The sequence below is a fragment of the Brevibacterium siliguriense genome (genome assembly GCF_900105315.1).
GTDB lineage: Bacteria > Actinomycetota > Actinomycetes > Actinomycetales > Brevibacteriaceae > Brevibacterium > Brevibacterium siliguriense.
Genome location: NZ_LT629766.1, coordinates 2,758,504 through 2,987,742, shown reverse-complemented (window position 1 = coordinate 2,987,742; position 229,239 = coordinate 2,758,504). Strand labels below are relative to the sequence as shown.

Genomic DNA, 229,239 nt, shown 5'->3' with positions numbered 1-229,239 from the left:
ATGCCGCCGGTGACCACCTCGGCGAGAACGACAGCTCCTTCTGGCGCGATCACCAGTCGTCGAAGGTCAATGCCATCCGTACCCGCACCCTGATTGAGAAGGCCGACATGGTCGTCGTGCGCTTCGGTGACAAGTACAAGCAGTGGAACGCAGCTTTCGACGCAGGCTACTGCGCAGCACTCGGCAGGCCCTACGTGACCCTCCACGATGCCGACATCATTCATCCGCTCAAAGAGGTCGATGCCGAAGCCAAGGCTTGGTGCCAGACGACCGATCAGGTGGTTGAAACCCTGAAGTACATCCTCAGAGACTGAAATCGATGAGCTGAGGCCGCGAACGACCACATATGGAGTGGTCGTTCGCGGCCTCAGCCCTTGCACGGTGTGACCCTACGGCAGAGGATGATCTCCCCTGATCTTGAAGAAGGACCCGCGGGTCTCTCCCGCGAGCTTTGATTTCTGCCGTGCGAACTTGAACGCCGACAGTTGGGCAGGCACCTCCATGCCTTCGGAGAGTTTGAAACCGACGGCGCGTTTGCCATCTTCGGCGCGGGTCCACAGCACGTTGATCGCCAGCCCTGACCGATAGAACACGTGCACCCAGTAGATGCCGTCGACGTCATTGATGCTGACTTCGAGTGCCGGCGAGGTCGGAACGATCTCACGTTCGGATTCGAGGATCTCTTCGACCCAGTCCAGAAAGTCCTGTGCCTCGACGGCCGGGGCCACGGTGAACATGTGCTTGTACTCATTGGAGAAATACCGCGCTTCGTCGGCACGCAGGCCCGTCAGCGCCTCGGCGACGGAGGAGGACTCGAGTCCTGCGACGGTGACTTCAGTGAATGACACGGCTTCGAACGGCATGGATCAAAGATATGCCCGATGTGATTGGATGAGGAGCATGGAACCTCAACTTGATCTCAATGATGATGACCGCAGATTCCTCACCCGTTGCGTCGACCTGGCTCGCGAAGCCCTTGACGCGGGAGACGAACCCTTCGGGTCCGTGCTCGTCGACGCCGATGGTCGCGAACTCTTCGCCGACCGCAACCGGGTGGCCGGCGGCGACCACACCCGCCACCCCGAATTCGCCATCGCCCGCTGGGCGGCCGAAAAACTCGCACCCGAGCAGCGAGTCGAATCTGTCGTCTTCACCTCTGGCGAGCATTGTCCGATGTGCTCGGCGGCGCACGCTTGGGTGGGCCTCGGCCGCATCGTCTACGCCAGCAGCAGTCAGCAGCTGAGCTCTTGGCACAAGGACTGGGGTCTGACTACCGGTCCCGTTCTGCCGCTCCCGATTCACGACGTGGCTCCTGGCATCGAAGTCGCCGGTCCCGATCCGGAACTGAGCACTCAGGTGCGGGATCTGCATGCCCGACTGCACGGAGTCGATGCCTGAGGTTCGCGGTACAGTATCGACAACTCAGCGATTGTTATGTCCGCACCGAACTCACGGTGCAGGCAGCGACACTGACAAAGGAGTCCCGCCTTGGCTCTGCACGAAATCACGTTCCCCTCAAGCAACGATCGCGACACCATTCAGGGGTGGCTCTACACGCCCTCCGCAGAACCGGCAGCCATCGTCCACATCATCCACGGCCTCGGTGAACATTCCCGCCGCTACCTTCACCTCATCAGCACCTTGGTCGACGCAGGATTCGCCGTCGTCGCCGACGATCATGCCGGCCATGGTCGTACAGCCATGGAATCCGGCATCTGGGCCGACGCCGGGGATGAGGCGGCCCGCGTCATCGTCGACGATGAGCTGACCCTGCAGGCGAAAGCTCGGTCATTCCTGCCCGGGCTGCCCTATATCGTCTTCGGCCACAGCTGGGGATCGATCATCGCCCGTGCCATGGCCTCCCGTCCGGAATCCGAACTCACCGGACTGGGACTGTGCGGAATCGCCGCCCAATGGCAGGGGATCGAGCAGGTCATCGACCGTAGGGAACTCGCCGAGGCAGCCACAGGCGACCACCGTGCGGATCCCGCGGCGGGCCACCTCGTCGATCAGTTCTTCGATGGGTTCCTCGACCGCTGCGGTCCCGGTGCGGGACCCACCGCCTGGGTTGCCCTCGACGAGGCGGTCGTCGCTGATCACGGCCGTGACCCATTCAATAATTTCGGTGCCCCGATGAGCGCGCGATTCCTGCAGGGCTTCGTCGACCTCTACGACGAGGCCAATGCCGATTCCTGGTATGCGGCAATCCCCAGCGATCTGCCGGTGCTCATCCTCGCCGGTGACCAGGACCCGGTCGCGAACTACGGCGAAGGCGCCTACCACGTAGCCAACAGACTGCGGGAGACCGGTCACGTCGATGTGCGCACACGGATCTTCCCCGGAGTCCGACACGAAGTCCACAATGAACCGACGACCCGCGCCGAGGCGGAAGCGGAGATCGTCGAATTCGTCGCCGGCGCCATCAACCGGCCGAGGCCCGTTCAATCGAACGAGGGCTGAATCCGTGAACTCGGCAGAGAACCCGAACCACATCGTGAACTGGCCACAGGCGACGTCCATCGTCACCGACAGGCTTCTGCTTGAACCACTCGAGGTCCATCATGCGACGGAGATGGTGGAGACACTGTCCTCGCCCGACCTGTACACCTACATCGGTGGGACAAGCCCGAGTCTGCCCGAACTCGAACGACTCTACGCTCTGCAGTTAGCAGGCGCTTCACCCACCGGTGACGCCGGCTGGCTGAATTGGATCGTCCGGGAGGCAAACCGGTCCACCGCGATCGGATATGTGCAGGCCACCGTCACGATGGCTGACACTCGGAACCAGGCGGATATCGCCTGGGTCATCGGGGCCGACCACCAACGACGGGGATTCGCCACCGAGGCAGCTCGAGCCATGATCGCATGGTTGGCGGATCGCCAAGTGACCGAGTTGCGTGCGGCAATCCATCCGGGCAACGAATCCTCCAACCGAGTTGCCGAACGGCTCGGAATGAACCGACCCGACGCCATCGACGACGGTGAAGTCATCTGGCATGCAGAGTTGCAGACGGGAAGATGAACATGCACGTCCCGATCGTGACGGACCTGCCGGAAGGCATCGACACGCTCGGGTCCTGGCAGCACGAGGGGTTGCCAGTTCAAGTTCATCCCGGCAACCTCGGTTGGTATCAGTGCTTCGGCTCGCAAGCGCTCGCCTCCGCGCTGCGTGTATGGGCGCATGACGGGTATGCCCTCACGGAAGCGGGGTGGACACCCGACGAACTGTGGACCGTCCTGCACCGCAGATTAGCTGGTCTCGTCCCATCGACCTCATTGAGGCTCGAGGCTGTCGCAGAGGACGACATCGCCGACCGGATCAGCGTTGAAGCCACCGCTATCCCCAGTTCGTCACTGACAATCGAGCGATGGGCGGCGACGGCCGCAGTCGCCGCCTACCGTGCGGCCGGGATGAGCGTCCTCGACGAGGTCACGGACTTCTGTCGTCCCTGAATTGCCTCAGGCTGGTGCGCCGGCGATGAACGCGGCCTGCGCTACGTGCTGGATCGCATCATCGATGATCGAGACCATGCGCACCCCGCGAGTGACGGCCGGCGTCCAGTTCTCATCGATGATCTCGTCGAAATCATCCTCGGACAGCGCCTCCAGGTACCCGGTGAACGCGTTCAACGTGGCTTCGAGGTAGTCGACGAGCAGCTGCTGGTCGTCCACGCGGATCTGCGCCGTCTGTTCAGGCGTATGGCCGAGTCCGAAGCCATCGCCGGCCTCGCCGAGGCCGAAGCGGTCACGGAAGTCCTCCCACTGCTGGGGGCGTCCGGTGAGGTCGGAGAGCTGCACGTCGATCTCGCGGCCGCTGTGCCACAGCAGCCAGGCGACGGAATTCGGATGACCGCCGAGGTGGCTGTTGAGTTCCTCGGGGAGAGATCGGGCAGTGCCTGAGCCGCTTGGAGGGGACGCTGGGACAGATCGGTGAGAATCTCAATGCTGTTCATGTCGCCCATTGTGCTCTTCGCGACCACGTCTGTCACCACCGGTGGTCAGTCGAGACGAGGCCGGCGGCGGTTGCGTTTGATCTCCGACCGTCGTTGTTCGGACTTGACCCGCCGGCGCCGGGAATTTCGGGACGGCTTTGTGGCTCGTCTCTGCACTTGCGGGGCCAATGACTCTCGCAGCAGCTGTGCCAGACGCATGCGCGCGTCCTGGCGATTCTTCAGCTGCGACCGCTGTTTCGCCGCGGTCACCGTGACCACTGTGCCCGACAGGCGAGGGGCCAATCGATTGAGGACCCGCTCGCGCTGAGGCTCCGTGAGGAAGCTCGCCGCAGCCAGGTCGAGGCTCAGCTGCACTCGCGAATCAGAGGTGTTGACGTGTTGACCGCCTGGGCCCGACGACCGAGAGAACTGTTCTGAGAGTTCGGATGCGGGGACGACCAGTCCGGCAGGGATCCCCGGTCCGGCGGGGACACTCAGATCACCGTCCATCTCAGCCCTGCTCCACTTCGCCTTCGCGATCGTCACCTGCGGCGTCTTCTTCGCGCAGCTTCGGCGTGATCTGCAGGTGCGGACGGATGCCGTGCTTGTCGGCGTAGAAGTCGCGGATCCGATCCATGTCGCTGACAAAGTCATCGGTCATCTCCAAGGTCGGCCCCAGTCCGGTCGTCCGGGTGGCCGAGTCCACGTAACCCAAGGTCACAGGCATGCCCGTCTGTCGGGCGATGCGATGGAAACCCGATTTCCAGTGAGTGTGTCCACTGCGGGTTCCATCAGGGGTGATGACGAGCGCGAATACTTCTCCTTCACGCATGCGGCCGACAATCTCGTCGACGATCCTGCTCGGATCCGACCGGTCGACGGGTATCCCGCCGAGCCCGCGCATGATCGGCCCACGCCATCCGGTGAAGAGCGAATGCTTGCCCAGCCAATGGACGTCGACGCGCAAGTGCCACGCGATCGCGAGCATCACGACGAAGTCCCAGTTCGAGGTGTGCGGTGCCCCGACCAAGATGGTCGGACGATTCGGGGCAGGTTCGGTGACGAGCTTCCACTTGCTGAAGCTCCAGAACGCGCGGGCGAGGAGGCGACGGATCATGATCTCAACGTTAAGGCACGCGCATGTGCGGGCCTATCGGAGCTCATGGATGTGTCGTGCGAAACGGGAATGTGCGGCGCTCAGCACAGGGAAGAGTCGACGTGGGCTGAGAACGAGCCCGCTCTTGACGAGCAACCTCGGATTATGCCCGCGCCCGAGTCGGCGACGGCTCGCTTCCTCGGTGAGGATATACGCCGGGACCTTCGGGCCACGGCGTGCCGCCTTCTCGAACACGATCGTTTCGATATCCTGCCACGGCAGCAGCGTGTCGGACAGCACCTGATCGCGCCGGGCCGACGCGACGCCGACGGGGGAGAGGACGAGGGACTCGCGCCTGCGCATCCGCACGAACAGGCCGATCGGTGCGACGACGAGGCACCCGATGGTGCCGACGGCCAACGCCCACATGCGCAGATTGATGATGATCAGCCACGGGCTGCGCCCGTCCTCGATCGTGGCGTGGACGACGAGGATGAAGAAAGCGAGCAGGCCGATGCCGATGACGAGCACGGGGAGCATAAGGAGAAGGGAATGTCGGATCGACGAGGGGATGACGACCTGCTGTCCACGGTCGAGCCGACGGACGACGGCGGCAGGGGAGAGATCGTCGATCATGGCCACGAGAATACCGGTGGCAGGGAATAATCACGTCTCGCGCTTCGCTGTACCGAGCACCAAGCATCACCGGCAACGGAGGTAGATATGTCTGATTCAGCTCGTGTCGTCATTCTCGGCGGCCATGGAAAGATCGCACTCCTGGCAGCACCCAAGCTCAAGGCCGCAGGCTTCGCCGTCGATTCGGTGATCCGCAACCCCGACCAGTCCTCCGATATCGAAGCCGCGCAGGCTAACCCGGTCGTCCTCGACATCGAAAACGCTGACACTCAGGCGCTCGCCGATCTGTTCGCCGGTGCCCAAGCAGTCGTCTTCTCCGCCGGTGCCGGCGGCGGCAACCCGGCACGCACCAAGGCCGTCGACCTCGAAGCAGCCAAACGCTCGACCGACGCCGCCGGGCAGGCAGGCGTCAGGCGATTCGTCATGGTCTCGTATGCCAGCGCGAGCGTCGACCGCGACCGCGTCGACCCGGAGAGCTCCTTTTACCCCTACGTCGAGGCCAAGCACGGCGCAGACGAGCACCTTCGCGCCAGCGACCTCGACTTCACGATACTCGGACCTGGCGGTCTGACGCTCGAGCCCTCCGCCGGCAAGGTGCTCATCGCCGATGAGGCCGGCGACGTCGACGGTGACCGTCCGGCAGACGAGGTGCGGGTGACCTCCCGCGAACTCGTCGCCGATGTCATCACACACGTCATCGCCGAATCGGCAGCCGTGCGTCAGACCGTGAATTTCTACGACGGGCAAACCCCCATCGCCGAGGCGATCAGCTGAGCTGAAAATCCACGCGGGCACAGCCGTGTGCGAACCCGATGGTCTGTTTCCTCCGATCGGAGACAACAGGCCATAGGTCATTCCTGTGACTCCGGGGCGAGCCGTCGTTGAGGCTCAGGCCCTTCTATTCCACAACTGATGGGTCAGACCGCTTGCCGTGGTGAGACTCTCGATCGTGAAATCCTTCTCCAGCCCCTCGAGTCCTTCCCAGAGCCAGGCTCCGCGTCCGAGGGTGACCGGGACGATGACGAGGTGCATGAAGTCGACGAGGCCGGCCGCAAGGAACTGTCTGACCATCGAAGGACCGCCGCCGATGCGGACATTGCCGCCGTCAGCGGCGGCGGTCGCCTCGGCGAGGACGTCGGCCGGGGAAGCATCGACGAAGTGGAAGCTCGTGCCGTTGTCGAACTCGATCGGTTCCCGCGGATGATGAGTGAGCACGAAACACGGGGTCTTGAACGGCGGTTCCTCACCCCACCAGCCACGCCAGCCGTCGTCGGGCCACGGCCCCGTCTGAGGGCCGAACTTCTTCCGGCCCATGATTTCGGCGCCGATGCCCTGACCCCACATGGCGAACAAGGCCCGATCGGCGGTGATCGGAGCGTCGACCTTGTCCACGCCCTCGATACCGCGGCCGTCGAAGTAGGAGAACAGCGCTTGGGCTTCACCGATGGGCTGGTCGAAGGTGACGAACTCACCGGCGGCGAACCCGTCGAGGGAGATGAAGAGGTTGTTGACACACACTTTGGCCATGAGCACTCCAATGTGATGGTTAGCTGATGTCTGCAGTCGAACGGGTGGTGCCCGTTCCCGGGAAGTGGACCCAGTGTACGATCGAGTAGTTGTAGAATGCAATCACTGGAGGTGAGCCCATGCCTGCACAACCGCGTTCGGGATGTGCCATCAATGCCGCAGTCGAAGTGCTCGGTGACAACTGGTCGCTCATCGTCCTGCGTGACATCATCTTCGGCAATCGTCGGCACTTCCGAGAGCTGCTCACTTCCAACAACGAGGGCATTGCGTCGAACATGCTGTCCAGTCGTCTGAAGAAGCTCATCGACGAAGGGCTGCTGACCAAGGCGGAGGCCGCACGCGGGCAGAGGGCCGAATACTCCCTCACCGAGGCAGGCATCCAGACCCTGCCGGTCATGGTCGCCCTCGGAGTCTGGGGGATGACCCACCGGGAGACCTCACCTGAACTGACGATCCGCTCTCGACTCATGGCCGAAGATCCGCAGCTCGTCGCCGGCCTCATGGAGGAACTGAGGGAAACTCACCTCGGCGTTCCGCGCCCGAACCCTGATGCGCCGCGGGCCTCGCAGAAGCTGCAGGCTGCCTTCGAAGCGGAGACGGCCGGAAGCTGAGGCTTCTAGGAGCTGAGACTCCCGGAAGCTGAGTCTGCCGTCGACCCCAGGCGCGGCCCGTCCCGTTGGCCGGGGATCGCTGTGTTGCCGAGTTGAGGTCGCTTGGATGATTCTCTTGCCGCAGAGTGTGAGGTGTGGTTCCATGGAATGAGTGATTGCAAACTGCAATCACTTATCCTCAATGATGATCCCGAAGGAGCGATCATGATCACAGGACTCATGGCCAATATCGTTGTCACCGGCGAGAAGGAAGCGACCGAATGGTATTCCCGACTCTTCGAACGACAGCCGAATGACCAGCCGATGGCGGGGCTGGCTCAATGGCTCTTCGACGAGAGCTTCGGAATCCAGATCTGGGAGGACCCGCAGCGAGCCGGACGGAAACCAGGTGGTGTTCTTCGGTGAGTGAGGCAGCATCTGACCAAGGTGCGCCGGTGACCGCGACGATCAGCCTCGGCGCTGATTTCGAGCATCCGGTCTCGAGGGTCTGGAACGCCTTCGCCGATTCGGATGAGCGCGTGCAGTGGGGAGTCCCCGAAGGGGAGGAGATGGTCTGCGACATCGACGAATTCCGTCCAGGCGGAGCGATCCGCGCCCGTTGCGGGTCACCCGGAGTGTTGGAGTTCGTCTCCACCGGACTGTACTTCGCGCTCGCACCGGAGCGTCACATCGTGACCACTGAGACTCTCACCAGACACGATGAGATCCTCTCGACCGCCATCATCACCTGGACCCTGACCGCCACCCCGGCAGGCACCCGAGTCGAGCTCGTCGACCAGGTCGTGTCCTTCGTCGGTCAGGGAATGATCGACGGCCACCGCAACGGCCATGACATCTGCCTGCGACAGCTCGGCGAATTCCTCAGCTCGTGAGATCCGCGGCCCACGGCAGATCCGCACCCTCTTGGCTGACCGTGATTGCAGCAAGCGCAGATGCACGATCTCCCAGGGCCGTGAGCTCTGCCGTGCAGAGGTCGGACACAGCGTTGTCCTGTGCATTCAGGTCGTGGATGAGCGAGACCATGAACGTATCCCCGGCCCCGATTGTGTCTTTGACTTCCACTTTCCTTGAGGTCACTGATGCCAGCGCCGAGGCCGTCGCCACGATCGCACCCTCACCTCCGAGAGTCATGGCGACCAGATTCGCCCCGAGGCTGAGAAGACGGTTGACCTGTGCGGACTCGTCGAGATCGGGATAGAGCCAGTTCGCATCGACATCGCTGAGTTTGAGAACATCGACTCGACTCGCCAACTCCTCGAATCGTGGCAGCGCATCCTCGCGGGAGCCGATGATCGACGGTCGGATATTCGGGTCGAAGGAGATGAGCGGACGGGGATGCGTGCCGGAAGCGCCTGTCGCAGAGGCGAGAACCTCATCGATGACCGCAGCGCCAGGTGAGAGGAATGCTGCAATCGATCCGAAATGCACAACGGAGCGGGGCGCGTCGGAGAGCAGAGAAGCGTCAGGATCCCACCGCAGGTGGAACTCGTACTCGGCGGAGCCATCATCGGCCAGGCGGGCCAGCGCTGTGGACGTGGCGCCACGTGGTGAAGCTAGCACAGCGACCTGAGACTTCTGAAGATGAGCGAGAAGGAATCCGCCGTGGAAGTCATCACCGACATCGGTGAGGAACTCGACCTCGACGCCGAGGCGGCCCAGTCCGAGAGCGACGTTGGCGGGTGCTCCACCCGGTGCATAGCGGTCCGGACTCCCGGGCGTGCTGACAATGTCGATGAGGGCTTCACCGATGACGAGAATGCTCATGGGGATGATTCTAAGGTGAAACAGTTTCATCGGCCGTGACCTGCTGAAATAGGACACAAATCGGTGAATATGGCGGATTGACCGCATTTCATGTCAGTGCCGTCTGGAACAGTGCGGTCATGGACAAGAACACCATTGACAACGACGTCAGAACGATCATCGACGAGGAGACTGACCGCGTCTTCACCCCTCGGCCGGGAGAATGCCTGGCCTGTTATGTGTTCCGCCAACTCGGTGAATTCGGCTGCAACGGCACTCACCGTTTCGCAGAAGGCTTCCGCGACCGTACGGCTCCACGTGCCACGGCGCTGCTCGCGCGACTGAGCAGCATGGGTGCCTGCTGCTGCGACTGTGAAATGTTCTTCAATGCGTTCACCTTCGCGGCCAAACCGTGGATCACCAGCATGCCGTTCGGCGAGCTCATCGGGACTCCTTTCGGACGCGAGGAGGCGGTTGACATGAGAGAGCGGTTCGGAATCGACGAACCTCCTTCGACGATGCTCTACCTCTGCTGTCGACTGGTGAGAAGGGGGTCCACCCAAGCCTGCGGAAACTGGGCCCGCATCCGACGATGGTGAGGGCGCGCGTCCGGCAGAATGGGACCATGTCTGCCACTCTGCCGCTCTTCCTCGACTGCGACCCAGGAATCGACGATGCCATCGCGCTGGCCTACCTGTGCTGCCAAGACGACGTCGACGTCGTCGGCATCGCCGCATCCGGAGGCAACGTCGCCACCGCACAAGTCGTCGAGAACACCCGCGGATGGTTGTCACTGGCCGGACGCAGCGACGTTTCAGTCCACACCGGCCACAGTCTTCCGCTGGCACGGCAGGCCCTGCAGACGGGTCCGCAGGCATCGGATGCGGCAACGGGCGAAGCCCCGGAATATGCCGACCTCACCCACGGCGAGGCCGGACGTGGATATGCGCGGCTGCCGACTCCGAGCGGGCCGGTGAGTTCGGTATCGGCTGCTCAGGCATGGGTCGATGCCGCCCACGCCCATCCCGGACAGCTCCTCGGTGTCGTCATCGGTCCAGCCACAAATCTTGCCCTGGCTCTCGAAATCGACCCGGATCTGCCGAGTCTGTTCAAACGTCTCTTCATCATGGGCGGAGCGTTCAACTACCGGGGCAACACCCACCCGACGACGGAATGGAATGTCACCTTCGACCCCGAGTCCACCGCCCAGGTGCTCGCTGCTTTCGACCGCACCAATCAGGAGGAGCGACTGGCCCACCTTCCGGTCATTGCTCCCATCGAGGCGACCGAAGCCGTTGAGATGACACCCGAGCGACTCGCTACCATTCTCGACGGAGCCTCTGCCAGCAGTGCTGACGACCGTTGGCATTCAGTACTCGCACAACTGGCCGAGGCACTCCGGTTCTACTTCGAATTCCACGAATCCGATGGACTCGGCTATATCGCCCACATCCACGATCCCTTCGTCCTCGCCTGCGCCCTGGACTGGGCACGACAGGACACCATTGCCTCGAACGCAACAGAGTCCGAAAGATCGCACGCCAACCCCGAGGAGACGGCTACTTCAGCTCCGGAACGGGGAACGGCGGGCGAACTGCCCTGGGCGACGACGCGATGGGCACCCGTCGATGTCGAACTCACCGGTACACTCACACGAGGCGAAACCGTCGCCGATTGGCTGGGACGGTGGGACCGCCCCGTGAACGCAGAGGTCATCCGCGCCATCGACGCTCCCGCCTTCCTCGACCACCTCAGCACCACCCTGATGAAAGGACCACCCGCATGACCGCACACTCCAGACAGTCTGGGCAGGGGCCGACCACCTCGGTCGGTCCCGGACAAAACCACAACCGCACGCTTCCCCTCACCCTCACACTGCTCGGCACCCTCATCGTCATCGGCACCTACGTCGCCGTACTCCTCACCCAACCGGCCAACCTCGACGTCGACCTCGGATACACCACTCTGTGGGTCATGCTGGGTTACCTCGGCGGAGGCATTCTGCTCGCTGCTGGCACTCTCCCACTCATTCCTCGCAGCGTTCTCGCGCTCATTCCGGTCGCCATCGCCCTCAACGTCGTCATCGGGCAGGTCATCGGCAACTACACACCCGTGCCCCTCTACCTCGACTCCATCGGAACTGTGCTCATCGGGGTCCTGGCCGGTCCGGCCGCAGGAGCATTCACGGGAATCATCTCGAACCTCATCTGGGGCGTGACCCTGAGCCCCAGCGTCATCGCCTTCAGCTCCGGGGCCGCCTTCATCGGAGCGGCCGCCGGCTGGGCCGCAAGGCTCGGAGTCTTCCGCACACCCTGGACCGCGATCATCGTCGGTGCCATCGCCGGTGTTCCCGCCGGCGCCATCGGAGCACCCGTTGCCGCCTATGTCTTCGGCGGAGGGCTGGGGCCGGAACCGGGGGAGTCGTCGCGATCCTCCAAGCGGCAGGACTCGAGATGTTCAACGCCACCTTCGCGCAGAGCATGGTCTCCGACATCGTCGACAAGGCGCTCATCTTCGCCCTCGCCTATATCGTCATTCAGTCGCTGCCGAAACGCATCATCGGTCGGTACCAGTTCGTCGCCCACAGCCGGCCCCGTGTGATGAAGACCCACACAACGGAGCAGGCAGAGCCGGTCGAATCGGCACAGCCGACGGAATGAGCCCCGTCACTTCCGAATCCGATGCCCACAACGCTGCCGCAGACGATGCTGAGGGTCCCCGCCCGAAGCGTCGTCTGCATCCGGCCACGGAATTGGTCATCCTTGCCTGCGGTCTGCTGCTCGTCTTCGGAATACCCTCACTGATCGTCCCGGTTATCATCCTCACCGGCACGATCATCACCGTGACGGTCTCATCAATGGTGCGACTGCGGACTTGGGCGATGGCTGTGGGGCTGCTGTGCCTACCGACTCTGGTTGTGCTCATCGTCGTGCAGGGACTGTTCTACCCCGGCACCGAGGTGCATGTGCTCTGGCAGGCGGGACCCGCCCGCCTCAGTGCCGAAGGGCTGAGCATAGCCGTGCTGATCTGGCTGCGTGTGAGCAGTCTGATCGGGCTGGGTGCACTGTTCGGACTCGGGGCTGACTCCGCTCGTCTCTTCGACGGCCTGCGTCGACTCCGTCTGCCCTCGGCAGTCGCCTATGTGTGTGCCTCGGCCATCGGTCTCATCCCTCTGATCGGTGCACGCACTCGATACATCATCGAAGCGAGGCAGGCCCGCGGCTGGGCCACCGACTCCTGGCACGTGCGCATCCGACTGCTGCCCGGAATCGTCGTCGGGCTCGTCACCGCGATCCTGCTGACTGTCGATCAGCGTCACGAAGTGCTCGAAACCAGCGGACTCGATTCGAATGCGACTGTGGTCGAGCTCCAGGACCACACGGACGGGACAGGGCAGAGCCTCCTGCGTATCCTGACTCCGCTGGCGGCCCTCGGCCTCGTCGTCGCCTCGGTGATGGGAGTCCTTCCGCTGCCGGGTGGCGCACAGCTGATCGGCGGTGCCTGAGATGACCGTCGCGATCACTGACGCGAGCTTCATCTATCGAGGAGAGGACACCGCGGCACTGAGCGGAATCAACCTCGAGATCACCGGCGGAACCATGACCGCGGTGCTCGGCCCGCTCGGATCGGGAACGTCGACCATGTGCCGCATGCTGTCCGGACAGCTCTCGTCACGCGGGTCCTTGACCGGCACCGTCGATCTCAGTGGGACGGTTGCACTGCTGGGCGATGATCCGGAAGCGCAGCTGAGCGGAATGACCAGCAACGTCGGTGACGAGACACAGTTGGCCTGCCGACTGCTCGGTTCTGACCCGACCGATGCCGGCAGACGAGCCCGGCACCTGCTCGAACTGCTCGGGATCGGTGAATTGTGGGGCCGACGATTGGACTCGCTCTCCGGCGGGCAGAGGCAACTGGTCGCATTGGCACGGATTCTGGCACCCGCGCCCGACCTGCTCGTCCTCGACCAACCCGCACAATCCCTGGACCCGCAGATGCGTGAGCGTCTGGCGACAGTGCTGCAGGAATTCTGCGACCGGGGAGGGGCGGTGCTCATCACCGGTCATCAGACCGACGAACTGATCCACATCTGCAGGGAGGTCCTTGTCCTTGATGCCGGACGGCTGCAGACGGCGACTGCGTCGACTCCATTCGGCGGCATCTGGGACAGCCTCCTCGACGATGCCACGGACCACCCGAAGACAACGAACCGTCAATCAGATCCGCTGCTCACGGTCCGCGACCTCACCGTGGACCGGGGAAGCAGACGCATCCTCGACGGATTCGAGCTCGATCTGCGGCCCGGTGAACTCACCACTGTCACCGGAGCCAACGGGGTCGGGAAGTCCACGCTCCTGCGTGCCCTCCTCGGACTGGTCGACCGGTCGGCGGCCCTGACGGCATCGATCACGGTCAGCCGCCTCGGCGAGATGATCCGTTTGGACACCCTGCCCGCCCACGCGCGCAGTGCTCACCTCGGATGGGTGGGACAGGATCCGGGGCTGCAGCTCTCCGCCGCCACAGTGGCACGCGAACTGTTCCACGCCGCGCCGCTGCCGCCGCATCGGCGGCGAGACCGAGGTCAAGTCCGCGACCAGCGCCGGGCCGACGTCGACACCGTCCTCGCCGAAGCGCACCTGACCGAGGTCGCTGACGACCATCCCTTCGACCTCGACGTGCCGCGACGCAAAGACATCGTCATCGCCTCGGCGCTGATGACCGAGGCGACGGTGCTGCTGCTCGACGAACCGACGATCGGGCGGGACCTCGCAGCGATGACCCGGCTGAACGCGATCATCGAGTCGTTCCTCAACCGTGGAGGTGCTGTCCTGGCAACCACACACGACCAGCGCTGGGCGAACGAGTGCGCGCACCGCAGACTGCGGCTTATCGACGGGCGAGCCCGGTCATGATGGCATGGTGAACAGATGCGTGAGAGCGGACAGGAGAGATCATGTGGGTGCGGCTGCGTGGCCGCTCAAGTCACGGTGCGCATTGACTGGCCGAACGCGGTCAGTAGTCGAAGGAGTCGTCGCCGACGGTCGCAGGGCTGCGCAGTCTCTGCAGGTGCAGATGCCTGATGAGTCGGATGACCGGGCGAATGAGCATCTCGACACTGCCGATGACGAACAGCCATGTTCCGGTGGTCATGAGGGCGTCGGAGAAGAACATGAAACTGCCGATGAGGAACCACAGTCCGATGAGCACATCATTGGCGATGCTGATGACCTGGTAGCGCTGCCGGATGACGAGCTCTTCCCGTCCGATCCGCAGATGAATGTCCCGGCTGCTCTCTGGCAATGGTCTGTCCTCTCCTTCTGGGTCTCCTTCAACGCGAGCCTACTGGCACAACCTGGTCGAGGTCACAGGTCGGAACTGTCTCTCGTGTCAGTGGCTGCGTCTACCGTGGGGTCATGGATCAGAACTCGAACCCATCCGATACCCGCGCTGCCGACAGCTCCCGCGACGCCGAGGAGTTCGCCCATCGGCCGCCGATGCCATGGGATCAGATGCTTGCCGTCATCCGCCAGATCCCGCAGCTGTCCGCCGTGGAGGCGGCCCGCACCGCGTCGCAGATGCCGGGGGTCGCGGCCGATGCTCTCAGCCCTCTGCAGGCGGCGGGCACACCGCCCACCTGGGATGGGCTGCACACAGTCATCAACACACTGCTTCGGATGCATCTGCTGCCCGCTCAGCTTCCGCAGACACGCAGTCCCACAGCGATGCTGACCCATCTCCTCACCGAACTCGCCCTGAGCGTCTCAGATCACCGCAGTCCACCGCACGATTTGGCATCAGCGTCGAAGAAGCAGAATACTGTGCCTGCTCAGGTGCGTTTCGAAACCGAATGCATCACCTGGCTCATCGCCGGAAGGCTCGGGGTCAGGGCCGTCGCGTCAGGATCGCTCAAGGGCTACCTCAAACACGGCGACCTCATTCCCGAGTTCTCCAGGGACCGTGTGCTGCAGACAGTCGACACCATCGAAGACCTCTTCGGCGGTGCGCTCGCCTTCGGAACCACCATCCGAGAAGAGACACCCAGCCTGTTCGAACTGGAAGTCGGTCTGGCTGTCTGAACCCCGCCAAATCGTGTGCAGACCTGGTGTCCGGACAATCACAGTAGAAGAATGGCAGACATGTCCACCTCACCGCAGCGCTGGAGCATTGCCACCGTCTACCCCGATATGTGGGTCGATCCTGACGATGATCCCCGGAACACCGCAGGCCACAGTCCCGACGGAGAACGTGCGACTCTGCTCGACTACCTTCGCGACTACCGGTTGACTCTCGATCTGAAATGTCAGGGGCTCACTCTTGAGCAGATGATGCTGCTCTCCGTTCCGCCGTCGACGATGTCGCTGCTGGGGCTGGTCCGACACATGACCGAAGTGGAGCGCGACTGGAGGAACTGGATCACCGACGGCGAACCCGAACCACCGATCTACGGGAGCCTGGACGCCGCATTCGATCTCAGTGATATTCCGTCCCAGCCCGACGACGCGGTCCTCACTGACGCCTTCGCCAAACTCGAACTTGAGCAGACCTCCACCGACGCCGTAGTCAGCAGGCACGAGGATCTCGGCACACACATCGGCCGTGAAGACATTGCGGTGCGCGAGTTCCTCGTCCACCGCATCGAAGAATATGCCCGTCACTGTGGTCACGCCGATCTGCTGCGTGAATGCATCGACGGCAGAACCGGACAATAGGGAGTCACCGATAATGAGCCGAACAGTCCAGGTCACCGTCGACTGCCACGATCCCGTCAAGCTCGCCCGCTTCTGGGCCGAAGCACTCGGTTACATCATTCCGGGTCCTCCAGGGGTACGACTCGGTGATGATCAGGATCCTTTCGCTGCTTGGAAAGAGTTCATTGCGAATCTTGGAATCGAGCTCGGTTCCGAGAATATGCGTGCCGCTATTGAGGACCCGGACCAAGTAGGTCCGCGAGTCTTCTTCCAGACAGTGCCAGAGCCCAAAACGGTGAAGAACCGCCTGCACCTCGACGTCCGAGCCGCGCCCGGACTCGACGGCGATGAACGGATGGCCGCGCTCGAAGCCGAAAGCCTCCGACTGACAGAGCTCGGAGCAACCCGACTTCGCCGAGTCGACCCGGACCCGCCGTTGGAACGGGGATTCATCGTCATGGCCGACCCCGAAGACAACGAATTCTGCCTTGACTGACCATTCGCATCGGGAGTGCTGACCAGATGAGATTGTTCTCAGAAACCTCTGGTCAGACGTGTTTGCTTGCTAGCGTGAGCATCATGAAGACGAATCGCATGGCAATGAGCACAGTGGCAGGACTTGCAGCACTCTCACTCGGCCTGGCCGGGTGCAGCGGAAGTGATTCCGGCACTGATGACGCGCAGAACTCGCCCGCGGCAAGCGAAACGTCGCAGGCCGGCACCGCCGAAGGAGACGATCAGAGCGAGGGCGCCGACGACAGTAAGGAAAGCGGCAGCGAATCGACCAAGGAATCGGCGGGGAAAGGTCTGCCCGCTGATGCCGACCTGAGCAAGGAATCGCCGACCATCAGCGCTGAAGATGCGATCAGAACAGGCGAAGAGAAAGTCGGGAACGGAATCGTTCACGGTATCGAACTCGATTGGGACGACAAAGACCAAGCGTGGCAGTACGAGGTGTCCATCCTCGATGGAAACACCGATCATGATGTCGAGATCGACGCCCAGACCGGAAAGATCGTCAAACACGAGCAGGACTCGACCAACGACAAAGAGAAGGCCATCGACCTCAACCATCCGATGACCTTCGCCGAAGCCCTCAAACTGGCTCAGAAGAAGGCCGACGGAAAACTCGTGAGCTGGAAGCTCGAATTCGACGACAACCTGAGGGAATATCAGTTCGACTTCGATCAAGACGGTGTAGAGACGGAAGTCACCGTGGACACCGACTCCAAACGAGTCAGCGTCGATGACTGACTCCGGTCGTCTCACGGTCATCGCCGGGCCCATGTTCTCCGGAAAATCGGAAGAGCTCATGCGCAGGGTCAGGCGCGCCACGATCGCCGGAGTCGATGTCCTCGTCGTGTCACACTCACTCGACACTCGTTCGGACATCTCCACGATCACCTCGCACACCGGGGTGAATATCCCCGCCGTGCCGCTCGGCGACAGCGCGTTTCTCGCCGAGGCGGCCCGGCAGAAGGACTATGACCTCATCGCCATCGATGAGGCGCAGTTCTTCGGTGCGGAACTCATCCCTGCGGTCGACGAACTCCTCCGACAGGGATTCGATGTCATCGTCGAAGGGCTGTGCGTGACCTTCGACGGGCAGCCGTTCGAACCGCTGCCCAGCTTCATGGCCGTCGCCGAGGAAGTGCTCCGTCTCACCGCGGTGTGCACCGTCTGCGGGAAAGACGCTGTGTTCCACCAACGACTGGAGCAGAAGGACAGCCCGATCGGTTCAGGCCCGGCGAAGAACGCTGAGGCTCCCCAAGAGACTCTTGCCGCGACCGCGATCGACGCCAGTCATATCGGTGGGCTGGACAGCTACGTCGCTCGCTGTCGGCAGCACTTCACCGGAGCCGATCGAGGGGCCTAGTCGTCGATGCTGTTCCAGACTTCGCGCCAGATCCGCGCGAGATCCGGTGTCTGATAATGGGCGTTGAGCCCGCTCGGCTGTGGGACCACGTGCAGGGCCACATCGGCCGGCCACCCCTCGAGCAGCGTCGTGTCCTGCCGACCGAGCTGGGCCTTCGGCAATCGGTAACCGGCGCGGAACGCAGTGATCCCGGCGATCGCCACCGCGCGGGGGCGGATCTCGGCAAGTCGTTCGACGAGGTGCGCGGCACCCTCCCGCAGTTCCTGAGGGGAGAGTTCGTCGGCACGAGCGGTGGCTCGCCCGATGAGGTTGGTCAAGCCGATTCCCCGACTCAGCAGCTGCTGTTCATCCGCGGGTTCGAGCCCACGCGAGGCATCGACCTGGTGATCGGTGAGGCCTGCCTGATGCAACGACGGCCAGAAACGGTTCCCGGGACGAGCGAATGGCGCATTGACCGCGGCTGTCCACAATCCTGGGTTGATGCCGACGATGAGCATCTTCAGCCCGGAGGAATCCGTCGGCAGGATGTCATCGATCGCGTTCGGATCATCCGTCGCGAATGCGGCAAGGTCGTCCTTGGACGGTTTGCGGCCGCCCAAGGGGGACGGCCGACGATTGCTGACGAAGTTGTCCTCACTCACATCTTTCACACTACCGTCGTACCATGAGCCACGACCATGTCACCCCACGGACCGGAGAATCCGCACCCTTCCATTTCGACGACCGGTGGATCGTCGAGGCCGGAATCGAATCGGTGTGGGCGGTCCTGGAACGGGTCGATCAGTGGCCGCAGTGGTGGCCGGGCCTGACCGCGGCGGAACGAGTCGGGCCCGGACATGTCGACGACGACGCAGCCGATATCTCTGTGGCCGCCGGCAGCCGGGCCCGCCTTGTGGTCCGTGCCCCGATCGGGTGGTCCTTGCGGTTCTCCATCGAGGTCGACGAGGTCGATGCACCCCATCTCATCCGCTTCCGATCGAACGGCGATCTGCGTGGCGAAGGCCGATGGAGCCTCACCGCCTCCGAGGCCGGGACGACCATCGATGCGCTGTGGTGTGTGACGACGAGCAGAGCCGTCGTCAGGGTGATGCGACCGCTGTCGGGACTCATGCACGGTGCAGTGATGGCAGCTGGTGAACGGGGGCTGCGATCGCGACTGGCAGAGCTGTCCGGCTCCTGAGCAGAACGGTCGCCGGGCCTCTGAACCTGCCGGTTGCTAGTTCCTCGGGTCTGCGGAGGCCCGAGGGACGTCCTCCCACGCATCGATGCCGCCGGCAAGGGAGCGCAGACGGAGTCCGGGCGGTACCGAACCGGACAGCATTTCGACGGCCTGAGCGGACCGGGCCCCGGACTTGCAGTGGATGACGATGTCGATTGGTGACCCCGCTCGATCGGAATCGCTGAGCGCCGACTCCAGAGCCTGCCATCCTCCGTCTCGGAGGCTGCCGAGCGGCAGATGCAGTGAACCGGGGATCGCCGACAGTTCGCGTTCCCAGTCCTCCCGCACATCGACGACGAGAACATCATCGTGGACGGACCGAAGTTCGGCGACGTCGATCTCATCTGCCGTAGATTCTGCTGCGCCGGCGTTCGAGTCCACGGTGCAGGCGGCAGTCACCTCGGCGAGATCAGTGACTTGGGGGCGGTCGGGATCGGGGGAGAACCGCAGGGTCGAATATTCCCCGGTCAAAGCCTCACAGCGCAGCAGCCGACCGATGAATGGGGTGCCGATGCCGCAGATGAGTTTGATCGCCTCGGTCGCCATCGCCGATCCCACGGTTCCGCACAGGACGCCGAGGACCCCGCCCTCGGCACAGTTGGGCACCGAATCGGGTTCCGGGATATCCGGGAACAGGTCGCGCAGCATCGGCCCGTGGCCGGGAACGAAGGTGCTCACCTGACCGGCGAAGCGGAAGATGGTGCCCCACACCAAGGGGGTGCCGGTGAGTTCGGCGGCATCATTGGACAGGTACCGGGTTGCGAAATTGTCCGCACCGTCGAGGACGACATCGTGGCCTGTGAAGAGCTCGAGCGCGTTTTCCGGAGTCAGCCGGCCCTCGATCGTGCGCACCGCAAGGCTCGGATCAAGTCGGTGCACGGCATCGGCGGCAGAAGTGACCTTCGGCCGTCCCGCATCGGCATCACGGTGGATGATCTGGCGCTGCAGATTCGACGCCTCTACCACATCATCGTCGATGATCGTGATCGACCCGATCCCCGCCGCCGCGAGATAGTTGATCACCGGCGATCCGAGTCCCCCTGCCCCGATGACAAGCACCGAGGCGGCCCGCAGACGCCGCTGCCCCTCTATGCCGAATCCCGGCAGGCCCAGGTGTCGGGAGTAGCGTTCCAGCTCCGCCCGGGACAGGGATTCCACGGGTTCGACGAGCGGTGGGACCGTGGGCAGAGCGTTGGATGCGGCGCTCATTGTGCTGCGACCATTCCGTCGAACGGCGAGGATGCCAATGCCAGAGGCCGCTTGGGAATCCTCCCGGCCCCGGACGCCAGATGCCCGGCCTCGACGGCCAAGGCCATCGCCCGGGCCATGGCATGAGCGTCGTGGGCGCGAGTGACGGCCGAGGCCAGCAGCACCCCGGTGCAGCCGAGCTCCATCGCCAGAGCAGCATCCGAAGCGGTGCCGACACCGGCATCGAGGATGACCGGCACCTGTGCACGGGAGACGATGGTCTCGATGTTGTGGGGATTGAGAATGCCCAATCCGCTGCCGATCGGAGCACCGGCCGGCATCACCACGGCCACCCCGGCACCCTCCAGACGTTTCGCCAGAGCCGGATCATCGTTCGTGTAGGCGAAGACTGTGAAGCCGTCGAGGACGAGTTCCTCGGCGGCGGCAAAGAGTTCAATGGGGTCCGGCAGCAGGGTATCCTCATCGGCGATGACCTCGAGTTTGACCCAGTTCGTCTCCAGGGCCTCCCTCGCCAGACGGGCAGTGAGCACGGCGTCCCGGGCCGTATAGCAGCCGGCCGTATTCGGCAGCACTCGGATCTCCAAACGCTGAAGCATGGTGAAGACCGAGTCCCGGGACTCGGCGTCGAAGCGCCGCATCGCCACAGTGGTCAGCTCGGTTCCCGAGGCCACCAGCGCGTCTTCGAGGATGCTCAGGGAGCTTGCCCCACCCGTGCCCATCACGAGGCGAGACGACATCTCCACATCATCGATCATCCAGCTCATGTCAGCCTCCCTGCACTGCGGTGACGATATCGACGATGTGACCGTCGGCAAGTGTGAAATCGGACCAGGCTCCGCGGCGGATGACTTCACCGTCGACGGCCAGGGCTAGCCCTAAACGTCCGCCGTCGGCCGGAGTCCCATCGGGGCTCAGTTCCCGTCCGGTGACCTCGGCGATGAGGTCGAGCGCCGAGGAGGCACTCAAGAGCTCATGGTGTTCGCCGTTGAGAACGATGGTCGGTGAGTGTACGTGGTCGGTCATGAAATTCTCCTCATCGAGTGGGCAGCGGTGCGGTTTGAGTGGGTATTGGTGTGTTCTGTGGTAAAGCGGTGCGGGGACACGGACTCGAGCGCCCCGTCAGGGGGCCAGTCGGAGACGGCGCCCAAGGTGAGTTCGGCGCCGAGCCTGCCGCCGAATGGGGCCAAGAGGATGCCATGCCGGAAATACCCGGTGCTCACGACACAGCCGGAATCGACGCGCCCGATCATCGGCAAGTCGTCGGGAGAGCCGGGGCGGGCTCGAGTGGTGATGTCGGAGATCTCCGCGTCGAGGATGCCCGGTACCACCCGTTGCCCGTCAGCAAGCAGCCGGTGGATAGCCCCGGCAGGGGTACCGGACAGCCCGTCTTCCCGAGAACTGGCACCAAGCACGATCTCGCCATCGGGGCGAGGTACAAGGTAGACGGAGCGGCCGTTGACCAGCCCGCGGATAGTACGGGTCAGCAGCGGAGTCGTCTCAGCGGTGGCACGCAGACGCAGCACATCGCCCCAGACCTCCCGGATCGGCAGCTGCGGTGCACCGACGATTTCGTTATTGGCGGTGCCGGCGCAGAGGATAACCTGATCGGCGTCCAACCGACGACCATCGCTCAGTTCGACGCCCATGGTTCTATCACCGTCCCTGAGCAGCCCGACCACCCGTTGATGGATGAGGAGGGCCCCTGAGCCTGCGGTCAGGACAGAGAGCAGAGCCGCGCAGACCCGACGCGGATCGATCGAATGATCACCGGGAATATGCACAGCCCCTGCCACAGCAGGCGACAGCGCAGGCTCGACCCGGCGGGCAGCGCTGCCGGCGACGAGCTCGGTGGCGAAACCTGACCGCGACTGAGCCTCGCGCAGTTCTCGCAGTGCCTGCAGGTCGGCCCGGTCACCAGCGCACACCAGAGTCTCGGTATCCGTGGAACCGAGATCGACCGCGGCGGCGCTCGCCACCTCGGCGGCGAACTCCGGGTACATCTCTGCCGAGGCTCTCATCAGCGGGTACAGGGGAGTCTGCCCCCACACCACCTCGGCGGCGGGAGCGATCATCCCGGCAGCGGCATGGCTGGCCCCCAGCGCGGGGGCAGGATCGATGATGGTGACGTCGGCACCGACGCGGCGCAGATACCAGGCCGTGGACAGGCCGATGATCCCTGCGCCGACGACAATGACTCTCACAGCTTCTCCCTCCGGCGGCATGATCCGCATCAGGTCTGACGGTCGGCTCCTACGCCCTCTCAGCCTCGTTGGGAGGCTCCCGCGAACTCCTCTACTCTATGACCATGACCACTCAGACGCCACCGCGCAACACCGAACGGCAGACGAAGAGAGCCTGGAGAGAGGCCCGATTGGCCGAAGCCTCGCTCTACCTGTGCACGGATGCCAGGACCGCTCAAGGCGATCTGCCTGAGTTCCTCGATGCCGCCTACCGAGGGGGAGTCGACATCATCCAGCTGCGCGACAAGACCCTCGAGGCCCGGGCGGAGATCGGGGCCCTCGAAGCGCTCAAGGACATCGCAGCCCGGCACGGCAAGCTCTTCTCCGTCAACGACCGCGCCGACGTCGCACTCCTCACCGACGCCGATGTCTTCCACGTCGGTCAGGGAGATCTCACCAGCGGACAGGCCAGGGCTGTGCTCGGTCCCGACGTCATCCTCGGCCGCTCCACTCATTCCCTCGAGCAGGCGCTCGCCGCCGAGGCGGACCTGGAAACCGACTATTTCTGCGTCGGGCCGGTCTGGGAGACCCCGACGAAACCCGGTCGGACTGCCGTGGGGACAGCGCTGCTGACCGCCGCTTCCGCCGAGACGACCAAACCGTGGTTCGCCATCGGCGGGATCGCAGCGGGGGAGAGGCTGGATGCGGTCCGGCAGGCGGGCGCGAACCGTGCCGTCGTCGTGCGTGCGATAACCTCGGCTGAGGATCCCGCTGCGGCCGCTCGGGAACTCAAGGAGGAGTTGGAATGACCCAAGCAGCTGACAGCGCAGGCAGACAATCCGGAGCAGGCTCCGCCCCGTCGATTCTCATCGCCGGGGCGGGTGCCACCGGCGGAGCGTTCGGCACCTATCTGCTGGAAGCCGGACGTAAAGTCACATTCCTGCTCCGGCAGGCTCGGGCGGCGACGCTCCGTGAAGAGGGACTGCACTTCACCAGTCCCGATGCTGATCGGACGAACCAGGTCGATGTCATCACCGCCGAGGAACTCACCGCCGCGCCACGGACCTTCGACCTCGTCATCGTCGCGGTCAAAGCGGGCGGGCTCGACTCGGTCATCGACGACATCGGACCGGCCGTAGGAGAGCAGACGACGATCATCCCATTCCTCAACGGCATGGCTCAGATCGAGAAGCTGCAGACCAGATACCCGGGACAGGTGCTCGGCGGATTCGTCAAGATCGTCGGCACCATCAGAGACGGAGCAGTTGTTCAGCTCACCGACCTGGCCGTGATGACCATCGGCGATCTCCACGGCGCAGACGTGCCCACACGAATCTCCGAGGCCCTCGACGTGCCCGGATTCAAACTACAGACCGTCGCCGGAATCATCGACGGGCTGTGGGAGAAATGGACCTTCATCGCCGCGGCTGGGGTCGTCACTTGTCTGTTCCGCGCCCCGGTCGGAGCGATCATGGAGGCCGGCGGCAGGTCAAATGTGCATGCCATCATCGATGAGCTCGAAGCCGTGGCGGCGGCGGCCGGGCACCCGGTGTCTGAAGCCTCCCACGCCATGACACTGAAGATGCTCACCGAGGACGGTTCGGCCTTCACCTCATCCCTCTACCGGGATGTGACGGCAGGGCTGCCGAGCGAGACGGAGCACATCCTCGGCGATCTGTCGCTCAAGGCAGAGGAACTGGGAGTGGCGACTCCGCTGCTCGACCTCACACTCGTGCAGCTGCGGGCAGGTGAAGCTCAGAAGCGGCCCTGACCTCGGCAGTTCCCGTGCGCAGCATCGCCAGGTACGGTTCCTGCGGCTGAGTGTGCTCGATGTCGGCGGAACCGTGGGCGGCGGTGAATGTGACCATGGGTACGCCGTTGACATCGTCGAGGACGAGCAGCGTTTCGTATCCGCCCGGCCCCACCGAATGAGAGCTGCCGGGCGGCAGGTCGAAGACGAGCCGCTCCAGCGGACTGTCGGGCTCGGGCGGACGGTTCATCTCCTGAGCCGCCACATCGGCGAACTGTTCGGCCGTGATGAGGTAGGCCTTGGCGGGTGTCGGGCCGGGGACGGAATGGTCGTAGAAGGCCATGCCGCCACCCCACACCTTCGATTCGCCGGCGAAGTAGATCGTCCCGGGCAGTTCGATCCCGGCTTCGGCCTGGGGGAGTGAGCTGTCTCTGGCTCCCGGATAGGTTAGCTTCGCACCGGGCGGTCGCCCGCCCTGCAGATAGCAGGCGAGCCGATCGCGAGCCATGTTCGATCCGTAGCTGACGTACCACACATGTGTTTGAGACATCCCCTCCATCATGACATTTCGGCCGCGGAGATCGTCGAATCGCCGACCGCTGCGTTCGCGCCGGCGCGAACGCCCACGCAGCAGCCGGCGCACGAGTTCGGCGCTGCCGGTGATGACCAGGGCGATGCCGATGCCCACGGCGACTCCGAGCAGCGGCCGGCCTTCGAAGATCGTGCCGCCGATGAGTCCGATGCCCGTCGAATAGAGCGCCCATGCCAGACTTCCGATCCCATCCCAGACCAGGAACATTCGGATCGGGATCCCGAGCAGGCCGGAGCCGATCGTCGCCAGGCTGCGGCCCCCGGGAACGAACCGGCCGGCGATGAGCACACTCCCGCCTCGGGGGGAGAAGGCCGTGCGGGCGGAGTCGAGGAGCTCCGCAATTCGAGTCCACCGCCTCAACCGGCCCACTCCGGAGCTGGCGAAGCGGCCGACGAGGTGAGCGGCCAGATCGCCGAAGAGGGCTCCGGACGCGGCGGCAAGGACGAGGCCCGCCGGGTGAGGCTGCCCCGCCGCGGCGAAGGTCGCAGCAGTGATGAGCAACGTCTCCGAAGGCACAATCGGCACGAGCGAGTCGAGAGCCGCGGCCACGGCGATGAGCAGGTACACCCACGGTGACGTGAGAGTGGTGGCGAGTAACTCGAGTGCGAGCTCCATACTCATCCACGCTAGGCATCAGGCGGCAGGGACGGTACGCGGCCGGGCACACAGTCAGTGCGGTCGTCCGGCCGGCGCCATTGCGGAAAACCGGAACCCGAGACTGCGGCCGAACCCCTGTGAGTCGGCGATCGGCGTTGCTACGATCGATTCATGCCCTGGCCGAGCGCGCTGTCCACCCGCCTTCCTCCCGAAGTACGGATGTTCGCCGCGCGGTGGACACGGGCCGTCCTAGCCGTCGTATGGGGCGGTCTGCTGTGTCTGCCACTTCTCATCGCCTCCGTCTTCTCGCCCACCTCACGTGTGGCCGCCCGGGCGCGAGGCTGGGAGCTCGCCCGGCACTCGCGCGGGTTCGGTCTCGTTCTCTCGGACGCCCCGATGAAACGTCGCTTCCTGCTCGGCAACGGCCTTGTCGCAGGTATCGCCATCATCCCCACCGCGAATCTCCTCGGCGGATTCTTCGTCGTGACTCTCGGATCGCTCTTCCAAGGCTTCTTCATCGGGGGAGCGGTCAACATCGGATTCGACATGTGGTCGATCTCCCAGCCGACGCTCTTCGTGGGCGTCCTCTACGGGGCGGCGAACATCATCGGAGCCATCGCCCTGGCCGAGGCGGCAAGCTGGGCGCACAGCCGCATCGATGCGCATTTCGTCGAGGTGGAGCGTCCCTTCGCGGTCTACACCCGCATCAGCGAGCTGCTGACGACCCGTCGCGGAGTCGTTCTCGCCATCGACGAGGAACGACGCCGGATCGAACGCGACCTGCACGACGGCGTGCAGCAGAACGTCGTCTCCCTGTCCGTGCTCATCGCCCGCGCCAGACGCGCTTCCGACCCAGCGAAGACCGAATCCCTGCTCGATGATGCGCTGGTCCAATCACAGGATCTCATCGATGAGATGAGGGAAGTCGCTTGGCAGGTCTATCCCACGGCGCTCGATGAGCATGGGCTTCGGCCCGTGCTCGAGAGGATCGCCGATCGCAGCCCCGTACCGCTGACCCTGGAGACCGTGCCGGAAGGCAGATTTCCTCCCGCAGTGGAATCTGCCGCCTACTTCGTCGTCCGTGAAGCCGTGACGAATGTCGTCAAGCACGCCGAGGCGGACGCGATCACGGTGAGCATCGTCGCCGAGTCCCAGACGGCAATGATCGCGACGATCACCGATGACGGCATCGGCGGAGCCGATGCGCATGGCGGAGGACTCCAAGGCCTCGTGCGGCGGGTCGGGGCGCTCGACGGCAGTATCGATGTCGACTCCGAAGAGGGCACAGGCACCACCGTAAGTGCCCGGATCCCGCTCGGGACCGAAGCACAGATAAGCAGTACGAAGAGTGAGAACAGTTAGAAGTGACTATGACAGAGGTACAGACGGAGAACCGGATGCGTGTCGTCCTCGCCGATGATGCGGTGCTGCTGCGTGAGGGGGTGCGCAGTCTGCTCGAGGACGAAGGGATCAGCGTCGTCGCGTCCGTCGGAGACGGCGGAGACCTGCTGCGGGCGGTCGCCGAACTGCGACCGACACTGGCGATCGTCGACGTGCGGATGCCGCCGACTCACACGACTGAGGGGCTGGAGGCGGCACTGGCGATCAAACGGCGCTTTCCGGACATCGGTGTGCTCGTGCTCAGCCAATACGTGCTGCGCGAGTACGCGACAGAGCTGCTGAGCACCGAATCCGTGGGCGTCGGATACCTGCTGAAGAATCGGGTGACGGATATCGACCGGTTCCTCGAGTCGGTCCATCGCATTGCCGAGGGCGGAACGGTCATCGATCCCGACGTCGTCCGGCAGCTGCTCACCACCTCGGAGAGGCAGAATACGCTGTCGACCCTGACCTCACGGGAAAGCGAAGTTCTCGAAGCGATGGCGGAGGGGCTGTCGAACCGGGGCATCGGTGAACGGCTCTTCGTCTCAGTCAGCTCCGTCGAAAAAGCGATCAGCTCGATATTCGATAAGCTCGGCCTCCAAGCAGGAGAGACCACGAGCCGCCGCGTTGCGGCCGTGCTCGCCTATCTCAACCGCGAACGAGGAGAGAAATGAAACGTGGACTGCCCGATCTCAGAGAACTCGCACCCTTGCTGCAGTTCGACCTGCCGCGCCTTGACCGGGTCGCAGCCAGATTGGAGTCGGCCGCAGACATCTGGGACCTCCGCCGCATCGCCAAGCGGGTGACGCCGACCGCTCCCTTCGACTATGTCGACGGTGCCGCTCTGGATGAACGGACGTTGGCGAAGAACCGTGAGGTTCTCGGCAACGTCGAGCTCCTTCCTCGCATCCTCCACGGAGTCGATGCACCGGATACGTCGACGACGATCGCCGGTGCCCGAACTCGGCTGCCCTTCGGCATCGCTCCGACCGGTTACACCCGCATGATGCATTCCGCAGGTGAGGTCGCCGGGGTCCGTGCCGCGGCGAAGGCTGGAATCCCTTTCTCGCTGTCGACGATGGGCACCACCTCGGTCGAAGACGTCGCACAGGCGGCACCGGACTCCACCCGGTGGTTCCAGCTCTACCTATGGAAGGACCGGCAGCGCAGCCTCGACCTGATCCAGCGGGCCGCCGCCAGCGGATACGAGACCCTGCTGGTCACCGTCGACACACCGATCACCGGCCAGCGACTGCGCGATCACCGCAACGGTCTGACGATACCGCCGCGATTGACGCTGAGAACCATCCTCGATGCCTCCTATCGTCCCGGCTGGTGGTTCAACTTCCTCACCACCGAACCACCGAAGTACGCCTCGCTGTCGAACACTTCACAGTCCTTGGCGGAGATGACGACGACGATGTTCGACCCGACTCTCGACCTCGAGGACCTGCGGTGGATCCGCGAACACTGGAACGGACGACTGTTCGTCAAGGGCATCCTCACCGCCGACGATGCCCAACGTGCCCGATCGGTCGGAGCCGATGGACTCGTCGTCTCCAACCACGGCGGTCGTCAGCTCGATCGGGCGCCGGACTCGCTGACCTCGCTGGCCGAAGTCCGAGCGGAGGTCGGACCGGATATGGAGCTGATCTTCGACTCCGGGATCATGTCCGGCACCGATGTGGTCACCGCGCTGTGCGCCGGAGCGGACTTCGTGCTCATCGGCCGGGCATACCTTTACGGACTCATGGCCGGCGGCCAGAGGGGCGTGGAGAGAGCGATCGCCCTCATCCAACAGGAGATCCTCACCGCCATGGGACTCATGGGCGCCCGCAGCATCTCCGACCTGGGCCCCGACCTCGTCCGCGGGCTGCCGCAGGCACCGGCTTCTGACCAGGGGCTGCCGGCCGACTCTGTGTGAGCCCGTCTCAGGCACTCAGCAGACGCGCGAGCAGCCTGAAAAGATGGGTCGAAATCTCCTCTGGGTCGACGTCTGCGCTGTCGCTGCCCGTCAGCGTCAGCGCCCTTTCGTCGAAGGTGCGCAGCAGTGAGAACACCGCCAGGGTCTGGAGCTCGAGCGGACATTCGACATCGATCGCCTCAGACTCACGTCCGGCGATGAGCACGGCACGCACCCATGCCTCGACTCGTTCGGCGAGCGCCCGGACTGCCGGACTGTCAGAGTTCGCATAGACGATGTGCCACAGCAGCGTGAGCTCTGGGCTGTCCGGCCATGTTCGCGCAATGTCGTCCCAGACCGAGCGCGCGCGATCCCAGAATCCGTCAGCGAAGCTCTCCGGAGCAGGCGGGCTCCAGAAGCGACGGGCGGCTGCAGCGAGGTCGGCGACGAGGAGGGCGAAGAGGTCGTCCTTCGAGTCGACGACATGGTAGAAGGAACTCTTGCTCATTCCGCAGGAGGAGATGATGCGATTGAGCGACGCTTCCTCGAACGTGCGCGAAGCGAATTCCCGCGCGGCGGCATCGATGAGCGCGGCGCGTCTCTCTGGGCGCATACGCGCCAGCGCAGTCTCGGACACGATGTCAGTCTAGCAATCGTCGACCCATCTATGGACCATGTAGTCCAGACGGTGATAACGTGATTGGACCATCCGGTCCACATTCGGGGCCGGCGCATTGAATCGGTCCGACGAGGGAGCTCTCTCATGATTACCGCGGCAACGGTCGACGACCAGCTGAAAGGCGTGAGCCCGGAAGAGCCGCGCATCCTCATCGTTGGAGCCGGAATCGCGGGAATCACCCTGGCTCAGCTGCTCCGCGGCCGTGGGATGCATCCGGTCCTCATCGACCGCTCGGCCGATTCCGGCCGGATGATCGGTGACAACCGGGCCGGATACATGCTCGCCCTCATGCCAATGGTCGACCCCATCATCGACGACCTCGGCTGCCGGGACGCCTACCTCGAGGCCAGTGTCGGCATTGATCGCTATGTCGCCCATGCGCATGCGGGCAGACTCCTCAGGCAGGACCACCTCGGTGAACTGCTGGCCGACTTCGGCGACTATCGCGGAATCTCCCGCGCGGCACTGCTCGAGGTGCTCACCGGCGACGACTGCCCGATCGCTTTCGGCACCACAGTGACCGGACTGTCCGACAATGGCGCCACTGTGACTCTGGCAGGGGGAGATGAAGGGGAACAGTTCGATGGTGGGCAGAAACAGAACCTCGGCCAGGAAACAGCGCTCGAATTCGACGCCGTCGTCATTGCAGACGGAATGAATTCCCGGACGCGCCGACTCGTGACCGATGAGCCCGCCACAAAGGGCTCCAGCAAGCCCGCCGTTGCCGGCTCGAAAAAGACCTCGGACGTGTCGTCCGTCGACACCGCGTGGGGCGGATGGGTCTGCTGGGCCGAGGCGGACGATGACCAGAGCGCCGTCGATGAGATCTGGGGCGACGGATTCTTCCTCGGCATGTACCCGGTCAAGGGCGCAATCGGAGTCTTCCTCGGCTGCCCCGACAGCAGGCAGCCACTCGGCCCACGGCGATTCGCCGCCGAGGTCCGCAGTCGTCTCACGGTTCTGACTCCACGGATCGACGCCTGCCTGACCGCAGTCGCAGAGGCCGAAGTGCCTTTCTTCTGGCCGTTGCGAGACTCTCGGGCAGATCGCTGGAGCCATGGGTGGACAGTTCTGCTCGGCGATGCGGCGGCCGGGTTCCTCCCCACAGCCGGAATCGGTGCAGGAATGGCGATGGAATCGGCCGGAGTGCTCGCCGACGAACTCTCCGCCCTTGTCGCTCGGCCCGACGCAGACACAAGCGGGAACGATTCGACCGCAGCCACCTTGATGGCTGCCGCACTCGAACGATTCGAGGCCCGCCAGCGGCCACGTGTTGAGGCCGCCCATGACAATTCGCGGTCGCTGGCCCGTTTGATGTTCGACAGGTCCCGCTTCTTTGCATTCGTCCGCGACCAAGCCTTCCGCATCATCAGCATCCGCTCCGCGATCAAGCCGATTCTCCAGCTCCTCGAATCCCCGCCTGAGCGGATGTGACCCTCCTCCCACCCTGCGTCCCCATCGGCCGAGAACGGCCCCGTGTGTGGTAGGAATGGCCAGGGTCCTCGTGCGCGGACCTGCCGAACCACGAACGAGGATGACCATGGGAATGCCAGCCGCCTCGGCGAAAGAAGAACGCCGACTCCGACGGGGACTGAAGTCCCGCCACCTGCAGATGATCGCCATCGGCGGTGCCATCGGCACAGGACTCTTCCTCGGCTCCGGAGGCACGATCTCCCAGGCTGGACCCGGCGGTGCCCTGCTGGCCTACGCCGCGATCGGCATCATGGTCCTCTTCGTCATGCAGTCCCTCGGCGAGATGTCGACTCACCTGCCCGTCGCCGGATCGTTCCACACCTACGGCACCAAATACGTCAGCCCCTCATTCGGCTTCGCCATGGGCTGGAACTACTGGTTCAACTGGGCGATCACATTGGCTGCTGAACTCGTCGCCGCCGGTGTCATCATGTCCTTCTGGTTCCCCGATGTGCCGTCGTGGATCTGGGCGGCGGTCTTCCTCCTCCTCCTCGCGGGACTCAACTTCCTGTCGGCGAAGGCCTTCGGAGAAGGCGAGTTCTGGTTCGCCGCCATCAAGGTCACCGCCGTGCTGGCGTTCCTCGTGCTCGGCGTGCTCATGATCTTCGGCATTCTCGGCGGAACCTCACCCGGGTTGAGCAACTGGACGACCGGCGTGGCCCCGTTCGTCGGCGGATGGATGTCCGTCATCAGCGTGTTCATGATCGCCGGGTTCTCGTTCCAGGGCACAGAACTCGTCGGCGTCACAGCGGGGGAGTCGGAGAACCCGCGCAAGGACATGCCGCGAGCCATCCGCACCGTGTTCTGGCGCATCATGCTCTTCTACATCGGCGCCATCGCCGTCATCGGCTTCCTCCTGCCCTATACTGATCCGTCCCTGCTCGCCTCGGCGAACAATGAGGACATCACGGCTTCACCGTTCACCCTCGTCTTCGAACGAGCCGGGATCGCCGTGGCCGCCGGGCTGATGAACGCCGTCATCCTCACCGCCATCCTCTCGGCCGGAAACTCCGGCCTCTACGCCTCCACCCGCATGCTCTACGCCATGGCCGAAGAGGGAACCGCGCCGAGGCTGTTCGCCCGACTCAACGAACGCGGAGTCCCCGTTATGGCACTGCTGGCCACCGCGGTGATCGGCCTGTTCGGATTCCTCACCGAGATCATGGGCGACGGAGGGGCCTATACCTGGCTGATGAACGTTTCCGGACTCTCCGGCTTCATCGTCTGGGTCGGCATCGCATGGTGTCACTTCCGGTTCCGCCGCGCCTATGTGCGGCAGGGTCATGATGCTGCTGACCTTCCGTATCGGGCCCCGCTGTTCCCGATCGGCCCGGTCATTGCGCTCATCATGCTCATCGTCGTCATCATCGGACAGAACGTGCAGGCCATCGTCAACGGGCAGCTGCTCCAGGTCGCCAGCGCCTATGCGGGGCTTCCGGCGTTCCTGTTCCTTTGGGTCATCCACCGCATCGTCACCGGTCGACGCTCACGCAAGGTCGCCCTCGAGGACATGGATGTCGAAGGGCTCGAGATCAAGACTCCTTGATCCGAAAGTCGAACCTTCGCCGAGGCGGCACTGCGGTGGGAATCTCCCCACCGGAAAAATGAGTTAAGCTAGGCTCGCCTAACTACTCAAGAAGGATTCCATGCGTCGTATTCTCGCCCCAGTGATCGCCTCTGTCCTCGTCCTCGCCGGCTGCGGCGGCGGAGGCTCAGTCGAAGAAGCTTCGGGCCCCACCGTCGACACGAAGTTTGGCGCCGTCGAGGTGCCCGCCGATCCGCAGAAGGTCGTGGCCCTGGGGTGGGGCGATGCCGAGACCGCACTGGCCCTCGGAGTCCAGCCGGTCGGTGCCTCAGACTGGGTCGAATTCGGCGGCAAGGGCGTCGGCCCATGGGCCGAGGACCTCTACGACGAAGCACCGGAGATCATCGAGACGATGGAACCCGACTATGAGGCCATCGCCGCCCTGGAACCCGACGTCATCCTCGACACGAACAGCTCCGGGGAGAAGAAGCGCTACGACCGACTCTCCGAGATCGCGCCGACGGTCGGAGTCCCCGAAGGCGGCGACAACTACCTGACGACCATGGACCAGCAGGTCGAACTCGTCTCCCAGGCACTCGGAAAGGCCGACGACGGGAAGAAGCTGCTCGAGGACCTCGACAAGACCTACGCCGATGCCCGCGAAGATCATCCGGAGTTCAAGGACAAGTCCGTGACCGTGGCGGCGAAGACCTCCGAGGGATGGGGTGCCTATGTCGAGGAATCCGGTCGCGTGCAGGTCATGGAGCAGCTCGGCTTCAAGCAGTCCGAGACGATTGCCGGAATGAAGGCCGAGGGCTTCTCCGTGCCGGTCTCCGAGGAGAACCTCGATCAGCTCGACGCCGACCTGCTCCTGACATTCCCGATCTACATCGAGGACTCCGAAGTCACCGACGACGCGGCCTATAAGCGCATCCCGGCTGTCAAGGACGGGCACGACCTCGTTCTGACTGAGGACAATGACGACATCCGCAAAGCGTTCTCACTCAACTCGATCCTCTCGGCGAAGTACACAGCGGAGGAGCTCCCGGGGCTCATCGCTGACAAGGTGAAGTGACCGGCGACCGTGCGCGACTGCGCCGCCGTGCAGAACACACGTAGAACTCATACAGCGGCACGCCATGCATCTAGACCGAGGTCGATGATGCGGGCGTGGCGCACATTCGGCAGGGATCCGATCGGCAGCCATTCCGCTCGGTCCGTCGTCCCGTCGACCTCGAGGGTGCCCAAGGTGCCGCCGGTGATTCGAGCCTCATAGACGACGCGGGCTCCCTTGAAAGGGCGAGAGGTCGAATCGCCGAAGGCCGGATTGCGACGTGATTCCGTGAAGGAATGGGTGGTCAGGGGACGGACCAGTTCGGCATCGAATCCGGTCTCCTCCTTGATCTCCCGGATCGTGCCTGCTTCGATGCTCTCGTCGAATTCGATTCCGCCGCCGGGCAGCGTCCAGATCGCGTGCAGGCGGTCCTTCCCTCCGTTGAACCAGCTGAGGAGGATTTCGTCGTCGTCATTGACGATGACCGCGTAACCGGCAAGTCGAGTGTCATATTCGGAGAAGTGCATGACCTCACCCTACCCGCGTGAGAACCGCCGAGTGCGATGGTCAGTTCGCGAGGTCGACCGGATAGGCTGGTGACGTGACCATCATCAACAGCACTCGCATCGGGGATTCCGGTCGCCAGGTCGTCTTCCTGCACGGACTGTTCGGCCGGGGAAAGAACTTCACCCGCATCGCCAAGGACATCGAGCCCGAATTCTCCAGCCTGCTGGTCGACCTGCCCAACCACGGTGAGTCCGAATGGACCGAGACTTTCGACTACGTCTACCTCGCCGATGCCGTTGCGGCCCATATCGCCGAGGCGGTCGACTCCGACGACCAACCCGTGCATCTGGTCGGTCATTCCCTGGGTGGGAAGGTCGCTATGGTGCTCGCCCTGCGCCATCCGGAACTCGTCGACCGTCTCGTCGTCGTGGATATCGGCCCCAACGCCGGCGGCTCCACCGGAGTCTTCGAGCATCTGCTCTCCAGCCTCGCCGCCCTCGACCTCGACCGGATCGAATCGCGCACAGAGGCCGATGCGGCTCTGACCGAGCCGATCCCCGAGGCAGCGATCAGGGGATTCCTGCTGCAGAACCTGCGCCCCACCTCGGCGGGGTATTCCTGGCAGCCCAACCTCGCGCTGCTGCATGCGAGCCTCGACGTCATCGGAGACTTCCCGGATACGGGCGACGCCGTCTTCGACCATCGCGTCCTCTGGGTCGCCGGTGAGAGATCGGACTACGTCGACCGTGACGATCTGCCGCAGATGCGCCGCCTGTTCCCGCGCACTGCACTCCTCACTGTCAAAGGGGCGGGGCACTGGGTGCATTCCGAGAAGCCGCGTGAATTCGTCTCAGCACTGACGGCATTCCTCAGCCGCCCCTGAAAAGGAATATGCTGAACGCGCTCGACGTTGCCACAGCGAGCACAATTGGTCTCAAACCCTCAAGGAGGAATGCGTGAGCACTTCGATCCCGGCCGATCCTGCAGAGAAGTTCGCCGAATACGCGGACGGAACCCGACTGGTCAGCACCGACTGGGTGGCTGATCATGCCGGCGATCCCGGACTCGTCATCGTCGAAAGCGATGAAGACGTGCTGCTCTACGAAACCGGGCACATTCCCGGAGCGGTCAAGGTCGATTGGCACACTGAACTCAACGATCCCGTCACCCGCGACTACGTCGACGGCGAGGGATTCGCTGCGCTCATGTCCGCCAAGGGCATTTCCCGCGAGGACACCATCGTCATCTACGGGGACAAGTCGAACTGGTGGGCCGCCTACGCGCTGTGGGTCTTCACCCTCTTCGGCCACGAGGACGTCCGCCTCATGGACGGCGGTCGCGCGAAGTGGCAGGACGAAGGCCGCGAGCTGACCACCGAGAAGCCGAAGCCCGAACCCACCGAGTACCCCGTCGTCGAACGCGACGATTCGGTCATCCGCGCTTTCCTGCCCGAAGTTCGCAACAGCCTCGGCGATGTGCCGCTCATCGATGTGCGCAGCCCGGAGGAATACTCCGGCGAACGCACTCATATGCCCGCCTACCCGGAGGAAGGGGCGCTGCGCGGCGGCCATATTCCCGGCGCGAAGTCGATGCCCTGGGGCAAGGCCGCCAACGAAGACGGCACCTTCAAGTCAGCCGCCGAACTCAAGGAGCTCTACACCGAGCAGGCGGGACTGGGCGCCAGCGATGAGGTCATCGCCTACTGTCGGATCGGCGAACGTTCCAGCCATACCTGGTTCGTCCTCAAGCATCTGCTCGGATACGGCAACGTGCGCAACTACGACGGCTCCTGGACCGAATGGGGCAACGTCGTCGGCGTGCCGATCGTCACCGGAGCCGAGCCCGGAGAGGTGCGCGGGCGCTGATGTCCGAGACGACGCCCAAGACCGATGACCTGACGGAGGCTCTGGCGGAGATCGTCACCGATTTCGCCGAAACTCCGGCCGACGACCGCCTCCAGGTGCTGTTGGAGTTCGCGACGGAACTGCCCGACTTGCCGGAGAAGTACACGGATCACCCCGAGCTGCTCGAACCCGTTCCCGAGTGCCAGTCGCCGATCTTCCTCGTCACCGAGGTAGCCGACCCCGAGGCGGGGGAGCAGGCGAAGGTGCGTCTGCACTTCTCCGCGCCCCCGGAGGCACCGACGACGCGTGGATTCGCCGGGATCCTGCACGAAGGGCTCGACGGAGCCAGCGCCGAGGCGATTCTGTCCGTTCCGGCCGATCTGCCCCTCAGGCTGTCGATGTCGGAGATTGTCAGCCCCCTGCGACTGCGCGGAATGAGCGGAATGCTCTCGCGGATCCAGCGCCAGGTGTCCGAGAGGATCGGCAAGATCACAGCCGAGTGAGAGCTCTCTCGCTTGGCTGAGGTGGTCCGGTGAGTTACAGTGTGGTTAGCCTGCCCTTAGTCACCTGACCGCCACTTCATTCAAAGGACCACTTCGATGACCGGTTCCGCCACCTCTGCCGAGGCGAAACCGCATACCGATGCCAGTCATCCGACAGGTGGGATCCTGCGGACCCGAAGGGCGCTGGGACTCCTCACGGCGATCATTACGCTCATCGTCGTGATCGCGGCCTCTCTGGCGATCGGTGCCAGGGATATGCCTATCTCGGAAGTCCTGGGCGCCATCTTCGCGCCCAGCGGCAGCGACGATCAGCTCGTCGTCCTCGAACTGCGCCTGCCGCGGACCGTGCTCGGCATCCTCGTCGGCATGGGGTTGGGGCTGGCAGGCGGGCTCATCCAGGCCCTGACCCGCAATCCGCTGGCCGATCCGGGCATCCTCGGCGTCAATGCCGGAGCGTCACTGGCGATTGCGATCGGGGTCGCGGTCTTCGGGATCTCCTCGATCACCGGTTACATCTGGTTCGCCTTCGGTGGTGCCCTCGTCGCCACCGTAGGGGTCTATGTCATCGGGTCCGCGGGTCGCAGCCGCAGCGTCGATCCGATCCGACTGACCCTGGCCGGAGTCGCCGTTGCCGCAGTGCTCACCGGACTGACCAAAGCGATCCTGCTGACCAACGAACGTGCTTTCGACGCATTCCGGTCCTGGGACGTCGGCGCGATCGCCGGCCGTGATTTCGATACGATCACTGCGATCCTGCCGTTCATGGTCATCGGCACGGTGCTCGCATTGGCACTGTCCCACTCACTCAACGCCGTGGCCCTCGGTGACGACCTGGCCGCCAGCCTCGGCACCTCGGTCAACCGCACCAGGGTGCTCTCCATCCTCGCCGTGACCCTCCTGGCCGGAGCGGCCACGGCTGCGGCCGGTCCGATCGGATTCATCGGTCTGATGATTCCGCATATCGCACGATGGATCGTCGGTCCAGACCAGCGTTGGATCCTCGGCTACTCACTCATCCTGTCACCCATTCTGCTCCTCGCCTCGGACGTCATCGGCAGAGTCGTGATGAAACCCGGAGAACTACAGGTCGGAGTCGTCACAGCGTTCGTCGGGGCTCCGGTGCTCATTGCCCTTGTGCGACGGAAGAAGGCGAGCGGACTGTGAAATCCACCAACCTCGCGGTCCCCGACCGCAGTCTCACCGCGCACCCGCATGCCCTTCCGGGGGAGAAGGTCGACTTCGGTCGGCCGATGCTGCGCGTCTTCGGGTTCCGCATCGACATGAGGGTCGTCATCACCGCCGGAGTCATCACCCTTCTGGCGCTGGCCTGTGGTTTCGCCGGTCTCATGCTCGGCAAATTCTCGCTGACTCCGGGCGAAGTCTTCCAAGGCCTCTTCGGGGCTGCAGAGAAGCGCATCGTCAACACCGTGGTCGGCGAGTGGCGGGCACCACGCATCATCGCCGGAATCGTCCTCGGCGCCGGGCTCGGAGTCTCGGGAGCCGTGTTCCAATCGCTGACACGCAATCCTCTCGGCTCCCCGGACATCATCGGCTTCTCCACAGGCGCCTACACCGGCGGAATCGTCACGATCATCGTCTTCGGCACGAGTTTCGTCTCCACCGCGGCTGGCGCGATCATCGGCGGACTCCTCACCGCCGTGGTCGTCTACCTGCTGACCTGGAAGGGCGGGGTGCAGGGGTTCCGGCTCATCATCGTCGGAATCGCGCTGACCGCCATGCTCAATGCCTTCAACACCTGGCTGATCATGCGCGCCGATCTCGAGCTCGCGATGGCCGCTGCCACGTGGGGCGCCGGTACCCTCAACGGAATGGGCTGGTCGACGATCACTCCGGCGGCCGTGGCCACGATCGTCCTCGCACTTGCCTGCGGACTCTACTCCAGGGATCTCGGAACTCTGGAACTCGGCGATGACACGGCCAAGGCGCTGGGCGTACGCAACGAGCCCATCCGCGCCGTGCTCATCGTCATCGCCGTCGCCCTCGTCGCCGTGGTCACGGCCGCCGCGGGGCCGATCGCCTTCGTCGCCCTGGCAGCTCCGCAGATCGGACGACGGATCGCGCGGGCGCAGGGCACCAGTCTGCTGACTTCCGCTGCTGTCGGAGCACTGCTCCTTGTCGCCGCCGATCTCATCGCCCAGCATGCGTTCGGCGACATCCAACTGCCCGTCGGCGTGATCACCGTGAGCATCGGCGGCATCTACCTCATCTGGCTCCTCATCCAAGAAGCTCGAAAGGCATCATGAGCATTCCCAACGCGGCCGGCGCAGCAGCCTCGCCGCTGATCGCCGAAAACCTCGATCTGGCCTACGACCAGCGCCAGATCGTCAGCGACCTCGATGTGAGCATTCCCGACGGAAAGTTCTCCATCATCGTCGGGCCGAACGCCTGCGGCAAGTCGACCCTGCTGCGCGCACTTGCGCGCCTGCTGCCGCCGACGAAGGGCAAAGTGCTGCTCGATGGGAACAAAATCGAGAAGATGAAGACGAAGAAGATCGCTCAACGGCTGGGTCTGCTCCCGCAGTCGTCGATCGCCCCGGACGGGATCACTGTCGCCGAACTCGTTTCCCGCGGCCGCCATCCGCACCAGTCATTTCTGCGACAATGGACCGACGCCGATGAAGCCGCGGTGCTGTCGGCGCTGCGGGCGACGAACACCGAAGAGCTGTCCTCACGACTCGTCGACGAACTCTCCGGAGGCCAGCGTCAACGCGTCTGGGTGGCCATGGTGCTCGCCCAGGAGACCTCGCTCCTGCTGCTCGACGAACCGACCACCTTCCTCGACGTCGCCTACCAGATCGAGCTGCTCGACTTGTTCTCACAGCTCAACCACGAGTACGGGCACACGCTGGTCGCTGTACTCCACGACCTCAACCAAGCGTGTCGGTACGCCGACGAGATCATCGCAATGAAGGCGGGTGCCATCGTCGCTCAGGGGCCGCCGGAGGCGATCATCACAGCAGAACTCGTCAACGAAGTCTTCGGCATCGACTGCACGGTCATCGACGATCCTGTCACAGGTGCTCCGATGATCGTAGCAGGAGCACCGAAGAAGACCTTCGCCCACCGCTGACGCCCGAGCTTCGCAGATGGGGAAGGACCAGACGGCTGCCCCATTTCGCCGAGAGAGTTCTCAGGTGATGATGGACGTTGCCACAGCTTATGCGGCAGCGGTGTCCTTTGTGTCGTCCTTCTTCACGAGTGCTTTGATCCCGAAGACGATGCCGACGACGATTCCTCCCCAGATCGCACCGAGGATGAGGGAGAAGAACGTATTGACCAGCCAGCCCAGGAAGCCGCCGACGGTTGCGATCGCGGCGACGGGCTCTTCGAGGTGGTGGACGAAGCCGTAGAGGGCGTGGAAGCCGAGCTCATCGGTGCCGACGAGGATGATGTGGCCGCCGACCCACAGCATGGCGAAGGTGCCGACGACGGAGAGCAGCGCGAGCAGCTTCGGCATGGCCCCGACGAGGAACCGACCGAACTTCTGCTGCCCGGCGGACTCCTTCTTCGCCATATGCAGACCGATGTCGTCCATCTTCACGATGAGCGCGACGACACCGTAGACGCCTACGGTGATCGCCACGCCGACGACGGCGAGAATGACGGCACGACTGGTCAGGGACTCGCCGGCCACCTCGTTGAGGGCGATGACCATGATCTCGCAGCTGAGGACGAAGTCGGTGGTGATGGCCGAACGCACGACTTTCTTCTCTGCGGCCGCACCATCGGTCGACTGCTCGGCAGCCGGGGTCTCCTTTTCGTGGTGGGCAATCCACCCGAATCTTTCGAAGACCTTCTCTGCCCCCTCAAAGCAGAGGTAGGTGCCGCCGATCATGAGCAGCGGGGTGAGGAGCCAGGGCAGAAACTGGCTGAGCAGCAGAATGACCGGGAGGATGATGACGAGCTTGTTGAACAGCGACCCCAAAGCGATGCGCTGGATGATCGGGAGCTCGCGCTTCGGGTTCACCCCTTCGACGAACTTCGGCGTCACCGCCGCATCATCGACGACGACACCGGCAGCTTTGGCACCTGCCCGCGACGCACCCGCGGCGACGTCGTCGAGGCTCGCGGCCGAGAGTTTGACGAGAGCGGCAACGTCGTCGAGGAGCGCGATCAGACCCCCGGCCATTCAGCGACCGCCGAGCTTGTGTGTGGTGCCAGGCGGCTGACGGTGAAGATCGCCGAGGTGGTTCTCAGCCGCATCGAAGAGCCGCAGACGGTCACCGTCGGGTTCGACTCGCCGGGCTTTGGGAACCCAGGTGAGCATTCCGGGAGCGGCCTTGAGCGTCATGAGCGATGTTTTGACCATGAGGCCCTCGGGCTCAGCCGACCACGAGGTCACGAGGTTGTTGGCGCCATCGCTGCCGCGAAGTGAGCCATCCTCGGAGAACTCGAGGAAGGCCCGCTCGTTCGTCTCAGCCGTCCAGCGGCCGATGAGTTCCTGTGTCATTTGTCTTCCTTCTCCAGTCCGCCGATGACTTTGCCGTTGCTGTCCTTGACCTTCATGACATCGCCTTCGACCGTGGCCGTTGCGGCTTTGCTCAGCCAAGTGTCGACACCGGCACAGGCCTTCTGAGTCGACATGAACGAATCGATGGCGATCTCGTCGCCTTTGACCTTCCAACTTGTGACGATCGCGTTGCAGCCGTCCGAGCCTTTGAGCGACCCGTCGTCAGCGAATTCGAGGAACGGTTCGCCCTTCTCCGGTGAGGACCATTTCCCGGTGGGGTCCGGCTTGGACGCGTCTTCGCTGGGAGACGCGGTTTCGCTGGATTCGGCAGGGGAGGGGGAACTGGGGTTTCGTGGATCGACGCCGGTGTCACAGGCCGCCAACGGCAGTGTGAGAGCAAGGGCGGCGAGCCCGAGCGCGAGCCTTGAAGCAGGTCTGGAGACGGCTAGGGTGCGAAGCGGTGTGTGGTTCGGCATGCCCCTGATCATAACGGCACCGCTTTCGAGGCCCCTGGAAGAACACAGGACGGCTGGTGGGTCCCGACTTCTGTAAGTTGTGTTCACCTGCCACTCTGATAGTTCTTGCAATGCGTCGTGATCAAACCGTAACCTTTCATACGGTTGGAAATCTGACACCTGAAACGCGCGCCGGTCGACTATGGCGAAGCCGATTGAAGGGGTCGGGCAATCGAAGCATCGACAACGATCAAGGGAAACAACCTTATGCAGAAGAAACTCGTGCAGAGTTCGCTGGCCATCAGCGCCGCAGCCGCGCTGGGCCTGAGCGGCGCGCTCGTTGCCTCGCCGGCGATGGCTGACAACGCTCCGCAGAAGCTGGACCTCCAGAGTGAAGCTCACGTTCAGAAGGCACTGTCCGGCGTCGAAGGCGTCAACGCCTACGGCACCGAGGGCGGCGAGCTGAGCATCGGTGTTGCCAAGAAGACCGACGAGATCAAGAAGCTCGAAGAGAAGTACCAGAACATCAAGGTCACCGAGGGCATCAAGGAACTGAAGCCCTACGCAAAGAATGACCTCGTCGGCGGTGCAGGCTACCTCGTCAAGGCCGGCGAGAGCGGCGGAGCTTGCTCGACCGGTTTCTCCGGCTGGGACGGAGACGGCAAGCCCGTCGTCCTCACCGCCGGACACTGCTCGAAGATCATCAACGAGCAGACCAACGAGTTCGAAGGCGACACCATCGTCGATCAGACGGAAAAGCCCTCGATCTCTCAGGCCAACGGCGGAGAAGGCTTCCAGGCCTCCGGCAACGGCGTCATCGGCAAGTGGGGCTTCCACAAGTTCGGCGGCGACCTTCTCGAAGGTGCCGAGTCGGACAAGTGGCCGGCCCCGAGCGCATCGGACATCGACTTCGCCGTCATCAACGTCGACGAGTCGAAGTACAACGTCAAGAACGGCATCACCGACTGGACCACCGCCGACTCGGACGATCTTGCCAAGTCGACCACGGAGATTACCGAGGTCGGAGAGCACAAGGCAGGTGCAATCAGCAAGTCGGGTCGGACCACGGGTAAGACCGAGGGCGAAGTTCTGCCGCGGTCGGAATACGACTTCGACTACCAGAACGTCGGCGGCCGTTGGGTCCATGGCTTCGGCGTGACCGCTCCGATCGACAAGCCCTTCTCGCAGCCGGGCGACTCCGGTGGAGGCGTCTACCAGGGCAGCACCGCTGTGGGCGTCATCTCCGGTGGCGGCGACCTCGATGCGAACACCTCGTTCACCTGGGTCGCCGACCTGGACCATTCGCTCGAGCAGTCCGGAACGGACTTCAACCTTGAGAAGCCGGGTGAGGAGACCCCCGAGGCTCCCGCCGCGCCGAAGGCCGAAGACCAGACCATCGAGCCCAAGGGGCAGGTCAAGGGCAAGGCCGCCGCAGGTGCTGAAGTGAAGGTCGACTGGAAGCAGGCTGCTGGTGCCCAGGCAGGATCCTCGGCTGACGCGCAGGCGGCCACGGAAGGCTCGGAGACCGTCAAGGCCGACGAGGACGGAAACTTCAGCCTTGAAGGTCCGGAAGCGGAAGGCAAGTATGCCTACACCGCAACTGCTATCGTCGATGGACAGGAATCCAAGACGACCGAATTCGACGTGACCGTTGAGAAGGACGAGTCCGAGACCCCTGCTCCCGTCGAGCGTGAGATCAGCGTTGACCCCAAGGAGATCGCTGCCTCTGACTTCGTGAAGGAAGACAAGGGCGTGACGATCACGGTCAAGGGCTTCGACGAGGGTGAGAAGGTGACCCTCGAGGTCGCCAACGGTCCCGAAGGTGTCGAAGGCATCGAGCTGGATGAGACCGCGAACGAGAACGGTGCCGCCGCCTTCTCGATCTACGGCACCAGCGCTGAAAACCCCGAGGCCTACCTCGGTAAGTACGACGTCGAGGTCACCGGCGCCAACGACACCGAGGACGAGTCGGCGCTGACCGGTTCGTTCGAGGTTGTCGCTGACGAAGACGGATCCGGTGGCGGATCCGGCGGCGACGACGGCAACGCTGACGGCGGATCCGGTGACGGAAACGGTGACGGCGGTTCTGACCTGCCTCGCACCGGTGCCGAGCTGACCGGCCTCGCTGCCGGAGCCGGACTGCTCCTCGTGGGTGGAACCGCGGTCGTTCTGACCATGCGTCGCAAGAACAGCAATTGAGTGCAGTGATGCCGACTGTCTGATGGTCGGTTGAATGCTCACTGACGATGCCCCCGGTCTTCTGACCGGGGGCATCGTCTATTCGTGGCCGTCGTGCGCTGTCGGTTAGACGCAAGGCGCTTTGTACGTCTCCTGCTGTTTCGTTCATTAAGTTCACAGTTTTGAACCTACTTTTTTGGTAGTCCCTGAGTACGGCCCGTAATCTTATCGTGACTTAGGTCATCAACTTGTGACATTGATCCCTCAGAACAGAGAGACAACAACTTATGCAGAAGAAACTCGTGCAGAGTTCGCTGGCCATGGCGGCGGCTGCGGCACTGGGGCTCGGCGGAGCATTTATCGCTGGTCCCGCTGTTGCGGATACCCCGGTCATGACAGAACAGCAGGCGGTCACCGCTGCCAAGCAGGTCAGCACCGTTAACGCGTTCGGATTCGATGAAAAGACGAAGACCCTGCACCTCGGGGTTGAGAATGAGGCCGACGCCGGCTCGGCCCAGATTCAGGAACTGAAGAAGAAGTACGGAGCCGATAAGGTCGAAGTCATCACTGGCCTGAAGAAGGCTGAGCCCTACGCCAAGAACGACGCAGTGGGCGGCATGGGGTACATTTCGGACATTCCGAGCCAGCCAGGGTATGTGGGCGCTTGCTCGACCGGATTCTCTGGATGGGATGCGGCCGGAAAGCCGATTGTCTTGACTGCGGGTCATTGCGCTGAAGACACTGGACCGGGTGAGCTGGTGAAGTTGAAGGACGCTGAACTGCCTTCGACGGCTCCGGCGGTCACAGGCGATCACGAGAGCGGCGGCTACGACCCGCAGGGAATCGGTCCGCTCGGCGCGTGGGGCTACAACAAGTTTGGGGGGCCGGTGACCGATCCGGAGAACCCTGACGAGGCAGCCGACGATGACATCGACTTTGCAGTGATCAATCTTGATGACTCGAAGTACAACGTAAAGCCTGAAGTTACCGATTGGACGACCGCAAAGACGGATGATCTTTCCGGTTCCACCATCGATATCAACTCTGTCGGTGAACATTCGCCAGGAGAAATCCAGAAGTCGGGCCGCACGACAGGCCTGACAACAGGTGAGGTCGCGGCAGGCGAGCTGTGGCCGTTCGACTTCCAGATGGTCGGGGATCGTTGGGTACATGGGTTTGGAGTGACTTCGCCGGTCGGTGGAGACTTCTCGATGCCCGGCGATTCAGGCGGCGGTGTGTTCCAGGGAGATAAGGCCGTCGGAGTGATCTCTGGTGGAATTCCCGACCCGGTGACCGTTGGCGGAGAAACCTTTATGTGGGGCTGGGTCGCTGACCTGGACTACTCGCTGGAGCAGTCCGGAGCGTCGATTTCGTTCGACGACCCGAATGAAGAGCCTCCGGGCGACGATGAGGCAGAAGCTGACGCTTCGGCTGCTGCCGACGGCACGGATGCAGATGCTTCCGCCGCCGCGGACGGTGAGGACGCCGACGCCAACGCTGCCGCCGAGGGCGACGACGCAAACGCTTCCGATAGCGCTGACGCTGACGCCAAGGAAGCCGACGCTTCGTCCGCTGCAGAAGGCGACGACGCAGAAGCCTCGGCTGATGCAGACGGAGCAGAGGCAGACGCTTCCGCAGCCGCCGACGGCAAGGATGACGAGGCCGACTCCGACGCCGATGGTGACGAGAAGCCTGAAGCTCCCAAGGTCGGAGACCAGTCCGTCGCTGCAGGTGGAAAGATCACCGGCAAGGCTGCTCCGAACGCTGAAGTGAAGCTGACCTGGAAGACTGCCGGCGCGAACGCTGGTTCGGCTCAGGCTGCTCCGGCTGAAGGCACCGTGACTGTCAAGACGGATGCTGACGGTAACTTCTCCGCTGAGGCTCCGGCCGAAGCCGGCGATTACAACTACACTGCCGTTGCCACTGTCAACGGACAGACCTCCGATGCGACCCAGTTCGTCGTGACCGTCGAGGCTGAAGAAGCCCCGGCCGAGCGCAAGCTGACCATCGAACCGAAGGAGATCGCTGCTTCGGACTTCGTGAAGGAAGACAAGGGCGTTCAGATCACCGCTGAAGGCTTCGACGAGGGCGAGAAGGTCTCCCTCGAAGTTGTTGCCGGTCCTGAGAACGTCGAGGGAATCACCCTCGAAGAGACCGCCAATGCTGACGGAGTCGTCGGATTCTCGATCTACGGCACCAGCGCCTCGAACCCCGAGGCTTACCTCGGTAAGTACGACCTCGAGGTCACCGGCGCCAATGACACTGAAGACGAAGAAGCCCTCACCGGCTCCTTCCAGGTTGTTGCCGATGAAGACGGCAACGGCGGCGGCAACGATGGTGACGACAACGGCAACGATGATGGTAACGGTGACGGGGGCGGATCTGATCTGCCTCGTACCGGTGCCGAGCTGACCGGCCTGGCTGCCGGAGCCGGACTGCTCCTCGTCGGTGGAGCCGCTGTTGTTCTGACCATGCGTCGCAAGAAGAACAACTGAAACAGACTCGGAGAGTCACTCGTTGACTGACTGAGAGATAGTGCCCCTGGTCTGACGACCAGGGGCACTTTTCGTATTGATGAAAGCTTAAGCAACAGGAGTCCAGACATGAGCCTTGAAGATGATCCATTCGAGTACCAGGTCACCAAATCCGGCATCCTCCTCATTCGCCGAGGCGGCCGCACCGTCATGGAGATCGGCGGAAAGAGAGCTGCCGCGCTCATCCCCAAACTCGGCCGAGATGACGATGCCGACCAGCAGCTGTTGGCACGGGCGACAGGAAACTACCGCCACGGCAACGAACGACAGTCCGGGCGGCACTGAATCTGGCTGGACGTTCGTTCAGTCATTGGTACTGTATGTGATATGAGTCAATCGACAGTCAGTGAGTTCTCACAGGCCACCGCAGTCACCCGTCAAGGCGACCACAGCTTCACCGCCGAACTCGGCGCCGGCTGGAAAGTCGCCGGAGCCGTCAACGGAGGCTACCTCCTCGGAGTCGCTGGACAAGCCCTGCGGGCCGTCAACCCGAGCACTCCGGACCCCCTCGTCATCTCCACCTTCTACCTCGGACCGAGCAGAGAAGGTTCGGTCGACATCACGACACGCACGCTGCGTGAAGGTCGATCAACGTCAAGCTACGGCATCGAACTCTTTCAGGACGGGGCGCCGACGATCTCTGCGATGGCTACGATGGGCAGCCTCGGCGAGCTTCCTGACGATGTCGGCACGATAGCCACCCCGCCCCAGCTGCCCCCACCGGAAGAATGCGTCGGCGTCGCCGAAGCCAGCGAGGACTTCAAGAAGGCGGCACCGCTCATCGAACGGTTCGATATGCGCCTCGACCCGGCCACCGCAGGATTCGCGGTCGGCAAACCCAGTGGTCGAGGAGTGCTGCAAGGTTGGATTCGGTTCATCGACGGGACCGACCCGGACCCGCTGTCATTGCTGACTTTCCTCGACTCGTTTCCGCCGGTGATGTTCGACCTCGGTCGCTTCAACTGGGCGCCGACGATGGAATTGACCGCACACGTCCGCGCCCTGCCCGCTCCCGGCTGGATCAGCGCGCGACTGTCGACTCGGAACATCGCCGGCGGAATGTTCGAAGAGGACTGCGAACTGTGGGACTCGGCCGGTCGCCTCGTCGCTCAGTCGCGGCAGTTGGCGCGCCAGCCCCGCGGTTGACGTAACGATGACGGCGGATAACCGACGATGACGCATTCGACTTGTCATGTCGGTGGGGTCCTCTACAGTCGGGTCAACACCTATCCGACTGCGAAAGGACCGCGCTCATGGTATCGCTGGCATCTTTGAGCATCACCTTCGACTGCCTCGATGTGGAAGTACAATCGATCTTCTGGGCAGACCTCCTCGGTGCCGACATCGATCCCGGCGCAAACGAGTTCGTTGCGAGCATTGGGGGAGTCCACAACACCAAATCGCCGACCCCGGGAATGCTCTTCCTCAAAGTCGACGAAAGGGCAGAGGGAAAGAACCCGCTGCACATCGACCTCGACGATCCGCACTATCCGGCGGACGTCGACCGCGCGGTCTCCTTGGGCGCACATAAGCTCGCATCCTTCGACGAATATGGGATCGAATGGACGACTCTGAAAGATCCCGAAGGAAATCTCTTCGACATCGGTCGGCGAAAACTAGACTGAGCCTCACACGCCTGGTTCGACCATCAGGCCGTCTGTATGATCAGCGAGGCTCAGCATGACCCTGCCATTGACCGATCCGAGCAATGCCCCGAATGAACGTCGCGGGCTCGAAGAATTCGTCGAGTACTTCCGACAGGTGGTCAGACGCAAGGTCGACGGGCTGACGCCAGAGCAGCTCAACCACACCGTGGCCTCATCGTCTCTGACGATCGGCGGCATCCTCCGCCATCTCACTCTCGTCGAGGAGAGCTGGTTCGTCGAAGTGTTACAGGGCAGAGAACTGGGTGAGCCGTGGTCGAGCGTCGACTGGAACAGCGATCGCGATTGGGACTTCGAGTCCGCGTCAGGGATGACCGCGGACGAGCTCCTGGCTGACCACGAGCAGGCCTGTCAGAAGTCCCGTGAAATCCTCGCCGAGGTGGCCGACCTGGACAGCTTCACCGCACGCGGAGACAGCGACGGAGTGAAATTCAATGTCCGGTGGATCCTCATCCACCTCATTGAAGAGTACGCGCGGCACGCGGGCCATGCCGACATCCTCCGCGAAGACATCGATGGTGAGATCGGCGACTGAGTCGTAAAACCGCGGTCCCAGGTCGATCAAATAGGCTGGAAGGCATGACGAACACCCCTGCGACCGGTACCGACACCGTACCGAAGCGATCCAAAGCCCTCCTCCCTCTCGACCTTATCCGCGGATTCCTAATCGGCAGCGCCGAACTCGTCCCCGGGGTCTCCGGCGGGACCATCGCCTTGGTCACAGGAGTCTACGACCAGCTCATCGACTCCGCAGCCCACGTCGTTTCGGCGGTGAAGACTGTAGTGACCGGACCGAACCGTGTCGTGGGAGCACTGTCCGAACTGCGACGCACCGACTGGTTCCTCATCATCCCTGTTCTGTTGGGCATGGCTGCGGCCGTCTTCACCATCGCCGGTGTCATGGAGGGCTTCGTCACCAGCAGCCCCGAACTCTCCCGGGGTCTGTTCTTCGGTCTTGTCGCCGCCAGCATCGCGGTGCCGTTGAGGATGCTGCCGGCCCGTTCCTTACGACAGCCCGTGCTCCTCGGCGTTCTGGCCTTCATCGTCGCCGCCGCTCTCGCGTTCTGGATGACGAGTCTGGCAGGTGGGGCAGACGTGGAGAATCCACCGCTCATTGCCGTCTTCTTCGTCGCCTCGATCGCCATCTGCGCACTCGTCGTTCCCGGAGTGTCCGGATCGTTCTTCCTGCTGGCAGTGGGCATGTACTCGACCACGCTTCGGGCCGTCGACTCACGCGATTTCGGGTACCTCGCAATCTTCATGCTCGGCGCGATCCTCGGCCTGGCGGTCTTCGTCAACATCCTCAAATACTTCCTGCACAACCACCGGTGGTGGACCCTCATCGTCATGGCAGGACTGATGTTCGGTTCCCTCCGCGCGCTCTGGCCGTGGCAGTCATCTGCAGAGGTGGGTGCCGACGGTGAAGAGCACGGAGCGGGTGGTCTGTTAGCTCCCATCGACCCGGTGGTCGGTCCGATCCTGCTCGCGTGCCTCGGCGCGGCCGTCGTTGTCATCCTCATCGTCGTCGAGGCGAAATTTGCGTCGTCGAAGGAACAGAACGATGGGACCGACTCCGCCAGCGCATAAGCGCAACAGAGTTTGTCCAAATTTCTCTCAAGATCCATTCAGAAAACGGTCAGCGCCCACTAGGGTAAGAGAGTTGGATCACTTTCATCCTCTTTGACCAGTTCTCTGGAGACATATGCGTCTGCGCACCCTGATCTCGTCCTCACTCGCCCTCGCTGTCATCATCACTGGACCCGCGGCCGCCTCCGCGACCGGCCTCGGCAGTGCCGATGCCCCCGCCGACCCTCAGGTGGCGAAGACAGGGGAGCTGACCCTGTTGGCAACGACCGACGTTCACGGCAATGTCCTCAACTGGGATTACTTCGCGAACAGGCCCTACCCTGCAGGGGAGGAACTGGGCATGTCCCGAGCCTCGACGCTTATCAAGGGAGTACGCGAGGACAAGGGTGCAGAGTCCGTGCTCCTCGTCGACAACGGCGACACCATCCAGGGCAACCCCTTGGCCTACTATTTCGCCAAGCAGGAGCCGATCACGACCAGCAACCAAACGCACCCGCTGGCCAAGACCTACAACCACCTGGGCTTCGACGCTCAGGTCGTCGGAAACCACGAATTCAACTACGGTCTGGACCTGCTGGCCACCTACAGTGACCAAGTCGACTTCCCGCTGCTTGGAGCCAATGTCATCGACGATGCAGACGGTCAGACGCATTTGGACCCGTACACAATGGTCGACAAACAGGTCGGTGGTGAGACGATCACTGTCGGCGTCCTGGGCGTGACCACTCCCGGCAGCCGAATCTGGGACAAGAACAACCTGTCCGGAAAGGTGCACTTCGACGATCCCGTCGAGACTGCTGAGAAGTATGTCCCGAAGATGAAGCAGAAGGGCGCCGACGTCATCGTCGTGCTCTCCCATTCGGGCAAGGACCCGAAGGGACAGAGCTGGGATCCGGATCAACTGCAGGAGAACGTCAGCACCTCGGTGGCGAAGGTGTCCGGAATCGATGTCCTGGTCGCCGGACACACTCATCAGAACGAACCCAGTCAAGTCGTCAACCGCGACGACGGCAGCCAGGTGCTCATCACCCAACCGAACTACTGGGCGCGTTCGGTCTCCGAGGTGGGACTGCCGATCAATCTCGACACCCACCACGTCGACTGGGGCGAGAATGAACCGCACGCGGACGCACTTGCCACACAGGGGAAAGTCGCCGAGGACCAGGAGATCAAGGACCTCGTCGAAGAGCAGCACCGGACCACGATCGACTACGTGAACACGAAGATCGGCTCGGTGACTGAAACGATGTCGGCAAAGACCTCCTATTACGAAGACACTGCGATCCTCGACTTCATCTCTCACGTCCAGACCGAGACGGTGGAAGAGAGCTTGAAGGGAACTGACTATGAAGACCTTGCCGTGATCTCGCAGGCATCACCCTTCAGCCGCACTGCAGAGTTCCCTGCCGGCGACATCACGATCCGCGACGTGGCCGGACTCTATGTCTATGACAACACTCTGGCCGGAGTCGAGATCAACGGCGCCCAACTGCGCGACTACCTCGAATACTCAGCACGCTATTTCAAGCAGACCGAAGAGGGCGCCGAATTCGACCCGGTCGACGGGACCAACGCGACCGACGAGGTCTCCGAAGCGCCGATCCCGGACTACAATTATGACGCTCTGGCCGGAATCGACTACGACATCAATGTCTCCAAACCGTCCGGAGAGAGGATCGAAAACCTCAAACAGGCCGACGGCAGGAAAATCGGAGACGATGACCGCTTCCTCCTCGCCATCAACAACTACCGCCAGTCCGGGGGAGGCGGCTACCCGGTCGACGGACTCAAAGAGGTCTACAACGAACAGGTCGAAGTCCGCCAGGCCCTCATCGACTGGGCCGAGGAGAAGCAGATCGTCGACCCCGCCGACTTCTTCGACCAGAACTGGCAGGTCGTCACCAGCAGCCGAGCACCCGGCGGAGACCACGGTTCCAATGACAACGAGGATGCCGACAACTCCGGCGAAGCAACTGCCGAGGCAGATTCGAACGGTTCTGACGGCGATGAGTCCGATGCCGGCGGAACCTCCGATGCGGCGGCCTCCGGGAGTGCCGGAGACTCTGACGGAGAGGACAAATCCGGCGAGGCAACAGCTGAGGACGAAGCTTCGACGAACGGCGCCTCAGACAGTGGTGAATCGGACGGCGAAGCTGACGGCGGTGACGCCGACTACTCGGCAGCCGGGGCAGGCGGCGGAGTCGACCTCCCGCGGACGGGTCTCGAGGTTGCCACAAGCATCGGCATCGCTGCCGCGATCATTGCGCTCGGAACGGCACTGGTCGTCTTCTCACGCCGCCGTCGCCGTTGAGTCGTCGGCAGCAACCCGTGGGACTCAGTGATCTGAAGGTTGGTCGAATGACCATTCCACGTTCACCGGGTTTCTCTGCGCGCGGACTCACGTAGAGTGAGAGAGTCAGCAGTCAGCTCTGAAGAAGGAGAGAGTCAAGCATGGCCAACACAGCATTTCAGGGATCTCCGGTCAAGACCGTCGGCGAACTGCCAGCCAAGGGTGAGCAGTCTCCGGCTTTCAGCCTCGTCGGCAGCGACCTCGGTGATGTGAACTCACAGGATTACTCGGGCAAGCGCGTCGTGCTCAACATCTTCCCGAGCCTCGATACGGGTGTGTGCGCCGCCTCGGTGCGCAAGTTCAATGAACTCGCTTCCGGCCTGGAGAACACCACCGTTCTCTGTGTGTCCAACGACCTCCCGTTCGCCCAGGCTCGCTTCTGCGGCGCCGAGGGCATCGAGAACGTCGTGACGGCATCGGGTTTCCGCAGCTCGTTCGGCAAAGACTTCGGTGTGACCATGGTCGATGGTCCGCTTGCCGGCCTGCTTGCTCGTTCCGTCGTCGTCCTCGACGAGAAGGGCACCGTGACGTACACGCAGCTCGTCGATGAGATCACCACCGAGCCCGACTACGATTCGGCAATCGCAGATCTGGGAGCCTGATCTTCTCTCCGCGGGTCGAAGCTTCAACCTGCGAATAGCGAACCGGGTGGGACGCATGAGCGACTCACCCGGTTCTCGTTTGTCCGCTCGTCTGCCGATCGCAGCCGGCGCACTGTCTGTCTTCAAGCAGCTTATGGCGGAGCGCTCACATGTCGACGACAGTGATCGGCAGAGCGTAGTCGACGCCGGCGAGTTCTCCGCCGCTCGTGGTGATGCCGGGGATCATGTCTTTCGGAGCCGGATGGTCGCTGAGAGCGTCCAAGTAGACCTTGTGCGCCTCGAGCGACCGGACACCACGGTCGACGTGCTCAGCCATGAGCGCCACGGCGTGAGTGGGCTGGGCGCCGTTGATCAGCATCCGATCGGCCTTCCACGCTTCGAGGCCCTCATCCTTGAGATCGGTGAAGACCCAGGGATTGTCGGCGTCGCGGATTGCATCGACAGCGGCAATGCCAGCATGGCGATGATCGACATGGTTCAGGCCCCACTGCACCTGGAGGTCGAAGTTCGTCACGACGACGGCGTTCGGTCGGAACTCGCGGATCTTCCGGGCAATCGCCCGACGCAGCTCATGAGTGGGCTCCAGCAGGCCATCAGGGAAGTCGAGGATCTCAAGATCGTCGACGCCGACGATATTGCATGCCCGACGCTGCTCCTCGGCGCGCAACGGTGCCACTTCCTCCGGGGCCATGTCCCGGATCCCCGCCTCCCGCGGGTGAGTAGGAGGTAGGCGACTTCTTTGCCCTCGTCGGTCCACTTCGACACTGCCGCCGAGCCCCCGTATTCCATATCGTCGGGGTGGGCGACCACGCAGAGCACACGGTTGATATCAGAGTCATCGAAAAGCGAGATCTCAGTCATGACTCCAGGCTAGGCGGCGGTGCGCGGTTCCGCTAGGTAGCGGGGACGAACAGTCGATTGGGTAAGATATGGAGGACCCACCGATCGAGTGAAGGCAGACAACGATGAATAGATCACTCGCGGCAGCGGCGCTGGTCCTGGGGGTGACCCTCAGCGGATGTTCGGCGTTCCGGGTCAGCAGCTCCGATGAGGCCGGCTCGAAGCCGGCGAGTGTGGGTGTCGGTGACGGGCAGTCGCCTTCGCCGAAGGCAACCGGTCCGACGATTCCCAACGGCATGAGCGAGACCACTGTTGACCTCGGCGGACAATGTCCTGTCGAAGTCAGCTTGGTTTTGGGCGCTGACTGGGCCGACGGGTCCGGATACGACGGATATCGGCTTTATCAAGCCGAGTCCGGGGCGATCATCACTTTCAACTGCTTCGATGACGATGAGTCTTCACCACAGGGTGTGGTGGAGAAAGCGCGCGAGCGGATGTTCAGCACCTCGGGATCGTCGTTGGGCGGTGAATCCACCGGATCGCTCAGCGGGGGAGAGTACTGGGTCTTCCACGGCACGCTCGCTCCGGACGATATGCGCGCCGTTGACAAGGAGGATTCCGTGATCTTCGGCGCTGTGGGTGGGGTGTCCGTCGACGGGCGGCAATTCAAGGTCAGCGTAGACATGCTCGCACAAGCCGATGACACCGAGGCTCAGGACCAATTCCGACAGATGCTGCCGACGGTCCGCTTCGGTGATCAGGTGCTCAAAGCCCCGGACTTGCGCTGAGGTTGTCGACCGCCTGACATGCGTTTGAGCAGTTCCCGGGCCGCTATCCTTCCGGCTCTGGTGGCGCCGACTGTGGAACTGGCCGATCCATAGCCGACGAGGAACAGCCGAGGATCGTCTTTGACTGCGACCTCGGTTTCCATAGAGATTCCGCCATCAGGTGTGCGCAGGCGCAAGGGCGCCAAGTGTTTGAGTGCTGCGCGGAACCCGGTGTTCCAGAAGATCACATCGACGTCTTCGAGTTGTGGTTTCTCGAACGGTGCCCATGACTCGGGCACTGCCAGATGGTCGCTGGCCGATGGGCCAAGTCCCTCTGATGTGATCGGTGTTTCGGTGTCATCGATCCCAGGGAAGTGGACACCGTGGGGAAGGATGCGGTCGAACATGCCTCGAGAGACCAGAACTCCCGAATCGATTCCCTCACGGAACTCTCTGCGGATCGGCAGTCCCGTAGTACGGACGACGCTGGCTGGAGCCAGCCCGGACAGAGTGCGTTCGCGGACGGCACGTTCGACTTCGAGTCCCCATTGGCCGTCGAATTCTCTGGACGTGAAGTTCGGGGGACGGCGCGTGGCCCATAGTGTGTCGGTCACCTCGGAGAGTTCGAGGAGGAACTGCGTGGCGGAGATGCCGCCGCCGACGACGAGTGTGCGCAGTCCCCGGAAATCCTCGACGTCACGGAAGTTCACGGTATGCAGTTGGTGGCCCTCGAACTCGGCGATGCCGGGAATGAAGGGGACGTAGGGCTGAGTCCAGGTGCCGGTTGCGTTGATCAGGTAGTCGCAGGAGAGCGTCACTTGTTCGCCGTCGATCGTGGCGGCGATGTTTAACCGTCCCTGTCCTGGTTCTTCTTCGGACCGGACGGTGTCCACCTCGGCAGGGCGGATGACGCAGAGCTCTAGTTCGCGTTCGAATCGGGAGTAGTAGTCGGAAACGACTTCCGAGGCGGGTACGTTCGGATCGGGATGCCCGAGAGGGAACCCGGGGAGGTCGGAGATGTGGTTGGTGTTGCCCAGCGTCAATGAGTGCCACCTTTTGCGCCAAGCTCCACCAGGTCCGTCTCCGGCATCGAGGATGATGAAGTCTTTGCCCGGTGCGAGGCCGTCGCGCCACAGGTAGTGTGCTGCGGACAGTCCGGCTTGGCCTGCGCCGATGATGACGATAGGCCAATGAGAATCGATCAGGAGCTCGTTGATTCGGCACACCATGGGGCCATTATTTCAGGTTTGTCGTGTCATGGTCCCACCGATCAGGGCCGAGCGATGCGCCGACCCACTGCGGCCGAGGCAGCTAAAGCGTCATCGAGCTGATTGGGCGCAGTCGGGGCCGCGGGGATTGGCATAGCAGTCTTCGTCGACGAGGTATCGGTGATAGCGGTAGACATCGATGCCTATCTCATTGCTCGCTACGTGGGCGAAACCGTCGATAGGAAGCCAGGGGCCGCCGTCGACCGAGAACTCTCCGCTGAAGGTCGCTGTCATCGAAGCAGACACCTTGCCCGATTCTTGGTATTCGTGTCCGATCTGCGGGGTGCCGCCGGGCAGCGGCTTCGCACCTTTTGCGGTCGTGGTCGTGCCTGAACCGTCGCCGAAGTCCCAGTTGAATCGCTCAGGGGTGACTTTGACTTGGACTGCGTAGGTCAGCAGGGTCATGTCAATATAGCTGACGTCGGTGTCGGTCCAGAAGGCAGCCGGTTTGCCGATGACGGCCCAGTCTTTCGGCCAGGCGTAGATTGTGGGTGCAGGGATGTCGAAGTTCTGGAACTGAGATTCCGGTATGCGCGTCGGGGGATCGGGCCGAGCCGGAGCTCTGCCTCCGCCGCCTCCACCGCCCCCTGGTCCGGGCTCACTCACGCATAGATGACCGACGACTTCGGTCGGGCAGTCAGGCATTCCACCACCGCCTCCGCCGGTACCGCCTCCACCACCGGAGCCGCCGCCGTTACCGCCGCCAGAACCACCACCTCCGGAACCTCCGCCATCTCCGGTGTCGCCACCGCCAGAACCACCTCCGCCGGGAGGAGGCTTGGGCGCGGGAGGTTTCACAACACTGCACTCTCGCTCTTGAAGAGAGTTGCAAGCAGGTCCACTGCTAGTAAAAGCAGGTTGAGCAATTAGCGCACATGCGGACACTACAAACAAACTCAATATAAAAAGGTGCAGACTTACTCGCACTTTTTGCTCCACAGCTCCTGGTTGGATATTTTCCAGTCGCCATTGTGCTTGCTGGCTGTTTGAAGGATAGTAAGACTCGTTTTCGGCTGGCTCGGCATTGTCTTGCCCTTACCGACGACAGCGTGCTTTGAGTCATGTGAGCAGAAGAGGATTTTAACCGAATCTTTGTCCGATGAGTCCGCGGAAATGGCAATACTCTGAACTCGAACATTGTAGTAATCGTATTCGCCCGCCATATATTTGCTGTCCTTTTCTAGATCGTTCGCGCTTTGGCGGAGCGAATCGAGAGAATCGGCAGCGGCGTAGGTCTCAATGTCGTTCAGGTCTTTACCGCCTGAGGAAAATACTCGATTGATCGTGTCGATGTATCCGACAAACGCCACCAAGGCCCCGTCGACCGCCTTCTTCTCCTCATTGTCGAGGTCGAGGTCGGTTTCGTATTCGGGTATAGCCACCTCGGCGGAGTCATCGGTCGAAGCTGTGTCGGGCTGTTCTGCGGGCAGAGTCGACGTCGGCGCGGCCACCGGAGAATTGTCGGCACAGCCGACGACCGCGGCCAGACTCAGCGCGGAGAAAACGGCAATGAATATTTGGGCGGGTCGACGATGCGGTCGGGACGATCCAGTTCTCATTCCACGCCTCTGTGGTCTGCAACTGTGGCGCGACCCTGTCGGTCGACACCCGGATTCCCTACATTATTCGACAGGCGCGCTTTTTAGAACAGGCGAAGTCGAATCTGTGGATAACTCACGTCCAAGTGCGTGGCAACGGCCATTCCTCGGCGACTACGGCTACTTCTTAGCAGCCTTTGCCGCCTTGGCCGCAGCCTTCTGCTGCTTCTTGAAGGCACGCACCTCTTGCAGAGTGACGTCGTCGACGACATCGGCGATCGAACGGCGGGCCTCCGGATCACCGTAGTCACCTGCGGCCTCTTGCCAACCTTCGGCCTGGAGTCCGAACTGCTTGCCGAGCAGCGACAGGAAGATCTTGGCCTTCTGGTCACCAAATCCGGGCAGCTTCTTCAGTCGCTTAAGCACCTCGGCACCGCTGGGGCCACCCTCGGTCCAAATAGCTTCGGGATTGCCGTCGTAATCGTCGACTATGGTCGCCGCGAGCTTCTGCACGCGTCCCGCCATCGACTTCGGGAACCGGTGTACCGCGGGAGTCTGGGCGAAGATGTCGAGGAAATCATCAGGATTCATCTCCGCGATCTCGTCGACATCGAGCTTGCCCAGCCGCTCGGCCAGTTTGGCCGGTCCAGCGAAGGCACTCTCCATGGTCACCTGCTGATCGAGGAGCATCCCAACGAGCAGAGCGAAGCGGTCTTCGGCCAACAGGGCATCGGCCTTCGGATCTCCAGACAGGAACAGTGAAGTCATGACTCCATCTTCGCATGCTAACTCCGATTGTTGATGCACAGATATCATCGGGGCATGATCTGCCCCTGCTCCGGAATGCCTCCGGGTACCGACTACGATGACTGCTGCCGTCCAGCCCTCGACGGTGAAATGTGGCCCAGCACTGCCGAGGCGCTCATGCGCTCCCGCTACACCGCCTTCGTCCGCGGCAACGAAGACCACCTCTTCCGCACTTGGCATGCCAAGACCCGACCCGACGACGTCGGCGTCGATGACGCCACCACATGGCTCGGTCTCGAGATCATCTCCACCACTGACGGAGGACCGGACGATGCAACCGGAACAGTGCACTTCCGTGCGCGATTCAGGGACCACCTCGGCGAACATGCCCTCGAAGAGAACTCCTCCTTCGTCCGCCGTGCCGGGCGGTGGATGTATCTCGAAGCCCTCGAATACTGACAGCCGACAGCGTCTTCGACAACCGACGACTGCGTCTATACTGGTGGTCGGCGCATCCAACGCCCAGCCGAGGTCGTGATCCCAGCTCACCGACCGCATGGCGAAGGGGAGAGAATCCTCGGACGAAACCGGCACGGTGATTTCCTGACCAGGTTTCGTGCTGGGGGAGACTTGGTCGACAAAGGAAGCGACACCATGACCAAGGACAAGGATTTCAAGAAGCTCGTTCGCGCGCGGATGACCGAAACCGGTGAGAACTTCACCACCGCCCGCACCGCACTGCTCACCGCGAACCAGAGTGCAGAGACCGCCAGCGAATCCTACATCGACCCGCAGATCGCACGCTTTCGGACGAAGACACTCAAAACTTTCATGCCCGACGGTCGCATCGTCTCCATTCCAACGAAACGCCGCGCCCTCGTCATCGTCCTCATCGAAGTCCTCGCTGCCCTCGACCCGGACCGCGTCTACGACGAAAAGCAGCTGGGCGCCATCCTCGGGGAGTTCCATCCGGACTTCGCTCTGCTCCGGCGCGAACTCATCGACTATCGACTGCTTGGACGCAATCCCCACACCGGCGAATATTGGGTCAACCCGGACCCACCTACCCACACCGGTTCACAAGCGCAGGAGATGGCCGGCCTCGAGGTATTTCTGCGCTGAACCGGCGACGGCGTATCCTTGAAGCTCGAACCACAAACGGGCAGACACGAGGAGCATCCATGGCCTATCACGCCGATTCGACCGATCTCGACGAAAAAGAGATTCTCAGCTGGGACATGTTCGGCCAATCGGCACGTGAGATGGCACAGACCATCGCGGACTCCGACTACGATCCCGAGATCGTCATCGCCGTTGCCCGCGGCGGATTGCTGCCCGCCGGAGCGCTGGCCTACGCCCTCGGACTCAAGCTCTCCGACGCCATCAATGTCGAGTTCTACACCGACGTCCATGAGACGCTGCCCGACCCCATCCTGCTCGCACCGATGCTCGATATCGAAGCGATCAAGGGCAAGAAGCTGCTCGTCGTCGACGATGTCGCCGACTCCGGCCGCACACTGGCCCTCGTCCTCGACCTGCTGCGCAAACACGGTGCCGAAGCTCAATCGGCCGTCATCTACGCGAAATCCGCGTCGATCATCGACCCGGACTTCGTGTGGAAGCGCACGGATCAGTGGATCGTCTTCCCATGGTCGGCCGAACCTCCTGTGGTGCCCAACAAGTAAGCTGACCTTATGGAGGAGACACGGGACATCGCCGCCCCGTGCGGTCGTGTGCGCGCCCATATCGACGGCGACGTAATCCGCGCGCGGGGCATCCGCTACGCCCGCGCCGGCCGTTTCCTTCCTCCCGTCGATGAACCCCCGGTGGACTTCATCGACGGCGCTCAGCCCGGCCCGGCGAGCCCGCAGCTGCGCCGCGACCCGAACGCCGGAATGACCTTCGACCAGCTCGGCGGGCTTCCCATCAGCGAAGACTGTCTGCGCGTGAGCGTGACCCTGCCGAAGGACACCACCACCGAGGCGGGGCTGCCCGTCCTCGTCTGGATCCACGGCGGAGCCTACATCGCCGGGGCCGGGGACGCTGAGATCTACGATCCGCACGCCCTGGCCGCCGAGCAGAACATCATCGTCGTCTCCGTGACCTACCGCCTCGGCGTCCTCGGATACCTCGGAACCGGACGCGACGAACACCTCAACCTCGGAGTGCTCGACCAGATCTGCGCACTGCGCTGGGTGCAGACGAACATCTCCGCCTTCGGCGGCAACCCGGACAATGTCACGATCGTCGGCCAGAGCGCCGGAGCAGACGCCTGCGCCCACCTCATGATTGCCGAAGGCACCGAAGGACTCTTCCACCGTGTGCTCATGGCCTCAGCGCCCTTGGGGCTGGCCGGCGGCACGGACGCAATGAACTGGGCGATGGGGAAAGTCGCTCAGAAGATCGACCCGTCAGCCAGCGTCGACGAGATCCTTCAGGCGCAGGAAGAAGTGCACAAAGCCGCCCTCGTCGGGGGACTGCACGCCGGAATGTGCTTCGGAGTCCGCTACGGCCAGTACCCGCTGCCAACACGTGCGGACGCAGCCGAAGCTTGGGCCGACGTCGCCCCGAGAATCGACGTGCTCATGACCCGCACGGAACGCGAGATCGCCTTCTTCGCCGGCTTCGTTCCCGCGCTGCGTCGCCTCCACAACCGCAAGCTGACCTCACCGATGCTCGAATCCCTCATCTCCGGAATCACCTCTGCCGTCTGCACTCGGGCCGGACGCGAATTCTTTGACCGCCACCGGATGTCCGGCGGTCAAGGTGCCCGCCTGCTCATCGTCTCCCGCGGGGACGGCAGCTTCTTCGATGCAGCCCACTCCGGAGACCTGCCGCTGATCTTCCCGGGCGACATCTGGCATGACTCCTTCCTCGACTATGGCGCGACGACCGATATCGCCGGTCCTGAGCTGCGCCGGATCTGGGGCGAATTCGCGACCTCGGGCACCCTGCCGCGTATGCGGGTGCCCGGACTCGTCGATATTCTGGGCTGACCGGCTCGCCTTCACGTTCCCCGTCTGCACCATCCCCGCCTGCGACCCACGCGCTGTCGCCTTTTCACAACCGTCGTGTCACCGGCGTGCACTACCGTTGGATCATGGACGCACATCAGATCTCGGCAGCCCGTCTGATCTCACAGGGGCTCGTCGGACCTCCTCCCTCGTCACCGACAGACACCGACCTCTCACCGGCCGGCGCTGTCGTCGAGCACCTCGGCTGTGTCCAAGCCCAAGCCCTCGGCGGAGCTCTGGTCTCCGTCGCCTTGCGTCTCGGACCTGATGTCACTGCAGATGTGGCCGCGGTCCGAGCCGCCATCGACGCAGGAGAGATCGTGCGCTCCTGGACACAACGCGGCACCATCCATCTGACTACGGCCAAAGACATCGGTTGGATCCTCGGCCTCACCGGGGAACGGACCATGAAATCCACGGCCAAACGGCGCGAGTACTTCGGCATCACCGACGCCATGCTCGATACCGCAGCCGAACTCGCCACAACAGCCATCCGAGCTCGTGGACCGCGGACGCGCGAAGAGCTGCTCGACGCTTTCGCTCCCATCGGCGCCGGAGACGAATACGGCCACGCCCGGTACCTCATCACCTCCTTGGCACTGCAGAACATCATCGTCCAAGCTCCCATGGTCGAGGGCAAGGATGACATGAAATACGTGCTCACCGCCGATTGGGTGCACGCCCCCACACATCTGGACGCCGAGGCGGCCGACCACGAATGGATGAGACGCTTCGTCATCAGCCACGGACCGGTGACCCTCGACGACGCGACACGGTGGACCGGACTGCCGAAGACACGGATGAGAAAAGCCATCCAGGCCGGAATCGATGCCGGCGAGATCGTGAGCACCGACATCGACGGCACAGACTACGTGCACGCTCCCGATCTGGAGGACCGACTGACAGAATGGGAGTCAGCGGCACAGGAGACGATGCTGCTGCCGGGATTCGACGAAATCATCCTCGGGTACAAGGACCGCAGCTTCACACTCGACCCCGCCAACGAGAGATTCGTTGTGCCCGGAGGCAATGGAATGTTCAAGAGCACGGTTGTCAACGGCACCCGTGCACGCGCCACCTGGAAGCGATCACCCCGCAAGAGGGGACCGCGAGTCCTCGTCGACGTATTTCCGGGGGAATCGGTCGACTTGAAGGCCGTCGAATCGGTCAGCGATACCCACCCGGCCTTCGCCTGAGAAAGCAGCGTCGACCGACCATGGACGAGCACGACAGGACACGCACACCGGTGGCCGGCCGTGTCGAAGCGGATGACCGACCGGCCCCGTTGCCGAGGCGGATCACCGTTGGGATCATCGTCAATCCCAAACATTCGGCGACGCTGCGGGCGTATGCCGACCTCGTGCCCCAGCTGCAGAAGGCCGGAGCGCACTACCGAAGCATGACCACCAGCGTCGAACGTTCTGGTCGTTGGCAAGCCGAACAGCTCATCGACTGGGGAGCCGACACGGTCATCATCCTCGGCGGAGACGGAACCATCCGAGCAGCAGCACCGGTCCTCGCCGAGGCGGGAACGCTCACATCCCTCGTCCCGACCGGGACCGCGAACGTGCTCAGCCGCCATATCGGCCTCCGCTCGTGCCGGCACGCAATCGATCATTGCGTGCGCACGGTGGCATCGATCATCCGGGACGTTCCGACGAACCTGCGCGGCATCCCGGTCAATGCTGCGGAATTTCGGCGAGCCGACGGCAGTCGGCATCGTACCGAGTTCATCAGCCTCGCAGGAATCGGAGGAGACGCCCGGGCCATCGCCCACCACCATTTCGCAACTGGGCTGCTCGGCTATACGTGGGGAGCCGCCAGGGCTCTCTTCGTCGTGAACTTCACCGCGAGCACTGGGGCCACCGTGGGCGCGGGAGACACCTCGGGTACTGAGGGAAGCGCCTCGGGGCAGGTGTGGTCGGTGATGGCGTCGAAGGTGGCTCGACCCGCCGGGCCCATCGCCGTGTTCCCCCAAGCGCGAATCGATGCTGAGGCCTTCACTGTGGTCACGGTCGGCCCGATCCCGGACCGACTCATCGCCCGCTGCCGAGCGTGGGCAGGAATCGCCACGGCATGTCTGCAAGGCAGACCACAGGCACACCCGCTCATGGACTATCGCTGCACGACCGATATGTGGGTCTCCGTCGAATCGCCGGTGCCGGCACAACTCGACGGAGACCTCATCGGCGACTGCCTGGAATTGCGGGTGAGCGCCGGTGAGAAGAAGCTGCTGGTCTCAGCGCCGACGACGTGAGGTACCGAAGATTCCGCGCGCGATCTCGCGTGCGGCGGTCCGCGTGAACTGTTTGAACGCCGAGGACTTCACGACCTGGGCGAACATGTTCTCGTCGTCCTTCTTCGCCGACTTCTTTCGGGAACCGCCGGACTCCTCCGGGAAGTCGATCTTGTCCGCAGAACCGTCACGGCGCTGAGCATCTGCGGGCGCCGAACTCTGCTTCTCGGCGTGTGCCTCGGATCCGCCCTCGAGACGCGTGGCGAGGATCTCGCGAGCAGATTCGTTGTCGATCGCGGTGCCGTACTTCTCATGCTGGGGCGAATCCGCCACAGCCGATTTGATCTGGTCCTCGCTCATCGGCCCCATCTTCGACTCCGGGGCGCGCATCAGCGTCGGCGCCACCGGAGTCGGTGCACCATCGGGGTCCATGACGGTGACCACGGCTTCGCCGATGCCCAGCGAAGTGAGAAGCTCTTCGAGGTCGTAGTCGGACTTCGGGAACGTCTGCGCAGTCGCCTTGAGAGCCTTGGCATCGTTGGGCGTGTGCGCCCGCAGCTGATGCTGAATGCGCGAACCCAACTGTGCGAGCACATCCTCGGGGACATCCTTCGGAGTCTGCGTGACGAAGAAGATGCCGACTCCCTTCGACCGGATGAGCCGCACCGTCTGCGTCACCGACTGGAGGAAGGCCCTCGAGGCACCTGCGAAGAGCAGGTGGGCCTCGTCGAAGAAGAACACGAGCGATGGCTTGTCGGGATCGCCGACCTCCGGCAGGTCCTGGAACAGATCGGCCAGCAGCCACATGAGGAACGTGGAGAACAGAGCCGGCGACTGGCTGAGCTTCTGCAGCTCGAGCACGGAGACGATTCCGGCACCGTTGTCGTCGGTGCGCAGCAGATCAGCGGTGTCGAATTCCGGTTCGCCGAAGAACACGTCGCCGCCCTGGGCGGCGAGTTCGGAGATCTTGCGCAGGATGACGCCGACGGTGGCCTTCGGCGCCCCGCCGATGCCTTCGAGGTCAGCCTTGCCCTCGTCGGAGGTGAGGAAGGTGAGGACGGCTTTGAGGTCGGAGAGGTCGAGCAACGCCAGTCCCGACTGATCGGCATAGTGGAAGACCAGTGAGAGGACGGACTCCTGCGTGTCGTTGAGTTCGAGCACTTTCGACAGCAGGATCGGTCCGAACGAGGTCACGGTCGCCCGCAGCGGAGTGCCCAGTCCCGAATCGCCGAGAGTGTAGAACTCCGTCGGGTTGGAGTGCGGCTGCCAATCCTGCCCGTCGGCATCGAGTCGCTTGCGCAGTTTGTCGGATTCGACGCCGGAGGCGCCGATGCCTGAGAGATCACCCTTGATATCAGAGGCGAAGACCGGCACGCCGGCTTTGGACAGTTGCTCGGCGAGCACCTGCAGGGTCACAGTCTTGCCGGTTCCCGTGGCGCCGGCGATGAGGCCGTGGCGGTTGAGCATGGACAGCGGGATGGAGATCGGAGTCTCCTTCGAGGGTTCCTCACCGTCGAGGGCGATTCCCAGGTCGACCGTCTCGCCCTCGAAGGTGTATCCGTCTTTGAGTGCCTGCAATGCCTGCTCAGTCATGAGTCAATCTTTGCACAGCGGCGCCGAGGTGGTGGAGGAATTCTGCATGGATTCTTCCGTCCGAGCCCAATTCCGGGTGGAAGCTGGCACCCCAGACCGCCCCTTGCCGGACGAGGACGGGCGTGTCATCGTGCGCAGCGAGCACCTCGGTGCCGGGCCCGAGATCGAGGATCTGCGGAGCCCGGATGAAGGTGCCCGCAACCGGTTCGTCCAGTCCCTGGACCGTCAACGGTGCGGTGAAGGACTCCTGCTGTCGACCGTAGGCGTTGCGTGCCACGGTGATGTCGAGCCCGCCGAGGCGGTCATACCCACCCAGCGAATCGTCACTGAGCCGATCGCTTAGTAGAATGAGACCCGCACAGGTGCCGAAGACCGGCAGGCCGTCGGCCATGCGTTCGCGCAGAGTCGCGAAGAGATCCGTGCCGGCTGCGATGCGCACCATGGCCGTGGACTCTCCGCCGGGCAGGATGAGCGCATCGATGCCGGAGAGGTGTTCGGACCGAGTGACCTTGAGGGTGTCGACCCCCAGGGAGCCGAGCATGAGCAGGTGCTCACGGAAGGCTCCCTGGAGGGCGAGGACGCCGACTCTCACCAGCCGCGCTCGGCCAGGCGGTGCGGCGCGGGGACGTCGGCGACGTTGATGCCGACCATCGCATCGCCGAGCCCGCGGGATGCCCTGGCCACGGCGTCCGGGTCATCGAAGTGCGTAGTCGCCTCGACGATGGCTTTCGCGCGGGCCTCCGGGTTGCCGGACTTGAAGATTCCGGAGCCGACGAAGACGCCATCGGCACCGAGCTGCATCATCATCGCCGCATCGGCCGGGGTGGCGATGCCGCCGGCGACGAAGGTCACGACGGGCAGACGGCCGAGGCTGGCGACCTGCTTGACCAGGTGGTATGGGGCAGCGATCTCCTTGGCCGCGACGTAGAGCTCGTCTTCGCTCTTCGCACCCAGTGCGCGGATCTCCGAGTTGATGGTGCGTAGGTGGCGCATCGCCTCGGAGACGTCGCCGGTGCCCGCTTCACCCTTCGAGCGGATCATCGATGCGCCTTCGGTGATGCGGCGCAGAGCCTCACCGAGGTTGGTCGCACCACAGACGAACGGGACTTTGAAGACTGACTTGTCGATGTGGTTGACGTAGTCGGCGGGGGAGAGGACCTCGGATTCGTCGATGTAGTCGACCCCGAGGGTCTCAAGAATCTGTGCTTCGACGAAGTGTCCGATGCGGGCCTTGGCCATGACGGGGATGGACACGGCGCTGATGATCGAGTCGATGAGGTCGGGATCGCTCATCCGGGCGACTCCGCCCTGGGCGCGGATATCGGCAGGAACCCGTTCGAGGGCCATGACGGCGGAAGCACCGGCCGCCTCGGCGATGCGTGCCTGTTCTTCGTTGACGACGTCCATGATGACGCCGCCCTTGAGCATCTGGGCCAGGCCGGTGTTGAGGAGGGTCTGTGTTTCGGTCATTGTGGTGCAAATCCATTCACTGTCGCGGAGTCGATCCGGGGCGACACCGGGTGCAGGGAAGAGTGATTTCTGCCAGCTGTCAGGTGTCGGAGGGATCATGGTTCTTCGGAGTGAACGGCCGTTCCCGACCAGCCTAAACCGCTGAGTGGCTCAATGAGAGGGCCAGAAACCTGCGAGAATTTTAGGCCAGACGATCGTAGTCGCACTATGATCGACTGATGGTTACGAAGTCACGGGCCGGCACTCGGGCCGAGGGCATCGCGCTGCCGGTGAGCGTCGAGAAGGGTCTGCCGTCTCCGCTGCCGGATCAGCTCACTCAGGAACTGCGCCGCCTCATCTCGGATGGAACCCTGCGCCCGGGGGATGCAGTGCCCTCGAGCCGTCGACTGGCCAAGCACCTCGGAATCTCCCGCGGCAGCGTGGAGACAGCGTATGCGCAGCTCGTCGTCGAGGGATTTCTCATCACCGCCGAACGCTCGGCGACGAGGATCAATCCCGACTTGCCCGCCGCTTCGACAACCGTGCGTCCGAAGAGCCGTATTCCCGACTCGCCTAGGCGGCGCTTGCGCAATTATGTCGACCTGCGCCCGGGATTCGGCGGTGACGATCCACTGCGTGAACCGGCCTTTCGCCGGGCTTGGAGGGAATCGCTCGACCTCGATCCGGGTCCGATCGATCCCTTGGGGCAGCCTCGTGCCCGCTGGGCGATCGCCGACTATCTGCGGCTGACACGGGGGATGGCCGTCGATCCTGACGAGATCATCCTCACGAGCGGGTCCCGCGATGGACTGCGGCTGCTGTTGAGCGTCGGTGTCTCCGGCTCCATCGCCGTGGAGAATCCGGGTTTCCCGGGCCTGCGGCAGGCGATGACCGACCAGCACCTCGTACCCCTGCAGGTGTCCGGTTCCTTGCCGGCCCCTGCCGACGTGGGCGCCGCCGTCGTGACACCGAATCACCAGTTCCCGCACGGAACACCGATGCCGGTCGACCAGCGTGCGCGGCTGTTGGACTGGGCGGCTCGGAGCGATGCGATCCTCGTCGAGGATGACTACGACAGCGAGGCCCGTTTCACCCGGACCGTGCTGCCCACCCTCTTCGATCTCGCATCATCGACCGGCAGCTCTGCTCAGGTCGTGCATATCGGCACTTTCTCCACTTTGCTGACTTCGGCGGTATCGACCGGTTACGTCATCGCACGAGGGGAGATCGCGGAGAGGCTCATGAGCATGCGCACGGCCCTCGGGCCCGCATTCTCACCGATTCTGCAGATGGCCATCGCCTCGTACCTCGGGTCCGGTGGGCTGCGCCGTCGAATCTCCCGCGGTCGGCGACGCCTCCGGGCTGCCGAGGAGGTCGTGGCCGAGGTCGGTCCGTTCCCCGGTCTGGTCCACGACGGCCGCACCCTCGTCATCGAAACGTCGCAGGCTCAGGCCGCGAGTCTGCTGCGGGAACTGGCTGATCGGGGCATCCTCGTCGCCTCATTGGCAAGGGGCTGGACCGGCGGTGACGAGGCCAGGCACGGGCTGGTCATCGCCCATTCGAACGTCGAGGCGCCTGTGCTGAGGGAGGCCCTCGGCGTGGTGAAGGCCCTGTTGAGTAGGATTCAGTCATGAGGAATTCCGGATTTGCAGTCGACGGCATCATCAAGCTGCTGCTGGCCGTGGCCGGCTTCATCTTCGTCGGCGGGCTCGAGGATTTCTTCCTCGCCCCACGCTGGCTGGTCATCACCGCACTGGTGCTGCTCTTCCTCAGTGCCGCCACGCAGATCTCCTATTCTGTGAGCAAGGGGGAGAAGCGGTATCTGAAGTTCCCGATGGTCTTCGACGCACTCCTCATCATCGCCGTCGTCATCGGACTCGTCCTCGCTGCGGCGAGCAGCCCCGCAGGCGCGTGGATCCTCTTCGGTCTGGTGGGCGTGGGTTCTCTGGGCATCGCCGTGGTCTTTACGACCGGTGAGAACGGCCCCTCCTTCAGCGAAGACGAGTCGCCGAACTCCTGAGCGTCCTCGCCCGTACTCCGGCGATCAGCGGTTGAACGCGATAGCCGCGATATGACCGTCGGGAATGCCGGCCTCGAGATCGTGGATGTCGACATCCGGGTGCGGTGAGCTCGGCTGCGGGCCGGCGCCGATGTAATCGATTCCGGGGTCGCGAGCCAGCCCCGTGCTCAGCGCCTTGAGGAAAGCTTCGGTGCGCGCCCACACGCGAACGAAGCCGGAGGCGAAGTCGTCGTCGGGCAGCGCTTCGAGCTCGGCCCGTTCTCTTTCGTGCAGCAGCTGCATCGCTTCAAGAGCGACATTTCGCTCGGGGACCGCTTCGATGTCGAGTCCGACCGGGTCCTCGGACACAGCGACGAGGACGAGGCGGCGCGACCTTGACACCGAGAACTCGCACTCGTCGTGGCGAGGCTTGCCCGCCGAATCGAGACGGATCTCGATCGCGGCGGGATCCTGGTCCAGATGCGCGCCGAGCACGTGACGGAGGACGACACGGCCGGCCGGCCAGGTGGCGGCCGCTCCGGCGTCGAATTCCCGTGCATAGTTGCGTTCCTGCTCAGTGAGCACGGAATCATCATCGCGCGTCCACGCGGCTTCCGCCGAGGTGTCGGCGAGGACGAGCGTGACGGGAAGTTCGGTGGGCAGTACGGTGAAAGTGGGGTGGTGCGCCATCGATCAGCGGCCCAGGGCCTTGTTGATCTTCCTCAATTTGCGGTTGAGGACGAAGATCCGCACCGAACCGATGATTCCGGCGATGAGGATGCCGCCGATCGCAGCGAAGAGCATCGCCACGCCCAGAGGCAGTTCGAATTGCCAGCCGAAGTACTGGAACTCGGCCGGGACATTGTTCTGCAGGATGAAGATGAGCAGCAGGACGACGATCACGGCGCCGAGGATGAGGGAGACCCACATTCCCGCCGACATCCCGGACCCGGCCTTCGTCGAGGGCAGCTCACCGGTGTGTTCCGCAGGAGGCTGTGTCTGTTCGGCTCTTTCGTGCGGGGTCATCTCCTGGGTCTTGTCCACCGCAGCGGTCTCGCCCGTCGCGGGAGTATCGCTGCCGAGGACTGAATCGGTTTCGGCCAGGAGCTCTTCGGGCGTCTGCGAATCGCCACGCGGGTCTTGAGTACTCATGCGCCCCATCATATCTGCTGATGGGGCGCATAAGCGGGGATTGCAGAAAGAGTCCCGGCAACGGCTGCCGGGACTCTTTCCCAAGTGATGTCGATCAGTCGATCAGACAGTCTTGCTCAGCGAGGAGATGATCTCATTGAGCGTGGCCGAAGGCCGCATGGCGGCTTCGGTCTTCGCATCGTTCGGGTAGTAGTAGCCGCCCAGGTCGACGGGGTTGCCCTGAACCTCGAGGAGTTCGGCCGCGATGGCGTCCTCCTTCTCAGTCAGTGCCTTCGCCACAGGTGCGATGGCCTCGGCCAGAGCTTCGTCCGAGGTCTGCTCGGCCAGCTGCTGTGCCCAATAGAGGGTGAGGTAGAAGTGGCTGCCGCGGTTGTCGATCTCGCCGACCTTGCGCGACGGCGACTTGTTCTCTTCGAGGAACTTGCCGGTCGCGGCGTCAAGGGTGTCGGCGAGTACGCCGGCGCGCTCGTTGCCGTGGACGTTGAATTCGTGGCGGAAGGATTCTGCCAGGGCGAGGAACTCACCGAGGGAGTCCCAACGCAGGTGGTTCTCCTCGACGAGCTGCTGCACGTGCTTCGGAGCAGAGCCGCCGGCTCCGGTCTCGAAGAGTCCGCCGCCTGCGATGAGCGGAACGACGGAGAGCATCTTGGCCGAGGTGCCGAGCTCGAGGATCGGGAACAGGTCCGTGTTGTAGTCACGCAGCACGTTGCCGGTCACCGAGATGGTGTCCTTGCCCTCGCGGATGCGGTCTATGGAGAACTGAGTGGCCTCCACCGGGTTCATGATGCGGATATCCAGGCCCTCGGTGTCGTGGTCGCGGAGGTACTCTTCGACCTTCGACTTGATGTTGAGGTCGTGTGCGCGGGTCTCGTCGAGCCAGAACACTGCCGGAGTCTCGGACAGACGGGCGCGGGTGACAGCGAGCTTGACCCAGTCGCGGACGGGGATGTCCTTCGTCTGGCAGGCACGCCAGATGTCACCGGCGGCGACCTGGTGGCTCATGAGCACCTCGCCGACGGAGTTGACGACCTCGACGGTTCCGGCTTCCGGGATCTCGAAGGTCTTGTCGTGGCTGCCGTACTCTTCGGCCTTCTGAGCCATGAGACCGACGTTGGGCACGGTGCCCATGGTTCGGGGGTCGAAGGCGCCATTGGCCTGGCAGTCCTCGATGACGGTCTGGTAGACACCGGCGTAGGAGGAGTCGGGAATGACGGCCAGGGTGTCCTGGGTCTGGTCATCCTTGTTCCACATCTTGCCGCCGACGCGGATCATCGCGGGCATGGAGGCATCGACGATGACGTCGGAGGGCACGTGGAGGTTCGTGATGCCCTTGTGCGAGTTGACCATGGCCAGGTCGGGTCCGTCGGCCAGGCCCTTTTCGATTCCGGCCTTGATCCCGGCTGCCGCATCGGCGGGCAGGGTGTCGAGCCCAGCGAGGATGGCGGCCAGTCCGTTGTCGGAGGTCAGTCCCGCCTCGGCGAGGACGTCGCCGTATTCGGCGAAGACCTCGGGGAAGAACGCCTCGATGACCTTGCCGAAGAGGATCGGGTCGGAGACCTTCATCATCGTGGCCTTGAGGTGGACGGAGAAGAGGACGCCGTCGGCCTTGGCGGCAGCGATCTGGTCCTTGACGAATTCGTCGAGAGCGGCGGCATTCATCTTCGTCGAGTCGACGATCTCGCCGGCCAGCACCGGCAGGGACTCCTTGAGGACCTTCGTGTCGCCGGCTTCGGTGCGCAGGCGGATCGTCAGGGTGTCATCGGCGTCGATGATCACGGACTTCTCGTTGTCGCGGAAGTCGTCCGAACCCATGGTGGCGACGCGGGTCTTCGAGTCCTTCGACCATTCGCCCATGGAATGCGGGTGAGCCTTGGCGAAGTTCTTCACAGCCTGCGGAGCGCGACGGTCGGAGTTGCCCTCACGCAGCACCGGGTTGACGGCGGAGCCCTTGACCTTGTCGTAGCGTGCCCGAACGTCCTTCTCCTCATCGGTTGAAGGCTCTTCCGGGTAGGCGGGCAGATCGTAGCCCTGCGACTGCAGTTCGGCGATCGTCGCCTTCAGCTGCGGAACGGAAGCGGAGATGTTGGGCAGCTTGATGATGTTGGCATCGGGGGTCTTGGCGAGGTCGCCCAGCTCGGCCAGAGCATCGCCGACCCGCTGGTCTTCAGGCAAGCGGTCGGTGAACTGAGCCAGCACGCGTGCGGCGAGAGAGATGTCCCTGGTCTCAACCTCGACACCGGCCGACGTAGCGAAGGCTTCGATGATGGGTTTGAGCGAATACGTCGCCAGAAGCGGCGCTTCATCCGTGCGCGTGTAAATGATTTTAGCCATAGTTGAGGACCACTCCGCATCTTCTTGGGGTTTATCGCTTTCCATCCTACCTTCTGGGCCATTTCGGTAGTCGGCCCAGGCCGATGATGGTGCTCACATCAGAAGCCGGCACCCGGTAGTCTTCTGTGTCGGCACGGACAACAGAAAGAGGACGACAGTGGCCAAACTCTACTTCCGGTACGGGGCGATGAATTCCGGCAAGTCGACCGCTCTTCTGCAGGCGGCCTTCAACTACGAGGAACGCGGCCAGCGGGTTCTATTGGCCAAACCACTCATCGACACCAAGGGCGCATCGCAGATCGTGTCCCGACTGGGCGTCACCCGCGAGGTCGACTTCGTCATCCCTGCCGACGGCGACGTCGAGAAGATCTATGCCGAACATGCTGACTATGTCGACCATGATGCACTCATCGAGTCCATCGACGCCCCGAAGATCCCGGTCGCGTGCCTGCTCATCGACGAAGCGCAGTTCCTCAGCCCCGTCCAGGTGGATTCGCTCATGCGCATCGCAACTGCCTCCTCGGTGCCGGTGATGTGCTACGGAATCCGCACGGACTTCCAGACGAAGGCATTTCCCGGTTCGGCGCGATTGCTCGAGATCGCCCATACCCTCGAAGAGCTCAAGACGATCTGCCGCTGCGGCCGCAAGGCCATGTTCAACGGCCGCCTCGTCGACGGACAGTTCATCTTCGACGGCGATCAGGTCGCCATCGACGGCAATTCCGTGACCTATGAGTCACTGTGTCCGAGCTGTTATCTCGAGTACTCCGGCGGTAGGCTTTCAACGACAGACTCCTGACCGATCCCGACTCAGCTTCCCCGTCGAATCCAGTTCGTCGATATCCGTCGAATCCAGTCGAAATTCCCTCGCACCTTCAGTTCTCAAGGAGCCTCCATGCGCATCGCCGTCCGTGCCTTCAACGACAATCCCGGTTCTCCCGTCCTCGTCTTCGGCAACGCTCTGGGCACCCGGATGCCTCTGTGGACGTCCGTGGCCGCACGCTTGGCCGACGATTTCCAGATCTACCTCACCGACCTTCCCGGACACACCGTGTCTGCCGATGATGCCCTCGCCGAGGCGGCCGCTCCGCTGACGATCGAACAGCTGGCCTCCGGTGTCGTCGAGTCCCTCGCCGAGCTCGGGGTGGAGTCCTTCACGTACTGCGGAGTCTCGATCTCCGGTGCCATCGGTCTGACCCTGGCACTCAACCATCCCGAAGCACTCACCGGACTCGTCGCCTGTGCGACGAGCGAGAAGTTCGGCACACCGGAATCCTGGGACGAACGCATCGGCGAAGTCCGCGCAGACGGCACCGGGAGCCTCGTTGACGACACCGCCGATCGGTGGTTTGCCGCCGGGTTCCTTGGAGAGGACATCGCCACCGGACACCTCATCCTCTCCGACCTCGCGCTGGTCGATGACGAAGCCTACATTGCGGCCGCCTCTGCGCTGAAGACCTACGATGTGAGCGGGAAGCTCGGCTCGATCACCACTCCGACGCTGGTCATGGCCGGTGCCCAGGATCCCGGCTGCACCCCCGAGGCGATGTCGGAGATGGCCGAGCAGATCGAGGGCGCACACTTCGTCACGGTCCCGGATTCCGCACACCTGCTGATGGTCGAACACCCCGAGATCGTCGTCGATCACATCCAGGAGTTCTGCGGGCAGCTGTAGGCGCATCCGCGCCTCCGGGCGTCAGCGCAGCCGCGCACACGAGGCAAGGGCAATTCGCTCGGTAGAGGGACCACATCTGGAGTAGGCTGTGGAAGAGCACAGGCACACCTGCTCGATGAGGAGTGAGAATGTCCCCGCGCCCGAATTCCGCTGAGTTCACATCCACTGAGATCGATCTGCGTTCTCCGGGGGAACGAGAACCCGGCATCAGCCGTAAGACCCTGCGAATCCGGTGGACCGGATTCCTACTCGGCCTCATCTTCTCCACACTGATCTATGCGATCATGCCTGCCGACGTCGGGCATGGAGCAAAACTGACCGCGGCAATTGCGGTGCTCATGGCGGCTTGGTGGATGACGGAAGCGCTGCCGATCGCAGCGACGTCCCTCGTCCCGCTCGTGGCGTTCCCCGTGCTCGGCACGGACGTCGAGATGGAGACCGTCGGTGCCTCCTACGGCAACCCGATCATCTTCCTCTTCCTCGGTGGCTTCCTCATCGCCTTGGCCATGCAGCGATGGAATCTGCACCGCCGCATCGCACTCGTGACGCTGAGCATCATGGGCGACAAGCCGGGACCGATGATCGCCGGCTTCATGATCGCCACCGGGTTCATTTCGATGTGGGTCTCGAATACGGCGACTGCGGTGATGATGTTGCCGATCGGAATGTCGGTGCTCATGATCGTGTCGAAGGTCATGGGCTCGGCCCTGGGCGACACGGCAGGTGCCGCAGATCAGGACAGCGGAGGATCCGACCGAGGCGACGGCGCAGCCGATAACCCGAGCGACGGCAGCGATGACACAGGCATCGGGGCGGTCGTGAAATCCAACTTCGGCACCGCCCTCATGCTCGGCATCGCCTACTCTGCATCGATCGGGTCGTTGGGCACCATCATCGGCACTCCTCCCAACCTCTTCCTCATCGGCTACCTCAATGACAACCACGACATCTCCATCGGCTTCGGGCAGTGGATGCTCGTCGGTGTTCCGTTGTCGGTGGTGATGATGGCCATCGCCTGGTTCCTGCTGGTCAAGGTGATGTTCAAACCGGAGATCGACAGGATTCCCGGCGGACGTGAACTCATCCGTGAGGAACTGGCCAAACTCGGCCCCATGTCCACCGGTGAGAAGCTCGTGCTCGCGATGTTCGTCCTCGCGGCCGTCAGCTGGATCTCGCTGCCGCTGATCTTCGGAGACCCGCCGATCAGTGACGAAGGCATCGCCATGGCCGTGGGCCTTCTGCTCTTCCTCATCCCCGGTGGGGCGAATCGCGGCGTTCGGCTCCTCGACTGGGACACCGCGGAGAAGCTGCCCTGGGGCGTCCTCCTGCTCTTCGGCGGCGGGCTCGCGCTGTCTGCTCAGTTCTCCGAGTCCGGACTGACCGAATGGATCGGTGAGACCTCGAGCGGCCTCGGCGTTCTGCCGAAGCTTCTCGTCGTCGCCATCTTCGCGGCTATCATCCTCTTCCTCACCGAGCTGACATCGAACACAGCGACGGCAGCGACGTTCGTTCCCGTCGTCGGGGAGTGGCGATGGGGCTGGACCTCGACCCGCTCCTGCTGACCATCCCCGTCGCTTTGGCCGCAACGTGCGCCTTCATGCTGCCCGTCGCGACGCCGCCGAACGCGGTGGCCTTCGGCTCCGGCTACGTCACCGTGGCACAGATGGTCAAGGGCGGCCTGTGGCTCAACGTCACCGGCATCGTCCTCATCACCGCCACCGTGTATCTGCTCGCCGTTCCGGTATTCGGGATCGCTGTCTGAGTCCGAGCGGAACTGGCAGACTGATGGCATGACTGAGCTGTTCGAACCGCTGACCCTGCGCGGAACCGAGATTCCCAATCGCATCTGGCTGGCACCGATGTGCCAGTACTCCTGCGAAGCCGAAGACGGAATGCCCGGCCCCTGGCATCTCGTCCACCTCGGTGCCCGGGCGCAGGGCGGATTCGGACTCATCCTCACCGAGGCCTCCGCCGTCGTCCCCGAGGGGCGCATCTCACCGCAGGACGCCGGTATCTGGAACGATGACCAGGCCGAATCCTGGTCGGCGGTCGTCGACTTCGTCCATTCGCAGGGCAGCGTCATCGGCATCCAGCTCGCCCACGCCGGTCGCAAGGCCAGCACCTACCGTCCCTTCACCGGTGAGCCGAAGGGCAGCGTCCCCGAATCCGAGGGCGGATGGCCGACACTCGGCGCCAGCCCCATCGCCTATCCGAAACTGGCCGAACCGACGGAGATGACGAAGGACGATATCGCCGAGGTGGTCGCCGCCTTCGCCGCAGCGGCTCGCCGTTCCATCGACGCCGGGTTCGACCTCGTCGAACTCCATGCCGCCCACGGCTACCTGCTCCATTCTTTCCTGTCTCCGCTGTCGAACGAGCGCAGCGATGAATACGGCGGCGACCTCGCCGGCCGGTCCCGACTGCTCCACGAGGTCTATGCCGCCGTGCGCGTAGAAGTCGGCGATGACGTGCCGTTGTTCGTGCGCCTCTCGGCGAGCGAATGGACCGACGGCGGTTTTGACGTCGCCGAAGCCGCCGAGGTCAGCCGTGCGCTCTCAGAAGCCGGAGTCGACCTCATCGACGTCTCCTCGGGCGGCAACTACCCGGTGCGAATTCCCATCGGCCCCGGCTACCAGGTGTCCCTGGCCGCGGCGATCCGCGCCGAAGGCGTCCCGACCGGCGCCGTCGGACTCATCACCGATCCGAAGCAGGCCGAGACCATCCTCAGCACCGGACAGGCAGATGCGATTTTCATGGCCCGAGCCGCTCTGCGCGAACCGTCATGGCCGCAGCGCGCCGCCCACGTCCTCGGAGTCGAACCCGGGCCCTATCCGCCGCAGTACACCCGCGGCGCCTGGTGACCCGTCACTGAACCGTCGGCAATATCAGCACAGACTGAGGAGTATGGACATGAACACGATCGAAACCGAACACGTCATCATCCGCTCTATCGCGGTCTCCGAGATGGCGAACAACGTCTATCTGCTGACCGGTAAGGAGACCGGCTCCCAAGTGCTCATCGATGCTGCCGACGACGCGAAGGCGATCACCGAACTCGTCGCCTCGGGTGCCCAGGACACTGAGGCGGAACCGACGCTGCGGGCGATCATCACCACCCACCGGCATTGGGATCATATCCGGGCACTGCCGTCCACCTCGGCGAACTTCCCCGAGGCGATGACCATCGCCGGAGCAGCGGACGCGGCTGCCATCACCGAAGCGGAAGGAGTGGAGATCGCGCATTCCGTCGATCACCTCGATGTCGGGGACTTCGGCGGATTCGTCCTCCAGGCCATCGCACTGCGCGGGCACACTCCCGGTTCGATCGCGCTGCTTCTGCGTGACGGAGGCCAGACGATCCTGTTCTCCGGCGACTCGCTGTTCCCGGGCGGACCGGGCAAGACTTGGTCGGCAGAGGACTTCACTTCTCTCATGGACGACCTCGAGGAGCGAGTCTTCGGTGAGCTCCCGGACGACACTCTCGTGCTGCCGGGGCACGGAGATTCGACGACTCTGGGCGAGGAACGTCCGAAACTGGGGGAGTGGCGCGAACGCGGCTGGTGACCGCGGCCCCGCCCTCTACTCTGTCGAGGGCGAAAAGGTGCGCTAGGTTCCTCAGCTCGGCAGCGCTGCGAAGCCGATGAGTGCCCACGCTATGGCGAGCAGACCCACGGCGATGATGCCGATGTTCCATCTCGTCTCCACGACGCGTTGCCCGCCGGGATTGGCCAGCTCCGCGTCGCTGAGCGCGGAATAGCGCTCGAGAACAGTATCGACGGCCGGACTCGGATCTTCGACGAGCTCACGCCTGCCGTGCTCATCCTTCTCCCACTTCTTGCCCTTGCCGGCCAAGGGCCATGAGGCGAACTTCTTCTCATGAGTGCGCACGCTCAGACCGAAATGGGTCTCGAAGCCGTCGACGAGGTTCCACGGGATCGTCACTGTTTGCAGGGGATTGACCAGGACGATCTGCTGCCTGTGGAGCTCGACGCGGGGATACCGATAGAAGACGAAGACCAAGGTGCCGACGGCCAGCGGGATGCCTGCGGCGGCCAGTCCACGCAGCGTGAAATCGCCGAAGACAATCGAGAGCACCCCGAAGGCACAGAGTCCGCCGACGATGAAGAACAGGGCCGTCGAACCGGTCGTACGCACGACGATCGGCTCGGTCTCATTGCGATCTATCTCACTGCCAGCCACCTGATCATCCTATCCATTGAGACTGAACAAAAGTTGTCTGTTCTCGTTGTCTCGAAATGGTAACGATTCGGAAATTTGCTCATTATGTGGACTCCGTCACAGTCGTCCGTGAATTAACTTTGTTGCAATCCATGTGTAAAACATGAACGCGGTCACATGCGCTTCGGCTCCTGCCGAACTGTTGCATGCGACCGGAATGCACTCTGGACTTGGGGTGCAAGAATGAGGGTGACTCGCCCTAGAACAACAAGGAGAGAACGTGAACAAGCGCTTCCTCGCGGCCGGTGCCTCTGTGGCTGCCGCCGCAATGGTGCTCACCGCCTGCACACCCCCTGGCGGAGGTGACGAAGAAGACTCGTCGAAGGACACCGCCGTAAATATCGGCTGGAACGAATCCTTCCGGTCGATGAACACGCTGACCGCCAACGGCAATGCGACCTCGAACGCCATTCTCACTTACATGATGAATGACAACTTCGGGTACTACGACGACAAGCTGGAGGTTCAGGAAGGCGCGCTCGGCAAGGTCGAGAAGGTCTCCGACAACCCGCTCAAGGTCAAGTACACCTTCAACGATGATGCGAAGTGGTCCGACGGCACTCCCGTCGACGCTGCTGACCTGGCGCTGACCTGGGCCGGCACCTCGGCGAACTTCAACACCGTCGAAGCCAACAACAACGACGACGGAACGGTGAAGAAGAACGACGCGAAGACGGTCTACTTCGACTCCTCGACCGCCGGATCGGCTCTGGTCAAGAAGTTCCCCGAGATCTCCGATGACGGCAAAGAGATCACCCTCGAATACTCTAAGCCCTACGCTGACTGGCAGACCGAGTTCGGCACCGGCGCCGACGGCGTCGGTGTGCCCGCCCATATCGTGGCGAAGAAGGCTCTCGGAGTCGACGATGCCGAGAAGGGCAAGGACGCGATCCTCAAAGCCATCAAGGACAAGGACACCAAGAAGCTGTCGAAGATCTCGAACACCTGGAACACCGGGTTCGATTTCACCTCGATGCCGAAGGACAAGGACCTGCTGGTCCACAATGGCCCGTATAAGATGACGAAGTTCGAAGAGGGACAGTACGTCACCCTTGAACTCGACGACAAGTACACCGGACCGGTGAAGCCTAAGATCAAGACCGTCACGGTCCGCTACAACGGCGATCCGATGGCGATGATCCAGGCGATCGAGAACGGCGAGGTCGATATGACCCAGCCGCAGGCGACCGCCGACGTCCTCTCCGCTGCCGAGAAGATCGACGGCGTCAATGTCGACGCCGCCGATGGCGCGACCTATGAACACGTCGACTTCACCTTCGACAACAAGGGTCCCTTCGACCCTGCCGCCAACGGCGGCGACGAGGAGAAGGCGAAGAAGGTCCGTCAGGCATTCCTCAAAGCGCTGCCGCGTGAGGACATCGTCGAGAAGATCATCAAGCCCCTCAACGACAAGGCCGTCACTCGTGACTCCTACTCGCAGGTGCCGGGCTCGCCGATGTACGACGCGATCACCAAGGTCAACGGCGTCGCCGACGCAGCCGACGGTGACGTCGCAGCCGCGAAGAAGCTGCTCAAGGAAGCCGGAGTCTCGAAGCCGACCGTGCGTGTCATGTACGACAACACGAACTCGCGTCGTCAGCAGGAATTCCAGCTGATCAAGGAATCGGCAGAGAAGGCCGGCTTCAAGATCAAAGACGTCGGCGATGTCAACTGGGGCACCCGCCTCGGCGACGGCACCTACGACGTCTCGCTGTTCGGCTGGCAGTCCGAGGGCACCGGCGTGACGGAGAACGATGCGAACTTCCGCACTGGTGCTCAGAACAACTACGGCGGCTACTCGAGCAAGAAGATGAACAAGATCCTCGACAAGCTGCTTGTGTCCAAGGAGGACCAGCAGCAGGATCTTCTCATCGACATGGAGAAGCAGCTGACCGAGGACGCATTCGGTGCGCCGATCTTCCAGTTCCCCGAACTGACGATCTACCGTGACAGCGTCAAGAACGTGAAGTCGACGTCTGTGTCGCCGACGATGTTCTGGAACTACTGGGAGTGGGAAGTCAACTGATCCGCGACTGACGCGATCGGTTCTTCTCCACCCAGGCCTTCTGTGGGGATCACTGTGTGGTCCCCACAGCGGCGTTTTCGGAAGATTGAAACGGAACCCTCATAATGATCAGATTCATCCTCCGACGATTGCTGTCGACGGCGCTCGTGCTCCTCGTCGTCACTTTCGTCCTCTACCTGCTCCTCAATGTAGCGCTCGACTTCTTCTGGGACCTGCGCGCGAGCACCTCGCCGAACATCGAGGCCCTCTACGAGTCGCGCCGCAGGCTTCTCGACCTCGATACCCCCGCGATCGTCCGCTACTTCAAGTGGCTGGCAGGCGTCGGCGGTTGCGCCATCGGCCAATGTGACTTCGGCATCGCCTGGAAGTCCGGCCAAGAGGTCACCGACCAGCTGCAGGGTGCGATCGTCAACACGATCAAGCTCATCACCGCCTCGACGCTCGTGGCCATCATCCTCGGCATCGCCGTCGGTATGATCTCGGCCATCCGCCAGTATTCTGGCTTCGACTACTTCATCACCTTCGTCTCGTTCCTGCTCTACTCGCTGCCAGTCTTCTGGGTGGCGGTGCTGCTCAAGCAGTACGGAGCGATCGACATCAATAACTTCATCAACGACCCGACCCTGGAATCCTGGTGGCCGATCATCATCGGCTGTGTGGCCATGGGCCTGTTTTGGATGGGCGCACTCGGTGGCAGCGCGAAGCGTCGAGTTTTCACCTTCGCCGCCGCCGCGGTCATCACCTTCGGCACGATCTACTACATCCTCGCCAGCGGGTGGATGCAGCATCCGACCATCGGCCTCCTCGGCGTGGTAGTCATCGGAGTCGGAGCGGCCATCGTCATGACGTACCTGTCGACGGGACTGAAGAACCGTCGCGTGCTCTATGCCTCGCTGACGACAGTGGTCGTCGGTGCGCTGCTCTACTGGCCGCTCATGAACCTCTTCTACTACGTCGACATGAACTGGCTGTGGATGTTCGGGCTCTTCATCGTTGCGATCGCAGTCGCTGTCGGCATCGGCCTGGCATTCCGCGGCCCGGATCCTTGGGATACCGCGCGCACGACGAGCTTCACGGCCATCATCGTGGCAGTGCTCATCTTCGCCGACCGTGTGCTGCAGGGCTGGCAGGAGTATTCGGACGACCCGGCCATCAACAATCGTCCGATCGCGACGATCGGTGCATCGGCGCCGAATATCGACGGCGACTTCTGGATCACGAACCTCGACTCGTTCACTCACCTGCTGCTGCCGTCGATCGCTCTCGTCCTCATCTCCTTCGCCTCGTACACCCGCTATACCCGCGGTTCGATGCTCGAGGTTCTGGGCCAGGACTACATCCGCACGGCACGAGCCAAAGGCCTCAACGAACGTACGGTGATCATGCGGCACGCTATGCGCAATGCGCTGCTGCCATTGGCCTCGGTCGTTCCCGTCGACATCATCACAATGATCGGCGGTGCCGTCATCACGGAGACGATCTTCGGCTGGAACGGCATGGGCAAGCTCTTCATCGACTCGCTGAGGCAGGCAGAGCTCGACCCGGTCATGGCCTACATCCTGATCACAGGCCTGCTCGCCATCATCGCCAACCTGGTCGCGGACTTCCTCTATGCCGTCCTCGACCCGAGAATCCGAGTGAACGCATGAGTACTGACAACGACAAACAGAACGCTCTCGCCCTCGACGAAGTCGGGGACAATGCGATCGAGTCGAAGGAAACCGAAGGTCTCTCCCAGGGCAAGATCGTCCTGCGCAAATTCCTTCGTCACAAAGGTGCGATGATCTCCATCGTCGTCCTTGTGCTCGTGGCCATCTTCGCCTTCAGCGCACAGGGATTTGGGGGAATTCCCGGTTGGTGGAAGTTCAGCCATACGGCGTCCGGGCCCGTGGTCAACCCCGGCGGAGCCCCGACCTGGTCGTTCGCGAACTTCTTCTCACTCGGCGATCACCCCTTCGGCCAGGACGAGATCGGTCGTGACAACTTCGCCCGAGTGATGAAAGGGACGCAGATCTCTCTCGTCGTCATGTTCATCATCGGCATCGTCTGCCTGATCATCGGCACGGTCATCGGTGCTGTTGCGGGCTACTACCGCGGTTGGGTCGATTCGGTGCTCATGCGCATCACCGACGGTTTCGTCATCCTCCCGGTCATCGTGGTCGGATCGATCCTCGGCGTCTTGGTCGGAGGTGCGAACGGCCCGCTCCTTGGTGTGGCGCTGGGTTGCATCCTCTGGGTGGGTCTTGCACGCCTCGTCCGCGGTGACTTCATGTCACTGCGCGAACGGGAGTTCGTCGATTCGGCCCGCGTGGCCGGCGCCAGCGACTTCCGGATCATGTTCAAGCACATGCTGCCCAATGCCATGGGCGTCATCATCGTCAACACGACGCTGATCATGAGTCAGGCGATCGTGCTCGAAGCCTCGTTGAGCTACCTCGGCTTCGGCATCAAACCGCCCGGCATCTCGTTGGGACAGCTCATCAGCGAATACCAGACTTCCTTCGCGACCCGTCCGTGGCTGTTCTGGTGGCCCGGCCTGTTCATCATCGTCATCGCTCTGTGTGTGAACTTCATCGGCGATGGTCTGCGCGATGCGTTCGATCCGCGGATGAAGACCATCCCGAGCTGGAGGAAGATGAAGAAGGCCGAGCGCATGGCACAGAAGGAGGCGAAGTGATGGCTGAGAAGAAAGCAGACAACCAGCCGAAGAAGGGCTCCCCGATCCTCGAGGTCAATGACCTCGGAGTCCAGTTCTGGGTCAGTGACGAATGGTGGATGGCCGCCGAACACCTCGACTACACGGTCAATGCCGGCGAGGTTCTGGCGATCGTCGGCGAGTCCGGTTCGGGCAAGTCGCAGTCGAGCATGTCTCTGCTCGGTCTCCTGCCGAGCAACGGCCGTGCGAGCGGCTCAGCGAAGCTCAACGGACGTGAACTCATCGGCATGCCGCCGGAGAAGATGCAGGCCGTGCGCGGCAACGACATCTCCGTGATCTTCCAGGAACCGATGACTGCGCTCAACCCGGTCTACACCGCCGGGTACCAGATCGTGGAGACGCTGCGCGTCCACCTCGACATCGGTCCCAGTGAGGCGAAGGAGCGTGCACTCGAGCTCATGCGGCTGGTGGAGATCCCTGATCCGGAGGATCGGTTCCATTCGTTCCCGCACCAGCTCTCGGGCGGTCAGCGTCAGCGCATCATGATCGCGCAGGCTCTGGCCTGTCAGCCCAAGCTGCTCATCGCCGATGAGCCGACCACCGCGCTCGACGTCACGGTGCAGGCCGAGATCCTCAAACTGATGCGCGAGCTCAAGCACAAGCTCGATGCCGGCATCATCCTCATCACCCACGATATGGGCGTGGTGGCGGATATGGCCGACCGGATCATCGTCATGCGCGCCGGCAAGGTGGTCGAATCGGGTGCTGCGGAGGAGATCTTCTATCATCCGCAGCATCCCTATACGAAGCAGCTGCTCGAGGCTGTTCCACACCTCGGCGCCGGAACCGACAGCGAAGCATTCGGCGCCAGCATCGGCGACGTCAAAGCCTCGCTGTCTGATATCACCTCCGATCAGGCTTCGCACGCCGATGACCCGGTCGGCCAGCCGGGCACCGGGGCTGGCGGCGACGGTCTCTCCGAGGCAGGGGCCGCCGATATGGCCGTGGCCGAGGCACGTGCTCAGGTGACGGCACAGGATCGCCCCGATATTGAAATGGACTCCACGGAAACGTACTACCATCCCGGTTCGCAGGCGGACTTCTCGAAGCCTTCTGCCCTGCAGCTGCGTGACGCCGCGATCGAATATCCCGCGATCGGACGGAAGAAGGCTTTCCGTGCGGCTCACCACATCAATCTCATGATCGCCCCCGGCGAAGTCGTGGGCCTGGTGGGGGAGTCGGGCTCGGGCAAGACCACGATCGGGCGTGCCGCTCTGGGACTGCTGCCCACGGTCGAAGGCGATATGGTCGTCAACGGTACGAGCATCAAGGGTCTGAGCAACAAGCAGATGCGCCCCCTGCGCAAGGAAGTCGGAATCGTGTTCCAGGATCCCGGCTCCTCGCTCAATCCGCGACTGCCGGTCGGGGAGTCGATCGGTGAGCCTCTCTACCTCCACGAGGGGATGAAAGGGCCGGCGCTGAGCAAGCGGGTCGAGGAGCTGCTGACCTCGGTCGAACTGCCGACCTCGATGCGTAACCGCTATCCGCATGAGCTCTCCGGCGGTCAGCGTCAGCGCATCGGTATCGCCCGTGCCCTGACTCTGCGACCGAAGCTGCTCATCGCCGATGAGCCGACCTCGGCGCTGGACGTGTCCGTGCAGGCGAAGGTCCTCGACCTGTTCGAGGGCCTGCAGAAGGAATACGGCTTCGCATGTCTGTTCATCAGCCACGACCTGGCAGTGGTCGAACGCATCGCTGAGCGCATCGCAGTGATGCGCCACGGCTACCTCGTCGAGATCGGCCAGTCCTCACAGGTTGTGTCGAACCCCGTCCACCCGTACACGCAGCGTCTGCTGTCGGCGGTTCCCGTTCCGGATCCGCAGGAGCAGCGCAAGCGTCGGGAGGCCAGGGACGCGGTTCTCGAGGCGACGATGAACGCCTGAGTCCGCCCAAGCTGACGGCCACCTGCACGCGAGAGCGTGCGGGTGGCCGTATAATTGTCTGTTGGGTCCGGGCTGGACCGATCTCTCTATCTCAAAAAGGTTCTTGATGACTGAAGCCATCACACGACGGGACAACCGCCGAAACGTAGCAATCGTCGCACACGTCGACCACGGCAAGACCACCTTGGTCGATGCCATGCTCCGGCAGACCGGTGTGTTCAGCGAACACGGCGACTTCGCCGAACGCGTCATGGACTCAGGCGACCTCGAACGCGAGAAGGGCATCACCATTCTCGCGAAGAACACCTCGGTCCTCTACAACGGACCCTCGGCCGGCGATGACCCTATCGTCATCAACGTCATCGACACCCCCGGCCACGCCGATTTCGGAGGAGAGGTCGAGCGCGGACTGTCCATGGTCGACGGCGTCGTGCTCCTCGTCGATGCTTCCGAAGGTCCGCTGCCGCAGACCCGCTTCGTCCTGCGCAAGACGCTGGCCGCGAAGCTGCCCGTCATCCTCGTGATCAACAAGACCGACCGTGCCGATGCCCGCATCGACGGAGTCGTCGAAGAAGCCCAGGACCTGCTCCTGGGTCTGGCCTCCGACCTCGCCGATGAAGTCCCTGACCTCGACGTCGACTCCGTCCTCGACGTGCCGGTCGTCTTCGCCGCTGCGAAGGCCGGTGCCGCCTCCCTCGAACAGCCCGCCGATGGAGCGGTCCCGGACAACCCCGACCTCGAGCCGCTGTTCAAGACGATCCTCGAGACGATCCCGGCACCGGAGATCAACTCCGACGGCATCCTCCAGGCACATGTCACGAACCTCGACGCCTCACCGTTCCTCGGCCGTCTGGCGCTGCTGCGCATCTTCGGCGGAACCCTGAAGAAGGGCCAGCAGGTTGCTTGGGCTCGCGGTGACGAGATCAGCTCGGTGAAGATCACCGAACTGCTCGAGACCCAGGGCCTCGACCGAGTGCCGGCCACGGAGGCCTCGGCCGGTGACATCGTCGCCGTCGCCGGCATCCCCGACATCATGATCGGTGACACGCTCACCGACATCAACAACCCGAAGCCGATGCCGGCGATCATCATCGACGATCCTGCGATCTCGATGACGGTGGGCATCAACACCTCGCCTCTGGCCGGCCGCGAGAAGAACACGAAGGTCACCGCCCGCATGGTCAAGGACCGCCTCGACCAGGAGCTCGTCGGCAACGTCTCCCTCAAGGTCGTCCCGACCGAACGCCCCGATGCCTGGGAAGTCCAGGGCCGCGGTGAGCTGGCTCTGGCCATCCTCGTCGAGCAGATGCGTCGCGAGGGATTCGAACTCACGGTCGGCAAGCCCCAGGTCGTGACCAAGCAGGTCGACGGCAAGGTCCACGAGCCCTTCGAAGAGCTCACGGTCGACGTGCCGGAGGACTACCTCGGCGCCGTGACTCAGCTGCTGGCCGCCCGCAAGGGTGTCATGTCGACCATGACGAACCACGGCACCGGTTGGGTGCGGATGGAGTTCAAGGTTCCCGCCCGCGGCCTCATCGGCTTCCGCACTCGGTTCCTCACCGAAACCCGCGGCACCGGTATCGCGAACACGATCTCGGCCGGATACGGTCCGTGGGCCGGCAACATCGAGTTCCGCATCAACGGATCGCTCGTGGCCGACCGTGCCGGAACCGTGACCCCGTACGCGATGATCAACCTGCAGGATCGCGGAACCTTCTTCGTCGAACCGACCTCCGAGGTCTACGAGGGCCAGATCGTGGGCGAGAACTCACGCGCCGACGATATGGACGTCAACATCACGAAGGAGAAGAAGCTGACGAACATGCGCTCGGCATCGGCCGACAGCTTCGAGAACCTCACCCCGCCGCGCAAGCTGACCCTCGAGGAGAGCCTCGAATTCGCCCGCGAGGACGAATGCGTCGAGGTCACCCCGGGTGCCATCCGCATCCGCAAGGTCGAACTCGATCAGAAGGAACGTGCAAAGCTCTACGCGAAGCTGCGCCGCCAGAACGCCTGAGCCGGAACCTCAGATCCGGCAGCACCGAATGACCTCGAGCACCCAGGAACCAATGACTGAAACGCCACGCGTCCTCCTCGTGCACGCTCATCCCGACGATGAGACGATCACGACGGGCGGCACGATCGCCGCATTGGTCTCCGATGGTGCCGAGGTCATGGTGCTCACCGCCACCCGCGGTGAGGGCGGCGAGGTCATTCCCGCAGATCTGAAACAGCTCGAGGGTGACCGCGCCGGTCTTGCCCGGGTGCGGGAGCAGGAGATCACCGAGGCGATGCGTGCTCTGGGCGTGCGCCTGCACACCTTCCTCGGCGGAACCACCCGCACCTTTGAGGATTCGGGGATGGAATGGGGACCCGACGGGCACGCCCGCCCCGCATCGTCGATGACCGACGATGCCCTGTGCGCGACCGATGTCACCACAGTGGCCAGACATATCGCCGCCGTCATCGATGCCTTCGAACCGCACGCGGTCATCACCTATGCCTCCAATGGGGGATACGGCCACCCCGATCATGTGCGCGTGCATGAGGCCACTACCGCAGCGTTCGACCTCGCCGAATGGCGGACCGGTCGGCTGCTCTACGTCGACACCCCCGCTGAGGCGGCCCGCCGTTCGTTCGACCCGAACCAAGACGGTTTCGCCCAGACCGGTTTCGCCGCTGCCGAGACGATCCCGGCTAAATCTCCGGTCGATCAGATCGTCGTCGACCAAGATGTCACTTCGGTGCTGCCTGCGAAACGGGCCGCCCTGGAAGCCCACCGCACTCAGGTGAGCGTGTCCGGTGACTTCTTCGCCCTGTCCAACGGCGTCGGCCAGAAGATCGGCGACCACGAATACTTCTCCATCGGAGCCGGGGCCCCGATCCCGTCCGAGACGCTCAACAGCGGACCGGCCCCGCATGTGCTCACCGGGCTCGACATCGCAGCGGTCGAATCTCAGGAGAACGCGGCAGCGGCCGTGCCCCTGCGGCGTCGTCGCGAACTGCGGAAACCCGGGATCTTCGCCTACCTCCACTCCGCCGTGCTCGGACTGCTCATCGCCTTCCTCGGCACCATGCAGCATCTGAACGTCACGGTGATCAACCTCGGCGAGACCCCGATAATCCTGCCGTGGGGACTCATGTTGGCTCTCGCCCTGGCAGCGGCGGGATTGTGGCATCTGAAGACGATGTACCGCAGCAGCGCTCCGATGCTGGTCGCCGCCGTCATCATCGCCGTGCTGTCCTTCGTCTTCGGTCAGCCGAATTGGCTGCCCGGCTCAGATATGATCGTCACCGGACTGCTTCGTTCAGTTGTGTGGCTGCTCGGCCCTATGGTCCTGGCCGCTGTCTTCTCCTTCATCAACGTGCGCGGACACGAGCGCACTCGCTAGACTCGTGCGAACCGCACCGAAACAGTCGATATCGACACCCTCGGGAGAATGATGCCGACCAATACCTTGTCCGATGGAACCTCGAACTCCGGCGGGCCTGACCCGTCCGGCAACGGTGTCCGGAAGAAGGCGATCTGGCCGTTCATCCTCCTGGCAGTCGTCGTGCTGGCCGCCGTCTACGTGGCGATCGGCTTCTTCAGCGGACGCATGCTGGCACCGGGGACGAATGTGGCCGGAATCGACATCGGCGGCAAGTCCGCGACGGAAGCCGAGAACACTCTGCGCAATGACCTGCGGGACGATGCGGAGAAGAACATCGTCCTGAAGGCCGGAGAGCCGACAGCGAAGCTCGACCCGCAGAAGGCCGGTATCGCCTTCGATGCGGAAGCGACAATCGAGCGCATCACGGGCTTCAGCCTCGACCCCACCGTCATCTGGGACCGCCTGTTCGGTGAAGACGACGTCGATCCCGTCATCGAGGTCGACGAGAAGAAGTTCGACGAGGAGACAGCGAAGGTCACGGAATCCCTCGCCGTCGAACCCACAGACGCCGAACTCGAATACGTTAAGACCACACCGAAGGTCAAGGACGGCAAGAAAGGACAGACCGTCGACACCGCCGCCGTGCGCACCGCCATCGACGAGCATTGGCTGCGCACCGAGGATGCCCTGCCGGTCAGCCCGACGAGCGTCGATCCCGATATCACCACAGCCGAAGCTGAAGACATGGCCGACGGATTCGCGAAAGATGCCGTGAGCAAGGACCTCACGCTCACAGCGAAGCCGGCGAAGGATGCGGACTCCGAGGTCAAAGGCGGTGACCTCACCGTGTCACCGAAGACCGTTGCAAAGACTCTGACGTTCAAGGCTGAGGACTCGAAGCTCAAACCCGTCTTCGACCAACACGAGCTGCAGAAGTCCGTGCTGGCGGCGAACAAGGACATCGGCCGACCGGCCGAGGACGCCAGTTTCAAGATCAAGGACGGCAAGCCCGAGGTCGTGCCCTCCCGCGACGGAATCGGGATCAAGGCCAAGGAGCTGACCACTGCGGTCACCGATTCCATCAACGGCAAGGAAGACGAACCGACCGTCACCCTGTCCTCCGTCAAACCCGACTTCACGACGACGGACGCGAAGAAAGCCGATGTCTCCGACACCGTGTCTCACTTCTCCACCGGGTACAAATCCGAACCCAATCGCGATACCAACCTGCGGGTGGCCTCGAAGAAGGTCTCCGGCACCGTCCTCCAGCCCGGTGAGCAGTTCTCCCTCAACGAGGCTCTGGGTCAGCGCACAGCCGCGAACGGCTACAAACCCGCCGGAGTGATCTCCGAAGGGCAGATGAAGGAGGACTACGGCGGCGGAGTCTCACAGGTGTCGACGACCCTGTTCAATGCCGCGTTCTTCGCAGGCTTCGAGCTCGACGAGCACCAAGCGCATTCGCGTTACATCTCCCGTTATCCGGAAGGGCGCGAGTCGACTCTGGACTGGTCCTCGATCGATATGAAGTTCACGAACAGCTCGAAGACTCCGGTCGTGCTCGACATGTACCTCAAAGACGGAGAAGTCCATGCGAAGGTCTTCGGCGTGAAGAAGTACGATGTGTCGGCCGACGCCTCGGACCGGTTCAACCGCACCTCACCGGGCTTGGTCACCGAAAGCGGTTCCTCGTGCACTCCGCAGTCGCCGAAGGGCGGTTGGTCGATCCGAATCACCCGGACCATGAAGGACATCGCAACGGGCCAGACCACGAAGGACGGCTTCACCACCGTCTACCGGCCGGTGAACAAGGTCGAGTGCAAGGGCTGAGTCCGCTTTGCAGGAGGAGAGCCGATCAGCGCGCTTCGGCGTACCAGGACCGGTGACGCACGGTCGCGCCGAGAGAAGTGAAGAGGTTCAGGGACGCGTCATTGCTCGTTTCGATGTCGACGAGATAGGACCGGACTCCGCGCTGTGCGAGCAGCGTTGCCGCGGCGGCGGCCACCGAGCGCCCGGCGCCGCGTCGCCGCAGATCGGGACGGGAGATGAGGTTGGTGATGACACCCCATTTGCTGCGCTCAACGACTCTGCACGCCGCCACCATCGATTTCGAGCCATCGGGATGTTCGGCGTATGCGGTGACGAACTCACATGGCTGATCGGCTTCGATGAGCGTCCGGAAGGCCTCTGCCGAACCCGGTTCGTCACCGGGGCTGCGCTGGGACGTCCATGCGGCGAAATGCTCGGCAGTTGGCGCATCGGAGACGTCGATGATGAGTCCGGGGGCGGCCGCCTCGGCGGGAGAGGACGCACCACCGGACGCCTCGACCGTGGCGCCGGTGAGCAGCAGTGTGGCCTCTGAGGGGGTGTAGCCGCGGGCGGAGAGCAGAGGAGCGAGCCCCTCGCATTCGGGGGCCAGGGTCGAGGAATCGTCTGCGGAATAGATCTGGACGCGACTGGGCCTTCCGCGAGCTCGATACCATTCTTCGACGGCGTCGAGCCCCTGTTCCCAACCCAGACCGGAATCGGTCACGGGCAGGCAGGAATTGGCACGGCGGGTCGCGGAATCCGAATGACGCAGCAGCCAGCCCTTCTGCAGCAGGCTGACCTCTGCGGCCGCCTCGGTGCCTTCGTTGCGCAGGTTCTCTACGTGCAGCCAGTACACATCCTCAGGCAGCCAGGCGGCAGCGGAGATGCGCCGCAGATCCACGGCGGAGACGATCTCATGCGTGCGTCCGGCCTTCGTCGGAGCCGGGGCACCTCGTGGACGAGGAGGACCTGCTCACGAGCGATGCGCAGGGGACCGCGCTTCGTATCGATCTCGAGCCCCGCCTCGTCGACGGCTGTGACGACTCCGAGGGCATCGGACGTCGAATGGGTGTCACCGGGTTCGAGCGAATACCGCACGACCACTCGTCTGCCGGGCTGCAGATCGTCCACTTCTGGCCTTCCTCCGCGAAAATGATGCCCTCCCACCCTATGACACGCCGGACCTGGTCGGGCGCAGGCGTGGGCGGCGATGTCAGATGCAACACGAATCACTTGAGACCGGTGGTCACGGGACTCGGGCGAAGGCGTATTGTGGGAGGTATATGCGCACCATCTGTGAGTGTTTCGAGGAGTCAGCCCAGTGACGTACATCATCGCCCAGCCCTGTGTGGACCTCAAGGACAAGGCCTGCATCGACGAATGCCCCGTCGACTGCATCTACGAGGGCGAACGCAGCCTGTACATCCACCCCGACGAATGCGTCGACTGCGGTGCGTGCGAACCCGTATGCCCCGTCGAAGCCATCTTCTACGAAGACGATGTGCCCGATGAGTGGGAAGAGTACTACAGGGCCAATGTCGAGTTCTTCGACGACCTCGGTTCGCCCGGAGGTGCCGCGAAGCTCGGCAACACCGGCAAGGATCACCCGATCATCTCCGCCCTGCCGCCGCAGAATCACGACGACTGAACGATGACGAACGCTTTCGGACTCAACCTTCCGGACTACCCGTGGGACCGTCTCACCGAATTCCGTCGCCGAGCCGCCGAGCATCCCGACGGAGTGTGTGACCTCTCCATCGGCACTCCCGTCGACCCCACGCCAGAAGTGATCCGTCGCGCGCTGTCGGACGCCGGTGATGCCCACGGGTACCCGACGACTGCCGGTACCGCGCAGCTGCGCGAGGCCATCGCCTGGTGGTACGAGAACTGGCATTCGGTTCACCTCGATCCCGCCACGGAGATCCTGCCGACTGTGGGCTCGAAGGAGTTCGTAGCCTGGCTGCCGACCCTGTTGGGACTGCGCGAGCGAGGACTGACCGTCGCCTGTCCGTCCGCTGCCTACCCGACCTACGAGATGGGTGCGACGATTGCGGGCGTCGAATGCCGTCGTCTCGACGCCGCGCAGGTCGTCGACGGTGCAGCCCTGGACGGCGTCGGTCTGCTCTGGATCAACACCCCGAGCAACCCGACCGGTGAGGTTCTCGATGTGCAGACCCTCGCCGAGGTGGTCCGCCGTGCCCGCGCCGCCGGAGTCATCGTTGCTTCGGACGAATGCTACGGACTGCTCAACTGGGAATCGGATGAGCCGGCGCCGAGCGTACTTGCAGCCGCGGGGGAGTCGAGTGCCGGTGTGCTGAGTGTGTACTCGATGTCGAAGCAGTCGAACCTCGCCGGCTACCGCGCGGCGTTCGTCGCCGGTGATGCCGAGCTCATCTCCGATCTCACCCGCTCACGCAAGCACGCGGGAATGATCGTGCCGTTCCCGATTCAGGAAGCCATGGTCGCCGGACTCCTCGACACCGAGCACGTGCTGGCGCAGAAGGAGACCTACCGGTCACGGCGAGAGCGGCTGCGTTCAGGACTCGAAGAGTACGGATTCCGCATCGATCATTCGACCGCCGGCCTCTACCTGTGGTCGACCGCGGACAAGAACTGCTGGGACTCACTAGCTGACCTTGCCGAACTCGGCATCGTGGCGGGCCCCGGCGAGTTCTACGGAGCGGCGGCTTCCGACCATGTGCGGATTGCGCTGACCGCCACCGACGAACGCATTCGAGCCGCGGCCGAGCGTCTTCGGGCCGCCGCGAGATGATTGCGAGGGTGGGGCATGGTGCGAGGAAGTCGACGGTTTCCGAGCGTCCGCTAAGTTCCTGCTAAGACTTCATACAGGGCGAAAAACTGTTATCTGCCCTGGTCAGACGTATTACCAGCCAGTATATGAAGCGTGCAGTGATTTTCTGATTCCCGCAGTTGTCGGTAGTCTTTGAAAGAACTGTGCAAAACACCTCAGGAAGTTCTTGGGGTCGGTCAACGGTGAGGAGATCGAATGACTTCGGAGGCGAACCTCAGGATCGCTGATACGGAACTGACACTGCCCGAGGTGTCAGCAACAGCGGGCAACAACGGATACCGTATCGGTTCTCTGCTGAAAGAGACCGGCGCGGTCACATACGATCCAGGGTTTGCCAACACTGCAACCACCTCGTCGTCCATCACCTACATCGATGGTGACAACGGTGAGCTGCAGTACCGCGGTTACCCGATCGAACAGCTCGCGGAACAGTCGAACTTCGTCGAAGTCTGCTACCTCCTCATCTACGGTGAGCTGCCGACTCAGGAACAGTACGATGCCTTCGACGCTCGCCTGCGCGGGCACACCATCGTCCACGAGGACCTGCGGCGCTTCTTCCGTGCGTTTCCGTACGACGCTCATCCGATGCCTATGGTGGCAGCTGCCGTCGCGGCTTTGTCGACGTTCTACCAAGATGACCTCGATGTCTTTGACGAAGACCAGATCGATACCTCGTCGTTCCGTCTGCTTGCGAAGATGCCGACCATCGCGGCACTTGCGCATCGGAAGAACATGGGCTTGCCGGTCATCCACCCGGATAACTCGCTGAGCCTCGTGGAGAACTTCCTGCGAGTGAACTTCGGCGTTCCCGCTGAGGAATACGAACCGGATCCGCTGGCAGTCAAGGCCATGGATCAGCTTTTCATCCTCCACGCAGATCACGAGCAGAACTGCTCGACCTCGACGGTTCGCCTCGTCGGCTCGTCGCAGGCCAACGTGTTCCAGTCGATCTCGGCCGGCGTCAACGCTCTGGCCGGACCGCTGCACGGCGGAGCGAACTCCGCAGTGCTCGAGATGCTCGAGCAGATCGCGGCCTCCGATGACGGACCGAAGAAGTTCATGGAACGCGTGAAGAACAAGGAAGACGGCGTTCGTCTCATGGGCTTCGGTCACCGCGTGTACAAGAACTATGATCCGCGCGCGAAGATCATCAAGAAGACGGCTGACGAGGTTCTCGCCCGGTCCGGCGGCGACCCGCTGCTCGAATTGGCTCAGCAGCTCGAAGAGATCGCGCTGGCCGACGACTACTTCGTCGAGCGCAAGCTCTACCCGAACGTCGACTTCTACACGGGCCTCATCTACAAGGCTCTCGGATTCCCGACGAATATGTTCACAGTGCTCTTCTCGGTCGGTCGCCTGCCTGGCTGGATCGCCCAGTGGCGCGAGATGATCAAGGACCCCGAGACGAAGATCGGCCGTCCCCGCCAGATCTACACGGGCGAATACAACCGTAACTACAAGGACATCAGCGCACGCTGAGTCCCCTCGCGGCACGCTGAGTGCCGCGTCCAGTTGCAACGGTGCCGGAGCAGACTCCTCTGCCCGGCGCCGTTGTGCATTCACGATTTCTCCATTCACCTCCCTACCGCAGCGACCCGCACCGGCAGAGCAGTGAATAAGCAGAGGGCGCGTTCACACGATGTGAACGCGCCCTCAGAGGATTGACGGCCCGCAGATCAGTGCAGGTCGGGGTTGAGCTCGATGCCCTTGGAGTCGCGTGCGATCGCCTCGACGGTGCCGGTGACCGAATTGCGGCGGAAGAGGATGTTGTTCTTCCCGCTGAGCTCGGCAGCCTTGACCACGGCATCGCCTTCGCCGGGAACCGTCACGCGGGTGCCGGCGGTGATGTAGAGGCCGGCTTCGACGATGCAGTCATCGCCGATGGAGATGCCGACGCCGGCATTCGCACCGAGCAGGCTGCCCGAGCCGATGGAGATCCGGTGCGTGCCGCCGCCGGAGAGCGTGCCCATGATCGAGGCTCCGCCGCCGATGTCCGATCCGTCACCAACGACGACGCCCTGAGAGACCCGGCCTTCGACCATGGCCGAACCCAGTGTGCCGGCGTTGAAGTTCACGAAGCCCTCGTGCATGACGGTGGTGCCGGGAGCCAGGTGAGCGCCGAGGCGGACACGGTCGGCATCGGCGATGCGCACACCGGAGGGGATGACGAAGTCGGTCATCCGCGGGAACTTATCGAGTCCGTACACGGCGACGGGTCCGCGAGCGAGGAGCTTCGCACGAGTGGCCTCGAAGTCCTCTGGTGAGCAGGCGCCGAAGGAGGTCCACACGACGTTGGCGATATGGCCGAAGATGCCGTCGAGGTTGACATCGTTCGGTGTCACGACGCGGTGGGACAGCGCGTGCAGACGCAGGTAGGCATCGGCCGCCGAGGCGGGACCGGCATCGAGGTCGATCGTGGTGGTGACGACCTCGGAACGGGTGCCGCGGGGCTCATCGGTGCCCACCAAGGCGTCGAGGCCATCGTCGACGGCGCGGGCGGTGGCGGCCGCCTCGGCGGAGTCAGGAGTATCTCCCGTGCTCAGGGCGGGGTACCAGACGGAGAGGACGGTGTCGGAGTGGATCGTGGCGAGACCACGTGCGGAAACGATGCGTTCTGTCATGCCTCAAGCCTAGACGGTGGCGCCGTACTAGGCTAAGAGATATGACTGTCGATCCATCTGCTGAGACTGATGCCATATTCGCGCCCGACGGAGACCTCGGTGACTACCTGTTCGCCGCACTGGGCGACCCTGCCGAACTCACCGGCCGCCTGTGCGCCGTCGAATCTGTGTCCGGGAACGAAACCGCCCTGGCCGACGCCGTCGTCGACGTCTTGGAGAAGATCGGCGCGGGATCGGGGCCGGACCTGGAGATCCTCCGCGACGGAGACACCATCATCGCTCGCACGAACCTGGGACTGGCCGAGCGCATCGTCGTCGCCGGCCACCTCGACACCGTCCCCGTCGAAGACAATCTTCCGCCCGTGCGCACCCACATGTCCGGCGAGAACTACCCCGATGACGAGGTCATCTGGGGTCGGGGCGCCTGCGATATGAAGGCCGGAGTGGCGATGCAGCTGTCCACGGCGGCCGCACTGACTGCACCGAGTCGCGATGTCAGCTGGGTCTTCTACGACCACGAGGAGGTCGATGCCTCCCTCAACGGACTCGGTCGCGTCGCCCGCAACCATCCTGATTGGCTGGTCGGTGACTTCGCGATCCTCGGCGAACCCTCGAATGCTTCCGTCGAAGGCGGCTGCAACGGCACCATCCGAGTCGACGTCACCACCACCGGAGTCCGCGCTCACTCGGCCCGCGCATTCATGGGCGTCAACGCCATCCATTCCTCAGCCGAAGTGCTCACCCGACTCGCCGAATTCGAGACCGACACGGTCACGGTCGACGGGCTCGACTATCGCGAATCCCTGTCCGCGGTGAACATTCGCGGGGGAGTGGCCGGAAACGTCGTGCCCGACGAATGCGTCGTCTCCGTGAACTATCGCTTCGCACCGAGTAAGTCCGCCGCCGAGGCGGAATCCTTCCTGCGCGAGCTGTTCACCGGTTTCGACGTCGATGTCACCGATGTCGCCGAAGGGGCTCGTCCCGGACTCGACCGAGCGATCGCCCAGGATTTCGTCGACACTCTCGGTCTGTCCCCGGCACCGAAGCTCGGCTGGACCGATGTGTCCCGGTTCAGCGCACTCGGTGTTCCGGCGGTGAATTTCGGTCCCGGCAACCCGCTGTATGCCCACAAGTCGGATGAGCATGTGAGAGTCACCGAGGTGGAACAGGCCACCGCAACTCTGCGCAGCTACCTCCAGGGCCGGTGAACGAGATGACCAGAGCGACAGATGGCTCGGCAGGCGATGGGATGGGCGCCCCAGCGGGTGATCCTGCAGCCGAATCGGCAGACGTCCCAGCAGCAGATCCGGCGGGCGGCCCTGGCTTCTACAGCAAGGGCCCGCTGCGGCTGAGCGGTGACCAGGTGCCGGAGACGACGACGGACCAGCGCCTCCTCGAATCGAAGTCGGGCACCGACTGGGTTCACGAGGATCCGTGGCGCGTCATGCGAATCCAAGCCGAGTTCGTCGAAGGATTCGGCTCTCTGGCAGAGATCGGACCGGCCGTGTCGATCTTCGGATCCGCACGCCTGAAGGCCGGCACTCAGGCCTATGCGGACACCCGGGAGATCGCCCGCCGCATCGCCGAGAACGGCAATGCGATCATCACCGGCGGTGGTCCTGGAATCATGGAGGCCGGCAACCTCGGTGCGTGTGAGGGCGGGGGCGTGTCCATCGGACTCGGCATCGAGCTGCCCTTCGAGACCGGACTCAACGAACATGTCGAACTCGGCGTGAACTTCCGCTACTTCTTCGTCCGCAAGACCATGTTCCTCAAGTACTCGCGCGGATTCGTCGTCATGTCCGGCGGTTTGGGCACACTCGATGAGCTGTTCGAAGCCTTCACGATGGTCCAGACGGGCAAGATCACCTCGTTTCCGATCGTGCTGTTCGGAACCGACTACTGGAGCGGGCTCGTCGACTGGATGCGCGGCACGCTTCTCGCTGCGGGGACGATCAGCGCAGCAGACTTGGACATGTTCACCCTCACCGACGACATCGACGAGGTCGTCGCCGCGATCGGACCGGGAACTCATCCGAACGGGGTGGGCTCCGCCGCATCGAAGCCTGCGGGCGGTCGAGCATGAGGGGCGACACCTCAGCGGCTCCGGGAACCGAACGCTTCGATCTGACCCGCGCCCGTCCCGGAACCCCGGCGATCATGGCTGTCATCAACCGCACCACCGATTCCTTCTACGAATCCGCCGCCACTCACGACGAGGCGATCGCCGCCGTGGAGGCGGCAGCCTCCGCTGGTGCCCAGATCGTCGATATCGGGGGAGTGCGCGCCGGCCGCGGCCGGGAGATCTCGGTGAACGAGGAGATCGACCGGGTCTGTCCCACCATCGAAGCTGTCGCCGGGTCCCACCCGCACATGCTCATCAGCGTCGATACCTGGCGCCATGAGGTGGCAGAGGCCGCCTGCGCGGCCGGTGCGGGACTGCTCAATGACACCTGGGCCGGGGTCGACCCGAAACTCGCCGAGGTGGCTGCCAGGCACGACGTCGGCATCGTCTGCTCTCATACAGGGGGATTGGATCCGCGTACCGACGCCCACCGCGACCGCTATGGTCTGCAGGCCGGTGACGTCGTCGACTCCACCGTGTCCGGCGTCCTCGAGCTCGCCGAGGCGGCCCGTGCGGCGGGTGTCCCCGACGACCGGATCATCATCGATCCCACTCCGGACTTCGGAAAGAACACCTACCACTCGCTGCGGCTGCTGCGCGAACTCGAACGGTTCACCGCCACCGGCTATCCGGTGCTCCTGGCGATCTCACGCAAGGACTTCGTCGGCGAGGCGATCGGGGACGTGGCCCCACAGGATCGGCTGTACGGCACGATCGCAGCGACCGCGCTGGCCATCGAGAAGGGCGCGGCGATGATCCGCACCCACGATGTGCGAGCCACTGCCGACGCCATCGACGTGACCGTGTCGATCACCGGCGAAGCGGCACCGAAACACACCGTGCGCGGACTGCGCTGAGCGTTCCTCTCAAGCGCCTATGCGAAAATGGGGGCATGCCTTTGTGGATTGTCATCGGTGTAGCGGCCGCGGTCTTCGTCCTCGTATTCGTCGTCGCAGCGACCTTCAATGTCTTCTCGTCCGAAACCGTCGACGAGGCTGAAGAGCGCTGGACCGGTCTGCCTGCCGAGTTCACCAGTCAGGATCTGGACTCGCTGCGATTCCGGCCCGCTCTGCGCGGCTACCGGATGGAAGACGTCGACGAAGCTATGGCGCTGCTGCGAGCACGCTTGAGCGAACTCGAATCCGCGGCTGTCTCTGAGGGACCGGAAACGGCTGCCGGACCACGATGAGCCGCCCCGCAGACCTACCCGGAATCACCCTCGCCCCCGAAGTCTTCGACTCCTCCCGCTTCAGCCGCCTCGGCGCTCTGTTCTTGAGCCTGCCCGTGTGGCTGCAGGCCGTAGCTGTCTACTTCGCCTCCCGCGTCGTGAGCATGTCGATCTTCGCCGCGGTCCTCAAACGTCAGGACCCGGCGAACTGGTCGTCGTCCCCGGTGACGACGACGCTCAATGACTTCCTCAACTTCTGGGACGGCGGCTGGTACGGGCGTGTCGCCGAGGAGGGGTATCCCCGCGTCCTGCCCATCGATGACTCGGGAGCGGTGACCGAAAACCAGTGGGCGTTCTATCCGTTGCACCCGTCGATCGTGTCCACTCTGGCCGACCTCACGGGGCTGAGCTACGAAGTCATCTCGCCGATCGTGTCCACACTCGCCGCGGGTCTGGCCTCGATCGTCATCCTCCATCTCTTCCGGAAGTACGTCGACGCCGGTCAGGCGCTGATAGGACTGGCGCTCGTGATGTTCTTCCCGCCGGCCGCGATCTTCTCCACCGGCTATGCCGAATCCCTGACCCTGCTGCTGCAGGCGACGACGCTCTTCCTCGTCATCGAACGCCGCTACCTCACCGCGATTCCGGTCGTCGTGTTCATGGATCTGTCGCGACCCATCGGTGTGGCATTCTCGTTCTTCATGCTCTTCCACCTCATCGACCGCTTCCTCCGCCGCCGGACCGATCCGTATCCGGCCGGCGAAGCACTCCGGTCCTGGACTCTGGGCGTGCTCTCGTGCGCGGCGGCCCTCATCCACCCGATCCACGCATGGTGGGCGACGGGATCGCTGACGGCCTACACCGACACCGAGGCGGCCTGGCACACCGGAGAGACCACATTCGTCGTCCAATGGGTGGCGCGGTCGATCAGCCTCATCGGTCCGCTGGGGCCGGTGCTGCTCGTCATCGTCGTCGCTGGAATGCTCGCTCTGATCTTCTCCCCGGCGGGTGCACGTATGGGCCGGACCCTGCAGCTGTTCTGCCTCGGCTACGGTCTGTACCTGCTTATCTTCTTCAATCCGCAGACCTCCACCCTCCGACTGCTGCTGCCGCTGTTCCCGCTGGCGCTGACTCTGGCGCTGGTGCGCTCCCGCGGCTATCGGGCAGCGATGCTGGTGGCCTATATCCTGCTCCAGATCGTGTGGGTCGCCTACCTGTGGCACTTCACCCCGCCCGCCGATCTGCCGCCGTGACCGTCGGCAGGGTTACTGTGATCTCCCGCTGATCTGCCGCCGCGACGGTCCGATGGGTGGGAGAGTTACCGGGAACGCGCGGATCATGGAATAATCGTGAGTACATCTTTCGGTCCACCTGGTGTGAACCGTCTTTGTATGACAACGGAAGGAAGAGCCCATATGGCAGCCCAGAAACCCCGCACCGGCGACGGACCTCTGGAAGTGACCGAAGAAGGCCGAAGCATGGTGATGCGGCTTCCAGTCGAAGGCGGAGGTCGCCTGGTGATCGAGCTCAGCAGAGACGAAGCCACCGGACTCCACGACACTCTCGCCCAGACATTGGGGCTCTGAGGCGACGGCCGCAGAGCACGGCCGATCCGAGACGCACGAACAGCAGAGACTTACCTGTAGGTCTCTGCTGTTGTCGCATTCACCGGGACTTCTGCAGAAGCAGCAGCCCTTCGCCGATGGGCAGCAGCACCCGCTCGAGATTTCCCTGTTCCGCGATGCGGTTGAGCATGCTGCGGGCCGCCTGGGTGCGGGGAGTGCGATCGACGGGATCGGCGACGGCGCCCTTGAGCAGCGTCTTGTGGATGACCAACAGACCCTGCGAGTCGAGCAGTCGCAGCGAGGGCTGGATCATTCTCTCCAGATTGCCCGGCTCGACGTCGATGAAGACCATGTCATAGGCCGAGGGCGCGAGTCGTTTGAGCACCTCTTCGGCCCGTCCGCTCATCAGCCGCAGCCGACCCGGTCGGATTCCGGCCATATCGACCAGATCTCGCGCGGCGCTCTGAGTCGTGGAATTCGTGTCGATGGATGTCAGTATCCCGGCGGTGGGCATTCCGCGCAGCAGCGACAGGGTCGATGTTCCGACCCCGGTGCCGACCTCGACTGCCGCGACCGGTGTGAGCAGTCGGGCAAGCAGAGTCAGCGTCTTCGCCGTGGTCTGGGAGACCGGAGCGATGCCGAACTCATGAGAGTGGGTGCGAGCGGCGTCGAGCAGCGGATCGGGACCGTTGTACTGTTCCGAGAAGGTGAGATCACCTGCATTTTCGCGTGCCAACCGTCCCCTCCCATCTGGTGCTGAGTTCTCCCAAGTCTAACCGCATTCGGGGTCGATTCCGTGTGCGCGCCACAGCTGATCGAGTTCATCGACATCGACGAATGCCGTGCGATCGACGCGCTCATGCGAATGCGCAGTGCCCTCATCGTTCCAGTGGAGGCGGGCTCGAGCGAAGATCTCGGGCGGCAGGATCCCGGCCGCGTTGACGACCCGCCACCACGTGACGTTCGACCCGAATTCCCGCATCACCCGCCCGACATAGCGGGGCGAGCAGTCGGCCACAGCGCCGACGGTCCCGTATGCGACGACGCGCGCGGCGGGAACGAGTTCGACGATGCGCAGCACCCGTTCGACGACTATCTCGTCCACTGCACCTCCCGGCAGTTTCGCGTTGTCGAACCTGTGCTGACCATGAGTCGATGCTACCGCCGTCCACGGTAGACTTGAGACCATGTTCGGTATCAACGGCACCGAGATGGTGATTCTGGTCGTTGTGGCCTTGGTCGTGATCGGACCCAAACGCCTGCCCGAATACGCTCAGAAGCTGCGGGAATTCGTGCGCCAGATGCGCCGCATGGCCGAAGGTGCCAAGGACAGCGTCCGACGCGATTTCGGCGACGACTTCAAGGACGTGGATTGGCAGAAGCTCGACCCGCGTCAGTATGATCCGCGCCGGATCGTGCGTGAGGCTCTCGTCGAGGAGGATGCGGCCATCCGCGAGTCCAAACGACAGGAGAGGACTTCCCAGGAGGCAACGTCCGCTGAGTCTCCAAGTGCTGGTTCGTCGATTCAGACCGACACCGAGGCGGTCCCCACCCGGGAACCTTCACCCATCGAACGGTTCCAGGCCCAGGTCGACTTGCGCGATCGCTCCGCCGCGGCACCGTTCGATCCCGACGCCACCTGAGAACCTCTCCGACTGGGTCGGATCGCCTCAGTTCTTCATCACCGCGGGATGCTCGGGATTCGAGCACAGGTCATCCGAGCAGCCGCGGCAGAGAAATTCGATCTGCCCTTCCACCATTCGATCCTGGTCGGGCCTGCGACCGCGCATGCCTGACCGTCCACTTCGAGTCCCTGTGCTGCCAGTCTCCGGTGTCGACGTTCCAGATGATCGCAGGACCGCCCAGAGCGTGTGCTGCACGTTTGTCGAGGGCTCCATAGGGCGGACGGACGAGGACAGTCATAGCGCTGAAAGCGGAGAAGACAGAGCAGACGAGGGTGTTGCAAGTGGAGAGGGGAGACACCGGCCTCAGACCGGGCTCAGGCCCAAGGATCTGCCGGACAGGCCGCGACTGCGTCGCCGCAGCGACTCCGCGAGGGAGTCGAAGGCTCGTGCAGCAGGCGACTCGGGGCTGCCGAGCACGACCGGGGTGCCGGCGTCCGATCCTTCCCGCAGACGAGTGTCCAAGGGGACCTGAGCCAGCAGCGGAACCTCGTGTTCGAGGGAGGCGCTGAGATTCTCTGCCACGCTGGCACCTCCGCCGGAGCCGAACACCTCCATCCGGGTGCCGTCGGGCATCTCCATCCACGACATGTTCTCGATGACTCCCGCCAACGTCTGCTTCGTCTGTGTGGCGATGGATCCCGCGCGTTCGGCAACCTGAGCGGCCGCGGACTGGGGAGTGGTGACGACGAGGAGCTCGGAATCGGGCAGCAGCTGTGCCACGGAGATCGCGATATCACCCGTGCCCGGAGGCAGATCGAGCAGCAGCACGTCGAGGTCGCCCCAGAACACGTCGGTGAGGAACTGCTGCAGGGCGCGATGGAGCATCGGACCTCGCCAGACGACGGCCTGGCTCGGCGGGACGAACATGCCGATGCTCATCACCTTCACGTTATGGGCGACCTGCGGCAGGATCATCTCGTCGACTCGGGTCGGCTTTCCGGAGAGACCGAGCATGCCGGGAATGGAGAAGCCGTAGATATCGGCGTCGACGATGCCGACGCGCAGCCCTTTGGCCGCCAGTGACACGGCGAGATTCGCGGTCACCGACGACTTGCCGACTCCGCCCTTTCCTGACGCGACGGCATAGACCTTCGTCAGCGACTCGGGGCGGTTGAACGGGATATCGCGGGTACCGGTGCCCTGCAGCTTCTCCTTCATCGCCTTGCGCTGTTCGGGACTCATCGTGCCGAGGACAACCGAGACTCCGGTCACTCCGTCGACTCGGGAGACCGCGGCTTCCGTGTCTCGGGAGATCGTATCCTTGAGCGGGCATCCGGCGATTGTGAGGAGAACCGTGACGGTGACCTTGCCGCCGTCGATGTCGATCGATTCGACCATATCGAGCTCGACGATATTGCGGCGGATCTCCGGGTCGATGACACCGGTCAGCGCCTCTCTCACAGCCTCTTCAGAGGGACCAGTCATGCCCACGTCCTTTCCTTCCCGGATCAGCTCTTCCGGGCTCTCAACCCTACCGCTTCGTTCGTCGTCTCGTCATCCGCTGTGGGAGCCGCCTCGGCGCTGTTCGGAGGACCGGGAGTCGACGCCGTCGGCCTGATTGCCGTCCTGTCTCTCGTCCTCCAATTCCTTGAGCAGATCCTTGAGCTCGGAGCGGATGAAGTCACGGGTCGCGACCTCACGCATGGCGATGCGCAGCGCCGCCACTTCCCGTGCCAGGTACTCGGTGTCGGCGAGGTTGCGTTCGGCGCGCTGCCGGTCGTGTTCGAACTCGACGCGGTCGCGGTCGGTGCTGCGGTTCTCGGCAAGCAGGATCAGCGGGGCCGCATAGGAGGCCTGCAGCGACAGGATGAGGGTCAGCAGGGTGAAGTTCAGCGACCTCGGGTCGAACTGCCACGATTCGGGCAGCAGGGTGTTCCACAGCAGCCACACCGCGCAGAACACGGTCATGCCGACGAGGAAAGCCGGCGTGCCCATGAACCGGGCGAAAGCCTCGGCTCCCCGTCCGAACGTCTCGGGGGACATGGCGAAGCTCGGGAGTTTTCGTTTGCTCGACCTCGGGATCTCGAAATCATCGACGGCCATATCTACCCCCTGCTGCGATCGTCTCGACCGGTGGTTCGCCAGTCCTCGGGCAGAAGCTCGTCGAGGACGTCATCGACGGTGACCACCCCGACGAGGCGATCGTTGTCATCGGTGATCGGCACCGACACCAGATTGTACGCGGCCAACAGCTTCGCCACCTCGCCGAGAGGAGTCTCCGGCGACAGCGGTTCGACCTCGGTGTCGAGCATGATGCCCACCGCCTCGTGCGGAGGATGGCGCAGCATCTCCTGGATGTGGACGAGACCCAGATACTTGCCGGTGGGAGTCTCCACGGGCTGACGGCAGACGAAGACCGCCGCGGCCAGGGCTGCCGGCAGGTCTTCCCGACGCACATGGGCCAGGGCCTCGGCGACAGTGGCTTCCGGGGTGAGGATCACCGGTTCGGTCGTCATCAGACCGCCGGCGGTGTCATCGTCGTAGGCCAGAAGCGTACGCACATCCTCGGCCTCATCAGGTTCCATCAGGGTCAGGAACCGTTCGGCCTGATCATCGCTGAGTTCGCCGAGGAGGTCCGCCGCGTCATCGGGCTCCATCTCCTCGAGCACGGTCACGGCCCGTTCGGTTTCGAGCCCCGTGAGGATCTCGATCTGGGTTTCGGCCGGCAGCTCCTCGACGACATCGGCGAGTCGTTCGTCATCGAGGGCCCGGGCCACCTGGAGGCGGCGGGCGGCGTTCATCTCGAAGAGCACATCGGCGAGGTCGGCAGGCTTCGTGTCCTGATAGGCCGCGATGAGCTGAGTGGCTTCCTGATCGACCTCGGAATCCACCGGATGGTCGGCATCCGTCCAGTCGATCTGCTTCGTCTCACCACGGCGGCGGAATGCGGCGAAAGCGCTGCGTTCGGGCACACGACGCACGAACAGACGGGTGACCTCCCAGTCCTTGTTCACCTGCTGTTCGATGCCGACGTCCTCGACGAGCACAGGTGAATTGTCCTCGTGCAGACGCAGACGCCGGTCGAGCAGATCATTCATCACCAGGGTCTCGGACTCACGCTGTTCGAAGCGGCGCATATTCACCAGACCGGTGGTGATGACCTGCCCGGAATCGATCGCAGTGACCCTGCCCATCGGCACGAACACGCGGCGACGGCCCGGCACCTCGACGACGAGGCCGATGACTCGGGGGAACTGCCGCATCGTCGCACGGTAGACGATGACGGCATCGCGGACCCGGCCGACCTGATCTCCGAGAGGGTCGAACACTGGGGCGGAGACGAGTCGGGCGACGAAGACTCTTTTCGGTGGACCACTCATGTTCTCAGACTACGTGGTGCGTGGAGATTTCAGCGGCCGGCTCCGCGAATTGAATCCAGATCACATTCCCCGCCGGTGACACGAGTGGGCGTCGAGTTCCATCCGGACTCTTCTCCTATTCATCAAGCCGTGCTGCTGTCGTCATTTCGTCTTCTCTCCGTCTCCCTAGGGTCATTTCTCGGCAGAACCCGCCACAGTCGAATACAGGAGAGATCCATGCAGACACGACGAATCCGCCCGCGCACCGCTGCCGCAGGCTTGGGAGCCTGCGCAGCGCTCTCGCTCTTCGCCCCGCTTCTCTCGCCGACCTCGGCGACGGCCGCGGACGCACCGGCCGAACTCTACGCAGGCCACGTCCAAGTCGACCGCGGCAAGGCCGCCGACCCGAAGAAGTTCACCGGTCAGGTCTTCGACGACGTCAACGAGAATTCGAAGCTCGACGGTGACGAGAAGGGCGTCTCCGGCGTCGCGGTGAGCAACGGAGTCGACGTCGTCCAGACGGACGGAGACGGACGCTACGAGCTGCCCGTGCGAGAGAACATGACCGTCTCGATCACTCAGCCTTCCGGATGGCAGGTGCCCGTCGATGAGGACAAGGTTGCACAGTTCAGCTACAATCACCTGCCCGAAGGCTCCGGGGACCTCGAATTCGGAGGCATCGAACCGACCGGTGACACACCGAAGGCCGTGAACTTCCCGATGATCGAGTCGAAAGCCTCGGCGAAGGACGACCAGAACTGCCCGATCGCCGCTGACACCCAGGCCTATGACAAGACGGAGATGGGCTACGCCCGCGACGGAGCCGTCGGTGACCTCGCCGACCGCAACGACTACGGTGCCTGCGGAGTGCTGCTGCTCGGCGACAATGTCGGTGACGACCTCAGCCTCAACGACGAACTGCGTGACATCTACTCGCAGACCAACGGCCCCGTCCGCGTGGCACCGGGCAACCACGACCAGGACTATGACGCGGTCGATGACTCTCACGCCCTCGACACCTTCCGCGACCAGTTCGGACCCTCGTACTTCTCCTACGACGTCGGCAAGACGCATTTCGTCGTCCTCGACAGCATCGAGTACGAAGGCAAGGCGAACCGGAAGAAGTACAAGGAGAAGATCTCCGAGGAGCAGCTGACCTGGCTGGAGAACGATCTGAAGAACGTGCCGAAGAACGCTCAGGTCGTCATCGCCACCCACGCACCCATCCTCACGCACAAAGAGGTCGTCGTCGACAATGCGAAGGACTTCTACGACGTCATCGCCGACTACCCGAACGCTGTGACCGTCGGCGGTCACACACATACTCAGGAGAACCTCGTCGCTGGTGAGACCCGCAAGGAGTGGGCGGCGGCCGGCATCGAAAAGCTGCCGAATACGCAGATCGTCGCCGGTGCCGTCTCCGGAGACTGGTACTCCGGCGGTCTCAACGCCGACGGACTGCCGTACTCGTTCACGCAAGATGCGTCGGAGCCGGGTGTGCTCACACTCGAATTCGACGGTGCGTCGCGCAGCGAACGCTACACCGTGCGCAACGAGTCCGACGATCACCAGCTGCTGCTCGGCGTGAACTCGCCGCAGTGGCGTGACTGGGCGCAACAGGCACAGGACTGGCAGGACGCGGACAAGACGGGCACTGCTCCGGAAGCGGTGTCCGAGCGCGTGGTCACCCGCGATGACCTCAAGGAGGGCGAGACCTGGCTGACCTCGAGCTTCCTGGCAGGCACCTCCGATGCCCGCGTGGAGGTCAGCTTCGACGGCAAGGCACCGAAGCGCTCCGAACACACTCAGCCGGGCAAGGGCGAAGCGCTGGCGAAGGGCTGGGAGTACACAGACCCCTACACCGCCTCGCAGAACCTGCGCACCTCCGGCAATGTCGGACAGTCGAGCTCGCACCTCTGGAGGACCGAGATCCCCTCGAGCCTCGACCTGGGCACCCACACCGCCGAGGTGACCGGAACCGACCGCTACGGACGTGAGTTCACCCAGACGGTTCGGTTCACCGTGGTCGAGGACGAGGCCGCAGCGAAGTCCGAATCGCAGAAGCTGCTGCGTCAGGACGGATTCGACACCCAGCAGAAGAAGGAGATCCGGGAACCGAAGGGTCTTGACTCCGAAGAGGCACAGTCGGTCCGCAACGACTGACCGATCAGGAGCAGCAGCTCTGCGCGGCCGTCCGACGGTGCCGCTTGAGCGCTGCGGACAGCTGAGAGAAGCGGGGCCCGCCGAGCGGCGGACCCCGCCTCTGCGTTCAGAGTGCGATGAACTCAGCCTCATCGGAGCGAAGTGAGCGCAGTGTCATCGGAGTCCGGTGAAGGCAGAGGTGAAGTCCGGTGCGATCTCACTCAGCGTCGGCGGCTGCCCCCATGCGTCGTCGACGGGTGTCGCCGAAGCATGAGCGTCGAGAATCGCCAGGCTGAGCGCATCGGCCGCCGCCGCAGCGATCATCACGAGCTCTCGTGTGGCGGTGTCGCGGTCAGCAGGCAGCTCCTTGGCCCCGGTGGCGATGCCGAAGACCGTGTCGCCGTCGAAGAGAGTGTGCGAGGGCCGCACGGCTCGTGCGATGCCGGCATGCGCCCCCGATGCCATCCGTGTGGTCTGTGCCGGGTCGAGTCGTGCGTCGGTGGCGACGATCGCGATCGTCGTGTTCTTCGCCGCGGTCCCGGAATCGGCCGGTGGTGCGGTGGGAAGACCGTGCACCGTCGGCAGATCGAAACCGACCGAGCGCAGCAGCGGGGCCAACCACAGACCGCCCGCCGGAGTGCCGATCGTCCCCAGCGAATTGGCCGCGACAAGGGCCGCGACAGTGGACCCGCTGGGCAGACGGACGGCGAAGGACCCGAGTCCTCCGCGCAGACTCTGGAAACCCGACCGGGCTCCGGTGCCCGCCCCGACGCTGCCCCGGACCTCTGTAGTCCGGCCTGACAATGCCGCCCGTGTCGCTTGGGCGCCTTCGTCCGGTGTCGGCGGGGCGACGGAGCCGTCCCCGCGACCGAGGTCGAAGATCGCAGCGGAGGGGGCGAGCGGAATGACCGCACCGTCGACACCTGGAGCGGGGAATCCGAGTCCCGCCTCGGCGAGGGTGTCGACGACTCCGGATACGGCGCCCAGGCCGAAGGCGGATCCGCCGGTGAGGCAGATGGCGTCGGCACCGTAGGAATGCGTGCCCGGCGCGATGACATCGGTCTCGCGGGTGGCGGGACCGCCTCCGCGGACATCGACGCCGATGGACGAACCGGCAGGAGGCAGCACGGTGGAAATCCCGGTCAGTCGGGATTCGGTGAGCTCACCGGCATGGCCGAGGCGGATACCGGGGATCTCGAGGATTCCGCGACCGCGGACCGGGCCGAACCGGGCGCCCGGACCCGAGCGGTCGGCGCTGTCCGAGGGCATCAGCGTTCCTGTGCCCGACCCTGCACCCAGGCTTCGATCTCGGTGCGAGTGCGGGGAAATGCGGCGGAGAGATTCTCCACTCCATCGGCGGTGACGAGGACGTCATCCTCGATGCGGACACCGTTTCCGCGGAACTCCTCGGGCAGGAGCAGGTCATCGGACTTGAAGTAGAGCCCGGGTTCGATGGTGAAGACCATTCCCGGTTCGAGAGTGGCATCCAGGTACATCTCCGCTCTCGCCTGCGCACAGTCGTGTACGTCGAGACCGAGGTGGTGGCTGGTGCCGTGGACCATCCACCGGCGGTGCTGCTGACCCTCCGGCGACAGCGATTCGGCCGTCGAGACCGGCAGCACACCGAACTCCTCGAGGCGCTTCGCGATGACCTCCATGGCCGCCTCGTGGACCTCACGGAACTTCACGGGACGGTTCGGGTGATCGGCGGCTACAGCGAACGCGGCATCGGAGGCCTCGAGCACGGCATCGTAGATCTTCGCCTGCACCTCGGTGAAGGTGCCCGAAACGGGCAGAGTACGAGTGATGTCCGCGGTGTAGAGCGAATCGGCTTCGGCACCGGCGTCGACGAGGATGAGGTCGCCGTCGCGGACCTGACCGTCATTGCGGATCCAGTGCAGGGTGCAGGCATTGTTGCCCGAGGCGGCGATCGTGTCATAGCCGACCCCATTGCCGTCGGAGCGCGCTGCGGTCTCGAATGCGGTCTCGACGACTCGCTCACCACGACGGTGGCCGAGCGCCTTCGGCAGCGATGCGACCACGTTGTCGAAACCGGAACGGGTGATGGCGACGGCTTCGCGCAGCTGCGCGATCTCGTGGTCGTCCTTGATCAGGCGCAGTTCGGAGAGCAGCTGGGCCAGTTCGGCATCTCCGGACTCGGAGGTCTCGAGATCGGCCTGGACCTGGGTGCGAGCGAGGTCGACGACTCCGTCGATGCGAGTATCGGCCTGGCGGACGAGGCGAACGGAGATGGCTCCGAGATCTTTGGTGATGGCGTCATCGACGGTGGCGGAGCTCTCGGTGGTGATGCCGGTCATGGTGGACATGGCTTCGAGGTCCGCGCGCGGTCCGACCCAGTATTCGCCGTAGCGGGAATCGGAGAAGAACTCCTCGGTATCGGCACCGGCGCGGGGGCGGAAGTACAGCGTCACGTCGTGGCCGTCGCCCTCGGGCTCGAAGACGAGGACGGCGTCGGGTTCCGAATCGGCTTCGAGACCGGTGAGGTGGATGAACGCGGAATGAGCGCGGAAGCGGTAGTCGGTGTCGTTCGAGCGGACCTTGAGTCCGCCGGCGGGAACGACGAGCCGTTCACCGGGGAATGCGGCCGAGACCGCGTCCCGCCGGGCCGGGGTGAAGCCGGCGGCGGCGAGGGCTTCGGCGTTGAGAGGAGTGCGGTCCCAGCCGGAGGCGACGAAGTCGCGGAAAGCAGTGGAATTCGGGCGATGCGAGCGGTTGTTGACGCGGTCGGCGAGGTCCTGAGTCGAGTTTGGGGTATCTGAGTTCTGCTCTGTCATGTCGCCAGTCTAGACGGGCGAAGTGACATGGTGCGTACGGGTGGAAGTCTGGACGACAGATGCAGATAGACTGTGACCATGGTCATCGATCTCCATGTGCACACCGCATTCTCGGACGGGACCCAGACCCCTTCCGAACTCATCTCCGAAGCCTCGATGGAGGGCATCGACGTCGTCGGCCTCACCGACCACGACACCACCGCAGGATGGACCCTCGCCGAAGATGCTGCCCGCGTCTACGGGCTCGGTCTTGTGAGGGGAATGGAGATCTCCTGTCGCTACGAGGGGATCAGCGTGCACCTGCTCTCCTACCTCCATGACCCCTACGATACGGGCCTGGCCGAGGTTGTGCAGGAGACGCGGCGGGCACGCCTCGACCGCACGCACCTCATCATCGAACGACTGGCCGAGGACTATCCGATCGACATGGATGCGGTGCTCTCGGTCTCCGGCGAGGATGCCACGATCGGACGTCCGCATATCGCCGATGCGCTGGTGGCAGCCGGCGTCGTCGAGAGCCGCACCGAAGCGTTCTCGTCGATTCTGTCCAGCCAGGGCAAATACCATGTGTCTCTGCCGACGATCGATCCGATCACCGCGATCGGGCTGATCCGGGAGTCCGGCGGAGTCTCGGTCTTCGCTCATCCGCGCGCGGCCATGCGCGGTCGGGTCGTGCCTGATTCGGCGATGACCGATTTCATCGCCGCCGGCCTCGACGGGCTCGAGGTCGACCACCGGGACAACCCTCCGCAGGAACGTGAGGCAATGCGCAGGCTCGCTCATGAGCACGATCTCATCGTCACCGGGTCTTCCGACTACCACGGCACGGGCAAACCCAACCGCCTCGGCGAGCACGTCACCTCCGACCATATGCTCGCGAGGCTACTCGAGCGTGCCTCCTCACGACCCGGTGGAGTCGACTACATCCAGGGGTGAGCTCAGCCGAGGATTCTGCGCAGATGCAGCTTGCCCCAGGCGAAGCTGAGCGCGTAGGACAGGGCGGCCATGACGGCGAGAAGACCCAGATATTGGATGACGAGCAGCACCGGTGCCGCATCGACGTCGAAGAGGCGCTCGAAGAGGAGTTCGAGGAAGAACACGTGGACGAGGAACGCACCGAATGATGCCGTCGCCATCGTCGTGAAGACCTTCTTCGTCCTCTCACCGAGGCGGATGCGCGAGACGAGGAGAATGACGCTGACGGCGAGGCCGACGATGAGCGGGTTTGCATTCTCGATCGGATAGGACCGTCGCGACTCCCACCACAGCACGCCGAGCGCCGAGACCGCGAAGAGCAGGCACAGCGCCCAGATCGGCGGGCACAGTTCCTGCGCGTGCTGGATGACGAAGGCCCCGATGACGAAGTAGACCACCTGATAGGTCGCGAAGCCCCACTTCCATGCATCCTGATCCGAGCCGATCATCTCGAGGGCGAACGGCGCCCAGACGGTCGATCCCGCGAGGACGATCGCGAGAGCGGCGAGCTTCCACGGTCGCTGACCCTTCCAGAACAGGACGAGCGTGCCGAAGACGAGGATGAGCGGGATGTATGCGTAGAGATACCACAGGTGGAAAGCCGGTCGTCCGGCCTCGAGGAAGCTGCGGACGAGGTCATGGCGGACGTCGACCTCATCGGTGTCGAGGAGGTTGAACCCGATCACGAAGATGATCGACCAGGCGGCCAGCGGAACGAAATGGCGGACGATGCGGTCCCACATCTTCGCTTCGGTGCGCGGGGGTGCACCGGCGAGAACGGCCCAGCCGGCGATCATGAAGAACATCGGCACAGCCCAGGGATTGACCGCCTCGGCGAGGTGGCCGAGCCACCAAGCATCGCTGCCTACCTCGGACCGGCCGATGAGGACTCCGCCCGAATGGCCGAGCATGACGGTGAGTCCGGCGAGCACTCGCATGACGTCCACGTCGTGACGATGCGCCTTCGGCGGCCGCGGCTTCGCTGCCGGGGCCTCGGGCTGTGCGGTCGGCGAAGGTGCCGTCGTCGGCTCCGCGGGGGAGAGGTCGACCCGGGCGGGAGCTTCGGGGGACGCGTCGTCCAAGCGGCGTGAACCGAACAATGACTCACTCTCGTTCGTACTCGATGACATGGGTTCAGAACATCATCGATCACCGAATTGAACGGGATCGGGGGTCCAATTGAACACAGGATGAACGAAGGGCCCCGACCGGGTGGTCGGAGCCCTTCGTTCATCCTGTGCGGTGAAGCGGTCCCGCCTGCGGAGGGGTCAGTCCTCGCTGGAGTCGGTGCCCGGATGGCCGCCCTGACCTGCCTGACCGCCCTGCGCACGGTTGACGGGCTTGCCTCCGCGGGTGCGGCGGCGGTTGCGCTGGCGACGCGGTTTGCGGCCCTCCTCACCGGCTGCCGACGAGGAATCGCGACGTTCGGAGGAGCCGCCTCGGCGGGAGTCGGAACGGCCGCGGCCGGAACCACGACGATCGGCCCCACGGCCCTTGCGCTCACCGGTGGACTTCTCGTCCTCGCCGTCGGCGTGCTGGCGCGGCAGTCGGCCTTTGGTTCCCTTCGGGATGCCCAGGTCGGAGAAGAAGTGCGGGGACGTCGAGTAGGTCTCCGCGGGTTCGTCGAAATCGAGGCCGAGAGCCTTGTTGATGAGACGCCAGCGGGGCATGTCATCCCAGTCGACCAAGGTCATGGCGACACCGGAATTGCCGGCGCGACCGGTGCGCCCGATGCGATGGACGTAGGTCTTCTCATCCTCGGGGCACTGATAGTTCACGACATGGGTGACATCGTCGATGTCGATGCCGCGGGCCGCGACATCCGTGGCCACGAGCACATCGACCTTTCCGTCGCGGAAGGACTTCAGCGCCTTCTCACGCTGCGACTGACCGAGATCGCCGTGGAGGGCCTTGACCGCGAAGCCGCGATCCTCGAGCTCGGCGGCCAGCTTGTCGGCGGTGCGTTTGGTGCGGGTGAAGATGATCGTGCGACCCCGGCCCTCGGCCTGGAGCATGCGGGCGACGAGCTCGGACTTGTCCATCGAATGGGCGCGGTAGACGAACTGCGTCGTGTTCTTGCCCGTCAGCGACAGATCCTCATGATCCTGGGCGCGGATATGAGTGGGCTGATTCATATACCGCCGAGCCAGAGTGATGACCGCACCCGGCATGGTCGCGGAGAACAGCATCGTCTGGCGGTGCGCGGGCACGGCGTTGATGATCTTCTCCACATCGGGAAGGAAGCCGAGGTCGAGCATCTCATCGGCCTCATCGAGCACGACGGTGCGGACCCGGTGGAGCTTGAGGACCTTGCGACCGTAGAGATCGAGGAGGCGACCGGGCGTGCCGACGACGACGTCGACACCGGACTTCAGGCGGTTGATCTGCGGATCGAAGTCCATGCCCCCGTAGATCGTCATGATGTCGATATCACGCTGCACGGAGGCGGTGACGAGATCGGCCGCGACCTGCTTGGCCAGTTCACGGGTGGGAACGACGACGAGGGCCTGGGGCAGCCGCAGCTCCCTGGCATCGCCCACGCTGTCGGGAGTCGAATCCGGGTCGGAGGTGACCGAGGAGTCCTCGGTCTTGCCGACGACGCGCTGGAGCAGGGGAATGCCGAATCCCAGGGTCTTTCCGGTGCCCGTCTTCGCCTGCCCGATGATGTCGGCGCCCGACAGTGCCACGGGCAGGGTCAGCGCCTGAATGGGGAAGGGGTGGGTGATTCCTGCCGAGGCCAGCGAGGCCACGATCGGTCCGGCGACTCCCAGTTCTGCGAAATCCGGTTCCGTCTCCGCCATATTCCAAACTCCTTTTAGCGCGTATGCGCTTGTCATGGTGCGAACCGGTAGTCTTGAGCTATGCCCGATTCTGTCCCATTGGCCGGTAATGATGCTGCAACGCTCGCACTTCTGGCGTTCGGCGAGCTGACCGGTTTCGAACGTATGGCCACAAACGCGACGACCGCAGCGGATCTGGATGACAAGGTCATCCTGGCGCGGCTGGCCTCTCAGTCATTCGCGAACTTCGAACAGCTCTCACATCACATCGATCAGATGGGCCAGGATGTGATCGGGCTCTGTCAGCATTTCGAACCGACCTTCAGCACTCTGGCTGAGAGGACTCGTCCTCGCGACTGGTACGAAAGCCTCATGAAAGGTTTCGTCTTCGACGGAATCATGAATGATTTCTACCGCACGGCCGTGAACGAACTCGCGGAGCCCGGATACAGCCTGGCTATTGCAATTCTCGATGATACACGTGCCAGCGAATATGCGCGCAATCGTCTGACATCCGAAGTGGCCGTCGACACACAGCTGGCCTCGCGGCTGGCTCTGTGGGGACGCAAGCTGGTCGCTGAGACCCTGGGGAGGGCACGCAGCCTTCTGACCGACCCGTTCCTCGGCCTCGACGAAGACCTCGTCGTCGAACTGATCCCGTCGGTGACGTCGAATCATTCGAAGCGGATGTCGGCCCTCGGCCTCGTCGCCTGATCCCACAGCGGACGACCTTGGCCGATGCGGACTTCCGATTTCGCAGGGGACGAACGAGCCCACGCCTGAACGCCAAGGGCCCCGGTCGTTATGACCGGGGCCCTTGGCGTTCAGGCGTGCAGCTCAGGCGCTGAAGCCCACACGACGCTGTGTCTCGGCTCCGATTTCGAGGTAGCCCAGCGATGCGGAGGGCACAAAGACCTGACGACCCTTCGTGTCGGTGAAGGTCAGAAGTCCCTCGGACTGGATCTTCTCTTCGACGCGTGCTGCGAGTGCCTTTGCATCTTCGTCCGTTTCGAGGACGATCTCGCGCTGAGTCTGCTTGACGCCGATCTTGATTTCCATGGTGCTCCTTGTGCCGATGTTCGGTGACCGATGACGGTTTGGACTGTGTTCAGCTTAACGTCAGCAGGCAGTGGTTTCTTCCCTGCGGATTCCGCTGAGGGCTGAGGGGTCGGTGGCTGGTCAGCGGTCGGCGAACGACCGCAGACCGCCCCAACTCATCTGAGTGAGCAGCTCGACGGCCGTGTCGGCGTCGATTCCTCGCTGCGAGTCGATCTGCTTGACCACGACCTCGGCGGTGCCGATGAGCGCCCGGCACAGCAGCTGCGCCTCATCGTCGGTGAGGCGTGCGAAGTTCTGCAGGGCCGAGACGACCCGAGTCGCCGAACTCTCACGCAGCGCGCGCAGCCTCTGTTCGGCCTTCGGCTCGTAGACATCCGAATTGAAGATGATGACGAACTCTTCGCGGTGCGAGACGACGAAGTCGAAATAGGCGCGGTAGGTCGCATGCACCTGTTCATGCGGGTCGGTGGTCGACCCCAGCGCCTCGGCCAGCCGTGAGTCGAGGTGCGCCGCCGAGGAATCGATGAGGGCCAGGTAGAGATCCTGCTTGGAATCGAAATGCTGATAGAGCACGGGTTTGGACACACCGGCAGCCTCGGCGATCATGTCCATCGATGTCGTCCGATATCCACGGGTGGCGAAAACGGAGCGAGCGACTCCTACCAGTTGGTCGCGGCGCTGGTCACGGGGCAATCTCTGTTGTGGACTCGACATTCTTCAATGCTACGCGAAGACCGGGCACGCACCGGGCATCTGGGCGTCCGCATCGACGACGCGCCGGTTGCGGGTCGGGAAGTCTCATGTCAGTGGGCCGTGATGGAATACGAGTATGGATGAGATGACGCGGCGAATGGGCAGCACCCTGTTCTCCGGTGGCTGCCTGAACATCATCGGGCGGCCGGGAACCGGGAAGACGACTCTGCTCGAATCGCTCTATGCACAGCTGGTGTCGACGATCGAACCGGCATCCGTCCTCGTTCTCACCCCCGACCGCGATCACGCCGATGTGCTGCGCAACCGACTTCAGCTGCCTGCCGATGCGGTGCTGTCCTCTGCTCCGGCCCGAAGTCTGGCGTCCTTCTGCTATGGGATCGCTCGTGCCGCACATACGACGCGGACCGGCGAAGATCTCGAATTCATCTCCGGAGCCGATCAGGATGTGTTCCTCGCCGATCTCCTCGCCGGTCACGAACTCGGCCATTCCCGTGGACCGGCATGGCCGCCGGAGATCACCGCTGAGGTGCGCTCCACCTCGGCGTTCCGAACCGAGGTCCGCGACGCGCTCAATCGAGTGATGGAATTCGACTTCGGAATGCGCATGCCGGACCCTTCGCCGGAGGCCTCGGAGCACGTCTTTGACTTCGGGCGAGGCGCCCTCGATCGTGTCCTGACCGACAACCCCGATCCACGATGGCAGGCCATTGCCGAAATCCTCGACGAATATCTGGGCATCATGTCCATGCCCGGTTACGGCGGCATCGACTCCGCGACGGTGCTCGCGCTTGCCGCTTTCGAGATCTTCCGCGAGCCTGCCGATGTGACCGCCGGCAGCTCATGGACCTTTGCTCCTGACCATGTGCCGACAGTGGTTCTCGCCGACGGCGTCCAGGACTTCCCTGCCGCCAGTTGGGGAATCCTCGAACAGCTGCGCGACCGGGGGAGTGCGATCGCCCTGTTCGGTTCTCCCGAGACGGTGACCGGTCGTTTCCACGGTGCCGACGCTTCGATCATCGATCGAGCCTCGGCCGACGCAGATTTCGAAACGGTCGTCCTTGAGCGTCAATGGGATGTCGATCCGGCATTTGCGGAAGCCATCGACGGCTTCGGTGCCAGGATCACCACACGCTGGTCGATCGGACACATGCCTCGCCCGCGCCCGGCGGGGGACGAAGCCGATCCGACTGACCCATCCGAGACGCCCTCACCCGCCCCGGTCCAGACTCCCGTGGAGACACATGTGTTCGCAGGCAGCGCGTCCGGACACCGGTATCTCGCCCGACGGATCACGAACTTCGTCGAACAGGGCCATAACTGGTCCGATGTCGCACTCATCTGCCGCAACTCCTCCAGCGCACGCGCGATCGCCAACGAGCTGCGAGCCTCAGGGGTCTCGATCGCCAGCCTGATGCAGCCGCTCAACGTCGACCCCGCGACTGCACCGCTGTTGGACCTGCTCTCGGCAACTCCGGATTTCGACGATGACGAATCGATCGCCGAACTCGCCCTGTCACTGGCCGGCAGCATCTACGTCCGTCTCGACCCCGTGCAGATCCGGCGCTTCCGGCGAGCCGTGCGCAGACAGTTCCCGGCACCCAGCAGCACGGCATCGCTGGCCCAGGCACTGCGCAGCCCCATCGACGAATCGTCCCCACAGGGGTTGGCAACCATCTCGCGGATGCTCCATGCCGCGTCGGAGGTCGGCACGACCGACCCCCACCAGGCGCTGTGGAGCATCTGGGACGCGGCCAGGGTCGCAGACAGATGGCAGACCGAAGCCCTGCGCGATCCGGAATCGGTGACCAACGGCTATCTAGACTCAGTGCTGCGACTGTTCGCCCTGGCCGAGAAGATAGCCGACCGCGGCGGATTCACCGCACGTTCGTTCGCCGGCATCGTCGCCGAACAGGACATCGCCCAGGACTCCCTGGCCGATACTGCCGGATTCGCCGATCACGTCCTGGTGGGCACCCCGTCCTCGCTGGCCCATGTGCGAGTGCCTCTGGTGATCGTCGCTGAAGTCAACGAAGGGGTCTGGCCGAACCCGAAGCTGCGTGGCGGAATCCTCGGACTCACAGATCTCACCGCGGTGCTTGCCACAGGTGAGACGGTGACCGGCGATCCCGGCTACCACGCACATGCGAAACGGACGAATCTGCGCGAAGAGGGCGAGCTGTTCTATACCGCGCTCAGCCGGGCCCAAGAGCTCGTGCTCGTCACCGCAGTCAGCGATGCGGAGACCGAACCATCACCGTTCTTCGATGTGCTCGCCGCCGCTTCGACCAAAGACACCGATGCAGCCGACGGCTATGCGATCACCCACGAGGACGAGCTGCCTCCACTGACGATGCCGGAGATGGCCGCACATGCTCGTGCTCACCTGCTGCAGACGGCCGCAGCAGCGAACGTCGACGACACCGAGTCAGCCACCGCGGCATCGGACAGCACCACAGCCGAGAACTCGGAGAGCTCGCCGATACCGGACTCGGAGACGCAGTCATGGGCGGCGCTGGTGCGGGCACTGTCGAATGCAAGTCGGACGGTGGAATCACCGACGCAGTGGCGGGAGGCAGAAGACATCACCACGAATGAGCCGCTTTTCACAGACTCCGATTCGGTGCGCGTCTCACCCTCCCAGGTCGAAGCGTTCAACGACTGCTCCCTGCGGTGGTTCCTCACCCGCAATGGCGGTGACCGCCCGATGTCGACGGCGCAGAGTCTCGGGACCATCATCCACGCTGCCGCCGAGAACTATCCGGAGGGCCCCACCTCTGCGATCCGAAGCTTTGTGGAAGCTGAGTTCGGGTCTCTGGAATTCGATGCGGAATGGGAACGCGAACGGGAATTCGATGTGGCGATGAGCATGGCCGACCGCCTCGGCGACTACATCAAGAAGACTCCGGGCCGCCTCGTCGGGGTCGAAGCGCAGGTCTATGCGGTCGGCGTCGACGGAGAAGGACGGGAGTGGAAGGTCACCGGCCGCCTCGACCGAGTCGAGGAAGTCGAGGGCGGACTGCGCATCGTCGACTTCAAGACCGGCAGAAACGTCGTCGCCGGCAAGGAGATGGACCGGCACGCCCAGCTGGGTGTGTACCAGGAAGCGATCAATTCCGGCACCATCAGGATCGGTGAGGACCAGGAGATCGACGCGCACGCGTTCGGTGCCGAACTCGTCTTCCTGCGCAAGTCTGCCCGCACAGTTCGGGAGCAGTCGGCGCTGGACGTCGACGAGAACCCCGAATGGGCACGTGAACTCATCGACGATGTTTCCGGCCGGATGCGCGCGGCGAGCTTCCCCGCACGTGTGGAGCCGCAGAAGTGTCAGTCATGCCCCGTTCGATCATCGTGCCCGGCGATCGGCCCGAAGATATTGGAGGATAACTGATGCGCTTCACTGCCGAAAAGCTTGCCGAACTTACGGCCGCCGATCCTGCCCAGTCCCTCCCGCCCAGCCCGGAGCAGAAGGTGATCATCGAAGCCGACCCCGCACAGTCGATGAAAGTCACCGCCGGGGCTGGGTCCGGAAAGACCACCGTCATCTCGCAGCGAGTGGTTTGGCTGGTTGCAAACGAATACGTATCTCCCGAAGAGATCCTCGGATTGACCTTCACCCGCAAAGCCGTCGGAGAACTCGGCGGACGCATTCGAGTGCTTCTGTCACGTCTGCGGCACAACCTCGGACGCGGACAGGACCTTTCCCTGCCCGGCCTCGATAATCCGACCGTGTCGACGTACAACTCCTATGCCGCATCGATCGTCAGCGAACACGGTGTGAGCATCGGGATCGAACCCGAGACCGTCCTGCTCGATGACGCGGCAGCCCATGCCCTCGCAGGGAACCTCATCGATTCCACCCCACCAGATGAGATCCCCGGAGACTTCTCCCGCGAGACGATGATCGCTGACATCATCGCTCTGGCAGGGCAGATGAATGATCACGGTCGAGATGTTGACGAAGTCACCGACTACCTCGAACAGTGCCTGGCCGCGCTGGTGTCCAGCAAAGGCAAACCCGTCGATCCCAATGGGCGGCGGGCAAAGCTCGAAGCGAAGATCCGAACGGCTCGACTGGCTGATTCCTATATGCGCGCTAAACGACGCAATCTGGCCATGGACTTCTCCGACCAGGTGCGTTTCGCCCAACGCATCCTCGACGAGGTGCCGGCTGCCGCCGAGGCCGAGAGAGCCCGGTGGAAGATCGTCCTCCTTGACGAGTTCCAGGACACCTCGGTGGCTCAGCTGAAGCTCTTGCGCGACCTCTTCCACTCCACTGCTGTCACCGCGGTGGGAGATCCTCGCCAGGCCATCTATGGTTGGCGCGGTGCCAGCGCCGACAACATGGTGCGGTTCTCCTCTGACTTCCGCGATGTCGAATCCCTGTCTCTGAGCACAAGCTGGCGCAACGACAGTTCGATCCTGCAGGTGGCCAATCGCATCGCCGCCGGACTCGCCGACAGCAAGGAAACCCCGCTGTCGGCTCGCGATGGTGCCGGAGTCGGTGAAGTCAGCGTCGAGATCAGCTCCGGCGCCCACGACCCCGATTTCCTCACCACCGGTCTGCGCGCACTCACGGAATGGTTCCGCACGGTCCCAGAAGGCTCGTCGAAAGCCGTGCTGTGCCGCAAACGAGCGCACTTCGCACCCGTGGCGGCGGCCCTGGAAGCCGCCGGGTTCGCTGTTCATGTGCACGGCTCTTCCGGGCTGCTGACCGACCCCTTCGTTGCCGATCTGCGCGCAGTGCTCACTGCCGCGGTCGATCCGCTGGCCGGCGACGCTGTCATGAGGCTCATCAGCGGACGGATGCTCGGCCTCGGCGCGGGCGACATCGCAGGACTGCACACGTTCACCCGTCGTCAGACCGAGAGGCGAACGTCCGACAGGGCCGAAACCGCCACCGAGGAGGTTATCGCCGAAGCCATCGACCAGGCGACGATCGTCGAGGGCATCGATGAACTCATCGAGGTCCAGCGTGTCCTCGACCAGGGAGCACGATCGGGTGCCGACAAGGGACTTCTCGCGGACTTTCAGGAGTCCGGTCTGAGTTCGCAGGCGCTGCATCGTCTGGTCCGATTGGCACGAGCACTGCGGACCACGCGGTCGGGCACGGGCACTGTCTCGTCGATCATCCGCACCGCGATGTCCGAGACTGGAATCGATTCGGATATCTGGGGACTCAGCGATTCGCTGCGCAATCTGCACAGAGCCTCGGTCGACGCGTTTCTATCCTCGGCCAGCCAATACTCGGCCACCGAAGACAAACCCTCGATCACCGGCTTCCTGTCCTGGCTCAGTCTCATGGAAGCCCACGACGCGCTGAGCGTCGCCGAACCGACGACGGCAGCCGATGCGATCAACATCATGACCGTTCACGCCTCGAAGGGGCTGGAATTCGACGCCGTCGCCGTTCCCTCCCTGGTGGTCAAGGACTTCCCGACCGAGCCGCGGGACAAGGAAGGGTGGATGGACCGCACTGCCCTGCCGTACCCGTTGCGCGGTGACCGGTCTCATCTCGTCGATTTCGACCTGCGGGAAGCCGAATTCGATACGAAGAAGGCCCTCGACGAGTGGATCGGAGACTTCATCCGCCCGCAGATCGCCGACGCTCACGAGGGGGAGGAGCGACGATTGGCCTATGTGGCATTCACCCGCGCCAAGAAGCATCTGTGGCTTGGGGCTGAGCTGATGGGTTCGCGTGCCAATCCCGACGGCCCGTCGCCTTTCCTCACCGAGGCGATCGAAGCCCTAGGGATGGAGGTGGACGTTCCGGAACCAGCCGAGGAATCGGCGGAAGACCGGATCGAGACCACTCCATGGCCGGTGCCGCGCACGAAGCAGGTTGCCACCGCACAGCGAGCCGCAAGCTGGGTTGAGACGAGCCCGGATGTCAGCTTGGAGTCCTTGGCCGACGACCCTGGGGTGATCGGACGGTTCGCCGCTCAGGCCCTGCGTATCGGCGACCGTCCCGAAGCCAAGTCCGCAACGGCGATGCCCGACCGCCTGTCGGCGACAGCATTAGTCGCGTGGCGAAGGGATCCGCAGGGTTTTCGGACGCAGACCCTGCGCCCGATCCCGACTCCGCCGAGCCGTGCGGCCGAGATCGGAACGACTTTCCATTCCTGGGTGGAACAGCATTTCGGCCAGTCGAGCATCGACATCGGCGAGGACGAAGCGGTACGACCGATCGACGCAGCGACGATCGAACGGCTGCAGGCGACGTTCTCAGCCTCCGACTTCGCGACACGTCGAGCCGACCATGTGGAAATGTCCTTCGAACTCGTGCTCGGCAGATTCCGGGTGCCGGGGAAGATCGATGCCGTCTTCATCACCGGGAACCATGCCGAGGTCGTGGATTGGAAGACGTCGAAGAAGCCCGAAGCCGCAGTTCTCGAAGTGATGAAATGGCAGCTGGCGCTCTACCGGTTCGCGATTCTGCGCGTGCATCCGGAGATCACCGAGGTGACCGGGACGTTCTATTTCGTCGGCAGTGATGAGGTCGTGCAGTTCAACGATCTGCCGGACGAGGACGAAGTCGTCGAATGGTTGGAAGCCAACGACGTCGGCTGAGATAGGCGGTTCCGGGAAGTCGGCTGTGATTAACGGATCCGGCCGGTGTCATCCCCGTCGTCAGTTTCGTCGGACTCCCAAGTCGGTTCGGTCCGCACCTGTGATCCCGGCTCGGAGCCGAACTCCGAATCGTCATCCGAGGCTGCTTGAGCCCCGGGAATGAACACATCGGCTGCTGCGCTCTCCGTGATGGCGGCTTCGACATCGGGAGCATCGCCGGCCGTCGCAGCTGCTGAGGTCGTACCCTCGCGGGAGGCCGCATGGTCGGCAGAAGCGGAGTCCGAGTCCGGTCCCTGAGCGGCGGTTCCATCGGAGGAGCTGCCGAACAGGACGTCATTGAATGAGCTGAGCAGAGCGGCAGCATCCAAGACGGCCGTCTCATCGCCGGAATCTACCGCTTCGAGCAGCCAGTCGAGCACCGCGAATTCAGCCAGCAGCTCGGCACGGGCGATGACATGCTCATCGGCGCGGGGTCGGGAATTGCGGTATTCCTCGTAGAAAGTCGGCAGGGCTGCAGGATCGATCAGCGCCGACGCCGCGGCGAGATCGATGGCCGGATCGGCAACGCGCAGACGGCCGATCTCCGCGAGTGCGAGCACGCGCTCCTGATCGGTGTAGACGCTCGTCTCATCGATGGAGCCGTGGATTGGTGTGGCGAGGAAATGCCAGAGCGCGACCTTCTCGAATTCCTCTTCCCAGTGCTGCAGCAGAGATGACGGCACCCTCCCAGTGCTCGCCGCCTGATCGAGGCGTTCGAGGATGAGGAACTGAGATCGGGAGGGATCCTCCACTGGGAAACCAGCATCGGAGACGGGTTCGGGCGCTGTCGAATGCAGTGTCGCCAGAGCCTGCGCCAACGAACTGGCCCGGGCCGTATCGGCGATGGGCACATCTCCCAGAGGCGCACCCGGCAGCGGATCGGCCAGAGTCACCGTCGTCGGGGACGCCGTGTCGAAATAGTCGGCGTCCACCTCGGTGATGGCCCGCAGTCGCGGCCATACGAAGTCGGCATGCGGATACATGGCCTCGTAGATGCGTCCGGCCTCTGCGGACGAACCGATGTCCGCGGTCCGATCAAGCTGGGTCTGAGCGGTTGCAACGAGCTGCTGATCGCCATCGTCGAGCAGGACCCTGACTCCGGCGTCCAGGGGCGGCAGGGGAGTCCATGAGGTTGGGACGAAGCCGTCGAGCATCGTCGCCGCGATCGCAGTCAACTTGAGCGCCTTGGTATCCACCTTCCCCAATCTACCGTCTGGGTTCGGCTGAGACACGGGACTCGCCGTCGAGCGTGTCTGTCGAGGCGAATTTCGGGTCCGATCAGGCAGACACGGCCACGGCCGTTGTGTCAGGACGCTGGGATATCGTGGAGGGCATGAAGCCATTGCCTCCAGTGCAGCCGATCAGCCTCGCCCGACACGGAATCGATCGCGACCATTTGACTCGGGGCCAGGACGGGGATCTCAGCGAGATCTGGGCCTCGGGAGCTCAAGCCGTATTCGAATACCGCGGGACGCTGCTTGTCGCCGGCGGTGGACTCTTCCTGACGGACCGCGAACTGGTGCCGGAGGGACAGACGGAGGTCTACCTCGGTCGTGACCCGCAGGGCACCCGCTATATCGGAGTGTCCTTGGACGATGCCGGCCGCAGCCACATCGATGCCCGCCTGGACGCCTCGCGGGCCCGGGACGCCTCCGACCTGCTCACTGCCCCGGGAGAGGGCATCGACAGCTCCGAACCCGTCTGGCTGCCGTTGCGCCACCTCGCCGAAGCACTCGACGACGTGCAGGTGTCCCTGGCGTGCGAGATCGTCGGTTTGGGAAACTGGCATCGCGCGCACCGGTTCTCCCCACGCACAGGGACTCCGACCACTCCGGTGCTCGGCGGTTGGGTCCGCCGGGACCCGGAGAGCGGAAGCGAACATTTTCCCCGCACCGATCCCGCTGTCATCGTCGTCATCGTCAACACCGATGAGTCGGGTGTCGAGCGTGTCCTGTTGGGCAACAACGCCGCCTGGGAATCCGACCGTTATTCGCTATTGGCCGGATTCGTCGAACCGGGGGAGACCCTCGAACACGCCGTGATCCGTGAGATCTGGGAAGAAGCTCACCTCGAAGTCACCGATCCGCGGTATCTGGGCTCCCAGCCATGGCCGTTTCCGTGCTCACTCATGCTCGGCTTCTCGGCGATCGCTCCCAGCCGTGACTTCGCCGCCGATGAGGCGGAGATCGCCTCCCTGCGCTGGTTCGCCCGCGAGGAGCTGCAGAATGCCATTGCGAACGGCGAGGTGCGCGCCCCGTCGACGATCTCCATCGCCGGTCAACTCCTGCACAGCTGGTTGGACAACGCATGAACGCTTCGGCCACGGCCCTGCTCGAGGCCCTGGACGATGAACAGCGCGCCGTCGCCACCCACTTCGACTCACCGGTGATCGTCCTCGCCGGCGCCGGAACAGGCAAGACCCGCGCCATGACACACCGGATCGCCTACGGAATCGCATCCGAGGTGTTCCCGGCCAACCATGTCCTCGCTCTGACCTTCACCGCAAAAGCAGCGGGGGAGATGCGCTCACGCCTGCGCGGCCTCGGAGTTCCCGCAGTACAGGCCAGGACGTTCCACTCAGCGGCGCTGCGTCAGCTGCGCTTCTTCTGGGACCGGTTCGCCGATGGTGACTTTCCGCGGATCATCGAGAACAAGGCGGGCATCATCGGCTCGGTCATGCAGAGTCTCGGATTGGAGACCAGCCGTGAACTGACCAGAGATGTCGCTTCGGAGATCGAGTTCGCGGCTTCCTCCCTGCTGGGCGTCGAAGACTATTCGACGAAGGCCGCGGTCCGGGACCTCCCCGGTCAGCTGAGCGTCGAGGACATGGTTCGGATCTTCGAAGCCTACGGGGAGGCGAAGACACGAGGTCGGGTGCTCGACTTCGATGATGTGCTCCTCGTGCTCTCCGGTGTCCTGGCCGAGTACCCGGCCATCGCGGCAGAGATCCGCGAACAGTACAGGCACTTCGTCGTCGACGAGTTCCAAGACGTCTCGCCGCTGCAGTTCGATGTTCTCTCCCGCTGGCTCGGCCAACGTGACAATCTCTGTGTCGTCGGCGATCCCGCCCAGACCATCTATACGTTCGCCGGAGCCGATGCGAGTCTGCTCGGCTCGCTCAGCACGTCGATGCCCGAAGCCAGAACGATCCGCTTGGTGCGCAACTACCGGTCGTCTCAGGCCATCGTGTCGACGGCGAACAGCCTGCTGCGGCACACCTCACAGTCCGCGCTGACGCTGCGAACCGACAATCCGATGGGTCGGCAGCCGCGGATGGTGGAGTATCCCACGGACGAAGCCGAGGCCAGCGGTGTCGTCCAAGCCATCTCCGCCGAGATCCAGGCCGGGCGTCGTCCTCGCAACATCGCAGTCCTCTTCCGTACGAACGGACAGAGTCCGTCCTATGAGCACGCGCTGGCCGCCGCCGGAATTCCGTATGTGCTGCGCGGCGGAGAGCGCTTCTTCGCACGCAAAGAGGTCAAAGAAGCCGTGCTCATGCTCAAAGCCGCGCGCGCGACCTCGAGCGGACAGCGTCTGCCCGAAGCTGTGGTGGAGGTCCTCGGTTCGCTCGGATTCACTCGGGAGCCGCCTGCGGCCGGAGCCGGCAGGCAGCGCTGGGAATCGCTGAAAGCTCTTGTCGACCTCGCCGATGAACATCAGCACGGTCAGGAGCTTCCCGTGCCGATGGAAGTCTTCCTGGACGACCTGTCGGATCGCGCCGAGCATCAGTTCGCCCCGGATATCGAAGGGGTCACTCTGGCGTCCTTCCACGCCGCGAAGGGCTTGGAGTGGGACAGCGTGCACCTGGTGGGGCTCAGCGAGGGTCTGCTGCCCATCAGCTACGCCCAGACGCCGATGGCGATCGCCGAGGAGAGGCGCCTGTTCTACGTGGCACTGACTCGTGCCGGCACAGACCTGCGGATGAGCTGGTCACTGGCTCGGTTCGACAACAAACAGAAACCGCGGAGATCTTCGCGATTCCTCGCCGAACTCGGTCAGTCAGCGCCGATGGTGGGAAGTGGCCGCACTGAGTCGAACTCTGCGGCTCTCAACCGCTGCTGCGGCTGCGGGAGGGCGTTGGTATCGCAGATCGATCGTGCCCTCGGGCGATGCTCCGACTGTCCTGCCGGCATCGACCTCGAGCTGCTGGACCGTCTGCGCCGGTGGCGGGTGCGTGTCGGTATGGAGCAGGGACTGCCGCCGTACCTGGTGCTCACGGACACCTCGCTGTCTGTCATCGCAGAGGTCCGTCCCCGCAGCCTCGACGCACTCGCTCGGGTCCCCGGGATCGGTGCGACGAAACTCGAACTCTACGGAGCGAACCTATTGGGTCTGATCGGCGACTGACCCGAAATCAGGGACAGGCGTGCGACACTGGCAGCGGTCATGGAAGTCCAGACCGGTGTCCGTGACCTCTCCGGCATCCAAGGTGACCATGCGACGGACCGGTGCAGTCCCGGGTCGCAGCAGCGCGTGACGGAGCATCTGGACGACATGTGCGGATCCCAGGAGCCGCGCGGCTGGATCGCTCAGGCTCTCGCGTTCGGGCAGAGCACGCAGACGGGGATGCTGATCGAGCCACCCGGCATCACTGTCCTTCCTGTGCAGGCAGGCGCAGACAGAACACGGCGTCGAACCGGGACGGATGAGTCCCGTGATCTCCACTGCCTGCTCACCGAGGACGACTTGGCAGTGGTCGACCTCGCGATCGCTGAGCCACATTGCGGCATTCAGGTCTGGAACCAGATGCGAACTCGTGATCACCACCGGTGCCGCCATGAGGTCGAGCTCCTCGACACGGTGGGCCGCGGCGACGGCGAATCCGAGGGCGGCCAACTGCCCCTCGACATGGGAACGCAGCGGACCGGTGACCAACACCGGCCGGGTTCCTAGGACCTGTGACACACGGTCCGGCGACAGATTGAAGATGCGCGCAGCGGCGAAGACTGGCGATCCTTTGGGCACGCTGCCGATGTCGGCATCGTCGGGGATGAGCACACTCGCCTCGCCGAGGAGGGTGATGAGGGAGCTCGCCCTGCTGAGATCGACCCCGAGTTCCTGAGCGCGCGCATAGAACTGGGCCGAGCCGATGCCGAGTCGAAGATCCTCGATGAGGCTGGCATCGCCGGGCAGCAGGCCATCGATGAGCACAGGATCATCGGCGCCGAACTGGATGCATGAAGACGAGCGCCATGTGATCGGAACACTCGGAAAGATTCTGAACATCTCGGCCCCTTCGCCTGCTCACAGTGGAGACTTCCACAGTAGTGAACGTGCGGCGTAATCGCCATGAGACGGGCCGGGTTGTGGATAACCATGTGGAAAACGGCTGAGGACAGGCCGGGAAGCGTGTCCCGACATGCCCTCAGCCGCATATTGCCCCAGGCGCTCGCGAGGACTCGTGCGGCTTCCCCTTCCGCACGCACCCTCGGGTTTTCCGGGGTCAAGCATAGAACTTATTCCGCAATAGCCTCCGCGTCAATGCACCGTCATGCACAGACGCGTCAACAGCTTGTGGATAACCTGTGGGAATCGCCGTGGCGTCTGTGGAGGAAAGGTGCCTTGAGTGGATCTGGTCCTGTTGATAAACGGGCACCTGATCGGGCCAGCTCCTGTTCGGCGGGAACGATGACCACCGAGGCGGCTGTGGACGGGGGATTCGTGCCCCGATTCTCTGCAGACTCAGGAAACTCACAAACTTCGGAGATGGACGTGCGCTGGTCTTCAGGCCATTCCAATGCCGCTGTCACCGTGTCCGTGCCGTTTCCTATGATGGACCGGTGAGCAGAACACAGCGGTGGAGCGAAGAAGGGGTGCTGCGGGCGATCGCCCGGGGTGAGATCGAAGTGCGTCGATCGGCCCGGCGGAAGAAGACCGTCGCCGTTTCGAAGGAGATCGAGACCTACGTGCTGCGCACTCCCGTGCGCTACAGCGTGGAGCACAACATCCGATCGCTGACGGACCTGTTCAATCGGCTCTCCGCCCGAGACCATTCCTCGGACACTGACCTCACTGAGTTGGCAGATGAGCTGAGCCGACGGTACTTCGGAGGGAGGCTGCGGCCGGAATCGATTCGCTGGGTAACGAATCAGAATGTCAGCCGGTGGGCGTCGACGACCACGTCGACGGGCGACATCCGCGTCTCACATCGCCTGCAGTCCGTGCCTCGATGGGTGTTGGAGACCGTGGTGGCCCATGAGCTCGTGCACCTGCAGATCGGCCCGCACTCGAAGGAATTCCATGAGTTGGCAGATCGTCATCCGCGGCAGGCGGACGCAAAACTCTACCTCGAAGGCTTCAGCGACGGAGAACGTTTCAGTCGCCGGAGCTGAGGGCTGCCACGGCGGAGCGATAGAGGTTCGGCAGTCGGTTCGGCAGATCGGGCATGAGCTCGTCGGGCAGCTGGTTCAGTGGGAACCATGCGACGTCGAAGGACTCGTCCGACACGCGTGGTGAGTCGTCTGTCGAAGCCAGGGCTGCGAAGACGACGTCGAAATGCCGGGTGCAGGTCCCGAATGCGACCGATAGGTCGTGCACATGCAGATCAATGGGGGCCGCCGTCACTCGGGGGAGCGGGCGCAGACCGCTCTCCTCTTCGGCTTCTCTGCGTGCGGCACCGCGGAGGGAGAGGTCGACGGTTTCCAGGTGGCCGCCGAACTGACCCCACAATCGGGCTTTCCTATGGTGGTTGAGCAGAACCGCCTCGGCGCTCGGATCGATGACCAGGCAGCTGGCGGTCACATGCTGCTCACCGCCGGAGCGGCGCAGGGAATCGGCACCCTGCCGGTCGAAGAGCTCCGCGAAGGCCGGGGAGAATGGGTTCTGCGGTCCGCGCTCGACCTCCTGCCGGGCGGTATCGAGATCGATCATTCAGCGATCGTCTGGACTGTCGGAGCTGTCGTCGTCGGACGATTCGGATCCATCGGAACCCGAATCCTCGGACTCGGCGCTCGACTCGGCGTCGCTTCCGCCTGCCCCGTCGAGGCCCTCGGCGAGGATGCGGGACAGTGCTTCATCGATGCTCGACTCGTTGGTCCACTCGGCGTGACGACGCTCAGAATATCCCAGAGGGTCATCGAGGTCCTGAGTGGTCGGCAGCAGATCCGGGTGAGAGAACACCCGATCGCGAGCCTCGGCGCCGCCCTGCGTCTCGAGGTAGCCGAACAGCGCGGCCGCATCGCGGAGGCGACGGGGGTTGAACTCGAGGCCGACGAGCGTTGAGAACGTCTTCTCCGCTGGCCCTGCGGTCGCCCGGCGACGGCGCATGGCTTCGCGGATCTGATCGCGACCGGGCAGATGTCTGCAGGCTTCGTAGACGACGACGTCGACCCAGCCGGCGATGACGGCGAGAAGGTTCTCCAGCGACGTCAGTGCCTTCTTCTGATCGTCTGTCGTCGGCGGGTTGAACAGACCCTGGCGGATATTGTCGCTGAGGTCGGAGATGTTCGAGGGATCGATGTTCGACGCCATATCCTCGATCTGCGAGGTGTCGACCTTCAGGCCCTGCGCATAGCGGGTCAGTGCCGTCTCGACCTGCGCGCTCAGCCACGGCGCACGTTCGAACAGGGCGAGATGGGCGAGTTCCTGAGCCGCGAGATAGATGCGGACTTCGGAGACGTCGACGTCGATTTCGGAGGCGAACGTCTCGATGTTCGTCTCGATGACCACGGCGGTGTCGTGAGGGAGCAGCGGCAATCCCACCTCGGTGCCGGTGAGGACGCTTTCGGACAGCGCGCCGACGGCCTGTCCGATCTGCATGGCGAACATCGAATCACTCATCGACCCGAACATCGACGAAGCACCCGCAAGGATGCCCTTCATCTCGGCCGGAACCTGGGACTCGAGCGTATCGGTGAGCGCCGAAGACATGTTCTCCTTGATAGGCAGCACGAATTTCTGCCAGCCCGGCATCGTCTCCTTGACCCAGTCGGCACGGCGCAGCGGCCGCGCGGTGCGGTTGGCGACGGAGAAGTCGGTGGCTTCGGCGAGCCAGAGCTCTGCCAGGCGGAATGCGTCGGTCGTCGCGCGCTCGGCGTCTTCGGACACCGAAGGGTCGGGATCCGGCACGGCCTTCTGGGCGATCGACACGGCCTGGGCCTGCGGGTCGGCACCTTGGCCGAAGAGCCCCTGCATCTGACTCATGATGGACGACATCATCGCCGGATCGATCGAGAAGCCCTGCGGCATGCCCGAACTGTTCTTGTCGTCTCCCTGACCGGATCCGGGACCATTGGCGCCGAAGAGCATTCCGAAGATCTGCTCGAACGGATTCTGCTCGTTGTTGTTGTCATCGGTCATTGTTCTACAGCCCCCAAGAATCGGTTTGACTCAACGTTAACGGTTCCGAATGTGCGAAGCTTCCCAATTCCGGGAGGTTTCGCAGGATGTTCGCACCGGGCGAAAGGAGTCTGTGAAACGGACGCTGAGGTTTCAACTAGACTGGTGGGGCGGTGCAGCGAAAGGATTACATGACAGAGAACGCCCCTCGGGCCGTGCCGGCGGCACCGGCTCCGACACGCGGCACCAAACGACGACGGACTCCGCGTCTTGCCACGACTTCGGGCGTCCTCACCTACATCTTCATCGCATTGGCCGTGCTTCTGCCGGTTCCGTACATGCTTCAGCTGCCGGGACCGGTTTTCAACACACTCGGTGACTACCAGGGCGACCCGATGATCAGCGTCTCCGGTGCCAAGACGTATCCGACAGCAGGTCGCATCGATATGCTCACCGTCGCCGTCAGCGGCGGGCCCGGCCGCGATGTCTATGCTTCTCAGGCGCTCGGCGCACTCATCAACGGCGAACAGACCGTGGTGCCGACGGAGGCGTACTACCCGCTGGACACCACTCGAGAGGACGTGACCGAGTCGAATGCGGTCGAGATGTCATCGAGTCAGGACGTCGCCATCGCGGCCGCCATGGGCCAGCTGGGCAAGAAGTATTCGGTGCATCTGTCGGTCGACGAAGTCGTCGCCGATGCTCCGGCGCAGGACAAACTGCGCAAGGGTGACCGTCTGATGTCGGTCAACGGAAAGAAGCTGGACTCCGACCCCGATGCCGCGCAGATCATGAGCGAGACCGTTCAGGGATCGGACTCCGTCGAACTCGGAATCGAACGCAATGGGAAGTCGTCGACGGTCAGTCTCACTCCTGCGAAAGTCGACGACCGCAAGGCGATCGGCATCACGATGAAGCAGGACTTCGAATTCCCCGTCGACGTCACATTCAACGTCGACGGCGTCGGCGGCCCTTCGGCAGGGACGATGTTCGCTCTGGCCATCATCGATGAGCTCACCCCCGGGGCGATGACCGGCGGCAAACATGTAGCCGGCACCGGTGAGATCACTCCCGACGGAACGGTCGGCCCGATCGGCGGTGCTCGCCAGAAAGTGGCCGCTGCCACTGAGAAGGGAGCGACGCTGTTCCTCTCACCCGCCGACAATTGTGCGGAGGTCATGGCCGCCGCAGACCAGTCCAAGATCACGGTGGCGCGCATCGACACTCTCGCTGACGCGCAGGATTCCGTGGAGCAGTACGCCGTCGGCAACACTTCGGATCTGCCGAAGTGCCCTGTCGATGGTTCCGACAACAATGAGAAAGGGCAGTAGTGAGCACCTCGTCCTCACCCACCTCCGCACGCATGCCGGCGAATCGGCCACGACGTTCGCCGCTGCTGCTCACCCTCGTGTCTGTGGCGATCCTGCTGATCGCCTTCATCGCCTTCACCCAGGTCTACACCGAGGTGCTGTGGTTCCGCCAGATCGACGCCGCCAATGTCTTCCGCACCATGTGGCTCACCCGCGGGCTGACGTTCCTCGGCGGTTTCATTCTCATGGCGGTTCCGGTCTGGCTCAGCCTGCACTTGGCCTACCGTCATCGACCCGTCTACGCACCGACGACTCCGCGGCAGGAGAATCTCGATCGGTATCGTGAGGCCATCGAGCCTCTGCGTCGGGTCGCGACGATCGCGATTCCTGCAGTCATGGGCGTCCTCGCAGGTATCACCGCCTCGGCGAACTGGAACACGATCCTCGAATGGATCAACTCGACGTCGTTCGGCTCCAAGGATCCTCAGTTCGGTCTCGACAAATCGTTCTTCGTCTTCGTCCTGCCGGGTCTGCGCCTCATCGGCAATCAGCTGGGCATGGCTCTGCTCTTGGCGCTCATCGCCGCCCTCGTCGCCCATTATCTCTTCGGCGGAATCCGTCCGGGCGAGCAGAAGGGCGTCATCCTGACGAAGGCCGCTCAGTGGCAGCTGGGCATCACCGTGGCCGTTCTCGTCATCGTTCAGGCCGGCCGGCTGTGGCTCTCCCGCTACGATCGGATGACCGCAGCCGGCGGAATCGTCCCCGGCGTCACCTACGTCGACGATCATGCCGCTCTGCCGGCGATGGCGATCGTCGCCATCGCTGCCGTCCTGGTGGCACTGCTGTTCGTGTACACCGCCTGGAAGGGCAACTGGCGGATCTCGATCATCGCCACGATCACTCTCATCGTGCTCGGCGGTGTCTCGATCATCGCCTACCCGGCACTGCTCCAGCAGTTCCAGGTCAACCCCTCACAGCAGAGCAAGGAGTCGGACTACATCCAGCACAACATCGATGCCACGCGCGAAGCGTTCGACTTCGATGACATCGAGGTGACTCCGTACGAGCCGAGCACAAGCGGCAAGAAGGGCGACCTGCGCAAGGACGCCGAGACCGCGGCCTCGATCCGTCTGCTGGATCCGAACCTCGTCTCGGACACTTTCCGTCAACTGCAGCAGGTACGACCGTACTACTCGTTCCCGCAGAAACTCGATGTGGATCGCTACAACATCGACGGGGAGATGCGGGACACCGTCATCTCCGTGCGCGAGCTCGCACCGAGCTCGGTGAACAATCAGAGCTGGTTCAACCGAGCGATCGTCTACACCCACGGTTTCGGAGTGGTCGCAGCCAACGGCAACCAGCGCAACCCGGACGGCGAGCCGCTGTTCATGGAATCGGATATCCCTCCGAAGGGTGACTTCCCCGAATACGAGCCGCGAGTGTACTTCGGCGAATCCTCGCCGGACTACTCGATCGTCGGTGCTCCGAAGGGCGCGACTCCACGCGAGCTCGACTACCCCTCTGATGAGAAGAGCGGTTCCGGTCAGGTGAACAGCACCTTCACCGGAGACGGCGGACCGTCGGTGGGCAACGTGTTCAACCGCCTCGCCTACGCCCTGAAGTTCCAGGACGAGCAGATCCTTCTCTCTGACGCACTCAACGACAAGTCCCAGATCCTCTACGACCGTCACCCACGTGAACGTGTGGAGAAGCTCGCTCCATTCCTCAAGGTCGATGGCGATCCCTACCCGGCAGTTGTGGACGGGAAGATCAAGTGGATCCTCGACGGCTACACCACTGCTGAGGACTATCCGTATTCCACCCCGCAGCCGCTTCAGCAGGCCACCGAGGATTCGACCACGGCGTCGGCACCGAATTCGGTGGCGACGCTGCCTGATGACGAAGTCAACTACATCAGGAACTCGGTGAAGATCACTGTCGACGCCTACGACGGCTCAGTCGACATGTACCAGTGGGACAAGGAAGATCCGGTTCTGAAGACGTGGATGAAGGTGTTCCCCGGACTCATCAAGTCATCCTCGGAGATGTCCGGCGATCTCATGAGCCATGTCCGCTACCCGGAGGACATGTTCAAGGTCCAGCGCGATCTGCTCACGAAGTACCATGTCACCTCCGCCAGCGAGTTCTACTCCGGTCAGGACTTCTGGACGCTGCCGACGGACCCGACGACGAAGGCGAGCAGCGGGCTCACTCAGCCTCCGTTCTATATGACCCTGCAGATGCCGGGCCAGCAGTCGCCGTCGTTCTCGCTGACCAGCTCTTATATTCCAGCTCGATCGTCCGAGGGACAGTCGCGAAACAACCTCACCGGCTTCCTCTCGGCTGATGCTGACGCCGGAAACAAGCAGGGCGAGACGGCCGAAGGCTACGGCAAGCTGCGTCTGCTCCAGCTTCCGCGCAACACCACCGTGCCCGGACCTGGTCAGGCACAGAACAACTTCAACACCGCACCTGATGTGCAGCGCAGCCTGAACCTGCTGCGTCAGGGTGAGTCCGAAGTTGAGAACGGCAACCTGCTGACTCTGCCTATCGGCGGCGGTCTGCTGTACGTCCAGCCGGTCTATGTTCGCTCCGCCGGTGAGACCTCCTATCCGCTGCTGCAGCATGTGCTCGTGGCCTTCGGTGAGGACATCGGGTTCGCTCCGACACTCGACGAAGCGCTCGACCAGGTCTTCGGCGGAGACTCCGGCGCTACGGCCGGCGACGCCGGTACCGAGGACAGCGGAGATGGAGAATCGGGATCGACCTCCGGCGGCGACGCCGCGGATTCGAAGTCCGGCTCGCCGGACAAGGCCCTCAACGACGCTCTGCAGGAGGCGAAGAAAGCCATGGAGGACTCCGATGCCGCACTGAAGGACGGTGACTTCGCGGAGTACGGAAAGGCTCAGGACCGTCTGAAGAAGGCGCTTGAGGACGCCGTGGCCGCAGATCCTTCACTGGCCGAGGACGCGGCGGGCAAGGATTCCTCCGCGCCCGCCTCGGAGCCGGCTGACGGAGGCGGCGACTCGGGTAACTGAACCCGGGCCGATTCGTCATTGCACGGATTGGCACGTCCGGTCGCAGCGCCCTCGCGAACATTCGCGAGGGCGCTCCACTTTACCCGGCGATCTCGCACATTGGAGCAGCCACTGCTGATCATGTTGCTCGGTCAGTCTGCAGGGACGCTGGCGCTCTCGTTGGCTGAGGGCCTTCTCGTCCTGAGCGGCACATCGCTGCTGTGCACCGAATAGTACTCCTGCAGGCGACTCTGACTGCTTGCGGCCGCATAAACGGCCGACCTGGGCTCTGAGTCTCTGGGGGTGTTCGCGGTACCCAGCCTCGGTATGGGGTTCGGGAGTATGGCGACGCTGTCGACGGTCGTTTATCTCATTGTCATTGTTCTGCCGTTCGTTGTGGCGGTGATCGTGTCCCGAATGGTGCGGAGCCACCGGTCTCTGCAGTGGTCTATTGGGGTGCCGTTCGCGGTCGTCGTCATCCTGAGTCTCATCCTGGGACGTCAGGTCATCTCCACTCTGGCGGACCGCCTCGGCGCCGGAGCGTTCCAATATGCTCCGACCCTGTTCTCAAATCTGCTGTTTTCGGTCACCGGGGGACTGTGGGCGTGGTTCAGGATTCTCGCCAGTCATCGTGGCCGATTCGTGTGTCGGATAGCTGATTGGGTCGCGCTCCATCGCAAGCTCTTCACCATCATCGCCGCGCTTTGGTCACCCGATGGCCGGTGCTGGGAGGCGAAGCTGCTGCGGAATCCGCGATCCGGCTGCCGGGCCAGTTGTTCTCAGGCGGCGGGTGGTTAGGAACAGTCCTCGTGCTCGGCCTCATCCTGCCATGGGGCGAGACGTTACCGCGGTGGTTTTCCCGGCCTGGACGACTTCGACGCCCAGAGAAGCGAGGCAGCCCCATCGATATGAGTTCGGCGGCCTCAGGCGACCGCTGCCGTACTGATATTCTGTCCCGGAGTCGATGTCACCAGAGGGTCGGGTGGTGAGTTGAATGAGAAGAACCCCCCCCAGCCAGGATCTTGACTGGGGGCGTCCCTATGTTCGACGTCAAGGCGTGACGGTCAGGTTCCTCAAGACTATTCAGCTGGGTTCGAAGGGCAAGGGCGGTCAGTCCGGAATCGTCCTCCGGACTGATCAGGTACTTCGCTCCGGAACAGTTCAGGCAGCAGTGGCCAGTTCGGGCGTGCGGAAGTAGGCACCATCACGCAACATGGCGTAGAGTTCGTTGCACCGCCTTCTCGATAACGCGATCAATGCCTGATTGTGCTTCTTATGCTCGCCCCGCTTCTTGTCGTAGTTCGCCTTCGACAACGGGTCCTTCATCGCCGCGAACGCAGACAAGAACAGTGCCCGTTTGAGGATCTTGTTGCCCTGACGCGAGGAATGGTCACCCCGGATCGACGTTCCCGACCGCCTCGTCACCGGTGCCAGTCCGGCATAGGATGCGAGGCGTCGTGTCAAGCTCCGGATTTCGTAGAGGCTCCTTTACTTGGCTTCCTAAGAAGCCGCAGTCTCGGCCTGCACACTGGTGGCCATCATCGTGTTCTACCGCCTCATGAGAGTTTCACTGACCCCCAACGTCTGACCTGTCCACTCATTCGATCATCCGGTCCGCAGAGACCGGACAGAGTCCTCGAGGAGCATCCATGTCATCGTCAGAACAATCGCTCAACGACGGGTCCCGGCAGATCGTCGACCGCGACCGCCCGCCTGACCGCGCCCCGGCTGCGCTGCGACTCCTGCTGATCGGCGTCGCGGTCAGCATTGTGTTGCTCGTCGGTCTGCCGATCCTCATGTTTGTCAACCAGGCCGAGCTGGTCGCAACGATCGAACGCGAAACCGCCGGCACCCTCAGCCAGGAGTGGATGGACCGGGTCGTTGTCTTCGTGATGATCTATTCGATCGTTCTCCACCTGCTGGACGTGATCCTTCTGGTATGGCTGACCCCGAAGGTGCTGCGCGGACGGCAGTGGGCGAGGATCACACTGACCGCGTACCTGGCCGCCGCCACCGCCGGGAGCCTTTACTCCGCGTCCAAGGGCGGGATGTACCTGGCGGTCGTGATCCCCACCGACCTGTTGCACGTCATCATGGTGGTGCTGCTGTGGGCACCGCCGAGCGTGCGGAGATTCTTCGCCAGACAGCGAGCCTCTAATAGATTCAAGAGGTGAGCGACGAGTCGTAGGACGCTGTGGACATGATTCGCATTACTCCGTCACCGTCGAAGAATGCGACAGAGTGCAGCAGGTGGCCTGCGGCACCGATCAGCATGTGCAGGTCGATCTGTCCCCCTGGCTCGGGTAGCCACCAACACCCCGTCGCCAGGCCGGAGAGCGGTTTGACAATGAACAACCTGAGGATCGCGGCGATGCTGATCGCTCGGATGCCGCTGAACGCGTCAAGACTAGAGACAAGAATGAGGTTGCGGCCACGCTCGCGCGGAATAACGATGGGAAGACCTTTCCTGAATCAGATGTGGGGGAGATAAGTGCGGCCAATTGAACGGCTCTTGGAGAAGGCCGCCACGGAGGGCTTCGCTTCTGACTAGCTGGAGCCGCACTACTTCGTGGCCGGCATCATAGCTCTGCCCCGTCCACTGCCTGATCTGTCGACGAATCTGTTGCTTGACGGGCTTGGATGATGGGACTGATGAAGGGTTTGGTGATATCTGATCTGGTTTGTTGACAGGCGAGCCTGGACGGATAGACACCATGCCACAGCCCTACCCGAAAGAGTTCCGCGATGACGTCGTCCGCGTGGCTTTGAACCGCGACGAGAAGACAACGATCGCCCACATCGCCAAGGACTTCGGCGTCTACGAAGGCACCACCGCGAAATGGCTGCGCCAAGCAGACAACGATGCCGGCAGCAAACCCGGCACCACCGCTGACGAATCGGCCGAGCCACGACGCCGCACGCGCCTGTTCGAACAGGAGAACGAAGTCCACCGCCGTGCCGCAATATACCGATCGCAGGCGAAGCCTGCTGATCAATTGTGCTCTACCCGCTCGTGAGAGTGCTCGCCGTGTCAAGGGATCCCCGTGGCGGTGACGTGCCGGGTGGAGAAGTTCTCCCACCGACCGTCTGACCGGTGGCTGGCCAGCCCGGTTACCGAAGCCTTTGTTGTCGATGCCTATCGGGCCAGCGCCCTCTTCGATGCCCATCGTGATGACCCGGAGTTCGGATACAGGTACCTGGCCCATGAAGCCGAGGCTGCCGGCGACATGATGGCGATGCGCACCGCGTGGCGGCTGTGCTCGCACAACTCGTCGTTCTCCGTCTTCGGCACGGCCAGGATCAAGAACGGTAAGCAGCCGGGGCCACCCGTCCACGACGACCTGTGCGTGATCGTCGACGCCGTTGGGCGCACCCGGCATGGGTTCCGAGCCGATGCCCCGAATCGGCTGTGGTTCGCGATCGTGACCTGGATCGAGCGGAAGTATCACCTCCGACGTCGACTGGCTCAATTGGGTCAATTGACGCCTGTCGAGTACGAAACAATTATCGAGTCACTTGCAGTCGCAGCATGACACCCCGCTTGTCACCCCTCCTTGCATCAGTTTGAGCCGGCGCTCGAGACAGTCGGGAAGAAGGACGTTCGAGTTTCTGTCGGCGGCAACACGATCGTGCTATGTCAACGCTGGGCTCATCGACGAGTTCACGATTGCTCTTTCGCCCTTGTTCTTGAGCAAAGGTGTGCCACTGTTCGAAGAAAGATGGATGCGAAACGAATCGCGCTCGAACGGTTCGGTGCGGAGTATGCAACTAGTCGGGTCGCTCGATTCACATACGCTGTTCGCGAGCGGTAAGTCATCAGACCGAGAAGACTCCTCCGGCAATGGACTCTCATCCACGAGTCGGATAACGCGACAGTTGTACGCAGCGCTTATTCGCGCTACTGCTGTTGCATCTGTCGCCAGCGGTTCCGTTCCGCCAGTCGTCGGAAGGTGGTCTCAACGGAGTGTGAAAGTCGAAACGAGTGTTCTTGCCCGTTGCGGTGAAATGAACGACAATAGAAATTGGTATACCAAGTGCGCTTGGATGCATCCAGCGGGTGAGGGGGATGTCCCAAACAGCGGGCCACCCCGGTCATGCCGCCGGAACCAATTCTGTGATGTCTGCTGATGTAAGAGGAGGACTGACCGGGATGATCAGCGCAATGGGTGCACCACTTCCATTCAGAACGCGCCAGGCCGCGGCTCGCTGAGTATGCGAAATCTTAAGACGTTGATGCGGTTTCGGAGCTTGAACTGCATAGGCAGCGTGTGCCAGATGGCCGGCTCTGTTTTGGTCACCACTGAATATCGATATATAGGAGGAAGCTTTGACTGAATCAGCATCTGTCTCACTGACAGGCGACGACCTCGCACACCTTCACCGTTGCATCGAGCTCGCAGAGGAATCTCTTGCGGCCGGAGACGAGCCGTTCGGCTCTCTCCTGGTCGATCCGAGCGGTCGCGTGATCTGCGAAGATCGCAATCGGGTGAAGGATGGGGACGCCACGCAGCACCCGGAGTTCGCGATCGCTCGTTGGGCTGCGGAGAACTTGTCGCGAGAAGTCCGGGCGGATTCTGTTGTCTACACTTCCGGAGAGCACTGCCCGATGTGCAGTGCCGCTCATGCCTGGGTGGGCCTGGGCACGATTGTCTATGCCGCGAGCGGCGAACAACTTCGGTCATGGCTCAGCCAATGGGGAGTTGATTCCGGCCCCGTAGCACCACTGTCGATCCAGCAGGTCGCGCCCACTGTCGAGAGCGTAGGACCAATCGCGGAATTGAGCCCGCAGGTCAAGGGCCTGCATGCCACGTATCACGGTAAAGGCGAGGAGGAACGCTGACGACCAATGCTTGGAATTACGGTCCGCAATAGAAGGAAGTGCCCATGAAAAGAGTCGTACGCCTCGCGCTGTGCTCGACAGCACTTACCGCGATGCTCATCGCAACGACGGCCTGCAGTCAGGCCGACTCATCCGAAGCCAGCAGATCCGAAACCTCGGATTCTGCGAAGTCTGATTTTGAGGAGAACACTGTGTCAGATCAGAACAAAGCACTCATCGGAGCTGTCGCATCCGAAGACATCGATGCTGCGCGACAGGCGTTGGAGGCTGGAGCAGATGCCGACGTTCGCAACTCTGAGGGGCAACCTGCAGTGCTCACCGCCACACGTAACCGCGACAGCAAGCTCGCTCGGCTGCTCCTGAACGCCGGAGCGGATCCGAATGCGAAAGATGCGATTGACGATTCCGCTTTTTTGTACGCCGGAGCCGAGGGCCTCGACAGTATCCTAGAAGCGACTTTGGAGCATGGAGCCGACGTGAAGTCGACCAATCGCTACGGAGGGACTGCTCTCATTCCCGCTAGCGAGCACGGTCATGTCAGCACCGTGAAGATCCTTCTCGAAGCTGGTGTTCCGGTCAACCACGTGAATAATCTATCCTGGACAGCACTGCACGAAGCGATCGTTCTCGGTTCAGGTGGTCGAGACCATATCGAGACGGTGCGTTTGCTCATCAAGGGCGGTGCTGATGTCACGATCCCTGACGGGCAGGGCACCCTCCCGGAGGACCTCGCCGCAGACAAAGGGTTTACGGAAATTGTTGACCTCATCCAAGCTGCACGCTGAGGAACTTGCGACCAGTCGACCCAGATAGCGAAGTCCATAAAACAACTGCTCGATTGTGTACTGGCATATTGCGGCTTGCCTTGATGAACGCAATGACATCAACGTACCCAAACTGATACCAAATCAAAACGTCCAATTCGAATGGGCTCCACCCTTTCAGAGGAAAATGGTGGGGGTGCATTTGACCTTGGATAAAGACAGGAGCTTGACTTCGGGCTACATTGATTTCGTTCGAAGTTGACACGACGCAACGGCCCCGACTCCACCGTGGGATGAGGCCGGGGCCGAATTGCGTCAAGTTGTGGCAGCAGTTAGGACTCCATCCCCGTCCGGTTGCTCAGCATGACCCCGCCAACGGCGTACTTTTCGAAGGAGACTTCATTGATCAGCACATGGTCGGACTCCGCCGGAGCACTAGTGCTCGCGACAATCGCGTCAGTGACGCCTTGAGCGATCTGCAAATACTGCGGCCCCCTGTCTCCGTCCATCAGTTCAGGAACGATGTCGAGGTTAACAATTGGCATGCCTTCTCCTTCTGTCGATTCAGCCGTTGTTCAACTAGTCTGCTTAATACACAACTGCTTGAGAAGACGGCACTTATAGGTCAGTAGCCAACCACGAGGTAGGAAATGGCAGCTAAGCAAGATTACTGCGGTGAAACAATGCGCGCCACGATCGACATCGTCGGTGGGAAATGGACGATGCTGGTGCTTTGGGAACTTCTCGACAACGATCGCAGATACGCGGACTTGCAGAGGCGTGTGACGGGGATTTCTTAGAAAGTACTTTCGAGTGAGCTGAAAGCTCTGGTCGCCGAAGGCCTCGTCGAGAGGGAAGTTGCGCCGGCTGTGACCCCCCCGCAGGTGACTTATCGGATCACGGAAGAAGGTGCGAGTCTTCAGCCTGTGTTCAAAGTTCTGCACCAGTGGGGGCACGATCATCGGCCGCCAGCATGAGCGCAGGTGCTGCTGTGTGGTGTGACCGGGATGTGGATGCGCGTGGACCGCGTAATCGTTGCTGTGATTGGTACCGTCCCGGGGCCAACCCTGTTTCCCAGGCAAGCAGCATGCAGTGGCTGAGGACAAGGTCCGCGTGGAGCTGGAGATGACCGTGCGTCGCGAAGTCGGCGAGAGTGTCGTTGAAATCGCCGCTGCGATCAGTATGAATACCTCGACTGCGAGAGAGTGACTCCGTGCATAGGACTCGAGGCTGACCGTCGAGAAGAAGCGATACTTGTGAATCTGTGCGAGCCATGAAATCGCGACGATCCTGACGTCGCGTTGGCCCGCTCTGCTCTCACTATGGCTGAGCGAGCTACGGGGTTCGGACGACCCGTGGCCAGCAGTGAATAGTGCCTACGAAAGTACGGCCAGCCGTAGGGGCGTTTGCTAGAACGGTCGCTAGATCAGCGTGTCAACTATCCGGGAACCCACGCTTCGTCAATGACTTGCGGTCGAGATGTTCGAATCGCCCAGGGGGATAGTAGAGGCAGGGAGATTGGAAAAAGGAGATTCTCTCTTGCCAGTGAAATACACCGACGAACTCAAAGTCTGTGCCGTTAAACTCGTCATCCATGCCCAGGCCGACCCCGACACCGCGCGCGTTGCTATCGCCCGCGTCTCGAACGTACTCGGACCGAGCAATGAAGCCCTGCGAGTCTAGGTACGCAAGTATAAGGACTCCGGTAGGCCCACATCAACTGAGTCAGTCGATCTTGAGGCTGAGAACCGGCGGCTCCGGACTGAGTTGGCTGAAGCAAAGAGGGCCGAGGAGATCCTGAAGAGAGCGTCGGCTTGTCTCTAGCGGCGGAACTCGACCGCCCATCGAAGTGATCGTTAGCTTGGCGCAATGACACTCTAGTCGCAATTCTCATCTGTCATCAATCGATTCCGATTAGCGACGCAACGAGAGAACAAGCCACTGATGATTTGAGTCGGCCAGATGGGGACATTTTGGAGATATCCAGTATCTATGGGATGTCTCGGACTTTGAGGGATCAGAAGGGGAGGCGACCTTATAAAGCATGTTGGATTACTCACAGTTGCAGTGGGAAAGACTACGCCAGCGGCTAGTTGGATGTCTACGACATCGCCTCGTCAGCGGAAATCAACAAGCGTGACTATGTCTGTTGAACCCCGAGCAGCCTCGGTGTGAAAGGATCTACTCGGGTCTTTGCACCATCAGTCATGGCGAATGTCCTCAGAATGGGAAATATATAGGATCTCGGGCACTCGCCACAAAACGAGCGCGAGTACGAGAATCATCATCAGGCTCGAAGCAAATGTCGTTGCGGCAACTCCAATCGCCTCGGCGGCAGCGCCGAGGAGGAGGATCGAGGCTGGCATGATTCCAATCGCCAGTTCCTGCAGTCCGAGCACTCTGCCATGCATCTGCGGCTGCGAAGTGATGAGGATCAGAGTCGTTTGGAGAACGCCGAAGGTCGCACTCGCCATTCCGACGAGCACCATAAGTATGAACGCCGAGGCGGGGCTGTGCATGAGTGAGAAGACCGCCCACAGCCCACCCCAAGTCATTGTCCCAAGAATGAAGACTCCGCCTTTGAACCGAAAGTCATCGAGACCAGCAATGATGATCGAGCCGACGATTCCTCCGACTCCCGCGCACGTGAGGAGGGCGCCGAGGCCCGCGGCGTCGAGCCCGAACGATTCTTTGGCAAAAATCGGCATGAACGATTGGAAGATCGGCCAGAGGAAGATATTCGCGGCCAGCGTTACCAGAAGGACAGCAAGTGTGAGGCGGTCGCTGGCGACGGTCTTCACGCCTCCGACTACCATTTTGATTACCGATTCCTTGCCCTTGTGCAAGGCGGAACCGCGTCCGCGCAGAGGGACGATAAGCAAGAAGGACAGTACGTACCATCCGGCGGATACCCACAACGCGGCCGGCGCACCGATAAGGGCGATCATCGCGCCTCCGGCCGCAGGTCCTATAACCTGAGTCATGTTCATCGCCAAGGCATTGAGCGCATTGGCATTCGACAGTTTTCTGGGTCCGACGAGTTCGAGGACTAGCGAAAACCGGGCAGGCTGAGATGGGGATTGGGCCAGTCCAATAGCGAGGCCTCCGGCGACAAGTACCCAGTAGGACAGAATGTGCAGCGAGGCCAGCGTCGCCACCATCGATACCGCGAAGGTCGCCCAACCGACAAGGATGAGCAAGAGAGCGACCCGATTGAATCGATCAGCGAGACTGCCGGCGAGGGGTCCGAGCAGCAATGGCGCAAGGCGGGCTGCTGCATATACGGCCACAAGGAATTCTGAGTGAGTAATTTCGAAGGCCAGCCAGCCGAGCACAAGGGTCTGGGTCCAGACTCCAGCAAAGTAGAACAGATTTGACAACCACAGCTGTTGGAACGCGCGGTTGCCTCGTAGTGAAGAAACCGCGCGCAGTGGGTTCAGCCAGATTGATGCGGTATCTCTTCCTCTGCGGTCAGTGCCAGACTTGTGTGTCGCCACGTTGCTCCCAACCGTCGTCTGTCAGACTCCGCCGTCAGCGGAATTCCCATGTGTGATGGTATACCAAAAGGAGTGGATTCATCTCATGCAGAATACTGGGTACTAAGGAGTGCGGATAATTCGACGCTCGATCGCTGCCGCCACGGCTCCGACTCGTGTATCGACTCCAAGCTTGGTGTAAATGTGTGCCAGGTGAGCCTTAACAGTGCCTTCCGATATGAACATTTCGCGTGCCAGCTCTTTGTTTCCCAGTCCTTTGGCAAGCAGGTCGAGCACCTCGACCTCCCGTTCGGTTACAGTCGTCCCGGACTGGGATTTTCGTCTCACCAGGGCCGAAGCAACAGCTGGGGACAACGCCGTCTCTCCAGCGGCGGTTGCGCGAATGGCAGCGAAGAGTTCATCGGCTGGAGCGTCTTTGAGGATGTAGCCCCGCGCGCCTGCGTCGAGTGCGCGCAGAATATCTGACTCCGTCTGATACGTCGTGAGGACGAGGATCTCGGGTGACTCTGCAGGCCTTTTCAGCTCTGCGGTGATCTCAATTCCAGATTGGGCAGACGTCCCAAGGTTGAGGTCCATGAGTACGACGTCGGGTCGATATGCGGCCACTGCAGTCCGCGTGGATTCGAGATCGTCGGCCTCAGCGATGATTCGCATATCGTCTAAACCGTTGATGAGGGCGGCCAGGCCGGCCCGGACGACCGGATGATCGTCAACGAGCAGAACTGTAATTATGCTCATCCCTGCTCCTTTCTGATGGGAAACCACGCTGATACGGTGGTTCCGTCGCCGATTTCGCTGTCAACTTCCGCTTCTCCGCCGAGTTCACGAGCTCTTTCGCGGATTCCCCGCAGTCCACGACCGCGCAGTTTCGGGTTCGACTCATCCCCATCTCGCGACTGCATCGTCGGGTAGCGTGTGTCGAACCCGCGACCGTTGTCGCGGACGTCCAGATAGACGCGGGCCTGGGCAAAGGTCACTGTAACGACGACCCGGCTGGCATTGGCATGTTCGAGAACATTGGCAATGGCTCCGCGAGCAGTCGCGACAACTGCCCGCGCGATCTGGTCGGTCAGCGGTTTCTCTGCTCCATCTACGCGAAGCTCGACTGTAGGTTCCGATTTCACACTCCTGACGAATTCGACAAGTCGTTGGCGAAGCTCCTCGGGGGCGACATAGTCAGCTTTATCGACATCAGTGCTGAGGTCATAGATTACCCGGCGAATCTCGGTCAGACTCTGTCGAGAGGACTCGATCGCGGTAGCCACGTTTTCCCGCGCTCGCTCTGGGCGCGACTCCCAGCAGTATTCAGTTGCCTGCAAGAGCAAATGGATGCTCGAGAGGTCCTGGCCGATGGAATCATGGATATCTCGAGAGAGTCTGGTGCGCTCGCGCAGCGCGCCGACGCGGCGTTGTTCAGACACGAGCTCATCCTGTGTGGCGACCAGCTGGTCGATGAGGCGTGCGCGAGCCTGGGATTCCTTGTCCAACGACCGATAGGACATGATCGTAATCAAAGCGATGCCGAGGGGTCCGACGACAATTGTGATGTCAGGACTTGGGCTGATCCGCAACCAAGAGAGAGCAACGACGACGACGAGTGCGCTCACGCAGGCAACCGCCCACCGGAAAGGCAGCGCTCGCAGCACGACGAATGCCACAGGGACGGCACACCAGGCGAAGGATGGGGCGATGACGGAGAGAGCGGCAACGAGCAAAGCCATCGCAACCGACCAGACCCTGGACGCGGCTGTGGCCTTGCGCAGTTTCGGGCGTGCACCATAGCAAAGGAGAAGCGCAAAAGCCCCAATGAGGACGAGAATTCCGGCCCCACTGAAACCGTGGCGCAGAATGTAGCGAATCGAGCTCGTAACCAGGAGGACCACGAGGACGACGAGTAACCAGACGTCGAGATGCCGGGCGCGGGCGAGAAGAGTACTCATTACATCTTAAGCATACGATTCTCGCCCGAGAGAGTGCGCGCCACTACAGCACGCATCATCCATCTGGCCATAGCTTCCTGTCCGATCGGCAGATTTGCACGAGCGTATGGCGCTGAAGAATAGAAGCATGAAGATAAATACAGTAATCATGAAAGCCGTTGTTCTCCTCGCCTCCGCCACAGCTGCAGTCGGAGCACTGAGCGCCTGCTCCCCAGCCGAGGCTGGGGGAGAGACAGCGGCATCGGCTGAGCAGCCAGCAGAGACTGAGAAGTCCAGCCCCTCCGATGTGCTCGCTTCCACTCCGTGGGAGACAACAGGCGCTACTGATGCCGACGGCAATGACGTCGACCTCGAGGACGAAAACGTCGCGAACTTCGTGGGCTGGGCCTATTTCAAGGATGATGGATCGTTCACGATGTACAACCTCGACGATACTCCAAAGATGCACGGCGACTGGACGGTGTCCGAAGATGGCAAGACCCGTACCATCGTGGCCAAAGACGATGAGGGGAATGAAGAGTTCACTCGAGATTCGGTAATCGTCACCCTCACCGAGGACGAATTCACCTATCGCGTGTACCCCGACGAGAATGACAAATCTGTGTATTTCGACATCATTCATACCCCGACCGACCACAAAGAACCTAACAACTGATCATCATCAGTGACCGGGCGTTACGACGAATGTCCCGATCAGGCTTCAGCGGTCGTCGTCGACTGTGGCCGCTGGAGCCGGCGGGCGCACGTGCTGCTCAATCGTGGGGAATCGGCAGATCCTATGACAGAGACCGGTCGGGCTCGAGGGGCAATGGTCTTCAGGCAGGATGTAACCTTGGAGGCCGGATGCAGAAATCAATGCGGGTGAGACTATATAGCCGAGGTCACTGACAGCGATACCTAAGGCCATCTAAAGGGCCTCGCTGCCCGGCGAGAGGGCAGTGTCTCAGTTTGTGGCCGAGTATGCCGGCGAAAAGTCGGGTTCGCTCGCTGATGTTACACAGTTCCATCGCGGTCAGGCGAAAGCGAAATGGAGGCCTTGCGGGTAGATGTGCCTGGCGGTCACCCTGCAGAGGCGAATTGCTGGACGTGACGCTGAAAGTGAGCCTGCGCGTATTCGCTTGTGTTTTGGGGCACTGCTGCGGCAGTTGAACCTTCTAGCTGGTTCTGGCTGTCGTTGTGCGAGATGCGCTGACTTCGGCCAGGTCGGTGCACCAGTATTCAGTCTTTTCGACGGGTCGCGAGTCAATCCGATTCCGAGTTTATTGCCCGAAATGTCGGACATTATTGGTATACCGACCGCTGAAATCTGTTGTGGGAAGACCGAAAAAGTGAAAAAATCGACCTGCTGTCAATGGTGATTGGTCCGTGATCGTGCGTATCGATTGCTACAGATTACAATAATGGTTGGTATACATATGACACGGGAGTCACCTTCTCTTTTGCCGAACGACTCTTCAGTTCAGTCTGTTCGGCGCCCTACAGTGTGGTCGTGGGCCATCTCCGTCAGCGTGGGGCTGGCAATCTGCATCATTGCCATTGTTATCGGGGAGCACACGCTCAAAGTCGGTCCCGCGGCCGTCGTGCTCATTCCAATCATCTGGGCAGTTCTGATCGGTTCAGTTATCGGGCTGCAGAAGATCGTTCCCATCTCAGGGCGTGTCCGAACTGTTGGAGACCCGCAGATCCGAGTTGGTATTGTAGCGTTCCTCGCTTTACTCGGGATGGGGATCGGGCCCACTCTTGGCGAAGTGGCTAATCTCGGACCGGCCATAGTATTGCAAGAGGTGGGCCACATATTCGGAACTGTGGTTCTCGCTTTGCCTGTAGCCGTCGGTCTGCGGATGGGGAGGTCGGCCATCGGCGCCAGCTGGTCGGTCGACAGGGAATCGTTCCTGGCGTATGCGATCGAACGGTTCGGCATTCGCTCGCCCGAATATCGGGGAGTCTTCGGCGTGTGGATCTTCGGTTCGATTTTCGGAGCACTCTATGTGTCCCTCATCGCAGGGCTGTTCGGCAGTCTCGACATCCTCCATCCGCTGGCATTGGCCCTCGGACTCGGTCTGGGGTCATCATCGATGATGCTGGGCGGTGTCGGCGCACTATCTGTGCTCTATCCCGCACAGGCCACGGAGATCATGGCCCTGGCCGGACTGTCAAATCTGGTGACGAACATCGTCGGATTCTACGCCGGGGTCTTCCTGTCGCTGCCGTTAGCGAGGAAGCTCTACCTGTTCTGGACACGAATCTGGAACCGCCCCGATGCCGAGGTCGAAGAGGCGAAACTCGTTGCGCGGGGCATCGTTCCCGACGGAGACGCCTCGGAGAAATCGAAGAGGTCCGAGGCCGTCGTGCGACCATCTGCATCTGAAGACGTACTTGCAACCGGCAGCTCAGCGTCGTCGAACATCCCGACCGGGCCCGAGGGTGATGCATCCGATCCACCTGAGCCCACGGGGTGGCCGGTGACTCTCTTCGTCTTTGGCAGCGCCGGCGGGCTGGGATTGCTGATCAACGTCATCGGCACCGGTGAGTTCGCGCCGCGGCAGATCATCGGTACGGTATTTCTGATTGCCATCACCGCGCTGTCATTTCTGCTCGCCAAATGGATCCCCAAGATACCAGCCAGTGTGTGGGTGCTCGGGATCGCCACGTTGCTCAGCGCACCGTTCTTCCCCTACTCCGGCGTTTTGGTCGGTTGGGTTGATGGAATGGACGTAATGCTCTTCGGATTGCTGCAGCTGGCGCTCATCGGAATGAGCTTGGGACGCGACGTTCAGGCGATCAAGCAACTCAGCTGGAAAGTCGTCATCATTGCCCTCTTGACGCTGACCACTTCATTCCTCGCCGCAGCGGTTCTCGCTCAGACTGTTCTGCACCTCTGAGCGAGAACCGCCGCGAGTGGGGGCACCCGGGGCCCAGACTGGATCCGGTCCGATCAGGGCTTGACGAGGATCTTCGTTTCGGTGGCCCGTCCGTCGCCGAGACGATGCTCGATCCCCTTCTCGACTGTGTCCTCGAGTGGGTTGGTGCTCGTGGTGAGCGGACGCGGATCCGGGCGGCCGTCGACGAAGGCCTCGATCACCTCGGCGAACTCCTCGTCCGTGTCCGCGTAGCTGCCGACGAGGTGCTTCTGGGTCTGAAAGAACGCGTTGTGGTCGACCTGGACGGGGGAGTGGAACTAGGACACGACCCCCGAGGTGTCTTCGTTGCGCGGGGCCCCGAACGTCGAGTCGAAGGTCGACCGACCGACTCCCGACGCGGCGCGGACGGCTTGCTCATGACGAGGTCACTGACACCGCGGGCGTTCAGGCAGCAGAGGACACCAAAGCCGATCGGCCCCACCTCGACGATGAGAGCCGTCGAGCTTGACAGCATGCCCGGCGACGGATGTCGACTCGACCGTCGTTGCGACATCCTCGCCGACGTAGTCGCGGATGACGTGGACGGCGTCACGATGTGCGACGACGTAGTCGGAGAATCCGCCGCCCCCGCCGGAGACGCCGATGAAGCCTTTCTGTTCGCAGGGGTTGACGCCACCGCGCAGACAGCCTGCGCACGTGCCATCCCAGACGTTGGGGCGCACAGCGACGACGGCACCGATCTCGACATTGGCAATGTCCGAGCCAGCGGCTGTGACCCGGCCGGGGAACTCGTGACCGAGAGCATGGTGCCCTGGTGAGCCGAAGAGCGGCAGCGTGACGCCCGTGGGGACGGCGTGTACTCGTAGAGCGAAAGATCTGATCCACAGATCCTGCTGGCGGCGACCATAATCTTCACCAGGTTGGTAGCCAACGCTGGTCCAGAGACCTCCTCCAACACGGAATTGTGTATTCTGTGCAGGGCGGGTGGACGGCGCTGTCGTTCTCGTAGCTGTGTGGCGCGACAGCTCTGCGCGAGCCTCAACCCCTCCTCATGCGATCCGGCTCACCCGGTGCCATAAGAGTAATGGGGGCACATACATTCACTGACCAGAGGTGTACTCGAGCGAAGGTCGGGTGTTCCAGCCGCCGTTGAGGATGATCGCGGCGCCGGTGGTGTAGGACGAGACGTCGGAGTTCCCGCGCAGATCACGGCTCCGACGAGTTCGTCGACGGCGCCCACGCGTTGCATCGGGTTGTTCGGGAACGCTCCACCGTAGAGAGATGCCGGTGGGGGCTGTCATCGGGGTGAAGACCACGCCAGTCCGCGGGCTCATCCCGAAATCAGAGTAACCTTTCCTGTGATATCAGGTTTCGTTGTGACTCCTGAAATAAACGATGCAGTTGCAGGAGCGGTCGCGCCGGTCGCGACCGGCGCATAGTTCAAAAATATTGACTTCCTCTGTATATTCCACGAGAGTCGAGACTCACTCAACCATGGCTCAAGCAAATTCAGAGTTTCGGGAAACTTGAGGGTTGAAGCTCGTCGAGGCTGCGACCGGCGAAGTCGCTTTCGGTATGGGCGGAGATATAGTCGCTGAGGAACTCCTGGGCGCGTTCCCGGAAATCTGACGTACTCACCGTCACAATCTGCCCGTCTTCGACAATCGTGCGTCCAGCTACTACGACCCGGTTGATGTCTCGCCCGTCAGTGTTCATCACTAAGGTTCGGATTGGATCTGCATACGGGCCGATGTGCGCATTCGTGAGGTCGAGAACAAAGTAGTCAGCCTGCGTTCCTGCTGCTAATCGTCCTAGGTCACTGCGGCCGAGAGCCCTGGCAGGCTCGAGAGTCGCCGCTCGAAACAGATCAGCAGCCTGGGCCGCGGTCCGGTCCGTGCCGAGCACTTTCGTCTCGGCGGTGGCCAGGTCGAGCGCCTTGATCATGTTCGGGGGAGCAGAGTCCGTACCGATGACTACGCGCACGCCTTGCGCACGATAGGTGTCGAAGGTTTCGAGTCCGCCACCATAGTGGGCAGTAGGAATGGGACAGAAGATCACCGAGGTGTCCGTTTCGGCGAGCAGGCTGAGATCGTCCGTTCCGCGCCCAGAGGCACCATACTCGGCGGTTGCGAGCTCGGGTGGCATAAGGCGATTTCCCGGTACCGTCCACACGTGGGGGATGAGTGTCTTCGGAGCGAGGAAGCCGAGCTGATGCAGGTATGGGATCGACCGCTTGCCGGTTCTGGTGATTATCTCCTCGGTTTCGAACACGCCCTGGGCGGCGTGCAGTCGCACAGGTACCTGGAGTGAGTCCGCGGCCTCGCGGGTGGCTCGCAACGTCGACTCGGTCTGAGTTTCAATCCGTGCCGGCAGCAGCGCGCCCTGGATCAGGCCACTCGCGCTCCCCGCGAAGTCTTCGATGAAGCGTACGGCATCGGTGAGCCCGTTCAACCCTCGGCGTTCGTCCTTATGCAGTAGCGTTCGGGACCCGTCGGTGTAAGGCACATGAGTGCGGTAACTCGGTCCGAGGTAGGCTCGAATGCCCAAGGCCGCGACCGCCTCGGCGGTGTCAGCCATATCCCGGTAGTCTTCACACCAGTCGAGATAGGTCTCCGCAGCGATGGGGACCATTGTTGTGATGCCATTGCGGATGAGCTGGGAGAGGGCGAATTCACGTCGGAACTTCAGTCGATTGCGGTCGAAGCGAGGCCCATGGTCGGACAGGTATGATTCAGACCAGCTCAAGCCCAGCGATCTGGAGCGGTCTGGCCAGGAGTCGAAGATCGCATGGTCGATGTCGGCCAATGCGTTGGTGTCGATGAACCCCGGAGAGACGATTGCCTCTCCAGCGTCGATTTCCGTGTCGACATGACCCTCAAAGTCACGCCCGACGAAGACGATCCGATCATCGTCATGGACGAGTTCTCCGTGTTCGATGAGGCAATGGTCACTCTCGTCGTATCCGATGACGAATTTCGCACGCACACGAGTGATCATCAGCGCACACCGCCAATGAGCTCGCCGCCGCGGGCCACGAGCTCACCGCCCTTGTACACGTCGCGGTCTTTGGGGCAATCCATGATCGCGGAGGTGACCGTGTCGGCGTCGAGGACAATGAAGTCTGCAGGGGCACCGACGGCCAGGCCGAATTCCGAATCTTCGACGAGCGCATTGTCGTTCGGGCGTTGCCCCGCCATGACGAGGGCGCCTCCACGAGAGGCGATGTCAAAGCAATGTTCGATCGCGTCGTCACGGCGAAAGCCATTGATAAATGCCAACTGCCACGTCCGGCGAAGCAGATCACCGTCGCCATAGGGGCTCCAGTAGTCGCGCTGGCCGTCCTCGCCCAAACCGACAGCCACATGATGCTCGCGTAGAATATCCTGTGGGAGACAGCCTTTCTGGGGCGCAACAGTGGTCAGAGAGATCCCGGCCTCGGCGAGGAGTTCGGTGAGTCTGCGCACGACGGGTTCGGGATTCGTGTTGAGCGCGAATGCATGGGAAATCGTGACCTTTCCCTGCATGCTCAGAGCCCGAGTCCGTTCGGCGATCTCTTCGAAAGAAAAGACGCCCGCTGACCCGCCTTCATGAAGATGGATGTCGACACCCTTGCCGTGCTTTTCAGCGAGCTCGAAGATGATGTCAAGGTGTGACTTGGGATCCCGGTCGTACTGGACGGGGTCCAGGCCACCGACCAAGTCGGCGCCTTCGCGCAGTGCTTCATCCAGGAGGGGTTTCACCCCCGTCTCACGCAAGATGCCAGCCTGAGGAAAAGCGACGATCTGGGAGTCGAGGACATCGGTATGATCAGCAAGGGCATCACGGACGCCGACGAATCGTTCGAGACCGCAGTCTGAGTCGATCTGAGCGTGTGAACGGATTCGTGTGCCACCTGAAGCGACGATAGCTGCGATCGCGTAGCTTGCCTGGTCGCGCACGCTGCGCTCTCCGTTTCGCCAGTTCTTGCGATCGTTCATGATGTATCCGTGGAGCGTGCCATCGGCGGTGTGTGGGCGGAATCTCTGCCCCAGCCTATTCGAATCCAGGTGGGCGTGGACATCCCCGAGGCTGGGCAGCAGCAATCGTGAGCCACCGGTCTCTGCGGTCGGTCGGATCGCCTGGATCCGGCCCTCACCGAATTCGACGTCTACGGCTTCGTCGTCGTGATGGCGGGCAAAGAGGCGTACATTCTTTACAACGGTCATGGAACTCCTTTGATCGTGGACTTCACGTCTTACGGTATACCATTCAGGTCTGTTGGTCGATTGGTTCTCACTGCAACTGCGCGAGTGCCCGGGCGGTCACGACTCGTTCATTCTCTTATCCGGCCAGAATATTGCCGGCGCGATATCTGCGGCGGCGAAAGCAGCCCGTGATGTGCTGACGGTGTCCGTCTCGGTTCATTGGATATTCGGCGGTCTGGTGCCCCCGCCTTGGCGTATCAATGCAGTTCTCAGTGCTGTGCGTTCGAGCCTCTGGTCGCCGCAGTCAGTGAGAGCGTATCCATCCGCCCCATTTCGTTCGATTGCGACAGAGTCGATATCTCAGTTTGCTGAGGAGTTGGTCAAGGCGGTCACAGAGGGAGAATCAGTTGGTAAGGGTTCTGCTGTTGCTGCGAGAATGGAGATCTTGCTGTTCTCGGCTGGTCTCGAGATGGCGCTGGGTCAGGTGACGGACTCTCCCGATGTCCCGGCGAGCGATCGCATCAAATAACTGGGCGTGTTCGACCGCAACTTGCTCTAGATCGTCATGACGGCTGAGCAGCCAACGCATTCGAGAGTCAAGTTGCTCATTGATTTCGATCAATAGCTTATTAGCTGACAGCTCAACTGCTTTTGAGTGGAATTCAGTCGCCGTTCGACGTGCGCCGGTGACATCGCCCGCTTGAGCTCGATCTTTCCCTCTGAGCATAATCTGTTCAAGTTCGGCCAGACCAGTTCGAGTATGCCGAATTGCTGCCAGCTCGAACGCAACGGTTTCGATGGCATTCCTGACCTCGTTGAAGTCAGCGATATCGCTGGAGGAGAAGTCTCGGACGATTGACCAAGTGTTGGGTCGAGCGGTGACCAGGCCTTCGACTGAAAGTTGTTTCAATGCTTCGCGTATCGGAACTCTACTCACGCCGAAGTGCTCTGCTAATTCTCGCTCTACGAGTCGACTGCCAGGACGGCGTTCTCCGTCAATGATCTGGGAGCGCAGAATGTCGGTGACTCGGAACACTTCTGATCGGCGACTTGCAGCTTGATTCACTGTCCTAGTATACCAACGGCCGCAGGCGAGGGCCTGGCCAAGATGCGAAGTTGGTTGAAGCCAGGCAGATTCCCGAGCGCGACGATTGGGTACGCATCGACTCGGCTTCGCGGGCTCGCTTGTTGAGCTCGAGAGCTCTGAGGGCTTTGGGGGAAATTCATGGGGCAGTTGCGAGGCAGCGCAACGGATTCGCTGGCCGAGGTGGGCTGGCGGCTGGATCTCTTTCAGACTTCTTAGCAGCGGGACAGTGGTCATCGGCGACTGGGTCGACGATGGGGTCTATTTTGGTATACCGTAATCGGATCGCAACATAGGAGGACTGAATGGACTTTGCGCAGCACACAATCGATCTTGCTCGGAACAATGTTATGCACGGGGGGAGGCCTTTTGCGACTGTGATCGAACTGGATGGAGAAATTCTGGCCGAGAGCCCGAATCTCGTCGCGCAAACGCACGACCCCACCGCGCACGCTGAGATTCTTGCCATTCGAGCTGCTTGCACCGAACTTGGAACGGAGCATCTTTCCGATGCGACCATTTACATTCTTGCTCAGCCTTGTCCCATGTGTCTGGGCTCTCTGTATTATTGCTCACCTCGAGAGGTCGTATTTCTCGCGACCAGGGACTCGTATGCTCCGTACTACAGCGATGATAGGAAGTATTTCGAGCTGAGTACGTTCTATAACGAGTACACCAAGCCGTGGCAGGAGCGTCGCCTGCCGATGCGGGCAGATCTCCGAGACGATGCAGTTGAGGTCTATCGCGAGTGGAATGAGCGTAACCTCGGCTGAACCACTAGTGTGCCTGCCCGTCGTCGGTGAGTGTGCCGAGATTCGACTCTATTGAATCGCGACAGACCCCGAAGCCTCCAGGGCCGATGGCACCTGGAGGCTTCGAATGGGTGGAGCTCTGCAGGGAATCAGCCCTCCGATGAGGGGTCAGGGTTTCGACTTGTGAGCGTCCGCTGTGCCTTGGCCGGTTGCTGGTGAGGCTTGTTCGGCGACGAGCTTGATCTGGGATCGGTGCTCGATGTCGCCGTTCTCGATCGCAGCTTTGACGATTTCTTCCTTCTCGTCGGGAACGACGGGGATCTCTTCCCCATCGCAGTCGACGAATCTGCCGTCGATGAAGCTGTCGCCTTCGCGGAGGTCGTTAAGGTTCGTCGCAGTGAGGTATCTGATCGGTTTCGCCGCGAACACCGAGGGGTCCTTCGAATTTCCTGCGGTGAGTTCATTGAACAGCAGATTGAGCAGGACGGCCATGATCGCGGCGGATGAGATACCAGAGTGGAAGATGACTTGGAACCAGCTCGGGAACGCTTCGTAGATGTCTGATTTCATCACGGGCAGCATCGCGAAGGCCAGCGAGGAGGAGACGATGATGAGATTCATGTTGCCTCCGAATTCCACTGTCTTGAGGCTGCGGATGCCGGAGCCGGTGACGGTGCCGAAGAGGATGAAGCCTGCGCCGCCTAGGACCGGCATCGGTACGGCGGCGACGACCTCGCCGAGAAATGGGATCAGTCCCAGCGCGACGAGGATGATGCCGCCGGCGGAGACGACGAATCGGGATTTGATTCCCGACAGCGCGACCAGTCCGACGTTCTGGGCGAATGCGGATTGAGTGAACGATCCGAAGAAGGGAGCGATGGTCGATGACAGCATGTCCGCTCGCAGGCCGTTGGCCACTCGCTTCGAGTTCACTGGGGTACCGACGATATCGCCGATGGCGATGATGTCGGCGGCGGTTTCGGTCTTGATGACGAGGATGACGATGAGCATCGACAGGATCGAGGCGATGTCGAATGTCGGCGCGCCGAATGGCAACAGCGACGGCAGCGCTACCGGGACGCCTGACCCGATCTCGGAGAAGTCTGTTTTGCCCATCAGTGCTCCGATCCCGGTGCCGATGATCAGGCCGAGGAGGATGGATAGACGTGAGATCGCGGCGGATCCGACCTTACTGAGCAGCAGGATGATGCCGAAAGTGGTGAATGCCAACAGGATATTGCTGATCGAACCGTATCCGGCGGCTTCTTCGTCCCCGCCCATCGCCCAATCGGCAGCTGTGGGGATGAGGGTCAGTCCGATCGAGGTGATCACCACTCCAGTGACCACAGGAGGGAAGAATCGGATGATCTTGGCAAAGAAGGGCGCGATGATGAAGCCGATGATGCTGGCGACGATGATCGAGCCGAAGATCGAGTTGATGGTCCCGCCGCCTTGCAGAATCGCGAGCATGGTGGCGACTCCGGCGAATGACACCCCTTGGATGAGGGGGAGCTTTGAGCCGATCACACCGAATCCGATGCTTTGAATGAGTGTGGCGATCCCCCGACGAACAGACTGGCAGTGACCATCAGGGCGCTTTCAGCTGGAGTCAGGCTGGCTGCTCCACCGATGATGATGGGAACGGCAATGATGCCGCCGTACATTGTCAGGACGTGTTGGAGTCCAAACATGAACTGCTTGGGCAGCGGGAGCCACTGGTCTTCTGGGCGGTCGGAGCCCGGAGGTACAGAAGCAATCGACCGCTTCAGGGACTTCTTCTTCGTCATTGATAGAACCTTCCACTGTGGTAGCTAAGCAGCGATCTTGAGTGACGCGACCTCGCTGTCGTGTCGGTATCACGCTTTTTCCGCATTGTGGATTACATTTTCCAAAAATGTAATCTCTACCACTCTCTACTCTTTTCTGGAGTAAGTCAAGAAGGGTTTCAAATCCGTCGGCGGCTTCTTGGGTGCGTCCTGAGGCGATCGAATCAGCCACTGTGTCGGGCCCAGTGTCACGCGAGTGTCGCTTCTGACCTTCGGTCGACCTATGCCCCGGATTTCGTGTAGAGAAGCTGGGATACGTTGGTGTTGGCTCTTGCCTACTCGAATAAGTCCGATGAGGTCGGCTTCAGGGACGGGCCCGGATGCGTCGGTACTGGCGGGATGTTGTCTATGGGGATCCATCGCGGCCGGTGTTCGGACTGAGGTGACCATCGACGAGGCAAGCGCATAAGCTTTGTCTCGGCCCGCGCGAATGTGAAGGCCACAGGTCTGGCCTGTATAGCAGGGTCGGCAGGGTTTGCTGGCAAGTGGGCCCCTGCTCGCTGGCAGCGAAAATTCGAGCGCCACCGGGCCATTTCTCGGATGCCAGCGTCGCCGAAGAATCGGGGTCGGTGCGATCTGTTCAAGCTTCCGATTGGGCGGTTCCGCTTTCAAGGCCAGAAGATTCGTGTCCATCCGCATCAACTTCACTGACTCCACGCCGTTCCATTCCCTCCTCTTGGCGAGATCGGGTTGATTTCGGTATGCGGGAGTTCGATGCCGCCGATGGCGGCCGTCATGAAGTTGCTTACGGTCTGCGCAAAGCGCAGTGGCAGTGACGCCGAGCTCAGTGATCACCAGCCTGCGAGCCAGGGGGTCGAGGGGCGGGAAACACGCATCAAGCAGTGCCAGGCCCTGGTCGATGGAGCTCTGAAGAACGGTGAATCGCTGCGACCAGTGGGGAGAGTTCGGGAAGCCCCTCGGCTTCGGTCAGGGTCTTCGCGAGGGCGGCGTCGTGGAATGGGCGCGCGCGTTCATGGACGTCGCGGCCGGCGGGGGTGAGTTCGGTGTAGATGCCGCGTCGGTCATCGGCGCAGAGGATGCGGGTGAGCAGGCCGCGGTCCTCGAGGCGGCTGACCAGGCGGGTCGTCGCGCTCGGGCTCAGGGCCGCGGTGCGGGCGAGCTGCTGCATGCGCATGTGCCAGCCGTCCTGGCGGCTGAGCGCATCGAGGACCGTGAACTCGACGACGGAGAGCTGAGCGCTCTGCGTCAGTGCCTTCTCCAGGGCCGAGTCGATCATTCCGTGGAGCGCGACGAGCGTCCTCCATCCCTGTGCTCGGACCTGGAGAGCATCATCCGAAATGCTCATGTGACCCACCTCTCGGGTTCGTTGCTTGCATCGAGTTGTTGCGTGTGCAATAGTTGCAGCAACAAATACGTGCACACGCAACTGCTTCGATCCACCGACAGTTGCATCTGCAACTATCCTACCGGGATCGAACGGAGAAAGCACATGCCACGAACACGCATGCCACTCGGACTGATCGCCCTGGCGCTCGGCGCCTTCGGCATCGGCCTCACGGAATTCGTCATCATGGGCCTGCTGCCCGAGGTCGCCGGTGACTTCCAGGTCACCGAGGCGACCGCCGGCTGGCTCATCTCGGGCTACGCGCTCGCCGTCGTCGTCGGGGCCCTCGGGCTCACGGCCGCGACGACGAAGCTGCCGCGCAAGCCCGTGCTCCTCGGCCTCATCGTCCTCTTCATCATCGGCAACGTCCTCACGGCCACCGCGGTGACCTACGAGATGGCGCTGCTCGGCCGCATCATCGCGGCCCTGTGCCACGGAGCGTTCTTCGGCGTCGGCTCCGTCGTCGCCGCCGGCCTCGTCGCCCCCGAGCGTAAGGCCGGCGCGATCGCCATCATGTTCACCGGCCTGACCGCGGCGAACGTCCTCGGTGTCCCCTTCGGCACGTTCCTCGGCCAGCAGGCCGGCTGGCGCTCGACCTTCTGGGCGATCTCCGCCATCGGCGTCCTCGCGTTCGTCGGCATCGCCTTCCTCGTCACGATCTCCCACGAGGAGCAGGAGGAGGTCCACCTCCGCCATGAGCTGCGTGCCTTCCGCTCCGGTCAGGTCTGGCTGTCCCTGCTCGTGACTGTCCTCGCCTACGGCGGCATGTTCGGTGCCTTCACCTACATCGCCTACACCCTCACCGAGGTGTCCGGCTTCGCCAGCTCGGCCGTGCCGTGGCTGCTCGTGCTCTTCGGCGCCGGTCTCGTCGTGGGCAACACCGTGGGCGGCAAGCTCGCCGACAAGGCGCTCGACCTCACACTCTTCGTCTTCATCGTCGCTCTCGTCATCGTCCTCATCGTCTTCGCTCTCTTCGCGGCCTCGCAGATCGTCACGATCATCGCTCTCGTCCTCATGGGCGGATTCGGCTTCGGCACCGTGCCGGGCCTGCAGACGCGCATCATGATCTACGCAGGAGGAGCGCCCACCCTGGCGTCCGGCGCGAACATCGGCGCCTTCAATGTCGGCAACGCGATCGGCGCCTGGGCCGGTGGCCTCGGCCTCGCCGCCGGTCTCGGCTACACCGCTCCGATCTGGATCGGCGCAGGCATCACCGTGCTTGCGGTCGTCGTCATGACGATCGCCTGGGGAAACGCGCACCGCAGTCAGTTCACGACCGACAGTCAGTCGGCAGGTGCCTCGGCGACCGCGGCATCGCTCGCTGCTGCCGACTGAACCGAGTGCGCTCGCCCCGACCAGCCCATCAGTCTCACCCCATCATCCAGTACCGCACCACCCACCCGGTACCGCCCGAGCACGCGGCGCCGGGATACAGAAAGGACACATCATGACCGTTCCCACCATCACCCTCAACAACGGACTGCCCATGCCTCAGCTCGGCTACGGCGTGTTCATGGTCCCCGACGAGGAGACCACCGCGGCCGTCGCCGAGGCGCTGCGCGTCGGCTATCGCAGCATCGACACCGCCGCCGTCTACGGCAACGAGGCGGGCGTCGGCCGGGCCATCGCCGAATCCGGGATCGCCCGTGAGGACCTCTTCGTCACCTCGAAGCTGTGGGTCGCGGACCTCGGCTACGACGCCGCGCTCGCCGCCTTCGACACGACGCTGGCGAAGCTCGGCCTCGACTACCTCGACCTCTACCTCATCCACTGGCCGGCTCCGGCCACCGACGCCTACATCGAGGCGTGGAGAGCGCTGGAGACGCTGTACAGGGACGGTCGTGTCAGGGCCATCGGCGTCTCGAACTTCCAGCCGAAGCACCTTTCCCGTCTGATCGCGGAGACCGAGATCGTCCCCGCCGTCAATCAAGTCGAGCTTCACCCGGCACTGGGCAACCGCGAGGTCTCCGAGGCGAACGCGGCAGCCGGTGTCGTGACCGAGGCATGGAGCCCGCTCGCCCACGGCGAGTTGCTCTCGGACCCTTCGGTCGCCGAGATCGCATCGGCACACGGAGTCTCTCCGGCCCAGGCGATCCTCCGCTGGCATCTCCAGTCAGGTCGGGTCGTCATCCCGAAGTCGGTGACCCCCTCACGCATCGCCGAGAACTTCGACCTCTTCGGCTTCGAGCTCACAGACACCGAGCTCGCTGCGATCGATGCCCTCGACCGTGACGGCCGCACCGGCCCGCACCCTGACCAGTTCAACGGCTGAGGCGCGGTCCCGCAGTCCTGGTCCGAGGCAGCCCCGTCGACAGGGGGGGCGCCTCGGCGCTGCCGTCGGTGCGTGGCTCAGGCGGGGACGGGATCGTCGGCACCGCCGACCGATGCGCCCGCCTCGGCGAGTCCGCGGCGGTGGCCGACGTAGCCCCAGACGGCCAGCGCGAGCGCCGGACCCCAGAACCAGCAGGGGAAGGTGATCACGGTCTCGACGAAGCGCGCCGTCCCGAGCTGCGCCGAGTCGAGGAGGAGCGGTACCGCCGCGAAGCAGAGCATCGCGGCCACGGCGCCATCGGGCACGGCCGCCGCGGCGATCGGATCGTCCCTGCCTCCGACAATGAGCACCCAGCGGGGGAAGACCCGACCCCAGCGGCACAGCAGTCGGAGCGTGAGCAGGACGCCGATCCATGCGGCCCCGCCGATCGCGAACCTCGAGAAGCGGAGCGCCGGGTCGGCCGCGGGCTCCGTCCCGAACAGCGGCCACGGGGTCAGCCACGTGAGGCGGGAGAATGCTTAGGGCAGAGGCCCACAGGCGGCGGCGATCGTCAGCGCCACCCGGTGGAGGGTGGCCCAGGCCGAACCGCGGCGGGCGATCTCGGTGTCGTGTATCCCGGTGAAAGCGGTCATGGCTCAGAGGATGCCGGTGATGGGGAAGAGGATGCACGGCAGGAGCAGACCGGCCTGCGCGGCGAAGGCCGATGAGAGCGTGCTGTCCAGCTCGCTGAGCAGTCCGCGGAGCGGCACGACGGCTACGAGGATAGCGACGACCAGGGGAAAGGCGACCGTCCATCGGGCGATCAGGTGCTACCGGACGCCCGCGACGGCGAGCGTTCGGATCTTGCCGAGGCCGAGGACCTGCTAAGCGGCCGTGACGAGCAGGACGGACTCCATCGTCGTCGAGGCGGGCGTCGTCGGGGCGGAGTTCTGGGGCCGGGAGTCGTCAAGGCTGCGGCGCTGCTGGAGCAGCCGTGCGATCCCGACGATGATCCCCAGTGCCGAGGTGATGACGAGCAGAGTCGCGGTCGTCGGGACCCCCACGGCGGCGGTGAGAGCGAGTTTCTACTTCATGCTCCGATCATGGCACGACGCATTCGGCCCCCTCATCCGCCAGGAGAGGGGATGCGATCATCCGAGGGAGTTCCGGACTCCGGGTCGCCGCTGGGACTGAGGGGCTCAGACCTGGGGGTCCGGTGCGCCTCCGGCCGAGGTGTCCGGACCGTCCTGGAGGAGCAGGCGGGAGGACGAGGAGAGGCGGCGGAACTCGGCGGCCGCCTGGTAGTCCGGATCGTCGTGCCAGGCCAGAGCCGCCTCCTTGCTCGGAAACTCGAGGAGGACCATCCGCTCGTCGAACTCCGGTCCGCCCTCGAGCGTGGTCACCTCGCTGCCGCGGGTAAGGAACCGGCCGCCGAAGCGCGCGAGCGTCTCGGGCGTGCGATCCGTGTACTTCCGGTAGGTCTCGGCGTCATGGATGGTCATGGTGGCGACGATGTAGGCGGGCAACTCTGCCTCCTCGGGTCGGGGTGTCCTCGTGGATCGTTCGTGCCCGCGGGCGCGGGCATCCTCCCAGCATCGTACGGCCGGCTCGGCGGTGAGGTCGATCGGACCGAGCCGATCGGACCGCCGTGATCAGAGCGTCGGGACGAGTCCGCCGTCGCAGCGGATCGCGGTGCCCGTGACGTAGGCGGCCTGGGCGCTGCAGAGGAACGCGGCGACTCCGCCGAACTCGTCGGGTTCGCCGTAGCGACCGACCGGGATCGTGGCGGCGGTGGCGGTGTGCACCTCCCCGACGGTGCGACCGCTGGCTGCGGCTCCCGCCTCGTCGATCGCCTGGGCGCGCGGAGTGGCGATGCGTCCCGGCAGGAGCGAGTTGACGGTGATGCCCTGGGACGCGACCTCGGTGGCGAGCGTCTTGAGGTAGCCGGCCAGCGCCGCGCGGCCGAGGTTCGACAGCGAGAGGTTGTCGATGGGCGCTTCGACGCTCGTCGAGCTGAGGGAGAGGATGCGACCCCAGCCGCGCTCGATCATCGTGGGCAGGATGCCGCGGATGAGGGTGACGTGCGGGGTCACGAGGCTCGTGATCGCCGCGTCGACGCCGTCGTTGTCAGTGTCGCGGGCGGGACCGGGCGTCGGACCGGGGCCGTTGAGGACGAGGATGTCGGGCAGGCCGACGGCCTCCTCTACGGCGGTGAGCAGGGCATCCGCCCCACCGGAGGCGACGAGGTCGATGCCGATGCCGACTGCGCCGAGCATCTCGGCGGCGACCGCCTCTGCGCGCTCCGCTGTCCGCCCGGTGATGACGACGGTGACGCCCTCGGCGGCCAGTGCGGCGGCAGTGGCGCGGCCGAGGCCGGAGGTCGACGCGCAGACGAGCGCGGTCTTTCCTGAGAGTCCGAGTTCCATGGTGTGGTCCTTCCTGTTGTTGCTGGTGGTGCTAGTGAATATTGGCGACTGTGAGTACTGCTGGTGCGGATCAGTCTCCAATCAATCATGGCGGATCGACCGTGCTCGGGGTGCTTTCGTCCCGACGGACGATCGACTAGAGGTTCGATTGCCGGAGGGCCGCGAGCGGTGGGCATCTCTGTTCCTGTCGATCTCTCGACTAATCGTCTACGCATGACGACCGAGATGTATCGCGGTCTGACGAATCGAAAACTCGGCTTTGCGCTGGTTGCGGATTGAATCGCTGTTAGGCAGGCCGAGGAATCGAGGATGGTTACTGGTCTTAAAGAGCAGTTGGCTAAGGCGTTTAGCTCGGTTTTAGACGGTACCGACTATGGGAGCACATATATGCGCCCACTGCTTCCTGGAACTCCTCGGCCCAGGAAGCAGTCATGTGAATTTGTGCCTCCGATGCGCTTAGTCACTTTGAGGGCGGCCAAACCGTTACGACGGAGTCGGATACACCTTGGCCAGGTGCGGCGGACGGCCCGGGGCTTTTCGGCGCTGATCTCTTCGGGTTTTGCGAATCAACCGAGCCGCTGCTCCTCTTGAAACGGCCTTTTCGACGGCAGCAACTTTCAGGCTCGCCCTTTGCTCGACAAGTCGTACGACTGTGTCAAAGATGTCGTCTTCGGATCGTGGGTCACGGCAGGAACTTTTGGGATCTCCTATAGCAACTCCTGAATTTCAAGTGTTGCAATGACGACTAGATTCCGCCACTCCGCCGCTGCTGGAGATAACGCTGAAAAGAGTGGTTCTTTCGCCTCTATCCCCAGAAGGGACGGTCAGACTGGTTGTGTGGAAGGACCGGCGCGCCTTTCCTCACTTGCGCCATTTAGCGGCTTGACCAGAAGTCGCATTCACTTCGGCATGGCTGTGGGAAATGCTGTCAGTTCCGGTGCGGGGTCTCCGAGGATGCTGCGGGCGACGGCATCGCCCAGCAAGGGCCCGAGCGTCAGTCCGCCCGCTCCGTAGCCCGTCATCGTCCATAGGCCTGATCTGTCCGGCACTTCTCCGGCGATCGGCAGGTTGTCCTCGCCCATAGGCCGGATGCCGACCCTGGTCTCGATGATTGTGGCATCGGCGAGTCCGGGAGCCAGGTTCAGCGCGTCTTGGAGGATCTGCATTTGTCCCGCGGCGGTGATACGGGGATCGTAGCCGCTCCCGGTCTCGCGGGTCGCGCCGACGGCGATCCTGCCATTATCGAATGGGGTCATGTAGTTGGGTGTGAAGGGGTGGACTGTCGGCCAATGTGAGGTGTTCACTCCACGAAGGTTCAGATGGGTGATCTGTCCGCGCTGCGGGCTCACGGCGCAGCTCACGTCGAGGGGAAGCAGCAGTTCTGGAGTTCTTGCCCCTGCTGCCACGACGACAGAGTCAACGTCGATCGGTCCGCGCAATGTCTGCACTTGCCATCCGGTGTCGCCGAGAGGGTTGATTGCGATCACTGCGTCTTCGCGGTGCTCGGCCCGAGAATGACCGCGGCGCTCAGAGTTGCATTCCGGAGAACGCGACCGTCGACCCGTCCGCCGCCGGAGACGTACAAGCCCGTGAGTTCGGGGGACAGGGCTGGAAACAGTTCGTTGACCTGTGTGCTGTCTACGCGCTCCAGCGTTCCTGCGACGGATCCGGACTCGGTGACGCGCTGGGCTATGCGGTCTTCGGCCGCGTTGAGTTCTGCATCGTCTCGGGAGACCATCAGGGCGCCGGATCGCCTATACCCCAGTTCGGGAATCCCCAGGTCATGGAGTCCTGCGAGGAACTCCGGGTAGTAGTTGCCTCCGGCTGAGTAGGCTTCGTAGAAGGCGCCGCTCGAGGAAGATACCCAGGGGGCGATGATCCCGGCGCTGGCAGCTGTCGCCTGACCCGATGCGGCATCGTCGATCAGAGTGACCGTCGCGCCACGGCGCGCGAGTCCGTAGGCGGTGGTGACACCAGCGATTCCTCCGCCGATGACGGCGATCTTCATTGTGTTCATTGTTGGTTGTATTCCTTTCGGCTCGGGCTCCGGGTTCGTTGATTCGGAATGAGTTGTGGTTGAAATTCAGCACGGGAATTGGCGGCTATTTGATTCCGACCATCCGGCGGCGTGACCAATTTCCGACAAGTATCATCAACCCGCCAGCGGCGATGACCGCGAGGCCTACGCCGAGGAAGTACCTGGCTTCCATCTCCGGCGAATAAAGCTGGACGAGTTGGGCGTTGATTCCTGAAGCTGCGGCCGGTGCGAGGAACCATAGGGACATCATCTGCGCTTGGAAAGCGGCGGGAGCGAGTTTGGTCGTCGCTGACAGGCCGACAGGGGAGAGGCACATAGACCCGCAAATGACAAGGAAATAGCTGGCGACGAGCCAGATCGGGCTAGCCGGGGTGTCGGTGCCGTGAAGGAGCGCAGGACCCGCCATGATGACGAACGACAGTCCTCCGAGGACGAGTCCGAAGACGAACTTCGTCGGGGTAGAAGGCTGACGAGCGCCGAGTCTGAACCAGAGGTAGGCGAACATAGGAGCCAGGATGATGGTCGCGATCGGGTTGAGGGAGGCGAACCACGAGGATGGAACGTGGAAGCCGAAAACGACTGAGTTCGTGCGCTGGTCAGCGAACGCGGCGAGCACCGAACTCGATTGCTCATTGACTACCCAATAGCACACCGCTCCGACGAACAGGGGAACGTAGGCGAGTAGACGGCTGCGTTCGATCCGTGATGTATTTCGGCTGCGCAGCATCAAGATCAGGTAGACGATGGGAAGGACAACCGAGCAAATGGTGACCGTGTTGACCAACGTACTCACGGTGAGCAGGCCGGTCGGGCCGAGAATCAGGACGAGGACGCCGAGGCCTGCGATGAAGATTGAGATTCGTGAGCCGAACGCTGACATGAGGCCGCGGGGAATGGGGTTGGCCGGGCGGAGGCCTTCCGCGGAGAGATGCCGGCCCGCCAGCAGGTAAACCGCGAGTCCGATCGCCATTCCGATTGCTGCTAATGAGAAGCCGAGGTGGAAGTTCACCTTCTGACCGAGTGTGCCGACGAAATACGGTGCAATGAAGGCCCCGAGGTTGATTCCCATGTAGAAGAGGGAGAACCCAGAGTCTCGTCGAAGATCGTCCCTGGCATAGAGCTGCCCGACACTGCTGGACACATTGGGTTTGAGCAGTCCGGTTCCCAGGACGATGAGCGCCATGGAAATGAGGAGGGCCGATATACCGCCGGGAATTGCCAGCGCGATGTGGCCGCACATGATGAACACGCCGCCGACGAAGATTGCTCGTCTCATACCGAGCAGGCGATCGGCGATCCATCCGCCGAGAATTCCTGACATGTACACCAGTGCGGAATAGATCGATACGATCGCTGTGGCGGAGGCTTGGCTGAGGCCGAGGCCGCCGTCGGAAACGGATGTGTAGAGGTAATAGAGCAGGATTGCGGTCATCCCGTAGTAGGAGAACCGTTCCCAGAGTTCGACGAAGAAAAGTGTGGAAAGGCCCCGAGGGTGGCCGAAGAAAGTGCGCTGAGTATTGGTCATCGCCGAGGTGTTGTTAAGCAAAGCTGTACTCCTATGGACAAGCCGTTGAAGCCGCCGTAGGCGAAGCATCGGCGCGATAGCCTGTCGACAGTCTCAAGATCGACGTAGGCGTCAGAGAATGCTGCGTGTAAAACTGCGACCATTCGGGCACAGCGTGCAGAAGTAGTGGGAGCTGACCGTGGCGAAGTTAAGTGCCCAATGGAGCCATCAGCGGGTGGTCGACAATCCAGAGAGCTTCAACTGATTGACTGGTCATGTTGTGGATCGAATGAGTCGAACTTGATTGAAAGTGAATCGAATCGCCCGTGCCGACAACGACCGTTTCGGAGGCCTCTGCGTCGCTGGCTGAGGTGAAGTGGAAAGTCAGTTCTCCGTCGAGCACATAACAGAACTCTTCGCCGTTGTGAGATGAAGGCGAGGACGGGTGGGGCGTGGGGTGGATAGTAGTCCGTAACGCCTCGAGGGACTGCCCAGGCAAGCTGCCGGTCAGAACCCGGTATGTTCGGTCCCCCAGAGAGACGGAAAGGCCATCGGATCTGTCTGAGCGGGCCACAGCAAATCGGGGCTTCGGCTTTGTGGAGGTTTCACCTATGAGTTCTCCGGCGGTGACTTCGAGCGCTTCTGCCAGTGTGAAAAGTGTGGTCAATGAGGGGGAGTTCAGACCCCGCTCGACGAGCGAGAGAAAGCTCGAAGAGAGGCCGGTCTTTGCAGCAGCTTCGCGTAAAGACAGGCCGCGAGCAGTCCTGATTCGGCGAATCGCGGTTCCCACCCTCTGAGTGTGCTCTTCGAGTGTCACTTTCGACTCAGCCGCCATGATGTTCCCTCCGTTGGGCACTGTTCTGATAGATGTGAAATTTACCACTGCTCAACATCGTTCGCAAATACTGGACAGACGTCCTGCGTCCGAGCTGCCCATTGTGCGAGGTTCGCGGAATAGCCAAGACGGCGCGATCGTTCCGCCGAGGCTTCCGAGGCGGCGCCCAAAAGATCCCTGAACGAGGCGAGGCAATGCGGGCGAGAATTCTCATCGGTCTGAGTGGTGCTCGGTAGCGCCTGTCGAAATCGGTGTTGGGCCTCGCGATTGGTCTTGTGCGCGACGAAAGGTCCTGGGCCGCTGGACTGCTTCCCGTGCCCCAGTGTCGTCGCTGATGGGCAGGTGCTGTCGACGCATCGCGGTGTGCTCGCCACGTTACGGTCAAGACTCGTTGAGCATTGCGAGGTTGCCGAACTGACCTGCATTCTCATCGAGGGCAGCGCGCCAACGAAGTTTGTCGACAGCCGCGAGGGCACTGATCAATTGAGTGTCGCGAGCAGATCTACTCAGCAGCCCGGTTCATGCGGGGTAGGCATTTGCAGTGCTTGATGTGACTCGCAATTCGGGGCCCCTATGTTTTGAGTCAAGGGGCAGCGGCGAGATTCTTCAAGATTATTCGGTTGGGGTTCAAGGGCAGGAATGATCGGTCCGGGGACTGTCTCCCAGACTGGTCAGGCACCTCGCGACAGGTCGATTCAGGCAGCTGTGGCCGCTTCGGGTGCGTGGAAGTAGGCACCGTCGCGAAGCATCGCGTATAGGACGTTGCAACGACGACGGGCCAACGCGATCAGTGCTTGGTTGTGCTTCTTATGCTCGGCACGTTTCTTGTCGTAGTACGCCCTCGACAGCGGGTCCTTCAAGGCTGCGAACGCGGACAGGAACAGGGCTCGCTTGAGGACCTTGTTGCCCCGCCGCGATGAGTGATCACCGCGAATCGAGGTTCCCGATCGCCAGGTCACCGGTGCCAGTCCGGCATACGATGCCAGGTGTCCGACGGATGCGAAGTCCTTACCCACCACTTCGGTGAGGATCCTCGCGGTCGTCCTGACGCCGACTGCCGGCATCGACGTCAGGAGTCCGAAAAGCGGATGCGCCCCCACCAGCTCCTCGATGCGCACCAGTACCTCATCGCGCGACGATCGTGTCTGCGCCAACGAGGTCGCCAACTGCGGTAGGACGAGTCCGGCGGCGTCGGTACCTGATACCACCACGGTCTGCCCGTCCAAGGCGGTGAAGATCGCTGCGGCCCACCGTTTCCACGCCCTGGGTGCCTGCTTGCGCAGCAGCGCCTCGACTCGGTGCTTCCCGGCATGACGCAAGGCTTTGGGCGTCGGGTACTTCGCCAATAGCGCCAGCATCGCCGGATGGTCCAGGTGCGGACCGATGACGGTCTCCAATCCGGGGTGGATCTGAGTGAGCAAACCGCGGATCCGATTCGACTCCGGTTCGATGTCGCCGTGGCCTGTTTCGCCAGGTCATCGTCGTAGCCGCACAGCATCGACAACTCGGCCACGTTCTCATCCGCCATCCGGATACCCCGCAGAGTGTGGGGCAGCGTGCGGGCGGCTTCAGCGATGATGGCGGCATCACGGGCATCCGTTTTTGCCTCACCTGGGTGCAGGTCGGCGATGCGGCGCATCGCCAACCCGGGCAGATAGGCGACCGTAACGGACTCGGCTTGAGCGACCGCGACCGGCAGAGCGCCGATGGTGGCGGGCTGGTCGACGACGACCAGGAGTGTTCCGTGCTTGGCCAGCCGGTCAAGCAGACCCCGGAGTTTCGTTTCGTTGTGCGGCAGAGCCTGCGACAACAGTTGTTTGCCGTCGCGGTCGAGTGCGACGGCGTGGTGGTTGTGTTTGCCGACATCGATGCCGATGAATACGTCGATATCGGCGTGGTTGGTGATCATGTCACTCATCTTCTTCGACTCATGTGACCGAATATTTGGTTGTGGTTGGGCTGGCCGGTGGTGCTGTGGTGGCTCCTGGGTTCGGCATCCACGTTACGGTCGGGCTTTAAGGCATGGGTTCTGCCAGTGGTTCTGGCCCCTATCAGCGATTTCCCTGGTGCCTTCGAACCCTGGTGACTACACGCCTGCGGATCATGGTGACTGGGGGTATCAATCATGCCGGGGTCCTCAGGCCAGCGACCCCTTTCTATCCTGACGGATGGTGGGGCTACTTAAAAGGTAACGGGGCTCGTCCGGGTTCAGGGATCGAATTCGAGGGCATGGTCAGACTGAGTGGTTCCCGGGGATATCGACGTGGAAGGGACCGATTAAGATGTCCCAGAAAGTCTGCGCTCCAGCAGCGATATTCAGATTGAGCTCTGGTGTGCGTACTTTTGAGCGCAACTAGGCTCCGGGTTGGGAATGAACTAAGACCCCTGATCAAGCATTTCTGCTGATCAGGGGTCTTTTCCTTGTGGCGGGGGAGGGATTTGAACCCTCGACCTCCGGGTTATGAGCCCGGCGAGCTACCGAACTGCTCCACCCCGCGGCGTGTTATTAACTCTACATGAGGGGTCACCTCGTGGCCAAACCGAATACAGGTGACCTCCGCCACATGGTCACTTGCTGTTCACTCGCAGGGGTTGCGTCTGATTGAAAGTTGAACTATAGTCATTCTCGTACTTCAAATTTCAACCAAAAGGAGAAATCATGACTGCTCTGCCTCAGGGACTCACTGCCGGAATCTGGAACATCGACCCGATCCACTCCGAGTTCACCTTCACTGCTCGCCACGCGGGCGTCTCGAAGGTCCGCGGCCACTTCGAGGATATCGCCGGCAACGTCAACGTTGGTGAGATTCTCGAAGACAGCGTCGTGTCCGCCGAGGCTTCCGCGGATTCAATCAACACCCGCAACGAACAGCGCGACGGTCACCTCAAGAGCGGTGACTTCTTCCTGGCCGACGATCACCCGAAGCTGAGCTTCAAGTCGACCGCGATCAAGGCTGATTCCGCTGATGAGTTCGAGACCGTCGGTGAGCTGACGATGCGCGGCGTGACCAAGGAAGTCGCCTTTGCGACCGAATTCGCCGGTGTGGCCACCGACCCGAATGGCAACCAGGTCGCCGGTCTCTCGGCCACCGCTACGGTCAACCGCAAGGACTTCGGAATGACCTTCGAAGCCGTCCTGGGCGGAGGAGAGCTCCTCGTCTCCGACAAGATCAAGATCGAGCTCGAACTCGAGCTCGTCAAGGCCTGATCCTTCCTGAGCAGCGCCGTCGCTGACCGGTCGGTGTGCCGTCAGCACGCCTGACTCGGTAGGCGGCGTGGCTGCCCGAGGGAGAAGGGGTGAACTGCATGCGCGGTTCGCCCCTTCTCCCGTCTCTCAGCACAGCTCTCTCGGCAGAGCGCTTCCTGCGCGTTCCAGACTGTCGCGGTCTCAGCGCAATCGCCCAGTGGCCCGAGAGCTGTTCAGGGCATTCGCCGCAGAGCCGCCGGATTCTCTCGCAGATGCCGCCCGAGGGCCGTGAACAGCTGCGCACCCTTGTCGACGTCGGCCTCGGACTTGCAGAAGGAATACCGAATCGATGCCCGGTAGGTCTCGTATGCCGGGCTTCCCAGCCTGCACAGGGCCGGTACGGGAATGCCGACCAACGAATATTCCCTCGCCAGCAGATCATTGAGCTCGAAGGCATCGAGGTCGGTCAGCGCAGAGTAGTCCACGACAGTGAAATATCCAGCCAGGGGAGTCGATACTTCGGCGTCCGGCACAGTGCGACAGGCGGGGACGAGCACCTCCGCACGGGACCGCAGCGAAGCGCGATTCTCTGCGACGAACTGAGAATCGCCGCTGAGCATATCGGCCATCCCGATCTGCATCGGACCGCCGGCCGTGAACGACAGGAATTGCTTGACGGTCTGGATAGCCTGCCGAACTTCGGAAGAGGCGATGACCCAGCCGATCTTCCAACCCGTGACGTTCCAGGATTTGCCCGCCGAGGAGACTGTGACGACCCGAGCAGAATCTTCGATCGCCACTGCGGGCGGGACGTGCCCCTGATCGGTGAGGGTGAGCTGTTCGTAGACCTCATCGGAGAGTACCCAGGCGTCGACTGATTCGGCTGCTCGACCGATTTGTGCGAGATCGTCGGCCGAGAAGATGAATCCAGTGGGATTGTGGGGAGTGTTGACAAGGATGATCGCGGGTTCGACCGCGGCGATCACCCGATCGAACTCCTCCCAATCCGGGCCGAAGCCGCCGTGTCCGTCCGGCAGGATCGGCACCGTATGCAGTGTTCCGCCGGCGGCGGCGATCGCCGCCGGATAGGAATCGTAGAACGGTTCGAAGGCGACGAGCGAGCCGCCGCGCGGCAGCAGGGCCAGGATCGCCGCGGTCAGTCCTTCCGTGGCGCCCGCCGTGTAGAGCACCTCGTTCGGGGCGACGTGCTGATCGAAGTCACGACGGCGCTGAGCGGCCACTGCCTCGAGCAGCCGGGGGAATCCCTGGCCGGGGGCATACTGATTGAAACCGTCCCGCATCGCCTCGGTGGTGGTAGTGATGAGCTCTTCCGGAGGTTCCGTGCCGGGTGCTCCCTGCCCGAGGTTGACGGCTCCGACCTCTGCGGCGAACTTGGTCATCTGCCCGTAGATGGTCTCACCGATCGACCCGTCAGGTTTGGTCAGTCCAGCCGATTCGGCCATCGAATGCCACAGCGGAGCCCTCATGATGTTCGGCATCACGACACCTCCGCCGGAGCAACACGACCGAGCCGGTCGAGGGCAGCTTCGTGCAGACGCGAATTGCTGGCCAAGGCATTGCCGCCGAAAGGACCCGGGGTCCCCGCGGTGTTCGTGAAGGTTCCTCCGGCTTCGAGGACGATGGGCACGAGCGCACCCATATCGTAGAGCGCGAGCTCCGGTTCGCAGGCGAGGTCGACCGCGCCCTCGGCCAGCAGCATATAGGAGTAGAAATCGCCGTATCCGCGTGTGCGCCACAGCGAAGCGCAGAGGTCGAGGAACTCATCGAAGATTCCTAGGTCCTTCCACCCTGACAGCGACGAATACGATAGGGACGCATCGGCGAGAGCGTCGACCGACGACACGGTGATGCGCTGAGCCGGGGACCCGAGTTCGCTCGAATAGGCACCCTGACCGGATTCCGCCCACCATCGTCGCCCAAGTGCAGGAGCGGAGACGACTCCCACCAGCGGCTGGTCGCCGACGTAAAGCGAGATCAGCGTCGCCCACACAGGCACTCCGCGCACGAAGTTCTTCGTCCCGTCGATGGGATCGATGATCCACCGTCGTGATGAGTCCCCACGTGCTCCGAATTCCTCACCGAGCACGCTGTCATCGGGCCGCGCCTCGGTGAGGCGATCCATGATCGCCTTCTCCACCGCACGGTCGCATTCGGTGACCGGGGTGAGGTCGGGTTTGGTTTCGACGGCGAAGTCCTGCGCCCGGAAGTGCGGGTGGCTGATGGCATCGGCGAGATCGGCGAGTTCGATCGCCAGGTCGAGGTCGTTCATACCTCCAGCCTATCCAGTCGAGGGCAGCAGCCGGCGCAGGGACTCCAGCCGTGAGACGCCTCCTGGCCCGGCCTGGCCTTCGGCCACCCACTCATCTAGTAGGCAACCGGGTGAGTCGGCGAGGTGAGTGCATCCACGGGGGCATTCGGCCGTGGCTTCGACGAGTTCCGGGAAAGCGGAGATCAGGGTCTCCCTGTCCACATGGGCCAGGCCGAAGCTGCGCACACCAGGGGTGTCGATGAGCCAGCCGCCGCGTTCCAACGGCAGGCACACGGCCGAGGACGAGGTGTGCCTGCCACGGCCGGTCACGTCATTGACATGGCCCGTGGCACGGTCGGCGGCGGGAACGAGCACATTGGTCAGTGTGGATTTGCCCACCCCGGAATGGCCCACGAGGACGCTGATGCGTCCGCGGAGGCGTTCGGCCACCTCTGCGTGGGGTTCGGTCCCGTCCTGAGCGGAATTGTACGCGCCCGTTTCGTTGGCGGCCGCATCGCGCGGCTCGGCATCGGGGGCGACGGACGACTCGACGATCTCGACCCCAGAGGCGGAGAAGCGTTCTTTGAGTTCCGTGGCCGGGTGCAGATCGGTCTTCGTCACGATGAGGAGGGGAGTGATCCCCGCATCGAATGCCGCCACGAGAGCCCGGTCGATGAGACCGAACGAGGGCTCGGGGTCCATTGTGGCCGTGACGATGCCCATGACGTCGACGTTGGCCACGAGGACGCGCTCGGTCGGGTCGGTGTCATCGGCGCTGCGGCGCAACAGGGTCTGCCGCTCGGTGATCTCCACCAGCCGAGCCAGGGTTCCCTCGGTCCCCGAAGTGTCGCCGACGAGGCGGACGACGTCTCCGGGGACGATCGCCTGTTTGCGCAGGTGCGAAGCGCGCACCGCCGTCACCGAGGTGGCCCCGCGCGAGCGTTTCCCCTTCTTCCGGGTCGGGGGAGTCGACGGGAAGTTCCCACCGTCGTCAGCGAGGATGACGCGGTACCGGCCCCGATCGACCGCGGTGACCAGGCCGGACACGGCGTCCTTGTGGTCGGGGCGGTTCTTCGTCCGAGGGCGTGAACCGCGGCGGTTCGGTCGGGGACGGTAGTCCTCGTCGCGGAAGATCTTCGCCATATCAGGCTCCGGGAGTGAGCATGGCTTCCCACAGCTGAGTGAAGGCAGGCAGTGTCTTGGCGACGGTGCCGGCGTTCTCGATGACCATTCCGTCGTTGCGCAGGGCGAGGATGGCACCGGCCATGACCATGCGGTGGTCGTGGTAGGTGTGCCACAGCGCCGGGCGCAGTTGTGCTGTGCCGGTGATCGTCAGCGCATCGGGATGCTCGACGACGTCGACGCCGATGGCTTCGTATTCACGGGTCAGAGCCGTCAGACGATCGGTTTCGTGTCCGCGCAGATGCCCGATGCCGCGCAGGTGCGACGTCCCTTCGGCCAGAGCCGCGAGCGCTGAGACCACGGGGGTGAGTTCGCCGACGGCCGACAGATCGAGATCGACCGACGTGAGCCTGTCCGGGCCCTGCACATGCAGACCGTCCCGGTCGAGGTGCACCGTCGCTCCGAACGCTTCGGCGATCTCGCGGAAGCCGTCGCCGGCCTGAGTCGTATGCGCGGGCCAGTCGGCGATGGTGACGGAACCGCCGGTGGCTGCGGCCGCCGCAGCGAAGGCGGCGGCATTGGACAGGTCGGGTTCGACCTGGACGTCGAGACCGCGTGGAAGTCCGGGTTCGACGATCCAGCGTTCGGGTTCGGGCTCGCTGATGTCGACGCCTGCGTCTCGGAGGACCTCGATCGTCATGTCCACGTGGGTCCGGCTGGGCACCGTATCCGCGGTGTTGGTCAGTTCGAGTCCCAAAGGCATGACGGGAGCCGCGAGCAGGAGCCCGGAGATGAATTGGCTCGAGGCGCTGGCATCGATGCCGAGGTGGCCGCCGCGCAGCTGCGAGTCGGCGTGGATCGTCATCGGCAAGGTGTTTTCGGTCGATGTGATCGACGCACCGATCTCCCGCAGGGACTTGATCGTCACCGCCATCGGCCGCACCCTGGCCTGCTCGTCGCCGTCGAGGACGACCTCACGTCCCGTCAGCGCGGCCAGCGGGGGGATGAAGCGCATGACGGTTCCGGCCAGACCGCAGTCGATGGCGATCGGCTCCGGATCCTGCGCGGCTGTGTCTGAGGGGGCGTTCCCACCGGTGAAGGGGATCGGTTCGATGTGCAGCTCATCGCCGTCTTCGTCGATGACGGCGCCGAGGCGGCGCAGGGCTTCGACCATGAGCAGGGTATCGCGGCTGCGCAGCCATCCCCTGAGATCGGAGCCGGAACTGGCCAGAGCCGCGAGGATGAGATAGCGGTTCGTCAGTGACTTGGAACCGGGAACTGAGACGGTGGCAGAGACGGTGGAACCGGCGACCGGCGGCTGCCAGTCGCCGGTCGCCGGTGGAGTGTGCGTGGAGATGTCAGTCAACTCCGAGTGCGCTCAGCGCCTGCTTCGAGGTGTCTTCGACGCTCGACCACAGGTCTTCGGCAGCATGCTGGGTCCGCCACCACAGGCCGGGACGTCCCGCGGTGTCGACGGCGGCGAGCAGGGCACCACCGAGCATCGATGTGCGCAGGAGGGTGCGTTCGTTGCGGACCTTCTTCTCTTCCTTCGACGTCGTCTTGTCTGCGGACAGACGCTCACCGACGGTGTCGAGCAGGTAGGTGCCGACGAGGATCGATGCGCTGAGGCGGGGGAAGCGCCCGATGGCCAGCATCGAACCGGCAGCGACCTGTGCGACACCGGTGGCCCGGGCGAGAGTCACTGCGTCGACGGGGACGTCGACCTGTTTGCGCGCCTGGTTGAGGAGCGGGCCGACCGATGCGGCCGCAGCCTCCGGCTTGCGCAGCCGTTCGACGCCGTTGAGGATGTAGCCGGCGGCGAGCATGGGCCGTGCGATGAGTCGAATGGGAGACACAGTGGTCCTTCCTACGTGGCGGTCATCTCACTGGCAAGCATAACTGCTGAGGTGGGAATAGTGGGACGTCAGTCCGATGTTGTACGGGGTGAAGCCATTCGACGGGTGCACCCGTCGCGAAGTCGACAGGCAGAAGGAGAAGTCTATGAGCGCCACTGCCGTCCTGGAGAGAACGGGCGTACCATTGACTGCGATGACCGAATCAGTCAAAGAAGCCCCCGAAACCGACGCCGAGAGGTCGGCGCGTTTCGAGCGGGATGCTCTGGAATATGTCAACCAGCTCTACGCAGCTGCTCTGCGTATGACTCGCAATCCGGCAGACGCCGAGGATCTCGTCCAGGAAGCCTATGCGAAGGCCTATGCGGCTTTCCACCAGTACAAGCCGGGAACCAACCTCAAGGCCTGGCTGTACCGGATCCTGACGAACACCTTCATCAACAACTACCGCAAGAAGCAGCGCCTGCCGAAGGAGCACGGCGGCGAGGACATCGAGGACTGGCAGATCGCGCAGGCGAACAGCCATTCCTCCTCAGGCGGTCGTTCGGCCGAGCTCGAGGCCCTCGACCATCTCCCCGACTCCGATGTCAAGGAGGCGCTCTCTGCACTGCCCGAGGACTTCCGGATGGTCGTCTACTACGCCGATGTCGAAGGCCTGCCGTACAAGGAGATCGCTGAGATCATGGAGACGCCGATCGGGACGGTGATGTCACGCCTTCACCGCGGCCGCCGACAGCTGCGGGAGATGCTGGCCGACTACGCCGCCGAACGCGGTTTCGTGAGTCCTGGGGGAGGTGCGAAATGAGCGACGAAGAATGCTGCGAAAGCGTCAGGACCGAGTCACTGATGCGCATCTACCACTATCTCGACGGAGAACTGACGACGACGGAGATCCGCGAGATCTCGATTCACCTCGAAGAGTGCCCGTCGTGTCATGACGAGTATGAGATCGAAGCGCTGCTCAAGGAGCTCGTCCGCCGTTCGTGCAGTCACGACCGCGCCCCGATGGGATTGCGTGAGAAGATCCGCCAGCGGATCGCACTCGAACAGAATTCCTGACCGGAGTCCTGCGCACAGCGCGAGAGTCCCGGACGCAGCGAAGGCGGGAAGAGAATCGATTCTCTTCCCGCCTTCGTCATTCACTGAACGAATCAGCTAATCATGAGTTCGGACGCTTGCCGTGGTTTGCTTTCTTACGACGGCGATCGCGACGCTTACGGCCACGCTTGCTCATTGTGCCCTCCTTTGATAGACGGTTAATTCTCTCATGATCGTTCGAACAGAGCAAAGTCGGACAAGGTCACAAACCGTGCCAGTTCGGTTCATTGTGTTGACGCGGCAGGCACCGCGGGTGCTGCCCTGCCGGACAGCGCTTAAGATTCCTCAGCTGTCGCCGATGACGTCCTGGACTCCCAGCCAGTTGAACCAGCCGCGGTGGAGAACCAGCCAGGCCAGCAGACCGTAGCCCTCCTGCGCCGGCAGATGGTCCCGTGACGAAGCGACCTCGCGCTGCCAGACCGGATGACCGAGGAGCGGAGTGAAGGTGTCGACATAGGTGATGCCGCGCCTCTTGGCCACATCGGAGAAGCTCGTATTGAGCTCGGCGATGCGCCGATTGCGATCCCCATCGTGCTCCGGCGGAGGGCCCAGCACGAACGTCGAGACCTTCCGGGCCAGAGCTTCGTCGAGGATGTTGGCCACATCGAGACGTGCCCTGGCCACGGAGCGACCCGAATCGAGATCCCCGGACCCCAGGGCCAGCACCAGACGGTTGTCGCCGTCCGGAGCGAACCGCAGAGACGCCTCGGCGATGGTGCGCGCATGAAGTCCGGCGGAATCCTCAGTCGGCACGGCCAGCGGATACACCTTGAGCTCCGGCAGACTCGGCAGGGTCCTCGCCGTCACCCGACCGACCCATCCGAGGCCACGGCCATCGCCGTGACCGGCGACCAAAGGGCCTCCGACCACGGCGATGGTTGTGGTGATGTCGCTGCTCACCGGCTGAAGATCCGGTCGACGAGGTCCTTCTGCTGCGCTTCGTGGAAGTGCTTGAGCCCGGTCGAGGTGGCTGCAGAAGCGGCACGGGAGATGACCTTGACCTCACGGCCGCCGAGGAGTTCGGGCAGGTGCAGTGCCATGAACGGCCATGCTCCCTGGTTCTCCGGCTCTTCCTGCGCCCAGACGATCTCGGCACTTGCCGGGAAGCGGTCGAGCACGGCGGTGATGGCCGTCTCGTCGAGCGGGTAGAGCTGCTCGAGGCGGACGAGCGCCAGCTTCTGATCGTTGTCCTTCTCTCGCTTGGCCTTGAGCTCCCAGTAGAGCTTGCCGGAGACGAGGACGACGCGCTCGACCTGCGAGGCATCGACGTCCGTATCGTCGATGACCGTCTGGAACCTGCCCGAGATGAAGTCCTCCGGCGAGTTCGCTGCGGCCTTGAGGCGCAGCATCGACTTCGGGGTGAAGACGATGAGCGGTCGCTTGTTCGTCGTCGAGGCGTGGCGACGCAGCAGGTGGAAGTACGAGGCGCCCGAGGACGGATAGGCGACCGTCATATTGTTCTCCGCACACAGCTGCAGGTAGCGCTCGATGCGACCCGAGGAGTGGTCAGGTCCCTGTCCCTCATAGCCATGGGGCAGGAGCATGACGACACCGGAGTTCTGCTGCCATTTCTGCTCGGATGAGGAGATGAACTCGTCGATGACGGACTGCGCACCCTGTGCGAAGTCACCGAACTGGGCCTCCCACGCCACAAGGGCGTCCTTGCGTTCGACAGAATAGCCGTATTCGAAGCCGACGGCGGCGTATTCGCTGAGCAGGGAATCGTAGACCCAGAAGCGAGCCTGCTCCTCGGTGAGATTCTGCAGCGGCGTCCACTCGTTGCCGTTGACCGAGTCGATGAGCACGGAGTGGCGCTGGACGAACGTTCCGCGACGTGAGTCCTGTCCTGCCAGGCGCACCGGCACACCGTCCATGAGCAGCGAGCCGAAGGCCAGAAGCTCGGCGAAGCCCCAGTCGATTCCGCCCGACAGCGACATCTCCTTGCGCTTCTCGAGCAGTGCTCGCAGCTTCTTGTGAACGGTGAAGCCCTCGGGGATCTCGGTGAAGGCCTCACCGATGCGCTGGAGCGTCTCGGGGCTGATAGCCGTCTCGGCATCGTTGAAGGTCTCGATGTCGCTGGGCTCGTAGGGAGCGTTGAACGCTTCTCCGTCGTAGGAGCCGGTCTCGGCCTCCTTGGTCTCGGCGAAGGCCGATTCCAGCTTCGACTGGTAGTCCTTGAGCGCCTCGGCAGCCTCTTCGTCGGTGATGCACTTCCTGCCCACGAGCGATTCGGTGTAGAGCTTGCGCACCGAACCCTTCTTCTCGATGAGCGAGTACATCATCGGCTGAGTCATCGACGGATCGTCGCCCTCGTTGTGGCCGCGACGGCGGTAGCACACGAGGTCGATGACGACGTCCCGGTTGAACTCCTGGCGGTATTCGAAAGCCAGGCGAGCGGCCCGGACGACGGCCTCGGGGTCATCGCCGTTGACGTGGAAGATCGGGGCGTTGATCGACTTGGCGACGTCCGTGCAGTAGAACGAGGAACGCGCCGAGGCGGGGGGAGTGGTGAATCCGACCTGGTTGTTGATGATGACGTGGACCGTTCCGCCGGTGCGGTAGCCGCGCAGTTCGGAGAGGTTGAGCGTCTCGGTGACCACACCCTGACCGGCGAATGCGGCATCGCCGTGGACGAGGACCGGCAGCACGGTGAAACCGGACTCGCCCTGGTCGATGAGATCCTGCTTGGCGCGCACGATGCCCTCGAGGACAGGATCGACGGTTTCGAGGTGGCTGGGGTTGGCCGCGACGTAGACGCCGGTTGTGTTGCCCGCCGGTGAGGTGAACGAACCCTGGGTGCCCAGGTGGTACTTCACATCGCCCGATCCCTGGACGCTGTCCGGGGACATGGTTCCGTCGAACTCGCGGAAGATCTGCGCATAGGACTTGCCGGCGATGTTCGTGAGCACATTGAGGCGACCGCGGTGGGCCATGCCGATGGCGACCTCGTCGAGGCCGGTGTCCGCGGACTGGTTGAGGATCTCGTCGAGCAGGACGATCGCGGACTCTCCGCCTTCGAGACTGAAGCGCTTCTGTCCGATGTACTTCGTCTGCAGAAAGGTTTCGAAGGCCTCAGCGGCATTGAGGCGGCCGAGGATGTGTCCCTGTTCCGAACGGGTGAGTTCCTGATGCGGAACCTCGATCTTCGACTGGAACCAGCGACGCTGGACCGGGTCGGCGATATGCATGTATTCGAAGCCGGTGGTCCGGCAGTAGCTCTCGCGCAGCAGTCCGAGGATGTTGCGGAAGGGCATCATCGGCTTCGCACCGAATCCGCCGGTGGGGAACTCGCGTTCTAGATCCCACAGGGTCAGACCGTGCTGATTGATGTCGAGATCCGGGTGGGACCGCTGACGGTAGACCAGGGGATCGATATTGGCCATGAGGTGACCGCGTGTGCGGTAGGCATCGATGAGTTCGATGACGCGTGCGGTCTTGTTGACGTCGTCCTGGTCTTCGGCCGAGACGTCGGGAACCCAGCGGACCGGCTCGTAGGGCAGGCGCAGGGATTCGAAGACATCGTCGTAGAAGCCGTTTTCGCCCAGCAGGTAGCTGTGGACGAGCTTGAGGAACTCACCCGAGCCGGCACCCTGGATCACGCGGTGATCGTAGGTCGAGGTCAGGGTCAGCACCTTGGACACGGCCAGAGAGTTGATGGTCTGCTGGCTGGCGCCCTGGAACTCGGCGGGGTAGTCGAGCGCGCCGACGCCGATGATGCAGCCCTGGCCCTTGGTCAGGCGCGGCACGGAATGGACGGTGCCGATTCCTCCGGGATTGGTCAGCGAGACCGTGGTGCCGGCGAAGTCGTCGGCGGTGAGCTTGCCCAGGCGTGCCTTGTCGACGAGTCCGTCGTAGGCGTCGACGAACTGACGGAAGGTCAGCGTCTCGGCCTTCTTGACATTGGGCACCAGCAGCGTGCGGGACCCGTCCTTCTTCGGCACGTCGATGGCGAGGCCGAAGTTGATGTGGGCGGGGGAGATCATCACGGGCTTGCCGTCGCGGACGTCGTAGGAGACGTTCTGCGAGGGGAAGTTCTGCAGGGCGCGGATGACGGCGAAGCCGATGAGGTGGGTGAAGGAGACCTTTCCACCACGGGTGCGCTTGAGGTGCGAGTTGATGACGATCCGGTTGTCGATGAGCGCCTTGGCAGGCAGGGCCCGGACGGAGGTGGCGGTCGGGACTTCGAGCGACTCATCCATGTTCTTGGCGATGAGCTTCGCGGGGCCGCGCAGGGGAGTGATCGTCTCCTCGGGTGCGGGCTTCGGTGCGGTCTCCTTCTCGGTGACCTTCGGCACGGACTTGGTCTCGGCCTTCAGCGTCTCGGACTCAGCCGAGGACGGGGTGACTCCGCGAGAGGTCTCACGCGAGGTCGCCGGCGCCGCAGCGGGGGCAGAGGCCTTGGCATCCGACTTCTTTGCTGCCGGCTTCGCCTCCTGCTTGGCGGCGGGCTCGGCAGCGGACTGAGCGCCTCCGCCGTTCTTCTCGTACTTGTCGAAGAAGGGCCACCAGGACTGGTCGACCGAATTCTTATCTGACTTGTACTGCTCATACAATTCCTCGACCAGCCACTCATTCGACCCGAAGTCTTCAACGGTGCGGTTCGGAGTATTGACGGACACGGCGTTGATCGCCTACTTCCTGATTCAAGACTTGCTGCTTAACGACATCTCCAAGCCTAACGTGATGTGCCATCGAATGTGCAGTTAAGGGACAATAGTGTTATGCGTTTCATCTCAAATGATCCGAACACCGATCTCACCTACTCCGATGTGTTCCTCGTGCCGAACTCCTCGGCGCTGACTTCGCGCTTCGAAGTCGACCTCACCACAACCGATCCGACCGGCTCGACGACGCCGCTCGTGGCCGCGAATATGACGGCAGTGTCCGGTCGTCGGATGGCCGAGACCATGGCCCGTCGCGGGGGGATGGCGGTGCTGCCCCAGGACATCCCGCTGTCCGCTGCGCAGGAGACCATAGCCTGGGTCAAGAGCCGTGACCGGATCTTCGAATCCGCTCTGCGCTTCGCCCCCGAGGACACAGTGCTCAACGCCCTGCACGTGCTGGCCAAGCGTCCGCACGGCTTCGGTGTCATCGTCGATGCCGGGGGAAGGCTCGAAGGCATCATCAATGCCGCGGATCTGCGCGGAGTCGATCGCTTCACCTCGGTGGCGGAGCTGTTGGACTCCTCACCGCATGTCATCCGCGCCTCCGAGGTCGACTGGGAGGACTCTGCGCAGCTGGAGTCCCTCTTCGAATCGATGACGGAATCGCGAGCGGACTTCGCCGCCGTTGTCGACGACGAGAACACGGTGCTCGGCAGCCTGACTCCGAAGTCGCTGCTGCGTTCGTCCATCTACACGCCCAATGTCGATGACCAGGGACGGCTGAAGATCGCCGTTGCCATCGGCGTCAACGGCGCCGCGGTCGAACGTGCCACAGCGCTGGTCGAAGCCGGTGCCGACGTCCTCGTCGTCGACACCGCCCACGGCCACCAGGTGAAGATGCTCGACACGCTTGCGGCGATCGCCGATGCCGAGCTCGGGGTGCCGATCGTGGCCGGAAACGTCGTCACCGCCGAAGGTGTCCGCGACCTCGTCTCCGCCGGCGCCGACATCGTCAAGGTCGGCGTCGGTCCCGGAGCCATGTGCACGACCCGGATGATGACCGCCGTAGGTCGTCCGCAGTTCTCCGCAGTCCTGGAGTGCGCCGAGGCGGCTCGCGAGCTCGGTGCCCATGTATGGGCCGACGGCGGAGTCCGCTACCCCCGTGATGTCGCCCTGGCCCTGGCGGCCGGAGCCTCACAGGTGATGGTCGGATCCTGGTTCGCCGGAACCCACGAATCTCCCGGCGATCTCCTCATCGACGGCGAAGGCCGGAAGTACAAGGAGAGCTTCGGGATGGCTTCGGCGCGTGCCGTGGCCAACCGCACCCGCTCCGAATCTGCCTTTGCGCGGGCGCGGAAGGGCCTGTTCGAAGAGGGCATTTCCTCGTCGACCATGTACATCGACCCAGAATCTCCTGGGGTAGAGGACCTGCTCGACGGCATCACTTCGGGCGTGCGCAGCTCCTGCACCTATGCCGGAGCCGGTGATCTCGGGGAATTCGCTCGTCTGGCCGCGGTCGGAGTCCAGAGCGCCGCCGGATACGAAGAGGGCCGACCGCTGTCGGGAAGTTGGTAAGATCTCCTCATGCACAGTGACAGTCCCGGCCGGCGGGAAGCCGGCGCCCCAGATGACGACCCTCACCCCGCGAGGGTCTCACATTTCACCTGCTCTGCTCAGCAGAGAGCGAACGGCGGGGACAGTCACTGATGGAATGGATACTCCTCGCCCTCGCACTCCTGCTCATCCTCGGCACCGGCGTCTTCGTCGCGGCCGAATTCTCACTGCTGACCCTCGACCGCCATACTGCAGATAAGGCGGTCGAGGACGGCGTCTTCGGTGCGAAGACGCTGCGTGCTTCGATGACCCACCTGTCCACTCAGCTCTCTGCGGCACAGGTGGGCATCACGATCACCACTCTACTCACCGGTTACCTCATGGAACCGTCCTTGGGCAGGCTGCTTGCGCCGCTGTTCGAGGCTTGGGGCGTCGGCCCCGGCGTTGCGGCGCCGATGGCGCTGACCATCGCCCTCATCGTCTCCACCGTGGGGTCGATGATCTTCGGAGAGCTCGTGCCGAAGAACCTCGCCATCGCCGTGCCCCTGGCGACCGGGCGCATCGCCGCACCGATGCAGTACGTGTTCTCAATCGTATTCAAGCCCGTCATCGCAGTCCTCAACGGCACCGCGAACAAGATCCTCATGTCCATGGGCGTCGAGCCGCAGGAAGAGGGGTCTGTGGGGCGTTCCCCGGAGGAACTGACCTCACTCGTGCGCCACTCCGCCGAGGAAGGGGTGCTCGACGAACAGACGGCAGGGCTGCTGGAGCGGACCCTGAGCTTCTCCGAGCGCACCGCCGAAGACGTGATGACCCCTCGCACACGCATGTCCACGGTGGACAAGGACACCACCGCTCGGCAGATCATCGAACAGGCCCGAGACACCGGGTTCTCCCGTTTCCCCGTGGCGGCCGAGGACAAAGACCACATCGTCGGCGTCGTCCACGTCAAACAGGCCTTCGCTGTGCCTCCGGGCAACCGTGATGACGCCTACGCAGGAGGGCTGATGACCGAGGTCCGTGAGATTCCGGAGACCCAACGGCTCGACCCGCTTCTTCTGGAGCTGCGGGCCACCGGCCTGCAGATGGCCGTGGTCGTCGACGAGTTCGGCGGCACTGCCGGAGTCGTCACCCTCGAGGACGTCGTCGAAGAGCTCGTGGGTGAGGTCGCCGATGAGCATGATCGGATGCGTGTCGCGGCACGACCGGCTCGCGACGGCTCCTGGATCGTGCCCGGTCAGCTGCGCCCCGATGAGATCTCCTCGCGTGTCGGTGTGACCATCCCGGAGGACTCCGACTACGAGACTCTGGCCGGATTCGTGCTCAAGGAGCTCGGACGGATTCCCGAGCCGGGTGACGAGGTCCGTACGGAGGATGCCCGCATCGTGGTCGAACGGATGCACGGACGACGCATCGAGCGCCTCCGGGTGGTGCTGCGCGCCGCCGACGCTGGAGCGTTCGAGACCGGAGGTGATTCCCGATGAGCGCCGATTGGTTCGGACTGGTCTGGCTGGTCGTCCTCCTGCTGAGCAACTCCTTCTTCGTCGCCGCCGAATTCGCCGTGGTCGCGGCCAAACGTTCACAGGTCGAACCGCGCGCGGCCGAAGGTTCTGCCGCAGCGAAGACAGCGCTCTATGCGATGGAGCACGTGTCACTGATGCTGGCGATCTGCCAGCTCGGCATCACCGTATGTTCCCTGCTTCTGGGAAATGTGGCCGAACCGGCCATCCACCATTTGCTCGCGGGCCCGCTCGAGGGCCTGGGCATACCCGCCGGACTGTCCTCGACGATCTCCTTCGTCCTGGCACTCGGCGTCGTGACCTACCTGCATGTGGTCATCGGTGAGATGGTGCCGAAGAACCTGGCCCTGGCGGCGTCCGGCCAAGCCGTGATGCTGCTGGCGACTCCTCTGGTATTCCTGGCGCGGGTCTTCGGCTTCGTCATCCGTCCCCTCAACGGTTTGGCCAACGGGGTCCTGCATCTGTTCAAGATCGAGGCTCGTGACGAGGTCAACGAGGCCTATACGATCGAGCAGGTCGAATCGATCGTGGCCGAGTCGAAGCGCGAAGGGCTGCTCAGCGACGACACCGGGCTGCTCAAGGGCGCCATCGAGTTCAGCGACAAGACCGCCTCGGACATCATGGTCCCGATGTCCGAGCTCATCACGATCTCGGACAAGGTGACTCCGAACGAGCTTGTGACATTGGTCGGGAAGACGGGCTTCTCTCGCTACTTCGTCGTCGGAGACGACGGCTATCCGCAGGACTACCTCCACATCAAGGACGTCCTCTACGCGGACACCGAAGACGCCTTCGATGCCCCAGTGCAGAGCAAGCGCTTCCGTCCCCTGTTCACGGTCACCGCCGATGACGAAATCGAAGAGGCTCTGGCGCAGATGCAGAAGGCGGGAATCCATGTCGCCCGTGTCATCGACTCGCAGGCGCATGTGCTCGGCCTCCTCTTCCTCGAGGATGTGCTCGAAGAGCTGGTGGGCGAGGTTCAGGATGCGATGCAACGGGGACGATTCGACTTCCGCAGCTGAGCCTTCGGCCCCGACCCGAACAGTCTGGTCAGTCGCCTCGGCGGCGGTCTCCTGACGCGAGGAGACCGCCGCCGAGGCGCTGAGTGGGCGATCCCGGGCAGACAGTGTTCAGCGTGGAGTCCGATTCGTGACCGACTGTGTAACGGTTCATAACGATATAGTGATTCGGGACACCTGGAGTAGACCGCCTGTAGTGGGTTGTGACCGGACATAATCGATGAATCGCCTGGTCACACGCTGTGTATGAACTGAAAGTGACATACTGTAACGATGCCGTTATAGTGTTGTGACATAAGCTTTCGGGCGCCCGGCAGAGGGCCTCCGCCGCACAGCCATCACCAACAGTATGGAGCACTATGTCGAGTGAGCTCTCGACCGTCGAGGCGCCGCCGGTTCGCCGACGTGATCTGCGCAAGCAGAACGCCTCTTCGCAGGTTTCGATGATCAACTCAGCGCATCGCGCGACATCGCAGTCGCGGAGTACCGCATCCGCAGTACTCTCACCCCGTCGCGCGGCCATGGCCGCCGAGGCCCGCGCCGCTGCGGGTTCGCCGCGACGGGCAGCGATGGCCAAAGAGGCCGCACGGCCGATGACCCCCGCGGGTCATACTTCGACTCTGGTTGCGGCACAGCTCGGCAGTCGCGGTTCCGACGGTTCGCTGCTTCGGTCGGTACGCCGGCGCAAGGTCACGACGTTCTCTGCACTGGCGACCGTTTCGGTCACCGGCACCGCCGTCGCCGCTGTGATGGTCGCCGGAAACATGAGCGGCAACCAGGAAGTCAAGGTCGATGACACCGCCGCACAGTCCCAGCCGCGTGCGATCAACGCCGAGTCAGTCTCCGCGGACATCAAGGTCGACAAAGACGACAAGACCTCGATGACCATCGGTGCTCCGAGCGCCAAGCAGACCAAGGTCGACGCGGCGTCGCGGGCGATCACGAAGACGGTTCTTCCCGGATGTGACGAAGCCGCGCCGAAAGGCGACGCGAGCAATGGCGAACTGCCCGACGAATGGCTGTGCGAGATTGGTGTGGGCAACCACAAGCTGCGCTCCGATGCGGCCGTGTCGTTCGCGAAGATGAACGCAGCGTTCAAGAAGGACACCGGCAAGGACCTCGCCGTCACCGACTCCTACCGGTCGCTGGACGCTCAGATCTCCGTCGCGTCCCGCAAACCCGGCTTCGCGGCTCGTCCGGGAACCTCCAACCACGGTTGGGGCCTGGCGCTGGATCTCGGTGCGGGTACGCAGAACGGAACCGGCCAGCAGTACGAGTGGCTCGTCGCCAATGCAGACAAGTTCGGGTGGGAGAACCCCGACTGGGCCAAGCGCAATTCCTATGAGCTCTGGCACTGGGAGTACGTGCCGGGCCGCAAAGCCATGAAGGGCGCCTGATCTGCTCGAACATCGCTGATCACAGCCTTACGACACCGTGTGCAATCGTTCGCAGATTGCGCGCGGTGTCGTTTTTGGGCGGTGGTGCCAACGGTGATAGAGTTACATCCGTTGCCCGCGTAGCTCAGTGGATAGAGCGTCTGCCTCCGGAGCAGAAGGTCGTAGGTTCGAATCCTGTCGCGGGCACCACAATACCGCCCATCTCAACTGCTGAGGTGGGCGGTTCTGCATTTGCGATCCGAGTGGTCGGCGGTGCGGACAGGACCTAAGGTAGTCGGAGACGAGACCCGAACCGTGATTTGAGGCATGCGATGTCGGAACCTGCTGATGAGCCCGTCCAGACGAGCACGGACGACGACGAAATCGTCCTCCGCGCGCAGGGCCTGCGCAAGAGCTTCGGCCGCGGTGATACGGCAGTCGACGCCCTCGACGACATCAGCGTCGACTTCGAATCGGGTCGCTTCACCGCCATCATGGGACCCTCCGGCTCTGGGAAGTCGACATTCATGCACGTGCTCGCCGGACTTGACCGCGTCGACTCCGGTTCGATCATCATGCGCGGCAGAGACATCACCCGCCTCAACGACCGGCAGCTGACCCAGCTGCGGCGCGACCGAGTCGGGTTCATCTTCCAAGCCTTCAACCTCGTGCCGACGCTGAGCGCGGAACAGAACATCGAACTGCCGGTGTCGCTGGCCAGGAAGAAGATCGATCGAGAGTGGAAGGCCGAAGTCGTCGAACGACTCGAACTCGGCGATCGTCTCCAGCATCGTCCGCACGAACTCTCCGGCGGTCAGCAGCAGCGAGTTGCCGTGGCCCGTGCGCTGCTGACCCGACCGGATGTCATCTTCGCCGATGAGCCCACGGGAAACCTCGACTCCCATGCCGGTGCGGAGGTCCTGTCCCTCCTCGGACGGGCCACGACCCTGTACGGGCAGACGATCATCATGGTCACCCACGATCCCGTGGCGGCATCGCACGCCGGGCGGGTCGTCCTCCTCAAGGACGGACGTGCCACGGGCGAAGTCCGGCAGCCGACCCGAGACAGCGTGGTCACGGCGCTGAGCGAACTGAGTTCTCTGTGATCGCAGTCGCCCTCGCACAGATTCGGATCCACTGGGCCCGGTTCCTCGCAATCGGCCTCGGCATCGCATTGGCTTCGGGATTCGTCGCGACCACCCTGATCATCAACTCCTCGCTGCAGGACAGCCTCGAACATGCCGTCGGTCGTTCTTTCGAGAAATCCGACCTCACAGTCGTCCCAAGCAGAGACGTCTTCGTCGGGGGAGACGAGGCCTCCCCGCTGCTGGGTCCCTTGTCCGAGGTCGACGGTGTGGATACCGCGTCTCTGTCGGCCCGCACGGTCACAACGGGACGAGGAGCGTCATTCTCAGAGAGCTCCTTTGCGCTGTCCCCGGTTCCGGCGGATGAACGGCTCGACACCTTCGACATGGTCTCGGGCCAGCGACCGGAAGCGACGACCGACCTCGTCCTCGACACCCGCACAGCAAGCGATCTGGGCGTCGGAATCGGTGATGAGATCCGCTTCACCGTCGACGCAGTTCCGGTGGAGAGTGGGAACGATGATATGCCCATCTACCGGGGTCCGAGCAAGAGCAGCGTGACCTTCTCCGTCGTCGGCATCGCGGAGATGGGGCAGGATCCCGCCCTTCCCGGCGCCACTCGGGCTTTGACCACGTCCTCGGGATATCAGGAGTACTTCGCCCAGCAGGGCGACGTCATCGCCATCCAGATCGCCCTCGAAGACGGTGCGGACCGGGAAGCGGTGCGCGCCCAGCTGCAGAGGATCATCGACGGTACGGAACTGAACGGCAGCCTCGAAGCGCTCAGTGTGGACGATGCCGTGACGGCGAAGACCGATCGTCTCTCCGGCGGCAATGCCGTCGTGACCGGGCTGCTGCTCGTGTTCGCCGGAATCTCCGTCATCGTCGCCATCCTCGTCGTCTCCAACACTTTCTCCGTAATCGTCGCCGGGCGCCGTCGCGAATTCGCGCTGCTGCGCTGCCTCGGCGCCACCCGCCTGCAGATGTACGGATCCGTCGTGGCCGAAGGACTCTTCGTCGGACTGCTCGGGTCGATCTTCGGCGTCTTCGCGGGAGTCGGCGTCAGCCGCGGACTCATGGCTGCGGCCGTGCGCTACTGGCCGGAGGAATTCCCCTACGACACCCTCACCGTTCCCGTCTCCGCACTCGTCGGCGGAGTCGTCGTCGGTGCTCTGCTGACGATCGTGGCCACCATCCGGCCGGCTCGCAGCGCCATCGCCGTGACTCCACTCGAAGCACTCCAGCCCTTCGACGCCTCCATCTCGCCCAGCACCCGCTCCCGGCCCCGTCACCTTGTGGGGTTCGGCTTCATCGGCCTGGGCGTCGTGCTCGTCATCGTCTCCGTCTATGCGGTATCGACCGCGCAGCTCTGGGTCCTCGGCGGCGCATTGGGAGGAGGACTCGTCGTCACCGGACTGGTCATCAGTTCGGCGAAGATCATCCCGCCCGTCGTTGCATGGACGGGGGAGGTGCTGTTCAGCCCCTGGGGTGTGCCCGGACAGCTGGCGACCCTGAACACAATGCGCAATCCGCGCCGCACCGCGGCCACGGCCACCGCGCTGATCATCGGTGTGACCCTGGTGGCGACGATCCTCGTGGGCGGCATGTCGACGAAAGCGACGCTCAGCCACGGGCTTGACCAGCGCTATCCCGTCGATATCTCCGTACCGCTGTCGGGCCTCGTCGACGATGATGACATCGATGATGTGCGCGAGATCCCCGGAGTGTCCACCGCGGTCATCGCCCACCGTGCCGAGGCGGTCGAGGAGTTCAAGGGCTCCCGTCCCGAGATCTTCGTCATCGACCCGGACAGCGCCGAGACGGTGCTCGGAGACGCAGCCGCCGATATCGTGTCCGGACGCGTCACCGTTCCCGAGGACTACCGCTCTGCGACCGTGCGGGTGAAGGGTCTCAACGAGTTGAGCGTGCCCGTGCATAGGGACGGACTCTCCAGCCTCGCCTTCTTCACCACTCCCGAGGTCGGCAACGACCTCGGCATCTCGGCGACCTCGACGGCCGTGCTCGTCCGCCTCGACGAGGACGTCGAGGTCGACGAGATCACGCGTATCCGCCACTCCGTGGCCGAGACGCTCGACGTCTCCAGCGAAGAGGTCGGCGGTTCGGCCGTCGCCCGAGGTGCCTATTCGGAACTCATCGACGTCATGCTCGCCGGAGCAGTGGCCCTCCTCTTCGTGTCCGTGATCATCGCCCTCATCGGCGTCTCGAACACGGTCAGCCTCTCCGTCATCGAACGCCGAAGGGAGAACGCGCTCATGCGGGCACTGGGACTGAGCATCGCACAGCTGCGGACTCTGCTGGCGCTCGAGGCGGTGCTCATCTCATCGGTGGCCGCAGTGCTCGGACTCGTCCTCGGAGGTGCCCTGGGCATCGTCGGCACACGTTTGGTCACGCACGACTACTCCACCGACCTCATCGTCGACTTCTCCTCCCCGTCCTTCCTCGGCATCCTCGCAGTGGCGGTCGTCGCCGGGATCCTCTCGGCTCTGGCTCCGGCCAGGCGCGCTTCCCGGCTCTCACCCGTCGAAGGACTCAAGCTCGACTTCTGATGTGGCCCGACCGACTGGCGGGAGGTCGGCGTCTGATAGGAAAGAGCTCATGAACTCCGCGCGCATCCGCATTCTGATCATCCTCGGAATCGTCTTCGCCGCCTTCAATCTGCGACCCGGGGTCACCGGTCTCTCACCGCTGCTCGACGCCATGGGCGAAGAGATCCGACTGAGCGCGGCATTCCTGGCGATCATCGGCATGCTGCCGCCGCTGCTGTACGGCCTCAGCGGCTTCATCACCCCGCGGCTCTATGCCCGCTTCTCCGGACTCGGCCTGACGCTGGCCGCGATGGTGATGGTCACGATCGGACTGGGCGTTCGCGCGGTCATCGATTCTCCAACGCTCTTCCTCGCCCTCAGCGTGCTCGCTCTGCTGGGTATGGGCATCGGCAACGTGGTCCTACCGCCTCTGGTGAAATCGTATTTCCCCGACAAGGTGGCGCTCATGTCGACCGTTCATGTCGGGCTGCTCCAGTTCGGCACTTTCATCCCGCCGCTGGTCGCCGTTCCCCTCGCTTCAGGTTTCGGATGGAGAGGATCTCTCCTCGTCTGGGCCGGATTCGCAGCTCTGGGAGTCCTCGCCTGGATCGTCATCCGCATCGTCAGGCCCGAACCTGACGCCGAGGTGGCCGCAGCCGTGGTCGGCGGCAGCGAGCTCTCCCGCCTCCTGCGCAGCCCGCGGGCGTGGGCGCTGATGACGATGACGGGGCTGACGTCGTTCAACAACTTCATCCTCTTCACCTGGCTGCCGAGCCTGCTCACCCGCTCCGGATTCGATGCGGCCTTCGGCGGAGCGATGCTCGCCCTGGTCACCGCCATTCCGCTCGTCCTCGGCTTCGTGCTGCCGGCACTGGCGCAGAAGATGCGTTCGGCCTACCTCCTCGTCGTCGGCTTCTGTCTCAGCCTGGCCGTTGGCTACCTGGGTCTGTGGCTAGTGCCGACGGCCGCTCCGATCCTGTGGACCGTTCTGCTGGGCATCGGCATTTCCACATTCCCGCTCGCGCTGACACTGATCACCCTGCGTGCACGTGACGCGAAGGCGGCCGCTGCCCTGTCCGGCTTCGTCCAGGGCGGCGGCTATCTCCTCGCAGCCACGGGACCGCTGATCTTCGCCTTCCTCGTCCAGAGTTTCGACAGCATGTGGCCGGCATTCGCCGTTGTGCTCGCCTCAGTGGTCGTCAAATTCTTCGTCAGCCACGCTGCCTGCCGACCCGGCGCAATCTGAAGCCCTGTGAGCATCCGTCTCGTCATGAGAGCGAAGATGACACCGGATTCGTCCTCGCAGTCCGGCCCCGAGTACTCTGTTCGAGTGACCCCGGAAGACCTGCAGACTGCACTCGCGCGCGCCTTGGCGTCGGCCGACGCCGGTCTTGTGGCACCGGGATTCGACGCGCCCATCGACGTTCTCGCGCCGACTCGTTCCGATCTCGGTGACTGGACGACACCCGTGGCGCTGCGCGCCGCTGCTTCACCCGATCGGCGAACCGAACTCGCCGCGCACCTGTGCGCCGAGCTGCGCGGACTCCCCGCGGTGGCAGACGCCGTCATCGCCGAACCAGGGTTCGTCAACGTGACCCTGACTCCGGTCGGCCGGGCGCACATCGTCTGCAACATCGTCATCTCAGCGGAGACCGACTCAGGTGGGGGAGCGGGACCGGAGCGGACACCGCTCCCGGCGCTGCTCGCCGTTTCGTACCGTGGGTCGGCACAAGCACTCTTCGCAGGCGGATGTGATGATCACATCGATCCGAACGCAGTGCAGGTCCTTCAACGCGGCCATGCCGCCGCCTGCCGCGAACAGCGACGGGCGCATCGAGCCGGAATCGCGACGGAGGGCGTCGATCCTGGGAGCCTCACACACCCGAGTGAGACTCGTATGCTCAATGCCCTGGCAGGGCTGCCGTCGGCGCTGGAACGCTCCCGCCGCCTCGGCGGGGCCGAGCCCTTCCTCACAGCACTCGTCGACCTTGCTGACACCGTCGAGGACTGGATTCGCCGCTGCCCGGTCACTCCGACCGTCGATGAGGACATCACCGTCACCCATAACTCCAGGCTCCTCGCTCTGAGAGCCGTCATCATCGTCCTCGCCGCAGGACTACGACAATTGGGCGCTTCGGCCCCGGAGAGGATCTGATGCCCGCACATATCGCAGGAACTCTGCACGCGACACCGGCCCCGGTGTGGCTGCCCTATCCCGATGACGTCAATGCGCTGCTGCCGAGTCTGTGGTCGGACAACGTCACGAAGAGCGCCGACGGCGTGCTCACGATCGCCGGCCACCCCGTGACGGAGCTGGCCGAACAGTACGGCACTCCCACTCTCGTGATGGACGTCGCCGACTTCCGCAGTCGCGCCGGGACCTACCTGAGCACGTTCTCCAACGCGTTCTCCGTCGAGAAGGGACTGGCCGGAGCCGATGTCTTCTACGCCGGGAAGGCCTTCCTGTGCACGGCCGTGGCCCGATGGGTGCATGAGGCCGGACTCGGCCTCGACACGTGCTCCTTGGGAGAGATGATGATCGCCCGCGCCGCCGGTGTCCCCGGCGACCGAGTCGGGCTGCACGGAAACAACAAATCCGCGGCAGAACTCGAATACGCCCTCGACTATGGCGTGTCCAGGATCTTCGTCGACAGCCTCGACGAGGTCGCACGCCTGGAATCCATCGCCGGGGCCAGGGGGACGGTCGCGCCGGTCATGCTGCGGGTCACCGTCGGCGTCGAAGCGCACACCCACGACTTCATCGCCACAGCCCACGAAGACCAGAAGTTCGGGCTGTCTCTGGCCGACGGCACCGCAGCCCGGGCCGCTCGCCTGGTAGCGGAATCCGAACACCTGCGGCTCGACGGCCTCCACTCGCATATCGGCTCGCAGATCTTCGACATCTCCGGATTCCAAGTAGCCGCCGCCCGCGTGCTCGCCTTCCGCGCCGAGATCATGGGCGAACACGGCATCGACCTGCCCGATGTCGACCTCGGCGGCGGCTTCGGCATCCGGTACACTTCCCAGGACACCCCGATCCCGGTCGCCGAGATGGCCGAGGAACTTGCCGCCGTCGTGGCCAAGGAATGCCGTGGGCTGGGCACGAGCGTGCCGCGGATCTCGATCGAACCCGGACGAGCCATCGTCTCCCCGGCGGTGTTCACGCTCTACGAAGTCGGCACCGTCAAGCAGGTGAGCACGGACAGCGGCCCGCGCACCTACGTCGCCGTCGACGGCGGAATGAGCGACAACATCCGCACCGCCCTCTACGACGCGGACTATTCGTGCACTCTGGCCAACCGGAACTCCGAAGCCGAACCCGCAATCGTGCGGGTCGTCGGCAAGCACTGCGAATCCGGAGACATCATCGTCCGCGACGAATACATGGGCGCCGACGTCACCGCAGGCGACCTGGTCGCAGTCCCCACCACCGGGGCCTACTGCCGGTCGCTGGCCAACAACTACAATCACCTGCCCCGGCCCGGCGTGCTCGCCGTCGAGGCCGATAGAGTTGAGTGGATTGTGACCCCGAGGACCACTCGCAGATGTTCGCCACCGACCCGGGCATGGCCGGGGAGGAGCACCGAACTGATGAGCGTGAGAGACAAAAGCGAAAAGGGTGAGGAAATGCAGGCACTGAAGGTTGCCATGCTCGGGTGCGGAGTCGTCGGCACAGAAGTCGCCGCCCGTATTCAGAACCGTGCAGAAGGCCTGGCCGAACGCATCGGCGCTCCGCTGGAGCTGAGTGCCATCGTCGTCCGCGATGACTCGAAGACCCGGCCGGGCATCGACGAGAAGCTGCTGACGACCGACGCCGAGGCGGCCATCAACGGCGCCGATATCGTCGTCGAGCTGATGGGCGGGATCGAACCCGCCCGCTCGCTCATCACCGCGGCGCTGCGCCAGGGTTCATCCGTCGTCACCGCGAACAAGGCGCTGCTGGCCGCCAGCTACGGCCAACTCATGTCCGCCGCCGATGCCGCAGGTGTGCGCCTCGAACACGAAGCGGCGGTCGCCGGTGCGATTCCGATCATCCGCCCCGTCGGCGATTCGCTGGCCGGTGACCGGATCGAGCGCATCATGGGCATCGTCAACGGAACGACGAATTACATCCTCGACCAGATGGATTCCGAGGGCTGGGACTTCGAACAGGCGCTCACCGCCGCCCAGGAGCTCGGATACGCAGAGGCCGATCCGACCGCTGACATCGGCGGGCACGACGCCGCGGCGAAAGCCGCGATCCTGTCCTCTCTGGCCTTCCACGCCCCCGTATCGATCGACGACGTCCACGTCGAGGGCATCGAAGACATCACCGCCGAGATGGTCGAGACCGCTCGGGACCAGGGCTTCGTCATCAAACTCCTGGCCGTGTGCGAACGCGTCGCCTCTTCCCCTGCAGGCCCCGGACTCTCGGCGCGCGTGTACCCGGCGCTGCTCGACCGGAACCACGCCCTGGCATCCGTGCGCGGTGCGTTCAACGCCGTCTTCATCGAAGCCGATGCCGCCGGTCAGCTTATGTTCTACGGACAGGGAGCCGGGGGAGCCCCGACGGCATCTGCAGTGCTGGGAGACCTCGTATCGGTGGCCAGGCGCAAGGTGCTCGGCGGACGCGGACAGTACGAACGTCCCTTCCACGAGGACTACCCGATCCTGCCGATCTCAGCGATCACGACCAGGTACCACATCACCCTCGACGTGGTGGACCGTCCCGGTGTGCTCGCCGCGGTCTCCGAGGTCTTCGCCGACGAGGGGGCCTCCATCGAGCTCATGCGACAGACGATCGGGGACATCGACGAGGAAGGCGTCCAGCATGCGAAGCTCGTGCTGGCCACTCACTCGAACACCGACTCGACTCTGCAGAAGACCGTTGATCGACTCATCGATCTGCCTGTCGTCCACACCGTCAAATCCGTGATCCGCGTAGAAGGACAGTGACAATGAATTACCCCAGACACCAGTGGCAGGGCGTCGTCGAGGAATACCGCAGCCTCCTCGACATCTCCGCTGACACTCCTGCAGTCACCCTCGGCGAGGGCGGGACCCCGCTGATCAAGGCGGAGAAGCTCAGCGCGCGAACCGGTGCCCAGGTGTGGGTGAAGTACGAGGGTCTCAACCCGACCGCGTCCTTCAAGGACCGCGGAATGACGATGGCGATCACGAAGGCCGTGGTCCAAGGCGCCAAAGCCGTCATCTGCGCCTCGACGGGCAACACCTCGGCTTCTGCCGCCGCCTATGCCACGAAGGCCGGACTGACCTGTGCCGTCCTCGTGCCCAGCGGCAAGATCGCTCCGGGGAAGATGAGCCAGGCCATCGCCCATGGGGCGACCCTGCTCGAGGTCGACGGCAACTTCGACGACTGCCTGACCCTGTGCCGCAAGCTCTCCGAGTCCTACCCGGTCCACCTCGTCAATTCGGTCAACCCCGACCGCATCGAGGGCCAGAAGACCGCGGCCTTCGAAATCGTCGACGTCCTCGGCGGCGCCCCCGACATCCATGTTCTGCCAGTCGGCAACGCCGGCAACATCACGGCGTACTGGAAGGGATACAACGAATACCGCGAACACGGGCTCTCCAAGCAGCTGCCGCAGATGTGGGGCTTCCAGGCCGCCGGAGCCGCACCGTTGGTTCTCGGCCACCCGGTCGACGAGCCCGATACGGTGGCGACCGCGATACGCATCGGCAATCCCGCCAGCTGGACGCAGGCCGAAACGGCGCGTGATGACTCCGGCGGCATCATCGATTCGGTCACCGACGACGAGATCCTCGCAGCCCACAAGATCCTCTCCAGCGAAGAGGGCATCTTCGTCGAACCCGGCTCGGCCGCCTCTGTGGCGGGCCTGCTGAAGATGGCCGACGCGGGCCGCATTCCAATGGACGCGACGATCGCGGTCACCGTGACCGGTCACGGGCTCAAGGACCCCAGCTGGGCCCTGCACACCGCAGATGGGTCCGATATAGAGACCAAGCGCGTATCCGTCGACGCCGTCAGCGCCGCACGTGCGCTGGGGCTCGAGGACGGCTGAGCGTGCGCGTCCGACTCGAGGTCCCGGCCACCTCGGCGAATCTGGGCCCCGGCTATGACTCATACGGGTTGGCACTCGACATCGTCGACACCCTCACCCTCACCGTCCACGATGAAGCGGTCGATCCTGACTGCTGCGTCGAGGTGACGGGGGAGGGCGCCGAGGTGCTGCCCCGGGACCGCTCGCACCTGATCATGCGGATCATCGGAGAAGTTCTCGACTCGGAGTTCCCTGACGTCGCTGCCGATCTGAGTCAGCGTCTGTCGCTCGAATGTGTCAATCGGATTCCCCATTCCCGGGGCATGGGTTCGTCGGCGGCAGCGGTGGTGGCCGGGATCGGCCTCGCAGCGGAACTCGGCGCATGGTCGACCGGTGTGGAACTGAGCCGCGATCGGATCCTCGAGGTCGCCACCGCCGTCGAAGGACATCCGGACAACGCCGCGCCCGCGATCTTCGGCGGACTCACAGTCTCCCTGTCCAGTCCCGTGAAGTCGTGGCAGGTGCCCGTGCGCACTCTCGAGACGGTCACAGTGCTCGTGCCCTCCTTCCGCCTCGACACGGAGGTCGCCCGGGGACTCATCCCCGCGGGCATCGATCACGCGATCGCGGCAGACAACTCGGCTCGGGCCGGCCTGCTCGTCCACGGAATGAGCAATGACGCGCAGGTGCTCTTCGACGCCACCCGAGATCAGCTCCATCAGGAGTTCCGGCGCAGCGCCTATCCGGAGTCGATGGCGCTGGTCGACTCGCTGCGAGCCGAGGGGCTCCCGGCCGTCATCTCCGGAGCCGGGCCGACTGTAATCGTCCTCGCCGAGGCGGTGCCCGACACCCTTTTGCCGGCAGGCTTCGTCGCTCAGCGCACAGCGATTGACCTCGGCGGTTATCGGGTGAGCCGAGAAAATTGAGGAAACGATTCGCCAGATCGGCTCCGAACAAGTAGACTGTGGGTGTTCCGACAGAGCACGGCTTCCCACTGTTCTTCACAGATCCGTCGCTGATGTCATACATTCTGGAACATCTCCTGCTCATTCTTTAGCAGGTTTTCTTTCACAACGCACCGTCAATGGTGTTTCCGTCGCCGTGAGCAAACGGCACATGCCGCACGGCCGAAAGAGGGAGAAGGACCTTCGTGTCTGAAACCACCACTCAGGATTCCACCCCGCGCACAGGCAGCCTCACAGCGCTGCGGCTGCCCCAGCTCCAGGAAATGGCCGCCGGTCTGGGAATCAAGGGTTACCGTCGCCTTCGCAAAAGCGAACTGATCGACGCCATCAACAGCCACTCGGGCGGATCTGCTGAGACGAAGTCTGCGCCCGCCGAGAAGAAGTCCGCCGCCGAACCGGCCGCAAAGGCCGAGAAGCCGACGGAGAAGCAGGACGAGAAGAAGCAGGAGTCTGCGAACCGCCGCTCCTCACGTCGTTCTGCCGCTTCCGCGTCCGAGGATGCCCCGGCGCTCATCATCGAACCGAACTCCGAGTCTTCGTCCGAGGACGAGTCCGGTGCCGTCCAGTCCGGAGGAGCACCCTCCGACGACACGAACGGTGATCAGGATCGACAGCGTTCCCGCCGCAGCCGCTCACGCTCCCGGGGCTCCGAGTCCCAGGCCGAGGGCCGCGACGGCAGCGGTGAGGAATCGACCGACCGCGGCGGCCAGGATCGCTCCGCCGATCAGAACCGCAACGGCGATCAGAACCGCTCCGGTGACCAGGACCGCTCGGACCGTGACCATCGCGGAGGACGCGACAACGACCGTCGCGGCCGGAACAACGATCGCTCCGACGACAACCGAGGCGGCAGCGACCGCAACGGCGGAAACAGCCGGGGCAACAACGACCGGGACGGCGGAAACGATCGCGGACACCGCAACGATCGTCGCAACCGCAACAACGACGATGACGATCGCGGAAACAACCGTCGCGGACGAGGCCGGGACCGGAAGCGTCGCGGTCGCGGCAACGACGAGCCGGATATCCGCAACGACGATGTGCTCATCCCCGTCGGCGGCATCCTCGACGTCCACGACAACTACGCCTTCCTCCGCACCTCCGGCTACCTGCCGGGACCGAACGATGTGTATCTCTCGGCATCCATGGTGCGCAAGAACGGTCTGCGCAAGGGCGACGCCGTCGCCGGCGCAATCCGTCAGCCGCGCGAGAACGAACAGCGGAACAACAAGCGTGAGAAGTTCGACGCCCTCGTCCGCCTCGACTCCGTCAACGGACTCACAGTCGACGATGCGCGCAGCCGAGTCGAGTTCTCGAAGCTGACCCCGCTCTACCCGCAGGAACGGCTGCGCCTCGAGACCACCTCGAAGCTGCACTCGACCCGCCTCATCGATCTCATCACTCCCATCGGCAAGGGCCAGCGCGGACTCATCGTCGCACCCCCGAAGGCGGGCAAGACGACGATCATGCAGCAGATCGCCAATGCGATCACCGAGAACAATCCCGAAGCCCACCTCATGGTCGTCCTCGTCGACGAACGTCCCGAGGAAGTCACGGACATGCAGCGTGCGGTCAAAGGCGAAGTCATCGCCTCGACCTTCGACCGTCCGGCCGATGACCACACTACGATCGCCGAACTCGCCATCGAACGTGCCAAGCGTCTCGTCGAGATGGGATCCGATGTGGTCGTTCTGCTCGACAACATCACTCGCCTGGGACGCGCCTACAACATCGCGCAGCCTGCATCCGGCCGGATCCTCTCCGGCGGTGTCGACGCCAATGCGCTCTACCCGCCGAAGAAGTTCTTCGGTGCCGCACGCAATATCGAAGGCGGCGGCTCACTGACCATCCTTGCCACGGCCCTTGTCGAGACCGGTTCGAAGATGGACGAAGTCATCTTCGAAGAGTTCAAGGGCACCGGCAACATGGAGCTGCGTCTGAGCCGTCAGCTCGCCGACAAGCGCATCTTCCCGGCCATCGACGTCAACTCCTCGAGCACTCGCCGCGAAGAGATGCTCATGACCAAGGAAGAGACGAAGGTCATGTGGCAGCTGCGCCGACTGCTCTCGGGACTCGAGCAGCAGCAGGCAGTCGAACTGCTCATGTCGAAGCTCAAGGAAACCGGATCGAACGTCGAGTTCCTCATGCAGGTCCAGAAGACGACCCCGCTGCCGAAGTCGTCGACCGACAACAGCTGAGATGGTCGACGACACCCTCACGGCCAGCGTCAGCGCACTGCTCGACGAGCATGCGCGGGTGCAGGAGGAACTCTCCGACCCCGCGGTCCACGCTGACGCCGGCCGGGCCAAGAAGCTGACCAGGCGTTACGCGGAACTCGACAAGGTCGCCGCGGCCGCCCGGCACTTCGCCCAACTCGAAGCCGACCATGCTGCCGCCGTGGAACTGGCCGAGGACGATGCCGATTTCGCCGCAGAGGCCAAGCGGCTGTCCGCAGAGATGGAGACGGCCGAGGGTGAGCTCAAGGATCTCCTGGTTCCCAGTGACCCGGACGATTCCCGAGACGCGATCATCGAGATCAAAGCCGGCGAGGGCGGAGACGAATCCGCACTGTTCGCCGGCGATCTGCTGCGGATGTATCAGCGGTGGATCGATTCGCGGGGCTGGTCGAGTCAGATCCTCGACGCCACTCATTCGGACCTCGGCGGATTCAAAGACATCAGCATGGCTGTCAAAGCCAATAACGACGGCGCCTACGGATGGGTGAAGTTCGAAGGCGGAGTGCACCGAGTCCAAAGAGTCCCGGTCACCGAGTCGCAGGGACGCATCCACACCTCCGCGGCCGGAGTGCTCGTCTTCCCCGAAGTCGATGAGCCCGAAGAGGTTCAGCTGGACGAACACGACCTGCGCATCGATGTCTATCGCTCTTCCGGCCCCGGCGGGCAGTCCGTGAACACCACGGACTCGGCTGTGCGCATCACCCACCTGCCGACCGGAATCACCGCGAGCTGCCAGAACGAAAAGTCCCAGCTGCAGAACAAGGACGCAGCGATGCGCATGCTCCGCGCGCGGATCCTCGCCAAGCAGGCGGAAGAGGCCGCAGCGGAAGCCGCAGACATCCGACGTTCACAGGTTCGCACCGTGGATCGCTCGGAACGCATCCGTACCTACAACTTCCCGGAGAATCGGATCACCGATCATCGCACCGGCTATAAGGCCTACAATCTCGATCAGGTGTTGGCAGGAGACCTCGATCCCGTGATCGGGTCCTGCCGTGACGCCGACAAGGCTGCACGCCTCGACGCGCTGGGGGGCTGACCTGGACACCGTCAGGCCGACTCTCGTCTCCGACCTCCTCCGCGGGGCGACCACAGTCTTCACCGAAGCAGGCATAGCGAGTCCCGAAGCCGATGCACTCGAGCTGCTCGCCCACGCATGGTCGATCGACCGGGCAGCGCTGAGCCGCCGCCGTCTCTTCGACGATCCTGTGCCGGCTTCCGTGAACGTGCGATTCGCCGAGCTCTGCGACCGGCGCCGGCAGCGGACACCGCTGCAGCATCTCACCGGCATCGCCCACTTCCGGCACTTGGAGCTCCAAGTGGGTCCTGGAGTCTTCGTGCCCCGGCCGGAAACCGAGCTGCTGGCAGGTGCCGTCCTGACCGAACTGTCCGAGTTCCACTCGGCTACCGAGAACGATGAGGCGCGACGTCCCTTCGTCATCGACCTGTGTTCGGGATCTGGAGCGATCTCGCTGTCCGTGGCCACCGAGTTCCCTCGTGTCGACGTCCTCGGCGTCGAATGCGAACCCGCCGCCCTGGAATGGTCACTGAACAACCTGGAACACAGCCGCCTCGGCGAGTCGACCGTCGAGTTCATCCTTGAAGACGCGACGACGATCACCGAAGCGCGCCACGATCTGTGCGGACGTGCCGACATCGTCGTGACGAACCCGCCCTATGTCCCTGATTCCGCGGTGCCACGGGATCCGGAAGTCGCCGAACACGATCCTGCGTCCGCGCTCTTCGGCGGGGATTCGGGTCTCGAGATTCCGGGGCTCATCCTCATCGAGGCCGAGCAGCTGCTGCGGCCAGGTGGTCTCTTCCTCATGGAACACGGCGAGGAACAGGGTGCCGGCGCACGGGAACTTCTGGCGGCCACGGCCAGTCTGAGACATGCCGCCACGTTCCAGGACTACACTGGACGCGACCGGTATACGGTGGCACGCCGCGAGGCGTAGGAGACAGCGGAGACGAATCCGAGCCGTGTACGGCTCAACCACCGAGACAACACCCCGAACATTCGAAACGGAGAACTCGTGTCGAGACGATTCGACGTCACCCAAGCCGAAATCCGTGAGCTCGTCTTCGACGAATGCGCGCGAGTCGTCGACACAGGAAACCTGCTCGTCATCCCCACCGACACGGTCTACGGGATAGCCGCCGATGCCTTCAGCGCTTCGGCCGTCGCGGCACTGCTCGCGGCCAAGGGGCGTGGTCGGGACATGCCGCCTCCGGTCCTCGTCCCGCGGGCGGAGACCGTCTTCGGTCTCGTCGACGGGGTCGATGAGACCGTGCTGGCCCTGACTGCGAAGTTCTGGCCGGGGCCGTTGACGATCATCGCCAACGCTCAGCCCTCCCTGGATTGGGATCTCGGCGACACGCACGGAACTGTGGCCGTGCGCATGCCCGATGATGAGTCGGCACTGGCCCTGCTCAGCCGAACTGGGCCGTTGGCCGTGTCGAGTGCCAACATCTCCGGACAGCCCGCCGCCAGGACCGCCGACGAAGCGCAGGAGATGCTCGGTGACGATGTCGACATCTATGTCGACGGGGGAGTCCGCGAGTCGGGAATGTCGTCGACCATCGTCGACCTCAGCGGTGATGTGCCCCGCATCCTGCGCCGCGGCCCGATCAGCGCCGAGGATCTGCGCGTGATCGTCCCCGAGCTCATCGACCTGGACGGCTGAGTGCGCGCCTACCTCTTCATCCTCATCGTCTCCGCCCTCGTGGCGTACCTGCTGACTCCCATGGTCAAGCGGGTAGCCGAACGGGGAAAGATCTTCTCACCCCTGCGCGACCGCGACGTCCATTCCGTTCCGACGCCGAGGCTGGGAGGAGTGGCGATGTTCGGCGGGCTCCTCGCAGGGCTCATCTTCGCCTCACAGATGCCCTTTCTCAATCGGATCTTCGTCGAGCTGGGCCCGATCGTCGGAATCGCCGGAGCCGCTGCACTGTTGTGTCTGCTCGGAGTCATCGACGACATCTGGGACCTGCATTGGATGGCGAAGCTCGCTGGCCAGGCTCTCGCCGCGGGCTTCATGGCGATCAAAGGTGTGGCGCTGCTGTCGATTCCTTTCGGAGGAGTCATCATCGGCTCCCCGCGGATGTCGATCATCGTCACCGTCCTCGTCGTCCTCGTGACCATCAACGCGGTGAATTTCGTCGACGGGCTCGACGGCCTCGCTGCGGGAGTCGTCGCCATCGGCGGCAGTGCCTTCTTCATCTACTCCTACTGGTTGGCTCGAGACGCCTCACCCGAGTCGTATGCGAACCTCGCTTCGCTCATCATCGCGATCGTCGTCGGCGCCTGCCTCGGTTTCCTCCCGCATAACTTCAACCCGGCGAGGATCTTCATGGGCGATTCCGGATCGATGCTCATCGGACTGCTGCTGGCAGCTTCGACGATCAGGGTCACCGGTCAGGTCGATCCGGCGCTGATCGGCCAGGAGCGAGCTTTCGCCACCTTCATGCCGATCATCCTGCCGGTGGCTGTGATGTTCCTGCCGCTGCTCGACCTCGGACTGGCCGTGGTGCGCCGGCTGCGTGCCGGGCAGTCTCCGTTCTCCGCCGATGCCAAACACCTCCACCACCGGATGCTGCGTCTGGGACATTCCCATGCTCGTGCGGTGCTCATCCTCTACACCTGGACGGCGCTCATCGCCTTCGGGTCGGTGCTGCTTCTCTTCCAGGGCTGGCTGTTCTCCGCCTGCGTCATCGGCGGTCTCGCGGCCATCACCCTGATCTTCACCTTCTATCCCCTTCGCATGCGTCAGAAAGCCAGAGAGGAAATCTCGTGACCGATCCGATACCGCGACAAGAGACCGAAGTCGAAGCAGCATGGACCCGCGTGTGGAGGACGCTGCTCATCCGCGGCATCATCCTCGTCCTCGTCGTCGCGGCCCTCGGAATGGGGATCGGCTGGTTGGTCTCGGACACGACGGGACTCGTCGGTGGAGCCGTCGGCGGGGGACTGGCCGCGGTCTTCATCATCATCACCCTCGTCATCATGTACATCGGTCGGAACATGGGACTGACCGCGATCGCCGGATTCCTCGGCATCGGATTCCTGTTCAAGGCCTTCGTCTTCATGATCGTCATCTGGCGCATCAAGGATGCGACTTGGCTCGACGGCACGGTCGCGTTCTTCACGATCGTCGTCGCAGTGATCGGCTCCTCGCTCGTCGAGGCGATCACCGTGGTCAAGGGACGCGTGCCCTACGTCGATCCGGAAGCGCGATAGGCGAGCAGAAGCTCTTCTGCGCACCCATCCGAGACACGTGGAGGGGTGCTGCGCATGAAGAATGACGTGTCGTATAAAATCGTTGACAGAAATTGCACAGAGAAGCCTGATGAATTTGTCGGTGACTCTCTACAGTTGGTAGAGTAGTTCCGGTGCTTGGGCGGATCTTCGCCCTTTGTCGCTCCTGAACCTCAAGCCTCGCCTTCAGTGCGGGGCCTAGGCCAGGCCATCAGGGCCCTTGACCATGGGAGAGTAGTAAAAACGTGGGAACACTCAACGCCGCGAACACAACAGTCAGTGCTGCAGAAGGCGGCTTCCACGCACCGTCGATGGCTGAGTTCTTTCCAGCCTCGTTCCTCTTTGAGGGCACACCATTCGAAATGAACCGCGTGATGCTCATCCGCATCATCGCCACCGTCGCAGTCGTTGTGCTCCTGGCCGTCTGGGCCAAGCGCATGAAGCTCATCCCTACCCGCTTCCAGTCGAGCATGGAGCTCGCCATGGAATTCGTGACCGTCGGCATCGCCGAGGACACGATGGGCAAGGAGAAGGCCAAGAAGTTCATGCCGCTGATCGTCGCGATCTTCTTCGGCATCCTCTTCTGGAACGTCACGAAGCTCATTCCGTTCCTCAACATGCCGGGCACCGGTGTCATCGGCATGCCGATCGTGCTGACCCTCGTTGTCTATGTGACCTACCACTGGGCAGGCATCGCCGAGAAGGGCCTCGGCCGCTACCTCAAGGATTCGCTCATCCTGCCCGGCGTTCCGCCGGCAATGCACATCCTGCTCATCCCGATCGAGTTCATCACGAAATTCGTCACCCAGCCGTTCACCCTGGCGATCCGGCTCTTCGCGAACATGATGGTCGGCCACCTCCTGCTCGTCCTCTGCTTCTCCGCTACGAGCTTCTTCCTCTTCGACGCTGCAAACGGATTCCAGTTCTTCGGCATCGTCACCTTCGCCGGCGGCATGTTCGTCTTCATCCTGGAGATGCTCATCGTCGTCCTGCAGGCTTACATCTTCGCTCTTCTGTCCTGTGTGTACATCAATGCCGCGATCTCGGACGAACACTGAGATCGCACCCTAGATCCGTAACTCACGAGTTGCACGGTCGGGCCAACCACCCGGCTTCATTATGAAAGGAAAAGCATCCTATGGATATGCTCGCCGAAGTGTCAGGTAGCGTTTCGACGATCGGTTACGGCCTCGCCGCAATCGGCCCCGGTGTCGGTGTCGGCATCGTCATCGGCAAGACCATCGAAGGAACCGCTCGTCAGCCCGAGATGGCCGGCGCCCTGCGCGGAAACATGTTCCTCGGTATCGCACTGATCGAGGCTCTGGCCCTCATCGGTATCGCCACCCCGTTCTTCCTGCCCTGATCTCGAAGAGGACTGAAAGATGACTCCGGTAAACATCGTCGCCTCCGCGGAGAACCCGCTTCTCCCGGCGCTGTACGACATCGTCTGGAGTGCCGTCTGTCTGCTGATCGTCTTCCTGGTTGTCTGGAAGTACGTCCTTCCCGCCTTCAACAAGACCCTCGACGAGCGCGCCGAGCGCATCCAGGGTGGAATTGAGAAGGCTGAGAAGGTGCAGGCCGAAGCCGATCAGGCTCTGGCCGAGTATCAGAAGCAGCTCGCCGACGGTCGTGCCGAAGCTGCACGACTGCGCGCCGAGGCTCAGGAAGAAGGCGCCCAGATCATCGCCGACATGAAGGCCCAGGCTCACACCGAGGCTGATCGCATCATCGCTCAGGCACAGACTCAGATCGACGCCGAACGTCAGGCCGCCATGGTGCAGCTGCGTTCCGAGGTCGGCACTCTTGCCACGGACCTGGCTTCGCGCATCGTCGGTGAATCCCTCACCGATGATCAGCGTTCGGCCAACGTGGTCGATCGCTTCATCTCCGATCTCGAGTCCAACTCGTCCGCACAGCCGGTCAAGGGGGCGTGATGCTCCAGTCGAGCAGATTGTCCCTGCAGGCCGTCCTCGAGACTGCGAACTCCGAGATCTCCGGGGGAGACTCCCGACAGATCGGTGAGGAGACCCTGGCACTCGTCGGCGTCCTCGCCGAGAATGTCGGACTGCGCAAGGCTCTGGCAGACTCCTCCGAGTCGGCCGAGAGGAAGCAGCAGGTGCTGCGGACTCTGTTCTCGACTCGGATCACGGATGCGGTTCTGCGCATCAGCGATAAGGCAGTCGGCCGCCGCTGGGCGCGGACCCAGGACCTCGTCACCAGCCTCGAAGTCGCCGGTGTGACAGCGATCGCCGCTGCCGCACAGGCAGCTGGTCAGCTGGGACAGGTCGAAGAGGAGATCTTCCGCTTCGCGCGTCTGCTGGAATCCAACCACGAGCTGTCCCGCGCGCTTGATTCGCAGGCCGCCGACGAGAGCAAGCGTACCCTCGTCTCTGACCTGCTCACCGGCAAGGCACAGCCAGACACCATCAAGCTGGTCGAGCAGGCTGTTCTGCACCCGCGCGGTCTCCGCGTGGCGAAGGCGCTCGACCAGTACAGCGATATCCTCGCCGCCCGGCAGCAGCGGTCGGTTGCGGACGTCACCGTCGCCAGACCCCTGAGCGAGTCGCAGACCGAGAGGCTGCAGGCGGCATTGTCGGCCAGCTATGGTCGCGAACTCGTCCTCAATGTTCAGGTCGATCCCGATGTCCTCGGGGGAGTCCGGGTGCAGGTCGGCGACGAGATGATGAACTCGACCGTGGCCGATCGACTGGCCGATGTGCAGCGCAAGCTCGCAGGTTGACACTAGTGGCCGGCTTCTCCGGCATCGGCGGCCCACCGGTCGCCGGACGCAAGATTTGAGTAAAGGAAGCAGGGAAACCAGATGGCGGAACTGACAATTCGCCCGGAAGAGATCCGGGACGCTCTCGGGAAGTTCGTTGACTCGTACAACCCGGAGAGCTCGGAAAAGACCGAAGTCGGCAAGGTCGTCACCGCTGGTGACGGTATCGCACACGTCTCGGGCCTGCCCGGCACCATGGCCAACGAACTCCTCCGGTTCGAAGACGGCACCCTGGGCCTGGCACAGAACCTCGACGAGCGCGAGATCGGCGTCGTCATCCTCGGCGAGTTCTCCGGAATCGCTGAGGAGCAGAACGTCTATCGCACCGGAGAGGTCCTCTCCATCCCGGTCGGCGACGGCTACCTCGGCCGTGTCGTCGATCCGCTGGGTCGTCCCGTGGACGGACTCGGCGACATCGAGACCGTCGGTCGTCGTGAGCTCGAGCTCCAGGCCGCCGGCGTCATGGACCGCCAAGAGGTGCGCGAGCCCCTTCAGACCGGCTACAAGAGCATCGATGCGATGATCCCGGTCGGCCGTGGTCAGCGTCAGCTGGTCATCGGTGACCGCAAGACCGGTAAGACCGCTCTGGCGATCGATACGATCATCAACCAGAAGGCCAACTGGGAGACCGGAGACCCGAAGAAGCAGGTCCGCTGCATCTACGTAGCCGTCGGCCAGAAGGGTTCGACCATCGCCGGCGTCCGCCGTTCGCTGGAAGAGGCCGGTGCGCTCGAGTACACGACCATCGTGTCCTCGCCTGCCTCGGACCCCGCAGGCTTCAAGTACCTGGCTCCCTACTCCGGATCCGCTATCGGTCAGCACTGGATGTACGACGGCAAGCACGTCCTCATCGTGTTCGACGATCTGTCCAAGCAGGCTGAGGCCTACCGCGCCGTGTCCCTGCTGCTGCGTCGTCCGCCGGGCCGTGAAGCCTACCCCGGTGACGTCTTCTACCTGCACTCGCGTCTGCTGGAACGCTGCGCGAAGCTCTCCGATGAACTCGGCGGCGGTTCGATGACCGGTCTGCCGATCATCGAGACGAAGGCCAACGACGTCGGTGCGTTCATTCCGACCAACGTCATCTCGATCACCGACGGTCAGATCTTCCTGCAGTCCGATCTGTTCAACGCGGGTCAGCGTCCTGCCGTCGACGTCGGTGTGTCCGTGTCGCGAGTCGGTGGTGCCGCTCAGACGAAGGCGCTCAAGGGTGTCTCCGGCACGCTGAAGATCTCGCTGGCCCAGTACCGCTCGCTCGAAGCCTTCGCGATGTTCGCGTCCGACCTCGACGATGCGACCAAGCGTGATCTGGCCCGTGGTGCGCGCCTGACTGAACTGCTCAAGCAGGGTCAGTATGCTCCGATGCCGTTCGAGAAGCAGACCGTGTCGATCTTCGCCGGAACCAACGGCTACCTCGACGAGATCCCGGTCGACGATGTGCTCCGCTTCGAGTCGGAACTGCACGATCACATCGAACGCAAGACCGGAATCTTCACGACCATCCGTGAGACGCTGAAGCTCGACGACGATACGACCGAAGAGCTGAAGAACGTTCTGGCCGAGTTCACTCAGAACTTCGCCAGCTCGGACCACAGCGGGTCGAAGGCTGGCAGCGAAGACACCGCAGCCGCGTCCTCTGACGAGGTCGAGCAGGAGCAGATCGTTCGGCAGAAGCGTTGAACCTGTTCCGTAACGGCGAAAGGAAGAACTGATGGGAGCCCAGCAGAGGGTCTTCAAACAGAAGATCCGCTCGACTCAGTCCTTGAGGAAGATCTTCAAGGCGATGGAGCTCATCGCTGCTTCGCGGATCCAGAAGGCCATTGCCCGCTCGCAGGCCGCAAGCCCGTACGCGAATGCCCTGACCCGGGCCGTGTCGGCAGTGGCCAGCGAGTCGAACGTCGACCACGTTCTCACCACGGAGTCGGACAACGTCAAGCATGCTGCCGTCCTGGTGGTCGGTCCCGATCGCGGATTCGCCGGTGCCTATTCGGCGAACCTGGTGCGCGAAGCCGAAGAACTCATTCGGCTGCTGCGCAACGAGGGCAAGAACGTGGATCTGTTCACGGTCGGCAGCAAGGCCAAGAACTACTACACCTTCCGCGATCGAAAGATCGAGAAGTCCTGGACAGGTATCTCCGAGAACCCGTTGGCTGAGCACGCCCGCGAGATCGGTGAGGCGCTGTTGGAGAACTTCGATCCGGAGTCCGATGATTCCGGTATCGACGAGATCTACATCGTCTTCACCCGTTTCGTCTCCAGCGTCACGCATGACCCGGAATACCGGCGACTGCTTCCGCTGGAGGTCGTCGACGCCGAAGAGGCATCGACCGGCGGACAGGCTGAACAGCCCTCCGACGCACCCGCGTTCCCGCTCTACGAGTTCGAACCGAGTGCGGAGGCTGTGCTCGACGCGCTGTTGCCGAGATACATCGATTCGCGCATCCTGTCGGCACTGCTCAGTGCAGCAGCCTCCGAGCAGGCCTCGCGACAGGCGGCGATGAAGACAGCCACGGACAACGCGGATGATCTCATCAAGACCTACACCCGGTTGGCCAATACGGCTCGCCAGGCGGAAATCACCCAGGAACTCACCGAGATCGTCGGTGGGGCGGATGCCCTCGCGGCATCGGCAGCCGGCGACTGACCGGCGAGAGCAGAGAGAAAGAGACCATGACTGCCACAGCAACGGAAACTTCTCCGGCACAGGGCACTGCCCTCGGCCGGATTTCCCGAGTCATCGGCCCGGTTGTCGACATCGAGTTCCCGCTCGACTCCGTGCCCGAGATCTACAACGCACTGACTGCGTCGGTGGAACTGTCCGAAGGAACCCGGAAGCTGACCTTCGAAGTCGCGCTTCACCTGGGCAACGGACTGGTCCGCGCCGTGTCGCTGCAGCCGACCGACGGCCTTGTCCGCGGACAGGAAGTCGTCGACACCGGCGCTCCGATCTCCGTCCCCGTCGGAGACGTGACCAAGCACCATGTGTGGAACACCACCGGTGACTGCCTCAACCTCGCTGACGGCGAGGAGCTCGAGATCTCCGAGCGTTGGCCGATTCACCGTCCCGCGCCTTCCTTCGATGAACTCGAGTCGAAGACCGAGATCCTCGAGGTCGGCATCAAGAGCATCGACCTTTTGACTCCCTACGTCCAGGGCGGAAAGATCGGTCTGTTCGGCGGCGCCGGTGTCGGCAAGACCGTGCTCATCCAGGAGATGATCTTCCGTATCGCGCACAACCACTCGGGCACCTCGGTGTTCGCCGGTGTGGGCGAGCGTACCCGTGAGGGCAACGACCTCATCATGGAAATGGATGAGGCAGGAGTCTTCAAGGACACCGCTCTCGTGTTCGGCCAGATGGATGAGCCCCCAGGCACGCGTCTGCGCGTGGCTCTGTCGGCGCTGACCATGGCGGAGTACTTCCGCGATGTGCAGAATCAGGACGTGCTGCTGTTCATCGACAACATCTTCCGCTTCACCCAGGCCGGCTCCGAGGTCTCGACCCTGCTGGGTCGCATGCCCTCGGCCGTGGGCTACCAGCCCAACCTGGCTGACGAGATGGGTCTGCTGCAGGAGCGCATCACCTCGACGCGTGGTCACTCGATCACGTCGATGCAGGCGATCTACGTTCCCGCCGATGACTACACCGACCCGGCCCCGGCGACGACCTTTGCCCACCTCGATGCGACCACGGAACTCAGCCGTGACATCGCCTCGCGCGGTCTGTACCCGGCGATCGATCCGCTGGCATCGTCCTCGCGCATCCTCGATCCGCTGATCGTCGGCGACGAGCACTACCGCGTGGCCAACGAGGTCAAGGCGATTCTGCAGAAGAACAAGGAACTGCAGGACATCATCGCCATCCTCGGTGTCGATGAGCTCGGTGAAGAGGACAAGCTCGTCGTCCACCGCGCGCGTCGCATCGAGCAGTTCCTCTCGCAGAACACCTACACCGCTGAGAAGTTCACTCAGGTTCCCGGCTCGACCGTGCCGCTGGCCGACACGATCGAAGGCTTCTCGAAGATCTGCTCCGGCGAGGTCGACCACATCCCGGAGCAGGCATTCTTCAACGTCGGTGGCCTTGACGATGTCATGCGCAACTACGAAGAGATGCAGAAGTAAGCCATGGCGACACTTGAAGTGAATGTCGTGGCTGCTGATCGCGAGGTATGGGTCGGTGAGGCCAAGCGCGTCATCGCCCGTACCCTCGACGGCGAGATCGGCATCCTGCCGGGCCACGAGCCCGTGCTGGGTGTCGTCGCCGACGGCGAAGCGCGGATTCTCACCTCTGCAGACGACACCATCAGAGTCAAAGCCGATGGTGGATTCCTCTCGGTGGAGAACAACCGTGTGATCATTGCCGCTGATCAGGCCGAACTTCTCTGATCTGCAGGTTACACTGGCAACTGTGAACCCTTCCGTCCTGCTGATCGTTCTGCTCTCGTTGGTAGGACTCGCGCTTGCTCTGATCGTGGTCGTCACGATCCGACGCAGGTCGATCTCGAAGCTCTCGGGTGCCTTTGACTGTTCCATCAACGTGGGCGAGGAGTATTCTTCTCGCCCACGTTGGCGTCTGGGCGTGGCTGTGTTCTCGGTCACGTCCTTGGACTGGTACCCCGTCTTCGCTCTGACCCGACGTGCGGCGTTCCGGTTGCCGCGCGCGGATCTGGACATTCTCGTGCGGCGCAAGCCCACGTCGGGAGAGCAGTACTCGGTTCTGCCCGAGGCAGTCGTCGTCGACTGCTCCTATGGCAAGGCGGACGGCCGCCCGCGCTCGGTGTCCCTGGCAATGGACACCGAATCTCTGTCCACGATGGCTTCGTGGCTCGAATCTTCACCCCCTGGCTTCAATCCGACGATGGGACGTTTCACTTAATGGATGTCTACCGCCTGACCGGGCCCGCGCAGCTTACGGGAACCATCGATGTCAGAGGCGCCAAGAACAGCGTCCTCAAGCTCATGGCCGCGAGCCTCCTCGCCGTCGGACGCACCACCATCACCAACGTCCCGGCCATCCTCGACGTGAGGATCATGGTCGAACTGCTCGTCCGCCTCGGCTGCGAGGTCGACTACGATGCCGCCGACGGCATCGTAAGCATCGACGTCCCCGCAGAAGTCGGCATCCAGGCCGACTACGAACTCGTCCGAGCCATGCGTGCTTCGATCTCCGTCCTCGGGCCGCTGACCGCACGGATGCGGTCGGCACATGTGGCTCTTCCCGGCGGCGATGCCATCGGCTCCCGTGGACTCGACATGCATCAGGCGGGTCTCGAAGCTCTGGGTGCCGTCGTCCATCTCGATCACGGCTACTTCGTCGCCGATGCACCGGACGGCCTGCGCGGCTCTGAGATCGTCCTGGAATTCCCCTCTGTCGGCGCCACTGAGAATCTCGTGATGGCCGCGACCCTCGCTCATGGCACCACCACCATCGCCAATGCCGCGCGTGAACCTGAGATCGTCGATATCTGCACGATGCTCGTTGAAATGGGTGCGCAGATCGAGGGCGTCGGCAGCTCCGACCTCACGATCACGGGTGTCGCGTCTCTGCAGCCGGTCACCCACAGGACCGTCGGCGACCGCATCGTCGCTGGAACCTTCGCCTTCGGAGCTGCTCTGAGCGCGGGCGACGTGACCGTGCGCGGAGTCGGACTCGACATCATGCCGAACATCGGAATGAAGCTTCGCGATGCCGGGGCGACGGTCGAAGACCTGGGTGAGATCACCCTCGGTGACGGGACTCTCGGAAAGGGCTTCCGAGTCATCGGGGCGCAGCGACCTCATGCCATCCGCGTCGCCACCATGCCGTTCCCCGGCTTCCCGACCGACCTGCAGCCGTTCGTCATCGCTCTGAACTCGGTTTCCGACGGAATCGGTCTGCTGTCGGAGAATCTGTTCGAAGCACGTTGGCGTTTCGTGCAGGAGATCGCCCGCCTCGGCGCGAAGGTCCGCATCGACGGCAACCATGCGCTCGTCACCGGCAGCGAGAGTCTCTCAGGCGCTGAAGTCGAAGCGTCCGACATCCGTGCGGGAGCGGGCTTGGTGATAGCTGCGCTGCGAGCTGGGGGAGTGACCGAAGTGTCCGGAATCGACCACATCGAACGCGGCTACGAGAACTTCGTCGACAATCTTCGCAGTCTCGGAGTCGGCATCGAACGCGTAGAGAAGCGGGACGTCCTCAGCTTCGATTAGGGCGTTTCGGCCGGATATCTGCTCTCTGCCTCCGGTAGACGTAGTTCAAGCCCGCCCTCGTCGGTCCATAGGGCTGACGAGGGCGGGCTGACTTGGTCGAGGAATCGGGAGTCAGAAGAGACGCGTCTCGGGGTCGTCCATTCCGCGCAGAGCATCGTAGTCAAGGACGACACAGCGGATGCCGCGATCCTCAGCGAGAGTGCGTGCCTGTGGCTTGATCTCCTGAGCCGCGAAGACTCCCTGCACAGGACTGAGGAGAGGATCGCGATTCATCAGTTCGAGATAGCGGGTGAGTTGTTCGACGCCGTCGATATCGCCACGGCGTTTGATCTCCACGGCCACTGACTTCTGACCGTCGTCGCGAGCCAAGATGTCCACTGGACCGATCGCCGTCATGTATTCGCGGCGAACTAGACTGAAGCCTTCGCCGAGGGCCTCGATATGTTCTGCGAGAAGCTCCTGCAGGTGCGCCTCGACACCGTCTTTGACCAGTCCCGGATCGACTCCGAACTCATAGGTGTCGTCAGCGAGGACCTCGGCGATGGAGATGACGAGACGGTCGCCCGTCTTAGTCTGCGAAACCTCCCACAGCTCGGTCAGGCCGGCTTCTGCCTGCTCGGCATCGGGCTCGATTTGCCGAACTGTGCACGGGGGAGTCATCCAGTTCAGCGGCTTATAGGAACCGCCGTCGGAATGGATAAGCACCGAGCCGTCGGACTTGAGCATGATGAGGCGGGTGGCCATCGGAAGGTGGGCGGTCAGACGACCGGCATAATCAACGGAGCATTGGGCTATGACTAGACGCACGCGCTTCAGCCTACGTGAGACAATGACTCAATGCCACGATCTTCATCCTCGCGTCGCAAGAACAAATGGCAGCAGGCTCCTCGCGATCTGTCCGACTCTGTGGCAGGGATGCGGACGAGCCGTTCGCTGCCTGACGGAACCTGGTCTGTGCAGACCGTGAAGGGAAACGATTCCGGGAAGGTCTATGTCTGCCCCGGCTGTGGTCGTGACGTCAGTGCAGCTTCGAGTCATATCGTCGCGTGGCGACAGGATGCCCCGCACGGAATCGAGATCGGCGTGGAGAGCAGACGGCACTGGCATCAACGCTGTTTCGACCGTTTCCGGTGATTTCAAGCTGTCGGAGGGTATTCGGATGAATGGTCGTATGTGACCGAGAGCCGAAGTCGTCAACGACGAAGGGACCCGCTGATGCGGGTCCCTTCGTCGTTGACGACTTCGGCCTCAGCGCAGCGAATTGCGCGAGCGTGAGGTCTTCGAGTTGTTGTTCTTCGATCCGGAGACCTGAGCATTGATCGAGATAGTGTCCTCATCGGTGGCACCATTGGGCAGATCCTCGCCCGCCGTGGTCTCCGCATCATCGGCGGAGTCGGTGGTCGACTCCGAAGCGCTCTTCGAATCAGGGGCCGACTTCGAACTTCTGCTCGACTGCGCAGAGGTCTTCGCGGAGCCGCTGTCCTTCGTGCCGGAGTCATCTTTCTTCGCAGGTCCGGTCGACGTCGTACCCGTGGATTCGGAATTCTTGGATTCTTCCTCAGAGCCGGTCGACACTGCGTCATCGGTCGAGTTCGCCGAATCGTCGGACTTCGCGGCATCCGAGGAGTCATCGTCGGCCAACAGGTCTTCGAGCTCCTGGCCGTCGGCGATCTGCTCGGTGGCGTGAGAAGCCGATTCGGCCTTCGCCGGATCCACTGAGTCGCCGCCCATGACTCCGGGCATGGCGAACAGCGACCGAAGCTGGTCGAGCTGAGCCGTGATCGTCTTGCGCTGCTTCGTGAGCAGATCCACTTGCGACTGGGCTGAAGCGACATTGCGCTTGGCTTCTGCCGCGGATTCCTCGATGGTCGCCTCGGCGGTGGCCCGAGCTTCGGCGATGAGAGTCTGCGCGCGGGACTTTCCGTCGGCGATGATGTCATCGGCCTTCTTCACTGCGTCGGTGCGAGTCTGCTCCGCACGCTCGGCAGCTTCCTTGGCCTCGGTGTCGGCCTTCGCCGCACGTGCCTGAGCCTCTTCGACGAGCTTCTTGTTCTCTGCCTGCGCCTCTTCGTAGCGCTTCTTGCGCTCGGACTCCGCTTCCTTGCGTTTGTTCGCGAGCTCGACCTCGAAGTCGTTCCCGGCCTTCTTCGATGCCTCATCGCGGGCTTTGGCCGACTTGAGCAGCTCATCGGCCTGCGCCTGAGCGGCTGCGATGGTCTCTTCTGCTTCGGCCTTGGCTTCAGCTCGCAGATCCGCGGCTTCCTTCTCTGCAGTAGCCCGCAGCTCGGAGAGCTCGAGGTCCAGGGTCTCGCGAGCTTCCTTCGTGGAAGCTGCACTCGCTTCCCTGGCTTGGTTGGTCTCGCGTTCGGTGGTCGCGCTGAGCTCGGCGGCGCGCTTCTCAGCGGCCTTGATCGTCTCTTCGGCGCGCAGCTCGGCCGAGGAGGTGATCGCATCGGCTTCAGAGCGAGCATTGGACAGAGTGTCGTTGCTCTCGGTGTGCATCCGCGCGCGAGCGGACGCCGCCTCGGCGCGGGCCTTGTTGCGGATCGTCTCGGCATCGGAATTGGCCTGAGCCAGGGTCTCGCGGGCCTGTGACTCGGCGATCTTGAGCAGATGGTCGATGCGGCTTCCGGGAGGGCCGGCGGCCTCTGCGTTATCGTTGGCAGCCTTCTTCAGCTGTGCCTTGGCTTCGGAGAGCTCTCCGGCGATCTGCAGCTTCGCCCGATCTGCATTGATGACCTGACTGCGCGCATCGGCCAGGGCCTTGCGGACCGACTCGACTTCGGTGCGCAGCTGCTGCAGACGCGAATCGACTTCACTCTTCTCGTAGCCGCGCATCGCTGTGCGGAATTCTTCGGTGGGCGTCACTGAAGCGAACTCCTGTCATCTTGGAAAGGGGATTTTCTTAGGCTGTCCTCGTCCTACTCTAACGGAGACTCCATGAGTGTTGGGTGCGAATGCGAGAGTGTGGACGGGGTCTGCGGCCAGGTCCGAGCGGACCCCGTGATTCAGGCCACATAGGCCTCGACTAGGCTGGTGGATGTCGAAATGCATACGCGTCGGGACCCGAGTCCCGGCGCGGATATCCGAGGAGGAAATATGGCTGATGCAGTGATCGTCGCCGGAGCGCGCACACCGTTCGGGCGACTGCAGGGAGAGCTGTCGAAACTCAGTGCCGTCGAGCTCGGCGCCGAAGCCATCACCGGCGCACTCGATCGTGCCGGTATTCAGGGCTCCGACGTCGACTACGTCATCATGGGCCAGGTTCTGCAGGCCGGAAACAGCCAGGGCCCAGGCCGACAGGCAGCGGTCAAGGCGGGCATCCCCATGTCCGTCCCGGCTGTGTCGGTCAACAAGCTGTGCCTGTCGGGAATCAACACGATCACCCAAGCCGCTCAGCTGATCCGTGCCGACGAGTACGACGTCGTCGTGGCGGGCGGTCAGGAATCGATGAGCCAGGCGCCGCACATGCTCATGAAGTCGCGCTCGGGGTACAAGTACGGTGATGTCGTCGCCAAGGACCATATGGACTACGACGGCCTCTGGGATGCATTCACCGATCAGGCCATGGGCGGGCTGACCGAGGCGGCCAACGCCGGTGACCGTGAATTCTCCCGAGCCGAGCAGGACACGTTCTCCGCTCGTTCACACCAGCGAGCCGCGGCTGCGCAGGAATCCGGGGCATTCGAGAACGAGATCGTTCCGGTGACCATCAGTTCGCGCAAGGGCGATGTCACAGTGTCCGCCGATGAGGGAGTGCGGCCCGACACGACGGCCGAATCCCTGTCGAAGCTGCGCCCGTCCTTCCGTAAGGACGGAACGATCACCGCCGGCAACGCTTCGCAGATCTCCGACGGAGCCTGCGCCGTCGTCGTCATGTCACGGGAGAAGGCCGAAGAGCTGGGCGCCCCGATCCTCGCCGAGATCCGGTCGCATGCCTGGACCGCCGGACCGGACTCGACCCTCCAGCACCAGCCCTCGCAGGCCATCAAGGCAGCTGCCGAACGAGAAGGCGTTGCGGCCGATTCCTTCGATCTCTATGAGATCAACGAAGCCTTCGCCGCCGTCGGACTGGCCAGCGTCAAGGACCTCGGCATCGACGCCGACAAGGTCAATGTCAACGGAGGAGCCGTCGCCCTGGGACACCCGATCGGCGCCTCGGGAGCTCGGATCGTCCTCACTCTTGCCCTCGAACTCCAGCGCCGAGGCGGCGGCACGGGGATCGCTGCACTCTGCGGCGGGGGTGGGCAGGGTGATTCGCTCATTGTGACAGTGCCTGCTCGGGCCTGAGCGAGGCGTTCGACCCGAGTCAGACAAAGGGGGCGGTGGGGAGCAGATCGGCTCCCCACCGCCCAGGATAGAAGGGACCATCATCATGCTCGCAGCTTTCTCAGTTGCTCCCAGCGGGGGAGAAGGGGCCGACGCATCGGTCCACGACGCCGTGGCAGCGGCTGTCGAGATCGTCCGCAATTCCGGTCTGCCGCACCGGACGGATTCGATGTTCACGACCATTGAAGGCGAATGGGACGAAGTCTTCGCAGTCATCAAGGAAGCCACCGAGGCTGTCGGTGAGTTCGGCACTCGCGTGTCCCTGGTGGTCAAAGCCGATATCAGGCCAGGCTACAGCGGTGAGATCGACGGCAAACTCGCGCGCCTGGAGAAGGCGATCGACGCACGCGGCGAAGCCTGAGACGAATTCTTCTGAAATTCCTAGTGACGTGAGTCTCATCTGGCGTTAGTCTTTCTCCATCGGATGCATCGATAGAAGGAGATGGACAATGAACGGTGCAAAGCTCTTCTCTGTCGCCACGGCACTCACGCTTGTCGCGTTGCTGGGCTTCATGCTCGCAGGATTCTTCCCGATCATCGTCGACTTCGCCTTCGGCATCGAAGCCGTGGCAGTCATCCTCGCGATGACGGGGCTGATAGCGGTGTCTTTCGTGACAGTGCGCAAGTCGATGGAGAACGCAGCCCGGCACTTCTGAGAACCTCCTGCCGAGCTCTTCCGGCAGCAATACGGTCCTGGCTCGACGCGGCTGAGACAGTCTGTGTCGAACCAGGGCCGCTTTCTGTTCTCATCCGGGCATCGGTTAGGATATTTGAGCCTCCGTAGCTCAGTCGGATAGAGCAACCGCCTTCTAAGCGGTAGGTCGCGGGTTCGAGCCCCGCCGGGGGCGCTTCTCATGCCCGCATCCACCGATCGGGCGAGTCCGACCGATGACCGGCGGTGCCGAGCAATTCCGCGCCGATACGGCGTGGCAGTTGGTGCCGAGCTGGGAAAACATAGAGAGTGGAGGCGTGATGACTGAGAGCAAGACCGCCGTGACGCCGCCGGTCGGCCAAGCGTTGAACGATATCGTCAAGCGAGTCTCGGAGACGCGCTTCATCCTGCGCAGCGAAGACTTCGCCGACGCTCGGACAGCACACTCGACACTGACCGCGGAACTCAACGACTATGTGCTGCCGCGGATCAACCGCTCGCGGACTCCGTTCCTCATCGCGGTGGGCGGATCGACCGGTGCGGGCAAATCGACACTGGTCAACTCCCTCGTGGGTCGCGATGTCAGCCCCGCCGGAGTGCGTCGGCCCACTACGGGCAACCCGGTCGTCATCTTCAACCCCGCCGATGCCAAGTTCTTCGAGTCGGAGCACTATCTGCCCGATCTGCCGCGCAGCTCCGACCCGCAGTCGAGCATGCCCGGAGTCGTCTTCATCGCCGATGAGAACATCGAATCGGGCACGGCCATCCTCGACTGCCCCGATATCGACTCCATCTCGGAGACCAACCGCGCTCTCTCCCGCAGGGTGCTGCTCAGCGCCGATCTGTGGCTCTTCGTGACGACAGCGAATCGGTATGCCGATGCCGCGCCGTGGGCTCTTCTGAAGACAGCCGCTGCACGCAGCACTTCGGTGGCCATAGTCCTCGACCGGGTTCCGCCTGAAGCAAACCGCGAAGTCAGGCATCATCTGTCGAGCCTGCTCTCCGAAGCGGGCCTTGCGAACTCACCGATCTTCTCCGTCGCCGAACTCGAACTCGAAGACGGACTGCTCCCGCACGCTGCGATCTATCCGATCCGCTCCTGGATCTCTCAGGTCGGCACGGAAGGCACCTCCCTCGAACGCATCCGAAACCGCACGCTCACCGGCGCGATCGCGGCCCTGCCGGCGCGGGTCAGCGAACTCGCCGACTTCGCCGATAATCAGGAACAGGCCCACATTACGCTGGCCGGTTCATTGGAGAAGAACTTCCGTTCCGCTCAGTCCGGACTCGCAGAGGTCTTCTCCGACGGGCGGGTCCTGCACGGAGAGGTCAATGCCCGCTGGCAGGACTTCGTCGGCACCGGACAGCTGTTTCGCGGCCTGGAGCCGACGATGGCTCGAATGCGCGATCGCATCTCCGCGGCCGTGACGGGCAAACATGACGCTGCCACACCGTTGCACGTGGCCATTCTGCGCAGCGCGGCCGTCTCCCTGCGCGAACAGGCCATCGACGTCGTCGATGAAGTCAACGCCGAGTGGCGCAATACAGCGGCCGGTGCAGCCCTCATCGAAGATCAGCCTGAGCTCCGCACCGTCGGGGCAGGGCTCGAAGACGCAGTGAAGTCGGCCGTGGGCACCTGGTCCGACGAAGTCAACGCGCTCGTGCGCGACATCGGTCAGGGTAAGAAATCCAAGGCCCGCATACTCTCGTTCGGCGTTGCCGGCGTCTGCGCCGTCATCGAATACGCGGCTTTCTGGGATCCGCAGCACACCCGTGATGCTGGACAGAGCACCCGACAGGGAGCCGGTGTCGCACTCAACCTTGCGGAGACGATCTTCGGAGCGGACGAGGCCGCCGGGCTCATCGCATCGATTCGCCAGCGCTTCCTCGACGCCGCTGCGGCAATCGTGGCTGACTGCCGCACTCCCTTCGACAACGCACTGAGACTATCCGCGGTACCGGCGCGGCAAGCGGGCGCCCTGCGCGCCTCCGGTGAACGACTTGAGGTGGCATTGTGAACAGTTCTGCACACACCGAGATCCGGAACTTGGCTGAAGGCATCCGGCATGCGCTGTCACTGAGCGACGACAAACTCGCCGGTGACGTCCGCACCGATGCGCAGAATCTGCTGGATCGGGCAGAGGATCGCCTGGGCCTGGGTGAGGACTTCACCGTTGTGGCATTCGCCGGCTCCACCGGTTCAGGCAAGTCCTCACTGTTCAACGCGGTTGCCGGTCTCGAGATCGCCCGTGTGGGCGTACGTCGACCGACGACTTCACGACCGACGGCATGCGTCTGGGGCGAGGGCGGAGACGACGTCCTCGACTGGCTGCACGTACCCGAACGCAGCCGCACCTGGCGCGAATCGGCCCTCGACGGTGACGACCAGAGGCGTCTGCACGGACTGATCCTTCTCGACCTGCCCGACCACGATTCCACGGCGGTTGAACACCGTATCGAATCGGATCGACTGGTGGGACTCGTCGATGTCGTATTCTGGGTCGTCGACCCTCAGAAATATGCCGACTTCTCGCTGCATTCCGAGTATCTGACGAAACTCGCCGAAAACAGCGCGAACATGGTCGTCGTTCTCAATCAGATCGACAAACTCAGCCCGGAGGAGCAGAAGGCCGCAGCCGATCATCTCCGTCAGCTGCTCAACGAGGATGGACTGAGCGAGACGAACGTGCGTATCTCCTCGGCAACGACACGCGAAGGCATCCCGGAGATCCGCAGCATCCTCGCCGACACCGTCGATTCGAACGACGCCGCAGCCGAAAGGCTCCTGGCAGACATGCAGGCGATGGCCAAGCGGATCCGCAAGGAGCTCGGAGAGCCGGTTTCCTCCCCGGACGAACTCGCGGGCGCATCGCGGTTGGTCGAGACGATGGCGGAAGCCGCCGGTGTCGAAGCCGTGGCGCAGACTGTGCACGACGACTACATCCGCCGGGCCTATCGCAAGACCGGGTATCCCGTTCTCGCGTGGGCACAGCGCAATGCGCCCGATCCCTTGGGCGCGAAACACGGACAAGACCGGGACGAACTTGTCCGCGCCTCGGTGCCGGCGACGACGAAGGCCCAAAGCTCCCACGTACGTCTCATGGCTCATGAACTTATCGCCGAATCCGTATCGACAATGCCACAGGCATGGCAGAACGAAGCTGCGGAGGCAGAGAAGAAGAGCACGGACGAACTGTCCGAGAACCTCGACTCGGCCGTCACAGCTGTGGAGATCACTCGCCAGAGCCCCGGCTGGTGGTCGCTGGCACACACACTGCAGATCGTCTTCTTCGTTGCCTCGATCGTCGGTCTCCTCGGCATCATCGCCTCCGCGCTCGTCGCTGCGATCGGTTCGGGCGCCCTGCCGACATGGTGCTGGATCGTCAGCATCGGACTGTTCGTGGTCGGCGTGATCGGTTCGTTTGTGACTTCGCTGATGGCGAAGTCGGGGCGGGCCAAAGGTGCCAAGGAGGCGGCCGCCGAGGTCGATAGCAGGCTGCGAGACGCGGTCGGCCGCGTCGCCCAGAGTTCGTACCTCAATCCGGTGAAGAACGTCATCGGAGAGCACCGACGGGCCTACGAGCTGCTCGGCTGAAGCTCATACGCGTCGCTCCGACTCGAACACACCCTTGAGTGCTACTCGGACCGTGATGCCCTGTGGACGGAGAACCGCTGTCCACAGGGCATCAGGCGTCTCTAGACGCAGGGCCGAAGGATCGGGCTGACTGGAGGTCCATGCGGACGCAGATGACCGCATGGTTCCATCACACCGATTTGGAGACACCGATGTCCGCAATCCCGATCACCGTCACCGGTACCATCGCCACAGAGCCGAGCGCGCGCACGCTGCCGTCCGGACGAGCCTGCGCCTCGTTCAGGCTCGCTGTGAATCATTGGAGAGTCGACAAGAACACAGGCGAGTTCGTCACAGACGGCACCTCGTGGTTCGGCGTCGACTGCTACGGCGAATTGGCGAGCAACTCTGCGATGTCACTGAGCACCGGAGCCGCGGTGATAGTGTCAGGCAGTCTGAGAAACCGCGAATGGACCACCGAGGAGCGAAGCGGAATCTCGCCGACGGTGATCGCGGAGCATATCGGCCCTGATCTGCGATACGGAACCGCTCACTACAAGCGAGCCAAGGCATCCGAGCGCTCACAGTCAGTCTCCGGACAGGCGAATACCGAGTCATCTGGATCGAATGACACAGTCTGGGACGTCTTGAGCCCCGTCGAATCATCACCGGGAGCCGGCGATGGTGAGGGAGACGCTGAGGTGTCGCGGTCAGCTGCGACAGGAGCTGACAGCGCGGCATACACATATTCGGACGACGAGCAAACTACCGAATCCGGAGGCAGCGCCGATCGTGACAGCAACGTCGATTCCGGGATCAGCGTCGGAACCGGCAGCGACGCCGACGGCGCAGAGGATCCGATCGCACGTGAGACAGCGAAAGCCGCAGCGCCGTTCTGAAAGCGTCGATTCCTTGTCTGCAGGCCGCCTGGTTGCCGCGCCCGACACGTGTGATCCGCTAGAGTTAGACTGTCAATCGTCCCCTTTCGCCGAGGTTGTAGATGCGTCTCGTTCCTGTGCTGGGTGCTGCAGCACTGACTCTGGCATTGTCGGGCTGTTCACTTCTCGGCTTCGGTGCCGATGACTCTCAGCCCGAGCCCAAGCAGACCCAGGCGAAGCCCGTCGCCGAAGTCGACAAGGTGCTCAAGGCACTCAAACCGCTGACCGGAGACAAAGAGTCGGTGCCGTCGACGAAGAAGTTCTTCTCAACGATGGTCGACGCCGGATATGATCCCGAGCAGCTCGAGGCGACGATCGACGAATCGCCGCTGGGCAATGAGGTCCCTTCGAAGATGTTCGGGGTCAAGACCGACAAAGGCTGCGTCGTCGGAGAGATCCGGAAGGGGAAAGCCGCTGCCGACCTCGTAGAGCCCACGGAGTCGACGGGCTCCTGTCTGTTCGGCGAGGTCGAACGGCCGAAGGGCGTCAAAGCCCCTAAGGGCGAGAAGCGCGACGAAGACGGCGACTCGAACGGTGCCGGCCACATGCCCGGTGAGGACATCAACGGCAAAGACGGTGAGACTGAGAGCCCCACGCCGAGTGAAGCCGACTCCGAATCTTCTAGCATCGGGGAAGCGGAAGGTTCTGCGAGCTCGGAAGGAGCCGAAGGCACCGACAGTTCTGAGGGCACCGCGGGCACATCCGGGGAGACTTCGAGCGAAGGCGGATCCGGCGCGACCTCGAGTGAGGCCGACACGTCAGATGAAGCCCCGTCACTCGGCGGCGGCTGAGTCATCTTCCGCGGAGGACGACTCAGACGCCTCAGCGTATCCTCGGCGACCCCGAAGGGTGCCGGGCGTCAAGTAGCGCTGGAGTGCGCCGAACCGATAGCCTGAGTGCACTATGGCCGAATTCATCTACACCATGCACAAGGCGCGCAAAGCGCACGGTGACAAAGTCATCCTCGACGATGTATCGATGTCGTTCTACCCCGGAGCGAAGATCGGTATGGTCGGCCCCAACGGCGCCGGCAAATCAACGATTCTGAAGATCATGGCGGGAATCGAGCAGCCCTCAAACGGCGAAGCTCGACTCAGCCCCGGGTACTCTGTGGGCATCCTCATGCAGGAACCGCCCCTGAACGAAGAGAAGACCGTGCTCGGCAACGTCGAAGAAGGCGTCGGCGAGATCAAGGCGAAGCTCGACCGCTTCAATGCCATCTCCGAGGAGATGGCGAACCCCGATGCGGACTTCGACGCCCTGATGGACGAAATGGGCAAGCTGCAGGAGGCCATCGACGCCGCCGACGCCTGGGATCTCGACTCCCAGCTCGAGCAGGCGATGGATGCGCTGCGTTGCCCGCCGCCGGACGCGGACGTCTCCGTGCTCTCCGGTGGTGAACGTCGCCGCGTGGCGCTGTGCAAGCTTCTGCTCGAGAAGCCCGATCTGCTGCTGCTCGATGAGCCGACCAACCACCTCGACGCGGAATCGGTGCTGTGGCTCGAGCAGCACCTGCAGAGCTACCCCGGCGCAGTCATCGCGATCACGCACGATAGGTACTTCCTCGACCATGTGGCCGAATGGATCGCCGAAGTCGACCGCGGTCACCTCTACCCCTATGAGGGCAACTACTCGACCTACCTCGAGAAGAAGCAGGAACGCCTCCAGGTCCAGGGCAAGAAGGACGCGAAGCTGGCCAAGCGGCTCAAGGACGAACTCGAATGGGTCCGTTCGAACCCCAAGGCGAAGCAGACGAAGTCGAAGGCCCGTCTGGCTCGCTATGAGGAGATGGCAGCCGAAGCAGAGAAGACGCAGAAGCTCGACTTCGAAGAGATCCAGATTCCTGCTGGCCCCCGACTCGGTGATGTCGTAATCGAAGCGGACAAGATCGAAAAGGGCTTCGATGGGCGGAAACTCATCGATGGTCTGAGCTTCTCCCTGCCGCGCAACGGAATCGTCGGCGTCATCGGACCCAATGGCGTCGGCAAGTCGACGCTGTTCAAGACCATCGTCGGCATGGAAGAGCTCGACGGAGGAAACCTCAAGGTCGGCGACACCGTGAAGATCTCCTATGTGGATCAGTCCCGCGGCGGAATCGACCCGGACAAGAACCTCTGGGAAGTCGTCTCCGACGGACTCGACTTCATCCAGGTCGGCAAGGTTGAGATGCCCTCCCGTGCCTATGTCTCGGCGTTCGGATTCAAGGGCCCGGATCAGCAGAAGAAAGCCGGAGTGCTCTCCGGCGGCGAACGCAACCGCCTCAACCTTGCGCTCACGCTCAAGCAGGGTGGAAACCTGCTGCTGCTCGATGAGCCGACGAACGACCTCGACGTCGAGACCCTCGGCTCCCTGGAGAACGCTCTGCTCGAGTTCCCCGGATGTGCCGTGGTCGTCTCGCACGATCGTTGGTTCCTGGACCGTGTGGCCACGCACATCCTCGCTTGGGAAGGCACCGAGGAGAACCCGGCGAATTGGTACTGGTTCGAAGGCAACTTCGAGGCCTACGAGAAGAACAAGGTCGAACGACTCGGCGAAGACGCGGCCCGTCCGCATCGAGTCACACACCGTCGACTCACCCGAGACTGATCTCAGTCCGGTCTGAGCCGATTCGGTTCTGACTCCACGTTCCCAAAACTGATGCCCCGGTCATGTCGACCGGGGCATCACTGTGTCCATGGTGATTCGAAGGTTCAAGCGCTGTGTCCGCTGTCGGCCGCTCAGGCTCAACGGGCCGCTCCGGCGCGATTGTGCGATCGAACGGGGGAGTCAGTCCTTTGAGCAGCTGGTGAGGCCGCCGAGTCTCGCGATCCCATTGAACAGGAGACGCACGAGGATCGTGCCGATGATTCCACACACGATGGCCAGCAGCCCGCAGACCGCCACATGCAGATCGGTGCGTCCTATGAAAGCCACGAGAGCAAGAAGTCCGATGACGAGGAACAGCGCCAGGCTCACCAGGCGGCTGAGGATGTCGCCGATGATATCCATCATCGTCGGGGCCTTATGCGTCACTGAACCTCCTTGACCCGGACCATACCTTCTTGGGCCACAGTAGCCAGCAGGGTCCCGTCCTGAGCGAAGATGCGCCCGTAGCCGAGCCCACGGCCGCCCTGCGCCGCAGGGGATTCCTGCACATAGAGCATCCACTCGTCGACGCGCACGCGGTGGTGCCACCACATGGCATGGTCGAGGCTGGCCACGCGCAGACCCGGTGTACGCCAGGTCAGTTCGTGGTGGCGCAGCACCGGTTCGAGCAGATTGAAGTCACTGGCGTAGGCCAGAGCAGCGGCGTTGAGTACGGGATCGTCGCCGAACGTCGCGCTGGCACGGAACCAGGAATGCTGCTCGGTGATGGAGGAGTCGGAGACGCCGGACGTGTGCAGCGACGGCTCGACAGGCCGGACCTCGAAAGGACGCTTCTTCAGCCAATCGCTGACGAGCGGAGAATCCTCGTCGGCGATGTAGTCGAGCAGCTCCGGGCAGTCCTCGGGCGCCGGCAGATCGGTCGGCATCTGCTCGGCATGGTTGAGCCCGGGCTGATCGTCTTGGAAGGAAGCGCTCAGCGACAGTATCGGCGCTCCCTTCTGATAGGCATGAACTCGACGGGCAGAGAACGAACGGCCGTCGCGCAGCCGCTCGACTCCGAACTCGATGGGTTCGCTGACATCGCCGGCCCGCAGGAAGTACCCATGGAGCGAATGGATCAGCCGGTCGCTGGAAAGAGTGGCCGCAGCCGCTACGACACACTGCGCGAGCACCTGTCCGCCGAAGACCCGACCGTCAGGCTTGTATTGGCTGTGTCCGATGAAGAAATCCGTTTCGCTGGAAGCTGCGGTGAACTCGAGCCTGCGCAGATCGAGGATCTCGTGCAACGTCGCTACGTTCGCCTCCGCTGCGGTGGATGCTTCGTCGGTCATGGGCTTCTCCCTCGGATGACTGGGCCAATCGTGCGTACGAGTCACGATCCTATCGCGTGCAGCACGGACCCGATGAAGGTGGCATCATGGGAAGCATGCACTCAGGCGCCACCAACCCCCTTCTCGAAGAATTCACCCGTGTACTTCTGGAACTGAGATGGGGTGATATGGACGCATACGGCCACGTCAACAACGTCACTCAGCTCAAACTCCTGGAAGAGGCACGTGTCCGTGCCCTCGGCTCACCCACCCACAGTTCAGATGCACCGACCACGCCCGGGCAGCATGGAGTGACGGAGACGGTCAGCGGGGTGGAGATGCCGACGGTCTTCGCCGATGCCTCGGCGACGACGGAGCTGCTCGTGGCCTCCCATGCGATCGAATACCGCGCCCCGATTCCCTATCGCACCGGACCCATCGCCGTCGATCTCGTCATCAGCGAGGTCAGCGCCGCCTCGGTGACTGTGGGATACGTCATCTGCGAGCCCGACGGTTCGCGCACATACACGGTCGCCGAGACGATCGTCGTCTTCATCGACATCGCCAGCGGTCGACCACGTCGCCTCAGCGAAGTCGAGACCGAAGCGATGGAATCGGTGCTCGGCACGCCTGTTCCGCTGCGGAGGACCCGCCGATGACGGACCTGCACATCAATGACCCGCTGGCCATGCGGGACCTCTCTGCCTTCGCCTCTTTGGCGCATAGGGCGGATTCCGGCGGAGCGATGCGGCTGCAGGTGGCCTCAGATGTTCTTGTCGCCACCGTGGCTCCGCTGTTTCCGCACGGACTCGGCGACTCGACACCGCTGGTGCTGGCCATGAGGATGCTGCGCTTGGACGATCACGACCTCGACGGCTTCGACGAAGCGGTGCCGCTGTCGAACCTCCTCGACCGCTTCGCACGTGACGAGAACGGAACCACTCTGCCCGTGCCGCCGAACTCCGTGCTCGTGTCGTGGACAGGGATCGCGCCTCCGCGCGGGGCTGGGTCGAACACGATACGATCACGGTCGGAAAACTCCACGAGAACGCCGAGGAGGGGATCGCGGAGATCAGCACCGGTGCGCCCGAGGGATCCGGAGGACACGCTGTCAAAGCTCTGCGCTCCCGGGTGTGGGCACGTGAGATGTCGGGTGAGCAGGGGACCGGGATGCCCGAAGGACTGGCCTTCGCCGCCACAGCTCTTCGCTTCGTCCCACCCGCTGGCCGCGATGATGATCGACAGCTGCGCATCATGGAATCCGGGGGCTGGCTGCGCCTTGTCACCCCGGGCGGTCACCTGCTCACGCGTGTACGGAGCCGGTAACTGTGTCCGGGCCGCTGATCAGCGGATGTTCGGGTTCGTGTTGACCATTGCGGTCGCGGCCCGCTGGAAGTAGTCCCAGAACATCTCGTCGTACAGCGGCGGCAGGCTCACATCGTCGAGAGCTGCACGCATGCAGCGCAGCCAGCGGTCCCGGGCATCGAAATCGATCGGGTAGTCGAAATGCCGCATCCGCAGCCGCGGGTGGCCTCGCTGTTCCTGATAAGTCGACGGCCCGCCGAAGTACTGTTCGAGAAACGTCTGCAGACGGTGCTTCGCTCCCCCAGCTCATGGCCGTCCGGATACATCGCAATGAGCTGCGCATCCGCATCGACGTGCTGGTAGAAAACGTCGACGAGGCGGGTGAAGGTGTCATGTCCGCCGACGGCCTCGAAGATGGAGCCGTCAGTTGTCTGCGTCATCACTCGATCCTTCACTGGGGGAGTCTTCCTGTACGGTGCTGCGGATCTCCTGGTCACTGGGCAGCGGCGAGGGATTCTCGGAGTCCGGGTCGGCTGCGGGAGCCATCGCCTCCTCCTTGGCCGGCAGGGTGCGCAGAACCGTCTCCTGCACCATACCGATCTGACCGCCGCGCTTTGCCAGTTGGGTCATCAGCTCGGCTCGGAAGGCACGCTCGACCATCCACTGCAGGTTCGGTTTGGTCTTCACCATGGTGCGGATGACGCGGTGGGAGCCAGACAGGGACTGGACGCCAGCGATCTCCGGATCTTCGAGCATCGCCTTCGACAGCTCGGGATCCTTCCGCAGGGTTCGCGTGATGTCCTCGGTCATCTCGCGGTATTCGTCCATCGAGGTCCGGTAGTCGATGGGGATATCGAGGACGGCGCGTGCCCAACCCTGGGACAGGTTGCCCACACGCAGGATCTCGCCGTTGCGCACATGCCAGAGGGTGCCGGTGAGGTCACGGATCTGGGTGCGGCGCAGGCCGACGTCCTCGACCTCGCCGACGGCCTCGCCGAGGTCGACTGTGTCACCGATTCCGTACTGGTCTTCGATGACGATGAAGAAGCCCGACAAGTAGTCGCGGACGAGCTCCTGAGCGCCGAAGGCGATGGCGACACCGGCGATTCCCGCAGAAGCGAGGATCGGCGCGATGTTGAAGCTCAGGGCATCGAGGATCATGAGCACCGCGATGACACTGACGAGGATCGTCGTCACCGACGAGAGCATCCGTCCCACGGTCTTCGCCCGCTGGGCACGGCGTTCCTTGATCGTCTGCTCGTCGATCCCGGTACGTTGGGCTTCGAGGGCAGTCGCGGAGAATTTCGTTCGGCCAGCGCTTTCGGCCTTCTCGCTGCCGACGGTGCCCTTGGCGACTGCGGTGGTGAACCGTCGGATGAAGAGCCGGATGACGAGGTTGACGACGATGGCGCCGATGATGATGACGGTGATCTTCAGCGGAGCGCCGAGGAGGAATGCCCCCAATCGAAGTCACTTGCAGACTGAACAGTGGAATCAATTGAATCGGAAGTCATGATCACTCGAGACTAGCTGTGAAGATTCAATGATCCCTTGGAAGCGCTGGACACACGCTGAGCCTGAAGAGCGCGCTTCGCATCGGCGAGGTTCTCCCGCATCAGCCGCACCAGGCCCTTCGGTGCTGAAGGGTGATCGTCGAGCCACCGCGAAGTGGCTTCGACTGTGGCTGAACTCACTGGCGGATAGAGTCGCAGAGTCATCGTCTGTGCCATCTCCAGCGTGCGTGTCTCCCACCAACCGGCGACTCGGGCGAAGTACTCATCGGCGAACGACCTCAGCGGTGCTTCGGCGGCGACGAGGTCCCCGGAGTTCTTCTGCAGACCCGAACCGAATCCCAGGGCGAGTGCTCCCAGCTCGGAGTTGGGAAGATCGACGTCGTCGACGATGCGGATGAAGGTCTGCGACTTCGACGCCGAGGTGGGTCTGGAGGCGCGTGCGGTCGCGGCGTGGCGCACACCGGTGGCGCTGGGATCCTGTCGGCTCATCTGTGCCACGGTCGAATCGTCGACGGCGTTGTTCGCGCACAGCCCGATGATGATCTCCCACGTCAGGTCGGTGTCCAGGGCGATCCCGTAGACGCGTTCCGTCTCGGGCCGCAGCCAGGACTTCAGGCGGTCGAGCTGTTCGGGCGTGGTCGCATGGCGGATGAATCCGCGCACGAATTGGAAGGTCTGATCCGTTCCCTCCTCGATCGTCTCGAGCAGTTCGATGAAACGGTCGGCCACCTCGGCGTGCTTCGTCTCCCGCTCCTGCGGAGGCAGAAAGGAGGCGACGGCGGTATCGAGCTGGCGCATCTGCGTGAGCAGGCCGGAGGAATGGGTGATGGCTGCCAGGTGGGTGAGCACCGTGTTGAGGTAGTCGTGGACGGGGCGTTCACCGTCTCGGACCTCATCCCACAGGGTGGCCAGAACGAGCAGCTGAGTGAGCGAATCATCGAAATCGCCCAGTCGGTGAGCCGCTGTCTCCATGCTGCGTGAGTCGAAGCGGACCTTCGCATAGCTGAGGTCGGCGTCGTTGACCACGATGACATCGGGCAGGGGCAGTCCCTGGGCCTCGGTGACCTCCGCGGATTCGCCGTCGATGTCGAGGGGGAACGAGTGAGTGCGCTGAAGGCGTCCCTGTCCGTTGTCCGAGTAGAAGCCGATGGCCAGCCGGTGCGGTCGCAGCGACGGAGTGGGCTGGCCCGGGATCGACCAGGGCTTCTGAGTCACCTGCAGGGCCGAGATCGTCTGACCGGTCGTCTCCGAC

The 229,239-nt window shown here is 63.2% G+C and carries 217 protein-coding genes, 3 tRNA genes, 8 pseudogenes and 1 riboswitch (2 of these 229 cut by a window edge); of the genes and pseudogenes, 140 read left to right on the top strand and 88 right to left on the bottom strand.

What is annotated here, in order from left to right:
* A protein-coding gene (locus BLU88_RS13400; protein ID WP_092014877.1) for a YtoQ family protein crosses the window boundary here: on the top strand, positions 1–314 show its 3' portion. Its footprint begins 127 nt before the window's first position; 314 of the gene's 441 nt are visible here — the last part of the coding sequence; the start codon falls outside the window, past its left edge; its stop codon occupies positions 312–314.
* A gap of 75 nt (positions 315–389) precedes the next feature.
* Here BLU88_RS13400 and BLU88_RS13395 read toward each other — a convergent pair whose 3' ends face one another.
* Positions 390–863: a phage tail protein gene (locus BLU88_RS13395; RefSeq protein ID WP_092014874.1), complete on the bottom strand. Its 474-nt coding sequence runs from the start codon at positions 861–863 to the stop codon at positions 390–392.
* A gap of 37 nt (positions 864–900) precedes the next feature.
* Between BLU88_RS13395 and BLU88_RS13390 the strand changes: the two genes are divergently transcribed.
* From BLU88_RS13390 to BLU88_RS13375, 4 genes are all read left to right on the top strand, one after another.
* The gene (locus BLU88_RS13390) at positions 901–1,398 is read left to right on the top strand and encodes a nucleoside deaminase (protein WP_092014871.1); all 498 of its coding nucleotides are present in this window, start codon (positions 901–903) and stop codon (positions 1,396–1,398) included.
* Between the two features lie 90 nt (positions 1,399–1,488).
* Positions 1,489–2,460, top strand: a complete 972-nt coding sequence (locus BLU88_RS13385) for an alpha/beta fold hydrolase (protein WP_092014868.1) — start codon at positions 1,489–1,491, stop codon at positions 2,458–2,460.
* Positions 2,461–2,494: 34 nt separating this feature from the next.
* Complete coding sequence (locus BLU88_RS13380; protein WP_231939410.1) at positions 2,495–3,022, top strand: GNAT family N-acetyltransferase; 528 nt, start codon at positions 2,495–2,497, stop codon at positions 3,020–3,022.
* A complete protein-coding gene (locus tag BLU88_RS13375; protein ID WP_157689115.1) occupies positions 3,019–3,453 on the top strand; it encodes a hypothetical protein in 435 nt (144 codons plus the stop codon). Before BLU88_RS13380 ends, BLU88_RS13375 begins: the two co-directional genes overlap by 4 nt.
* A 6-nt stretch (positions 3,454–3,459) precedes the next feature.
* On the opposite strand, the gene BLU88_RS13370 is transcribed toward BLU88_RS13375, so the two are convergent.
* From BLU88_RS13370 to BLU88_RS13355, 4 genes are all read right to left on the bottom strand, one after another.
* Positions 3,460–3,825 (bottom strand): aspartate/tyrosine/aromatic aminotransferase, encoded by a 366-nt coding sequence (locus tag BLU88_RS13370; protein ID WP_331712475.1) that lies wholly within the window; start codon positions 3,823–3,825, stop codon positions 3,460–3,462.
* 173 nt (positions 3,826–3,998) lie between these two features.
* Positions 3,999–4,442 (bottom strand): alternative ribosome rescue aminoacyl-tRNA hydrolase ArfB, encoded by a 444-nt coding sequence (gene arfB, locus BLU88_RS13365; RefSeq protein ID WP_092014858.1) that lies wholly within the window; start codon positions 4,440–4,442, stop codon positions 3,999–4,001.
* 1 nt (position 4,443) lies between these two features.
* On the bottom strand, positions 4,444–5,049 hold the full coding sequence (locus BLU88_RS13360) for a 1-acyl-sn-glycerol-3-phosphate acyltransferase (protein ID WP_092014855.1): 606 nt from the start codon (positions 5,047–5,049) through the stop codon (positions 4,444–4,446).
* A 33-nt stretch (positions 5,050–5,082) separates the two neighbouring features.
* On the bottom strand, positions 5,083–5,664 hold the full coding sequence (locus tag BLU88_RS13355) for a hypothetical protein (RefSeq protein WP_092014852.1): 582 nt from the start codon (positions 5,662–5,664) through the stop codon (positions 5,083–5,085).
* 87 nt (positions 5,665–5,751) lie between these two features.
* Here BLU88_RS13355 and BLU88_RS13350 point away from each other — a divergent pair, with 87 nt between their 5' ends.
* Entirely contained in the window at positions 5,752–6,438 is a 687-nt protein-coding gene (locus BLU88_RS13350) for an SDR family oxidoreductase (protein WP_092014850.1), read from the top strand.
* 114 nt (positions 6,439–6,552) lie between these two features.
* Here the strand turns inward: BLU88_RS13350 and BLU88_RS13345 are convergent, their stop codons facing one another.
* Positions 6,553–7,191 carry a dihydrofolate reductase family protein gene (locus BLU88_RS13345; RefSeq protein WP_092014848.1) on the bottom strand — a complete coding sequence of 213 codons (639 nt, stop codon included), beginning with the start codon at positions 7,189–7,191 and terminating at the stop codon, positions 6,553–6,555.
* A 119-nt stretch (positions 7,192–7,310) separates the two neighbouring features.
* On the opposite strand from BLU88_RS13345, the gene BLU88_RS13340 reads away from it, so the two are divergent.
* From BLU88_RS13340 to BLU88_RS13335, 3 genes are all read left to right on the top strand, one after another.
* A complete protein-coding gene (locus BLU88_RS13340) occupies positions 7,311–7,802 on the top strand; it encodes a winged helix-turn-helix transcriptional regulator (RefSeq protein WP_092014846.1) in 492 nt (163 codons plus the stop codon).
* A 204-nt stretch (positions 7,803–8,006) separates the two neighbouring features.
* Positions 8,007–8,207, top strand: a complete 201-nt coding sequence (locus BLU88_RS18180; protein ID WP_157689113.1) for a hypothetical protein — start codon at positions 8,007–8,009, stop codon at positions 8,205–8,207.
* Between the two features lie 29 nt (positions 8,208–8,236).
* Positions 8,237–8,674 carry an SRPBCC domain-containing protein gene (locus tag BLU88_RS13335; RefSeq protein ID WP_157689111.1) on the top strand — a complete coding sequence of 146 codons (438 nt, stop codon included), beginning with the start codon at positions 8,237–8,239 and terminating at the stop codon, positions 8,672–8,674.
* Here the strand turns inward: BLU88_RS13335 and BLU88_RS13330 are convergent.
* On the bottom strand, positions 8,664–9,566 hold the full coding sequence (locus tag BLU88_RS13330) for a carbohydrate kinase family protein (protein ID WP_092014840.1): 903 nt from the start codon (positions 9,564–9,566) through the stop codon (positions 8,664–8,666). The genes BLU88_RS13335 and BLU88_RS13330 overlap by 11 nt on opposite strands.
* 119 nt (positions 9,567–9,685) lie before the next feature.
* On the opposite strand from BLU88_RS13330, the gene BLU88_RS13325 reads away from it, so the two are divergent.
* From BLU88_RS13325 to BLU88_RS13305, 5 genes are all read left to right on the top strand, one after another.
* Positions 9,686–10,144, top strand: coding sequence for a DUF2695 domain-containing protein (locus BLU88_RS13325; RefSeq protein ID WP_092014837.1), 459 nt, complete (start codon positions 9,686–9,688; stop codon positions 10,142–10,144).
* Between the two features lie 26 nt (positions 10,145–10,170).
* Positions 10,171–11,331: a nucleoside hydrolase gene (locus tag BLU88_RS13320; protein ID WP_092014834.1), complete on the top strand. Its 1,161-nt coding sequence runs from the start codon at positions 10,171–10,173 to the stop codon at positions 11,329–11,331.
* A gap of 667 nt (positions 11,332–11,998) precedes the next feature.
* Positions 11,999–12,205, top strand: coding sequence for a hypothetical protein (locus BLU88_RS18775; protein WP_231939409.1), 207 nt, complete (start codon positions 11,999–12,001; stop codon positions 12,203–12,205).
* Positions 12,202–13,050, top strand: a complete 849-nt coding sequence (locus BLU88_RS13310) for an energy-coupling factor transporter transmembrane component T family protein (RefSeq protein ID WP_092014831.1) — start codon at positions 12,202–12,204, stop codon at positions 13,048–13,050. Before BLU88_RS18775 ends, BLU88_RS13310 begins: the two co-directional genes overlap by 4 nt.
* A 1-nt stretch (position 13,051) precedes the next feature.
* Positions 13,052–14,458 carry an ATP-binding cassette domain-containing protein gene (locus BLU88_RS13305; RefSeq protein ID WP_092014828.1) on the top strand — a complete coding sequence of 469 codons (1,407 nt, stop codon included), beginning with the start codon at positions 13,052–13,054 and terminating at the stop codon, positions 14,456–14,458.
* 100 nt (positions 14,459–14,558) lie between these two features.
* Here the strand turns inward: BLU88_RS13305 and BLU88_RS13300 are convergent, their stop codons facing one another.
* Positions 14,559–14,846, bottom strand: a complete 288-nt coding sequence (locus tag BLU88_RS13300; RefSeq protein WP_092014825.1) for a YrhK family protein — start codon at positions 14,844–14,846, stop codon at positions 14,559–14,561.
* 113 nt (positions 14,847–14,959) lie between these two features.
* Between BLU88_RS13300 and BLU88_RS13295 the strand changes: the two genes are divergently transcribed.
* The 5 genes from BLU88_RS13295 to BLU88_RS13275 all read left to right on the top strand — a co-directional run bounded on the left by BLU88_RS13295 (position 14,960) and on the right by BLU88_RS13275 (position 18,110).
* Positions 14,960–15,622, top strand: a complete 663-nt coding sequence (locus tag BLU88_RS13295) for a hypothetical protein (RefSeq protein ID WP_092014821.1) — start codon at positions 14,960–14,962, stop codon at positions 15,620–15,622.
* Between the two features lie 60 nt (positions 15,623–15,682).
* Complete coding sequence (locus BLU88_RS13290) at positions 15,683–16,255, top strand: DinB family protein (RefSeq protein WP_092014818.1); 573 nt, start codon at positions 15,683–15,685, stop codon at positions 16,253–16,255.
* A gap of 13 nt (positions 16,256–16,268) precedes the next feature.
* Positions 16,269–16,730: a VOC family protein gene (locus BLU88_RS13285; RefSeq protein WP_092014813.1), complete on the top strand. Its 462-nt coding sequence runs from the start codon at positions 16,269–16,271 to the stop codon at positions 16,728–16,730.
* A gap of 83 nt (positions 16,731–16,813) precedes the next feature.
* The gene (locus BLU88_RS13280; protein WP_092014810.1) at positions 16,814–17,488 is read left to right on the top strand and encodes a PepSY domain-containing protein; all 675 of its coding nucleotides are present in this window, start codon (positions 16,814–16,816) and stop codon (positions 17,486–17,488) included.
* The gene (locus tag BLU88_RS13275) at positions 17,481–18,110 is read left to right on the top strand and encodes a thymidine kinase (RefSeq protein ID WP_092014807.1); all 630 of its coding nucleotides are present in this window, start codon (positions 17,481–17,483) and stop codon (positions 18,108–18,110) included. The genes BLU88_RS13280 and BLU88_RS13275 overlap by 8 nt, the downstream gene beginning before the upstream one ends.
* Here the strand turns inward: BLU88_RS13275 and BLU88_RS13270 are convergent.
* A complete protein-coding gene (locus tag BLU88_RS13270; RefSeq protein WP_092017486.1) occupies positions 18,107–18,751 on the bottom strand; it encodes a mismatch-specific DNA-glycosylase in 645 nt (214 codons plus the stop codon). The genes BLU88_RS13275 and BLU88_RS13270 overlap by 4 nt on opposite strands.
* 23 nt (positions 18,752–18,774) lie before the next feature.
* Between BLU88_RS13270 and BLU88_RS13265 the strand changes: the two genes are divergently transcribed.
* The gene (locus BLU88_RS13265; protein WP_092014803.1) at positions 18,775–19,290 is read left to right on the top strand and encodes an SRPBCC family protein; all 516 of its coding nucleotides are present in this window, start codon (positions 18,775–18,777) and stop codon (positions 19,288–19,290) included.
* Between the two features lie 36 nt (positions 19,291–19,326).
* On the opposite strand, the gene BLU88_RS13260 is transcribed toward BLU88_RS13265, so the two are convergent.
* The 4 genes from BLU88_RS13260 to thiO form a co-directional block, all read right to left on the bottom strand.
* Positions 19,327–20,538 carry a ThiF family adenylyltransferase gene (locus tag BLU88_RS13260; protein ID WP_092014801.1) on the bottom strand — a complete coding sequence of 404 codons (1,212 nt, stop codon included), beginning with the start codon at positions 20,536–20,538 and terminating at the stop codon, positions 19,327–19,329.
* Positions 20,535–21,302, bottom strand: a complete 768-nt coding sequence (locus tag BLU88_RS13255) for a thiazole synthase (RefSeq protein ID WP_092014799.1) — start codon at positions 21,300–21,302, stop codon at positions 20,535–20,537. The genes BLU88_RS13260 and BLU88_RS13255 overlap by 4 nt, the downstream gene beginning before the upstream one ends.
* A gap of 1 nt (position 21,303) precedes the next feature.
* A complete protein-coding gene (thiS, locus tag BLU88_RS13250; RefSeq protein ID WP_092014790.1) occupies positions 21,304–21,561 on the bottom strand; it encodes a sulfur carrier protein ThiS in 258 nt (85 codons plus the stop codon).
* Positions 21,558–22,739 (bottom strand): glycine oxidase ThiO, encoded by a 1,182-nt coding sequence (gene thiO, locus BLU88_RS13245; protein WP_092014788.1) that lies wholly within the window; start codon positions 22,737–22,739, stop codon positions 21,558–21,560. The genes thiS and thiO overlap by 4 nt, the downstream gene beginning before the upstream one ends.
* Positions 22,729–22,832: riboswitch (TPP riboswitch) on the bottom strand. It overlaps the preceding gene by 11 nt.
* 11 nt (positions 22,833–22,843) lie before the next feature.
* Between thiO and thiE the strand changes: the two genes are divergently transcribed.
* Both thiE and BLU88_RS13235 read left to right on the top strand, forming a co-directional pair.
* Entirely contained in the window at positions 22,844–23,527 is a 684-nt protein-coding gene (thiE, locus tag BLU88_RS13240) for a thiamine phosphate synthase (RefSeq protein ID WP_092017484.1), read from the top strand.
* Complete coding sequence (locus tag BLU88_RS13235) at positions 23,524–24,489, top strand: ketopantoate reductase family protein (RefSeq protein WP_092014786.1); 966 nt, start codon at positions 23,524–23,526, stop codon at positions 24,487–24,489. The genes thiE and BLU88_RS13235 overlap by 4 nt, the downstream gene beginning before the upstream one ends.
* Here BLU88_RS13235 and BLU88_RS13230 read toward each other — a convergent pair.
* Entirely contained in the window at positions 24,443–25,681 is a 1,239-nt protein-coding gene (locus BLU88_RS13230; protein WP_092014783.1) for a DedA family protein, read from the bottom strand. The genes BLU88_RS13235 and BLU88_RS13230 overlap by 47 nt on opposite strands.
* Positions 25,682–25,828: 147 nt before the next feature.
* Here BLU88_RS13230 and BLU88_RS13225 point away from each other — a divergent pair, with 147 nt between their 5' ends.
* The 3 genes from BLU88_RS13225 to BLU88_RS13215 are packed head-to-tail and all read left to right on the top strand — an operon-like array spanning position 25,829 to position 28,964.
* Positions 25,829–27,019, top strand: coding sequence for a sensor histidine kinase (locus tag BLU88_RS13225; protein WP_092014780.1), 1,191 nt, complete (start codon positions 25,829–25,831; stop codon positions 27,017–27,019).
* Between the two features lie 8 nt (positions 27,020–27,027).
* On the top strand, positions 27,028–27,714 hold the full coding sequence (locus BLU88_RS13220; protein WP_269457638.1) for a response regulator transcription factor: 687 nt from the start codon (positions 27,028–27,030) through the stop codon (positions 27,712–27,714).
* Positions 27,711–28,964 carry an alpha-hydroxy acid oxidase gene (locus BLU88_RS13215; protein ID WP_092014773.1) on the top strand — a complete coding sequence of 418 codons (1,254 nt, stop codon included), beginning with the start codon at positions 27,711–27,713 and terminating at the stop codon, positions 28,962–28,964. Before BLU88_RS13220 ends, BLU88_RS13215 begins: the two co-directional genes overlap by 4 nt.
* A 7-nt stretch (positions 28,965–28,971) precedes the next feature.
* On the opposite strand, the gene BLU88_RS13210 is transcribed toward BLU88_RS13215, so the two are convergent.
* Positions 28,972–29,580, bottom strand: a complete 609-nt coding sequence (locus BLU88_RS13210; RefSeq protein WP_157689109.1) for a TetR/AcrR family transcriptional regulator — start codon at positions 29,578–29,580, stop codon at positions 28,972–28,974.
* Between the two features lie 126 nt (positions 29,581–29,706).
* On the opposite strand from BLU88_RS13210, the gene BLU88_RS13205 reads away from it, so the two are divergent.
* From BLU88_RS13205 to BLU88_RS13195, 3 genes are all read left to right on the top strand, one after another.
* A complete protein-coding gene (locus BLU88_RS13205) occupies positions 29,707–31,056 on the top strand; it encodes an FAD-dependent oxidoreductase (RefSeq protein WP_092014767.1) in 1,350 nt (449 codons plus the stop codon).
* Between the two features lie 106 nt (positions 31,057–31,162).
* A complete protein-coding gene (locus BLU88_RS13200; protein ID WP_092014764.1) occupies positions 31,163–32,641 on the top strand; it encodes an amino acid permease in 1,479 nt (492 codons plus the stop codon).
* A 100-nt stretch (positions 32,642–32,741) separates the two neighbouring features.
* The gene (locus BLU88_RS13195; RefSeq protein ID WP_092014761.1) at positions 32,742–33,695 is read left to right on the top strand and encodes an iron-siderophore ABC transporter substrate-binding protein; all 954 of its coding nucleotides are present in this window, start codon (positions 32,742–32,744) and stop codon (positions 33,693–33,695) included.
* Between the two features lie 47 nt (positions 33,696–33,742).
* Here the strand turns inward: BLU88_RS13195 and BLU88_RS13190 are convergent, their stop codons facing one another.
* Positions 33,743–34,201, bottom strand: coding sequence for an NUDIX hydrolase (locus BLU88_RS13190; RefSeq protein WP_092014758.1), 459 nt, complete (start codon positions 34,199–34,201; stop codon positions 33,743–33,745).
* Positions 34,202–34,275: 74 nt separating this feature from the next.
* Between BLU88_RS13190 and BLU88_RS13185 the strand changes: the two genes are divergently transcribed.
* From BLU88_RS13185 to BLU88_RS13160, 6 genes are all read left to right on the top strand, one after another.
* Positions 34,276–35,064: an alpha/beta fold hydrolase gene (locus tag BLU88_RS13185; protein ID WP_092014755.1), complete on the top strand. Its 789-nt coding sequence runs from the start codon at positions 34,276–34,278 to the stop codon at positions 35,062–35,064.
* A gap of 73 nt (positions 35,065–35,137) precedes the next feature.
* Positions 35,138–36,046 (top strand): sulfurtransferase, encoded by a 909-nt coding sequence (locus BLU88_RS13180; RefSeq protein ID WP_092014752.1) that lies wholly within the window; start codon positions 35,138–35,140, stop codon positions 36,044–36,046.
* A complete protein-coding gene (locus tag BLU88_RS13175) occupies positions 36,046–36,528 on the top strand; it encodes a SufE family protein (RefSeq protein WP_092014749.1) in 483 nt (160 codons plus the stop codon). The genes BLU88_RS13180 and BLU88_RS13175 overlap by 1 nt, the downstream gene beginning before the upstream one ends.
* A gap of 96 nt (positions 36,529–36,624) precedes the next feature.
* Positions 36,625–37,692, top strand: a complete 1,068-nt coding sequence (locus tag BLU88_RS13170; protein WP_092014745.1) for an iron chelate uptake ABC transporter family permease subunit — start codon at positions 36,625–36,627, stop codon at positions 37,690–37,692.
* An 86-nt stretch (positions 37,693–37,778) separates the two neighbouring features.
* Entirely contained in the window at positions 37,779–38,792 is a 1,014-nt protein-coding gene (locus BLU88_RS13165) for a FecCD family ABC transporter permease (RefSeq protein ID WP_092017482.1), read from the top strand.
* Positions 38,789–39,619, top strand: a complete 831-nt coding sequence (locus BLU88_RS13160; RefSeq protein WP_092014742.1) for an ABC transporter ATP-binding protein — start codon at positions 38,789–38,791, stop codon at positions 39,617–39,619. The genes BLU88_RS13165 and BLU88_RS13160 overlap by 4 nt, the downstream gene beginning before the upstream one ends.
* 87 nt (positions 39,620–39,706) lie before the next feature.
* On the opposite strand, the gene BLU88_RS13155 is transcribed toward BLU88_RS13160, so the two are convergent.
* From BLU88_RS13155 to BLU88_RS13145, 3 genes are read right to left on the bottom strand one after another with little or no spacing between them, the layout of a single operon-like run.
* On the bottom strand, positions 39,707–40,678 hold the full coding sequence (locus BLU88_RS13155; RefSeq protein ID WP_092014739.1) for a DUF808 domain-containing protein: 972 nt from the start codon (positions 40,676–40,678) through the stop codon (positions 39,707–39,709).
* On the bottom strand, positions 40,679–40,999 hold the full coding sequence (locus tag BLU88_RS13150) for an META domain-containing protein (protein ID WP_092014736.1): 321 nt from the start codon (positions 40,997–40,999) through the stop codon (positions 40,679–40,681).
* Entirely contained in the window at positions 40,996–41,475 is a 480-nt protein-coding gene (locus BLU88_RS13145) for an META domain-containing protein (RefSeq protein WP_092014732.1), read from the bottom strand. The genes BLU88_RS13150 and BLU88_RS13145 overlap by 4 nt, the downstream gene beginning before the upstream one ends.
* Positions 41,476–41,721: 246 nt before the next feature.
* On the opposite strand from BLU88_RS13145, the gene BLU88_RS13140 reads away from it, so the two are divergent.
* The 9 genes from BLU88_RS13140 to tpx all read left to right on the top strand — a co-directional run bounded on the left by BLU88_RS13140 (position 41,722) and on the right by tpx (position 52,369).
* On the top strand, positions 41,722–43,653 hold the full coding sequence (locus BLU88_RS13140) for a S1 family peptidase (protein ID WP_092014729.1): 1,932 nt from the start codon (positions 41,722–41,724) through the stop codon (positions 43,651–43,653).
* Positions 43,654–43,919: 266 nt separating this feature from the next.
* On the top strand, positions 43,920–46,127 hold the full coding sequence (locus BLU88_RS13135) for a S1 family peptidase (protein WP_092014726.1): 2,208 nt from the start codon (positions 43,920–43,922) through the stop codon (positions 46,125–46,127).
* A gap of 108 nt (positions 46,128–46,235) precedes the next feature.
* Positions 46,236–46,451 carry a hypothetical protein gene (locus tag BLU88_RS13130; protein WP_092014723.1) on the top strand — a complete coding sequence of 72 codons (216 nt, stop codon included), beginning with the start codon at positions 46,236–46,238 and terminating at the stop codon, positions 46,449–46,451.
* A gap of 42 nt (positions 46,452–46,493) precedes the next feature.
* Complete coding sequence (locus BLU88_RS13125; RefSeq protein ID WP_092014720.1) at positions 46,494–47,312, top strand: thioesterase family protein; 819 nt, start codon at positions 46,494–46,496, stop codon at positions 47,310–47,312.
* 107 nt (positions 47,313–47,419) lie between these two features.
* Complete coding sequence (locus tag BLU88_RS13120; RefSeq protein WP_092014718.1) at positions 47,420–47,791, top strand: VOC family protein; 372 nt, start codon at positions 47,420–47,422, stop codon at positions 47,789–47,791.
* Positions 47,792–47,846: 55 nt separating this feature from the next.
* Entirely contained in the window at positions 47,847–48,365 is a 519-nt protein-coding gene (locus BLU88_RS13115) for a DinB family protein (protein ID WP_092014715.1), read from the top strand.
* A 44-nt stretch (positions 48,366–48,409) separates the two neighbouring features.
* Positions 48,410–49,417 (top strand): DUF368 domain-containing protein, encoded by a 1,008-nt coding sequence (locus tag BLU88_RS13110; protein ID WP_092014713.1) that lies wholly within the window; start codon positions 48,410–48,412, stop codon positions 49,415–49,417.
* A 115-nt stretch (positions 49,418–49,532) separates the two neighbouring features.
* Complete coding sequence (locus BLU88_RS13105) at positions 49,533–51,728, top strand: bifunctional metallophosphatase/5'-nucleotidase (protein ID WP_092014710.1); 2,196 nt, start codon at positions 49,533–49,535, stop codon at positions 51,726–51,728.
* Positions 51,729–51,868: 140 nt separating this feature from the next.
* Positions 51,869–52,369: a thiol peroxidase gene (gene tpx / locus BLU88_RS13100; protein WP_092014707.1), complete on the top strand. Its 501-nt coding sequence runs from the start codon at positions 51,869–51,871 to the stop codon at positions 52,367–52,369.
* Positions 52,370–52,514: 145 nt separating this feature from the next.
* Here the strand turns inward: tpx and BLU88_RS13095 are convergent.
* Positions 52,515–53,158: pseudogene (locus tag BLU88_RS13095) on the bottom strand (PIG-L deacetylase family protein).
* A gap of 176 nt (positions 53,159–53,334) precedes the next feature.
* Here BLU88_RS13095 and BLU88_RS13090 point away from each other — a divergent pair.
* Positions 53,335–53,997: a hypothetical protein gene (locus BLU88_RS13090; RefSeq protein ID WP_092014704.1), complete on the top strand. Its 663-nt coding sequence runs from the start codon at positions 53,335–53,337 to the stop codon at positions 53,995–53,997.
* On the opposite strand, the gene BLU88_RS13085 is transcribed toward BLU88_RS13090, so the two are convergent.
* From BLU88_RS13085 to BLU88_RS13070, 5 genes are all read right to left on the bottom strand, one after another.
* Entirely contained in the window at positions 53,967–55,205 is a 1,239-nt protein-coding gene (locus BLU88_RS13085; protein WP_092014701.1) for an FAD-dependent oxidoreductase, read from the bottom strand. The two genes, BLU88_RS13090 and BLU88_RS13085, sit on opposite strands and share 31 nt — an antisense overlap.
* A 90-nt stretch (positions 55,206–55,295) precedes the next feature.
* Positions 55,296–55,850 carry a hypothetical protein gene (locus BLU88_RS13080; RefSeq protein ID WP_092014697.1) on the bottom strand — a complete coding sequence of 185 codons (555 nt, stop codon included), beginning with the start codon at positions 55,848–55,850 and terminating at the stop codon, positions 55,296–55,298.
* Positions 55,847–55,993 (bottom strand): hypothetical protein, encoded by a 147-nt coding sequence (locus BLU88_RS18175; protein ID WP_157689107.1) that lies wholly within the window; start codon positions 55,991–55,993, stop codon positions 55,847–55,849. The genes BLU88_RS13080 and BLU88_RS18175 overlap by 4 nt, the downstream gene beginning before the upstream one ends.
* A gap of 168 nt (positions 55,994–56,161) precedes the next feature.
* Positions 56,162–56,803 carry a hypothetical protein gene (locus BLU88_RS13075; protein ID WP_157689105.1) on the bottom strand — a complete coding sequence of 214 codons (642 nt, stop codon included), beginning with the start codon at positions 56,801–56,803 and terminating at the stop codon, positions 56,162–56,164.
* A gap of 159 nt (positions 56,804–56,962) precedes the next feature.
* A complete protein-coding gene (locus BLU88_RS13070; protein WP_092014691.1) occupies positions 56,963–57,550 on the bottom strand; it encodes an HhH-GPD-type base excision DNA repair protein in 588 nt (195 codons plus the stop codon).
* Positions 57,551–57,604: 54 nt separating this feature from the next.
* Here BLU88_RS13070 and BLU88_RS13065 point away from each other — a divergent pair, with 54 nt between their 5' ends.
* The 6 genes from BLU88_RS13065 to BLU88_RS13040 all read left to right on the top strand — a co-directional run bounded on the left by BLU88_RS13065 (position 57,605) and on the right by BLU88_RS13040 (position 62,800).
* Complete coding sequence (locus tag BLU88_RS13065) at positions 57,605–57,988, top strand: YchJ family protein (RefSeq protein WP_231939407.1); 384 nt, start codon at positions 57,605–57,607, stop codon at positions 57,986–57,988.
* A gap of 195 nt (positions 57,989–58,183) precedes the next feature.
* Positions 58,184–58,651: a DUF2087 domain-containing protein gene (locus tag BLU88_RS13060; RefSeq protein WP_092014685.1), complete on the top strand. Its 468-nt coding sequence runs from the start codon at positions 58,184–58,186 to the stop codon at positions 58,649–58,651.
* A 59-nt stretch (positions 58,652–58,710) separates the two neighbouring features.
* A complete protein-coding gene (locus BLU88_RS13055; protein WP_092014683.1) occupies positions 58,711–59,214 on the top strand; it encodes a phosphoribosyltransferase in 504 nt (167 codons plus the stop codon).
* 9 nt (positions 59,215–59,223) lie between these two features.
* Positions 59,224–60,525, top strand: coding sequence for a carboxylesterase family protein (locus tag BLU88_RS13050; protein WP_092014680.1), 1,302 nt, complete (start codon positions 59,224–59,226; stop codon positions 60,523–60,525).
* Positions 60,526–60,629: 104 nt separating this feature from the next.
* Positions 60,630–61,739, top strand: a complete 1,110-nt coding sequence (locus BLU88_RS13045) for a winged helix DNA-binding domain-containing protein (protein WP_092014677.1) — start codon at positions 60,630–60,632, stop codon at positions 61,737–61,739.
* Between the two features lie 20 nt (positions 61,740–61,759).
* A complete protein-coding gene (locus BLU88_RS13040; RefSeq protein ID WP_092014673.1) occupies positions 61,760–62,800 on the top strand; it encodes a diacylglycerol/lipid kinase family protein in 1,041 nt (346 codons plus the stop codon).
* Here BLU88_RS13040 and BLU88_RS13035 read toward each other — a convergent pair.
* The 3 genes from BLU88_RS13035 to pdxS are packed head-to-tail and all read right to left on the bottom strand — an operon-like array spanning position 62,783 to position 65,842.
* Positions 62,783–64,372 carry a helicase HerA-like domain-containing protein gene (locus tag BLU88_RS13035; protein ID WP_092014670.1) on the bottom strand — a complete coding sequence of 530 codons (1,590 nt, stop codon included), beginning with the start codon at positions 64,370–64,372 and terminating at the stop codon, positions 62,783–62,785. The genes BLU88_RS13040 and BLU88_RS13035 overlap by 18 nt on opposite strands.
* Positions 64,365–64,964: a pyridoxal 5'-phosphate synthase glutaminase subunit PdxT gene (pdxT, locus tag BLU88_RS13030; protein ID WP_331712436.1), complete on the bottom strand. Its 600-nt coding sequence runs from the start codon at positions 64,962–64,964 to the stop codon at positions 64,365–64,367. Before pdxT ends, BLU88_RS13035 begins: the two co-directional genes overlap by 8 nt.
* Positions 64,961–65,842, bottom strand: a complete 882-nt coding sequence (gene pdxS / locus BLU88_RS13025; RefSeq protein ID WP_092014664.1) for a pyridoxal 5'-phosphate synthase lyase subunit PdxS — start codon at positions 65,840–65,842, stop codon at positions 64,961–64,963. The genes pdxT and pdxS overlap by 4 nt, the downstream gene beginning before the upstream one ends.
* Before the next feature lie 218 nt (positions 65,843–66,060).
* Here pdxS and pdxR point away from each other — a divergent pair, with 218 nt between their 5' ends.
* Positions 66,061–67,455, top strand: a complete 1,395-nt coding sequence (pdxR, locus tag BLU88_RS13020) for a MocR-like pyridoxine biosynthesis transcription factor PdxR (RefSeq protein ID WP_092014661.1) — start codon at positions 66,061–66,063, stop codon at positions 67,453–67,455.
* Positions 67,452–67,841 carry a hypothetical protein gene (locus BLU88_RS13015; RefSeq protein ID WP_092014658.1) on the top strand — a complete coding sequence of 130 codons (390 nt, stop codon included), beginning with the start codon at positions 67,452–67,454 and terminating at the stop codon, positions 67,839–67,841. Before pdxR ends, BLU88_RS13015 begins: the two co-directional genes overlap by 4 nt.
* Before the next feature lie 24 nt (positions 67,842–67,865).
* Here the strand turns inward: BLU88_RS13015 and BLU88_RS13010 are convergent, their stop codons facing one another.
* The 3 genes from BLU88_RS13010 to BLU88_RS13000 all read right to left on the bottom strand — a co-directional run bounded on the left by BLU88_RS13010 (position 67,866) and on the right by BLU88_RS13000 (position 71,303).
* A complete protein-coding gene (locus BLU88_RS13010) occupies positions 67,866–68,510 on the bottom strand; it encodes a 4'-phosphopantetheinyl transferase family protein (RefSeq protein ID WP_092014655.1) in 645 nt (214 codons plus the stop codon).
* 3 nt (positions 68,511–68,513) lie between these two features.
* Entirely contained in the window at positions 68,514–68,972 is a 459-nt protein-coding gene (locus tag BLU88_RS13005) for a LapA family protein (RefSeq protein ID WP_092014652.1), read from the bottom strand.
* A 102-nt stretch (positions 68,973–69,074) separates the two neighbouring features.
* Positions 69,075–71,303 carry an NADP-dependent isocitrate dehydrogenase gene (locus BLU88_RS13000; protein WP_092014649.1) on the bottom strand — a complete coding sequence of 743 codons (2,229 nt, stop codon included), beginning with the start codon at positions 71,301–71,303 and terminating at the stop codon, positions 69,075–69,077.
* A 157-nt stretch (positions 71,304–71,460) separates the two neighbouring features.
* Between BLU88_RS13000 and BLU88_RS12995 the strand changes: the two genes are divergently transcribed.
* From BLU88_RS12995 to BLU88_RS12975, 5 genes and pseudogenes are all read left to right on the top strand, one after another.
* Positions 71,461–72,102, top strand: coding sequence for a thymidine kinase (locus BLU88_RS12995; protein ID WP_092014644.1), 642 nt, complete (start codon positions 71,461–71,463; stop codon positions 72,100–72,102).
* 96 nt (positions 72,103–72,198) lie between these two features.
* Positions 72,199–72,978, top strand: coding sequence for an alpha/beta fold hydrolase (locus BLU88_RS12990; protein WP_092014641.1), 780 nt, complete (start codon positions 72,199–72,201; stop codon positions 72,976–72,978).
* A gap of 128 nt (positions 72,979–73,106) precedes the next feature.
* Positions 73,107–74,740, top strand: a pseudogene (locus BLU88_RS12985) (SLC13 family permease).
* A 28-nt stretch (positions 74,741–74,768) separates the two neighbouring features.
* Complete coding sequence (locus BLU88_RS12980) at positions 74,769–75,839, top strand: NADH:flavin oxidoreductase/NADH oxidase (protein WP_092014637.1); 1,071 nt, start codon at positions 74,769–74,771, stop codon at positions 75,837–75,839.
* 49 nt (positions 75,840–75,888) lie between these two features.
* Positions 75,889–76,542: an MBL fold metallo-hydrolase gene (locus BLU88_RS12975; protein ID WP_092017480.1), complete on the top strand. Its 654-nt coding sequence runs from the start codon at positions 75,889–75,891 to the stop codon at positions 76,540–76,542.
* A gap of 51 nt (positions 76,543–76,593) precedes the next feature.
* Here BLU88_RS12975 and BLU88_RS12970 read toward each other — a convergent pair whose 3' ends face one another.
* Positions 76,594–77,178: a hypothetical protein gene (locus tag BLU88_RS12970; RefSeq protein ID WP_092014634.1), complete on the bottom strand. Its 585-nt coding sequence runs from the start codon at positions 77,176–77,178 to the stop codon at positions 76,594–76,596.
* A 259-nt stretch (positions 77,179–77,437) separates the two neighbouring features.
* On the opposite strand from BLU88_RS12970, the gene BLU88_RS12965 reads away from it, so the two are divergent.
* The 7 genes from BLU88_RS12965 (at position 77,438) to BLU88_RS12935 (ending at position 89,043) form a co-directional block, all read left to right on the top strand.
* Entirely contained in the window at positions 77,438–79,243 is a 1,806-nt protein-coding gene (locus BLU88_RS12965) for an ABC transporter family substrate-binding protein (protein ID WP_092014631.1), read from the top strand.
* 104 nt (positions 79,244–79,347) lie between these two features.
* Positions 79,348–80,892 carry an ABC transporter permease gene (locus tag BLU88_RS12960; protein WP_092014628.1) on the top strand — a complete coding sequence of 515 codons (1,545 nt, stop codon included), beginning with the start codon at positions 79,348–79,350 and terminating at the stop codon, positions 80,890–80,892.
* Positions 80,889–81,920, top strand: a complete 1,032-nt coding sequence (locus tag BLU88_RS12955) for an ABC transporter permease (protein ID WP_092014625.1) — start codon at positions 80,889–80,891, stop codon at positions 81,918–81,920. Before BLU88_RS12960 ends, BLU88_RS12955 begins: the two co-directional genes overlap by 4 nt.
* A complete protein-coding gene (locus tag BLU88_RS12950; RefSeq protein WP_092014621.1) occupies positions 81,920–83,842 on the top strand; it encodes an ABC transporter ATP-binding protein in 1,923 nt (640 codons plus the stop codon). Before BLU88_RS12955 ends, BLU88_RS12950 begins: the two co-directional genes overlap by 1 nt.
* A 106-nt stretch (positions 83,843–83,948) precedes the next feature.
* Positions 83,949–85,859, top strand: coding sequence for a translational GTPase TypA (gene typA / locus BLU88_RS12945; RefSeq protein WP_092014618.1), 1,911 nt, complete (start codon positions 83,949–83,951; stop codon positions 85,857–85,859).
* A gap of 52 nt (positions 85,860–85,911) precedes the next feature.
* Positions 85,912–87,234, top strand: a complete 1,323-nt coding sequence (locus BLU88_RS12940) for a PIG-L family deacetylase (protein ID WP_092014615.1) — start codon at positions 85,912–85,914, stop codon at positions 87,232–87,234.
* Positions 87,235–87,282: 48 nt separating this feature from the next.
* Positions 87,283–89,043: a VanW family protein gene (locus BLU88_RS12935; protein ID WP_231939406.1), complete on the top strand. Its 1,761-nt coding sequence runs from the start codon at positions 87,283–87,285 to the stop codon at positions 89,041–89,043.
* A 25-nt stretch (positions 89,044–89,068) separates the two neighbouring features.
* Here BLU88_RS12935 and BLU88_RS12930 read toward each other — a convergent pair whose 3' ends face one another.
* Positions 89,069–89,923, bottom strand: coding sequence for a GNAT family N-acetyltransferase (locus BLU88_RS12930; RefSeq protein WP_231939405.1), 855 nt, complete (start codon positions 89,921–89,923; stop codon positions 89,069–89,071).
* Complete coding sequence (locus BLU88_RS18770; protein ID WP_231939404.1) at positions 89,860–90,153, bottom strand: putative acetyltransferase; 294 nt, start codon at positions 90,151–90,153, stop codon at positions 89,860–89,862. The genes BLU88_RS12930 and BLU88_RS18770 overlap by 64 nt, the downstream gene beginning before the upstream one ends.
* A 190-nt stretch (positions 90,154–90,343) precedes the next feature.
* On the opposite strand from BLU88_RS18770, the gene fdxA reads away from it, so the two are divergent.
* From fdxA to BLU88_RS12915, 3 genes are all read left to right on the top strand, one after another.
* Positions 90,344–90,670, top strand: a complete 327-nt coding sequence (fdxA, locus tag BLU88_RS12925; protein WP_092014612.1) for a ferredoxin — start codon at positions 90,344–90,346, stop codon at positions 90,668–90,670.
* 3 nt (positions 90,671–90,673) lie between these two features.
* The gene (gene dapC / locus BLU88_RS12920) at positions 90,674–91,795 is read left to right on the top strand and encodes a succinyldiaminopimelate transaminase (protein WP_092014609.1); all 1,122 of its coding nucleotides are present in this window, start codon (positions 90,674–90,676) and stop codon (positions 91,793–91,795) included.
* 234 nt (positions 91,796–92,029) lie between these two features.
* The gene (locus tag BLU88_RS12915; protein ID WP_092014606.1) at positions 92,030–93,313 is read left to right on the top strand and encodes a citrate synthase; all 1,284 of its coding nucleotides are present in this window, start codon (positions 92,030–92,032) and stop codon (positions 93,311–93,313) included.
* 197 nt (positions 93,314–93,510) lie between these two features.
* On the opposite strand, the gene dapD is transcribed toward BLU88_RS12915, so the two are convergent.
* Positions 93,511–94,455, bottom strand: a complete 945-nt coding sequence (dapD, locus tag BLU88_RS12910) for a 2,3,4,5-tetrahydropyridine-2,6-dicarboxylate N-succinyltransferase (RefSeq protein ID WP_092014603.1) — start codon at positions 94,453–94,455, stop codon at positions 93,511–93,513.
* A 41-nt stretch (positions 94,456–94,496) separates the two neighbouring features.
* On the opposite strand from dapD, the gene dapE reads away from it, so the two are divergent.
* From dapE to BLU88_RS12880, 6 genes are all read left to right on the top strand, one after another.
* Positions 94,497–95,663: a succinyl-diaminopimelate desuccinylase gene (gene dapE / locus BLU88_RS12905; protein WP_092014600.1), complete on the top strand. Its 1,167-nt coding sequence runs from the start codon at positions 94,497–94,499 to the stop codon at positions 95,661–95,663.
* A gap of 5 nt (positions 95,664–95,668) precedes the next feature.
* Positions 95,669–96,541 (top strand): LOG family protein, encoded by an 873-nt coding sequence (locus BLU88_RS12900; protein WP_231939403.1) that lies wholly within the window; start codon positions 95,669–95,671, stop codon positions 96,539–96,541.
* Positions 96,538–97,437: a dihydropteroate synthase gene (gene folP / locus BLU88_RS12895; protein WP_092014593.1), complete on the top strand. Its 900-nt coding sequence runs from the start codon at positions 96,538–96,540 to the stop codon at positions 97,435–97,437. Before BLU88_RS12900 ends, folP begins: the two co-directional genes overlap by 4 nt.
* Positions 97,438–97,472: 35 nt before the next feature.
* Positions 97,473–97,769: a DivIVA domain-containing protein gene (locus BLU88_RS12890; RefSeq protein ID WP_092014589.1), complete on the top strand. Its 297-nt coding sequence runs from the start codon at positions 97,473–97,475 to the stop codon at positions 97,767–97,769.
* Positions 97,766–99,001 carry a hypothetical protein gene (locus BLU88_RS12885; RefSeq protein ID WP_092014585.1) on the top strand — a complete coding sequence of 412 codons (1,236 nt, stop codon included), beginning with the start codon at positions 97,766–97,768 and terminating at the stop codon, positions 98,999–99,001. Before BLU88_RS12890 ends, BLU88_RS12885 begins: the two co-directional genes overlap by 4 nt.
* 162 nt (positions 99,002–99,163) lie before the next feature.
* Positions 99,164–99,334 (top strand): DUF3117 domain-containing protein, encoded by a 171-nt coding sequence (locus BLU88_RS12880; protein ID WP_064485784.1) that lies wholly within the window; start codon positions 99,164–99,166, stop codon positions 99,332–99,334.
* A gap of 79 nt (positions 99,335–99,413) precedes the next feature.
* Here BLU88_RS12880 and BLU88_RS12875 read toward each other — a convergent pair whose 3' ends face one another.
* Positions 99,414–100,049 carry an O-methyltransferase gene (locus BLU88_RS12875; RefSeq protein WP_092014582.1) on the bottom strand — a complete coding sequence of 212 codons (636 nt, stop codon included), beginning with the start codon at positions 100,047–100,049 and terminating at the stop codon, positions 99,414–99,416.
* Between the two features lie 36 nt (positions 100,050–100,085).
* On the bottom strand, positions 100,086–100,418 hold the full coding sequence (locus BLU88_RS12870) for an MGMT family protein (RefSeq protein ID WP_092014579.1): 333 nt from the start codon (positions 100,416–100,418) through the stop codon (positions 100,086–100,088).
* A gap of 82 nt (positions 100,419–100,500) precedes the next feature.
* On the opposite strand from BLU88_RS12870, the gene BLU88_RS12865 reads away from it, so the two are divergent.
* Positions 100,501–100,956 (top strand): twin-arginine translocase TatA/TatE family subunit, encoded by a 456-nt coding sequence (locus BLU88_RS12865; RefSeq protein ID WP_092014576.1) that lies wholly within the window; start codon positions 100,501–100,503, stop codon positions 100,954–100,956.
* A gap of 345 nt (positions 100,957–101,301) precedes the next feature.
* Here BLU88_RS12865 and BLU88_RS12860 read toward each other — a convergent pair whose 3' ends face one another.
* The 3 genes from BLU88_RS12860 to BLU88_RS12850 form a co-directional block, all read right to left on the bottom strand.
* Complete coding sequence (locus BLU88_RS12860; protein WP_092014573.1) at positions 101,302–102,423, bottom strand: Mrp/NBP35 family ATP-binding protein; 1,122 nt, start codon at positions 102,421–102,423, stop codon at positions 101,302–101,304.
* Between the two features lie 69 nt (positions 102,424–102,492).
* Positions 102,493–103,041, bottom strand: coding sequence for a DUF1003 domain-containing protein (locus tag BLU88_RS12855; RefSeq protein ID WP_092014570.1), 549 nt, complete (start codon positions 103,039–103,041; stop codon positions 102,493–102,495).
* 2 nt (positions 103,042–103,043) lie between these two features.
* The gene (locus tag BLU88_RS12850) at positions 103,044–104,318 is read right to left on the bottom strand and encodes a magnesium transporter MgtE N-terminal domain-containing protein (RefSeq protein ID WP_092014567.1); all 1,275 of its coding nucleotides are present in this window, start codon (positions 104,316–104,318) and stop codon (positions 103,044–103,046) included.
* A 216-nt stretch (positions 104,319–104,534) separates the two neighbouring features.
* Here BLU88_RS12850 and BLU88_RS12845 point away from each other — a divergent pair, with 216 nt between their 5' ends.
* Positions 104,535–106,460: a calcineurin-like phosphoesterase C-terminal domain-containing protein gene (locus tag BLU88_RS12845; protein WP_092014563.1), complete on the top strand. Its 1,926-nt coding sequence runs from the start codon at positions 104,535–104,537 to the stop codon at positions 106,458–106,460.
* A gap of 153 nt (positions 106,461–106,613) precedes the next feature.
* Here BLU88_RS12845 and BLU88_RS12840 read toward each other — a convergent pair whose 3' ends face one another.
* Positions 106,614–107,708, bottom strand: coding sequence for a P1 family peptidase (locus tag BLU88_RS12840; RefSeq protein ID WP_092014560.1), 1,095 nt, complete (start codon positions 107,706–107,708; stop codon positions 106,614–106,616).
* Positions 107,708–109,234, bottom strand: coding sequence for an aminopeptidase P family protein (locus tag BLU88_RS12835; protein ID WP_092014556.1), 1,527 nt, complete (start codon positions 109,232–109,234; stop codon positions 107,708–107,710). Before BLU88_RS12835 ends, BLU88_RS12840 begins: the two co-directional genes overlap by 1 nt.
* A 78-nt stretch (positions 109,235–109,312) precedes the next feature.
* On the opposite strand from BLU88_RS12835, the gene BLU88_RS12830 reads away from it, so the two are divergent.
* Positions 109,313–110,170, top strand: a complete 858-nt coding sequence (locus BLU88_RS12830; RefSeq protein ID WP_092014553.1) for a PHP domain-containing protein — start codon at positions 109,313–109,315, stop codon at positions 110,168–110,170.
* Positions 110,171–110,172: 2 nt separating this feature from the next.
* Here BLU88_RS12830 and BLU88_RS12825 read toward each other — a convergent pair whose 3' ends face one another.
* Together BLU88_RS12825 and BLU88_RS12820 are read right to left on the bottom strand one after the other, a co-directional pair.
* Entirely contained in the window at positions 110,173–111,309 is a 1,137-nt protein-coding gene (locus BLU88_RS12825) for an acyltransferase (RefSeq protein WP_157689103.1), read from the bottom strand.
* A gap of 168 nt (positions 111,310–111,477) precedes the next feature.
* Complete coding sequence (locus BLU88_RS12820; RefSeq protein WP_092014546.1) at positions 111,478–113,010, bottom strand: DEAD/DEAH box helicase; 1,533 nt, start codon at positions 113,008–113,010, stop codon at positions 111,478–111,480.
* Positions 113,011–113,070: 60 nt separating this feature from the next.
* Between BLU88_RS12820 and BLU88_RS12815 the strand changes: the two genes are divergently transcribed.
* Entirely contained in the window at positions 113,071–113,703 is a 633-nt protein-coding gene (locus tag BLU88_RS12815) for a ferritin-like fold-containing protein (RefSeq protein WP_092014542.1), read from the top strand.
* Positions 113,704–113,826: 123 nt separating this feature from the next.
* On the opposite strand, the gene BLU88_RS12810 is transcribed toward BLU88_RS12815, so the two are convergent.
* Both BLU88_RS12810 and BLU88_RS12805 read right to left on the bottom strand, forming a co-directional pair.
* Positions 113,827–114,048, bottom strand: a complete 222-nt coding sequence (locus BLU88_RS12810; protein WP_092014539.1) for a DUF3107 domain-containing protein — start codon at positions 114,046–114,048, stop codon at positions 113,827–113,829.
* 120 nt (positions 114,049–114,168) lie between these two features.
* Positions 114,169–114,762: a TetR/AcrR family transcriptional regulator gene (locus tag BLU88_RS12805; RefSeq protein WP_231939402.1), complete on the bottom strand. Its 594-nt coding sequence runs from the start codon at positions 114,760–114,762 to the stop codon at positions 114,169–114,171.
* 115 nt (positions 114,763–114,877) lie between these two features.
* Here BLU88_RS12805 and BLU88_RS12800 point away from each other — a divergent pair, with 115 nt between their 5' ends.
* Both BLU88_RS12800 and BLU88_RS12795 read left to right on the top strand, forming a co-directional pair.
* Positions 114,878–118,150, top strand: a complete 3,273-nt coding sequence (locus BLU88_RS12800; protein WP_092014534.1) for a PD-(D/E)XK nuclease family protein — start codon at positions 114,878–114,880, stop codon at positions 118,148–118,150.
* Positions 118,150–121,329: an ATP-dependent helicase gene (locus BLU88_RS12795; protein ID WP_092014531.1), complete on the top strand. Its 3,180-nt coding sequence runs from the start codon at positions 118,150–118,152 to the stop codon at positions 121,327–121,329. Before BLU88_RS12800 ends, BLU88_RS12795 begins: the two co-directional genes overlap by 1 nt.
* A 29-nt stretch (positions 121,330–121,358) precedes the next feature.
* Here BLU88_RS12795 and BLU88_RS12790 read toward each other — a convergent pair whose 3' ends face one another.
* Positions 121,359–122,564, bottom strand: a complete 1,206-nt coding sequence (locus BLU88_RS12790) for a protein kinase family protein (protein ID WP_231939401.1) — start codon at positions 122,562–122,564, stop codon at positions 121,359–121,361.
* Positions 122,565–122,701: 137 nt separating this feature from the next.
* Here BLU88_RS12790 and nudC point away from each other — a divergent pair, with 137 nt between their 5' ends.
* Positions 122,702–123,679: an NAD(+) diphosphatase gene (gene nudC, locus BLU88_RS12785; protein ID WP_092017476.1), complete on the top strand. Its 978-nt coding sequence runs from the start codon at positions 122,702–122,704 to the stop codon at positions 123,677–123,679.
* Positions 123,676–125,715, top strand: a complete 2,040-nt coding sequence (locus BLU88_RS12780) for an ATP-dependent DNA helicase UvrD2 (protein WP_092014528.1) — start codon at positions 123,676–123,678, stop codon at positions 125,713–125,715. The genes nudC and BLU88_RS12780 overlap by 4 nt, the downstream gene beginning before the upstream one ends.
* Here the strand turns inward: BLU88_RS12780 and BLU88_RS12775 are convergent.
* Positions 125,692–126,594 (bottom strand): hypothetical protein, encoded by a 903-nt coding sequence (locus tag BLU88_RS12775; protein ID WP_092014525.1) that lies wholly within the window; start codon positions 126,592–126,594, stop codon positions 125,692–125,694. The genes BLU88_RS12780 and BLU88_RS12775 overlap by 24 nt on opposite strands.
* Before the next feature lie 554 nt (positions 126,595–127,148).
* On the opposite strand from BLU88_RS12775, the gene BLU88_RS12770 reads away from it, so the two are divergent.
* Positions 127,149–127,700 carry a M48 metallopeptidase family protein gene (locus BLU88_RS12770; protein ID WP_092014522.1) on the top strand — a complete coding sequence of 184 codons (552 nt, stop codon included), beginning with the start codon at positions 127,149–127,151 and terminating at the stop codon, positions 127,698–127,700.
* On the opposite strand, the gene BLU88_RS12765 is transcribed toward BLU88_RS12770, so the two are convergent.
* Both BLU88_RS12765 and BLU88_RS12760 read right to left on the bottom strand, forming a co-directional pair.
* Complete coding sequence (locus tag BLU88_RS12765; RefSeq protein ID WP_092014519.1) at positions 127,684–128,238, bottom strand: NUDIX hydrolase; 555 nt, start codon at positions 128,236–128,238, stop codon at positions 127,684–127,686. The genes BLU88_RS12770 and BLU88_RS12765 overlap by 17 nt on opposite strands.
* Complete coding sequence (locus tag BLU88_RS12760) at positions 128,239–129,666, bottom strand: zinc-dependent metalloprotease (RefSeq protein WP_092014516.1); 1,428 nt, start codon at positions 129,664–129,666, stop codon at positions 128,239–128,241.
* 170 nt (positions 129,667–129,836) lie between these two features.
* On the opposite strand from BLU88_RS12760, the gene BLU88_RS12755 reads away from it, so the two are divergent.
* The 3 genes from BLU88_RS12755 to BLU88_RS12745 all read left to right on the top strand — a co-directional run bounded on the left by BLU88_RS12755 (position 129,837) and on the right by BLU88_RS12745 (position 134,773).
* The gene (locus tag BLU88_RS12755; RefSeq protein WP_092014512.1) at positions 129,837–130,976 is read left to right on the top strand and encodes a YlbL family protein; all 1,140 of its coding nucleotides are present in this window, start codon (positions 129,837–129,839) and stop codon (positions 130,974–130,976) included.
* Positions 130,976–133,996: a UPF0182 family membrane protein gene (locus BLU88_RS12750; RefSeq protein ID WP_092014509.1), complete on the top strand. Its 3,021-nt coding sequence runs from the start codon at positions 130,976–130,978 to the stop codon at positions 133,994–133,996. The genes BLU88_RS12755 and BLU88_RS12750 overlap by 1 nt, the downstream gene beginning before the upstream one ends.
* Before the next feature lie 321 nt (positions 133,997–134,317).
* Positions 134,318–134,773 (top strand): hypothetical protein, encoded by a 456-nt coding sequence (locus BLU88_RS12745; protein ID WP_157689101.1) that lies wholly within the window; start codon positions 134,318–134,320, stop codon positions 134,771–134,773.
* Positions 134,774–135,136: 363 nt separating this feature from the next.
* On the opposite strand, the pseudogene BLU88_RS12740 reads toward BLU88_RS12745, so the two are convergent.
* Positions 135,137–135,427: pseudogene (locus tag BLU88_RS12740) on the bottom strand (transposase); the annotation flags it as partial.
* A 197-nt stretch (positions 135,428–135,624) separates the two neighbouring features.
* Here BLU88_RS12740 and BLU88_RS12735 point away from each other — a divergent pair.
* From BLU88_RS12735 to BLU88_RS12715, 5 genes are all read left to right on the top strand, one after another.
* Positions 135,625–136,149 carry a hypothetical protein gene (locus BLU88_RS12735; RefSeq protein ID WP_092014504.1) on the top strand — a complete coding sequence of 175 codons (525 nt, stop codon included), beginning with the start codon at positions 135,625–135,627 and terminating at the stop codon, positions 136,147–136,149.
* Positions 136,150–136,689: 540 nt separating this feature from the next.
* Complete coding sequence (locus tag BLU88_RS18405; protein WP_197678138.1) at positions 136,690–136,992, top strand: transposase; 303 nt, start codon at positions 136,690–136,692, stop codon at positions 136,990–136,992.
* Positions 136,993–137,019: 27 nt separating this feature from the next.
* Positions 137,020–137,508, top strand: coding sequence for a hypothetical protein (locus BLU88_RS18400; protein ID WP_197678137.1), 489 nt, complete (start codon positions 137,020–137,022; stop codon positions 137,506–137,508).
* Positions 137,509–138,302: 794 nt separating this feature from the next.
* Positions 138,303–138,815 carry a nucleoside deaminase gene (locus tag BLU88_RS12720; RefSeq protein ID WP_197678136.1) on the top strand — a complete coding sequence of 171 codons (513 nt, stop codon included), beginning with the start codon at positions 138,303–138,305 and terminating at the stop codon, positions 138,813–138,815.
* A 191-nt stretch (positions 138,816–139,006) separates the two neighbouring features.
* Entirely contained in the window at positions 139,007–139,600 is a 594-nt protein-coding gene (locus BLU88_RS12715; RefSeq protein WP_231939400.1) for an ankyrin repeat domain-containing protein, read from the top strand.
* A gap of 311 nt (positions 139,601–139,911) precedes the next feature.
* Here BLU88_RS12715 and BLU88_RS12710 read toward each other — a convergent pair whose 3' ends face one another.
* Positions 139,912–140,124 carry a tautomerase family protein gene (locus tag BLU88_RS12710; RefSeq protein ID WP_092014501.1) on the bottom strand — a complete coding sequence of 71 codons (213 nt, stop codon included), beginning with the start codon at positions 140,122–140,124 and terminating at the stop codon, positions 139,912–139,914.
* Positions 140,125–140,229: 105 nt separating this feature from the next.
* Between BLU88_RS12710 and BLU88_RS19165 the strand changes: the two are divergent.
* Together BLU88_RS19165 and BLU88_RS18170 are read left to right on the top strand one after the other, a co-directional pair.
* Positions 140,230–140,556 (top strand): annotated as a pseudogene (locus BLU88_RS19165) (winged helix-turn-helix transcriptional regulator).
* A 562-nt stretch (positions 140,557–141,118) separates the two neighbouring features.
* Positions 141,119–141,262, top strand: a complete 144-nt coding sequence (locus tag BLU88_RS18170) for a hypothetical protein (protein WP_157689099.1) — start codon at positions 141,119–141,121, stop codon at positions 141,260–141,262.
* 518 nt (positions 141,263–141,780) lie between these two features.
* Here BLU88_RS18170 and BLU88_RS12695 read toward each other — a convergent pair.
* From BLU88_RS12695 to BLU88_RS12685, 3 genes are all read right to left on the bottom strand, one after another.
* Positions 141,781–143,076 carry an MFS transporter gene (locus BLU88_RS12695; RefSeq protein ID WP_092014492.1) on the bottom strand — a complete coding sequence of 432 codons (1,296 nt, stop codon included), beginning with the start codon at positions 143,074–143,076 and terminating at the stop codon, positions 141,781–141,783.
* 102 nt (positions 143,077–143,178) lie between these two features.
* Positions 143,179–143,841 carry a response regulator transcription factor gene (locus BLU88_RS12690; protein WP_331712435.1) on the bottom strand — a complete coding sequence of 221 codons (663 nt, stop codon included), beginning with the start codon at positions 143,839–143,841 and terminating at the stop codon, positions 143,179–143,181.
* Positions 143,811–145,016 (bottom strand): sensor histidine kinase, encoded by a 1,206-nt coding sequence (locus tag BLU88_RS12685; protein WP_092014486.1) that lies wholly within the window; start codon positions 145,014–145,016, stop codon positions 143,811–143,813. Before BLU88_RS12685 ends, BLU88_RS12690 begins: the two co-directional genes overlap by 31 nt.
* Positions 145,017–145,122: 106 nt before the next feature.
* Between BLU88_RS12685 and BLU88_RS12680 the strand changes: the two genes are divergently transcribed.
* The gene (locus BLU88_RS12680) at positions 145,123–145,671 is read left to right on the top strand and encodes a DUF4822 domain-containing protein (protein ID WP_197678135.1); all 549 of its coding nucleotides are present in this window, start codon (positions 145,123–145,125) and stop codon (positions 145,669–145,671) included.
* An 853-nt stretch (positions 145,672–146,524) separates the two neighbouring features.
* Positions 146,525–147,898 carry a DUF3100 domain-containing protein gene (locus tag BLU88_RS12675; protein ID WP_231939399.1) on the top strand — a complete coding sequence of 458 codons (1,374 nt, stop codon included), beginning with the start codon at positions 146,525–146,527 and terminating at the stop codon, positions 147,896–147,898.
* 404 nt (positions 147,899–148,302) lie between these two features.
* Here the strand turns inward: BLU88_RS12675 and BLU88_RS19160 are convergent, their stop codons facing one another.
* The 5 genes from BLU88_RS19160 to BLU88_RS12650 all read right to left on the bottom strand — a co-directional run bounded on the left by BLU88_RS19160 (position 148,303) and on the right by BLU88_RS12650 (position 153,127).
* Positions 148,303–148,710: an alcohol dehydrogenase catalytic domain-containing protein gene (locus BLU88_RS19160; RefSeq protein WP_407922856.1), complete on the bottom strand. Its 408-nt coding sequence runs from the start codon at positions 148,708–148,710 to the stop codon at positions 148,303–148,305.
* Positions 148,711–148,977: 267 nt separating this feature from the next.
* Positions 148,978–149,211, bottom strand: coding sequence for a hypothetical protein (locus BLU88_RS12665; RefSeq protein ID WP_157689097.1), 234 nt, complete (start codon positions 149,209–149,211; stop codon positions 148,978–148,980).
* Positions 149,212–149,386: 175 nt separating this feature from the next.
* On the bottom strand, positions 149,387–150,874 hold the full coding sequence (locus tag BLU88_RS12660; RefSeq protein WP_092014471.1) for a chlorohydrolase family protein: 1,488 nt from the start codon (positions 150,872–150,874) through the stop codon (positions 149,387–149,389).
* On the bottom strand, positions 150,874–152,082 hold the full coding sequence (locus tag BLU88_RS12655; protein ID WP_092014468.1) for an amidohydrolase family protein: 1,209 nt from the start codon (positions 152,080–152,082) through the stop codon (positions 150,874–150,876). Before BLU88_RS12655 ends, BLU88_RS12660 begins: the two co-directional genes overlap by 1 nt.
* A 382-nt stretch (positions 152,083–152,464) precedes the next feature.
* On the bottom strand, positions 152,465–153,127 hold the full coding sequence (locus tag BLU88_RS12650; RefSeq protein WP_167356891.1) for a GntR family transcriptional regulator: 663 nt from the start codon (positions 153,125–153,127) through the stop codon (positions 152,465–152,467).
* A gap of 323 nt (positions 153,128–153,450) precedes the next feature.
* On the opposite strand from BLU88_RS12650, the gene BLU88_RS12645 reads away from it, so the two are divergent.
* On the top strand, positions 153,451–153,918 hold the full coding sequence (locus tag BLU88_RS12645) for a nucleoside deaminase (protein ID WP_092014462.1): 468 nt from the start codon (positions 153,451–153,453) through the stop codon (positions 153,916–153,918).
* A 147-nt stretch (positions 153,919–154,065) separates the two neighbouring features.
* Here BLU88_RS12645 and BLU88_RS12640 read toward each other — a convergent pair.
* Positions 154,066–155,684, bottom strand: a pseudogene (locus tag BLU88_RS12640) (nucleobase:cation symporter-2 family protein).
* An 874-nt stretch (positions 155,685–156,558) separates the two neighbouring features.
* Entirely contained in the window at positions 156,559–157,029 is a 471-nt protein-coding gene (locus BLU88_RS12635; protein WP_092014459.1) for a MarR family winged helix-turn-helix transcriptional regulator, read from the bottom strand.
* 159 nt (positions 157,030–157,188) lie between these two features.
* On the opposite strand from BLU88_RS12635, the gene BLU88_RS12630 reads away from it, so the two are divergent.
* The gene (locus BLU88_RS12630; protein ID WP_092014455.1) at positions 157,189–158,403 is read left to right on the top strand and encodes an MFS transporter; all 1,215 of its coding nucleotides are present in this window, start codon (positions 157,189–157,191) and stop codon (positions 158,401–158,403) included.
* Positions 158,404–158,515: 112 nt separating this feature from the next.
* Positions 158,516–159,340, top strand: coding sequence for an aldo/keto reductase (locus BLU88_RS12625; protein ID WP_092014452.1), 825 nt, complete (start codon positions 158,516–158,518; stop codon positions 159,338–159,340).
* A 77-nt stretch (positions 159,341–159,417) separates the two neighbouring features.
* On the opposite strand, the gene BLU88_RS12620 is transcribed toward BLU88_RS12625, so the two are convergent.
* The 10 genes and pseudogenes from BLU88_RS12620 to BLU88_RS12575 form a co-directional block, all read right to left on the bottom strand.
* Entirely contained in the window at positions 159,418–159,690 is a 273-nt protein-coding gene (locus tag BLU88_RS12620; protein WP_092014449.1) for a hypothetical protein, read from the bottom strand.
* 513 nt (positions 159,691–160,203) lie between these two features.
* Entirely contained in the window at positions 160,204–160,383 is a 180-nt protein-coding gene (locus BLU88_RS12615; protein WP_092014446.1) for a hypothetical protein, read from the bottom strand.
* A gap of 135 nt (positions 160,384–160,518) precedes the next feature.
* Positions 160,519–160,845 (bottom strand): DUF1330 domain-containing protein, encoded by a 327-nt coding sequence (locus tag BLU88_RS12610; protein WP_092014442.1) that lies wholly within the window; start codon positions 160,843–160,845, stop codon positions 160,519–160,521.
* 126 nt (positions 160,846–160,971) lie between these two features.
* Complete coding sequence (locus tag BLU88_RS12605; protein ID WP_092014438.1) at positions 160,972–161,745, bottom strand: SDR family oxidoreductase; 774 nt, start codon at positions 161,743–161,745, stop codon at positions 160,972–160,974.
* Between the two features lie 899 nt (positions 161,746–162,644).
* The gene (locus BLU88_RS18960; RefSeq protein WP_269457690.1) at positions 162,645–163,193 is read right to left on the bottom strand and encodes an NAD(P)/FAD-dependent oxidoreductase; all 549 of its coding nucleotides are present in this window, start codon (positions 163,191–163,193) and stop codon (positions 162,645–162,647) included.
* 35 nt (positions 163,194–163,228) lie between these two features.
* The gene (locus BLU88_RS18955; protein ID WP_092014432.1) at positions 163,229–163,762 is read right to left on the bottom strand and encodes an NAD(P)/FAD-dependent oxidoreductase; all 534 of its coding nucleotides are present in this window, start codon (positions 163,760–163,762) and stop codon (positions 163,229–163,231) included.
* Between the two features lie 85 nt (positions 163,763–163,847).
* Positions 163,848–165,329, bottom strand: coding sequence for a peptide MFS transporter (locus BLU88_RS12590; protein WP_231939397.1), 1,482 nt, complete (start codon positions 165,327–165,329; stop codon positions 163,848–163,850).
* A gap of 166 nt (positions 165,330–165,495) precedes the next feature.
* Positions 165,496–166,122: a helix-turn-helix domain-containing protein gene (locus BLU88_RS12585; RefSeq protein WP_092014425.1), complete on the bottom strand. Its 627-nt coding sequence runs from the start codon at positions 166,120–166,122 to the stop codon at positions 165,496–165,498.
* Positions 166,123–166,817: 695 nt separating this feature from the next.
* Positions 166,818–168,031: pseudogene (locus BLU88_RS12580) on the bottom strand (IS110 family RNA-guided transposase).
* A 515-nt stretch (positions 168,032–168,546) separates the two neighbouring features.
* Positions 168,547–168,620, bottom strand: a tRNA-Met gene (locus tag BLU88_RS12575).
* A gap of 161 nt (positions 168,621–168,781) precedes the next feature.
* On the opposite strand from BLU88_RS12575, the gene BLU88_RS12570 reads away from it, so the two are divergent.
* Positions 168,782–169,330 (top strand): YceI family protein, encoded by a 549-nt coding sequence (locus tag BLU88_RS12570; RefSeq protein ID WP_092014422.1) that lies wholly within the window; start codon positions 168,782–168,784, stop codon positions 169,328–169,330.
* A gap of 212 nt (positions 169,331–169,542) precedes the next feature.
* On the opposite strand, the gene BLU88_RS12565 is transcribed toward BLU88_RS12570, so the two are convergent.
* Genes BLU88_RS12565 through BLU88_RS12545 form a run of 5 tightly spaced genes read right to left on the bottom strand, consistent with a single transcriptional unit; the run spans position 169,543 to position 174,556 of the window.
* Positions 169,543–170,808 carry an aminotransferase class I/II-fold pyridoxal phosphate-dependent enzyme gene (locus tag BLU88_RS12565; protein WP_092014419.1) on the bottom strand — a complete coding sequence of 422 codons (1,266 nt, stop codon included), beginning with the start codon at positions 170,806–170,808 and terminating at the stop codon, positions 169,543–169,545.
* Positions 170,808–171,599: a histidinol-phosphatase gene (hisN, locus tag BLU88_RS12560; RefSeq protein WP_092014415.1), complete on the bottom strand. Its 792-nt coding sequence runs from the start codon at positions 171,597–171,599 to the stop codon at positions 170,808–170,810. The genes BLU88_RS12565 and hisN overlap by 1 nt, the downstream gene beginning before the upstream one ends.
* 9 nt (positions 171,600–171,608) lie before the next feature.
* A complete protein-coding gene (gene rsgA / locus BLU88_RS12555; RefSeq protein WP_092014412.1) occupies positions 171,609–172,721 on the bottom strand; it encodes a ribosome small subunit-dependent GTPase A in 1,113 nt (370 codons plus the stop codon).
* 1 nt (position 172,722) lies between these two features.
* Complete coding sequence (gene aroA / locus BLU88_RS12550; RefSeq protein WP_331712434.1) at positions 172,723–174,066, bottom strand: 3-phosphoshikimate 1-carboxyvinyltransferase; 1,344 nt, start codon at positions 174,064–174,066, stop codon at positions 172,723–172,725.
* Positions 174,059–174,556 carry a DoxX family protein gene (locus BLU88_RS12545; RefSeq protein WP_092014409.1) on the bottom strand — a complete coding sequence of 166 codons (498 nt, stop codon included), beginning with the start codon at positions 174,554–174,556 and terminating at the stop codon, positions 174,059–174,061. Before BLU88_RS12545 ends, aroA begins: the two co-directional genes overlap by 8 nt.
* Positions 174,557–174,701: 145 nt before the next feature.
* Between BLU88_RS12545 and BLU88_RS12540 the strand changes: the two genes are divergently transcribed.
* Both BLU88_RS12540 and rsrA read left to right on the top strand, forming a co-directional pair.
* Positions 174,702–175,358 (top strand): sigma-70 family RNA polymerase sigma factor, encoded by a 657-nt coding sequence (locus BLU88_RS12540; RefSeq protein WP_407922833.1) that lies wholly within the window; start codon positions 174,702–174,704, stop codon positions 175,356–175,358.
* Positions 175,355–175,612 (top strand): mycothiol system anti-sigma-R factor, encoded by a 258-nt coding sequence (gene rsrA, locus BLU88_RS12535; RefSeq protein WP_092014403.1) that lies wholly within the window; start codon positions 175,355–175,357, stop codon positions 175,610–175,612. Before BLU88_RS12540 ends, rsrA begins: the two co-directional genes overlap by 4 nt.
* Positions 175,613–175,712: 100 nt before the next feature.
* Here rsrA and BLU88_RS19155 read toward each other — a convergent pair whose 3' ends face one another.
* From BLU88_RS19155 to BLU88_RS12525, 3 genes are all read right to left on the bottom strand, one after another.
* Positions 175,713–175,787: a 50S ribosomal protein bL37 gene (locus BLU88_RS19155; RefSeq protein ID WP_157689234.1), complete on the bottom strand. Its 75-nt coding sequence runs from the start codon at positions 175,785–175,787 to the stop codon at positions 175,713–175,715.
* Between the two features lie 149 nt (positions 175,788–175,936).
* A complete protein-coding gene (locus BLU88_RS12530) occupies positions 175,937–176,551 on the bottom strand; it encodes a GDSL-type esterase/lipase family protein (protein WP_092014400.1) in 615 nt (204 codons plus the stop codon).
* The gene (locus BLU88_RS12525) at positions 176,548–180,270 is read right to left on the bottom strand and encodes a multifunctional oxoglutarate decarboxylase/oxoglutarate dehydrogenase thiamine pyrophosphate-binding subunit/dihydrolipoyllysine-residue succinyltransferase subunit (RefSeq protein WP_092014397.1); all 3,723 of its coding nucleotides are present in this window, start codon (positions 180,268–180,270) and stop codon (positions 176,548–176,550) included. The genes BLU88_RS12530 and BLU88_RS12525 overlap by 4 nt, the downstream gene beginning before the upstream one ends.
* 102 nt (positions 180,271–180,372) lie before the next feature.
* On the opposite strand from BLU88_RS12525, the gene guaB1 reads away from it, so the two are divergent.
* The 29 genes and pseudogenes from guaB1 to murA all read left to right on the top strand — a co-directional run bounded on the left by guaB1 (position 180,373) and on the right by murA (position 211,779).
* Positions 180,373–181,830, top strand: a complete 1,458-nt coding sequence (gene guaB1, locus BLU88_RS12520; protein ID WP_092014394.1) for a GMP reductase — start codon at positions 180,373–180,375, stop codon at positions 181,828–181,830.
* 131 nt (positions 181,831–181,961) lie between these two features.
* Positions 181,962–183,293: a hemolysin family protein gene (locus tag BLU88_RS12515; protein ID WP_092014391.1), complete on the top strand. Its 1,332-nt coding sequence runs from the start codon at positions 181,962–181,964 to the stop codon at positions 183,291–183,293.
* Positions 183,290–184,351 carry a hemolysin family protein gene (locus BLU88_RS12510; protein ID WP_092014388.1) on the top strand — a complete coding sequence of 354 codons (1,062 nt, stop codon included), beginning with the start codon at positions 183,290–183,292 and terminating at the stop codon, positions 184,349–184,351. Before BLU88_RS12515 ends, BLU88_RS12510 begins: the two co-directional genes overlap by 4 nt.
* 356 nt (positions 184,352–184,707) lie before the next feature.
* Positions 184,708–185,745 carry a M15 family metallopeptidase gene (locus BLU88_RS12505; protein WP_092014384.1) on the top strand — a complete coding sequence of 346 codons (1,038 nt, stop codon included), beginning with the start codon at positions 184,708–184,710 and terminating at the stop codon, positions 185,743–185,745.
* Positions 185,746–185,858: 113 nt separating this feature from the next.
* Positions 185,859–185,934: transfer RNA gene (locus BLU88_RS12500), tRNA-Arg, on the top strand.
* A gap of 122 nt (positions 185,935–186,056) precedes the next feature.
* Positions 186,057–186,830 carry an ABC transporter ATP-binding protein gene (locus BLU88_RS12495; RefSeq protein WP_092014381.1) on the top strand — a complete coding sequence of 258 codons (774 nt, stop codon included), beginning with the start codon at positions 186,057–186,059 and terminating at the stop codon, positions 186,828–186,830.
* Positions 186,827–189,376, top strand: coding sequence for an FtsX-like permease family protein (locus BLU88_RS12490; RefSeq protein WP_092014378.1), 2,550 nt, complete (start codon positions 186,827–186,829; stop codon positions 189,374–189,376). The genes BLU88_RS12495 and BLU88_RS12490 overlap by 4 nt, the downstream gene beginning before the upstream one ends.
* 49 nt (positions 189,377–189,425) lie before the next feature.
* Positions 189,426–190,601 (top strand): MFS transporter, encoded by a 1,176-nt coding sequence (locus BLU88_RS12485; protein WP_092014375.1) that lies wholly within the window; start codon positions 189,426–189,428, stop codon positions 190,599–190,601.
* An 84-nt stretch (positions 190,602–190,685) separates the two neighbouring features.
* Entirely contained in the window at positions 190,686–191,510 is an 825-nt protein-coding gene (locus tag BLU88_RS12480) for a DALR anticodon-binding domain-containing protein (RefSeq protein ID WP_231939396.1), read from the top strand.
* Positions 191,510–192,823: pseudogene (gene lysA, locus BLU88_RS12475) on the top strand (diaminopimelate decarboxylase); the annotation flags it as partial. The gene BLU88_RS12480 and the pseudogene lysA, both read left to right, overlap by 1 nt.
* Positions 192,824–192,982: 159 nt before the next feature.
* Complete coding sequence (locus BLU88_RS12470; RefSeq protein WP_092014369.1) at positions 192,983–194,290, top strand: homoserine dehydrogenase; 1,308 nt, start codon at positions 192,983–192,985, stop codon at positions 194,288–194,290.
* A 2-nt stretch (positions 194,291–194,292) separates the two neighbouring features.
* Positions 194,293–195,378, top strand: a complete 1,086-nt coding sequence (thrC, locus tag BLU88_RS12465) for a threonine synthase (RefSeq protein ID WP_092014366.1) — start codon at positions 194,293–194,295, stop codon at positions 195,376–195,378.
* Between the two features lie 2 nt (positions 195,379–195,380).
* Positions 195,381–196,283: a homoserine kinase gene (thrB, locus tag BLU88_RS12460; RefSeq protein ID WP_092014363.1), complete on the top strand. Its 903-nt coding sequence runs from the start codon at positions 195,381–195,383 to the stop codon at positions 196,281–196,283.
* A 224-nt stretch (positions 196,284–196,507) separates the two neighbouring features.
* The gene (gene rho / locus BLU88_RS12455; protein WP_092014359.1) at positions 196,508–198,520 is read left to right on the top strand and encodes a transcription termination factor Rho; all 2,013 of its coding nucleotides are present in this window, start codon (positions 196,508–196,510) and stop codon (positions 198,518–198,520) included.
* A 1-nt stretch (position 198,521) separates the two neighbouring features.
* Positions 198,522–199,598, top strand: coding sequence for a peptide chain release factor 1 (prfA, locus tag BLU88_RS12450; RefSeq protein ID WP_092014356.1), 1,077 nt, complete (start codon positions 198,522–198,524; stop codon positions 199,596–199,598).
* On the top strand, positions 199,555–200,517 hold the full coding sequence (gene prmC / locus BLU88_RS12445) for a peptide chain release factor N(5)-glutamine methyltransferase (RefSeq protein WP_231939395.1): 963 nt from the start codon (positions 199,555–199,557) through the stop codon (positions 200,515–200,517). Before prfA ends, prmC begins: the two co-directional genes overlap by 44 nt.
* A gap of 78 nt (positions 200,518–200,595) precedes the next feature.
* Positions 200,596–201,246: an L-threonylcarbamoyladenylate synthase gene (locus BLU88_RS12440; protein WP_092014353.1), complete on the top strand. Its 651-nt coding sequence runs from the start codon at positions 200,596–200,598 to the stop codon at positions 201,244–201,246.
* Entirely contained in the window at positions 201,247–202,356 is a 1,110-nt protein-coding gene (locus BLU88_RS12435; protein ID WP_092014350.1) for an MraY family glycosyltransferase, read from the top strand.
* Positions 202,353–202,799, top strand: a complete 447-nt coding sequence (locus tag BLU88_RS12430; RefSeq protein WP_092014347.1) for a hypothetical protein — start codon at positions 202,353–202,355, stop codon at positions 202,797–202,799. Before BLU88_RS12435 ends, BLU88_RS12430 begins: the two co-directional genes overlap by 4 nt.
* 263 nt (positions 202,800–203,062) lie before the next feature.
* A complete protein-coding gene (gene atpB / locus BLU88_RS12425) occupies positions 203,063–203,875 on the top strand; it encodes a F0F1 ATP synthase subunit A (protein ID WP_228281799.1) in 813 nt (270 codons plus the stop codon).
* Between the two features lie 80 nt (positions 203,876–203,955).
* Entirely contained in the window at positions 203,956–204,180 is a 225-nt protein-coding gene (atpE, locus tag BLU88_RS12420) for a F0F1 ATP synthase subunit C (RefSeq protein ID WP_025776917.1), read from the top strand.
* 19 nt (positions 204,181–204,199) lie between these two features.
* Positions 204,200–204,751, top strand: a complete 552-nt coding sequence (locus BLU88_RS12415) for a F0F1 ATP synthase subunit B (protein ID WP_092014344.1) — start codon at positions 204,200–204,202, stop codon at positions 204,749–204,751.
* Positions 204,751–205,557: a F0F1 ATP synthase subunit delta gene (locus BLU88_RS12410; protein ID WP_092017466.1), complete on the top strand. Its 807-nt coding sequence runs from the start codon at positions 204,751–204,753 to the stop codon at positions 205,555–205,557. Before BLU88_RS12415 ends, BLU88_RS12410 begins: the two co-directional genes overlap by 1 nt.
* An 81-nt stretch (positions 205,558–205,638) precedes the next feature.
* Positions 205,639–207,273 (top strand): F0F1 ATP synthase subunit alpha, encoded by a 1,635-nt coding sequence (gene atpA, locus BLU88_RS12405; protein WP_092014340.1) that lies wholly within the window; start codon positions 205,639–205,641, stop codon positions 207,271–207,273.
* 31 nt (positions 207,274–207,304) lie between these two features.
* Entirely contained in the window at positions 207,305–208,237 is a 933-nt protein-coding gene (locus BLU88_RS12400; RefSeq protein WP_092014336.1) for a F0F1 ATP synthase subunit gamma, read from the top strand.
* Positions 208,238–208,263: 26 nt separating this feature from the next.
* Entirely contained in the window at positions 208,264–209,712 is a 1,449-nt protein-coding gene (gene atpD / locus BLU88_RS12395) for a F0F1 ATP synthase subunit beta (RefSeq protein ID WP_025776912.1), read from the top strand.
* Positions 209,713–209,715: 3 nt separating this feature from the next.
* Entirely contained in the window at positions 209,716–209,976 is a 261-nt protein-coding gene (locus tag BLU88_RS12390) for a F0F1 ATP synthase subunit epsilon (protein ID WP_092014333.1), read from the top strand.
* A 22-nt stretch (positions 209,977–209,998) separates the two neighbouring features.
* A complete protein-coding gene (locus tag BLU88_RS12385; RefSeq protein WP_025776910.1) occupies positions 209,999–210,466 on the top strand; it encodes a DUF2550 domain-containing protein in 468 nt (155 codons plus the stop codon).
* Positions 210,466–211,779, top strand: coding sequence for a UDP-N-acetylglucosamine 1-carboxyvinyltransferase (gene murA, locus BLU88_RS12380; protein WP_092014330.1), 1,314 nt, complete (start codon positions 210,466–210,468; stop codon positions 211,777–211,779). Before BLU88_RS12385 ends, murA begins: the two co-directional genes overlap by 1 nt.
* A 111-nt stretch (positions 211,780–211,890) precedes the next feature.
* Here the strand turns inward: murA and nucS are convergent, their stop codons facing one another.
* Together nucS and BLU88_RS12365 are read right to left on the bottom strand one after the other, a co-directional pair.
* Positions 211,891–212,586: an endonuclease NucS gene (nucS, locus tag BLU88_RS12375; protein ID WP_092014327.1), complete on the bottom strand. Its 696-nt coding sequence runs from the start codon at positions 212,584–212,586 to the stop codon at positions 211,891–211,893.
* 441 nt (positions 212,587–213,027) lie between these two features.
* Positions 213,028–214,647, bottom strand: coding sequence for a coiled-coil domain-containing protein (locus BLU88_RS12365; RefSeq protein ID WP_092014324.1), 1,620 nt, complete (start codon positions 214,645–214,647; stop codon positions 213,028–213,030).
* A 231-nt stretch (positions 214,648–214,878) separates the two neighbouring features.
* On the opposite strand from BLU88_RS12365, the gene BLU88_RS12360 reads away from it, so the two are divergent.
* The 9 genes from BLU88_RS12360 (at position 214,879) to ettA (ending at position 223,858) form a co-directional block, all read left to right on the top strand.
* Positions 214,879–216,069, top strand: coding sequence for an acetyl-CoA C-acetyltransferase (locus tag BLU88_RS12360; protein WP_092014321.1), 1,191 nt, complete (start codon positions 214,879–214,881; stop codon positions 216,067–216,069).
* A gap of 85 nt (positions 216,070–216,154) precedes the next feature.
* Complete coding sequence (locus tag BLU88_RS12355) at positions 216,155–216,469, top strand: thiamine-binding protein (protein ID WP_092014318.1); 315 nt, start codon at positions 216,155–216,157, stop codon at positions 216,467–216,469.
* A gap of 88 nt (positions 216,470–216,557) precedes the next feature.
* Positions 216,558–216,764 (top strand): hypothetical protein, encoded by a 207-nt coding sequence (locus BLU88_RS12350; RefSeq protein WP_092014315.1) that lies wholly within the window; start codon positions 216,558–216,560, stop codon positions 216,762–216,764.
* Positions 216,765–216,882: 118 nt separating this feature from the next.
* A tRNA-Arg gene (locus BLU88_RS12345) sits at positions 216,883–216,956 on the top strand.
* Between the two features lie 124 nt (positions 216,957–217,080).
* The gene (locus BLU88_RS12340) at positions 217,081–218,778 is read left to right on the top strand and encodes a dynamin family protein (RefSeq protein WP_092014312.1); all 1,698 of its coding nucleotides are present in this window, start codon (positions 217,081–217,083) and stop codon (positions 218,776–218,778) included.
* Complete coding sequence (locus tag BLU88_RS12335) at positions 218,775–220,355, top strand: GTPase (RefSeq protein ID WP_092014308.1); 1,581 nt, start codon at positions 218,775–218,777, stop codon at positions 220,353–220,355. Before BLU88_RS12340 ends, BLU88_RS12335 begins: the two co-directional genes overlap by 4 nt.
* A gap of 191 nt (positions 220,356–220,546) precedes the next feature.
* Positions 220,547–221,233, top strand: a complete 687-nt coding sequence (locus tag BLU88_RS12330) for a single-stranded DNA-binding protein (RefSeq protein WP_157689091.1) — start codon at positions 220,547–220,549, stop codon at positions 221,231–221,233.
* A 101-nt stretch (positions 221,234–221,334) separates the two neighbouring features.
* A complete protein-coding gene (locus tag BLU88_RS12325; RefSeq protein WP_092014301.1) occupies positions 221,335–222,063 on the top strand; it encodes a DUF6993 domain-containing protein in 729 nt (242 codons plus the stop codon).
* A gap of 112 nt (positions 222,064–222,175) precedes the next feature.
* The gene (gene ettA, locus BLU88_RS12320) at positions 222,176–223,858 is read left to right on the top strand and encodes an energy-dependent translational throttle protein EttA (protein WP_092014298.1); all 1,683 of its coding nucleotides are present in this window, start codon (positions 222,176–222,178) and stop codon (positions 223,856–223,858) included.
* A 180-nt stretch (positions 223,859–224,038) separates the two neighbouring features.
* On the opposite strand, the gene BLU88_RS12315 is transcribed toward ettA, so the two are convergent.
* Positions 224,039–224,284: a hypothetical protein gene (locus BLU88_RS12315; protein ID WP_092014295.1), complete on the bottom strand. Its 246-nt coding sequence runs from the start codon at positions 224,282–224,284 to the stop codon at positions 224,039–224,041.
* Positions 224,281–225,189, bottom strand: coding sequence for an acyl-CoA thioesterase (locus tag BLU88_RS12310; RefSeq protein WP_092014292.1), 909 nt, complete (start codon positions 225,187–225,189; stop codon positions 224,281–224,283). Before BLU88_RS12310 ends, BLU88_RS12315 begins: the two co-directional genes overlap by 4 nt.
* An 86-nt stretch (positions 225,190–225,275) precedes the next feature.
* Between BLU88_RS12310 and BLU88_RS12305 the strand changes: the two genes are divergently transcribed.
* Together BLU88_RS12305 and BLU88_RS18755 are read left to right on the top strand one after the other, a co-directional pair.
* Entirely contained in the window at positions 225,276–225,827 is a 552-nt protein-coding gene (locus BLU88_RS12305) for an acyl-CoA thioesterase (RefSeq protein ID WP_231939394.1), read from the top strand.
* A gap of 316 nt (positions 225,828–226,143) precedes the next feature.
* Positions 226,144–226,494 (top strand): hypothetical protein, encoded by a 351-nt coding sequence (locus tag BLU88_RS18755; RefSeq protein ID WP_231939393.1) that lies wholly within the window; start codon positions 226,144–226,146, stop codon positions 226,492–226,494.
* Positions 226,495–226,512: 18 nt separating this feature from the next.
* Here the strand turns inward: BLU88_RS18755 and BLU88_RS19050 are convergent, their stop codons facing one another.
* From BLU88_RS19050 to pepN, 4 genes and pseudogenes are all read right to left on the bottom strand, one after another.
* Positions 226,513–226,758: a globin domain-containing protein gene (locus BLU88_RS19050; RefSeq protein WP_197678240.1), complete on the bottom strand. Its 246-nt coding sequence runs from the start codon at positions 226,756–226,758 to the stop codon at positions 226,513–226,515.
* An 80-nt stretch (positions 226,759–226,838) separates the two neighbouring features.
* Positions 226,839–226,913, bottom strand: a pseudogene (locus BLU88_RS19045) (globin); the annotation flags it as partial.
* Complete coding sequence (locus BLU88_RS12290) at positions 226,897–227,937, bottom strand: mechanosensitive ion channel family protein (RefSeq protein ID WP_157689089.1); 1,041 nt, start codon at positions 227,935–227,937, stop codon at positions 226,897–226,899. The pseudogene BLU88_RS19045 and the gene BLU88_RS12290, both read right to left, overlap by 17 nt.
* Positions 227,938–227,999: 62 nt before the next feature.
* A protein-coding gene (gene pepN, locus BLU88_RS12285; RefSeq protein ID WP_092014289.1) for an aminopeptidase N crosses the window boundary here: on the bottom strand, positions 228,000–229,239 show its 3' end. 1,439 nt of this gene lie beyond the right edge of the window; the window shows 1,240 of its 2,679 coding nt (coding positions 1,440–2,679); its start codon lies off the right edge, out of view; it ends in the stop codon at positions 228,000–228,002.

What these genes read in the sequence shown, in the direction of transcription:
- BLU88_RS13395 (WP_092014874.1), bottom strand. Translation starts at nt 863, where the DNA reads ATGCCGTTCGAAGCCGTGTCATTCACTGAAGTCACCGTCGCAGGACTC.
- BLU88_RS13390 (WP_092014871.1), top strand. Translation starts at nt 901, where the DNA reads ATGGAACCTCAACTTGATCTCAATGATGATGACCGCAGATTCCTCACC.
- BLU88_RS13375 (WP_157689115.1), top strand. Translation starts at nt 3,019, where the DNA reads ATGAACATGCACGTCCCGATCGTGACGGACCTGCCGGAAGGCATCGAC.
- arfB (WP_092014858.1), bottom strand. Translation starts at nt 4,442, where the DNA reads ATGGACGGTGATCTGAGTGTCCCCGCCGGACCGGGGATCCCTGCCGGA.
- BLU88_RS13360 (WP_092014855.1), bottom strand. Translation starts at nt 5,049, where the DNA reads ATGATCCGTCGCCTCCTCGCCCGCGCGTTCTGGAGCTTCAGCAAGTGG.
- BLU88_RS13355 (WP_092014852.1), bottom strand. Translation starts at nt 5,664, where the DNA reads ATGATCGACGATCTCTCCCCTGCCGCCGTCGTCCGTCGGCTCGACCGT.
- BLU88_RS13350 (WP_092014850.1), top strand. Translation starts at nt 5,752, where the DNA reads ATGTCTGATTCAGCTCGTGTCGTCATTCTCGGCGGCCATGGAAAGATC.
- BLU88_RS13345 (WP_092014848.1), bottom strand. Translation starts at nt 7,191, where the DNA reads ATGGCCAAAGTGTGTGTCAACAACCTCTTCATCTCCCTCGACGGGTTC.
- BLU88_RS13340 (WP_092014846.1), top strand. Translation starts at nt 7,311, where the DNA reads ATGCCTGCACAACCGCGTTCGGGATGTGCCATCAATGCCGCAGTCGAA.
- BLU88_RS18180 (WP_157689113.1), top strand. Translation starts at nt 8,007, where the DNA reads ATGATCACAGGACTCATGGCCAATATCGTTGTCACCGGCGAGAAGGAA.
- BLU88_RS13330 (WP_092014840.1), bottom strand. Translation starts at nt 9,566, where the DNA reads ATGAGCATTCTCGTCATCGGTGAAGCCCTCATCGACATTGTCAGCACG.
- BLU88_RS13325 (WP_092014837.1), top strand. Translation starts at nt 9,686, where the DNA reads ATGGACAAGAACACCATTGACAACGACGTCAGAACGATCATCGACGAG.
- BLU88_RS13320 (WP_092014834.1), top strand. Translation starts at nt 10,171, where the DNA reads ATGTCTGCCACTCTGCCGCTCTTCCTCGACTGCGACCCAGGAATCGAC.
- BLU88_RS18775 (WP_231939409.1), top strand. Translation starts at nt 11,999, where the DNA reads ATGTTCAACGCCACCTTCGCGCAGAGCATGGTCTCCGACATCGTCGAC.
- BLU88_RS13310 (WP_092014831.1), top strand. Translation starts at nt 12,202, where the DNA reads ATGAGCCCCGTCACTTCCGAATCCGATGCCCACAACGCTGCCGCAGAC.
- BLU88_RS13305 (WP_092014828.1), top strand. Translation starts at nt 13,052, where the DNA reads ATGACCGTCGCGATCACTGACGCGAGCTTCATCTATCGAGGAGAGGAC.
- BLU88_RS13295 (WP_092014821.1), top strand. Translation starts at nt 14,960, where the DNA reads ATGGATCAGAACTCGAACCCATCCGATACCCGCGCTGCCGACAGCTCC.
- BLU88_RS13290 (WP_092014818.1), top strand. Translation starts at nt 15,683, where the DNA reads ATGTCCACCTCACCGCAGCGCTGGAGCATTGCCACCGTCTACCCCGAT.
- BLU88_RS13285 (WP_092014813.1), top strand. Translation starts at nt 16,269, where the DNA reads ATGAGCCGAACAGTCCAGGTCACCGTCGACTGCCACGATCCCGTCAAG.
- BLU88_RS13280 (WP_092014810.1), top strand. Translation starts at nt 16,814, where the DNA reads ATGAAGACGAATCGCATGGCAATGAGCACAGTGGCAGGACTTGCAGCA.
- BLU88_RS13275 (WP_092014807.1), top strand. Translation starts at nt 17,481, where the DNA reads ATGACTGACTCCGGTCGTCTCACGGTCATCGCCGGGCCCATGTTCTCC.
- BLU88_RS13265 (WP_092014803.1), top strand. Translation starts at nt 18,775, where the DNA reads ATGAGCCACGACCATGTCACCCCACGGACCGGAGAATCCGCACCCTTC.
- BLU88_RS13260 (WP_092014801.1), bottom strand. Translation starts at nt 20,538, where the DNA reads ATGAGCGCCGCATCCAACGCTCTGCCCACGGTCCCACCGCTCGTCGAA.
- BLU88_RS13255 (WP_092014799.1), bottom strand. Translation starts at nt 21,302, where the DNA reads ATGAGCTGGATGATCGATGATGTGGAGATGTCGTCTCGCCTCGTGATG.
- thiS (WP_092014790.1), bottom strand. Translation starts at nt 21,561, where the DNA reads ATGACCGACCACGTACACTCACCGACCATCGTTCTCAACGGCGAACAC.
- thiE (WP_092017484.1), top strand. Translation starts at nt 22,844, where the DNA reads ATGACCACTCAGACGCCACCGCGCAACACCGAACGGCAGACGAAGAGA.
- BLU88_RS13235 (WP_092014786.1), top strand. Translation starts at nt 23,524, where the DNA reads ATGACCCAAGCAGCTGACAGCGCAGGCAGACAATCCGGAGCAGGCTCC.
- BLU88_RS13230 (WP_092014783.1), bottom strand. Translation starts at nt 25,681, where the DNA reads ATGAGTATGGAGCTCGCACTCGAGTTACTCGCCACCACTCTCACGTCA.
- BLU88_RS13225 (WP_092014780.1), top strand. Translation starts at nt 25,829, where the DNA reads ATGCCCTGGCCGAGCGCGCTGTCCACCCGCCTTCCTCCCGAAGTACGG.
- BLU88_RS13220 (WP_269457638.1), top strand. Translation starts at nt 27,028, where the DNA reads ATGACAGAGGTACAGACGGAGAACCGGATGCGTGTCGTCCTCGCCGAT.
- BLU88_RS13215 (WP_092014773.1), top strand. Translation starts at nt 27,711, where the DNA reads ATGAAACGTGGACTGCCCGATCTCAGAGAACTCGCACCCTTGCTGCAG.
- BLU88_RS13205 (WP_092014767.1), top strand. Translation starts at nt 29,707, where the DNA reads ATGATTACCGCGGCAACGGTCGACGACCAGCTGAAAGGCGTGAGCCCG.
- BLU88_RS13200 (WP_092014764.1), top strand. Translation starts at nt 31,163, where the DNA reads ATGGGAATGCCAGCCGCCTCGGCGAAAGAAGAACGCCGACTCCGACGG.
- BLU88_RS13195 (WP_092014761.1), top strand. Translation starts at nt 32,742, where the DNA reads ATGCGTCGTATTCTCGCCCCAGTGATCGCCTCTGTCCTCGTCCTCGCC.
- BLU88_RS13190 (WP_092014758.1), bottom strand. Translation starts at nt 34,201, where the DNA reads ATGCACTTCTCCGAATATGACACTCGACTTGCCGGTTACGCGGTCATC.
- BLU88_RS13175 (WP_092014749.1), top strand. Translation starts at nt 36,046, where the DNA reads ATGTCCGAGACGACGCCCAAGACCGATGACCTGACGGAGGCTCTGGCG.
- BLU88_RS13170 (WP_092014745.1), top strand. Translation starts at nt 36,625, where the DNA reads ATGACCGGTTCCGCCACCTCTGCCGAGGCGAAACCGCATACCGATGCC.
- BLU88_RS13165 (WP_092017482.1), top strand. Translation starts at nt 37,779, where the DNA reads ATGCTGCGCGTCTTCGGGTTCCGCATCGACATGAGGGTCGTCATCACC.
- BLU88_RS13160 (WP_092014742.1), top strand. Translation starts at nt 38,789, where the DNA reads ATGAGCATTCCCAACGCGGCCGGCGCAGCAGCCTCGCCGCTGATCGCC.
- BLU88_RS13155 (WP_092014739.1), bottom strand. Translation starts at nt 40,678, where the DNA reads ATGGCCGGGGGTCTGATCGCGCTCCTCGACGACGTTGCCGCTCTCGTC.
- BLU88_RS13150 (WP_092014736.1), bottom strand. Translation starts at nt 40,999, where the DNA reads ATGACACAGGAACTCATCGGCCGCTGGACGGCTGAGACGAACGAGCGG.
- BLU88_RS13145 (WP_092014732.1), bottom strand. Translation starts at nt 41,475, where the DNA reads ATGCCGAACCACACACCGCTTCGCACCCTAGCCGTCTCCAGACCTGCT.
- BLU88_RS13140 (WP_092014729.1), top strand. Translation starts at nt 41,722, where the DNA reads ATGCAGAAGAAACTCGTGCAGAGTTCGCTGGCCATCAGCGCCGCAGCC.
- BLU88_RS13135 (WP_092014726.1), top strand. Translation starts at nt 43,920, where the DNA reads ATGCAGAAGAAACTCGTGCAGAGTTCGCTGGCCATGGCGGCGGCTGCG.
- BLU88_RS13130 (WP_092014723.1), top strand. Translation starts at nt 46,236, where the DNA reads ATGAGCCTTGAAGATGATCCATTCGAGTACCAGGTCACCAAATCCGGC.
- BLU88_RS13125 (WP_092014720.1), top strand. Translation starts at nt 46,494, where the DNA reads ATGAGTCAATCGACAGTCAGTGAGTTCTCACAGGCCACCGCAGTCACC.
- BLU88_RS13120 (WP_092014718.1), top strand. Translation starts at nt 47,420, where the DNA reads ATGGTATCGCTGGCATCTTTGAGCATCACCTTCGACTGCCTCGATGTG.
- BLU88_RS13115 (WP_092014715.1), top strand. Translation starts at nt 47,847, where the DNA reads ATGACCCTGCCATTGACCGATCCGAGCAATGCCCCGAATGAACGTCGC.
- BLU88_RS13110 (WP_092014713.1), top strand. Translation starts at nt 48,410, where the DNA reads ATGACGAACACCCCTGCGACCGGTACCGACACCGTACCGAAGCGATCC.
- BLU88_RS13105 (WP_092014710.1), top strand. Translation starts at nt 49,533, where the DNA reads ATGCGTCTGCGCACCCTGATCTCGTCCTCACTCGCCCTCGCTGTCATC.
- tpx (WP_092014707.1), top strand. Translation starts at nt 51,869, where the DNA reads ATGGCCAACACAGCATTTCAGGGATCTCCGGTCAAGACCGTCGGCGAA.
- BLU88_RS13090 (WP_092014704.1), top strand. Translation starts at nt 53,335, where the DNA reads ATGAATAGATCACTCGCGGCAGCGGCGCTGGTCCTGGGGGTGACCCTC.
- BLU88_RS13085 (WP_092014701.1), bottom strand. Translation starts at nt 55,205, where the DNA reads ATGGTGTGCCGAATCAACGAGCTCCTGATCGATTCTCATTGGCCTATC.
- BLU88_RS13075 (WP_157689105.1), bottom strand. Translation starts at nt 56,803, where the DNA reads ATGAGAACTGGATCGTCCCGACCGCATCGTCGACCCGCCCAAATATTC.
- BLU88_RS13070 (WP_092014691.1), bottom strand. Translation starts at nt 57,550, where the DNA reads ATGACTTCACTGTTCCTGTCTGGAGATCCGAAGGCCGATGCCCTGTTG.
- BLU88_RS13065 (WP_231939407.1), top strand. Translation starts at nt 57,605, where the DNA reads ATGATCTGCCCCTGCTCCGGAATGCCTCCGGGTACCGACTACGATGAC.
- BLU88_RS13060 (WP_092014685.1), top strand. Translation starts at nt 58,184, where the DNA reads ATGACCAAGGACAAGGATTTCAAGAAGCTCGTTCGCGCGCGGATGACC.
- BLU88_RS13055 (WP_092014683.1), top strand. Translation starts at nt 58,711, where the DNA reads ATGGCCTATCACGCCGATTCGACCGATCTCGACGAAAAAGAGATTCTC.
- BLU88_RS13050 (WP_092014680.1), top strand. Translation starts at nt 59,224, where the DNA reads ATGGAGGAGACACGGGACATCGCCGCCCCGTGCGGTCGTGTGCGCGCC.
- BLU88_RS13045 (WP_092014677.1), top strand. Translation starts at nt 60,630, where the DNA reads ATGGACGCACATCAGATCTCGGCAGCCCGTCTGATCTCACAGGGGCTC.
- BLU88_RS13040 (WP_092014673.1), top strand. Translation starts at nt 61,760, where the DNA reads ATGGACGAGCACGACAGGACACGCACACCGGTGGCCGGCCGTGTCGAA.
- BLU88_RS13035 (WP_092014670.1), bottom strand. Translation starts at nt 64,372, where the DNA reads ATGACTGAGCAGGCATTGCAGGCACTCAAAGACGGATACACCTTCGAG.
- pdxS (WP_092014664.1), bottom strand. Translation starts at nt 65,842, where the DNA reads ATGACCGAAACACAGACCCTCCTCAACACCGGCCTGGCCCAGATGCTC.
- pdxR (WP_092014661.1), top strand. Translation starts at nt 66,061, where the DNA reads ATGGTTACGAAGTCACGGGCCGGCACTCGGGCCGAGGGCATCGCGCTG.
- BLU88_RS13015 (WP_092014658.1), top strand. Translation starts at nt 67,452, where the DNA reads ATGAGGAATTCCGGATTTGCAGTCGACGGCATCATCAAGCTGCTGCTG.
- BLU88_RS13010 (WP_092014655.1), bottom strand. Translation starts at nt 68,510, where the DNA reads ATGGCGCACCACCCCACTTTCACCGTACTGCCCACCGAACTTCCCGTC.
- BLU88_RS13005 (WP_092014652.1), bottom strand. Translation starts at nt 68,972, where the DNA reads ATGAGTACTCAAGACCCGCGTGGCGATTCGCAGACGCCCGAAGAGCTC.
- BLU88_RS13000 (WP_092014649.1), bottom strand. Translation starts at nt 71,303, where the DNA reads ATGGCTAAAATCATTTACACGCGCACGGATGAAGCGCCGCTTCTGGCG.
- BLU88_RS12990 (WP_092014641.1), top strand. Translation starts at nt 72,199, where the DNA reads ATGCGCATCGCCGTCCGTGCCTTCAACGACAATCCCGGTTCTCCCGTC.
- BLU88_RS12980 (WP_092014637.1), top strand. Translation starts at nt 74,769, where the DNA reads ATGACTGAGCTGTTCGAACCGCTGACCCTGCGCGGAACCGAGATTCCC.
- BLU88_RS12975 (WP_092017480.1), top strand. Translation starts at nt 75,889, where the DNA reads ATGAACACGATCGAAACCGAACACGTCATCATCCGCTCTATCGCGGTC.
- BLU88_RS12960 (WP_092014628.1), top strand. Translation starts at nt 79,348, where the DNA reads ATGATCAGATTCATCCTCCGACGATTGCTGTCGACGGCGCTCGTGCTC.
- BLU88_RS12955 (WP_092014625.1), top strand. Translation starts at nt 80,889, where the DNA reads ATGAGTACTGACAACGACAAACAGAACGCTCTCGCCCTCGACGAAGTC.
- BLU88_RS12950 (WP_092014621.1), top strand. Translation starts at nt 81,920, where the DNA reads ATGGCTGAGAAGAAAGCAGACAACCAGCCGAAGAAGGGCTCCCCGATC.
- typA (WP_092014618.1), top strand. Translation starts at nt 83,949, where the DNA reads ATGACTGAAGCCATCACACGACGGGACAACCGCCGAAACGTAGCAATC.
- BLU88_RS12940 (WP_092014615.1), top strand. Translation starts at nt 85,912, where the DNA reads ATGACTGAAACGCCACGCGTCCTCCTCGTGCACGCTCATCCCGACGAT.
- BLU88_RS12935 (WP_231939406.1), top strand. Translation starts at nt 87,283, where the DNA reads ATGATGCCGACCAATACCTTGTCCGATGGAACCTCGAACTCCGGCGGG.
- dapC (WP_092014609.1), top strand. Translation starts at nt 90,674, where the DNA reads ATGACGAACGCTTTCGGACTCAACCTTCCGGACTACCCGTGGGACCGT.
- BLU88_RS12915 (WP_092014606.1), top strand. Translation starts at nt 92,030, where the DNA reads ATGACTTCGGAGGCGAACCTCAGGATCGCTGATACGGAACTGACACTG.
- dapD (WP_092014603.1), bottom strand. Translation starts at nt 94,455, where the DNA reads ATGACAGAACGCATCGTTTCCGCACGTGGTCTCGCCACGATCCACTCC.
- dapE (WP_092014600.1), top strand. Translation starts at nt 94,497, where the DNA reads ATGACTGTCGATCCATCTGCTGAGACTGATGCCATATTCGCGCCCGAC.
- BLU88_RS12900 (WP_231939403.1), top strand. Translation starts at nt 95,669, where the DNA reads ATGACCAGAGCGACAGATGGCTCGGCAGGCGATGGGATGGGCGCCCCA.
- folP (WP_092014593.1), top strand. Translation starts at nt 96,538, where the DNA reads ATGAGGGGCGACACCTCAGCGGCTCCGGGAACCGAACGCTTCGATCTG.
- BLU88_RS12890 (WP_092014589.1), top strand. Translation starts at nt 97,473, where the DNA reads ATGCCTTTGTGGATTGTCATCGGTGTAGCGGCCGCGGTCTTCGTCCTC.
- BLU88_RS12885 (WP_092014585.1), top strand. Translation starts at nt 97,766, where the DNA reads ATGAGCCGCCCCGCAGACCTACCCGGAATCACCCTCGCCCCCGAAGTC.
- BLU88_RS12880 (WP_064485784.1), top strand. Translation starts at nt 99,164, where the DNA reads ATGGCAGCCCAGAAACCCCGCACCGGCGACGGACCTCTGGAAGTGACC.
- BLU88_RS12865 (WP_092014576.1), top strand. Translation starts at nt 100,501, where the DNA reads ATGTTCGGTATCAACGGCACCGAGATGGTGATTCTGGTCGTTGTGGCC.
- BLU88_RS12860 (WP_092014573.1), bottom strand. Translation starts at nt 102,423, where the DNA reads ATGACTGGTCCCTCTGAAGAGGCTGTGAGAGAGGCGCTGACCGGTGTC.
- BLU88_RS12855 (WP_092014570.1), bottom strand. Translation starts at nt 103,041, where the DNA reads ATGGCCGTCGATGATTTCGAGATCCCGAGGTCGAGCAAACGAAAACTC.
- BLU88_RS12850 (WP_092014567.1), bottom strand. Translation starts at nt 104,318, where the DNA reads ATGAGTGGTCCACCGAAAAGAGTCTTCGTCGCCCGACTCGTCTCCGCC.
- BLU88_RS12845 (WP_092014563.1), top strand. Translation starts at nt 104,535, where the DNA reads ATGCAGACACGACGAATCCGCCCGCGCACCGCTGCCGCAGGCTTGGGA.
- BLU88_RS12840 (WP_092014560.1), bottom strand. Translation starts at nt 107,708, where the DNA reads ATGCCCTCGGACAGCGCCGACCGCTCGGGTCCGGGCGCCCGGTTCGGC.
- BLU88_RS12835 (WP_092014556.1), bottom strand. Translation starts at nt 109,234, where the DNA reads ATGACAGAGCAGAACTCAGATACCCCAAACTCGACTCAGGACCTCGCC.
- BLU88_RS12830 (WP_092014553.1), top strand. Translation starts at nt 109,313, where the DNA reads ATGGTCATCGATCTCCATGTGCACACCGCATTCTCGGACGGGACCCAG.
- BLU88_RS12820 (WP_092014546.1), bottom strand. Translation starts at nt 113,010, where the DNA reads ATGGCGGAGACGGAACCGGATTTCGCAGAACTGGGAGTCGCCGGACCG.
- BLU88_RS12815 (WP_092014542.1), top strand. Translation starts at nt 113,071, where the DNA reads ATGCCCGATTCTGTCCCATTGGCCGGTAATGATGCTGCAACGCTCGCA.
- BLU88_RS12810 (WP_092014539.1), bottom strand. Translation starts at nt 114,048, where the DNA reads ATGGAAATCAAGATCGGCGTCAAGCAGACTCAGCGCGAGATCGTCCTC.
- BLU88_RS12805 (WP_231939402.1), bottom strand. Translation starts at nt 114,762, where the DNA reads ATGTCGAGTCCACAACAGAGATTGCCCCGTGACCAGCGCCGCGACCAA.
- BLU88_RS12800 (WP_092014534.1), top strand. Translation starts at nt 114,878, where the DNA reads ATGGATGAGATGACGCGGCGAATGGGCAGCACCCTGTTCTCCGGTGGC.
- BLU88_RS12795 (WP_092014531.1), top strand. Translation starts at nt 118,150, where the DNA reads ATGCGCTTCACTGCCGAAAAGCTTGCCGAACTTACGGCCGCCGATCCT.
- nudC (WP_092017476.1), top strand. Translation starts at nt 122,702, where the DNA reads ATGAAGCCATTGCCTCCAGTGCAGCCGATCAGCCTCGCCCGACACGGA.
- BLU88_RS12780 (WP_092014528.1), top strand. Translation starts at nt 123,676, where the DNA reads ATGAACGCTTCGGCCACGGCCCTGCTCGAGGCCCTGGACGATGAACAG.
- BLU88_RS12775 (WP_092014525.1), bottom strand. Translation starts at nt 126,594, where the DNA reads ATGTTCAGAATCTTTCCGAGTGTTCCGATCACATGGCGCTCGTCTTCA.
- BLU88_RS12765 (WP_092014519.1), bottom strand. Translation starts at nt 128,238, where the DNA reads ATGATCGATCTCGATACCGCCCGGCAGGAGGTCGAGCGCGGACCGCAG.
- BLU88_RS12760 (WP_092014516.1), bottom strand. Translation starts at nt 129,666, where the DNA reads ATGACCGATGACAACAACAACGAGCAGAATCCGTTCGAGCAGATCTTC.
- BLU88_RS12755 (WP_092014512.1), top strand. Translation starts at nt 129,837, where the DNA reads ATGACAGAGAACGCCCCTCGGGCCGTGCCGGCGGCACCGGCTCCGACA.
- BLU88_RS12745 (WP_157689101.1), top strand. Translation starts at nt 134,318, where the DNA reads ATGGCGACGCTGTCGACGGTCGTTTATCTCATTGTCATTGTTCTGCCG.
- BLU88_RS12735 (WP_092014504.1), top strand. Translation starts at nt 135,625, where the DNA reads ATGTCATCGTCAGAACAATCGCTCAACGACGGGTCCCGGCAGATCGTC.
- BLU88_RS18405 (WP_197678138.1), top strand. Translation starts at nt 136,690, where the DNA reads ATGCCACAGCCCTACCCGAAAGAGTTCCGCGATGACGTCGTCCGCGTG.
- BLU88_RS12710 (WP_092014501.1), bottom strand. Translation starts at nt 140,124, where the DNA reads ATGCCAATTGTTAACCTCGACATCGTTCCTGAACTGATGGACGGAGAC.
- BLU88_RS12685 (WP_092014486.1), bottom strand. Translation starts at nt 145,016, where the DNA reads ATGAGTACTCTTCTCGCCCGCGCCCGGCATCTCGACGTCTGGTTACTC.
- BLU88_RS12680 (WP_197678135.1), top strand. Translation starts at nt 145,123, where the DNA reads ATGGCGCTGAAGAATAGAAGCATGAAGATAAATACAGTAATCATGAAA.
- BLU88_RS12665 (WP_157689097.1), bottom strand. Translation starts at nt 149,211, where the DNA reads ATGAGCCCGCGGACTGGCGTGGTCTTCACCCCGATGACAGCCCCCACC.
- BLU88_RS12660 (WP_092014471.1), bottom strand. Translation starts at nt 150,874, where the DNA reads ATGATCACTCGTGTGCGTGCGAAATTCGTCATCGGATACGACGAGAGT.
- BLU88_RS12655 (WP_092014468.1), bottom strand. Translation starts at nt 152,082, where the DNA reads ATGACCGTTGTAAAGAATGTACGCCTCTTTGCCCGCCATCACGACGAC.
- BLU88_RS12645 (WP_092014462.1), top strand. Translation starts at nt 153,451, where the DNA reads ATGGACTTTGCGCAGCACACAATCGATCTTGCTCGGAACAATGTTATG.
- BLU88_RS12635 (WP_092014459.1), bottom strand. Translation starts at nt 157,029, where the DNA reads ATGAGCATTTCGGATGATGCTCTCCAGGTCCGAGCACAGGGATGGAGG.
- BLU88_RS12630 (WP_092014455.1), top strand. Translation starts at nt 157,189, where the DNA reads ATGCCACTCGGACTGATCGCCCTGGCGCTCGGCGCCTTCGGCATCGGC.
- BLU88_RS12625 (WP_092014452.1), top strand. Translation starts at nt 158,516, where the DNA reads ATGACCGTTCCCACCATCACCCTCAACAACGGACTGCCCATGCCTCAG.
- BLU88_RS12605 (WP_092014438.1), bottom strand. Translation starts at nt 161,745, where the DNA reads ATGGAACTCGGACTCTCAGGAAAGACCGCGCTCGTCTGCGCGTCGACC.
- BLU88_RS18955 (WP_092014432.1), bottom strand. Translation starts at nt 163,762, where the DNA reads ATGAACACAATGAAGATCGCCGTCATCGGCGGAGGAATCGCTGGTGTC.
- BLU88_RS12585 (WP_092014425.1), bottom strand. Translation starts at nt 166,122, where the DNA reads ATGGCGGCTGAGTCGAAAGTGACACTCGAAGAGCACACTCAGAGGGTG.
- BLU88_RS12570 (WP_092014422.1), top strand. Translation starts at nt 168,782, where the DNA reads ATGACTGCTCTGCCTCAGGGACTCACTGCCGGAATCTGGAACATCGAC.
- BLU88_RS12565 (WP_092014419.1), bottom strand. Translation starts at nt 170,808, where the DNA reads ATGCCGAACATCATGAGGGCTCCGCTGTGGCATTCGATGGCCGAATCG.
- hisN (WP_092014415.1), bottom strand. Translation starts at nt 171,599, where the DNA reads ATGAACGACCTCGACCTGGCGATCGAACTCGCCGATCTCGCCGATGCC.
- rsgA (WP_092014412.1), bottom strand. Translation starts at nt 172,721, where the DNA reads ATGGCGAAGATCTTCCGCGACGAGGACTACCGTCCCCGACCGAACCGC.
- BLU88_RS12540 (WP_407922833.1), top strand. Translation starts at nt 174,702, where the DNA reads ATGAGCGCCACTGCCGTCCTGGAGAGAACGGGCGTACCATTGACTGCG.
- rsrA (WP_092014403.1), top strand. Translation starts at nt 175,355, where the DNA reads ATGAGCGACGAAGAATGCTGCGAAAGCGTCAGGACCGAGTCACTGATG.
- guaB1 (WP_092014394.1), top strand. Translation starts at nt 180,373, where the DNA reads ATGCGTTTCATCTCAAATGATCCGAACACCGATCTCACCTACTCCGAT.
- BLU88_RS12515 (WP_092014391.1), top strand. Translation starts at nt 181,962, where the DNA reads ATGGAATGGATACTCCTCGCCCTCGCACTCCTGCTCATCCTCGGCACC.
- BLU88_RS12510 (WP_092014388.1), top strand. Translation starts at nt 183,290, where the DNA reads ATGAGCGCCGATTGGTTCGGACTGGTCTGGCTGGTCGTCCTCCTGCTG.
- BLU88_RS12505 (WP_092014384.1), top strand. Translation starts at nt 184,708, where the DNA reads ATGTCGAGTGAGCTCTCGACCGTCGAGGCGCCGCCGGTTCGCCGACGT.
- BLU88_RS12495 (WP_092014381.1), top strand. Translation starts at nt 186,057, where the DNA reads ATGTCGGAACCTGCTGATGAGCCCGTCCAGACGAGCACGGACGACGAC.
- BLU88_RS12485 (WP_092014375.1), top strand. Translation starts at nt 189,426, where the DNA reads ATGAACTCCGCGCGCATCCGCATTCTGATCATCCTCGGAATCGTCTTC.
- BLU88_RS12470 (WP_092014369.1), top strand. Translation starts at nt 192,983, where the DNA reads ATGCAGGCACTGAAGGTTGCCATGCTCGGGTGCGGAGTCGTCGGCACA.
- thrC (WP_092014366.1), top strand. Translation starts at nt 194,293, where the DNA reads ATGAATTACCCCAGACACCAGTGGCAGGGCGTCGTCGAGGAATACCGC.
- prfA (WP_092014356.1), top strand. Translation starts at nt 198,522, where the DNA reads ATGGTCGACGACACCCTCACGGCCAGCGTCAGCGCACTGCTCGACGAG.
- atpE (WP_025776917.1), top strand. Translation starts at nt 203,956, where the DNA reads ATGGATATGCTCGCCGAAGTGTCAGGTAGCGTTTCGACGATCGGTTAC.
- BLU88_RS12415 (WP_092014344.1), top strand. Translation starts at nt 204,200, where the DNA reads ATGACTCCGGTAAACATCGTCGCCTCCGCGGAGAACCCGCTTCTCCCG.
- BLU88_RS12410 (WP_092017466.1), top strand. Translation starts at nt 204,751, where the DNA reads ATGCTCCAGTCGAGCAGATTGTCCCTGCAGGCCGTCCTCGAGACTGCG.
- atpA (WP_092014340.1), top strand. Translation starts at nt 205,639, where the DNA reads ATGGCGGAACTGACAATTCGCCCGGAAGAGATCCGGGACGCTCTCGGG.
- BLU88_RS12400 (WP_092014336.1), top strand. Translation starts at nt 207,305, where the DNA reads ATGGGAGCCCAGCAGAGGGTCTTCAAACAGAAGATCCGCTCGACTCAG.
- atpD (WP_025776912.1), top strand. Translation starts at nt 208,264, where the DNA reads ATGACTGCCACAGCAACGGAAACTTCTCCGGCACAGGGCACTGCCCTC.
- BLU88_RS12390 (WP_092014333.1), top strand. Translation starts at nt 209,716, where the DNA reads ATGGCGACACTTGAAGTGAATGTCGTGGCTGCTGATCGCGAGGTATGG.
- murA (WP_092014330.1), top strand. Translation starts at nt 210,466, where the DNA reads ATGGATGTCTACCGCCTGACCGGGCCCGCGCAGCTTACGGGAACCATC.
- BLU88_RS12360 (WP_092014321.1), top strand. Translation starts at nt 214,879, where the DNA reads ATGGCTGATGCAGTGATCGTCGCCGGAGCGCGCACACCGTTCGGGCGA.
- BLU88_RS12355 (WP_092014318.1), top strand. Translation starts at nt 216,155, where the DNA reads ATGCTCGCAGCTTTCTCAGTTGCTCCCAGCGGGGGAGAAGGGGCCGAC.
- BLU88_RS12350 (WP_092014315.1), top strand. Translation starts at nt 216,558, where the DNA reads ATGAACGGTGCAAAGCTCTTCTCTGTCGCCACGGCACTCACGCTTGTC.
- BLU88_RS12340 (WP_092014312.1), top strand. Translation starts at nt 217,081, where the DNA reads ATGACTGAGAGCAAGACCGCCGTGACGCCGCCGGTCGGCCAAGCGTTG.
- BLU88_RS12330 (WP_157689091.1), top strand. Translation starts at nt 220,547, where the DNA reads ATGTCCGCAATCCCGATCACCGTCACCGGTACCATCGCCACAGAGCCG.
- BLU88_RS12325 (WP_092014301.1), top strand. Translation starts at nt 221,335, where the DNA reads ATGCGTCTCGTTCCTGTGCTGGGTGCTGCAGCACTGACTCTGGCATTG.
- ettA (WP_092014298.1), top strand. Translation starts at nt 222,176, where the DNA reads ATGGCCGAATTCATCTACACCATGCACAAGGCGCGCAAAGCGCACGGT.
- BLU88_RS12310 (WP_092014292.1), bottom strand. Translation starts at nt 225,189, where the DNA reads ATGACCGACGAAGCATCCACCGCAGCGGAGGCGAACGTAGCGACGTTG.
- BLU88_RS12305 (WP_231939394.1), top strand. Translation starts at nt 225,276, where the DNA reads ATGGGAAGCATGCACTCAGGCGCCACCAACCCCCTTCTCGAAGAATTC.